Consider the following 228,540-nt stretch of genomic DNA (forward strand, 5'->3'; position numbering starts at 1 on the left):
TCATGGCTCCTCGGATTTATGCCGTATGATAATCCAAGAATGGCTGTGTCCATTGTCTTGGAAGCGGGAAACTCTCAAAATTTAGTTGGCGCTACGTACGCGGCCAGAGAGTTGATTTTATGGCTTGTGGAAAACAGGCCTGAATATTTGCGCTGATTATGTTATGCTTTTGGGGTTGACTTTCTTTTTAAAAAAGACTATACTTCTTTGATTGTTTAAGTCGCGATATAAAAATTTATTAAAATGAATAATTTTCAAGACGCTGAATATTTGAGTCAGGAAGGTTTTGACCGCCTGAAAGCCGAATTAAAGAGCCTGAAGAATGAAAAAAGAAAGGAAATAGCGAGCCGTCTGGAATATGCCAAGGGACTCGGCGATCTTTCCGAGAACTCCGAATACCACGAGGCCAAGGAGGCCCAGCTGGAAAATGAAGGCCGGATTGTTGAGTTGGAAGATGTGCTGGCGCGTTCGGTGATTATGTCTAAAGCCCCCGCCAAAAATAACGTGGCCATAGGGTCAACCGTGGTTGTGGCTCGCGCCGGTTCTTCCGATTCTTTTACCTATATTCTTGTGGGGTCTGAAGAATCCAATCCCATTAAATCAAAAATATCTTACGGATCCCCTCTGGGGCGGGCTCTTTTGGGGCGTAAAAAAGGCGAGGAAGTTAAAGTTGTTGCTCCCAGGGGAGAGATAAAATATAAAATTCTTGATATAATGTAAAGATGAGTCTTGATGAAATCAGGTCGGATAGACTGAATAAACTAGCAAAAATTAAAGCCGCCGGAATTGAGCCATATCCCGTCATAAGCTCGGGATTATTTGATTTAAGCAAGGTAAGGTCAGAATTTAACTCGCTCAAAAAGAAAAAATCGCTGATTTTAAGCGGAAGAATTGTAGCTATGCGCGTCCACGGCGGGTCTATTTTTTGCGACATCTTTGACGGCCGCGATAAGTTTCAGGTTTATCTGAAAGAGGACGATTTGGGTCGTAACTTCTCGCTTTTTTCGGAATTGGCCGACTCAGGAGATTTTTTTGAGTTCAAAGGCAGGCTTTTTTTAACCAAGAAAAAAGAAAAAACCCTTTTGGTTTCCGGCTGGCGGATTTTAGCCAAAAGTTTAAGGCCGCTTCCCGAAAAATGGCATGGCCTGCAAGATGTTGAAGAAAGATACCGCCGGCGCTATCTGGATTTATTGTCAAATCCGGAAGTGCGCGAGCGTTTTGACAAGCGCACAAAGATTGTTACGGAAATCAGAAAATTTCTGGACAAGTTGGGGTTTCAGGAAGTTGAAACGCCGCTTTTGCACGCGCTTGCCGGAGGGGCCGCGGCCAAGCCCTTTAAAACCCACCATAACGCGCTGGACTACGAATTTTATCTGCGCATAGCTCCGGAACTTTATTTAAAAAGGCTGCTTATCGGCGGAATGGAAAAGCTTTATGAAATCGGGCGAAATTTCAGGAACGAAGGCGTTGACGTTTCTCATAATCCGGAATTCACGATGCTTGAACTTTACGAATCGTTTTCAGACGCGGAAAATCATCGGGATTTTGTTGAGAAACTTTTAAAACATTTGGTTAAAACCATAAATAAGTCCTTGATTGTCAAGTATCAGGGGAGTGAAATGAATTTCGGAAAAAAATTTGTCTCCATCACTTTTGAAGACGCTTTGAGCCGGTTTGCCCTGGTAAATAATTATAAAAAAATATCGGAAGAAGAATTAAAACTTAAAGCCAAACAGTTCGGCATAGAGCTGGAGCACGGAGATTTTAAGGCAAAAATTGCCGATAAAATTTTTAAAAAGATTTGCCGTCCTAAAATAATACAGCCGACTTTTGTTTTGTATTATCCTTTGGAAATTTTGCCTTTGGCTAAAGAATCAGGCGAGTATCCGGGGATGGCAGATATGTATCAGTTAGTCATAGGCGGTTTGGAATTAGTTAAGGGTTTTTCGGAATTGAACAATCCTTCCGAACAGCGCCTGCGTTTTGAAGCGCAGGAAGAAATGCGTAAAGCAGGCGACCAGGAAGCAAGCCGAATGGACGAAGAATATCTTGAAGCAATGGAATACGGCATGCCTCCGGCGGCAGGTTTGGGCATGGGCATTGACCGTTTAGTTATGTTTTTGACTAATACCGCCAATATCCGCGAAGTCATCCTTTTTCCCACACTGCGTCCGGAATAAGTAAAATATTTAGGAAATTAAAATTAAAGACGGGCTCCGACGATATTTGTCGGAGCCCGTTCGGGTCTCTCGGTTCTCTCCTCTGTTATTTTGTTTATCTCAGAAGATGTAGTCCGCCTCCAGCGGGTAGTCCTCCTGGGTGTTCTTGAGTCTCGCTGTGGGCGGGGCGAGCGTCGGAAACCGAGGGTGTCCGAGACCGAGGGTCGGAACAATTTTGCCTCGGATAGTTATCCACAATAGAGGATTTGATTGTTTTTTAGAGTAAAGTGGTATAAAATTATATATAAGTGGTGAATTGTGGATAAATCTGTGGATAGTGTGGATAAATACCGATATTGCCTACGAACGGAGTGAGTAGACGCAATATCGAGCGTTTATCCACCCTCACACCCAAAAATCACGTATTATGTTCAATTTTTATGAATCATATTCAAGGAGAGAATTAAAAGCGACGCCCCCCAAGTTGTTTTTGGGTGTGAGGGTGCGCAATTTTACAACCAAAATTTCTTCGCCTAACGGCTCGAAATTTTGGGAAAAATTGGCATGTTAATAGGCGAATTTCAGCACATATTGGACTCCAAAAAACGGGTGGCATTACCTGCCAAATTAAGGCGTGAACTTGGTAAAAACGCCGTAATTACGCGCGGATTGGATAAATGCCTTTTTGTTTATCCTCTTAAAGAATGGGAAAAAGTCGCCGAAAAACTTTCAAATCTTCCGGTGGGGCAAGCCGCCAACAGAAGTTTCGTGCGTTTGTTTTTGGCCGGAGCGGCTTATGTTGAAACAGACCAACTCGGGCGCGTTTTGGTTCCGGACTATTTGAAAGAATACGCCGGCCTTTCGGAAAGAGTGGTAATAGCCGGCGTTTACAAGCGTTTGGAAATTTGGGACGCGACCAGATGGGATAGTTATAAGCGGGAAATAGAAAAGCAGGCGGATGTTTTGGCGGAAAAACTCGGCGAGATCGGGGCCTACTAGGGTATGGTCCACATTCCTGTTCTTTTAAACGAAGCCATAAAATTTTTACAGCCGGAAAAAGGAGGGGCTTTTATTGACGCGACAGCCGACGGCGGAGGTCACACGAAAGAAATTTTAAAAAGAATGGCCCCAAATGCCATTCTGGTAGCCGTAGACAGAGACGCGAAAGCCATAAAAAATTTGCAAGAAAAATTCGCGCTCAAACGCCGTCTCAAAACGGTTGCCGGAAATTTCAGAAATCTGAAAAAACTCGTCTCAAAATTTTCCAAGTCCTATGACGGCATACTTTTTGACCTGGGGATGAGTTCAAACCAGCTGGAAGCGTCGGGCAGGGGATTTTCATTTCAAAAAGACGAACCGCTTATTATGACCTTTGAATCAAGCCCTGAACCCGGCCAATTGACGGCGGCCGAGATTATAAATACTTGGCCCGAAGAGAAGCTGGCTGAAATTTTTTGGAAATACGGCCAAGAACGCGATTCAAGGCGAATAGCCCGAATGATTGTTCAGGAAAGGAAGCGCTCAAGAATTTTAAGCTCCGCCCAATTGGCCGGACTGATAGGCGATTTTCGGAAAGCCAAATACTCCGGGATAAATCCCGCCACCAAAGTTTTTCAGGCCTTGAGAATCGCGGTTAACGACGAATTGCCGGCCCTTGAAGAAGGTTTGTCCGAGGCCTGGGATCTTTTGATTGAGGGCGGACGGATCGCGGTCATATCTTTCCATTCTTTGGAAGACAGGATAGTGAAAAATTTTTTCAGAAACAAAAAAAATGAAGGCGTTGCCGAAATTTTAACCAAAAAACCTCTGCGCCCGGCGATTGAAGAAATAAAGCAAAACCCGCGTTCGCGTTCAGCTAAATTGCGCTCGGCTACTAAATTAAAAAATGAGTAATTTTAAAAAAACAATTTTATATCCGTCATATTCAAGAACCGATGCCTTAAACTTCAGGGTCTTTTGGATTTCGGCCTTCTTTCTGGCGGCGTTTCTGCTGGTTTATATTTATTCCGTTTATCTGACAATTGATTTATCATACGGAATAGAAAAAGAACTGCGGCTAATTAAAAGCGAAAGTATTGCTTATCAGCAAATTGAGGAACAGTATATCAATAAACTGGAAAGTCTTCAGGACGCGGGCCGCCAGACGCTTGGTTTGGCAGCGCCTAAGAAGCAATCTTTTGTAGAACGTTACAGCGCCGTGGCTCGGGCCGGATTATAAATTAAATTTCTAACGGGATGAAATCGCAACTTGACGGCAGGATGCTTGCTGTTACATGTATCTTGAGCGTTTTCGGCTTGATTATCGTCAGCCGATTATTTTTTCTGCAGGTCGTATCTCGCTCGTACTACCAAACTTTGGCCGAACGTCAGCATATATCTTCTAAGGACGCGAGCGTCCGGCGGGGCAATATTTACTTTCGTGAAAAAGACGGGGGCCTTTTTTCCGTAGCCACCGTCAAAAGCGGATATTTGGTTTACGTTGACCCCAGAAAAATAAAAGATGCGGAACTCGTTTATGAAGCCTTGTTAAAATTTTTCCCGGAAATAGATCGGGAGGATTTTTTGAACCGCGCCTCTAAAAAAAATGACCCCTTTGAAATCGTAGCCAGGCGCGCGTCTTCCGAATTAGCTCAAAGCGTTTTAGAACTGGAACTTGCGGGCGTTGGCGTTTCGCCGGAGGAATGGCGGTTTTATCCGGCCAAGGAACTGGCTTCGTCAGTTGTCGGATTCGCGGGATATAAAGACGACGAAATTGTCGGCCGGTACGGCATTGAGTATTCTCAGGAAGATTTGCTGAAGGGCAGCGAAAATTATTTGCAGGGGCGCCGGACCCTTGCCGGAACTTTTCTTGATTGGGGGAAAAAAATTTTTCCGGGAGTAAAATCTTCGGGTAGCGTGGTTTTGACCATAGAACCGCAGGCGCAGTTTTTTTTGGAAAAGGTTTTGGACGACGCGTATAAGAAATGGAAAGTCCAGCGCGCGGGCGCGATTGTGATGGATCCGGCAACCGGCCGCATTTTGGCCATGGCCGTTCGCCCGGCGTTTGACCCGAACCATTACGGTGAAGTTGAGTCTCTCGGCGTTTTCATTAATCCGATAACCGAACATATTTATGAGCTGGGCTCGGTTTTTAAACCCCTAACCATGGCCGCGGGTATTGATTTGGGAAAAATTTCTTCAAAGACTACTTATTTTGACCAAGGTTTTCTGGTTATTGACGGTAAGCGCATAGAAAATTATGACGGCAAAGGACGCGGAACAGCTGATATGCAGCGGGTGTTGAGTGAATCTTTGAATACGGGCGCGGTTTTCGTTATGCGTCAAATCGGGTCCGCGGCTTTGAAAGATTATTTCGGCCGCTTCGGCTTTGGGGGAAAAACCGGCATTGAACTTCCGGGCGAAGTTTCGGGAAGTTTGGCCAATTTTGAATCGGGCCGGGAAATAGAATCGGCGACGGCCGCTTTCGGGCAGGGAATCGCGGTTACGCCCATTGAATTTTTAAGAGCTATAAGTGTTCTGGCCAACGGGGGCAAGCTGGTCAGGCCTTTTATTGTTGACAGCATTTTATTTGACGGCGCCCCTGATGAAAAAACAGAACCTCAAATTATAGATGGCATTATCAAGCCCGAAACTGCCGAAGAAATAACCAGAATGCTGGTCAAAGTGGTGGATGAAGCTTTGGTCGGCGGCGTTTTAAAAAACGCGCATTATTCCATTGCGGCCAAAACCGGAACGGCTCAGATGCCCAATGAGTCCGGCAGAGGATATTCCAACGATTATCTTCATGCTTTTTTCGGATACGGTCCGGCTTACAGCGCTCGTTTTGCCATAGTTATGTTTTTGGTCCGGCCTCAAGGGGCGCGCTACGCCTCCGAAACTTTGTCAGTGCCTTTTATTGAAACAATGAAATTTTTGCTAAACTATTATAATGTTCCTCCGGACAGATAAAATACCAAACACTAAATATTAAAGTTAAATTAGATGAAACCATTTTTTAAATATATTATTATCGGTATTTTGGGACTGGAAGCACGGCTGATTATTAAAAAATATAAGCCCGAAATTATCGCTATTACCGGCAGTGTCGGCAAAACCTCGGCTAAGGAGGCGATATACGCTGTTTTATCCCAAAAATTTTCCGTAAGAAAAAGCGAGAAGAGCTACAATAGCGAGTTAGGCGTGCCTCTGACTTTGATAGGCGAATTAAACCCCTGGTACTCCGCGTCCGGCTGGATGAAAGTCATTTTTAAAGGACTGGGGCTGATTTTTAAGAACGACCGTCTTTATCCGAAAAAAATAATAATTGAATTTGGCGCTGATAGGCCGGGTGATATCGCAAATCTGGCCGGTTTTTTAAAACCATCAATCGGAGTGGTTACGGCCATAGGCGAAATTCCGGTGCATGTTGAATTTTTTTCGGGGCCCGAAGAATTGGCTAAAGAAAAGGCAAAATTAATTGAGGGGCTTATGAGTTCCGGATGGGCGGTTTTAAACGGCGATGATTATGTTGTTTTGGATATGGCTTCAAAAACCCGCGCGAATATTTTAACTTACGGTTTGGGCGCGGATTTAAAATTAAGGGCTTCGGAATACGTTTTGATGTATCGCGACGGCCTTAATATTCCCGAAGGTATTACCTTCAAGATGGATTATGAAGGGTCAAGCGTGCCGGTCAGAATCTTTAACACTTTTGGAAAACACAATGTTTATAGCGCTCTTGGCGGCGCGGCTTGCGGAATTATAAACGGAATGAATTTGGTGGAAATTGCCGAAGCGCTGGGCAAATATCAAAGTCCGCCGGGACGCCTTAAACTTATTGAGGGCGAAAAGGGGACTTGGATTTTGGATGACACTTATAACGCCGCCCCCCAAGCTATGCACGCGGCCATAGACACCTTGCGGGATTTGCCCGCTAAAAGAAAAATAGCCGTCATTGGTGATATGCTGGAAATAGGAAAATTTACGATTCAATCGCATCAAAAAGTTGGGGACCAGCTTAAAGGTGTTGCTGATTTCCTCATTACAGTCGGGCCTCGGGCTAAATTTATAGCTCGGGAACTTTTAGACCACGGATTTGGCGAGAAAAATGTGATAAGCGTTTCCGATTCGTACGAAGCCGGCAAAGAATTGGAGAGTATCATTGAACCCGAAGACCTTATTTTGGTTAAAGGTTCTCAAGCTATGAGGATGGAGCGGGTGGTTGAAGAAATTATGGCTCATCCCGAAAAGAAATCCGAGCTGCTTGTCAGACAAGAGCCGGAGTGGTTAAATAAAACTTGAAAGTTTAAAGGTTTAAAAGTTTCAGGGTTAAAAAGCCCCTATCGTCTAGTGGCCTAGGACGTCAGGTTCTCATCCTGGAAACCGGGGTTCGATTCCCCGTGGGGGCGCGAGTAAGACGAAAAAGTATTATAACTCCATCAGAGCCAGAACTCCCTGGTCAAGGATGTATATTTTATTATTCAAAACGGTGAATTGCGGATTTTTGCCTTTGTAAATCGGCTGGATGTTGCGTGAGCCGCGGCCGTCAATTTCAGAGGCAAAAATTCCGTTCGCAAACGCGATTACAGCCAGGTCGCTTCTTTTTGGGAAAAAAGACGCTCCGCGGATCTGCGATTTCGTTTCAAAGACCAATTCGTCGGAAGAAGACAAAAAGTAAGGCAGGGGAGTTGCGAGCCAGTTAACCCAGACATTTTTATTGTCGTAGCGCATTTCCGCTTTTTGGCGGTAATCCAAAGCAGAGGCAGAATCCGGCTCTGCCAGCGCATCGTCTAATTTAGCGGATATTTTTTTGGCAGAGACCGATCTTTTTGAAAAATCAAAAGTCAAAGAAAGCGTTTTATTGTCAAAAAAAACTTCAGCCGAACCTTTTTTCCAGGAAACAATTTTTAAGGGACTTTCGCTTGTAAGCAATTTTTTGGAAACCGAAGTAGCCGGGCTTAAGAATTCATTTTCGGCCGGCAAATAAAAAGTCAGAGTATAAGCGTCGCCCTTTTTTTCTTCCAATAAAAGCAAAGAATTATCGTTTGACGCCAAGAGCGATTCAAAGGGGCCGTTTAAGAGCATTTTGCCGTTTATATTTTGAGGAAGCATAAACGCCTTGGCTTCGGCTACCGCGCTTTCGGTCACAATAAGTTTTTTGGTCCACGGCCAGAATCCGTCTTTTGAAACCGCGACCGAATAAGTCCCCGGAGTCAGGTCTTGTATAAAAACCCCGCTTTGAAGAAAATTGGTGTTCTTAACAAATTTTCCGTTTAAATATACTTCGGCTCCGGCTTCTGGCACGGCGATAAAAAGTCCGCCGATTCTTTTTATTGTAAGGTCGGAAGTAAGCCGCCAGCCGGTGGTATAAAAAACTATGGGCGGAGCGATGATTAAAAAAACCAGCGTTGAAAGCCAGAATAATTTTCTGCGATTTTTAAGAGTCATAATGTTATTGTATTATCGTAGTTATGGCGCATAAAAGCAAGCTGATTATGGGAGTGGATGAAGCGGGACGCGGGCCGCTGGCCGGACCCGTGACGCTCGCGGCAATACTCTGTTCCCGTAAATCCGCGGCGATTTTTAAGGGAATTAAAGATTCTAAACACTTAAGCCCGAAAGCTCGAGAAAAATGGCTGAAAAAAATTAAAAATCATCCAGGAATTTTTTATGCCGCGACTTCGGTCGGTCCGTCAATCATAGACCGTTTTGGCATATCAAAAGCGATTAGAATCGCAATCGCGCGGCTTTTGCGAAAATCGTTTGGCGGCGCGGCCGTAAAGAATGGGAGGTTTGGGGAGCAAACCCAGATTCTTCTTGACGGCAGTTTGAAGGCGCCCGCGATTTACACTCAAAAGACAATCATCAAAGGTGATGAGAAAATTCCGGTAATAGCCGCGGCCTCCGTGGTTGCTAAAGTTTCCAGAGACCGCAAAATGGTTCGTCTTGCCGGTTTATTCCCTCAATACGCTTTTGATATCCATAAAGGCTACGGCACGCGCCTGCATTATAAAATGCTTAAAAAACACGGCCCTTGTGAAATTCACAGAATTTCGTTTTTAAGCAATTTTTTATAAAAGTGTCCTGACTACGTATCATTTGACAAAAAAGTCATATCTGTTATACTCCGAATGGAATGGAGTTTTGGTTTGTCCGGAGCAAAGGCTTCGGGCGTTTGATAAAGTGAAATAACGAAGGAGGATGGAAATGTCCTACGTCGCCTTAGCAGCTTTGTTTGCTGTTCTTAGCGTCATTTTTTATCTATTACCCGTATTTTCTAAAGACTCTTCATCGCGTCTTATTTCATTTTTTGTCGGTACAATATTTTTCGCGATGGCTTTAGCCGTTGCTCGTTTCATTGGTTTTGGCCATATAGGCGACATTCATTTACTTTATCAAGATGCCATATATAAAGTTGTGGGCACAGCGACAGACATTACTGATTCGATGAAAGTCATTTTTGTGCGCGACCGAAAAGATCCCTCAAAACTTCTTGTTATACGCAGTGAAAAAAGTTTTCCAATCGGAGCTTTTGTGGAAGTTGTCGGGGTTCCCGGCTGTAAAAGCCAGAATAAGGGAGTGCTCTGCAAAGAACTTCGGCAGGCATTTCCGGCTCCTGCCGCAAAAAAGGAATAGAAATTTGTTTAAGGGCGCGATCTGAATATCGCGCCCTGATTCTTTTGACAGCGTTTTATCAATTATATATAATAAACTCAATGGTTGTCAGAATGCGTCATACAAAGGGCCATACGGGCCGCAGGCGTTCGCATCACGCCCTGTCCGCTAGCGCGACTGTTTTATGCCCGAAATGCGGAGAATTAAAACTGCCGCAGAGGGTTTGTTCGAATTGCGGAACCTATAAAGGCCGCGAGGTTATTGATGTTTTAAAAAAATTAAGCAAAAAAGAAAAGAAAAGGAAAGAAAAAGAGCTCGCGAAACAAGAAACCGAGCGAGCCGAGTCCAAGACGCTTGACGCAGCCGAGTTATCGCGGAAATAAAATAACGAATTAGCAGTTGATAATCGCAAATTGAAAATTTTTTAAATGGCCAATCGTCACCTTTCCCGCAGCATAGTTTTGCAGACCCTCTTTGAATGGGATTTTAACGGTTTTGTTTCAAAGAGCGCGGATGCCGGGCTTGAGCGCAATTTAAGCGAATTCGCTCCCGGACTTGAAGACGGCGGTTTTTCCAAAAAATTGATTAAGGGCATTGTTAAAAAGCGAAAGGAGCTGGATAAAATCATTGAAAAAGCGGCGCCCGAATGGCCTTTGGCGCAAATCGCGATGATTGATCGCAATGTTCTGCGCATCGGACTTTACGAGCTTATTTTCGGCGACCGAAAAGAGGTGCCTCCGAAAGTTGCCATCAACGAAGCGATAGAACTGGCCAAGACTTTCGGCGGCGATTCATCCGGCAGGTTCGTCAACGGGGTTCTGGGCACGGTTTACCGCGAAATGGGCGAGCCGGGCAAAGACGACGACAGTCAAAAAAAGAAAAAAATAGCCGACCCGTCAAAACTTCCCCGAGAAGAATTGGGCGGGGGTGTTGTGTATCGGCGCGAAAATGGAAAATTAAGTTTCGCTTTGGTGCATGATGTTTTCGGATACTGGACGCTTTCCAAGGGACATCTTGAGGAGGATGAGGATGCCCGTCAAGGAACTAGCCGCGAACTTGCCGAAGAGCTGGGACTTAAAAATCTGGAACTGCTTGAAGAAATAGGAGTTAATGAATACATCGCTTCAGACCCCAAAAAAGGTCCGGTCAGGCGGCGCGTATCCTATTTTTTAGTTGAAGCAAAAGATAAAGATTTGCGGCTTGGGCCATCTGGCGGATTGGATGACGCCCGATGGTTCAGCATTGAAGAAATGGAAGATTTAAAAATATATGACGATATCCGTCCGCTTATTCAAAAAGCGCTTTTGAAATTAAAATGAGAGAATTTTCAAACTTTGAGCAGGAAATAGGCTATTCTTTTCAAAGTAAGGATTTGCTTACCGAAGCTTTTACCCACCGTTCTTATTTGAATGAGAATCCGTCCTGGCCTGGCGCCCATAACGAGCGTCTGGAATTTTTAGGAGACGCTGTTTTGGAATTGATAATCACCGAATATCTTTTTTACCGATTTCCCGAAAAGCCGGAAGGCGAATTAACCAGTCTTCGGGCGGCTCTTGTTAATGCCGGCATGCTTTCAAGCGTCGCTTCGGACATGGAAATGAATAATTTTTTGCTTTTGTCGCGCGGAGAAGCCAAGGATGTCGGGCGGGCCAGAGGTTATATTTTGGCTAACGCGGTGGAGGCGTTGATAGGCGCTTTGTATCTTGACGGCGGGCAGAGCGCCGCCAAAAATTTTATTGATAAATATATCGCGGTTAAAACCGATCTGGTTTTGGAAAAGCATTTATACCGCGACGCCAAAAGTCTTTTTCAGGAGAAAGCGCAGGATATTATCGGTATTACTCCCAATTATAAAGTTCTTGAAGAATGGGGGCCTGACCACGATAAACATTTTGTTATAGGGGTCTTTATCGGAGATGAACTTGCGGCTTCAGGCGAAGGTCCCTCAAAGCAAACTGCCGAACAGAATGCCGCCGAGGATGCGCTGAAAGTTAAGGGCTGGCAGTGAGCTCTATGGCTTTTCGGCTCAAAAAACTGGAGCTTTCCGGGTTTAAGTCTTTTGCCAAGGCGACTCATTTTGATTTTCCCCAGCCGATAACGGCGATTGTGGGTCCTAATGGCGCCGGCAAATCTAATGTTGTGGAATCTATTCGCTGGGTTTTGGGCGAGCAGTCGCTGAAAAGCTTAAGAGGCAAAAAAGGCGAAGACCTTATTTTCAGCGGGTCGCAATCTGCGCCCCGGCTTTCAAAAGCGTCAGTCGCTCTTTATTTTGATAATTCTCTGCACCAGTTTCCGATTGAGTTTGATGAGGTGGTGATCGGCCGAAGAGTGTATCGCGACGGCCAAAGCGAGTATCTTCTGAACGGTTCTGAAGTGCGGCTTAAGGATATTATTGAGCTTTTGGGCAGTGTCGGGTTGGGAGTTTCACAGCATCATATAATCGGCCAGGGCGAAGCCGACCGGATTCTTTACGCGTCATCCAAAGAAAAGCAGTCGGCGTTTGAAGACGCGCTCGGCCTCAAGGTATACCAGTTTAAAAGGATAGAAGCGGAAAGAAAATTATCCAAAACCGAAGAAAATATGCGGCAAGCTCAGGCTCTGCAAAAAGAGATTAAACCGCATCTGAAACATCTTGAGCGCTTGGTTGAAAGATATAAACAGGCGGAAGACATCAAAGCCGGCCTTGAGAAAGTGTTAAAAGAATATCTGGCCCGGCTGAAAGCAACGCTTGAGAGCGCTAAGTCAGGCCTGTCTTCAAAAAAAGAAAAGCCGGTTTCCGAACTTCGCGTCGCTGAAAAAAAGATAGAAGAACTCAAAAATAAACTAGCCGGCCTTGAAAAATTTGAAGAAGAGCCGAAAGGATTGAAGGAATTTGACGCTGAATTGAGCCGAATCCGCGAAAGCAAGGCTAAAATTGAACGCGATTTGGGGCGTCTCGAAGGAATGATTGAGGTTTCTTCTTCCGAATCGTCAATAGAAGGTGAAAAGATTCCCAGGGAAGACGTGGAGGACTTACTTACGAGCCTTGACGATTCATTGTCTTCGGCCATGGATACTGACGTAATTGAAGAAATATACGCCATAATTCAGGAAGTTATTTCAAAAATAACCTCTTTTTTGGGCGGTTTTGTTTCGGGCACAGAAGCCAAGTCCGGACACGAAAATTTGTTTAAGAAGAAAAAAGAGATTGAAGCGGTTCTTTTACGCTTGTCGGATGAAGAAAAGGCGGCGATCAAAAAACGGGACGCGCTGAACTCGGTTTTTTATGAATATAATCGTGATCGTCGGATGGCTGAAAAAGATATTTTTGTCCTTGAATCAGAAACGAACAATCTGCGAAACGCTCTTGGCGTTTTAGATTTGGAACAGGAAAAAATAAAGATGAAAGAAGAGGAGTTTATCCGCGAACTGGAAGAAGCCAGGAGATTTTTCGGCGAAAGCAAAATAGAATTGGCTGATGCCGAAATTTTTAATGAAAATGAGCGCGAAAAAATGAGGAAAGAACTCGACCGGATTAAATTCCGTCTGGAAGAGGCCGGAGGCGTGGACCAGGCTATAATCGGCGAATACGAAGAAATAAAAGGGCGCGACGAATTTTTTGCCAAAGAGCTGGAAGATTTGGGCAAGGCGGCCAAGAGTTTGCGCCAAATTTCAAGGGAACTGGGCGATAAAATAGAGCACGATTTCAATCAGGGGATAGAAAAAATAAATAAAGAATTCCAGAATTTTTTTGAAACGATGTTCGGCGGAGGAAAAGCCAGGTTGGTTGTCATTCATCCGGAAAAAAGAACTAAGAAAGAAGGAGAAGAAGATTTAATTAATACGGAAGAAGAAGGTTTGCCTGCCGAGGCTTTGATAAAAGAAGGCGGGGTTGAAATTGATGTCAGTTTGCCGAGGAAAAAAGTGAAAGGATTGGATATGCTTTCGGGAGGTGAACGAGCTTTGACTTCCATAGCACTTTTGTTCGCGATGTCAAAGGTGAATCCGCCGCCGTTCTTGGTTTTAGACGAAACCGACGCCGCTCTGGACGAATCCAATTCCAGAAGATATAGCGCGATGCTCAAAAATCTTTCCGCGACCACTCAAGTTATCACCATCACTCATAACCGCGAAACAATGCGTCAGGCCGGCGTTCTTTACGGAGTCACCATTGGTTCTGACGGCGTTTCGCGCATTTTGTCTCTTCGTCTCTCCGAAGCTGAAGAAATAGCGAAGTAGACCATTTTTTGATATAGTATTTTTAGGAGTTCTTCTGAAAAAAGGGAGGGGACATGGTCTACAGCGATAAAGTCGTTGATCATTTCAATAACCCCCGCAATATCGGAAGTTTGGATAAGAATGATCCAAAAGTCGGAACGGGGATTGCCGGAGCGCCCGAGTGCGGAGACGTGATGAAATTGCAGATTAAAGTGGTCCGTGAACATTTATGTCAGGATTGCCAGAATTCTTGGCTGGCCGAATCGCAAGAGGCGACCTGTCCGCGCTGTAACGGCAATAAAATCAATATTCGGGATGTCATAGTTGACGCCAAGTTTAAGACCTTCGGCTGCGGCAGCGCCATTGCCAGCTCCAGTTTAGCCACCGAGTGGTTAAAAGGAAAAACTCCCGATGAAGCTCTGGAAATCAAAAATACTCAAATAGTCAATGAACTGAGTTTGCCGCCGGTAAAAATCCACTGCTCGGTTCTGGCCGAAGACGCCATTCGAGCTGCAGTTAAAGATTTCAAAAAGAAACAGAGTGAATAAACCGTTTTCAACGGCCGTTAAAATACGGCCGTTTGACTTTTGCGGTTTTATTTTATAAACTCTTTTTATGTTGGTAATACGATTACAGCGCGTAGGACGCAAAAACGACCCTCATTTCAGGGTCGTAATTATGGATAAAAGGAGCGCGGCTAAGGCCGGCAAAGCCATTGAATTTTTGGGTTCGTACGATTCTCGCCAGAAAGCAATAAATCTCAAAGAAGACCGGATTAAATACTGGCTTTCGGTGGGCGCTAAACCATCTGATACGGTTCATAATCTTTTGATTTCCAAAAATATCATTCAGGGCGTAAAAATAGACGTTTCGGCCAAATCCAAAAAGATTGAAGCTCCGGCCGAAGTTGCGGCGGAAAAAACGGAAGAAAAAGTTGAAGAAAAATCCGAATAACATTTGTAGCGATCTTTCTAACGGGGTAAAATTAACTGATGATGTCTGATATCGTGATTTTTATAGTCGTGCTTGCTGTTTTGGTTTTGGCGCACGAATTCGGGCATTTTATTGCCGCAAGAAGAAAAGGAGTAAGGGTGGAAGAATTCGGTTTCGGTTTTCCGCCGCGGCTTTTCGGTTTTCAAAAAGGCGAAACTTTTTACTCTTTTAATCTTTTGCCGTTGGGGGGCTTTGTTAAGATTTCAGGCGAGAACGACGTTGACTCTTCCGACCCGCGAAATTTTGCTTCTCACGGCGTCAGAACACGCGCTTCCATACTTTCGGCCGGAGTTTTTTTCAATATTATTTTGGCTTTCATTATTTTTTCTTCGGCAGTATCAATCGGGATGCCGGTTGACGCCGGGGATCCGCTCTGGAGCGGGAGAGTTCGCGATAAAGCCGTAACCGTAGTTGAAATTTTGCCGGAATCGGCCGCCGAGACCGCGGGATTAATTATCGGCGATAAAATTCTGTCGCTTGAAGCCGATGCGGCGCGGGTCGTAACGACCGGCGTTTCGGATGTTCATGAATTCACTGTAAATCACGCGGGCCGGCCGATAAAGATTGAAATAGATAGAAACGGCCAAAAAAATATTTTATCCGCGGTTTTAAGTGAAAATAAAATCGCTCCTTTGGGCGTTGCCACGGCCGAGATAGGAAAAATAGATGTTCCTTGGTATAAAATTCCATGGGTCGGTCTGGAGCTCACTTTTTTGACGGCGTGGCGGACGCTTGGAGGGTTTTTTCACATATTTCAGATGCTTTTTTCCGGTCAATCCGTAGCCGGTTTTATCAGCGGTCCTGTCGGAATTTTTTCCATTGTTTCGGGCAGTATTGATATGGGACTTGCGGTCATAATGTCTTTGGTCGCGGTTCTTTCCATAAATCTGGCGATTATAAACCTCATACCCATTCCGGGGCTTGACGGCGGACACCTGCTTTTTTTGGCTGTTGAAGCCGCGCGAGGCAGGCCGGTGGGCCGGAAAATAAGCGGCTTGGCGCATGCCGCCGGTTTTGCTATCTTGATAATGCTGATGCTCGTTGTTACTTATTTGGATATTAAACTTAGATTATAAAAACAAGGATGAAACAAAGTCAATTTTTTGTCAGAACTTTAAAGGAAAAGCCGAAAGACGCCGAAAGCGCGGGGAATGCTTTTTTGCTTAGGGGCGGATTTATAGACAAAAATTCTTCCGGGGTTTATACTTTTTTGCCCATGGGACTGCGCGTTCTTGAAAAAATCAACAAAGTTATACGCGAAGAAATGAATGCCCTCGGCGCTTCCGAACTTTTGATGCCGGCACTCATTGCCGAAAAATACTGGAAATCCACCCGGCGCTGGGATGCCGAAGTGCTTTATAAAGTTAAGGATTCGTCTGGGCAGGATTACGGCCTTGCTTTTACCCACGAAGAAGTTTTAACTCCGCTTCTTAAAAAATTCATATCCAGCTATAGAGACCTGCCGCTGGCGCTTTATCAGATTCAGACAAAGTTTAGAGATGAGCCAAGGGCCAGAGCCGGACTTATCAGGACCAAAGAGTTTGTGATGAAAGATCTTTATAGTTTTCATTCCGATGAAAAAGATTTAGAGTCTTATTATTGGCGCGCGGCCGGCGCTTACAAGAAAATATTCAAGCGTTTAGGTCTTGAAGCTAAAATTGTTGAGGCTTCGGGTGGCGGATTCACCAAAGAATATACTCACGAATTTCAGGTTCTGACACCGGCCGGTGAAGACGAAATTTTTTACTGCCTCGATTGTGATTTCGCGCAGAATAAAGAAATCACTAAGATCAAAGAAGGAGATAAATGTCCGAACTGCGGCAAAGACAGAATTAAAAAAGAAAACGGTATTGAGGCGGGAAACATTTTCAGACTGGGCACCCGTTTTTCCGAAGCGGCCGACCTTTCATATAAAGACAAAAGCGGCAACAAAAAATTCGTGGTTATGGGTTCTTACGGCATCGGGCCTTCAAGGATAATGGGGGCGCTTGCTGAAATAAACCGCGATGAAAAAGGTCTGATTTGGACTTCGGAGACAAGTCCGTTTAAGGCTCATTTACTTGAGTTTGAAGGCGGAGAAAAACAAGCTGCCGGCGTTTATAAAGCATTGAGCGATGCCGGAGCGGAAACGCTGTATGATGATCGTAATGGAGCTACTGCCGGCGAAAAATTAGCCGATGCCGACTTGCTGGGAATTACCTGGCGGGTTATCGCGAGCGCGCGAACACGCGCTCAAAATAAAATTGAGCTTAAAATGAGAGGTGAAAATCAAAGCCGGCAGGTCACCTTAAAACAGCTTTTAAATTATGTTAAATAAATTTTTCAGTTTTTTTTCAAAAGACGTGGGGATTGACCTTGGGACGGCCAATGTTTTGGTTTACGCGGAGGGCCGGGGCGTTGTCATAAACGAGCCGTCGGTAATCGCTTTGAATCAAAAAACCGGACAAGTGGTGGCCATAGGCGCTGAAGCCAGGCGGATGGTCGGCCGGACGCCGAGCCATGTTTCAATAGTGCGTCCGCTGGTTGAAGGCGTCATATCTGATTTTGAGGTCACCCAGGAAATGCTTTCTTATTTTATTAAAAAAGTTCATCAGCCCAAGTCTTCTTTTTTGGCGCGGCCGCGCGTGGTTATTGGCGTGCCTTCCGGTATAACCGAGGTTGAACGCAGAGCCGTGAGGGATGCGGCGCGCAATTCAGGAGCCCGCGAAGTTTATTTGGTTGAGGAACCGATGGCCGCGGCCATAGGAATACGTTTGCCGGTGCAAGAGCCCGTGGGGAATATGATAATAGACATAGGCGGAGGCACTACCGATATAGCCGTGGTGTCTTTGGGCGGACTGGTTTCGTCAATGAATTTGCGGGTAGCCGGAGATAAATTGAATAAAGATATAATCAATTACGCCCGAGATGAATTTAAGCTCTTTTTGGGCGAAAGAACTGCTGAGGATTTGAAAATCGCCGTCGGCACGGCTTTGAAACCGGAATCGCCCATGGAAAGCGCGGTTCGCGGCCGCGATCTGGTTTCGGGTCTTCCGCGCGAAGTTATCATGACCGATTCCGATGTTCGGGAAGCTATTGCCAAATCGGTGAGGTCCATAGTTGAAAGCGTTAAAGAAGTGATAGAAGCCACGCCTCCTGAATTGGTATCGGACATAATGCATCGCGGAATAATTATGGTTGGCGGCGGAGCCCATTTGAAAGGGCTGGATAAATTAATTGAAAATGAAACCAAGATTCCGACCAAAATCGCCGAAGACCCGATGACCGCGGTTGTGCGCGGCTGCGGCATAATCCTTGAGGGGCTGGATGATTTTCGCGGCGTGCTTTTGGAAAAAGAAGAAGACGTTTCTCCTCAATGAATCCCGTTAAAAAGAAATTAGTTTTATACGCTTCCATTTGCGGAGCCGTACTCCTTTTATTTTTTTTCGGAAAATTCATTGAGCCGGGCGCGGCCTCGTTTCTTTTTAAAAAAATAGAATCTATAAAAGCGCTCGGTTCTGCGCCGATAAGTTATTACAATTTTTGGGGACTATTCAAATATAAAAGCGAGATTTTGCGCCAAAATCAGGAATTAGCCGAACGTCTAACGGCTCTGGAATCCAGAGAAATGGTTTTGAAATTCTCGGGCCTGTTCGAAAATTCCGCGGATTTTATGGAAGCTACGGTAATTTTACGGCCGCCGGCGATTGAATATGGCCAATTGATAGTTTCCAAAGGCTTATCTGACGGGGTTACGGAAGGTAAAATCGTTTTACTCGGGGACAGCGTTATTGTCGGCGCGGTGGGGGAGGTATTCAGCGGTTCAAGCCGTGTAATTTCATACTCCGATTACGGCAGAGAACAAAACGTATTTTTGGAACAAGCCGGAATTTCGGCATCAGCCGTCGGACAAGGCAATAATGAACTTGAAATTACTTTGCCCAGAGATTTTCCGGTGTATGCGGGCGACAGAGCTTTTTCTTTAACCGACCCGCCGTATCTGGTGGGGCTGGTTGAGCGCGTGGAATCTTCGGCCAGCTCTCCGGTAAAGACTCTTAAAATAAAACAGCCCTTTAACATCCACAATATTTACTCGGTGCGTATTCTGAAATGATCAGGATACTTACGGGCATTTTTTTATTCGCGTCAATTTTTTTTGCCCCCTGGGCTTTTGTTTTTGCCGGAGTGATTTTGGCCGCGGCAATATTTTCTTGGTATTTTGAAGCTTTTATAATCGGAATTGTTATGGCGCTGACAGCAGATATGGCTTTGTGGAAAATATTTCTTATTTTCGGCTTAGTCATATTAGCGCAGGAAAAAATTAAATTATCAATGAATTTCGGCCGTTTTTCGCTGGCCGTATTCTGGCTCTGGCTTGTCGGAATCGCTGTTTTTAGCGCGACATTCCTCGTTTTTATTTAATTAAGCGCGTATAATTATTTTAAGGTTTTAATCTATGCCTATTTATTCGGTGATCATCAGAAATGCTTCTGTTTTTGACGGCGCGGGTTCCGCGCCTATAAAAACTGATATCGCGATAGATGGCGATAAAATAAATTTTATCGGGGATTTAAGCCGTGAGTCCGCCCGCGAAGAAATTGACGCCTCCAATCTTTATGCCGCCCCGGGTTTTATAGATATTACCGGCCATTCCGATACCCACTGGACATTATTTGACGAACCCTCGCAGGAAAGTTTGGTCAAGCAGGGCGTCAGTACTATTTTAGGCGGAAGCTGCGGCTCTTCTTTGGCACCCATAGTTAACGCGGAAGATATAGAAAATCTGCAAAAGCGATCCGATGCCTCCACGATAAACATAAATTGGCAGACCGTTCAGGAATTTTTGGACGAGCTTAAAAATCACAAACTTGCGCTTAATTTCGGGACGCTTGTCGGCCACGGCACTTTGAGGCGCGCTTCGGGTATGGACGTGTCGCGGGAAGCAAGTCCGAACGAACTTGAAAAAATGGCCTATTTGTTAAGCAGAGCTCTGCGGGAAGGAGCTTTAGGGATTTCAACCAGTTTGGGCCGCAGTTACGCTCTGGCCGCCGATGACAATGAAGTGGAAAGTCTTTTATTTTTGATAAAAAAAGCGGGGAAGCTGGCAACGCACCATCTTGAAGATGAGGGAGGCGGCATTGTGGCGGCGGTTTCAAGAATTGTTTCTTTGAGCCGCGCTTCCGGCGCAAGGAGCCACATTTCTCACTTTAAGGTTTTAGGCAAGAAATCCTGGCCGCAGCAAAAAAAAGCTTTAGAAATAATTGAGCGCGCGATAACCGGAGGAATGGAGATTACCGCGGATTTTTTTCCTTACACCGCGACCGGCTCCGATCTTTATCTTCTTTTACCGGAGTGGGCCATAATCGGGAAGCAAAATGAAATACTTGGTCGTTTGTCCGATGCCGATATCAGAGAAAAAATTATAAACGCTTTAAAGCTCATGACTCTTCACTACGATAAAATAATCGCGGCTTCAACTTTAAAAGACACTAATGTTGTCGGAAAAAGCCTGGAAGCCGCGGCTAAGGATGCCGGTTTAAGTCCGGAAGAAATGATTATTAATCTGCTTATAGCCAATAATCTGCAGGTCAGTATTTTTAACGAAGTCATTTCGGAGGAAAATATGCTTGAACTGGCTTCCAAGGACTATACGGCTATATCTTCCGACGGTTTTGGTCTTGGGGCGGGCCTCAAATCCCCGCAAAACAACCTTTCGCATCCAAGGTCGTTCGGCGCCTTCCCGCGGGCTTTGAGATGGCTTGTGAAGGAAAAGGGGGTTTTGAGCTGGGAAGAGGCCATACGAAAGATGACCAGCTTGCCCGCGAAAATTTTGGGTATTGAAAAAAGAGGGCAGATTAAAGAGGACTTTTTCGCGGACATAGTACTTTTTGACCCCGAGACGATCACGGATGAAGCCGACTACAAAAATCCACATCGTTTTTCGAGGGGAGTGGAGCATCTTTTCATCAACGGACAGGCCGTTTTATCCGGCGGAGAATTAACGGGAGAAAGACCGGGAAGAGTGATTATGAAATAAAGAAACCTTAAATCGGACAGGCATCTGTCCGATTTAATAAAATCCCTTAACCCCCTTACTCCCATTTTCTCCCCTTAATCCCTTTTATCCCCTTACCCCCATTTTACTTCCCATTTTCCCCCTTTAGTCCCCCTCACCCCTTTTACCGCAGTTGTTAGAACAACCCGCTCAAAACAACATTCTAACATTCTCAAGAATGTTGGAATGTTGTAGGGCGGGGTTTTAGGTTGAAATCAGGCCAAAAATGCGGGAAAGTAAGGGGAAGATGAGTAAGTCATTCACGATTTATCCAAGGGGGACATCCGGCCTCCCAGAAACCAAAATACCGCTTTCGGGCGGTATTTTGGTTTATAATCCCAAATCAGCAATATTTAATAAGCATATTTGACTTGCACCATATTGATGCATTATGATTATAGCATGTCATTAGAAGAAATATCGGGATACAAGGCAATAAAGCGTCTCGCCGTGGAGCGACCAGATTGGCTTCCCATCGTTCGGGAGTGTCTCGCTTTTACGAAAGAATATAAAGCCGATTTTGCAGGAGCTTGGATATACCAGCGCTTGCAAGAAAAAGGTGGGCCAAGATTTTCAAATCTCCGCCTACTCGTTAGTTTCGGTATCTTGAAAAAAGAGGGCACTTCCCGCGCCGGCCGCCGCGCCTATTATTCGTTTGTTGATCCAGTGGGCGTTGAAGAAGCATTAAAAGAACTTTCTCAAGAAATATGAAAACCATTTTTGGGATTATTTTTTTAATAACGATTGGGATGACTGGTTGGTGGTTTGGTTTTTTTGATTTTGTGCCCAAAATCGGCACCCCCTTTGGCGACTTTGTCAAAAATAAAAGCGGAGAACAAAGTGCCGTGGTAATAATCCCCACAGATCCAATTGATATAGCAGATATCATTGAGAGGATAGAAAACGGCAAGACGGATGAAGAAGTACAAGATTTGTTGGATATTTATAAAGACACTTTGGTAATGGGGGATGGCAAATATTCAAATAAATGGAGGTCTAATGAGAACGAGGGCCCCAAAATTGGGATAAAAGTTAACGGTAGAACAGTAAAATGTAATTTTAATCCAGATTGGCAAAAAAGAATTGAGCTGTCGCAATTGGGCGATACTATAAATTTTTTGGGAACATTCCGTTTTATTGAATCTTGGGGGCGATACTATGTAGAAGATTGTTCCTTAACCAAATAAATATTTTCATGGAACTATCAGACAACGAAAAAAGAGATATCGTGAAATATTTGGAAGCGGGAAAACCGCTTCCGGAAAAGTATCGTTTTTTGCTTTTTGATGATGATAGAGAAGTTGAGTTACTTTGGAATGGTAAGACAAATGAGGTAACGAATGTTGTCTTACCTTTTCAAGTTATTGAGCAAATAGACGAGCCGAGGAGCGACGCAAAATTTGGCAATCAAAATTCTCTTTTTGACACCTCGGGACGACAAATAACCGGATGGACGAATAAATTGATTTGGGGAGACAATAAATTGATTCTCTCATCTCTTAAAAATGGACCGCTTCGCAAAGAAATAGAAGCGCAGGGCGGTTTGAAATTGATTTATATTGACCCGCCGTTTGATGTTGGGGCGGACTTTTCTATGGATATAAAAATTGGTGATGGTGAGGATGAAGAAAGTTTTACAAAAAAACCGTCAGTGATAGAAGAAATTGCCTATCGCGACACTTGGGGCAAAGGTGCGGATAGTTTTATTGCGATGATTTATGAGCGATTGAAACTCATGCACGATTTGCTTGCCGCAGACGGAAGTATTTATGTGCATTGTGACTGGAGAGTGAATAGCTATATGAGGTTAGTTTTAGATGAGATTTTTGGTAAGGATAACTTTAGAAATGAAATTGTTTGGAAAAGAACATACTCAACAAAAGCACAGAGTGTTGGTTATGGTAAAACGCATGAGCTTATTTTGTTTTACGCAAAAAGTGAGACTACTAAATTAAAGCAACTTTACCAAAAACCAGCTGATGATTATGTAGATAAATATTTTAATAAAACAGATGAGAATGGCAAAAAGTACCAATCTTTGAGTTTGACTCAGCAAGGACAGGGTCCCGCTAGATTTTTTGGGGACAGACTAATTGAACCACCCAATGGGATGCATTGGATTTGGGGGCAAGACCGAATAACAAAAGCTTTTCAGGAAGGTAGAATAGTTTTTACAAAAAACAATTTTCCGAGACTTAAGAAATATCTTGAAGAATGGAATGAACAAGGTCGTCCGGTTGATGGACTTTGGGTTGATGATGAAGTTGGACCATTAAACTCCTGGCACGGGGAATCGCTGGATTACCCTACACAAAAACCGGAGTCAATGCTTGGGCGTATAATTCAATCCTCTTCAAATGAAGGCGATCTTGTTGCTGATTTCTTCTGCGGTTCGGGGACAACGCTTGCGGTTGCTGAAAAACTCGGCAGAAAATGGATTGGCTCTGACTTGGGGAAATTTGGCATACATACATCACGAAAGAGAATGATTGGCGTACAGCGAGAATTGAAAAAGGAAAGCAAAAATTTCAGGGCTTTTGAAATCTTAAATGTTGGTAGATACGAAAGAGAAAATTTCCTCGCGACAAATAACGACTTGCGAGCGGAAGAGAAATCAAAACAAGCCGATAGAAAAGAAAAAGAATTTGTAAAACTCATTCTCTCTGCGTACAAAGCGGAGCCGGTGGAATCTTTTGTAAATGTTATCGGCAAGAAAAGAGATCGACTTGTGGCGGTGGGACCCATCGATACTCCGGTTTCCTCAAAACTGGTGCAGGACATTGTAAACGAGTGTATAGAAAAAGGAATAACTAAAATTGATGTGCTTGGTTTCGATTATGAAATGGGGCTTGATTTTTCCCAGTATAAAGATCAGGGCATTGATATTGCTTTCAGAATAATTCCGAGAGAAGTTTTTGACAGAAAAGCGGTAGAAAAGGGTCAAGTGAAGTTTTATGATGTGGCGTTTATTGAAGCGAAGCCGATTATCAAAGGGAGGGGAAGCGAAAAAGAAATTTCTATCGAACTTACCGACTTTTCCGTTTTCTACAATCAAGATGATTCCGGTGAAATAGCCGAGGCGCTTCGGCCCGGTGGTTCTAAGGTTGTAGTGGAAGATGGACAAGTGGTGAAAATCACTAAAGACAAGAAAACTGAAGAAATTTCAAAAGAAGTTTTGACTAAAAAATGGAGCGACTGGATTGATTATTGGGCGGTGGATTTTGATTTTGCAAGCAGAAAAGAAATCATCAAAATAATTGAGGATGGTGAAGAAAAAGAAGTTTGGACTGGCGACTATATTTTCGACAACGAATGGCAGAGTTTCCGCACGAAAAAGAACAGAAATCTTGACCTCGTCACTCCTCCCAAGGTGGCTACAAAAGGCAAGCATAAAATAGCCGTAAAGGTCGTGGATATTTTCGGAAATGACACGACAAAGGTAATAGAAGTAAATATATGAAGTTTATAAAAAAAATAGAGATTCATTCTTTTAGGTCATGTGAAAATATGCACATTGAAAATTGTGAAAATTTTAATGTTTTTTTGGGTCTCAACAATTCTGGCAAATCAAATATTCTACGTGCTTTAAATTTATTTTTTAACGGAGAAATTGAGCCGGGTTTCAAATTTCTTTTGGAAAGAGATGGTAATTTCCCTCCCAAGAAACGTAAAAAGAAAGAAGTTGAAATTAGTATTACTTTTGATACAAGAGAATTAAAAAAATTACCCCAGTTTAAAAAGGCTGTTGGAAACATTGTTGATGATTATGTAATTACAAAAGTATGGGGTTACCAAGGTTTTTCTGAGGGCCTAATTGTTGCTAAAGGAAAAGACCAGCTTGATAAGGCCCAAAACCTTCTAAAATTTATAAGATTTCGATATTTAGTTGCTCATCGAGACCCTGCAAAAATCATTATAGAATCAGAAAAGCGTATACGAAAGGAACTACTTAGAAGGTTTAATTCACGTATTAAAAAGTCGCAAATTTCTGGAGGACAAAATTCCATTACCGAGGTTTTAAAAATTCTCGAAGATGCTTCAAAGTCATTAATTGACCCAATCGCACTACCCGTTAAAAGCTTATCACCGGAAGTTAAAGACCTTATCCTTTTAACACCTAAAACATTTCAAGATCTAGTTATTTCCTTGGGATACGCCGTTCAATTAAAAAATGAAAAAATGATTTCCGAAGAATTACAGGGGTCAGGCTTCCAAAGCCATTTAATGTTTAGAGTTTTGTACTTTGCGGATACGGCGTATAGTTTAGATTTTGGTTGGAAAGGTATAACAATTTGGGCTATCGAAGAACCGGAATCTTTTCTCCATAAAAATTTAGAGATAGAATTAGGGAAATTTTTTAATGAAATTTCTGAAAAATTTCGTATACAAATTTTTTGCACGACACATAGTGATGTTTTCCCTCAATATGCAAAAATGTCTTATTTAGCAAAATTTGATGATCTAAAATACTCTCAACTACAATACGATGTATCAAAAAAAATTATTCATGAGTCCTCAAAATTGGGTATTTCTTCGTTTGTTCATACACTACATTTTCAACAGGGAGTGCCACTTGTTTTAGTAGAGGGTAAAACTGACAAGAAAGTTGTGAATAAAACCTTAGAACTTTTAGGTGATGCTGAATTTTTCAGTATTTTTGATAATTTTGATTTGAATCTAGACTCTGGTGGTGTTTCTCAATTATTAAAATATTTACAAAACAACAAGTTAGTTATTGATAGTAGACAAAAACCCTTTTATATTATTTTAGATTGGAATGAAGAGAATAAAACAGTTAATCAATTTAAAAAGATTAGTAAAAATATTTTTCCATATAAGTTTGACGAGTCAAAATGTAATCCAAATCTTGACAATAGTTTTAGTGGTATAGAAAGATATTTAACAACAGACTTTATTAAGAATCCTGCAACAGAAAAGACATTTTCGTATCAAACTGATTCTGTAAATTCTTCTATTTTGTCAATGAAAAAGAGAGTATTGGACGATAATAAAGTTTTTTTAGCTGATTATTTTGTGAAAAATGCTAGTAAATTGGATTTAAAATTTTTAGAACCAGAAATTAAGAAAGCTTTACACTTAAGTTAAAAAGTTTATGGCACTACATAAAGACTTTCCAAAAAACCCATACGCGATACTTGACCCGAATATTCGGTGGTTTCCTGCTGACGAAGATTTGCGGGAAAAAGGAGCTATTCAAAAACTTTTACCTCCTCTTGTCGCGGGTTTGCGGGAAAAAGTAAAAGAATGGCGAGATAAAAATTACGAGGGGGCAAGTAATACTTCTAAATCACTTTTGAACTGGTGGTTCAAGGAGGAACATATTTTATATGACCAACACGGAGTATCTTCTCATTTCAAATACTATTTCGCGCAAAGAGAAGCGCTGGAAACAGTCGTATGGCTTTATGAGGTGGCGAAAGTAAAAGATAAATACGACCTCATTCGTTACAACTCTACCGGCGTATTAAGTCCGCAAATGTTTACTGAAGAGTGGCTTCGCTTTGTGATAAAAATGGCGACTGGTGCGGGTAAGACCAAAGTAATGAGTCTAGTTGTCGCATGGGCGTATTTTCATAAAAAGTATGAGGAAGGTTCAAATTTGGCAAAGAACTTTCTTTTAATAACGCCGAATGTCATTGTTTTTGAAAGAATAAAGAATGATTTTGAAGGATTGAAGATATTTTTTAGCGATCCTGTTTTGCCGGATAACGGCTATCACGGACAAAACTGGCAGGATGATTTTCAGATGACTCTGCATTTACAGGATGATTTGCGCAATGTTTCTGACACTGGAAATATATTTTTGACTAACATCCACAGAGTTTTTGAGGGTGATGTGCGCGAAGCGAGTGCAGAAGATGAGGACACTTCTCGATACTTCTTAGGCGATAAACCAGTCACAAAAACAAGCGACTCTACTGTGGATTTGGGGATGATAGTAAGAGATATCGACGAGCTTATTGTAATCAATGATGAAGCTCACCATTTGCACGATGATAAATCAGCTTGGGTTAAATCAATTACCGACATAGACAATCGGCTTAAACAGAAAGGCGCGGGGCTATCTTTACAGCTTGACTTTACGGCTACACCAAAAAAGAACGATGGCTCCATTTTTGTGCAAACAATTTCCGACTATCCGCTTGTTGAGGCAATTCACCAAAGAGTTGTTAAAAATCCGGTTGTGCCGGACGCGGCAAGCCGAGGAAAACTGAAAGAAAATCAAAACACACTATTTAGCGAGAGATACCGAGATTATATAAATCTTGGTATTGAAGAATGGAAAAAAACATACGAAGTATTAAAACCGATGGGTAAAAAATCCATTCTTTTTATTATGACAGACGATACAAGGAATTGTGATGAGGTGGCGGAGTATATTGAAACAAGTTTTAAAGAGTTGAAAGGGGCAGTTTTGACTATACACACAAACAAGAGCGGAGAAATTTCTGAAAGTGTGTCCGGTAAAAGTAAAGAGGAATTGGATGTGCTTCGCAAACAAGCGAATGAAATTGATAGTTGGGAAAGCCCGTTCAAAGTAATTATTTCCGTAATGATGTTGAAAGAGGGTTGGGATGTAAAAAATGTAACGACAATCGTCGGGCTACGACCTTTCGCAGCCGATTCAAAAATTCTGCCCGAACAAACTCTCGGACGAGGACTCCGTAGGATGTTTTTTGGCAGAGATGATGTTGAGGAATATGTGAGTGTTGTCGGAACTCCCGCTTTTATGGACTTTGTTGAATCAATCAAGGGCGAGGGCGTTATTCTTGAAAAGAAAGCGATGGGAACGGGAGCCAAGCCGATAGCTCCGATGGTTATTGAGGTTGATAAGGATAATCCGAAAAAGGACATTGAGAAGCTTGATATTGAGATTCCGGTGATGTCCCCTAGAATTCAGAGGGAGTATAAAAACCTAGCCGAGCTGGATGTTTCCAAATTTGGGAATAAAAAGGTCAAAGTAAAAACATTCTCCGAAGAAGAAAAACGAGAAATCGTGTTTAAGGATGTTGTTGATGAAAAAATCCATCACACAACGATACTTTCTGGCGACATTGAACCTGATTATCAAAGCGTTATCGGATTTTTTGCGCAGGCAATAATGCGAGAACTACGGCTTTTTGGTTGCTACGATATTTTATTCGGCAAGGTAAGAGAGTTTGTGCAAAATAATATGTTTGACAGTCCCGTGAATTTATCAGACCTCAATACTCTGCGAAATTTATCCGAGGTGGAGTATATACGGCTTATAAAAGATTCTTTCAAGAAAGCCATTAACGATCTTACAGTCGAAGACAAAGGAGACACAGAGATAAAGAACTACATCAAAATTAGCGAAGCACGTCCTTTTGTCGTTAATGATAAATCGTATTTAATACCCAAAAAGTCTGTTTTCAATAAGATTGTTGGCGATAGCGATTTTGAGCTAGTATTTTCTGATTTTCTCGAAAATTGTGATGATGCGATTTCTTTCGCAAAGAATTTTCAAAATAAAGAAGCGAGCGCGCTTAGAATTGAGTATAAAAATTCGGAAGGATTTATTGCTACCTACTACCCCGATTTCTTTGTTAAGAAAGATGAAAAAACGGTTTATATTATTGAAACGAAAGGACGAGAAGAAGATGACGACAAGCTAAAATTTGAAAGACTGCAAAAGTGGTGTGAGGATGTAAATGATCGACAAAATCGGGTCGTCTATAAAGCACTTTATATCAAACAAGAAGAATGGAAAAAAGATAAATTCAAGAATTTTGATGAGGTTGTTAGGGTGTTTGATTTAAAATAATTTATGGAACCCTGGCCAACAAAAAATTAAAAAAATAAATTTATGCCAAAACAAAAGGAGATGTTGAATTTATTCAAGAAAATCAAGGCGGAATTTTTGGGGAAGAAAATCCTTTTGGTCGGCCTTGGATTGCAGGGCGGGGGAGAGGGTGTTGCGAAATTTCTTTTGAAAGCCGGATCTAAACTCACCATCACGGATTTACGTCCGAAAAAGGATTTCACCCGATTTTTAAAAAAGTTTGCCAAAAAAAGGGTAAAATTTATCTTCGGGCGTCATCGTTTTTCGGATTTTAAAGCATCCGATATCATCATTAAAAATCCCGCCGTCTCCGAGGCCTCGCCTTTCATAAAATACGCCAGAAAAATCGGCAAGCCCGTTTTGACCGAAACCCAAATTTTTTTTGACCTCGTCCCCAGAGAAAAAATAATCGGCGTCACCGGCACCAAAGGCAAGACCACGACGGCCATGCTTCTGACACACCTGCTTAAAAGCCGTTTTAAAGTTGAACTGGTGGGAAATATTCCGGGGCGCTCGGCGCTTGAATCGCTTGCAGGTCTAAAAAAATTTCCCGACTTTTTTGTCTACGAACTTTCGAGTTTCAATCTGGAGGGGCTTCGCGTAAGCCCCAAATACGCGATTATCATCAACATTTTTCCCGACCATCTGAATCGTTATAAAAGTTTTAATGAATACAAAAAAGTTAAAAGCAACATTTTTAAATATCAAAAAAGGGGAGATTTTTTATGGTTTGAAAGAAAAAACAGCTTTTCTTCGGACATCGCCGGGAAAGTCGCCCTGTCTTTCGGGATAAGCGATAGAGAGGTAAAAAAACGCCTGAAATCCTTTAAGCCGGCCGAGGGACGCCTGGAGAATCTAGGAAAAATAAAAGGAGCGCTCCTGATAAACGATACCACCTCCACTAACCCCGGCGCTACTCTTTTTGGCATAGCTCAAATTCAGAAACGCCTTAAGATTAAATCCCGGCGCGTTATTTTGATTGCCGGAGGAGAAAATAAAAAACTCAAATACGGCGAATTTTCAAAAAAAATCAAAGGGTTGAAGAAAGTTATTTTGATCCCTGGTTCCGCTTCAGACCTTATAAAAGGCAAGAATATCTTGCGTGTTAAAACTCTTAAAGATGCGGTTAAAAAAGCGTTTGAAATCGCCAAGAAAGGAGATTCAATACTTTTTTCTCCCGCCTCCGCAAGTTTTAACGCTTTTAAAAATGAGTTTGAGCGCGGACGAGCTTTCAAAAAAATCGTAAAATCCCTATAATAAATTCAAATGCCGAGAAAGCGGGATTCAATTCTTTTTGGTATAATTTTGGCTTTTGTCGCGGTTGGCGCGCTTGCTTTAATGTCGGCCTCGCTCGGGCTTTTTGAGGAAAGCTTATCTCCGTTCAAACTCATTTTACGTCAGCTCGTCTTGGGCCTCGGGCTGGGTTTTTTATTTTTTTATTTGGCCGATAAGGTTCACTACCGTTTTTGGCATAAAACCGCTTTTTGGATTTTTCTGGCCAGTTTAGCTCTGACTATTTTGGTGTTTGTGCCCGGCATAGGTTTTGAAAGCGGGGGAGCCAAGCGCTGGATAAGCTTCGGGCCTTTATTTATGCAGCCGTCAGAATTTTTAAAAATCGGCTTCGTAATATATCTGGCCGCCTGGCTTTCATCTCGCGGGCGAGAAGTCGGCTCAATGCAATTCGGAGCGGTTCCGATATTCGGAATGATACTCGCGATGTCCGCGATTTTTTTTAAACAGCCGGACTTGGGGACTCTGGGAGTGATTATCATCTCAAGTTTGCTTTTATTTTTTACCGCCGGCGGAAAATTAAAGCATCTTGGTCTGATGGGCGTTGTTATAATGGTTTTGCTGGCCGGGGCGTTTTATTTCAGGCCGTATTCTCTGGAGAGAATACAGGTATTTTTAAACAGTGATTACGACCCGCAGGGCGCGGGTTACCAGGTGCGTCAGGCCTCCATCGCTTTTGGTTCCGGAGGAATTTTCGGCAAAGGTTTCGGCCAGGGACTGCAAAAATATAATTATCTTCCGGAGCCGACGGCGGATGCGATATTCGCGGTAATCGGAGAAGAATTCGGATTCGTCGGCGCCTCTTTTTTGGTGCTGCTTTTTATATTTTTTCTGTGGCGTTCAACCATTATTTTAAGGAGAACTCCTGATATTTTCGCTAGACTCCTTGGCTCCGGAATTGTTATACTGATAGTTGTTCAGGCTTTTATAAATATGTCGGCTCTTACCGGTTTATTGCCGTTGACCGGCCTGACCCTTCCTTTTATGAGCCAGGGCGGATCGTCTTTGATCGCGCTGCTTGCGGCCGTCGGCGTTTTATCCAACATTTCAAAATATCGATAATATGAGAATTCTTTTGACCGGAGGGGGAACCGGAGGCCACTTTTTTCCGATAGTGGCCGTAATCCGCGCGCTTAAAAAAATGGCCGAATCCGAAAAATTTGTTGAAATGGAGCTAGTGTATCTTTCGGATAGTCCCTACGACCTCGGCATTTTAAAAGAAGAGGGAGTGGAATTCATATCTGTTCCGGCTGGAAAAATCCGCCGTTACTTTTCCTTGTTTAATTTCACCGATTTATTTAAAACCGCCTGGGGCATAATCCGCGCGATAATATACGTTTTTGGCAAGATGCCTGACGTTATTTTTGCTAAGGGAGGGTATGCCAGTTTTCCGGCCCTGATTGCGGCGAGGCTTTTTAAAATTCCGGTAATAATCCATGAATCGGATTCGGCGCCGGGCCGGGTTAACCGCTGGGCCGGATCTTTTGCCAAACGCATCGCTATTTCGTTTCCGGAAAGCGCAAAATATTTTCCTTCCTCCAAAACGGCTTTAATCGGAAATCCGGTTCGGGAACGGATTTTGGGCGGGAACATTGAAGAGGCCCGGTCTATTTTTGGCTATGAAGATGTTCCGACCGTGCTGGTTCTTGGCGGTTCGCAGGGTTCTGCTAAATTAAACGATATTTTAATAGATATACTTCCCGAAATTTTAAAAGAAGCAAAAATTATCCATCAATGCGGTAAGAATAATTTTGACGATGTTTCCAAGAGGATCTCGGTGGTTTTGGGGCAGAATCAATTTAAAAACAGGTATAAACTTTTTGCCTTTTTAGATGAAAATATTTTGCGAAGCGCCGTTTTAGTGTCAAATTTAATTGTTTCGCGGGCGGGCGCCGGAGCGATATATGAGATAGCCGCGTGGGGTAAGCCGTCTTTATTGATACCTCTTCATAATTCAGCCCAAGACCATCAGCGTCAAAATGCTTACGCTTACGCCCGAGCCGGCGGCGCTGCTCTGGTGGTTGAAGAAGAAAATCTGGCTCCGAATCTTCTTTTGGCTGAAATACGAAAATTATTAAGCGATAAGCCGCGGCTCGAAAGAATGGCCCGGGCGGCTTCCAATTTCGCCAAAATTGACGCCGCCGAAATCCTGGCGCGCCAGATTATATTATTGGCTTTGGAACATGTAAGATAAATTAACCTAATTTCTAATTAACCTAATTCACCTAAAATATTCAATTTCATGATTCGCACTCGCATAGCGCCTTCTCCAACCGGAACTTTGCATTTGGGCACAGCTAGATCCGCTCTTTTTAATTTTATTTTCGCGCGTCAGCGCCGCGGGAAGTTTATTTTAAGAATAGAGGACACTGATTTGGAACGATCCGATCCGGTTTTTGAAAAAGACATACAGGAAGGATTAAAGTGGCTCGGACTAAATTGGGACGAGTTTTATCGCCAGTCTGACCGATTAGACCTGTACGAAAATTATTTGAAAAAACTTTTGGAGCGCGGTTTGATTTTTTGGTGTCCTCATTCCGAAGAGGAATTGGCCGCTGAACGTCAAGAACAGGCGTTAAGAAAAGAAGTATTGCGCCACTTTTGTCCATATCGTGACGGTTCGGCCGACAGCCGGGGCGGTAAAAGCATTTTAAGGTTTAAAAATGATGTTAAGGAAACAATAGTTTTTAATGATTTAATCCGCGGGAAAATAAGTTTTGACGGCCAAATCCTGGGGGATTTTTCAGTGGCTAAAAATATGCGCAACCCTCTGTATAATTTCGCGGTGGTGGTGGATGATTATGAAATGGCGATATCGCATGTCATACGAGGAGAAGACCATATTTCAAACACGCCCAGGCAGATTATTTTGCAGGACGCCCTGGATTTTAAACGTCCCGAATACGCTCATCTGCCTTTAATTTTGGGCCAAGACCGTTCAAAACTTTCCAAGCGCCATGGCGCTACGTCCGTACTGGAGTATAAAAAATCAGGATATCTGGCCGAGGCAATGATAAATTTTATGATTCTCTTGGGTTGGCATCCCGCATCTTTGTCTGCGGCAAAGGCGCGGGACAAGTCTCTGGAAAAAGAAAAGGAAGTTTTTACAACGGATGAAATTATTGAACAATTTTCATTGCAGCGCGTTCAAAAGGGCGGAGCCGTTTTTGATATTGATAAGCTTAATTGGCTGAACCATTTGTACATAAAAAAAATGGAAATAAAAGACCTGGCTGAAATACTGAAACATTTTGCCGGAGAACTTGGCCAAAAAATTGAAGCTGATTTTGAAAAATGGTTAAAAATAACTTCTTTGATGCGGGATCGCCTGACCGTTTTAAACGAGGTAGGGGAGTCGGCCGAATATTTTTACAATGAACCGTATTATCCGAGAGAACTTCTTTTTTGGAAAGAAAATCAGCCCGCCGAAAATATTTTGCGACATTTAAAACATATCTACAAAACACTGTTAGATATCAAAAAATGGCAAAAAGAAAATCTTGAAAATAAACTTATGCCCTATGCCGATGAAGCCGGCCGGGGAGAAGTTTTATGGCCCTTGAGGGCGGCTCTTTCCGGAAAACGCGCGTCAGCCGGTCCGTTTGAGATTGCTGAAATTTTAGGCAAAAACGAATCGCTCAGGCGCGTTGAAAAAGCAATTAAAATTATTGAGCAAATATGAATTTACGGCTCGTTTTTTTAATTCCGCTGGTTTTGGGGCCATTTATTGTTTTCGGGGCTGATCTTGACGAGTTGCGTTTCCAGATTTCCGAGAAAAATAAGCAGATAGCGGAGCTTGAAAAGGAAATTTCCGAATTTCAGCAGGAAATAGAAAAAACTTCCGAGGAAGCCGATTCGCTTAAAAATCAGATTAACGCTTTCACTGCCACGATTTCCAAATTATCCAGGGAGATAAGCGTGGCCCAGAGAAAAATTGAGACGGCCGAACTTAGTCTGGAAGAACTTGGAATTCAGATTGCCGGCAAAGCTTCTTCCATAGATCAATTTAAAGATTCGCTCGCCGAAATTATCAGAAATATGGACGAATTGGAGTCCCAAAGTTTAGTGGAAATAATGCTGGCCCACGCTTCGCTGTCTAATTTTTTCAGCGACGTGGATTATATTGAAAATCTTAGCTCTGAAATGGAAATTCGCCTGGCCGAGTTGAAATCGGCTAAATCTGAGCTTGAATCCGAGAAGAACAAAAAAGAAGAATTGCGCGCCCAGTTGCGGGACTTGCAATCCGAATTTAACGCGCGTAAGTCTATTGAAGAAAACGCGCGCCGTCAAAAAAACGACTTGCTAAAAATTACTCAAAATAAAGAAGCGGAATATCAGGAACTTTTGAAAGATCGCGAAGCTCAAAGAGAAGCCGTGCTGAATGAGATACAGGAAATAGAAGACGAGTTGAGGAAGCTTATTGATCCGGAATCGCTTCCGGAGGCGCGCGAAGGTGTTCTTGCCTGGCCGATTAAAGGAGCCGTGCTTACTCAAAGCTACGGAGTTACTCCTTATTCAGAGATACTATATAACGGCAAACCGCATAATGGCATAGATATTCGGGCGCAGATTGGGACTCCGGTTTACGCGGCCGAAGACGGAATAGTTATGAAAATAGGCGATACGGATGCTTTCCCCCGCTGTCTTTCATACGGGAAATGGGTTCTCATTAAACATCCGAATAATCTGGCAACCTTGTACGCGCATCTTTCTTTGATAAAGGTCAATAATAATGACATAATTAAAAGGGGAGAGCTTATGGGCTATTCCGGGGACACGGGATACGCGACAGGACCACACCTTCATTTTACGGTGTACGATGCCAATACGGTCGAATTCAGGCCTTCCAGCTTGCCTAAAAGCACCTGTAAGCTCCTGCCTTTTGGCGGCTATTTAAACCCCATGGCTTATTTATAATTTTTATATAATGCCCGATAAAAAAAATAAAAAACAGGGTTTTATACAGTTGTTGGTCATTTTGGCGCTGGTAGTCATAATTTTAAGTTTGCTCGGGGTATCGCTGTCCGCACTTTTTCAGAACAAGGTTTTAAGAGAAAATTTCTCGTTTATCGGAAATATTTTTGACGCGATTTGGAATAGCTGGCTTGGACGCATAGTTAATGTCGTTTGGAATTTTGCCTATAATTTTTTCACGGATTTTATCTGGGGCGCTTTTATTGACGCGATGAACGCCATTAAGGCCGGCAAAAACCCTATTTAAGTATAAATAGGTCGGAAAAGGTATCTTGGGCGACCTACTCTATATTGTCCCCCGTCAATTAGAGCTAACCAAATAAAATTATTCTAATTTCTAATTGCTCTAATTATTCTAATCAATTAGAATAATTAGAAATTATGAGAATCTCATATTCGGCCATAGACACATATAAAACCTGCCCGCTTAAATATAAGTATTCCGAGATTGATAAGATTAAAGCTCCAAAATCTCGCGAGGCTGTTTTTGGAACGGCCCTGCATTCAGCGCTTCGGTTTATGTTTTTGCGCGATCCTCTGTACCCCGCTCTTGACGAAGTGATTAATTTTTATCGCGAAGAGTGGGCTAGAGTCCGCGAGAGAGTCAGCTGGCCGGACGCGGGGAGCGAAAAAATTTTAAACGAACACGGAATAAAAATTCTTGAAAAATTTTATAAGAAAAACCTGCCGTGGAATTTTAACGTTCTGGATCTGGAGTCAAGGTTTGAACTGCCGATAAAAGACGAATCAACCGGCGAAACGCACACGCTTTCAGGGATTATTGACCGCATAGATAAGCCGGACGACGAAACTTACGAAATAGTGGATTACAAAACAGGCAAACGGCTCCCCTCTCAGGAAACTCTTGACCGCAATCTTCAACTCTCCATTTATCATCTGGGACTTTTAAATCGCTGGCCGCATATTTCAGGCAAAAAAATCCGTTTAACTCTCAATTATCTTCCGCACGGCGAAAATATAAGTACTGAAAGATCTTTGGATGACCTGGAAAAAACTAAAAACAGCGTTCTTGAAACTATACGAGAAATTGAAAAACGTAAAAATAAAAATAATGATTTTGAGCCTTCCCCGTCCCCTCTTTGCGATTGGTGCGGATATAAGCCGATATGTCCTGTCTGGAGACATTTATACGAGAAAGATAAATCCTCTGCTCCGGACGAAGAAAAGATAAAAGAGATAATCGCGGAATATTTTAAGCTGAAAGACGAATCAAAAGATACTTCAAGCCGCGTCAAGGAATTGCAGGCGGAGCTGGCCGATTATATGCGCCAAAAAAATGTTTTGCGTCTTTTTGGCGAAGAGGGCTTTGTGTCAAAAACCATTAAAACAGTTAAAAAATATGATTTAGTAAAAGCTGAGGCTATTTTGCGCCCGATCGGAAAATGGCAGAATGTTCTTAAAGCCGATGAAAAAAAACTTGAAGAGCTTTTATCTTCCCTGCCTTTGGATACGGTCGGGAAGATAAACGAGGCCGCGACCATAAAAACATCTGAATTTTTGACGGCAACCAGGAAAAAGATTCCAAACCCACTTTTCCCCGTTTAATCCACCATTTTACGTTTTTTTAACCTCTCGGCAGTTTGACCTTCTGCCATTTATTTTGCTAAAATTTACCCATAATGCCGGATATAGCCCGTATTCCTCCCCAAAATCTTGAAGCCGAGATGTCTGCGCTTGGCGCTTTGATGCTTGACGCTAATGCCGCGTTTAAAGTTATTGATTATCTGCGCCCCAAAGATTTTTATCGTCCGAATAATAAAACGATATACGAAACAATTCTCGAACTTATTGAGAAAAGAGAACCCGTTGATATGGTTTCGATCGCAAACCGCCTTCAGGAAAAAAACAATCTGGAAGCCGTCGGCGGGAAAGCCTATTTGACCGATCTTGTTAATTCAATTCCCACGGCCGCCAACATAGGCCATTACGCGGAAATCGTCCACAAAAAAGGCGTGATGCGTGAATTGTTGGAGGCTTCCCAGCATATAAACGATCTGGGATATAAAGAGGAAGAAAGCGTTGATTATCTGCTTGACGAAGCCGAGCGCAAAATTTTCTCCATTTCTCAAGCTTCTTTAAAACAGCGGTTCGTTTCTGTGGGGTCGGCTTTGGGTGAGGCTTGGGAGAGAATAGACCGCCTGCATAAAAATAAAGGAGAATTGCGCGGAGTGCCCACCGGTTTTGCCGATCTGGATAATATTCTTTCCGGGTTCCAGTCTTCTGATCTCATAGTTCTTGCCTCCAGGCCCTCGCTTGGAAAAACTTCTTTGGCTTTGGATATTGCCCGAAACGCCGCGACAAAGCATAATGTTCCGGTAGGCATTTTTTCGCTTGAAATGTCGGCACAGGATTTGATTGACCGTTTTATCGTTGCCGATGCCGATATTGATTTATGGAAATTAAGAACCGGCCGGCTTTCCGAGGAAAGCGATGATTTCGCTAAAATCGGTTCGGCTCTTGAAAGGCTTTCCAAGGCCCCTATTTTTATTGATGACGAGGCCTCAAACAATATTTTACAAATGCGGGCCATGGCCAGGCGTCTGCAGGCCGACAAAGGTCTCGGTTTAATAGTGGTTGATTACCTCCAGCTGATGCAGCCGAGAGTCCAAAGCGATAATATGGTTCAGCAGATAACCGAAATATCCCGTTCGCTTAAAGCTTTAGCCAAAGAATTGAACGTTCCGGTTTTGGCCTTGTCCCAGCTTTCACGGGCCGTCGAACAGCGTCACCCGCCAGTCCCCCGTCTTTCGGATTTACGCGATTCGGGGAGTATAGAACAAGATGCGGACGTTGTTATGTTTATTTATCGCGAGGATAAATATAAGCAATCAAGCGAACGGCAAAATCAGGCCGATATTTTGATTCAAAAACATAGAAACGGTCCTTTGGGCCAAGTAACCCTTTATTTCAATCAGCATAAAACCAGTTTTTCAAGTTTTGCCAAGGGAGGGGGATATTAAAATTATGAGACCCCAAGTTGTTGAGAAATTAACCAGAATTTTTTCCATGATGCCCGGTATAGGTCTTAGGCAGGCGTCTCGTTTTGCCTACTGGCTTGTGGATGCCGATAAATCCCTTGTAGAAGGCCTAAAATTGGCCCTAGACGAGCTGAAAAGCGTTAAAAGGTGCGATACCTGCTTTAGGGCCTATTCAGGGCAAAATTCCTGTTCCATATGCTTGGATGGCTTAAGGGACGATTCTAAGGTCGCGGTGGTTGAAAAAGACACGGATTTGGAGGCGATGGAAAAATCAGGGATTTATGACGGCCGTTACCATGTTTTGGGCGGGCTTTTATCAGTGCTTGACGCTCAAAGCCGAGATCGGCTGCGTCTGAAAGAGATTTTCAGCCGTATAAAGAAAGACGGTAGTATTCGGGAGGTTATTCTTGCTTTAAGCGTTACGCCCGAGGGCGAATTCAGTTCGCGTTACATTGAAAAAATTTTAGAGCCGCTGGCATCTTCCGGGCGCGAAATAAAAATAACGCGGCTCGGCCGCGGGCTTTCGTCCGGCGCCGAACTCGAATATTTAAATAAAGAAACGCTTAAAAACGCCTTAGAAAACAGGAAATGATTTGTAAAATGTTTTGTCCCGGAAACGAAGGTCAATGTAATCCACGTTGCCGAATTTTTCTTTCGGAATATTATTTATGAATATGGCCAGATTTTCGCTTGCGCGGTCAAAATCCGTTTCAGCGTCGACTATAATTTTAAGCCCGTTTTCAGAATAAAGCCAAAATTCCGGCCCGGTCTTAATTTCAATATTTTTTATTGAAAATCCGCGGTCTTCTTCCAGGCGTCGGACGAAAGCATTCAAATTTATAAAAATCTGCTCGTCCATTATTCTTGAACCTAATTCAAGAGCGATTTGGCGCTCATCTTTTATTTTTAACAGCAATTCTCCCAAAAAAAGAGGCGCCTCCTGGAAAATAATTCCTCCGCTGTCTATGTAAAAACATTTTTGACCGCACCAGACCGCCCAATTATCCCTCTCCCCTATTTGTATTTCCACGGATCTCTGCCAGATTTTTCTGGATATTTCAATTTGATTTATGGCCGAGAATTGTTTTTTCAAATCCTCGGCGAGATTTTCAGCGCTGAAAAAAATAATGTTTTCTTTGGGCCACAAAGACAGAAACCCCCTGTTTAAAATTTGATTGACGTAATTTCTGACATCCTCAGCCGAAATTCGTTCGTTGCCGCGAACCTCTATTTTTGTTATACGCAATATTTTGTTTTCGGCGTAAACGAAAATGACCAAAACCGTAATGAGCGCCGCGAGAGTAAATGCAAAACGCCTTAAAAAAAGCAGGCGTTTATGCCGCTTGAATTTGTGCGCTATTTCGTTAGGCATGGATATAAATTTATTCTTTGGGGTTTATTGAATCAAAACCGGTATATTTTTGTAAAACTTTCGGCACTGCCACCGATCCGTCTCGGCGCTGATTATTTTCTAAAATAGAAATCAAAATTCTGGGGGTTGCGATGGCGGTGTTGTTGAGCGAATAGCAAAATTTTGTCTGATTGTTTCCTATTTTATAGCGTATGCCAAGCCGGCGCGTTTGAAAATCATGATAATAGGAAGATGAATGCGATTCGCGATAACGCCGTTCCGAAGGAATCCAGACCTCGATATCGTAAGTTTTGACATGCGCTCTGCCTATATCGCCTCCGCTAAGAGTAATAACTCGGTAAGGCAGATTTAGAGACTGGACCATTTCTTCCGCGTTTAAAGTCAATTCTTCGTGGAGTTTCACTGAATCCTGGTGGTCGGCGGCGCTCAAGATAAGCTGTTCTATTTTATAAAATTCGTGCAGCCGATATACGCCTTTTACGTCTTTGCCGTAAGAGCCGGCCTCTCTCCTGAAACACGGCGAAAAAGCAACATATTTTTTCGGTAATTCTTCTTCAGACAGGATTTCGTCTGAATGCATGCCCATCATCGGAATTTCGGCGGTGGCCGAGAGATAAAGTTCGTCCTGCGTTTTATAAACATCTTCCCTAGATTGCGGAAAATGCCCCGACCCGTAAAAATTTTCTTCTTTTATCAGCGTTGGCGCGAGAATCGGCGTATATCCTTTGTTTCTGATTTTATCCAATACAAAAAGCCAAATGGCCTGGGACAGCAAAACCGCTTCATTTTTTAGAAAATAACCTCTGAATCCGGAAACTTTGGTGCCTCTTTCAAGGTCAACCAAATCAAGCTTTTCCATAAGGACGAGGTGGTTAAGGGGCTCAAAATCAAAGACTGGAATGTTTCCCCATTTTCGTTCTTCTCTGGCGTCCCTTTCATCAACGCCTTCGGGGACGGAGGGGTCGGGGATATTCGGGACGTCATACATCAGGCGGCGCCATTCTGAATCCAATTTTTTGAATTCATATTCTTTTTTAGAAAGTAAGTCCTTGAATTCCCGCAGATTTTTGATTGCCGATTCTTTTTCGCCCTCATCTTCTATGGTTGCTATGTGGTCGGAGGCTTTGTTTTGTTTGGCCCTAAGCTCCTCTGTTTCGGCCATTACCTTCCGTCTTTCCTCGTCTAAGGTCAGGAATCCGTCAATATCAAATTCAAGACGCTTTTTTCGCGCGGCCTGTTTTATTAAATCCGGGTTTTCGCGGATAAACTTGATGTCTAACATTTATTTAAATTATACCAATTTTTTTAACGCAATTTCCATAGCCGCTTTGCGGGGGCTGATTTTTCTTCTTATGGACGTTTTTAAGACCAAATCCACTCCGCCACCTACTTTTTCTTTGACCAATTTAAACATTTTTTCAGCATTGTATCCTTTATATTCGGAATATGAGGATATGACCCCGCCGGCATTGGCAATGATATCGGGCACGATTAGAACTCCCCTTCTCCAAAGTTCTTCCTCAATGTTTTCGCGCATGGGAATATTCGCGCCCTCAACTATTATTTTGGCTTTTATTGATTTTTTATTTGTGTCGTTGATAACATCCGTAACCGACGCCGGAATTAAAATATCAATTTTTAAAGCGAAAAAACTTTTGCGTGAAATCGGACGGCCCTTTTCGCATTCTTCAAGCGATTTTCCGCAGAACTTCACTTTTTTAATGTCATTTTCATTGAGTCCCCTATCGTTATATATCGCGCCGTGCCTGTCGGCTACCGCAATTATGCGGGCTCCCATAGCGCGTAAATGTTTGAAAGCGAAACTGCCTACGTTTCCGAACCCGTCAATCGCGACCGAAGCGTCTTTTATATTCAGGCCTCTTATTTTTGCGGCAATCCGCGCGGCTTCAGCCACTCCAAATCCCGTGCTGCCCAATTCATGCGGAAGTCCGCCGAGCTCGGCCGGCTTCCCGGTAGCCGATTTTTTGTCGCGCGCGGCTTCAACGAACCAGCGCATTTCCCTTTCGCCTGTATTTATGTCCGGCCCCGCGATATATTTTGAAATTAAAAATGGTTTAATCGCCCGAGCGAAGTTTTGAACAAATTTCTTTTTTAACGCTTTTTGCCCTTTTTTGGACAAAGTCCGACTTTGTCCACTTTGTCCGGATGGAGGCCAAACGATGCCGGCTTTGGCTCCCCCAAACGGCAAACCGGCCAATGCGTTTTTAAAAGTCATGGCGCGCGCGAGCCGAAAGACCTCTTCTTCCGAAACATCCGGCGTCATTCTTACGCCTCCCTTCCCCGGTCCGAGTTTCGTATTATCTATAACCAAAAATGCCCGCATATTTATTTTCGGGTCATAAATTTTAACTACATATTCCGGACCGATATTATCTTTCTCTGTTTTCATTTGAAATAATAAGTTTTTTAAATTCTTCGACATTTTTTATTGCTTCAAACATGGCCATAAGCGTTTTGACTGTTATATTTTATGCCCGCCGAATACGGCGCGGAGCGTTGAAAGAATTTTTCCGGTAAATGACGGGCTCTTTTTTGAGCGTACACGGAAAAGATAAGACCTCTTGATAATTGGCGCGGGAACGCCGAGTTCTTTGGCGGTTTTTACCGTCCATTCTCCTTCTCCTGTTTGAGCCACCACGCCAGACGCTTTTTTTAAGTCCTCTCCATACTTTTTGAATCCTTCCTCCAGCCACCCCGTAAGCCGCGAGGTAATAATGCTGTTTTGGTTGTACACACTCGCGACATCTTTAAGATGAAACTCAAACGGCGCCTTTTTTAATACTGAAAATCCTTCGGCCAGCGCCTGCATCATTCCGTACTCAATGCCGTTATGAATCATTTTTGTAAAATGCCCGGCCCCAATTTTTCCCATATATCCGGAGGTCGTATCCGACATGGCGTCAAAAATCGGTTTGATTTTTTCATATATTTTTTTATTTCCTCCCGCCATAATAGCAAATTTCCCAAGCTGAATGGAAGTCGGCCCGCCCGATACGCCAACATCAAGAAAATGAATTCCTTTTGCTCCCAATTTTATTCCTCGGCGAACAGAGTCCTTATAGAAAGAGTTTCCTCCGTCAATTATTATATCCCCTTTCTTGAGTATCCGCGCGAGGCCTTCTTTTCCGAAAATGATTTCGTCTACGGGCTTTCCCGCGGGCCTGCCCGCCGTAGCTTTACTTTGCCCGTCCGAAGTCTTTGACGAAGGCGGGGCGGAGGCGGGAACCATAAGCCATATAACGCGCGGAGTGGAAAGTTTCTTAACAAATTCCGGAATAGAATACGCGCCGATAATTCCATTTTTTTCAAGTTTTTTCGTAGTATCGGGAAAGTGGTCCATGCCGACAACGCGCCATCCTTTGGCTGAAAGTCGTATCGCGAGATTAGCGCCCATTTTCCCCAAACCGATAATACCGATCTCGCTCATGCGCGTTTCCGCGTTTTTATCCCTGACGCTCTGCGTATTTTGCAAGATTGCCGGCCGAGGAGTGGTCCCGGGCTTATATTTTGCGAGCGAAACGGTATTTTTATCCCACGCGCTTTCGATCGGATCGATAAATTTCCATAGCGCCGCCACCTCCCCGGGCGCTATAAAAAATGCCCGATTGCCTTCCATGGCTGCGTTGAAAATTTTTGCGTATTCTTCCACATATTGCGCCTTTTCTTTTTTTTCGTACAAAAAGAAAGAGAAGGCGCGCCTTTCAAGGGTTTGTTCAAAACCGGGTTTTTTCATCCAAAAGTAAATAATTATTTCATCATTTGGTTCAAGCCGAAAAACTATTTTATTTGGCTCGTGCGGTCCGACCTCGCAAAGATGACAAATAGCCGGATGTTTTAGCGTGAGCACTATTTCTTTACGCGCCTCGGCCATCCGTTTCCCCGCTTCCATGAATATCGGGATTCCTTTCCATCGAGGATAGCGGAGCTCGGTTTTGAGCGCAAAATATGTATCGGTGTTTGAGGCGGGACGAACTCCTTTAATATTCTCATAACCCCGATATTGCGCGCGATAGGTATTGTTTCGGACTGTTTCGGTTGTCCAGGGTGCTAAAGTTTCTAAAATTTTTGCGCGGTTTTGCCGGATAGAGTCCGCCTCTTTATTTTTAGGATATTCCATGGCAAGTACCGCAAGCATGATTAAAAGATGATTTTGTCCGACATCGCGCAGCGCCCCGACAGCGTCGTAAAAACTCCCGCGCTCTTCCACGCCGATTGATTCATAAAGGCGAATATCAATTCGCTCAATCATCGTATTATCCCACGCATTTTCAAAAAGGTTATTGGAAAATCTGAAATTTTCTATTCCCTGCAATATTTCTTTAAAAAGATAGTGGTCAATTCTGTAAATCTGTTCCTCTTTGAAATATGAGGAAAGAAGCGACTGGAGCTTCCTCGCGCTTTCGGAGTCCTTTCCAAAAGGTTTTTCAATAAGCAGGCGGCTCCAGCCAAGATTTCCTCCGCAAGGAAGGTTTAATTTTACTGAGGCGAGATTCTTAAAAATTATCTCGTAAGATGACGGAGGAACGGCAAGATAAAATAATTTATTGGCGCAAACACCCCAAGACGATTCGGCGCCCGCTATTTTTTCAAAAAGAATCCGAAAGGATTTTTTGTCCTCAAAAGTTCCGGCATGATATGAAAATGTTTCAAAGAAACGCGAAAAATCTCTCTCTTTTATTGCCGCCCCTCCGCGCTTTATAAGGGTTTTACGGATAAATTTTTTAAATTCTTCGCGGGAAAGATTTCTTCGCGAAAATCCCATCACGGAAAAGCGGTCCGGAAAACGGCCTTGTCGGAAAAGGTGCCATAAAGAGGGAATAATTTTTTTAGCCGCAAGATCGCCGGTCGCGCCGAATATGGTTAATATGGTCGGCGAATTTTTAATTATCACGGTTTATATATTCTCCTAGAGATAATCCAATAAACGGTCATAATCTATAAATTGAAAAATCTTATAACCGTAAGAAATAAGAAGGCCGATATTGCCAGAAACCAAAAGTATGCCGAGGAAAATAAGAAAGATGCCGCCGATTACGGAAACGATATTAAGATATTTAGATATATTTTGGACATAACGGGAGGCCGATCCAATGCCTGCGGCAATAAGTAAAAATGGTATCGCGAGTCCCGCCGAGAAAATAGTAAGCAATAATCCGCCCTGGAGCGCGCTGGTTGAGGTTGAGGCCAATAAGAGCACCGAGCCTAAGATCGGGCCAACGCACGGCGTCCACCCAAACGCAAAAGCGCTGCCTAAAATGAACGAGTTGGACGCGCGCCCTCGTTTCAGCAAAGCGGGAGTCTTAATTTGAAATTCGCGCTGTAAAAAAGGCAATTTCAAAATATTGAGCATAAACAGTCCGAAGATGATAACGAAAATTCCGCCGATTCTTCCAAGCCATAATCTATAAGGAGCAAGAAACCTGGCGCCGACAAAACCGATGAGCGTTCCCATAACGATAAAAACCGCGCTAAACCCAAGCATAAAGAAAAAGCCGTTGAGAAAAATTTTCCATCGGGCCTGCTTGGCTTTAGCCGGGTCCTTGAGGTCTTCTAAAGAGGAGCCGCTGATGAAACCCAAATATCCCGGCACCAAAGGAAGGGTGCATGGGGCAAGAAATGTAAGAATGCCGGCAATAAAAGCCGGAACTATTAACGCGGCAATTGAAAGCTCAAGCACGATGGTTTTTATAAAATTTTATAAGCGCTTTACGTTGAACGGGCTCTAAGTGAATCGAGGGTCTTTGTTTTTTAATAAATTTTTCTGCATTCGCCGGAGACATCCCGCGTGTTTTTATAAGATATGCCGCCATCATAGTGGGCGCTCTGCCGTGGCCGTTTTTGCAGTGCAGATATATCTTTTGCTTCATAGCGACCAAATTTTTAAGGGTCAAGACGCCGAATTCCAGTTGTTCCTGTTTGGGAGCGGTGTGGTTTTTGACGGGAATCCACGCGTAAAAATAAGCCCCGAAAGGAGAATCAATCTTCTCTTCCTCAAGAGAAACATCGGCCATTATGCCCTTTTTCTTAAGTTCCCCGTTAAAATGCGTCTGACAGCACAAATTCGTGCCGATATAAATTCCGTCGGTGATATAGTTATATTCAAATTTAGGAGCTCCGTGTTTTTCTTTAGACATATTTTTTACACATCTCCCGCTTTTTTATTTGTTAATCAGTTCTTCTATTTTACTTTTAATCTCATCCAATTTCATCGGTCCTCTCTTGTGAATAACTATGTTTTTTTCAGGGTCAACAAATATTGTTTCCGGCATTGAAAATCCGCCGATTGATTTATAAAAAGAATCAGATGGGTCGAGCAAGAAAACCAGCTGGTTGGTGGTTCCTTGCCGGTCGGTATATCCCTTTGCGACACCCAATGATTCGGCGCGGTCAATAGCGATAATCACGACTTTATCGCCAAACTCCTTTTGTGCTCTTGCGAAATCAGGAAGCTCTTCGCGGCAAAACGGACACCATGCCGCCCATGAGTTTATAACCAAAGGTTTGCCCGAAAAATCCGTGAGTCGAACGGTATTCCCGCCGTAATCCTGTAAAGCAAAATCGGGGGCTTTTTCGGATTGAGCCGTTTGAGCCGTTTGTTTTGATTCTTCGGGGGCGTTTTTCGCGCGAATTACAAGCCATCCGACGCCCCCCAGAATCAAAAGCCCTATGATTATTGCGAATAATTTATTCATTTTTATTATCGCGGCTATTTGCAACCGCAGTCGCAATGGCCGCCTTCGTGGTGTTCGTGGCCGCAATGCTCGCATTTCTTATGCTCCACTGGATGATTGTGTTCTTTATGCTCATCACAAGGGCACTCGCAAGCCATGCATTTTTCGTGTTTTTCGTCGTGTGTATCTTCGTGCATATTATTTTTTTTAATTAATTAATGATTTGTTTCGGGCAGCCCGACCTTATTTTGTGCCTGCCCATTCCTTTAATTCTTCATAGGGGGCCTCTCCGCAGATAAAGGCGTCAGAGTCGGTATTAATGAAAAACGGAACGCCGCCGCACCGGCCCTTATCATATTCTTTCATCTTTTTTGCGTTTTCTTCGTTATGCCAAACTTCATATTTTTCAACTTTCAAACCGGCTTCTTTTTCCAGCCGCTCCACCAACGGCATCATCTTAATGCAGTGCGGACACTCTTTTCCGTAAAAATCTATAAGCATAATTGATTTTTTATTTTAATAATTCTGTATCAGGGTGAGCGGCAACCCACGAAAACCAAAATGAGCCAAATGGGTTGATGCGCAGAAGCGTGCCATCAGTTTTTTTCTCGAAAATCCGCACGGCGTCAATTTCTTTTTCGTACTTCGCAATAATCGTTTTTCCCTCAAAGCTATCTTCAATTTCACCGACTTTTTTCACCGCCTCCGGCCAATATGCCTTAGCTTTTCCATTTATTACGATGCCGAGAACAAAGTCCTTATCGCTTAAGCGGTCATCTTTTTTACCAACTGGGAAATAAGTTCCCGGGGTGGTGTAGTAATCGCCGTACGGGTCCTGCCCGTAAAACCGCGTTGTTCCCGTATCTCGCGAGAGCACTTCTCCTGTCGGGTGGAGCTTCCGCCATTCGCCGAATCGAATCTGGTCTGACTGCAAAACGGCGAGATGCGTTCCGGTTTTTTCTCCGACAATCGCTTCGCCCAAAATCTGCGACCACAATGAATCGGTTTTTCGGTCATACATTACCAAGTTTGAATTCCATAATTTACCCGAAGTGCCGAATTCCACTCGTTCTCCCTCCACAACGGGGTCAAAAACTATTCCGGACAAGCATAGCGGGCAATAGGTTACAAGAACCCGTTTCCCATTTATGGTGTCATTTACAATCTCGTGCCAGACCAAAATTTGAAACGGATAAAAACGGCTGACATTGCCCATTTCAAGCGCAAGGCCTGGTTCGGCGTCCGATAACTGCTTCGATGCCTCACCAACCGAAATAAATTTGGGATTATCAATGGAAGGAATCCCGTCTTTTGGCGGACCTCCGCCGAGGATAGAGTCCAGAGGAACGCTATGTTTTACGCCGTCAGTAACCATAATTTCTTTTTCTACTTCACTGCCGTTGTTTTGAATCATAATTATTTCTTTTTTAACCTCTCCACCTTGAGGCAAATTAAAGTCGTTTTTAAATATAACACGGGACAGAACAAGCGCGGCTACAACCGCAACCCCAACCACTATTATAATTGTAATTACCTTTAAATTCATCTTTTTATTCAATAAGCGAGGCAACGTCTGATTCCCGAATGTCTCCGGGGATGGTGCGGACCAGATTACCGTTTATGTCTATCAAGAAATGCGTGTTGGTGTACTGAATGCCGAAAACATTTGAGGCCCGGCTGAAAGGGTCAAGCGCTATCGGAAAATTTATTCCGCGAGATTCTATAAAATCCGCGACGGTTGACTCATTTTCGTGCAGATTAACTCCTATCACTTCCACTTTGTCTTTATATTTTTCATAAAAACGATTTAGATTCGGCATGTCTCTTCGGCAATTCGGGCACCACGAAGCCCAAAAATCAACCACCACCGGCTTCTTGCCCCTAAACTCCGATAGCGTTATGGTTCCTCCGCCCAGCTTTTGCAGCTTAAAATCCGGCGCGGAGCTTTCTTGCAAAGCTGTTCCGGACGCCCCCGAATGCACCGAGGCGCTTTGTGAGGCGGTATTGCCGCCATATGACCTCCCAAACGCTATCAGGCCGATTGCGGCAATAATCGCGCCTATAATTAATATTTTGTTTCTCATTTAGATTTAATAATTTTATTTAATAATTTGCATCAGCTGTTTGACCATGGAATTATCCTTTTTTAATTTATAACAAACCATTTGTCCCATTCTTGTTTTTTCGACCAGTTCAAGCATTTCCAGAACTCTCAACTGCTGGGATGCCGCGGATACCGTAATATCAAAAATGTTCGCCACATCGGTTACGCAAATATCGTGGTTCTCCGAAAGCAATTTGAAAATCCGAAATCTGCCAGGATCTCCCAGCGCGCCAAGAATGAGGGGCATCCGGTCCATATCGCTTGACAATTCTTTTTTTATCCTGTTTACCTGTTCTTTTGTAAGCATGTTAATTAAGTAATTGCATAATTACTTAATCCTACTCCCAAGAAACTTTTGTGTCAACCCTGCCTGCCGGCAGACAGGTGTGGATAAGCCCCGCCACTTAAAAAGAGCGCCCGAAAGGAGCGCTCTATAAATTTAAGAACCCGCGGCTTGCTTCATAACTTCGGCCACTTGTTCCTTGGTGATATTTTTTGCTTCCAAAACTTTTTGATTCACGAGCCAGAAGGCCTCTATTGCCTGATTCAAGACCATCGGTTTGCCGTCAAGCGTGGAAAACCCGGCCAATTTTGCCTCGCGAATGGTTGCGGTATCTTGATTGCGCAGCATTACATCCGAAATAATTGTTTCTCTATGCATACTCTCCATAATTTGTTTTGCTTCTTTGAGATTATCGGCAATATGTTCGGGAGTTGCCGGCAACTCAATCGTTCCAAGAGCCGAATATTGGTCAAGGGGTGATGTAGGATCATCGATTACGGAAATGACGAGGTCCGCATCGCGCACTTCATCCTGAATTAGTTCTCGTCCTCCAAACCGCGCGATATTTTTGCGGAAGTAAGTATTGACGCGCTCAGCTAAGTCCTCCGCTTTAGCCGCGGTTCTATTCAAAATCATAAGGTTGGCCCCTTCTTTAGCAAGAGCAAATGAGATTGCATTGGCAGTACCGCCGCCTCCTAAAATCACAACCTTTTTACCGCCTATTTGTTCTCCTCGCTCGCCTAATTTTTCTTTCACGCTTTGCGCATAACCAAGACCGTCTGTATTATAGCCCCTCAATATTCCGTTTTCTTCTTTAACCACAACATTTATGGCTTGCATCTCGCGCGCCAAAGGATCGACTTCGTCAATAATTTTCCACGCGCGATCCTTAAATCCCACTCCCACGTCGCCACCAAGATACTTTCGGTCTTTTTTGAAAGAATTGAATATTACTTCAGAATTTTCCGGATCGCCGGCTAAACGAATGTTTCTGGTGTCAAAGCCGAAATGTTCATAGACGGCATTCCAAAGAAATGGCGTTCTTGCCTGGTAATCTTTATTGGCAATGCCAAGCGCAAATTCCGGAAAATCAAGCATTTTGGGATTTTCTTTTGCATTTTCCCCGATTTTTACAATGCCCGATTCAATTAAAGTGTGCACTTGTTCCATATGTTGTTTTTCCTCCGGGTGTTCCATAGAAAATTTTATCATAGATACTCAAAATAAATAAGGCTTACCACATCATCGTCTTGAAATGGTTTTTGATAGATCCATTCCAGTTGTTTTTTGGCGCTATTTTTGTCTTGACAATCCGGCAGACAGAATTGCAAATCGCGCGTTGTCAATTTTTCTATCTTTTTAACAATAATCTTTTGAATTCTGACTTTTTGCTGAAAGTCATCAAATATCGGCTGAATTCCCTTGTCTTCTTGTCCGGGCCGAATGATAATTCGCACTGTCGCTATCTCGCCTTCTTGCGCGCCTTTGGGTTCCGGATAAATCCTAGTCCCCGGGCGCAGCGCCACTCGAAGCGTCCTATTTTTAATGCGCTCTTTATATTGAGCGCGAAACCATAATTCATAAGGTTTTTTTCTTGCTCCCCTCATTTATAAAATAATATCACCATTTGAACATACATACAAATAGTGATATTTTAAAACGCGAAAATCAATCCCATGCCTCTTTTTTAATCAGTTTAACGCCGGCCCCGCTCAACGCTTCTTGTGTGTCGTTCAGCATGGCTTTAAGTCCGCAGACATAAGCCGTGTATTGCTGAATACCGCCAACGATATCGGGAAAGTCGTTGCGAACTATAATGTCGTCTTTGTCGCGAATCACAAATCTGCCCCGGCCCCAATTCCAATCATCGTTTGCGTATCTGGTTAGCGTCGGATAATATTTTATGTTGGGTAATCTTTTGGTAATATCCAACAATTCTTCGTGAAAGATAAGATGTTCTGTAGACCGGAAACTTCCCAACAGCCAAACATCGGCATCCAAATTTTTGTCTTTGATGTATCTTACCATCCCGATAAACGGCGCGATACCGGTTCCTCCGCCTATAAACAAGAGTTTGCCTCCATCAATTTCCGCATCGTATAAAGTTATTTTTCCGTGCCTTACCCAATCTTTACTCGAGATCTCTATTAAATCCCTGCCGGAATCAATCTGCTGCAATAGTTTGGAAACATGCGGTTCACGATCTTTCTCCACAATGGTTATTTCATAGAACGGCTGGGTGGGAGAGCTTGATAGAGAATAAGCGCGTATTTCCGTTTTATCGGACAAACTTTTAACCGTGCTGTCGGACTCTTCTTGAGATGCCGGCACGCGTATGTAAAGAAAGTCGCCCGGCCGATAGTCGGCTAACGCCTCGTTCTCCGGAACAAAACGAACGGCGCGCAGTTTCGGATTAAATTCAATTACTTCGGTGATTGTTGCCGGTACGACCTTAAGACCCATGCTCGCCCCCCTTTTTGAAATGTCAAAAAACCACTTGAATACCTATTCAAATGATAATCCGAAAGCGAGAATTTGTCAAGCGTCTTAAAAATTTTAAATTTATTTTGAAGCTCGCTCTCCAAGCGTGCCTCCGGGATGAAATTTGGCAAAATGTTCCTGCTTAAATCCTTTCATCTCCTGAAGTGCGCTTGATATCGCGTCCCCCAAGGCCGACTCAACTAGCGAGCTCGTGGTCGGAGCCAGATTAAAAGTGGTGCAGATTTTGCAGGCCTCTTCCCTGACATGGGTTAAAAGAATTATGTCCGCGAACTTCCCAAGCGCTGATTTTTCACCTGAGGTGATTGCTATAATCTTATTGCCGAATTTTTTTACAATATTCGCAAAATTAATAACCTCCGGCGTCCCGCCGCTATTAGAAATAATTATAATGACATCATCTTTCCCGAGCATGCCGAAATCGCCGTGGAGCGCCTCCACCGGATGGACGAAAAGACTGAAAGTGCCGGTGCTGGAAAGAGTGGCCGCGATTTTTCGCGCCACAATTCCGGATTTGCCTATGCCGGCAAGGACTATCTTTCCCTTCGCGCGATATAACAGCTCAACCGCTTTTACAAAAGACGAACCGAGTTTTTTCCCAACAACTTGAATCGCGCCCGACTCGTTCTTGAGGACTTCTTTCCCGATTTGTAAGACATTGATTTTGGGCTTTAATTTTACAATTTTAGTCGGCATATTATTTTTTTATCAAACCAGTCCCTTATTTTGCTTTAATTTATAAGTTGATATCAATATGAGAAACGCACCGATTGCGGCTAACATAAAAGTCAGCGCAAACGGCCAATACATTAAACTTATCAGAACAAGATAAAGAGCGTAAGAAACATGGTCAATCGGCCGACGAGGAAAAATAATTTTTTTCTCAATAATCATTCTTTTCATAAGCATTACTGCGCCCCAGATTACACCCGGCAAATACAGTAAAGCAAAAATAATATATTCCGATTTTAAAAACATCACGAAATAAACTCCGATAAAAAACGCGAGGTCGGCCACGGTATCCAACATTTTTCCCTTAACGCTTTCTACGCGCCAATGCCGAGCCAAATATCCGTCTAAACGGTCGCCGACTGCCTGAAATATAATAAAACCCAGAAACAAACCGCTTGCTCCTATCCAAAAATAGGCCGCGGCCGGTACGGCCAATATCAACCTCGCTAAACTAATGGTGTTGGGAATATATTTTTTAACTTTGTTCACCGGATGTAATACAAAATCTTTAACAATTTTTTAACAAACGGCGTAAGACGGCCGGCCATATGTTCACTGGCGGCTTTTCGATTGATTCGAGAAGCGACAGGATAGGGATATATTTTATCAAACAGGGCGTTAATTTTCAGTCCGGCGCTGTTGGCCAAGATTAATTCCTGGACCATTTCTCCGGCATTTTTAGCTGCCATAGTGCCGCCGAGAATTTTTTTGTCAGAAGATAAAAACAGCTTAAGCATTCCGTCCGTGGACTCGTCCACAATCGCGCGGTCGTCGTTTTTAAAAGATTTTCTTATCGTAGAATACTTTATCCGTTTTTTGTCTAAATCTTTCTCGCTTAGCCCGAATGTTGCTATCTCCGGGTCGGTATAAGTAACCCAGGACATTTTGTCGGTTTCCAATCTTTTCTTAAATGGCGAGAAAAAGTTCTTTAAAACAAGTTTTGCGTGCAATTCCGCCGCGTGGGTAAATTGGTGTTGTCCGGCAACATCGCCCACCAAGTAAATATTTTTATTTGTGGTTTTAAGATAAGAATCAACTTTTATTTTTCCGTTATCCATTTCAACGCCGGCTTTTTCAAGATTCAGCCCCTCTGTATTTAAAGATCTGCCCATAGCGACAAGCAGAGCGTCAAATTCCAAACTGATTTCTTTGCCGGTTCCGTCTTTAATAACAATTTTATTCCTATCCACAATCTTTTCCGGCCGGCTGTTCATATAAAACCTCATACCGTCCTCAGAGAGCTGTTTAAAAATAAAATCGGAAACTTCAGGATCTTCTTTATTTAAAATTGAATCGCCCCGAACCACGACCGAAACGTCTGAACCAAGATATTTAAAGGCCTGGCCGAGTTCCATTCCAATAGGACCGCTGCCAATAACCACCATTTTTTTAGGAAAGAAATTAATGTCAAAGATTGTTTCATTGGTAAATATGTTTGACGCGTCTTTGACCCCGGGAATATCCAGCTGTTTTGGGCGCGATCCGGTGGCTATTATAATTTTTCTGGCCTCATATTCTTCTCCGCCAAGAACAACGGCATTAGAAGAAATAAATTTAGCCAAACCCAACTTAACGGTAATCCCTTTTTTACTAAGGGCTCGAAAATTTTCATCTTCTCTGATAATGCCCTGCTTTTCTTTTATGTACGCCGTGACCTTGCCGATATCAACTGCGCCGTTTGTTTTAAGCCCGAATCTCTCAACACCCTTTCCGTTTTTTATAATTCTTGCAACATGAATAAGCGCTTTTGACGGGACACAACCAAAATTCAAGCAATCGCCGCCGATGTTTCTGTCGCTTTTATCAATTAGAAGCGTCTTGAAACCGGCTTTATTCATAAATGAAGCAACATTAAGACCGCCTGAACCAGCGCCAATAACAATAATATCAAAGGTTTTGTTTATAAATTCCCGCACGGGCAAATTTTATTTTACTCCCAACAAAACATCAACTTTTTCTTTGTCAAACCCGACAATTATTTTACCGTCTATTTCCACCGTTGGCGTGGAGAGAAGCCCGCCGTTTTTGGCAATCATTTCTTCTCTTGCTTTCGCGTCTTCGCCCACATCCTTATTTTCATACCCAAATCCTTTTTCCTGAAGATACGCCTTCAGCATTTTGCAGGAAGGACAGGTGGAAGTTGAGTAAATAGTTATTTTGTGTTCCATAAAATTATATTGATAAGTTTTTAATTTCTAATTGTCGTTAGTTATTTCAGCTCTTCCGGCATTTAGCTCATAGTCGCCTCTGTGCCGCCCCTGGTACCCACTCTGGCAAAATGCTTCTCCTGAAAAGCTAAGAGTTCGTCCTTGTGGTTTTTTATCAGCATGGCGTAATTCATTAAATTTCTGGCCGTAACGGCAATCATGGCTTTGGTGGCTTTGTTTTGACGGCGTTTATCCGCGTCTCCATTCATCCCGCCGCCGACTTCGCCCACCCAATACACCGCGGCTTCGGGCGGTATTACAAATCCAAGCCACTGCAAAAAATTAGACAGATTACCGACGATATGTTGCACACCATCCTCATGTCCCGTTATGACGATACCGGCCACTTTATGGTAGAGGTCTGATTTGTTGGTCATAACATACGACTCGTCAAAATGAGTCATTCGTTCTATAACGCGCTGAATCAAACTGGATTGCCCGCCCCACCAAATGGGCGTGGCAAAAATCACGATGTCCGCTTCGCGGATCGCATTAGCCAGACGGGGCCAATCGTCGCCGTCGGACATTTTTTCTAACAAGCCGACGGGTAAATTCAGATTGGCAAGACGGATTTTCTCTGTGGATATGTCATATTCGTTAAAATGCCTGAACAGGTCGTCAATCAGTTCGTCGGTATTGGAGGGTTCGTCGCCGGTTTTCAGCGTTCCCAAAAGCGCTAACGCCTTTATATTAAATTTTTTCATCTAGATTAATTTTTTAACCTCTTCTTCTAATTGGCCTTCGACTCCAGGACCAAGAATATTAAAAACAATGTCGCCGTTTTTATCAATTAAGTAATACGCCGGCCAATTTTCCACTTTGTACGCTTTCCAATTTTGCCTTGCGTTATCGGTAAGCACCGGAAAATCCACTTTCAAAACTTTCATTTGTTTCTTGAGGGCTTCGATGTCCCGCTCAAAAGTTGTTTCCGGAGAATGAACACCAAGCACTATCAACCCCCTGTCTTTGTATTTCTTTTCAATCTCCATAATGCCAGGCAAATCCTGCTGGCACCAAGAGCACATAAAAGTCCAGAATTTAATTAAAACCACTTTGCCTTTCAGGTCGGCGAGTTTAAGCGGCTCTGAATTGAGCCATTTTTCGCCATCGGTTATAAATTCCGGCGCCCTCATATATTTATTCCGTACAGCAGGAAAGTTTGTTGACATCCTTTCGGAATGACTGCGCGACCCATTTGATTGATTCGGCCATAGTGGGAAAGATAAATGTATTTTCAATTATATCATCTAATTTCATACGATGCTTGATAATGAAACTGGCAACGGAAATGATTTCATCGGCTCTGGCGCCCGCCATATGGATACCGACGACTTCCTCGGTTTTTGAATCAATTACCATTTTAATTAAGCCGTCCGCCGCTTCTAGAATATGCGCCTTTGGCACAAGTTCCAAACTCAAGGTGCGGCAGCTGCATACTAGCCCCGTTTGCTTGACGATTTGAGCGTCAGTCAGGCCGACGCTCGCCAGCGGCGGGTCGGTGAAGATGGCGTGGGGTGCCGCCCGGAAATCAACTTTGATGCCCTTATTTTCCAAAAGATTAGACGCGGCAACAAAACCCTCTCTGCCCGCGACGGTTTCCAGTTTAAGATTAACCTCTTCGCCCGACTGATCCACCACATCGCCGGCGGCAAATATGTGAGGTAGGTCTGTTTGTAGAAATTCATTGGTTGCGACTCCGCCTCTTTCGCCGACACGAACACCGATATGCTCAAGATTTAATGATTGGGTATTGGCTCTTACTCCTGATGCAACCAGTATTTTTTCTGCCTCAATAATAATTTCTTTCTTGCCCGCCGTAGCTTTACTGCGTCCTTCCGTAGCCTTTGGCGAAGGAGGAGCGGAGGCGGGGTCGCCAACCTCGACAGTTGCTTTAATAAGATTGCCGTTATGCTCAACACCCTTGGTTTTAGCGGAAGTATAAATGGTTGTGCCCTCTTTTTCTAGTTTCTTTTTCAGAAAATCTGAAAGCTCCGGCTCTTCGCGGTCGGCTATTTTGTCCGCATACTGCAAAACCGTAACCTTCGTTCCGAAACGATTGTAAATTTGGGAAAATTCAAGACCCAACGGCCCCCCGCCCAAAATAATCATTGATTTCGGCAACTCCTTCAAACTCAAGGCCTCGATATTGGTGAGATACGCGACTTTATCCAGCCCATCAATCGGAGGAATAAAAGTGGAAGAACCGGTTGAAATCAAAAATTTTTCTCCCGTAATTTTCTCCCCGCCCGCCGTAGCTTTAGCGGAGGCGGGGCCATTTATTTCAACCGTGTGCTCGTCAATAAATTTCGCGTCTCCTTCTTTAAGAGTTACATAAACCAGAAATTTAAGAGTTCCGGCATACGCCTTTCCCTGAAGTTTGCGGATTAGCGCGTCTTTGGATTCAACGACTTTTTTAAAATCCAAATCCGGCACACTGCCGGCTACGCCGTCATACTTGCTGTAACGCGCGTTCCAATAGGATTCGGCCACAGTAAGCAATCTTTTTGACGGCATACATCCGACATTAATGCAGGTTCCGCCCAAAGGAACTTTTCCGCCCGATATCATTAAAGTTTTAATCTTCAAAGAATCCGCCTTGATGGCAGCCGCGAAACCCGCGGCTCCGCCCCCGATGATGATAAACTGATAGTCGTAATTTTTCATACTTTTAATCGCCCCTTAAGAATTTGCACCAAGGGAGTTTTCCTTAATTTATAATACACATTGCGGAAATCTCGACGGCGCTCCACAATGTCCGCTTTTTGTAATTTTTTAAGGGTGTGTGAGACGGCAGAAATGGAAATGCCGACCACCTCGGCAATGTCTCCGACGGACAGTTCCTTGTGCCGGCACAAAAGATAACAAATTTTCAGACGCGTCGGGTCGCCGACCATATTAAATTCCCGCGCGCAGGCAATAATGGCGTTTTTATCGTTAAGTTCCTTTTTGAGATTATTTTTATTCCTACTTGAGCTCACGTTCAAATGATAACAAAATAAATATAAAAGTACAACAAGCATCAAAACTTAGACCCCAATACAAAAGCCGGGCAAGCTCGGCTTTTTATAAAAATATTCTTAACCTATAGGTCTAATTTTGGTGGTATTTGCTTGGTAAATTTTTCCGTCCCCACAGCATTGTCTCGGCCATCCAGATAAGTTCTTCCAAAAATTCATCAGCGCGTTGATTATACGCGTCGTCTTTCAATTTACCGTCGCTATCAAAAGTATTTTGAACTTGCGGAAAATTCAGATTGGAGAAAGTGACCGCCAGCCCCAGTTCTCTTACCACCGGAACAAGCGACTCAACGGCCCTGGTTCCTCCCCAGGGACCCGCTGAAACACCCACAAGTCCGACTGCCTTATGCACATATTCCCGAAGCACGACATCCAAGAGCGATTTAAGCGTCCCGGGATAAGCGTGATTATATTCCGGAACAACAACAACAAGCCCGTCGGCCTTTATTATCGCGTCGCGATATTCGGAGAATTTTCCCTTATCTTTAAGTGCTTGTCCGTAATCATTTGTCGGAAAGTTAAAGTCGCGGACATCAAAAAGTTTTGTCTCAATCTTTTCATGCCCGTTCATCCTGTCATATAAAAACTTGGCGACATTTTCGCTTTGCCTGCCTTCCCGGTTTGTTCCAAGAATTACCGGTATAAATAATTTTTCCGTCATATATTTGAGTTTTATTATTTATTAAATTATTTAATTCCCAAAAGGCCGGAGAGCCGTTCTTTGTCAAAGCCGACCGTGAGTTCGCCGTCGATATCCGTCACAGGCACGCCCATTTGTCCCGACTTTTTAATCATTTCCTCGCGCGCCGCGGCGTCCGAAGCAACGTCTTTTTCGGAATATTCAATATTATTTTCCTTGAAGAACGCCTTAGTCATCTTGCAGTAGACGCACGAAGGGGTGGTATAAATTGTTACATTTTTCATAATTTTTATTTATTTTTTTAATTTAACTTATAATTTTTAGAATCGATTTTACGACTGAATCGTTTCTTTTGACTTTATAGCATATTTTTTGGCCCATTCTTTCCCTTTTAACGAGCCCCGCCATTTCCAGAATCCTGAATTGCTGGGAGACCGCTGGAACCGATATTTTAAGGGCGGAGGCGATTTCCGAAACGCAAAAATCCTTCTTTTTGGCAATCAGCTCAAGTATGCGAAACCTGCTCGGATCGCCCAATACATTGAAAATAAGCCGGGTTTTTTCTTTTTTTGCCTTATATTTAGCCATAGAATATTAAACATTTAAGCAACTACTTAAAGTATACTCCGAGATAAAAGCGGTGTCAACCCCGTTTTAGAAAGACCTGTGTATAACTTCCCCTCTTTTATCTCTGCCCCGTCCTATATCCCGCCGCTTGCTCCCGGTATTTTCTCCGGGCCTCTGTTGCTGTAGCGTTTAATAAAATCTTCAATGCGTTGGACGGGCAGAATGTTATTTTCGATATTAAAAGTATCCAATCGGCCCCAGGCGGCAAGAGCTATGTCGGCATCGTTAGTTTCCCGCGGTTCTATGATGACTTTAGCGGCTCCGAACTCCTTTAATTGGTTTTTTATTTCGTCCGTAACGCGCGGATGGTAGGCAATCCAAACATCGCCATGCTCAAGATTATGGATAATATGCTGATCGGCTATTGATTCGGCGCGAAATCCGGAGCGCGCGGTTTGTCCGTAGTGAGGCCCCGATGTGGGCGGATTTGAAGTATATTCCGGAAGCGGGCCGCCTACGGCTATGTGGCTTATATTTTCCATAATAGGAATTTGTCGGCTAAAATCCTCGCCTTCGGGAGTGGCATTTTGTACCAAAAGATATAAACCGAAACTTATGGCGGCAATAACAGCAATGATTATAATGTAAAATTTTAATTTGCGCATAAATTATATCGCATTTATTTAACAATAGTTTTTCGACTTAATTATATTTTATTGGTTTTTTGAATATTCCGCAAGAAGTTTTGAGCTTGAGCGTATTTTTCCGCTTCGGCCGACGTTAAAAACCATTTTCACTCCAAGCTTTTTGCATATTTTAGCTTCGGGTATTGACGCTTCGTTTTTTCGGTCTCCGCCATTGGCAAATATATCCGGCTTGAATTTTTCTATCGCCTCCCCCACATCATTTCTGTCGCTTTGAAGCACATAAACATCATCAACATATCTTATGCTTTTTATCAGTTCGGCCCGGTCGTTTTGATTCATAAAAAATTTTCCTTTTTTGCGGACAAGCCAGTCATCGCAGTTTAAAACCACAAGAAGTTTTCCGCCAAGTTCTTTGGCTTCTTTGAACATCTCAAGATGGCCAACATGTATTGGGTCAAATCCGCCGGAAACCATGACCACGCGCCCTTCTCGCATATATAAATCGTAATTAATCTCCTTTTTTCCGTCAAACTTGTTTTTTGGACCGTGGGAGAATCGAACTCCCGTCTCCCGGATGCAAACCGGGTGCATTGCCACTGTGCTAACGGCCCCCTTTCACAGTTTAAAATTTATAATATAATAAAAACGGTGTTTTCTCAAGCCCTTTAATCTATTTCAGCCAATGGAGGCGGCCGATGACGGACAAAAATCCGCCGCCCCTCCGGCGGCGTATATTCTTATATCCGGGTAAAAATTCCAGAAAGGTCTGTTTCTTTACTCTTACGGCGCTTTGGGTTTTCTTTTTTTGGATGTGGGGGCCTCTGGGGCCGTTTAATCTCGGGGCGGCGGATAATGTTCTTTTTTCATCCAAGTGGTGGTTTGACACATTGGGACACGCTATTGCCGGAATTATGCTCATTTTTTCCTTCCTGTATATTTACCGAACTCCCCAGCGCGTTCTTGAACTTGAACGGGATGAACAAAAACATGAAATTCTGATACTCTCCGCCAAAATCACGGTTTTCGCGATAGCCGTATTATGGGAAGTTTTTGAGATGGCTGTTGACTGGTATATAAATGACTATACCTTTGCCGAGTTCAAGCACAATATGCAAAAAGGGGGCGCGGACACCACCCTTGATATTGTCGCGACAGGATTTTGCGGCTGGCTGACGGCCGGGTGCTACGGGCTATATAAAAAAAGATTCAGGATCAGGCATCTGAATGAACATTTTGAAATAGACAAAAAAATAGAATTAATTCAGGCCTTAACCGGCGAAGTTTTGGATGATTTACGGGTCTTACGCAAAGAAGACCGCAAAGAACGAATGGTAAAATTAAAAAGGAATGCGAGAAAACTAATGAAATTTTTTAAAAAGAAAAGCCGCTCAATGGGCCGCCCCTAAAGGACGGCTTTTTTCATGGCAAGTTCCAATAAATGGTCAATCAGTTGATGAAATTCAAGACCGGCGGCTTCCAGCGCTTTCGGGCAAAGACATTCGCCGGCAAGTCCGGGAAGCGTGTTTAATTCCAAAAAATATATCTTGTTTCCGGAAACTATGAAGTCCGAGCGCGAATAATGCCGGCAGCCGAGGGCATTATGCGCGATAACGGCAAGAGTTTTTAATTTGCGCGCTGTTTCATCATTAAACCTTCCTGGGCATATTTCCTGCGTAGAGCCGTCATATTTACATTCATAGTCAAAAAATTCTTTTCCTGTCGGTGGAATAATTTCCACAATCGGAAAAGCGTAGTGAGGTTGCTGCCGAAAATTATCTACAACCGCGCAAGTTGCCTCGCGTCCCTTGATGAAAGGTTCAACCAGTGCCGTTTTATCGCGTCTAAGCGCGTCAGAGATGCCGGTAATCAGGTCATAGACGGTGCGGCATACGCTTACGCCTATTGACGACCCACAGCCTGCTGGTTTTACAATTAGCGGTAGGCCGAATTGGCGGATAGCTTCTGCGGATTTGCTTTTTATGTCATCTGAAGTTTTTACCGCGATATAAGGCATAACGGGCATAGCGGAAAGCCGGAGCACTTCTCTTGCAAGGTGTTTCTGCATGGCAAGGGATGAGGCCAGCGAGTCCGAGCCGGTGTAAGGAACGTTGTGCGCTTCAAAGATTTTCTGCGCGGTTCCGTCTTCGCCGTATTCGCCGTGCAGAGCGTTAAATATAACATCAATGGATTTAAAAATTTTATGCGGCTCGCCTTGTTTTCCGTATAAATGCCAGACGCCGGTTTTATCAATGAAAATATCAACTGGTTCGTACTTGTCCTGAGCTTGCTTGCCGTGAGCTTGTCGAATCAGTCGAAGGGTTTTAAGCACAGTCTCCCCTGTTTTCAGGGAAACCTCGTATTCCGATGAAGGCCCTCCGCGCAAAACTCCGACTTTGATTTTAGCCATTAACTTTATTATACTGTAATAAGATTGAAGGCAAAATAGGAGACGCCGATGCTCACAAGGCTTGATTTTTATGGTGGGCTTGAACAGCTCCGCGGTTTTAACAGTTTTCCGGCGCCGCATTTTTTTACAACATTGCAAGCCGGCAATATGTCTTCGGAATGGGGAGACGAGGAAGAGGTTTATGACAATTTTAAAAATTTTCTTCGTCAGGTGATGCCCCGTAGACCTAAGCCGGTTTTAATGCTCCCCGAGCATTCGCATAAAATTACTATTTTATCACCTCATCAGTCTTCCGCTTGGAATATCAAATGCGACGGCTTACTCACAGCGTCTCCACATATCGCGCTGGTGATGAAACCGGCGGATTGTCTTCCGGTCTTGATGACAACAGCCGACCGAAAATTTGTCGGTTTGATTCATGCCGGCTGGCGCGGGACAAATGAAGAAATTGCCAGCAAAGCCGTAGAATTAGCCGTTAGCGCTTACAAAGTTAAACCCGAAGAAATTTTTATCGGAATCGGACCCGGGATTCATGAGTGTTGTTATGATGATGAAGAATTGGCTCGTAAACTTTTATCGGATGAACGTTGGCGGCCGTTTATCAGCGGGGGTCCGCTCGGAGCGCGCATTGATTTGCTTGATTTTAACGTAAGACAGCTTTTGGGCGCCGGAGTTAAGCGTGAACATATAAAAGTCGCCGAAAATTGTACCTGCCATTCGCGGGAAAAAAATGAATATTTGTTTTTTTCTCATCACCGCGTGAAAAGGCAAAGCGAAGAAAAAGCGCGTTTGGAAAAAGAGGGTCGGTTTGAAGAAGCTGAAAAAATCATTCCGGAACCCGAAGGTCGACATGCCGCAGTCGTTTCAATGATTTAAGGATTTAGATTTAAGAGCATAATCTAATATCAGCGGTCGCTTGTATTAGATTATCATAAAAAATCCCGACGCGTTGTCGGGACTTTACTTTTTAGCCGCGATTTTGTCTTTGATGGCATTGAACACCGCCTCAATTGTTTTATCAAACATTTGGGGCTTTGAAAGTTCAGTTGAGTCAATCAAGATAACCGGTTTTCCGGCGCCTTTCATTTCCTCATAACTTTGGCTGAAAATTTCAACTAGTTCACCCGTGGTTTTTAAATCAGTATAGCTCCCCTCTTTTGATTCAATGATTGTCGGCGCGTCAAGTTTCGCCCGCCTCTTTGCTTCTTCTGGCGAGCAGATTACATACAGGCATAGATCAATAAAGTCAAGTATTAGCGTATTGGTGAAGAATTTTTGAAATTCAGCCATTTCTTTTTTGCTTAGGTTGCCCCTGCGTTGCCAGAAAATCATCCATCCATGAGCGTCATAAAGCGCGCGGTCAAGCAAAACGACATCGTGGTCCCGGCCGGTTGCCGCGCTTGAAACATTAATAAGCCCATAAGCGCCGGTAGTCAGGTTATAAAGCGGCGTTTTTCGCGATAAAGCCCTGAAAACCTCGGCGCCTTCTTGAGGTCTATACACTTTGAAGGCGCTATGTCTGAAAATGGAATCCACGCCGTTAATCAGCGTAGTTTTGCCCGAGTTAGGCGAACCTGTAAGCTCTATAATGAGCGGTCTTGGGATTTCCTCGCGCAAGTTTCTTTTCAGAAATTCGCGCATTTCCTGTAAAAGTTTTTCAAATTCTTTAGTTTGATTGGCCACTTCAAACTCCTTGTAAAAAAATTTTTATCTGACTAAAATGCTAACATGTTAAAAATGACCAAAATAGGTCTTGATTTAGATGGCGTCATAATTGATCATACGTCAAGCCGGATTAAAAAGGCCCGCGAGCTTGGCTATGACGTCAAGCCTCGCGAAACTTCGACGCATATCATAAAAAAACTTTTATCGCCGGAACATTATAAAGAACTTCAGATGTACGTTTATGGTCCGGCTTCACTTTTGGCGCCCACAATGGAGAGGGCGGCTGAACAGATTAAAAAGCTTGCGTCTAAAAACGAACTTTTCATAATTTCCCGCCGCAATATTTATGATGAAGGGGATAAGTTAGGCTTAAAATGGCTTGAATCTAACGGTTTATTTGATTTTATACCAAAAGATAAAATTATTTTCGTGCCTCACGACGAAAAGGGGGCAAAAAATGTTGCTGCCAAAAAACTGGGTATTGAAATTTATCTAGACGACCAATTAAAAATTCTTGAAGAAATTCCGGATGTCAAAACCCGCGTTCTTTTTGACCAGCACAATATCTCTTCTCCTCCGCCTCCCTACGCCAAAGTGGTAAACTGGCTGGAGTTTGCCGATTTTGTATCCAAATTCTCCTAAAAAACTAAACACCGAGTGTCTAGTAAAAATTGATAAAAAATAAAACCCCGCTTTATAAAATACTCTTATCCTTGACGTCAACCCCATAAGCAAAGCAGAATTTAACTAAAGAACCTTGTTTTATGGGGGCTTCGAAATGCTGCGAATAGCTATTTTGGGAGCGACCGGCGTCGGTAAGGACACCCTTTGCCGTCTGCTTGCCAACGATCTGGCGCGATATTCTCTCGCTCGGAAAAAGCTGGTTAAAATCCGAGAAATTCAGGAGTACTCGGTTTTGTGGACGGATAAAACCGGCGGAACAAAAGAATTTTTTGAACAATTTTGGATTTATCAGATGCAAAGGGAATGGGACCATGATTTTGACTCGCGCTCAAACGATGACTTTTGCGCGGTTATTTTACGAGCACCCGCTCCACTGGCATACTTTTTTGCTCTCGCTTTCGCCGATATTAAAGACGAAAAGCATCGCGAGGCCCTTGCCGACCTCTACAAAGAGGCGTTGGGCGAACTTTTGAAATACGATCTGATATTTTTCCTTCCCATTGAATTTAATGTGCCAGAGGGAGACCGTTTGCGTAAAAAAGATTTCCGTTTTAATGTTAACGCGTCAATCAGGTCATTTCTTCCCCTGCATAAAATACCTTTTATTGAAATACGCGGCACGGAAACTGAAAGAGCCAAAAAAGTTGCAAGAGCAGTTAAAGATATGTTTAAAGCCAAAGTCGCCCAAGAGACGCAAAAATCTTAAAAGTCCCGCTGTTGTCGGGACTTTTGTTTTGAGTGAAAAAATGTATAATAAATAATTAAGGGCGTATAGCTCAGTGGGTCAAAAGCGTTTAAATAGCTTTTGACGGGCGATTACAATAATTTAAATATAAATTTAGGTCGCCCAGGGAGAGCGCAGTCCTGACCCCAGTACCAAAAAATTTGCGGCTATAGCTCAGTTGGTTAGAGCGCGTCACTGATAATGACGAGGTCCTTGGTTCGAGTCCAAGTAGCCGCACTAAATGTAGAGCAAATTTTTGGTACGGGGCAAGTAATGACGAGGCCGGAGGTTCGATCCCTCCCATGCCCACCAGAATAGAACTCAAAGGGTTTTGAGAGACCGAATTGTGGGCGGCGCAAAGCGCCGCCCACCAAATGGCTCTCAAAAAGCCGTTGAGTTTTATCATGGTGTATTTATACGACCAAGCTCGAACCTATTTTAGCAGAAATTTCTGACACTGACGAACGCCCCGCCGCCCGCCTCCGCTAACGCTCCGGCGGCAACCTCGCAGAAAAATATCCTCCGCAATTCTTTTTTTGCGCGCGCCCGATTTTTTCCTAAACAAGGAAGAGGATATTTTCTGCTCGGTTCCGCCCTCCAAGTATTTGGGCGGAGCGGCGGGGCTTCCATTCGCTTGGACGGCGCGGAATTCCCCCCTTGAACCCCCCTTCCGCCGCGCCCGAGCCGAAGCGAAGCCCCGTCGCCTGCTCTTTTAAGAGCAGAAGCCAGCAAAAAAGTTTTCTTCACCTTTTAGAAGAAAAAATTTATGGCGCGCGAAAATCAAAAATTGAGAAGAAAACTTTTTTGCTGGCTGGCGAGCGTCAGCGAGCGGCGGCGGGGCGAAGCGTCAGGCGTTCCGTTCAAAATAGGTTCGGATTATTTTCAGAGTACTCCACAAGACTCCAAAATTATCGACTTTACATTTAGAACTTTGCCGACTAGACTGGTTAATAGTTCTGAATATAGGGTCGTGGAGGGTTATTATGCCTAAAGCCGATGTGGTTCTTGAAATCGATTTTGACGTTAACAGTCCGGAAAAAAGTGTAATAAGAACTAACGCCAAAAAAGAAAAACTTGGAGAGACACTTGAAGCGTGGCTGTCTTGCCAGTTTGGACTGGGTGAAGATGAGAGCGAGTTAGACAAAAAGGATATATATAAAATAAAAATCCAATTGGATTTAAGCGACGACTCTTTCTATACCAACAGCGATACGGGGAATAAGGGACTTACTTGCGGAATTATTATATGCGTACTCGATAACTTGAGCCGGATTGAAGTTGTTGATCTTTCATAAATCTGAAAGATAAAAAGTTAAGGCCGACGCATGTCGGTCTTTTTCTTTTAAATTTGTTGTCCTATGATATTTATGGGTGTTCTTACGGGAGGTCGGCCATGGATTTACAAAAAATTATATTGACTCGATTGGATGAATATTTATTCGTGAATTTGGCAAATCCTCCGGTAAACGCGTTAAGTCGCGAGGTAATTGAAGAACTTCACGCAATGCTTGATTACGCTCAGAAAGAAGATTCAATACGGCAAATATTCATTGGCCACGGCGGAAAATTTTTCAGCGCCGGAGCCGACCTTGAGGAGTTACGCGAAGTGATTATGTCTGCGGATTGTTATATTAAAGCGGGAATGTTTTCCCGCCGCGGACAGATGCTTACTATGCGTATTGCCCGTTTTCCCAAAAAAATTATCGCGACCGTTAATGGGTATTGTCTTGGAGGAGGGCTTGAACTTGCGCTGGCATGCCATGAACAAATTTTTTTAAGTCAAGCTAAAATTGGCTTGCCCGAAGCAACTCTTGGAATTATCCCCGGCTGGGGCGGTACGGCGTTAGCGCCCTTGAGGATTAAAGGCGCGCATAAATCGTTTCTTTCACGCGCTCAGATCGCGGCTCCCAGCGCGCTTTCTGACGGCGATATAAAAACAGAAACAAAAACTCCATCGCCTCTCGCGTTGAAATGGACAGAACTTCTGATGACATTTGCCGCGCGTAGACATAAAGCGCTTGAATGCGACCTTGAATATCATTTCGCGATGGAAGCCGCGATATTCGCTTTTCTTTGCTCGGAAAGCGACGCGCGCGAAGGCCTAAGCGCGTTTTTTGAAAAAAGAAAGACTAATTTCAGCGCGGCTTCTCCGTCAACCGCGTTTGACCATATGGTCAAAATTTTTCGATAGTCTTGTGGATTGGATATGACAGAAAAAAGAAACGCGCCTAAGGCGCGTTTTTGAACTCTCTCCAGCGATCTGCCGTAAGTTCGTATCGTACAAAATCCAACCATTGGCCCTTCCAAAAATACTCGTTTTTAAGAACGCCTACTTCACAATAGCCGAATTTTTCCGTGACATGGCGCATTCTTGCGTTATCAACACGGAAGTTCATATAAACCTTGTTCAATTTCAGATATTCAAAAACCCACTTATGCAGAATTTCCAACATTTCCTGAGCGTATCCTTTTCCGGTAAAATCTTTGTTTATAATCATAATTCCCACACGGGCATTTCTGTTTATATCATCAATATCATGAATTCCAACCGTCCCGATTAAAACGTCTTTTTCGAGCGTTTCAGCGACAAACACGAATTCTCGATACGGTCTTTTTGTCACGGCTTCTATCCACGCAGCTTCCCGCTCCAATGACGGCGCGCCGTCGGAAAAGAATACTAAATTGGATGCTATTCCAGGATTGTCCCCGAGAAGGGTTATAATAGGTAAAGCGTCTTTTATTTGAATCTGTCTTAACCTGATTCTTTTACCAGGAAGAAATTTGGCCATGTCGTTTTCTCTCCCGTGAATTTTACAAAACCATTATTTATATAGCATATCTATATTTAGACGTCAAATTCAAAAATCCCCCGCCAACTGCGGGGGATTTTTGATTAAGAAAATTTTCCTACTTGGCACGCCGAAGCGAATTTTAATTCGCGAAGGCAGGCCTAACTCATATGTTTTGAGACGAGTTTGGTCATCTCAAACATGTTGACTTCTCCTTTGCCGTCAAATAGCGGCCGGAGTTTGTCGTCGGCTTTGATGTTTCTTTTATTCTGGGGATTTTGCAGGTCGTGCTTTTTTATGTACTCCCAGATTTTCTTAACGACCTCTCCTCTTGACATTGGGCCTTTACCGACAACGGCCTCGAGTTCCGAGGAAAGATTTAACGGCTTTAGTAAAGCCGGATTTGCTTTTCTTACCATAGACTTTTGGATTAGATTAGTTATTAACATAATTCGACGCACTTACATTATAGCATATTGAGCTTTATTTTGTCCCGTTCCCTTGTCCGCCATAGCTTTAGCGACGGCGGAGCCCCGATTTAAGGCTCTATGGGCGATACCTTATCCGCCAATGAGGCGGAAACGACCTTGCTAACAGCTAAAAGCTATAAGCTAAAAGCTGTGTTAGCTAAGTAAATAATCCACGACCAGCTTCCGCTAGCCGTGCCTTGTTACGACTTAGTCCCTGTCACCGAGCTCACCTTAGCCGAGCACCACTTTTACAACTATTGTTCTTACAAAAGAACGAGTTATGCAGTGCTACTTGGCGCTTATATTACAAGCGCTTTTCGCAAAAGTGGTGCTCGGTTTCGGGTGTTCCCGGCTTCCTTGACTTGACGGGCGGTATTATGGTCTAATATCTTTTCAAATATTTAGCCATGCACCACTGGGCAAGCAGTTTTCCTGCACCCTAGCGGTTTTCGTAGGTTCGGGCTTTTTTGCCTCGAGCCCTGATTTCTTCGCGTATTTTGATAATTTTCTTAAATCCTTTGTCCGTTAAATGCTCTTTCTGTTTTACTTTCAAAACAATTGTTTTGAATCTTTTGTAGACCTCCGCCTTTTTTGCCTGTAAAGGACATTTATCAAGAAACGGAAAAAGAAATTCTGTTAAATCCTTGTTGTTTGTAATTTTATATTTTACATGCGGATACCATCCATACCTTTCGTATGAAAGATCATAAATTCGTCCGCACCCAATTGTGATTAAGATTCGTTCCAATATTTCTCTGTCATCGGCCCGAACTTCTATTTCAAACTCCGGCCTTATTTCAAGGCCGCGTTTAAGAGTTTTGTGTCTGCCAATGCTTACTGAAAACGATCCCTCACCGTCAATAAAACCCGCAACATAGTTAGGATCAAGTTTTTTCCTACGAATTCGTTCCTTCCCAAACGGCGCTTTTAATAAGCAGTTTTTGTGGTCGTCATTTTCAGACGACTTTCGTTTGGTACTACGAACTTTGCTGACTTCTTGCGTTGTTTTTGGACGATTGCTCGTTTTCATACCTCGAGGTTATTATACCACGAGGACAACGCAAGATCTCCCACGGTAACCCATATATCTGTGTGTATCTATCTCGATGCCACTACACGCGTTATGCATTTTTTGCGGCGGGATTCTTCCTGTACTCGAGGAATCTCCCGCATAACGCGCCACAAACTGGCATTCAAGCTAAATACTGCTAATTTCACCCTTCGCCACGGCTCCTCGCGGAGACGGGCTGTGATTTTGCTTCGTTTCTACCGCAAAGAAACGGCTGGACTTCCGAGCGCATAAAACGTTATGTGCTTCGGTCACCAGCTAGATACACGGATCGCATGGCGACCCGAGTACAAGACTCGAGAACGTATTCACCGCGGCGTTCTGATCCGCGATTACTAGCGATTCCGGCTTCACGAGGTCAGGTTGCAGACCTCGATCCGAATTGGGGCCGGCTTTGATGGGATTAGCTCCGCCTTACGGCTTGGCGACCCTTTGAACCGGCCATTGTAGCACGTGTGTAGCCCAGGGCATCAGAGGGCCATGCTGACTTGGCGTCATCCCCACCTTCCTCCCCGCCCTCTAAGCTCTACTTTAAATCCTCTTTACAAACTTATTGTGTTGAAGATTTACAACGACCGACGCGGTCATTGTTAAAGCATAGAGGGCGGGGCAGTTTCGCCTGACATATATAACAGGCAATGGGGGTTGCGCTCGTTACCCCACTGAAGGGAACAACTCAAGCCACGAGCTGACGACAGCCATGCAGCGCCTGTCCAGCCGTCCTTGTGAGAAAACCTGCCTTTCGGCAAATTGTCGTCTGGATTTCAAGCCCTGGTGAGGTTCTTCGCTTACCATCGAATTAAACCACATGCTCCACCGCTTGTGCGAGTCCCCGTCTATTCCTTTGAGTTTTAGCCTTGCGGCCGTACTCCCCAGGCGGGAGGCTTAACGCGTTAGCTTCGACACTCAAAGGGTCGATACTTCGAATATCTAGCCTCCATCGTTTAGGGCGCGGAGTACAAGGGTATCTACATCATTGTTACTTAAACCGAACTTATTAATCATCGGTTAAGGAGCGAACATTTCTGCCGCTCTCTCCGTGTTACCACGAAGATCGGACTATATCATCCCGCCAACATCTATAAAGTTGTGGCGGGCTCGGCGTATAGTCTCTACGGGGTTACTGGAAACTTATACTTGTATTTAGGCAATATATATTTTTTAACTGCAAACCACAATTTTTTAATTATCGTATATTTGCCATAAACACACGTATAAGTTTCCAGAACTTCCCTCGGTATTTTCCGTTTTTTAAAAACGGATTTCTACCGATATAGCCGAGTTTGCATTCCATTGTCGCCAATGGAAGGGACTAGCAGCCAACTTTAATTATATCAATAAAGTTGGATACCCATGCCAATCCTTTTCCATACCCGCGCTTTCGTGTTTCAGAGTCAGGAACGCGCCAGTAGACTGCCTTCGCCTTTGGTGTTCCCCTGGATATCAATGGATTTCACTCCTACACCCAGAGTTCCGTCTACCTCTCGCGTCCTCCGAGTTCAATGGTATCCCCTGCATTTTCGCCGTTGGGCGGCGATATTTAACAAAAGACTCATTAAACCTCCTACACACCCTTTACGCCCAGTAAATCCGGATAACGCTTGGGCTCCTCGTATTACCGCGGCTGCTGGCACGAGGTTAGCAAGCCCTTATTCATGGGATACTGTCACTTGCGTTCATCTCCCATAAAAGCAGTTTACGTCCCGAAGGATTTCTTCCTGCACGCGGCGTCGCTCGATCAGGCTTTCGCCCATTGTCGAATATTCTCGACTGCTGCCACCCGTAGGTGTATGGCCCGTGTCGCAGTGCCATTGGTGGGGGGCGAGCTCTCACTCCCCCTAGCCGTCATAGCCTTGGTAGGCTTTTACCCTGCCAACAAGCTGATAGCCCGCAGACCTTTCCCAGAGCGTCTTACGACTTTACCCTCACGGGAACTATCGGGAATTAGCCCCGCTTTCGCGGGGTTATGCCCGTCTCTGGGGTAAGTATCTACGTATTACTACCCCGTCTGCCACTCGCCAACGCTTCGCGTTGGAAGCACGAAATCCTAAATCCGAAATACGAAACAAACTCAAAATTACAATACTCAAATTCCAAATGTTTTTAGTTTAGAATTTCGAGTTTGGATATTGTTTCGGATTTCGATATTCGAATTTCGAATTTCCAGTGCGAAGCACTGGCTCGTACGACTTGCATGCCTTATCCACGCCGCCAGCGTTCATCCTGAGCCAGGATCAAACTCTCTAATGAAACCCAAAATTTTCATCGTTTCGCATTTTGCGAAACTCGAAAATTTTGGGTAATTTTTGAACGGGACAAAATAAAACTCACATGTTTTCCATACGAAATAAAAAACTTTAGTTTTTATAAATTTCGTATGGGATGCGTATAATGTGTATTAAATTTTCAAGGTTCTTGGGGGTTTCTATGAAAAGAAACCCGCGGCTGCCTTCTTTTTCCAAAGACAGCCGCGGACTTCTTTTTAACTTTTCAATTTATTTCGTTTATCTACTTACGGGCCACATATTTCAATCTATTAACTAATAGTAATTTTCTATTAAGTCGATAATGATTCCATTATATCCATCCTTTAAACGCTGTCAAGTCCTCTATTCACAGGGTTGTTTGGGACTTTAAACACTATAAATTTGTATCCCAAAAAGTTCCAAATTAGACTGGCTCCAACGCCCGCGGCGGCCCCGACATTAGCCCATAGAGTTGGCGTCAGTCCCAATTGCGCGGGAATAAAATTTACCACCAAAGAAGCAATGCCAACATTTACGATAATACCAATAACGCTGACCAAAAGAAACTGGGCGTATTCTTTTCCGGCGGCCCTTTCTCCGCCTTCGGCAAAGAAAACCCAAAAGCGGTTCCAGACATAGCTATTTATATTGGCAACGATAAAACTCACGGTTTTAAAGAGCGAGAAATAAAGGCCGGACGGGATGCCCGTTATAAAAATTAAAAAGTTCAAAACGCCGAAATCAATGGCGGTATTTAGAAATCCGACTTCCGCAAATTTCGTCAACTGCCAAAGCCATAAAAAACGCCGTCTTAAAAAATGAACCAGCCATACTCCTAAAACAAAAATAGCCGGCCAAATAACAATGAATAAAAATTCCCCGTAGGGAATTTTTATTCCCAGATTGCGTACGGTGGGAATAAGAAGTGCTCCCGTAATCAATCCTGCGATAATCGCGAAAAAATAATCTTTTTTCATTTTAAAATTGAGGATAGCGTTTTTTAATTTCGGCTTCAATTTCGGCAATGGGACGGCCGTATTTATTGGCGGATAATTTTTTGAGTAATACAGCGCTTGTTTCATTGCCCGTCTCCCTGGGCATAATTTTTATGTTAAAGGGTTTAATGGTCTGTCCGCGCACCAAAAGTTTGAGATAGCAGTTGAAGTTTTCAATGTTCATTAAATCTCTGGCTCCAAAAACCGGTTCAAATTGCTTCTCCATAAATTCCGCGTCATCCGCTCCGATTCTGAAAGAAGCGATTGAGCCGACGTTCCCGAAAACGGAAAGCCGTATGGGCTCGGTCAGCTGTCCTATAAATTGGTGCGCCATCGTGAGGTCTAGGCGGTATTTTCTGGCTTCTGAAAGAATGGTGGCTATTGAAGGGGTTGTCACGTTTTGAAACTCGTCAAGATAGAGATAAAAATCCCGTCTTTTCTCCTCCGGTATATTAACGCGGGAAAAGGCAGCCATCATAATTTTTCCGACTATTATCAATCCCAATAGCGACGAATTTGTCTCTCCTATTCTTCCTTTTGATAAATTAACGATTAAAATTTTTCCGCTGTCCATAATTTCTCGGAATTTCAGCGACGACTTTTCCTGCAAAAGAACGGGCCTCATAAATTCATTGCTTAAAAAGGCGTCAAACTTGGAGGTGATATAAGGCGTCATATTTGCAAGCGCCGCTTCTCCTCCGGCTTTTTCGGCTACATCGCGCCAGAAAGCGTTGATCACCGGATTTCTGGAACGGGAGAGTTTTAATCTGCGAAATTCCGGATCGGACATAACCCGTTCTATTTCAAAAAGCGTATTGCCGGAAGGCGGGTCTTCCATTACTAAGAGCGTTGAATTTCTAAAATAAGTTTCAAACATCGGGCCCAGCGCCTCCGGAACGTCCGCGTAAAGTTTGCGGAATATCTCCAAAAGCTCGTTGACTATGAAAGTTTTTTGTTCGGGATAGGCCGGGTCATATTCCAAAAAATTAAGGCCCATAGGTCTGGATGTGTTTGCGGGGTCAAAATATACGACATCTCCTAAGCGATTTTCCGGAATATAACCAAGCGCTGTTTCGGCCATATCGCCATGCGGGTCAATAACGCATAAGCCCTCTCCGGATTCAATATCTTGTTTTATCATATTTTGCAGGAAAGTCGTTTTGCCGGTGCCGGTCTGTCCTATTATATATAGGTGTCTGCGCCTGTCGTCTTTAGACAGTCTGATTGGCGCGCTTTCGCCTCGGTAAATATTTTCTCCCAAAAGAATTCCTTCCGTAGGCAGTCCGGGCGGCGCGGGCGCGTCTTTAGCTTTGAGAAATTTCAGTTTCGGAGCAGTCGTAATAACGGACGGAAAATGATATACGCTTGTCAGTTCTCGGCTGTTTAGCGCCATAGTTTTCGCCGCGTCCGGCGTCCTAAAAGAGAAACGATATATAAAATTATTTAAATCCCTTGGTTTAATTTTTTTGAAAACAAAACTGTTTCCCCTTGTCTCGGCAAATTGAATAAAGGCGCTGGCCAATTCCTGAAGAATTCTTTCGGCTTCCTCCGGTTCTGAAGCCGAAGTTACAAGGCGTATGTTGACGCTAAATACCGGGAAAGCGGCTTTTTCTTCAAGAAGTTTGGCGGTTTCTTCGTCAACTACGGCCGGGCCGTCTTTTTTGGGCCCTTCTCCCCTGCCCGTTAATAAAAATTTGATGGTCTCTTTCGTTTTGTTTAATCCTTCGCCGGTTTGGATTTTTTTACCTTCGCGAACGGACTTAATGGCGCCCTTCAGCTTTTTGATAAAATTTTTGGGTCCGCGGCTGACTATTATTTGAAGCGCGGCTCCCTCGCCTTCTTTTTTAAGTTTGGCAAAAGCGTTGGCAATAACTTCAAGAGGGTCGGCGTCAAGCCGCTGATAGGTTCGTATGGATAAAAGCGGAGAAACGGCTAAAGAAAAATAACCTCCGGCGCTCGCGCCCTCGGCATTAAAAATATTATAATCCTCTTTTTTTTCCTCAATTTTGGCGTAGGGGTATAAACCCTGCAGATGTTTTTCAAAAAGCCGCGCCTTTTTCCTTGGAACCGCCGCATAAAAAACGGCTTCTTCTCCGGCTGAAGGCAGGGCCAGCTCCAGAGCAAAACCGGAACGGCCGAACCATCGGTCTTCAAAAATAGCGGCCAGTCCCGCGTAAAATTGCTCCATAGTTGAAATCAGGTCCTTGAAAGAAAGATTTTCTTTTGGGGGTTGGCCGCCAAAAGGCAGAGTCACTTCATAGAGAGCGAATTCAAGAGAAGATAAAATCTCGCGCCGCTTTTTAATCCTTCTTATAAAAAAAAATAAAGCGCCGCCCAGGATTAAAAACAAAGCCGCGCCGATATATATAAAGAAAAGCTGTTGGAAAGTGAGAAGAATCATTTTTTTCTTGCGGCGAGTTCAAGCGCCAGCCGGTCGTGAAAATCATCCAGAAGATGCGGATTTTTCAGATGTCTGGCCACTTCAACCGCGTAAATTATTCCGTTTTTTTGGGCAATATTTAAAAGTTCGCCGATTTGTTTGGCGTGCGGTTCGTTTTGAAGAATTTGAGCCGCTTTTTTGGTTTCATCGCTTGAGGCGTCTGCGGAAGTGGTCGGAGTTTGAGCGGTGTATTCTTTAATCACTTCTTTGGCCGTTTCTTCTTCTTTAAACTCCGTGCCGGATTCGGTCAGTTCTTTTTTCTTTTCGGCCAGTGCCCCTTCTAATTTTCTTATTTCTTCTTGAATTATATTCGGAGATTCTATTTCAGTCATTGATTTTATAATATTCCATATTGCCAATTATAACAAAATAACAAGATTTGGGATATGATATAAATATGCACAATTCCAGGAAAGCCGTTTTTATAGCCGTGGTTATTTTTTTAATCGCCGTTTTTTTCAGATTTTGGATGTTGGGAAGTTCTCCCCCGGGGCTTTATCCGGACGAAGCAATGAACGGCAATAATGCTTTGTACGCCGGGAAAATCGGCAACTTCTCGGCTTTTTATTCTGAAAATAATGGCCGTGAGGGGCTTTTTATGAATATAATTGCGGCTTCTCTTTGGTTTTTCGGCAATGAACCCTGGGCAATTCGGCTGGTTTCGGCGATTTTCGGGGCGCTGACGGTTTTGGGTGTTTTTTATCTGGGACGCGAACTTTTCCGCTCCGTTTCTTACGGTAAAAAATTAGTCGGAATTTCGGCGGGCGAAATAATAGCTCTTTCGGCGTCCTTTTTTATGGCCGTAAGCTTTTGGCACATTAATTTTTCACGCATCGGCTTTCGGGCGATAATGGCGCCGTTCTTTTTGGTCTGGGGACTATATTTTTTGTGGCTTGTTTTTAGAGATAACCTTTCGGAAAAAAACAAATACCTGACGGTGCTGGCCGGCGGATTTATTTTTGGGCTCGGCGCCAATTCTTACATTGCTTATCGCGTCGCTCCCCTTCTTCTTATAGCGCCGTTTTTAAAAATGGCGAAACTGCGTTTTGGTTATAAAAAAATCGCCGTGTTTTTGGCCGCGGCTCTAATCGCTTTTTTGCCGCTGGGTCTGTATTATTTGCAAAATCCGGGTGATTTTTTGGGCAGAACAAGCCAGATTTCAATTTTTTCAGAAATTTCTCCGGTCAAATCTTTAGCGCTGAATTCATTGAAAACTTTAGGCGCCCTGTGGTTTTCGGGCGACCAAAATCCCCGCCATAATTTGCCGGAAGCCGCGCTTCTTTGGTGGCCGGTCGGAATATTATTCGCCGTCGGACTTATTTTCAGTATCGGAAAATATCGCAGAGAATATTCGGCAGGGTTTTTTTGGCTTTGGATAGCGGTTTCCTTGGCGCCGGCGGCTTTTTCTTCGGAGGGCGTTCCGCACGCTTTACGTTCAATTATGATGCTGCCGGCGATAATGTATTTTGCCGCTATTGGTTTTTGGGAAATTTTGTCCCGGATTGCCGGCTGGCTCGATTCGCGTCTTGAATATTTTCCGAAACTTATATTTTTAATCGCGGCCTTTTTTGCCTCTAACATTATCATAACTTACTCCGATTATTTTACGCGCTGGACGAACTTACGAGAAACCTATTTCGCCTTTAACGCCAATTATGTTGAAATCGGCCGATGGCTCAACCGTCAGCCCGAGGACATAAAAAAATATGTGGTGGTTAACGCCGCGGGCGTTCCGGTCTCCGCGCCCGACGATTACGGCTCAAAATCTGTCCCAATGCCGTCCCAAACCGTTATGTTTTTAACCGATACCTGGCCTCAAAGCGAAAGAACGAAAAAGAACTTTTATTATATTTCGCCCCAGGATTTAGATTTGATTGATTGCAAGGTTCGCTGTCTGATAATCCCTCTTGAAAACGACCCGAAGTTAAATTCCAGGATAAGATTGATCGCGGACGCACCAAGATTAAGCGTGCGGCCCGGCTTCATTTTGTTTTACAAAGGGATGGATATAAAATAAAGAAAATAAGATGACTAATCGCCGCGTTTCAAATATTATCGCTTTTCTGATGCTCGTGGTTATGTTCGTTTTGATGTTTTTTTCTTCTCTGAATGATTCTGCGGTTATGGACGAGCTGGCCCATATTCCGGCGGGCTATTCTTATCTTACTCAAAAAGATTACCGGCTTAATCCGGAACATCCGCCCTTGATAAAAGATTTGGCCGCCTTTCCGCTGTTATTTTTGAATCTTAATTTTCCAACCGATGTCCGGGCTTGGACCGAAGACATAAACGGCCAATGGGATATGGGGCGCATTTTTCTTTACGAATCGGGAAATAATCCGGACCGGATTCTTTTTTGGTCAAGACTGCCGATGATGCTTTTGGCGCTGCTCTTTGGCTGGCTGATTTTCAGCTGGTCGCGGCGCATTTATGGTGATAAAGTCGGACTGCTTACTCTTCTTTTTTTCAGCTTTTCGCCGACATTCATAGCTCATTCCAGATACGTGACCACCGACCTGGCCGCGTCTTTCGGTTTTTTTATAGCCATAGTTTCTTTCGTGCGTTATCTTGAATTGCCGGACATAAAGCGCTTAATTATTGTCGGCGCATCCTTGGGAATAGCGCTTCTTTTAAAGTTTTCTCTGGTTATTTTAATTCCCCTATTCGTTATTATAGGTGTGCTGTGGGTTTTTCTTTCCAGGCTTGATATTTTGCGTTTCGCCGAAAACAATTACAAGCGCCTGAAACTTCTTTTGGCCGGATGGCTCGGCTTATTTTTAAGGCTCGCCGTTATTTTTGCCATCGCGGGTTTGATAATCATTTTAGTTTATCAATTCCATGTTTGGAATTATCCGCAAGAGCGCCAGATCAATGATTCGGCTTTCATTTTAAGTTCCTTCGGCTTCAGGTCTGCGGTTGATCTGACTTTGTTCATGGCGGAAAAACCGATTTTAAAGGCTCTGGCTGAATATTTCCTGGGGCTTTTGATGGTTATTCAGCGCGCGGCTGGCGGAAACACCACTTATTTTTTGGGAGAGGTCGCGTCAAGCGGCTGGTGGTATTATTTCCCGATCGCCTACATATTGAAGGAACCGCTGGCGTTTTTGTTTCTTGCGGCCATTTCTGTTTTTGTTGCCATAAAATCACTTCGCCAAAGTTGTGAGAAATCGTTTGGTATCGCTCTTGAGTGGATGCGCGATAATTTTTTTCTGACAGCAAGCTTTATATTCATTGCCGTTTATTGGCTGCAATCAATGCAAAGCACCTTAAATATAGGCGTGCGCCATGTTTTGCCGACGTTCCCGTTTATTTATCTTCTGGTGTCCCGCGAATTAATGCGCTGGACCAGGTCCTATTCTTTTAATGAACCGAGGAGTTTCGGCGAATGGATTTTTTCCGTTTATGAACGCTATGTGAAATCACTGCCGCGGTATTTTTTGATAAGCTTTCTTTTATTTTGGATGATTTTAAGCGCGTTTAACTCTTTCCCGAATTATCTTTCTTACTATAACGGACTGGCTGGCGGAACAAAGCAGGGCTATAAGTACATAACGGATTCAAATTATGATTGGGGACAGGATTTAAAGCGCCTGGGCGATTTCATAGAAAAAAATAAAATAGAAAAAATAGCCGTGGATTATTTCGGCGGAGGGTCTCTTGAATACTCTCTCAAAGAAAAATTCGTGCCTTGGCAATCGGCTCTGGGAAAACCGAATATTAAAACCGGAGACCCCGAATGGTTTGCCGTATCAGCCACGATTCGACAGGGCGCCTTCGGTCAGCCGGTCAAAGGTTTTGTAAAAAAACCGGAAGATTCTTATGTCTGGCTTCAGGGCGTTGAACCGGTGGCCCGCGCGGGACAATCTATTTTTATCTATAAATTTTAGCCCCCGAAAGACGGTTTTTTACTTGCCAAAATTTATATCCTTAATTAAGAGTTCGCTGAAATGCTGGCGGTGGCCTCTTTTGGTGCGCGCCCGGGTTTTTGATTTGTAACGAAAAACTATCACCTTTTTGGCTCTTTTTACGCCCAAAAACTCGGCTTTGACTTCGGCTCCCGCCACCTTAGGACGGCCCACTTCTATTTTTGAACCGTCGCCGTATAAGAGCACATCGCCAAATTTAATTTCGTTCCCTTTTTCGGGGGCCTCAATTTTTTCCGTTTTTATTTTTTTGCCCGGCTCCACAAAATATTGTTTTCCGGCGATTCTGACTATCGCGAATTTCATATTATAAAATTTTATTCCTCGGCGTCCGGTTTGTCAATGGCTATGGGTTCAAAATCCGAGGACTCCCCGGTTATTTTCAAAAGGTCCTTATCAATTTTTTTGAATTCCGCCGACGATTTATCGTACATATTAACCGCCGTCAAAAGATGGCCGCCGAGTTTTTGGTGAAAGGTTTGATAGCTTATCAGATGCTTGGTGAGATTTCTGACCCTTTCGCCGATCATTTTCGCGGCTTCCTCGATTTTTAAAGCCCTTAATCCCTGAAGCACTGTTTGAAGGTAAGCGAGAAAGGTAGTGGGAGAGACGATTATCACTTTTTTCTGTCCGGCGGCGTATTCCACGAGATTCACGGTGTTCGCTTTTATAGAGCCGACTTTATTTATTAAAAGATCGTAGTAGACGGCTTCAGACGGTATGAACATAAAAGCGAATTCCAGCGTGCCTTCTTCCGGACGGATATATTTTGAGGTTTCCTCCACTCTTATTTTAAGGTCGTTGTAAAAAGAATTTTCATAGCGCTGTCTTTCATCCGCGGTGGAGGCCTCCAGAATGCGATTATAGTTTTCTAAACTGAATTTGGAATCAATCGGTATCAAGCCCTGTTTGGTCTTGATTATGGCATCCACCCTGCTTCCGTCCCGAAATTCGTATTGCAATTCAAAAGTGCCCGGAGGCATGACATTTTTCAAAACGGTCTCAAGATAGTATTCTCCCAGAACTCCGCGCTGTTTGGGGTTTTTCAGAATATCCTGCAAGTTTCTCAGTTGATCGGTAACGCTCATCACTTGTTTTTGCCCCTCGCTCACCTTGGTCAGTTCTTTGGTTATGTCCTGAATGAGTTTCGCGCTTTGATTTAATTGATCTCGCATGGCTTTGGTTGAATCGCCCATCTCGCCTCTTAACGCTCGCGTAAGTTCGTTTATCTGATTTTGCAATACCAAAACCGCGCCGTCGTTCTTGCCCGCGCGCTTAAAAATAAAAACCGCAATCGCTCCGAGCACTGCCCCCGCAAGAATCGCGATAACGCCAATTAAGACCGTCTGGCTCATTTGATTTATTTTAAACCGTTTTTAAACCAAAATTCCAGAAATATGAATATCGCGTATACCGCTATCAAAAATACGCCTTCGCGCCCGGAAATAAAAGTTCGGCTGTAGACGAAAATATTGAAAAGCAAAAAGGCGACAATAAAGGCGCTGGCCACGAAAAAGAACTGGCTAAGCCCGCTTATGGTTATCGGGCGTATTACGCTCACCACGCCTATGATGAAAGCCGAATTAAAAGCTATTGACCCCAGCGAATTGCCGACGGCCATTGAACCGTGTTTGGCGAGCGCGGCGCGTATGCCGAAAGCCATTTCCGGAAGAGTGGTGCCTAGAGCTACGAATACGGCTCCGAATGAAAAAATCGTAAAAGTTGCCATCGCGGCTATTTTGGTCCCCGTCCAGACTAAAGCGGCCGAACTTGCGAGGAGTACCGTAACAGCGGCAAAGAAAATTATAATATCGCGCGCGGTTCCGGTAACCGCGGCAATTCCTTTAGGCCGGTGATTGACTGTTTTGGTAAAATATTCTTTTTCGCCCAGGACATGCCAGATATATATGAAAAAAGAGATGAGCAATATCGCGCCGTCGGCCCTTGAAATTACGCCGTCCGCGCCAAGCAATAGAGGAAATAGCGAGATGATAAAAATAAGCCAGAAGTTGACCCGCGAAATCTTGCTTTCAAGTTCCACCCCCTTATGTATCAGAGACGCTATGCCTATTACCAAGGTTATATTCAAAAGGTTTGCTCCGAAAATGTTTCCGAGCGACAAACTCGGCGCGTTGCTGACCGCCGAACTTATTCCGACGAAAAGCTCGGATATGGAAGTGGCAAAACTCATCAAAATGAACGCGACCATATACTCCGAAAAACGCAGAAGTCTGGCAATGCCGGTCAGAGATTTAACCAAGGCCGAACTTGACTTTACCAAAAACAGAAATGATGCGAGGAATATGATTATCAGCCAGATTGGGTTCATAATTCCATATTATATTTATGACGGCGGCGAATAAAGAGGTATTTGGCCGTTTCTATGAGAGTCAGGTTGAAAAGACCGATTAAAACAAGCACCCCCAGGTCAAAAGGCGTTAATTTCACAACCTGAAGCAGACCGGCAATCGGTCCGAAATATAAAGCCCCGACAAGCAAAATAAGACTTATGGCGAAAGCAAAAAGCAAATAAGGATTGCTGAAAATATTTATATGCCAGAGGGATTTGCGCAGGCTTTTAAAAGAAAAAGCGAAAAAAAGAGCGTCAAGCGAAATGCCGACAAACATAATGGTTCTCAATTCTTCCAAAGGCAGTCCGTAATTATAAAGGAGTAAAAATAAAATTAAGAGAAATAAAGAAGTGATAATTCCGACCCCCAGTATTATATAAAGCATTTCTTTGTTTAAAATTCGGCGGGAGGAATTCGTCCGCGGATTTCTTTTTAAAACGTCGTTTTCTTTGGGTTCAAACGCGAAGGCAAAATTCATAAAGCCCTCTTGCACTATATTGGCCCAGAGAATTTGCGCGGGCAGTATCGGTAGAGGCAGACCGAAAACCAAAGCTCCGGAAATAAGAACTATCTCGCTGAAATTTGCGGCCAATAAATACGTGATTATCTTGCGCAAATTATCCAGAATTACCCTCCCCTCTTCTATCGCGTGGAAAATAAGACCAAAGTTGTCGTCAGTCAAAACTATTCCCGAGGATTCTTTGGCTACATCCGTTCCCGACCCCAGCGCTATGCCTATATCGGCTCTATGCAGCGCCGGAGCGTCGTTTACGCCGTCGCCGGTCATAGCCACCACTTCGTCAAGCGACTGCCACGCGCCGACAATCGCTGATTTTTGATGCGGAAGAACACGGGCAAAAATAGCGACATCCGGCACGATTTCTCTAAGTTCTTTTTCAGACATATTTTCTATTTGTCTGCCTTCAACAATTTTTACTTTGGACCAATCGTCAACCAGCCCGGCCGATTCAGCTATGGATTTCGCGGTGGAAGCATGATCTCCGGTCAGCAAAACTATTTTTATACCGGCCTCTTTCGCGCCTTTTATGGTTTTTTGGACATCCGGCCTTAAGGGGTCGCTGAAACTGATGAGTCCGAGAAACACTGTTTTTTCAAACATATGGTCTTTTTGCCTCGCGATTTCCGACCAGTGATCCCGACGATAAGCTGCCGCCAGCACTCTTTCTCCTCGCCCCGCGGATTCAAGATATATGGATGTTAATTTTTCTTTAAGTTCTTTGGTAAACGGTCCGGGCGCGCCGCCGGTAAATATTTCCGCGGACATTTCTATCAGTGTTTCCGGCGCGCCGGCGATATAAATTGCGGTTTCGTTTCCTGATTTATGCAAGGAGGCGCTGTATTTTCTTTCGGCTTCAAACGGAATAAAATCAATCCTCGGCTCGCTTTCCAAAAGTTCGCCCGGGTTTAATCCCGCCTGTATTCCGGCCTCAAGCAATGCTTTGTCTGTTGATCTCCCCTGAACGCGCCACTGATTTCGCGGGTCATCGGGATTTTCAATGAACGCCGCCGAAGCCATTATTGCTCCCTTCAGCGTTTCAAAAACGCCCCCGGAAAGATCCATATCAGTCTTGGTCGCTATTTTATCGCAAGTAGCTATTTCCACCGCCTCCATTTTCGCCTGGGTCAGAGTTCCGGTTTTATCGGTCAAAATAATACTTGTCGAACCAAGAGTTTCGGCGGCGGCAAGTTTTCGCGTAAGTCCTCCTCTACGCATAATTCTGTACATTCCCACGGCAAGCACCACGGTTACCGCGACCGGCAGTCCCTCGGGAATAATTGAAACCGCGACGGCCACGGATATAAAAAACATTTCTCCGAAATTATGCCCGCGAATAATTCCCAAAATAAAAATGGCTAAAATAACGAGGGCCGCAAACGCGCCTATCAACATTGCTATTTTTTTAATGCCTTTTTGAAAGGGCGTGGGCGATTCTTTAACCTCTTTTACCAATTTCGCTATTTTCCCGAGTTCTGTTTTTTCGCCTGTTGAAACTATGACTGCCTTGCCCCAGCCTTCGCTGACCGAAGTTCCCATCCAAATCATTGAGTTTCTTTCGGTCAAAACGGTTTTTTCATCCACGCCCTCCGGATTTTTGGCAACTGCCGCCCATTCTCCCGTCAGAATTGCCTCATTGGCTTCCAGGGCTTTTGATTCAATAATTCTTGAATCTGCCGGAATGCGGTCGCCGGATTGGACCAGTATGATATCCCCAGGCACGAGCATTGCGGTATCAATTTTTTGTTTGCGTCCGCTTCTGATAACCGTAGCGCTGGTTTTCGTCGCCAGTCTTAACTGGTCAAAAGCCAGCGAGGCGCGCCCTTCCTGAATGGCGCCGACAACGGTATTAATGGCAACCGCGATAAAAATAACGGCGGCATCGGCCTTGTTTTCAAGTAATAACGAAATAAAACCCGCGATAATAAGTATAAAAACCAGCGGGCTTTTAATTTGAGCCGATATTATTTTATAGAGTCGGAATGACGGGCGTTTTTCAAAATCATTGGGGCCGAATTTTTCAAGACGCGCCTTTGCTTCGGCCGTCTGTAAACCGTGTTCTGTGTCGGTTTCCAAAGCCGCCGCGGTTTCTTTTGGGCTGATCGCATGCCAAATTTTTTCCTGCATTGTCTTATTTTAACAATTTTAACTCAATTCGATAATCGCATTTAATCAGTTTCTTATTTTCCCAGCCAGTTTCCGGGCAAATTGCCAAAGGTCTCCCGCGCCCATGGTTATTATCAGCCGTTTGCCTTTGCCGCCGGCAAGCGTTTTTTCAGATGGCAGGCCTTTAAAGCAATTTTTATTATTTTTTTTAACGGCCCCGTAGAGCATTTCATCCATACCCTCTCCCCCTTCTATGTTTTCTCTTGCCGAAGAATAAGTGGGAACTAGAAATATCTCGTCGGCGTCCTTAAAAGCGGCGGCGAATTCGGAGAGAAGAGCTTTGGTGCGGCTGAAAGTGTGCGGCTGAAAAATAGCCGTAATTTTATGGCGCGGCCAGCGCGCTCTCACTGCTTTTAATGTCGCTGAGATCTCGGCCGGATGATGGGCGTAGTCATCCATTATCACCATATTGCCGCTTTGAGCGTAAATTTCCATTCGTCGGCGAACTCCCCGAAATTCAAGCAGCCCCTTTTTAATATTTTCATCGCTTATGTTCAATTCTTGAGTCGCCGCCAAAACCAATGTCAGATTTTTTTGGTTATGCTCTCCCAATAGATATTTGGACTTAAACCTTTTAAGAACTTTTTGGTTTAAAGGTTTCAAAATTTCGGCGTTAAAGACTTTTTTTCTTGTCTGCCGGATCAATTTTTTAAAAGCCGCGCGGTATGAAGTTCGGTCCGAAAACGTGTCAGGGTGGTCATAGTCAATATTGGTTATCAAAAGATAGGCTGGTTTAAAGTTCAAAAATTTTTTCTGGTATTCGTCGCCCTCAACAACCATCCATTCGGATTTTCCTATCCGGACGTTTGAATCCCAGGCAATCACTGTTCCTCCCACTATAACCGTGGGATCCATTCCGGCTGCCGCCATAATATGCCCCAAAAGCGCCGTGGTTGTGGTTTTTCCGTGAGACCCCGCGATCATTATGCCGATTTTTTTGTTAAAAATTTCAGACAAGGCCTCGGCGTAACTCATTTCTTTTATGCCGAGCTTTTTAGCTTTTTGTCTTTCCAGGTGATCTTCCGGATACGCGCTTGAATAAATTATCAAATCCGTTTTTGGCGTGATGTTTTTTGCTGAAAAGAGTCGGGGGGCGATTTTTAAACGTTTAAGTACCAGGTCGGTATGAAATTTTTCCTTGACATCCGAGCCGGTGATTATGGCTCCATGACTCAACAAAAGCTCGGCTAAAGCGGTCATGCCGACACCCTTCATCCCCACCATATGTATTTTTTTTTTGTAAAAATCGGTCATAAAAAGGTTATACTTTATTTATGTGGATTTTAGAAGTCACACCCATAAGCCGGTCTTTTTTGAAAGGCGGACCTTTAACCTACTTTAGCATAAAAAAGCCCGAAATCGGGGACGTGGTTGAAATTAATTTGCGCGGCAAAAATATACCGGCTCTGGTTATTTCAGGAGATAAACTTGAATCTAAAAAAGCAGCCGTAAAAAGCGGGCCGTTCGCCCTTAAAAAAATAAACAGGATTATGGTCGATAAAATGGTGAATTGCGATTTTGCTAAAATTCTTAAAGAGCTGTCCGACTATTTTATCGCCCCCAGTTCTTCAATCCTTTGTTTTTTTCTGCCTAAACCGCTTTTGAATAAAAATGTGCTTGATAAATTCGGTAAAAATACCGTGTTTTTGCCGGAAAAACCGTTATCCTCAAATTTCAAAGCATCGATTTATCAAGCCGAAAGAACCGAGAGGATAAAATATTATCGCGGCATAATTCGCGAGAGTTTAAGCCGCGGCTGTTCGGCGGCCATTCTTTTGCCTACGGTGAGCTCAGCCCAAGACGCCTTCGCCGACCTTAAAACAGGCCTTGAGGAACGCTCTTTCATTTTGCATTCTGATATGTCTAGTAAAGAAATCAGCGCCGGCTGGAAAAATATTTCTCAATCTGCCCAACCGATAGTGCTGGTGGGCACTGCCCTGATTCTCCCCGTTTTGCGCCAAGATACCGGAGTGTTGGTGGTGGAAGAGGAATCAAACGAGCATTATTATCATTCTTTGCGCCGGCCGTTTTTTGATCTGCGTAAAGCGGCTGAGCTGATGGCCAAAAAAATGGGGTTGCATCTTGTTTTCGGTGATATCATTTTGCGTCTTGATTCCGGCACGCATAGCCATGAATATCCGGGACGTTTGCTTTCTTCGGCTGAAAGTAAAATAATTGACGTCGGAAAGCCTTCGGCCGAAGGGTTTAAAATTTTCAGTCCGGAAATTACTGATCTTTTATCCCGAGTCATAGCCAAACAGGAATCAGTTATTTTAATCGGCCACAGGCGCGGCTTCAGCCCGACGACTTTGTGCCAGGATTGCGGGCAAACCGTTGTCTGCCCGAATTGTTCAAGTCCTTTAGTTTTGCACGGCCAAGAACAAATAAGAAAACGTTTTTTTTGCCATTATTGTTTAAAGAAAGAGGAAGTGATGGAGCGCTGTCCGAATTGTTCCAGCTGGAAACTGGCAAGTTACGGCGTGGGCGTGGAAAAATTGGGTGAGGAGCTTAAAAGGTTGTATCCTAAAGTCAAACTATTCAGGTTTGACCGGGATGCGGTTAAATCAAGAAAAGAAGCGTTAAGCATAAAACAAGAATTTCTGGACAGCCCGGGAAGCATAATGGTCGCAACCGAAATATTTTTAAATTATTTTCGGAATCCCCTGCCTCATATTATTATTGCGGCAATGGACGGATTATTTTCATTGCCGGATTACCGGATGCATGAGCGAATAATGAGTTTTCTTATTCGTCTGCGCTCGCTCGCGCAAAAAACATTCACTATCCAGACGCGCTTGCCGAATCACCCCGTTTTTAGTTACGTCGTTTCAGGAAACATATTCGGTTTTCAAAACGACGAATTGGAAGAACGCCGCAAACTTCGCTATCCGCCGGCAGTGGATTTGCTCAAAATAACTTATCAAGACCAAAACCGCCAAAAACTTATCGCGAATATTTCGGCCCTGGCAAAAAAAATCAGAACCGGCGAAACAGTAAAAAATCAGAATTTTGAATGTGTTGATTTCCCCGCTTTTGTCATGCGTATCCGAGGGCGTTTTCGCTGGCACATGCTTTTAAAACTTGAAAGGGGCAGCTGGCCCGAAAAGCATCCGAAAATAGCGGAAATCCTTAAAAACCTGCCGCCGTCATGGGCTATTCAGATTGACCCGCCAAGTCTTCTTTAAAGTTTTAACAATTAACCGCCGGTTTGTAGCCAAGGCTTTCGGCTTCCTCGCGCGAAGAAAACCATATTTTATTTTCTTCTTTAATCCTTTTAGCGCCCGCGCAAGACGGCAAATAGTAAGCCAAACCGTTCTTTGACGCCATAAAAACTGCCGCTTCTTGGGCGATATCGGAAATGGCAACCGGCTTGTTGGAAGTCGTCCGCTCCTCAACGGTTATTGATTCTTCTTTTTGCAGGGTATAAGACAGCCTTCCCAGCCCGAAGCCGATTAAAGCAATTAAAAGGAAACTTACGGCCACATTGACTTTTTCTTTATCCTCGGATAACATATTATAATCGTATATTTGATTTAGGATTTAGGGTTTATTTTATTATGGCACATACCAAAGCGCAAGGATCGGCTAAGAATCTAAGAGATTCCAAGCCCAAATATCTGGGAGTGAAGTTAAGCGACGGCGAGTCAGCCTTAAGGGGTAATGTAATTATACGCCAGCGCGGTCTACGATATCTTGCCGGAAAAAATGTCGGCATCGGAAAAGACCACACCCTTTTCGCGTTAGACGACGGCCGAGTTAAATTTGAGAACAAAAGAAAAACCGGCTTCAACGGAAAAATTAAAGTTAAAAAAGTCGTCAGCGTGATTTAACCTCGTTTTCGCGCCGCTTTTATAAATTCGTTGAAAAGAGGGTGGGGTCCGAAAGGCCTTGATTTTAATTCCGGATGAAATTGGACTCCGACAAAAAACGGATGGTCTTTAATTTCTATGATTTCCACCAGATTTCTTTGAGGGTTGACGCCGGCCACGACCAGTCCCAGACTTTCAAGTTTTTCGCGAAAATCATTATTAAATTCATAGCGATGCCGGTGACGCTCCACTATATTTTTTTCTCCGTAAGCCCGCGCGCTTATCGTTTCCGGCCTGATTTCACAGGGATACGCGCCGAGCCGCATGGTTGCCCCGAATTTGGCGTCGTTCAGATTTTTTTCCTGCTCCGCCAAAGTCGAAATAATCGGGCAGGGAGTTTTTGGATCTATCTCGGTAGATGAAGCGTGGCGCAATTTAGCGCGGGATCTCGCGAATTCAATGGTCGCGAGCTGCATTCCGTAGCAAAGTCCGAGAAACGGTATTTTTTTGCGCCGGGCAACGCCTATAGTTTTTATTTTGCCTTCAACTCCGCGGTTACCAAACCCTCCCGGCACGATTAATCCCGACATTTTATCAAGCTCCGATAATTTTTTAGGATTTCGTTCGTATTCTTCGGCATCCAGCCAGTGGATTACGGGTTTTAGATTATTATGCCAGGATGCGTGTTTGATCGCTTCAATTACTGAAATATACGAATCGGTGAGCGTAAATCGTCCGGTTGAAAAATATTTGCCGACAATGCCGATTTTAATTTCTTTTCGGGTTTGTTTTATTTTTCGGCTCAATTTTGACCAATCGGCAAGCAAACGCTTTTTTTTGGGCAGGCCAAATTTAGCAAGAATTCGTTCGCTTAGTTTGCCCTTTTCAAAATTTAAAGGAATTTCGTAAATGCTTTTTACGTCCGGCGCCGAAATGATGTCCTCATCTTTTATATTGCAAAAAGCCGCGATTTTGCGTTTTCTGGGCTGGTCCAAAGGCACAACCGAACGGGCGATTATCATATCGGGTTGTATCCCCGCGGAGTTCAGGGCGCGAACCGCGTGCTGGGTTGGTTTGGTTTTCATCTCGCCTATCATATGCGGCACGGGCAGGTAACTAACGACGATAAAAATAACTTTATCGGGATGGCGAAGGCGCATCATGCGGCTGGCTTCAAAAAATATAAGATTCTGATACTCGCCTATCGTTCCTCCGATTTCCACCATCATAAAGTCGGCTTTGCTTTTTTGGGCCGCCAGTTCAATCCGGCCGATAACTTCTTCGGGAATATGCGGAACGGTTTCAACGCATCGCCCGCCGTAACCCAGGGCCCGCTCGCGGTTGATGACTTCCTGATAAACCTGCCCCGAAGTCATATAATTATGGCGGTACATATTTTCATCAAGAAATCTTTCATAGTTGCCGATGTCCTGGTCGCATTCCAAACCGTCATCGGTTACAAAAACCTCTCCGTGTTCCACCGGATTCATAGTGCCCGCGTCCACGTTAAGATACGGGTCTATTTTTATACAGCTTACGCGATATCCGCAGTTTTTAAGAATCGTCGCGATGGCCGCGGTGGAAACGCCCTTGCCGATTCCCGACATCACGCCTCCGGCAATAAAAATGAATCTGGCCATTTTAATTTTTATCCTCTTTTTTCATTTTTTCTGTTTTATCTTCTTTTGTCTTCACTGCGATTTTAATTTTTCCCGAAATTTCCCCTCTTTTTGCTTCAATTTCATGAATCCCGATTTTTTTAATCGGTTCTTTTATCAATAAATCCTCCTCTTTGATTTTTTCAATTCCCGATTTTTTCAATGAAGCCAAAATTTGTTTCGCGCTCACGGCTCTAAAAAGCCCGCCTTGCTCATTCGCTTTGGCCTCAATGACTATATTTTTATCCTTGAGATTTTTAAGGGCTGTTTCAAAAGCCGAGGCCTCCAAGATATGGGCTGATTCGCGCTGTTTTCTTAACGCTTCGGCTTCCTGCAAAACGTCGGGTGTCAGCAATTTCGCGAGCCCCCGCGCCAGAAGAAAGTTCCGGCCATAACCGTCTTTAACTTCTTTAATGTCGCCTTTTTGTCCCAGTTGCGCCACATCCTGTAATAATAAAACCTTCATAATTTCTAATTATTCTAATTGTTCTAATTATTCTAATCAATACTTTTGGACATTAGTATTTCAATCGCTTTATCCAGCTGCGGGTCAACTGATTCGTTTTCTTCTTTGGCAGGTTCTATCGTGAAATCCGGCTCAAGCCCGTTTTCGGAAATTGAATCCCCTTTTGGCGTAAGCCAGCGGGCAATGGTAACTTTTAAGGACGTTTCAGCCGTTACCGGCACCAATTCCTGCACCGAGCCCTTGCCGAAAGTTTTTGTTCCCACTATTTTAGCTACGCCGTTATCCCGCAAAGCGCCGGCTAAAATTTCAGACGCCGAAGCAGAGCCCCCGTTCACCAAAACCGCTATAGGTTCGCCGTTAAAAATGTTATATCCTCTTGAACGATGTATTTTCTCGCCTTCGCGCCCAAAATTTTCTATGACCACGGTTTTGCCCGCGGGCAAAAACCAGCTGGCAATGTCCACTGACGCTTCAAGATATCCCCCGGGATTATTGCGTAAATCAAGAATAAGTTTTGAACTTCCCGAATCAGCCATTTCGCGAAGAGCTTGGCGAAAAGCCTCGGGAGAACGCTCTGAAAAGCTGTAAAGCCGGATTATGAAAATTCCGTCCGGTCTTTTTTCGGTGTCAATAAGCGGAATTTGGATTGTGTCGCGCCATATTTCAATCTCTTTGGTTGAATCTTCGCCGTTTCTAAGTACGGTTAATTTTATGACAGAACCTTTCGGGCCGCGGATTTTTTGCACCGCTTCGTTTAAAGTCAGTTCGGCTGTTGATTCGTCACCGATTTTAATTATTTTGTCTCCCGATTTTATTCCGGCTTTATACGCCGGAGTGTTTTTCAACGGCGCAATAACGGTTAAAACTCCCTTTCTCATTCCGATTTCCATTCCAACGCCTTCAAAATCTCCGCGGATTTCATCTTCAAAAGATTTATTTTCAACCGGCGGAAAAAATACGGTGTAAGGATCTTCCAAAGACGCGGCTAATCCCTCAATGGAACCCCAGATCATTTTTTGACGGTCAACGCCGTCCGAGGAAACATATTTTTCTTCAATAGTCCGCCACGCTCTCCAGAAAGGAGAAAAATCAATCTCCGGCCCCGGAGCTATTTCGGGATTTTTGCCTAAAACGGCGAGTACCCTCTCAACCTCCGGCCGATTTTCATAGCCGACAAACGCGCCAAAACCAAACGAAGCGGCAACGACGATTAATCCCGCGAAAAACAAAACGATTTTTTTGGATAAAGACAGATTCATGGCGAATAATTTATATTTATCTTATACTACTATTGTCCCCGTATCAACCGCAATTAAACAATGAAACTTTTCAATTTTTTAACCCGCAAAACAGAAATTTTTAAGCCCGCTAAAGGTAAAATCGCGCGTATTTACGCCTGCGGCCCCACTGTCTACAATTTTGCCCACATAGGCAATCTGCGCACTTATATTTTTGAAGATATTATGCGCCGCGCGATGGAGCTGGACGGTTTTAAAGTAAAATTGGCGATGAATATCACGGATGTTGACGATAAAATTATTCGGGAGGCCAACAAAGCCCGAAAAACCATTTTTGAATTTGTTCAACCTTACGAGCGCGCTTTTTTTGAAGATTTAAAACTTTTGAATATTAAACCGGCTGATATTTATCCCAAAGCCACCGGGCACGTCAAAGAAATGACCGGTTTAATAAATAAACTTCTGAAAAGGGGCCTCGCTTACGAATCCGACGGCTCAATTTATTTTGATATTTCAAAATTTAAGAATTACGGCCGCTTAAGCCGTATTAAACCCCTAAACCTTAAAACCTTGAAACAATCGCGTCGCTCAAGAATTGACGCCGATGAGTATTCCAAAGATGAAATTGAAGACTTTGTTTTATGGAAGACAGCCAAAGCGGGCGAACCTTTCTGGCCCGTAAAATTCCGACTCGGAAATTCGCCACCCAAGTTGATAAAAGGAAGACCCGGCTGGCATATTGAGTGTTCCGCGATGAGCGCGAAATATTTAGGTACAACTTTTGACATTCATGCCGGCGCCGTTGACCTTTTGTTTCCGCATCACGAAAACGAAATTGCCCAATCCGAGGGGGCAACCGGAAAACCGTTTGTCAGATTTTTTGTTGAAGGCGAGCATCTTTTGGTTGACGGCGGAAAAATGTCGAAATCTCTTGGAAATATTTATACTCTGCGCGATCTGGAAAAACGCGGCTTTGACCCGCTTGCCTTTCGCTATCTTGTTTTAGCCAGCCATTATCGTTCAAAATTGAATTTTACCTGGAATTCTCTTAAAGCCGCTAAAAATGCGCTTGAAAGAATAAAAAACAAAATTTTGGAAATAGGACAATCTACAAGAATTAAAAACAATTTGAAATTTAGGGACGCGTTCAAAAAACTCATATTAAACGATTTGGATACACCCAAAGCCCTTGCGGTTTTTTGGAAAAATTTTAACGAGTTGTCGCTTGCGGATATTTTGTGGGCCGACCGGATTTTGGGATTAAACCTTGAGGTCTTGAAACCTTTGAACATTCCGGCCGAAGTTAAAAAACTTGCTCAAGATCGTGAAAAAGCGCGTAAAGTAAAAGATTGGAAAAAAGCCGATCAAATCCGCGCCGAAATCCAAAAACTCGGCTGGTCGCTTGACGACACCCCCAAAGGCCCAATAATTAAACCCTTTAACTTTTCAACTTTGTAACCCTGTAACCTTGAAACCTTGTAACCTTTTAACTTTGTAACCTTTAAACCTTGCATTTTTAAGGCCTGCCATGCTAACCTTTTCGTATTATGTCTTCCGTAAAGCGTTTCGAAGACCTCGCCTGCTGGCAGCAAGCGCGGGAGCTCACTAATTTTATTTACAATTTAACTTCTAAACCCGAGTTTAAACGCGACTATGGTTTGTCCAACCAAATCCAGCGCGCGTCGGTTTCGGTAATGTCCAACATTTCGGAGGGTTTTGAGCGCGGAACAACGCCCGACTTCATTCATTTTCTTTATATCGCCAAAGGTTCTGCAGGCGAGGTTCGTAATCAATTATATGTCGCAAAAGACCTCGGCTATATCAGCGAAGAAGCGTTGAATAAAGGCTTAAATATGGCAAAGCGCATAGCCGGAACAATTTTTAACTTTATAGAAAGTTTAAAGGTTTCAAAGTTTAAAGGGCAGAGATTTGCTACAAAAGAAATGATGGAAGCGCAAAAGAAAAAAGAAGAATTTATAAAAGAGATGCGGAAAATCTACCCCGATTTTAAATAATTTTTAACCTCGCAAAGACTTTTAAACCTTGTAACTATGTAACCTTTTAACCTTGTAACTATGTAACCTTTTAACTTTTTAACTTTGTAACCTTTAAACCCTGTAACTTTGTAACCTTGTAACTTTTTAACTTTTAGTTGCTTGGCGTCGTTGAAGCCGTTCCGGTTGTCGTTGTCGCGTTAGGGTCAAGGACATTCACAACCCTCTCGGCTGTCGCGATATTACCGGCGTTATCAACGGCTTTATAAGTTATCGTGTGTGTTCCTGCGACCGAAGTATCAATCGCGAGACCGTCGCCCTGCGAAAGTTCGGGCCCTCCGTCAAGCGAAGCGGTGTAGCCCAAGTTTGAATCAACATTATCCGTAATGGTTACGCCAAGGTCGCCGTAGGTGGAGCCGATTTCAATTTCGGCCGAATTATTGCCGATGACAGTTATCGTTGGGGGCGTCGTATCAGTTGTAACGGTAGTCGTGTCGGTTTCTCCGCCACTTGGCGGAGGGGTCGTCAAGCCCAAACAAACACCCGCAATTGTCTTTGTAATTCCGCTTGCGATTGACAGACAATATGGCTCGCCCGTAACTTCGTCATACAAAGTAATACCCGTTGGTTTATCACTGGAACCAATAGTTAAACTGGAAACAATAACATCTTTGAACTTGGCAAGGCCGTTGGTAATCGTCGCTCCGAGCGAAGCCAGGTAATCCAAAACCGTTTGAATTGACACGCCGCCGGCGAAGGCGGAACTTCCTGCCTCCAAACTCGTCACCCTTGCCGTCAATTCCTCCAAATCAATCTGCATCGCCTGCACTGCCGATAAAATAAAAGTGGAAAGTTTGTAAATGTCCACTCCTCCGCCCGAAGCCGAAAGCACTTCTTGAGGCGATTCCTCGGCAATCAGCCCGATTCGCAAAGGCGCGTCATTGTCTTCAAATTCATATCGGTATTTAGCCACTCTCATTCCTTTTATTGTGTTTAGAATGCCATTTTGTTCCTCCAAACCTACATAATTTATGTCTTTTTTCATTGAACGGGTTGAAATATTCACAAAAGAAGTCGCGGCCACATCCCCTATCACATGAAGCTTGTAGGCCGGAGTTGTGGTGCCGATGCCGACATTGCCGTTATCCAGGACGGCAATAGTGGTACTGCCAAATTGACTATTCAAGTAAAGGGCCTGGTTGACGCTGGTTAAATCGGCCTCGGTAAATCTAAAGCCGTTAGCAAAAATAAGGTCGCCGGTGTAAGAGGTCTTGGCGTGAAGCGTGTCTAAAACATCAAGATTATCTTCAATAGTTGAGGTTCCCGCGCCTCCCACGTACAAAAGCCCGTTAACGGATAAAGTGTTGGCGGGGGTTGTCGTCCCGATGCCGACGTTGCCGCCTTCAAAATCTATATTTCTCACTGTCGCTCCCCCAACCTGCTCTGTTTGAATAGTGAACACATTTGAATTGTTCTGAAAACCGAGCGAGACAAATTCGTCTGCCGTGCTGTCGGTATTGTAGATGCGGAGTTCCTGGGCGGTCGTGCCGCTTCGCTGGGAAAGAAGCCCTGCGGCGTCTCGCGCAAGAAGGATGTCGGGCCCGGAACCGATCGCGCTCGCAAATCTCCAAGGGACTTCAGTGATAAGACCGGACTGGTCAAATTGGAAATACGGGTCGCTGTTTTTTACGACTTGAATGTCTCCATCCACAAATACCAATCCGTTATTGGGAGCGCCAATCTGCGAAATAAGAGGCCTGCTTACATCGCCGGACTGATTGACAAACTGAAGTTGGCCTGTGCTGTTGACTCGCAGTGTGGTGGTGTTCGCCGCAGCAGTAGAAGAAGTCGCTATCGCAAAGATATCCTCCGTTCCGTCGGTGGTACCAGAGAGCGAGAACTTTGCATAGGGGCTTGAGGTGCCTACCCCCACCTGCCCTCCGTTATCAATAATGAAATACGCGGCGTTGGAGGACGAGGCGATTACAAATGAAGGGATTCCCGCGCCGAGGGCATTGGGGTTGAGCGAAAGTAATCCCCAAGGGGTAGTGGAAGCGATACCTAATCTGTTATTCGTATCATCCCAAAAAAGGTTTGAATTGTCTTGCGATAAAAGTCCGCCCGTTCCCGCGAACAAAACAGAGCCGGAAGTCATTGCCGAGAAGACTTGATTTGTGGTTGACGCGGTTCCTGATACCGTTAGGGCGGTTGAAGAGGCGTAAGTCGCGGTCAGTATTGAGCCATTGAAAGTCAGGTCAGAATCATCAGTAAAAAGTCCTGCGGTTGTGATGTAAGGAACACGACCCGAAGTTAAAGAAGATGCCAGTAAATTAGTTGTTGAAGCGGTTCCTGAAATAGTTAACGCGGTTGTGGAAGCATAAGGGATTGTGATTGCCGAAGCCAAAGGCGCGGTCAGAAGCGAAGTGCCATCATAATAAACAGCGTTGCCTGATGTGGTGAAGGAAGAAGCGTTCGTGCCTCCCGAAGCGATGCCGAGAGCGTTGGTTAAAGTAAGTGTTCCAAAATCAATGTTTGTTCCCGAAATTGCTGTGGTGGAGGCGTAAGTCGCTGTTAGTCGCGTTCCGTCAAAAGTAAGCGCGGAGTTATCAATCAGAAGTCCGGCGGTTGAAGCGTATGGAATCCTGCCGGAAATCAAAGACGAGATGACTTGATTAGTTGTTGAAGCGGTTGTCGCTGTTATTGCCGTAGTTGAAGCGTAAGGTAAAGTTGAAGCAAACGCCGTTGAGGTTGCGGTGAAATATGAAGAAACTGTTTGGCCTTCAACCGACAATTTGGCGTAGGGAGAAGTTGTCCCGATTCCTACTTTGCCGCCGGTATCAATAATGAAACTTGTCGCGCTTGAAGAGCCGACTACGAATGATGGAACGCTAGCGCCAAGAGCATCGGGGTTGACGGAGAGAAGTCCCCAGGGGGTTGATGAAGCGATACCGAAATTGCCGGATGATTGTAATCTGAATCTCTCCGTTCCGTTATTTGTTCCGAAAACGGCGCCGGAGGTATAAAGCAAATTGCCGCTGGATGTTTGTATTCGCCATAGATTGGTTGAATCCCCAATCCATAAACGCGCGCTGCTGGTTACGCCATCTCCTCCAATTGCTAAACCGGAATTAGTGCCGTCAGCTTCCTCAAGATGAAGAGTAACGCTGGGCGAAGATGTTGAAATTCCCACTCTGCCGCTATTTTGCTGAATCACAAATTGGTCAGAACCGATATTCAAGCCCGTTGTGCCGAGAGTCGTAGTCGCGTTGGCAGTAATGTCAAAACTTGAAGCCGTGGTTGAAAAAGTCGTTGTCGCTACTCCGCCTATGTATAATGTTTTAAAAATAGACGAAAGAGACGACGAAGCGTTCGGGATTGATAAAGTAGATGCGGATAGCGAACCGGTTATCGTCACATTCGAAGAAAAATTTGCCGAAGTTCCCGAGAAAGATTTTGAGGTGGATATTGTTATGTCATTGGGAATATCATCATCATCAAGAGAAGAAATATTATCGACGGTAACATTGGAAAGCGTAACTCCCGAGAGTCTGTCAATTCTATTTGTAAGAGCGATAGCGGCAAAATTGTCATTGGCTCTTTTAGCGATTAAACTTTTTAACTCTGAAACCTCGGCAAGTATTCTGGCGTTAACTCCTGAAAGCGCCAGATCCAGCTGTTCTTTGGTAAGAGTGCCGCTGGCTGACGCCGTTTGCACCACCGTTCTTTCAACCACTCTTTCTATAATAGCGGGCGCCTTAGATGAACCTACGGACACGGACGGCTCCAAACCCTGCGAGCGCAAAGTTAAAATTTCTTCAGCTTGCTCCGCCTTTAACGCGTTTTTTTCTTCGCCCCCCTTTTCACCCCTTTCTCCCATTACAGTTTCATCCTTTTCCGGCGGCTCCGGCAAACGAGTCAAAACTTCAAAAGTTTTATCATATATACCGACGAGCGTCTCTTTTGTTTTTTCAAGCGCCTTATCAACGCCCCTGCTGGTTAAAGAGCCGGCATATTTGCCGATCTTCAAAGGAATTGATTCAATGCCGTCTATCGCGTAGGAGCCGGCTTTTTTACCCCACTCCAGGGACCGTGATTCCAGAATACTTTGATACATTCCAAACACGGCGTCTTTAGACGCCGCGGACACCTGTCCCAAAAATTGATGAACATCGTTTGAAGCTTTGGCAAAATTGAAATTCGGCAATTTAACCTTCGGAATTTTAAACTCTGAAATTTTAAAGTTTGGGGCCTTGAATTCCGGAACTTCCAATTTTGAAAGAATTTTAGATTTTGAAATATTGAGTTCTGGAACTTTTAATTCTGAAAAAGTCTTAAACTTTGAAACACTAAGTTCTGGAAACTGAAACTTTGAAAAAATCTTAAACTTTGAAACCTTGAAACCTTGAAAATCAAAATCCGAAACCGCGGAAGTCAAATTATTAAATTTGGAGTTTAGAATTCCCAATTTATTTTGAATTTGGCGTTTAAGATTCGGGGCCTCCATGACCGATGCCGTCTTCTCAAAAGAATTATCCAAAACCAGCGCGCCTTGGTCTATAATATGTAAAATATCCTTTTGAATATCAGCGCCTTTGGCTTTTAAACTATTTAAACTCAAAAAAACCAGCTTTTCCGCGTTTGGAACTATATCCGAAACAGCTGATACCATTGCGTTTTTGAATTCATGGTATTTCGCCAAAGCCGCGTCCGGATTTCTCAAAATAAAAAAGCCCGCTAGAATGACCAGTAAAATTAAAGCAGAGGATTTCCACAAAAAAGCGTTTTGAATTATCGGTTTTAAGAAATCCGACAGTTTTTTAAAGGATGAAGTTTTGGAATAATCATCGCCTAAAAGCAGCGTGTCCCAAGGATCACTTTTTTTAGACCATGCCGAAAAAAATTTGTATATTGATTTGGAATTACTTTTTTGAGTATCGCTATCAAGTTTGGGTAATTCCGAAATTCGTTTGATCCCGGTATTTTCCGTAATAAAATTTTGCAAAACGGACTTTTCAATAAACCAAACGCCGTTTATTCTTTCAGCCGACAATTTATTTTCTTTGATTAATTGGCGCAGCCGTTCTTTATGATAGCCGGCAAAAGAGGCCGCGTAAGTCAGCGACAAAAATTCTTTATCGTTTCTCCAAATTTTTGGAATTTGATGCCTGGCCATAAAAGAGTGTTTAATTCAATTTTATTTCTTATTTTGCCAAATAAGAAATAACAAATGTGGATAACTAAAAACATTCAACATTCAATAATCAACATCCGATCAATATCCCGCGTTCAATTATTCAATTAAATGTTTAATCGTTGAATGTTGATTGAATATTGATTGTTGAGTATTGAATATTAAACTAAAAATTCCGCCATCTTGCGGAATCATCAACATTTATAAACTCTGATAAACATTCGCTATTTATTAAGGTTTTGATCTTTCAAAATAATATTTCTATATTCTAAAGCGCTTTTGCGTATTTTCCGCTCCATTGTCTTGTAATTAACTTCCACCAGGCCGAATCTGGGCCAATAACCCTTGTCCCACTCAAAATTATCCAAAAGCGACCAGTAAAAATAGCCCCGAACATCGGCGCCCTCTTTCACTGCTTTGTTTACCCATTTCAGATGTTCTTTTATAAAATCGGCTCTTTTTTTGTCTTTAGCGTCCGCCAACCCGTTTTCAGTAATGAAAATCGGCTTCTCGTATTTCGCCAAATTCTTCAAAACTTTATAAATCCCTTCCGGATATATTTCCCAACCCAAATCACTTACTTCCTTATCTTCATTAAATTGAATCCCCCACTTTGATTTCCAAATGTTAAAACGGATACGCGAATGATAATAATATTGCAGACCTATAAAATCGGCGCTTTCCACAAACCTATCCAAAAAAGGATTGTTTCTCCACCACTTGAGCAATCCCGTCAGTAATAAATTATACGGCCAATAATCATACGACTCAAAATAAACTAAGCTTTCCGTAAAACCCACCTGACAATGTTTATTAATCTTTTTGATAATTTTATATGCGCGTTGGTGCCCTCTAAAAATATTTTTAAGCACACGATATGCCTTAAAAATATTCTTTTCGGCTGGTGGACGCCCGCCAAACAAACGGCCGGTAAGATAACCGTGGCGAGCGAATGTCTCCGGCTCATTTACGGTTGTCCAAAATTTAACATCGCTCTCAAAAGCGCTGACAATTTTTGCGGCATATCTCTCAAAAAATTTTATATTGCCTTTTTTCGTCCAGCCGCCTAGTTTAGAAAACCAGATGGGCAATGTCCAGTGCCAAAGCGTTACAAAGGGCTCAATCCCGCGTGTTTTCAAAGCGTTAATGACCTCGCGGTAATGTTCAATTTCTTTTTCGTTAAATTTCCCTTCCTCCGGTTCAATCCGCGACCACTCTATTGAAAAACGATGGGCGTTGTGGCCGAGCGATTTGGCGATGTCAAAATCCTCTTCATAGCGATTATAATGATCACAGGTCCTGCCCGAAATATAATTTTCGCGCCTCAAGGGGCCGGGATAGTCATTTAATATATAATCGGGATAATTTTTATTTAGCGCCTCTTTGGCAAGACGCGCCGCGTTTTCTTTCTCCCAGTCTGACCAATCGTTAATGTTACCCCCCTCAACCTGATGCGCGGAAGTAGAAGAACCCCAATAAAAATGTTCAGGAAAACCGTTCATAAATTTTTAATTAGAAATTAGGTTAATTTTGATTTTTTCGCCTCCATTCTTGTATCTTTTTATGGTTTCCGGAAAGCAAAACTGCCGGAACTGCATACTTTTTCCCCTTGTATTTCAAAATCTCCGGACGAGTATAGTGGGGATATTCCAGCCCCTTGCCGCCTACCACCTCTTTTTTAACCAAAAGATTAAAATGTGATTCTTCTTTCAATGACTCCCATTTTATCGCGCCGGGCAGAAGGCGCGTTACGGCCGAAACTAAAACCATAGTCGCTACATCGCCGTCGGTCAAAACATACGGCCCTATGGAAATCTCTTCGGCCTTCAAAGCGATTTTTACTCTTTCATCTATGCCTTCGTATCTCGCGCTGATAAAAATTAACTGTTTATAATTTTTTGCCCAATCGCGCGCGATTTTTTGATTGAACTGCCTGCCTTTGGCGGAAAGTAAAACTACTTTTTTAACACCTTTCTTTTTTATATTTCCGTATGCTTTTAAAATCGGCTCCGCCTTCATCACCATTCCCGCGCCTCCGCCATACGGCTTATCGTCTACCGTAAGGTATTTATCTTTCACAAAATTCCGCGGATTGAAAAAGTTAATTTTAATCAAACCGCGCTTTTGCGCGCGTTTTAAAATGGAGGAATTAAAATAGGATTCAAAGGCCTCGGGAAAAATAGTTATAATATTGAAGTTCATGGTTTAAAAGTTAAAACAAAAACCGCACTATCTATGATAGCACGGTTTTTGTCGGACTCGCAGTGATTTAAAGTTTCAAATCGTCTACTTCGCTTGAAACTCTGGGACCGCGGCCTCCTTCCGGTTCCTCAATCTTCAAATTGACGCGGGAACGGTTTTTCAATCCAACCACGCGCAAAAGCGTGCGGATCGCCTTGGCGGTATTGCCTCCGCGGCCGATTATCTTTCCCATATCAGCCGGGTCAAGCTTGAGCGTCAGTAAAACGCCCATTTCATCAACCTTGCGGTCGACTTCAACCGATTTCGGAGTGTCAACAAGGCTTTTGATCACGAACTCCAAAAACTCTTGATCTATGTATTTTTCAGCCATATTGCTGTTTCTGTCGTAAGGATTAATGGTAATCGTATTCAGTAGCCATGCCCCGAATCCAGGGGCTCGACCGTTCAGCCGTAAGGACATTGACCCGCCGGCCTACGCTACCTTTATTGGACCCATTATAGCAAACTGCGCGAATAAGTCAAGTGTAACGATAACAACGAGACAAGACACTTATTCCTGTATTTCGCGCCTTTTGCGTTCAACCATTCCTTCAAATTCAGCGTTAAATTTATCCATCTTTTTCTGAAGCTCGTCTTTGAGACGGAATTTCTCGTCTTCTGAAATTTCGCCAAGGCGTTCTTTTGCCTGAATGTCTTTCCAAACTTCGTCGCGTTCACGCCTCAAAACTATTCTGGATTCCTCCAATTTCTCTCCGGCTAATTTTAAAAGAATCTGCCTGTTTTCGCCCGTTAAAGCGGGCAAAATTACTCTTATGACATCTTTATCCGCTACGGGCTGAAGGCCCGAGTTGGATGAACGTATGGCCTTTTCTATCGGCTCCAATGAATTTTTATCCCAGGGCCGTATTACTAAAGTTCTGGCATCCTGCACGCTGATTGAAGCCAGACCATCCAAACTCATTTTGCTTCCGTAGCAATCAACTGTTATATCCTTAACCAGCGCGGGGCTCGCGCGACCGGTCCGTATAACCCCGAGCTCTCCAGAAAGCCATTCTCCGGTTTTTTTGGCCTCGTTTTCAAATTTTGATAAATCGTACATATTAAAAATTATTAATTTCTAATTAACCTGATTATTCTAATTGTCCTAATAAAATTATTTTAATAAATTAATAAATGAGTTAGATATTCAAGACACATTTTTCGGCCGATATTAAAAACCGCGGAGGATTCTCTGGCTTGACGTATTTTTAAAATGAATTCGTGTCTATTTTCATCCATTGCCCGGCGTTCCAGACCGTCCAAAAAAACGCTGAATTTTTCCGGGTCTTCGGCCATTGTCATTATCATTTTTGAGCGGGAAATATAGTCGGCTTTTACGAATTCTGATATTGTGTCGGACTTTTCGGCGCCTTCATCAAGAGTAATTTCAACCAACCTTGAACGCAAAGTCTGAGGCAGCGTATCTGAATGTTCGGTCAACAATAAAAAATGCCGGCCGGGCAGGGCGTCCTCAATAGTTTTAAGAACGGCCTGGGGAACATAACGGCTTATTTTTGCCGCGTTCAAAATGAAAAACGAGCGTTCGGATTCGCCTACGCTTTGCAAAGATTTTTCTTTAAGCTGTCTGGCTTCTTCAATCCCGATTACGCCGTCAAACAAAAAAACTTCGCCGCGCTTTTTAAGAGAATCCGTCAATTCCGAAACGTTAATTTTCCCGATTAAAAGGTATCCGTTTGCCAAAAGGCCGCGTTTTATGTGATTCTCAAGAACCTTGTGCATTATCCCAGTACGGCTAAATCGAAAGTTTCTTGCTAAATTCGCAAGCCAACATCCGATTCTTTCGCTTAAAATTTAACTCGTAATAATACATAATTATACCACCCAAGAAACTAAATTTAGCATTCGATTTAGCCGTACTGGGTTATCTTTTTCCAAGCAAACTCTTTTTATAAATTCCGAGGTGGTCCAAAGCGATGCCGGTCCCTTTAGCCACGCAGAAAAGCGCGTCTTCGGCGACATAAGCTTTAACGCCCGTGGCCCTATAGACGAGTTCGGTGATATTACGCAAAAGCGATGTTCCGCCGGTCATTATAATCCCCTGGTCTATTATATCCGAGGACAGTTCAGGCGGAGTTTCGTGCAAAACCGATTTTATGGCTTTGGTTATTTCGCGAAGCTCGTTTTCAATGGCCTTAGCCGCTTCATTGGTTGAAATTTCCGTACTTCGCGGAAGACCGGTAAGAAAATCGCGGCCCTTAATCAGATAAGAATCTTCTTCGTCCAGCGTGATGGCCGACCCTATAGCTATTTTTATTTCTTCCGCGGTTCTGTCTCCAATCGCCAAATTAAAAGCCTTTTTCACGTAATCCGCTATGGCTTTGTCTATTTTGTTTCCGGCGACTTTAACAGAAGTTGAAGCAACAATGCCGCCAAGCGATATTACCGCGACATCAGTCGTCCCGCCGCCTATGTCCACTATCATATGCCCTGTCGGCTCCTGTATCGGAATTCCCGCGCCAATCGCGGCAAGAATCGGTTCTTTCATTACATAGGCCTGCTTGGCGCCGGCTTTTAACGCGGCCTCAACCACCGACCTTCTCTCCGCCGAAGTTACGCCGGCAGGCGCCGAAACCAAAACATCCGGTTTAAAAAGATTCCACTGGCCAAGCGACTTACCTATATAGTAACGGAGCATTGCTTCGGTCACGCGATAATCGGCAATAACGCCGTCTTTCATCGGGCGATAAGCCATTATGCTGTCCGGCGTTTTGCCTATCATTTCTCTGGCCTCGTTGCCTACGGCCAATACTTTATTTTCCGGCACCGAAACCGCGACCACGGAAGGTTCGTTGAGCACTATTCCCCTTCCCGGCACGAAAACCAAAGTGTTCGCCGTTCCAAGATCAATGCCTAATTTTTTGATGAATAAAGACATAATTCAATTAATTCGCTTTATATCCGCGCCGATTGAAACCAGTTTTTGCTCTATGGCCTCATAGCCTCTATCGATATTATAAACATTGTGAACTATAGTCTGTCCTTTCGCAATGAGGCCGGCGATAACAAAAGCGAGCCCTGCCCTTAGATCCGGACTTTCCATTTCCCGTCCTGAAAGAGGGGTCGGGCCCAAAATAATGACCCGGTGAGGATCACACAAAGTTATATTGGCGCCCATTCTGACAAGTTCGCTCACATATTCCAGACGGCCGTCAAAAATAGTTTCAAAGACTTGGCTTTTCCCTTCGGCTTGAGTTAAGAGGACGGTAAAAGGCGCTTGCAAATCCGTGGCAAAACCCGGGTACTCGCTTGTTTTGACATCAAGCGCCGATAATTTTTTGGGCCTTGAAACAGAAACCCAGTCGGGACCTCTTTTTATTTTTACGCCTGCCGCCTCAAGATGGGCTATTAAACTCAAAAGATGCAGGGGCTTACAATTTTTAATTTTTAATCCGCCGGCGCGGGAACTCGACAAAAGAGCTCCGAGAATAAGAAAACCCCCGGCCTCAATTCTGTCAGGAATAACTTCAAATGGGTCGCGGGCAATCAATCTCCCCTTTTGCCCAAGCCCTTCTATAATAATGGTATGAGTGCCGGCGCCTTTTATTTTCGCGCCGGAATTATTTAAAAAATCAGCCAGGCTTTCTATTTCCGGCTCCTCGGCGCAATTTCGTAAAATTACTTTGCCGTCCGCCAAAACCGACGCCATCATCAATGTTTCTGTCGCGGTAACGCTCGGCGTGCGATAAGCAAAATCGGCTGATTTAAGTTTTTTGGCTTCAAAAAAATAATGTCCGCCTTCTTCGCGCGTTTTCGCGCCCATCGCTTTCAGGCCTTCCACGAAAAAATTTATCGGCCTCTTGCCTATAACACATCCTCCGGGGTGGGGCATGGAAACCTTGCCGTAACGGGCGAGCATCGGCCCCAAAAGCACCACCGAAGCCCTTAAACTTTTGGTAATATTTTCGTCTAAATCTGTTTTGGCGTTTTCCGGCGCTTCTATAGAAAAAGCTCCTTTGCCGTAATTTGCTACCCTGACTCCGATTGAAGCCAATAATTCTTTCATTCTGAAAATATCCTCAATTTGCGGAACATTTTTAACCCGCACCTGGCCATCAAAAAGAAAAGAGGCGGCAAAAACCTTAAGGGCGCCGTTTTTAACTCCCGAAACCTCAACCTCTCCTTTCAAGGCCTTGCCGCCGTTGATTATAAATTTAGCCACATCCATATTATAAAGCGCGCGCGGCATTTTATCTATACGCTAAAATTGATATTTAACGGCTTAAATATTAGTATTTAATTGGATATCCTGGAGGGCGCCGATCTTGAAAAAAACCGCTATCAGCGTCTTTTTACTGATTTTGTCAACGGCTTTAATTTATTGCGGCGCAGCACAGGCATCTACCAAAAACAACTCCGCGTATAATTTCGGCGTGGTGAAAAAGGGCGCCGTTTACCGTTCGGCCCAACCTTCAAAGATTTTTCTTGAGCGTGTTATTCAGGAAAAGAAAATCAAAACAATCCTTAACCTGCGCGGCCATCGCGGCGAAAACGCATTTGAACGCGAGGTGGCGAAATCCGGCAAAATTTCCTTATTTGAGTTTCGCCTGCGAGTTGAGAATATGGATTTCAATATGGTTGAAAGGGCTTATAAAGTTTTGGCTGACCCCAAAAATCATCCGATTCTGGTTCATTGCCTTGTTGGAGCTGACAGGACGGGTTTACTGGTAGCGCTTTTTCGCATCCGGGAACAAAATTGGCCCCTTGAAAATGCCATGGAAGAAATGCTTTTTTACTGGCACGACCCGAAAATGCTTCCGCGATTTCAGCAATATCTGAAAAAGCAGTATCTCTTGTTAAATCGGCTGAAATATTGAAAATGCCGTGGAAAGCAAAAACTTGACAATTAACATACTTCTATATTATACTTTTAGCCAGTGTTCCGGTAGTATAATTCAACTCAACAAGAACAGGGAGGTAAACCATGAAAAATGTCTTGATTCTCACACTGACTGGCCTTTTTGTGGGCGTTATAGTGGCACTGGGGATATCAAACTTCTCTTTCCTGCCAATGTCGGCGGGGGGCGCAATCGCGGGACTTTCTGCGTTTGCGAGCATGTTCTTAATTCAACCGTTCCTCTATCGATGATAGACGGCGAATACCGTCATCCATCATCAGGCCTCGTGCGACCACTCGCACGAGGCGTTTTTTATTTACCAAATTTTAAGGCATTTTCACCTTTCCATTCTCTTTTTAATGTTTTAAAATTTAAAATAACTCCAAACATAATGTCATTTGTCCACCTTCATACGCATAGCCACTATAGTCTGCTTGACGGTTTGGCTAAAATAGACGATTTGGTCAGAGCCGCCGCGGAATACGGGATGCCCGCTTTGGCCTTAACTGACCACGGCAATCTTTACGGCGCGATTGAGTTTTATCAAAAATCAAAAAACGCGGGAATTAAACCGATAATAGGCGTGGAGGCGTATCTCGCCTCTACCTCCCGCCATTCAAAAAAAGTCGGACTTGATGAAAAACGTTTTCACCTCGTGCTTCTGGCTGAAAATAACGAGGGTTACCAAAATCTTTTAAAATTGGTCACGGCATCGCATCTTGAAGGATTTTACTATAAACCGCGCATAGATAAAGAAATACTGCGCAGATATTCAAAAGGCCTTATCGGCACTTCAAGCTGTATGGGCGGCGAAATACCGCGAGCTTTGATTGCCGGCGACTTTGACCAAGCCAGAAAACTCGCGTTTGAATATCAAGAAATCTTCGGAAAAAACAACTTTTTTATTGAACTTTCGCATCATCCCGGAATACCAAATCATGACCGCGCGCAAAAAGCCCTGAAACAGCTTGCGCGCGACCTTAAAATCCCGACTATTGCCGCGCAGGACATTCATTATGTTTCCAAAGAAGACGCTCAGGCCCAAGATGTGCTGCTAGCAGTTCAAACAAATTCCAGGTTGGACGATGCCGACCGGATGACTATGAAAAACGACGATTTTTCCATGAGGTCCCCGAAAGAAATGACGGATCTTTTTCGGGACGCGCCCGAAGCCATAGCCAATACTTTAGAAATTGCTTCAAGAATAAATATTGAACTGGAGCTCGGAAAAATAAGTTTCCCTCACTATCCTCTTCCGGAAGGACACGGCGCGGATTCTTATCTGGAAAAATTGTGTCTTGACGGACTTAAAAAACGCTACGGCGATGACGTATCCGAAGCCATTAAAAAACGGCTTGATTACGAACTTGCGGTCATCAAAAAAACCGGCTTTGCTTCTTACTTTTTAATAGTGCAGGACATAACCAATTGGTCCAAGAACAAAGGAATAGTAGTCGGTCCGGGCCGGGGCTCCGCGGCAGGGTCGCTCATATCGTATCTGACCAACATAACTAACGTTGACCCCATAAAATACGACTTGCTCTTTGAACGATTTATGAATCCGGACCGCGTAAGCCCGCCGGATATAGACTTGGACTTCGCTGATACCCGCCGCGACGAAGTCTTGGAATATATGACCGAAAAATACGGCTCCGACCATGTGGCGCAGATAATAACATTCGGGACAATGGCCGCTCGGGCAGCCATCCGCGATGCCGGACGCGCTTTAAATCTTTCTTATGCTTTTTGCGATACCCTGGCTAAAATGATTGCTTTCGGCAAAAACCTGACCGAATCTTTGGAAAATAACGCCGAGCTTAAAAATTCATACGAAACCGACCCTGACGCCAAAAGACTCATTGACGCGGCGCGAAAACTGGAAGGCGTGGCGCGACACGCCTCGGTACACGCCTGCGGAACAGTGATAACCAAAGAACCTCTGGTCAACACCGTCCCGCTGCAATACGCCGCGCGCGGGAAAGACACAAACGAAAAAACAATCGTAACCCAGTATGAAATGCACGCGATTGAAGACCTCGGCCTTTTAAAAATGGATATCCTCGGATTAAAAAACCTCAGCATCATTGAAGCCGCGGTCAAATTAATCAAAGAACGGACGGGGAATACCGTTGATTTTGATAAAATGAATCCCGTAGATGCGCGAGTTTTTGAAATGCTGGCTCGCGGCCAGACTTTAGGCGTATTCCAGCTTGAAGGCGGAGGAATGACGCGCTTTTTGACCGACCTCCAGCCCACGGAAATAGAAGATATAATCGCGATGATTTCTCTTTATCGTCCGGGGCCGCTGGATGCCGGAATGATACCCATATACATAAAAAGAAAACACGGCCGGGAGCCGGCAACCTATCTTCATCCAAAGCTTGAACCGATTCTCAAAAAAACGCACGGCATAATGATTTATCAGGAACAGCTTATGCAAGCCGCTCAAGCCGCGTCCGGTTTCACTCTGGCCGAAGCCGATACTCTGCGCAAAGCCGTGGGCAAAAAAATCAAAAAACTTCTTGACGAACAAAAAGAAAAATTCATTTTGGGAGCGGAGAAAACGATAAATAGCCGCGGGATTGGCGAAGAACTTTGGAAAATCATAGAGCCGTTCGCGGGATACGGTTTTAACCGCTCGCACGCGGCAGCCTACGCTTTAGTCGCCTATCAAACCGCGTGGCTTAAATGCCACTACCCGCTTGAATTTATGGCGTCTCTAATGAACGCCGACGAAAAAGATATTGAAAGAATAGCGATTCTGGTTAATGAGGCGAAAAAATCAGGCATATCCGTTTTGCCTCCGGATATAAATCAAAGTGACGAAGGGTTCACCCCCAGGATCGGAGAAAATCCGACAATCCGTTTCGGGTTGCGCACCATTAAAAATGTCGGCTCAAACTCTGTTTCGGCGATTATAGAAGAGAGAAAAACAAACGGCCCGTATTCAAGTTTGGCAGACCTCCTGGAAAGATCGCCGTCCAAAGATTTAAACAAAAAATCCTTGGAGTCGCTGATAAAATCAGGAGCGCTTGACAATATCGGCGAAAGAAACCAGATGCTGGATAATCTGGAAGCGATTCTTTCATATCATCGGGATTCGGCCAAAACCCGGGCGCAAAACCAATCCTCGCTTTTCAGCTTAATGAATGACCGCGCCGTCCTCCCCCAGCTTAAATTGAACGCGGCCCGTCCCGCGACTGACGAAGAAAAACTGCGCTGGGAGCGCGAGCTTCTCGGATTATACATTTCAAGCCACCCTCTTGAAAAAATGAAAGACAAACTCAAAAAAGAAAAAATGCAGATAGAAACCGCCAAGACTCTGGTTGACGGCGCTCCGGCTTCGGTTGGAGCAATGATAGAGAGCATTCAAAAAATTACCACTAAAAAGGGGGAACCGATGGTTTTTCTTAAACTTCTTGATCTTTCCGGAGCAATGGAAGCAATTGTCTTTCCGAGAACTCTTACCGAATACGGCTCGCTTATTATTGAAGAAAAAGGAATAAAAATAAAAGGAAGAATAAGCCATCGAAACGGCCGTACGGCTTTAATTGCCAACGAAATAAGGGTATTATAAAATATATAAATGGCTAAAGACAGAGACAAAAAACCGTCCCAAGACCATAGAGATATAAGCCGAGAATTGGACTTATTTTCTTTTCAGGAGGTGGCGCCCGGGGCGCCTTTCTGGCATCCGAAAGGCATGATAATTTTTAGGGAGCTGGAAAAATATGCGCGAAAAATTAACGACGAGGGAGGCTACAGCGAAACCTCAACGCCGATTTTGGTTAAAAAAGAGGTTTTTGAAAAATCCGGGCATTGGCAATACTTTCGGGAGAATATGTTTTATTTTAAAGACGGGAACGACACGCTGGCGCTTAAACCGATGAATTGCCCCGAATCAACCTATATTTACAGCTCCAAAGTTAGAAGCTGGCGAGATTTACCTTTGCGGCTGGCTGAAATCGGCAGGCTCCATCGCAATGAACGCTCCGGTACCCTGGGAGGAATGTTCAGGGTAAGGCAACTGACAATGGATGACGCCCATATATATTGCCGGAAGGATCAAATTGAAGATGAAGTTTCAAAAACAATAAAAGAAATAAATTCGTTTTATTCACTTTTCGGATTTAAAACCGAGTATTTTCTGGCAACAAGGCCCGAAAAAGCCCTGGGCAAAAAAGAATTATGGGATGAAGCCGAAAAAATTATGGCATCAGCCCTTAAAAAAAATAAAATACCTTTTAAGGAGGCTCCGGGCGAGGGCGCTTTTTACGGGCCTAAAATTGAAGTGCATATCCGTGACTCACAGGGACGCGATTGGCAGTTGGGCACTTCACAACTTGATTTCTTTATGCTTCCTGAAAAATTCGACCTCTACTACATAGGTGAAAACGGAAAAAAAGAAAAACCGGTGGTCATTCATCGCGCTATTTTTGGCTCCTTCGAGCGCTTTATCGGCATACTGCTGGAAGAAAACGGCGGAGCTTTGCCTTTATGGCTGGCGCCGGTTCAGGTCGCGCTTTTGTCCATTAACGACAAAGTTAAAAAATATTGTCTTGAAATTATCCGTAACCTTCACAAAATAAATTTGCGCGTTTTTCTGGATGACCGCAATGAAACTATCGGCAAAAAAATACGCGAAGCCGAATTGCAGAAAATTCCTTATATTTTGGTCATCGGAGAAAAAGAAGAGAAAGACGGAACTGTAAATGTGCGCGAACGCGGAAAAAAAGAGCAGAAATCAATGAAATTAGATGATTTTGCCAAAGAAATCTCAACAGGCGATAAGTAAAAAAATAATAGTCATAGTCGGTCCGACAGCTTCCGGTAAATCCGCGCTGGGAGTGCGTCTTGCCAAAAAAGTGAACGGCGAGATAATTTCGGCTGATTCTCGGCAGATTTATAAAGGCCTTAATCTGGCTTCGGGCAAAATAACCGCGAGTGAAATGGCGGGTGTCCCCCATCATTGCCTTGATTTAGTGTCTCCAAAAACCGTATTCAGCGCCGGAAACTATGCCGAATGCGCAAAAAAAGCCATTGTGGATATTCAAAAACGAGGAAAAATCCCGATAATAGTCGGGGGAACCGGATTTTATATAGATGTGGCTCTTGGTCGGATGAAAACGGCGGGCGTTGCGCCCGATTGGAAACTGCGAAAAAACCTTGAGAAAAAATCGGTTACGGTCCTTTTTAAAATCCTGAAAAAGTTAGACCAAAAAAGAGCCGAAACAATTGAGCCCCAAAACAAACGCCGTTTGATCCGGGCAATTGAGATAGCAAAATCCCCATCTAAAAAAATCGCGAATAAAAAATCGGGAAATGAAATATATCAATATTTTGATGTGTTATGGATAGGAACAAAGATTAAACCGGAGGAATTAAGAAAAAAAATAAATTCCAGATTAAATAAACGGCTTAGAGCCGGAATGGTTCGGGAAATAAAGAAATTGCGCCAGAAAGGAGTAAGCTGGAAACGATTGGACGACTTGGGCCTTGAACCGCGCTGGATTTCAAGATATCTGCGCGGCAAAATTTCAAAAGACGAAATGATTTCAGGACTGCTAATTTCAATCTGGCGTTATTCCCGCCGCCAAATGACCTGGTTTAAGCGCAATAAAAATATCCGATGGATTAAAACACGAAGAGAGGCCGAAAAACTACTTAAGAAGTTTTAAAAGCGTTTCGCGCGCGACTTCGGGGTTGGCGCCGCCCTTAGTTTCTTTCATAACTTGACCCACCAAAAATTGAAGAGCGTTTTCTTTACCCAATTTATAGTCGGCTGCCGCTTGGGGATTGGCCCCAATAATTTTTTCGGCAATTTCTTCAAGCGCGCCTTCGTTTGAAATTTGGTTAAGTCCCCTTTCGCGCGCGATATCAGAAGGATCGCCGCCTTCTTCAACCATAACGCGTAAAATATCTTTGGCTGCCCGCGAGGAAATGAGGTCCTCTAAAATCATTTTTATGAGCTCGGCAAAATTTTCCGGAGAGACCAGAAGGTCGTTCATCGGCAATTCTTTTTCTTTAACCAGTCCTTGCAGATCGGAGATTAAATAATTAAAAGCAAGTTTTAGCGCTTGAGGCTTTTTATCGTGGCTGCTCCACTCTAAAAGCTCAGAAACGGCTTTTTCAAAAAAATCTGCCGTTCCTTTATCAGAGACAATAAGCGCGGAATCTTTGGCCGCAAGCCCGTATTCTTTTTGAAAGCGGGCTCGTTTTTGCCGCGGCAATTCCGGCAATTTCAATTTCAAAGTTTCAGGATTCAATTCATCATCCCCATAGACTTCAATCGGAGGCAAATCGGGTTCTGGAAAATAACGGTAATCATGAGATTCTTCTTTTCGCCTTTGCGAAAATGTTTTTTGTCCGGCATCATCCCAACCTCTGGTTTCATGGACAATTTTCTTGCCGGCTTTCAAAATACCCGCCTGTCTTTCCAGCTCATATTCAATAGCCCTGCGAAGCGCGTTAAAAGAATTTATGTTTTTCAGCTCAACTTTCGTCCCCATATCTAGAGAAGCGTTGGCTTCAAGACGCATCTGGCCTTTTTCCATATCGGCATCCGAAACATTAAGCTCGCGTAAAAGCAAACGAAGTTCTTCGGCAAATTCGCTGGCTTCATCAGCCGATGAAATATCCGGTTCGGTAACCAATTCCATTAAAGGTACTCCGGCGCGGTTAAAATCAACAAATGAGACTTGCTCCGATTTTATGCCGGAGCCGAGACCCTCGTGAATTAAACGTCCGGTATCTTCCTCCAGATGAACCCGCCTGATTCTTATTTTTTTGCCGGAATCCGGCAAAACTAACTCTCCGCCATAAACCAAAGGATGTTTATATTGTGAAATCTGATAGCCCTTGGGCAGGTCGGGATAAAAATAGTTTTTGCGCTCAAATCGCGAATACTCCGCGACTTTTCCGCCCAAAGCTAACCCCGTCAAAATTACTTTTTTAACCGCTTCTTTGTTTATGACAGGCAGAGTGCCCGGATGCCCCATGCAGACGGGGCAAACATTCATATTCGGATGGGTCTCTTGAGAGTCGTTTAAGGACTCGCAGAACATTTTTGTCTCCGTATTCAGCTCGACGTGAATTTCTAACCCGATTGTCGGCTTAAATTGCATATGATGGTATTATAGAGTAAAATTATTAATTATTCTATTGCTATAATTTTATTAGGTTAATTAGAAATTAGAAATTATCAAAATCATGCTTTCGTATACAGATTTATTAAAGGGGGTGTATTTCGTGATGGATGGCGAACCTTACGAGGTGCTTGAATCGCAGTTTTTACGCATGCAGCAAAGAAAACCCGTGGTACAGGCCAAAATAAAAAATCTGGCTACGGGCAAAATAACGCAAAGAAGCTTTCATCAAAACGAATCATTCAAAGAAGCCGAAATAGATCGCGAACCAATGAAGTTCCTGTTTTCACATCGGAATGAATTTACTTTTATTTATCCGAGTGATCCTTCTAAAAGAGTATCGTTAAACTCGGAGCTAGCCGGTGAAATTGCGCGATATCTTAAGCCAAACCTTGAAGTCATTTTCAAAAAATTCGGCGAGACACTGCTCGGCATAGAAATTCCCATAAAAATTGATTATGTCGTTAAATCCGCCCCGCCCGCCGATAAAGGAAACACCGCCCAAGGCGGCTCAAAAGAAATAGAACTTGAAAACGGCCTGCGTATACAAGCGCCTCTTTTCATAAACGAAGGCGATATCGTGCGCGTAAACACTCAAACCGGAGAATATGCGGAACGCGCTGAAAAAACAGGCAAGTAACATGTTTTAGTCCAATCGGGAGTAAATATATTACTTTTAGTTTTTTTGACACCCGGGGCAAATAGTGCTTCCTCGCCCCCCGACTTTAATTTTTTCCGTTCGGCGCCGGCATCTAGGACAAATTTTTTGATCATATATAAGAAACTTATTTTGATAGCCGCCCATCTCGTTATCGGGATGTTTCCAATCCCTCATGCTCGTGCCGCCGGATTTTAAAATCTTATTTATAATTTTTTTTAAATTTCCGAAAAGAACGCGATTCCGACGGCCGTCCAAATCATGTGACTTTGTTTTGGGATGGATTTTTGAAAGCCACAAAGATTCATCGGCAATAATATTGCCGATTCCGGAAAAAATATCCTGCCTCAGCAAAATTGGTTTTATCATTCCTCTTCTTCCTCTTAATTTTTCGTTAAACTCCGTAAAAGCAACCTTCAGAATATCCCGTCCGAGCGCCGCAAAATACTTCTCGCATAAAACTTCTTTTTCAAGGCCGTACCAAATCCGGCCAAATTTTCTTACGTCGCTGAAACGCAATTCTGCTCCTCCGGCAAATCCAACCGCAAAACGGACAGACTTATCTAAACGTTCACCGGCCTTACCGGAGTACAAATTGCCGGTCATTTTCAGATGAAACGCCAGCGCTCTTTTCGGATTGCCGGATAGAGTCATAAAAACGGTCTTCCCTTTTCTGAATATTACCGTAATTTTTTTGCCTAAAATATCTTTTTTCGCTTTACTCAAACTAAACCCGGAAATAAATTGCGCGGGAGAAAAAAGACGAAAACTGATGATTTTTCGGCCCACAAGGCCGCTTTTTTGAAGTTTTGTTGCCGTAATTTCAACTTCAGGAAGCTCAGGCATTCTCGGTAAGATTAAATCAAATAAGAAGACTTATACCTCTTAAGTCTTTGGACCAAGAATTTTCGACCAGCGGTAATCTTAAGCATTTTTAAAAAAAGACCGGCTCACAACGCTCGTATGGGTCATATTGGCAAACATAAACATCAGGGAAACCAAAGCCGCAATCACAAAACTGGATTTTAAAAACAAAACCGGTTCAAAAAAATACGCTCCGACCATTAATATCAGCATATAAGGGATGCGAACAGCATTATACAAAAGTTCTCTGCTCAGAATAAATGACGCGCCGTCAGGAACGCTGCGCGCAATCCTATAATATTGGCTTTCCCAAGCCACACCGAGAGAATTGCCGACGGCATTTCCCAGCGGCTCGCTGATTGAAACCAAAACCGGGCGGAATAAAAAATAACGCGCGGCCCATATCGCCGACAGAAAAACTGAAGACCAAAGAATTATTTTTCTTCTTTTGCCGGCATCGGAAAGAAAACCCATATAAAAAGTGACGAAAACGCCGGCCAAAAGCCCCAAGGATATTATCGCGCCCAAACTCTCAATGCTGCCCAATATTATAAACAGGAAAAGCGGCCACGTTATTCTTCCGATTATGGTTTCCATGGCATATCCCGCGCCCGAGACGGTAAAAGGCATAATCGGCTTGTAAAAAAGATATTTTATTATAGTTTTTCTTGATAAATCCGGCGAGGCTCTATGTGCCGGAAAATAAAAAAGCGGCGTTATCGCAAAAAACAATAAAGCGGCTCCGAAAGCAAAAGTGTATTTAAACCCAATTGAGGCGATAATCAATCCGCCTAAAAAGGGCGCGGCCATATGCGTTAAAGAACTGATGAGATGGCGCGCGCCGATTTCCCTGCCCAAATAATCGCCGTCCGATGCCCCGGTAAAATTAATATGATAACCGGTGTTAAAAAATATGGCGTAAGAAGCATGTAACAAGGGAAGAAAATAAAATAACAAGGGGAGCTCTTTTATAAAATCAAGGCCCAAATAATAAAGCGCGGCGAAAGGAAGGCTCGCGAGCATCAATGTTTTATCGCTTAGCCTGCGAAAAAACGGCAAAACAGCCAGAATAATGGCAACAATGTAGACCGAGTCCAGAAGAATAAATAAAAGGATGCGCCAAATCGGCTCGCCTTCCTTCCACAAAAACACCGGCACGAAAATACCGACAAGACCTATAGCAAAGCTCATCAATGCCAACGCCACATAAAGCGCGTCCATTTCTTTATTCCTAAAAAAAGAAAAATGCTCAAAAAGCGCGGAACTAATTTTCATATTTAACATAAATGTTAGCACTTTTTTGCGAAAGTCTAAACTGGCTGCTGAAATATTGAAAATGCCGCGAAAGTCAAAAACTTGACAAACTATATGCTTCTATGTTATACTTTAGACGGTGTAAATAGTACAACTTAACAGGAGGTGAGCCGTGGGAAAGCTGTCCAGAGAAGAAGCAGTAAAGGAGATCGTTCAGGTGCTTCGGGAGCTCGAGCCGACGACCGACCCCTACGATGTGATCGAGTCGGCGAAGATCTGTTTCGGAATTTCTGACACTCCTCCCGACGGCGGCTTCTAGCAAGCCGCTCCACTCCCCCCAGAGGTCCAACTCATCCGAGTTGGGCCTCATCTTTTTTACATTCCACTCCTACTTCCTGTGACACTTCTTATAATAATTGCCACGCGGATCGCCCAAATATTTGAATCGTGGCATCTTTTTACCATCAACTTCTACTTCCTCCAAAAACATTTTAAGCGGCCGCGCCCATAAGTCGAAATTTCCGTATAATGCTCGATAAATCACTAATTCTTCCAGCGTTTCGCTGTGCCGCGCAGTACCTATAACCTCGTACTCTTTTCCTTTATAGTGCCTATATTTTCCTAACTTAATCATATTATTTCCCGTGACACCTTCGCTTTTTATTACCTAACCCACGCGGATTTATTGTTTAATTTCTTTGAAAATCTCATCTGGCGACTTACCCGTGGCATCTATAATTTCTATACCTAATTCCCTTGCTTTCTGCTCGATTTCTTCGGCGTACTTTAGGGCATTCTCAAGCTGATAATCAGTCCGTCCCATCGGATTTTCTCTTGATTCATGGCGAAGATTCTCTGTAAGTACTTGTCGCTCTACTTTCAGAAAATACACCTTATCGAATAAATCGGTAACATTAAATACATTTCCCGATAATCCGAATAAATATATCTCGTCTTGCTTCCTTAGATAATCTTTCAGAAATTCCTTGTTCCAAAGAAATTCATGATTATTCAGAAATTCCTTATCGGCGTCTTCCGGATATTCAACTTCTTTTCCATCGTTATCGAACCAACTAGATAAATCGAGAACTAAATCAGCATCAATAGCGTTAATCCCGCCCTTTCGTAACTCCGCCGAAATATACGTCTTTCCTGAGCCAGATGGACCAATTATTAGGATTTTCTTTTTCATAAATATGCTCTTACGCTCCGTGACATCTTTTATATCCCAGCACTAGAACCTTACGGTTCAGTGCGGGACTGCGCTCGCGCAAGGTCGCTAATTGTATTCGCTTCGCTTGTTTCTTTCCCCTACAGACCTTTTCCATGGCAATGTTTAAATTTTTTTGGACGGCCGTCGACATTGGTCGCTCCGCACGGGCAGGGGTCGTTGTTTATTTTCTGCGAATTGGGGAGATACCGAGATCCTTGCAGATTTTTTCTGCAAGAAAATCGTTGATGTCGTTGTGGCGCGGAACCGATGAGGTGCGTTGTGATACGGGATTAAGAAAAAGTGAGTGTTTTCTCCCTTCGCGAATCAAAAGACATTTATACTCACGCAAATATTTTAAGAGCGCAAGCCGCTTCATAGAAGCTATGCAGGAACGGCGATGCGTACTGCTTCTCGTTTGCTGTCCAACGCCTTTCCTGACGCAAGCGCGCGATTTACTTCCAAAACCATCTGGAGTGCTTCTTTAAGATTTTCTTTAGCCTCCTTGAGCGACCGTCCTTGAGTATTAATGCCCGGAATTTCTTCAATCCACGCCACCGTCCACTTGCCGCGCTTTTGATATACCGCCGTAAATTCTCGTTTGTTCATAGTTTTAATATAACAAGATCCTTTGTTTTTGCAACCCTACGCTCCATGACACTTCTACACTTTTAATACTGTCACGCAGGAGTTTTCTTTATTTTAAGGCACTTTTCTAACTTGCGAACTGTTGAATTTGCCTAAAAACAGAAAATGTCATGCGGATTACTTCTGATTAATTTCTGCTTCCTCAACGGCTATTAAATGCATTAGACGATTCAAGTAACTTTGTGCTTTCTCTTTTGATTTATCATCCGTAATTTTGCCGATCGCGCTTTGCAGGGCAGTCTCATTAAAACACCTCTTCACTGCATCCTTCTCTATTTTCAGTGCTGGAAAATCTTCGAAGTATTTCAGCTTATCAGCCGTATCGTAAGCGAAGTTATCCGTGCCTTCATCGATAGCAATTCCTAGATTATGCAGATTCTGAATTAAATCATGTTCGTCATAATATTGGCGTTCCCTTGCTTGCTTTTCTAATTCTCGGAGTCGTCTTTCGTCCTCGTCTGACCATTCTGCTTTTACATAAATTTTTTGTAGTTCTGTATAAAGGTCATCCAGCTTAACTTTCTCTCTTACTACCGCATTGGGTTGAGACGAAGATAAATGAATATCCACAATATTTTCTGGAAGCAAGATGTGTAAAATCTTTGTCAGGTAATATCTCGCTTTTACTAACCCCGGTGACTCTGGATGCTTATATGCACCCAAAACCCGCTCAGGATGGTGACGACTTTGATAAACTTTCTTTTCCGCCCCCTCTCCTATAGGTTCATGTGCATCAGAAATTAATTGTTCCCAGTTTTTCTTCATAGATATCCTAATTTTATCATCTCTCATGACCCATGACACTTCTACTGTTTACTGACTAACCCGCAGGAGAATTTTCAATCTATCTTTTATTTTTTCGTGCCAAAATTCGTATTTTTCAAGATCTTCTAACTTCAGCCAGTCATATTCTTGGTGTTCATGACTTAAGATAACATCAGGTGTATTTTCGACTCGACATAAGAAAGTAACAATATATGTTTCGCCGCTATCGCTCATGTCAACATTGAGAATGTCTTTCACCTCAAAATTCTCAATCCCAGTTTCTTCTTTAACTTCTCGTTTTAATCCTTGTAACCATCCTTCATCTTCTAATCTACCTCCTGGCAACATCCATTTACCATCTTTTTGTAAAATCAGAATTTCCCCAGCATCGTTCTGGATAATCGCATTCTGATTTACTTTGAACAATTTATGATTTTCCATGTTCCTCACGCCCCATGACACTTTTTATATTTTTTACCAGATCCACACGGGCAGGGGTCGTTACGGCCCACTTTTCCAAATTGGCCCACGCTTTTAGCGTGGTCGCCAATTTGAGAACCCGCCGTAGCCTTGGCGAAGGCGGGTGCCGCGGCTTTGCCGTGGTCGCCAATTTGTTTGCCCGCTTCATTGTGGACGGTTTCCAAAATCATCTTTTCTTGTTTCGGAGCTTCCTCGCCTATTTTAAGAGCGATATCAGCCACATGATTTTCAATGGCGTCCTCAAGTTCGTGAAAAAGGCGCGCGGCTTCATTTTTATATTCCACCAGCGGATCGCGCTGACCGTAAGCGCGAAGTCCGACTGAAGAACGCATATATTCCATAATTTCCAGATGCTCAATCCAAAAATGATCTATGGTCTGCAGCCATAAAAATTTAAGAGATAAGGCCAGTTTATCTTTATCGGCTTCGCGCGCTTTTTGCGTAAATTTTACTTTTTCGGCTTCATCCAAAAAAAGCTCTTTAGTTCGCGCGAAAATATCTTCCGGTCCGGCAAACAATGATTCGCTTCTTTTGCGATAAATCGCCGCGCGATGCTTATTCATCACATCATCGTATTCCAAAAGATGTTTCCGGGCGTCAAAATTAAAACCCTCCACTTTGGCCTGCGCCGATTCAAGCGACCTAGAGACCAGTTTGTTCTCAATCGCCTCGTCTTCCGGTATGCCGAAGGTCTTCATCATATTTTTAATGCGTTCCGACCCGAATATGCGCAGCAGATTATCGTCAAAAGACACGAAAAACTGGGTTTCTCCCGGATCGCCTTGTCTTCCTGAACGACCTCTTAACTGATTATCAATCCTGCGAGCGTCATGGCGTTCGGTGCCCAAGACGAACAGCCCCCCGACTTCGCGTATTTTAGCCGCTTTCTCCGTATCAGACGGATTGCCGCCCAAAACAATGTCAACGCCGCGACCCGCCATATTGGTGGCGACGGTCACCGCGCCAACTCGTCCGGCTTGAGCGATAATCTCTCCCTCTCGTTCATGATTTTTGGCGTTTAACATCTCGTGATTAATTCCTTCTTTTTTTAAAAGCGCTGAAATGTGTTCATTTTTTTCAATTGAAGCCGTTCCGAGAAGAATCGGCTGCCCACTCTCATGCCGATTTTTTACTTCGCGAATCACCGCCTGCCATTTTCCGGATTCGGTGGCAAAAATTTTATCCGAGAGGTCTTTTCTAATCAACGGTTTATTGGTCGGGATAACCGCGACTTCCAAATTATAGACCTTGCCGAACTCTTCGGCCGAAGTAACCGCGGTTCCGGTCATTCCGGAAAGTTTTTTATAAAGCCGGAAATAATTCTGAAAAGTAATTGAAGCGACTGTCCGCGATTCTTTTTGAATCGGCGCTCTTTCTTTGGCTTCAACGGCCTGATGCAGACCTTCTGACCAACGGCGTCCCGGCATAAGACGCCCCGTAAACTCGTCAACAATTATCACCTCGCCGTTTTTCACCACATAATCCTTATCAAGTTTATAGAGCGCTTTAGCCCGCAGGGCCTGCTCCATATGATGGACATATTTCACTCCTCCTTCGGCATAAATATTTTTTATTCCCAGCGTCTTTTCTACCCGACTTATACCTTCTTCGGTTATGGAGGAAGCGCGCATTTTTTCATCAATCGTATAATCGCGCCCTTCCCGGAGCCCTTCAACGACTTGGGCGAAAAGCCGGTAAAGCTCGCCCGATTCCGAATCGGGCGCCGAAATTATCAAAGGAGTGCGCGATTCGTCAATTAAAATGGAGTCCACTTCGTCAACGATGGCAAAATTATGCCCCCGCTGGCTCATTTGCTCGGGGCTATAGGCCAAATTGTCCCGCAAATAGTCAAATCCGAATTCATTGTTAGTGCCGTAAGTTATGTCGGCTCTATAGGCCTCTTTTCTTGAACACGGCCGCAGATATTCATGAACAACCTTAAACGCTCCAAGAGTATCGCGGGTTTCGTCTTTGGTTATTGTTTCTTGGTTATTGGTTATTTTTGAATTTTGAAAATTCGGGTCATAAATAAAACTTTGTTCGTGGTTGATGCACCCCACGCTCATCCCAAGCAAATGATATATCTGCCCCATCCAAACGGCATCGCGGCGCGCCAGATAATCATTGACTGTAACAATATGCACTCCCTTTCCGGCAAGCGCGTTTAAATAGGCGGGAAGTGTGGCCACAAGGGTTTTGCCTTCTCCTGTTTTCATCTCGGCGATGCGCCCTTGATGCAAAATAATTCCGCCCAAAAGCTGAACGTCAAAATGACGCTGCCCCAAGGTTCGTTTGGCTGATTCGCGAACGAGCGCGAAGGCATCTGCCAAAATCTCTTGAAGAGATTTTGGCAACCCCGAGCCTGTCGAGGGGCGGCTTTTTATGGCGCTTCTTAACTCCTCGGTTTTTGCGCCCAGTTCTTCGTCCGAAAGTTTTTCAAATTCCGGCTCAAGCGAATTTATTTTTGAAATCAATGGCTTTAATTTAGCCAAAAAGCGGGCGTTGGAATCGCCTAATATTTTTGAAAAAAAAGTCATTTATGGGTTTATATAATTTTTCTTTCCTTAAGCGCGGCTCTCAATTCATCTTTAATTCTTTCGGGCAATTCGTAGCGAACGCGGGTTGACGGCTGTTTTATTTTGATAAATCGGCCAAGGTCAATGGGAGTAGCCACGATCACCGCGTCACTTTCCGCTTTATTTAAAGTTTCTTCCAGTTCTTTGATTTGTTTTTCGCCATAGCCAAGCGCGGGCAAAACGCATTCCAGATGAGGATATTTGGCAAACGCTTCGCGTATTCCGCCGAGAGCGTAAGGCCGCGGGTCAACTATCCTTGAGGCCTGATATTTTTTAGCGACAACCATGCCCGCGCCGAATTTCATATCGCCGTGCGTGACCGTAGGCCCGTCTTCAATAACGAGTACCGCTTTGCCTCTGATGATTTCCGGATTGTCCACGGTCACGATTGATTCGCTTTTTATAACGCGCGCGGACGGATTATATTTTTTGGCGTTTTCTTCAATGCGCGCCGTTCCCTCTTCATTTGACGGATCAACTTTGTTAATGAGAATGACATTGGACATGCGGAAATTTATCTCCCCGGGGTAATAGCCGATTTCGTGTCCGGCCCTAAAGGGATCGGCAACAACTACGCTGAAATCCGGCCTAAAAAATGGCGTATCGTTATTTCCGCCGTCCCAGACGATTATATCGGCTTCTTTTTCCGCCGCTTCCAAAACGGCCCCGTAATCAACTCCCGCAAACACCACGCTTCCCCGCGCCAAATGCGGTTCGTATTCTTCCATCTCTTCAATGGTGCAATGATGTTTTTCCAAATCCTTTATTTCGGAAAATCTTTGAACCGCCTGACTCGCAAGGTCGCTATAAGGCATCGGATGCCTGACTACGGCTACTTTTTTGCCGGCTTCGCGAAGAATTTCCACGATTCTTCTCGTGGTCTGGCTTTTGCCGCATCCGGTGCGAACCGCGGTTACCGCGACTACGGGTTTTCGGCTTTCAAGCATGGTTTGCGCGGCTCCAAGCATGGAGAAAGTAGCTCCTGATGATAAAACTCGCGAGGCAAGACGCATCACATATGTATAAGAAAGGTCGCTGTAAGACAAAACGCATTCGTCAATATCTTTTTCCTTGATTATATTTTCAAGATTATTTTCATCTTCAATAGGAATACCGCTCGGATACAATTTCCCGGATAAGCTCGCCGGATATTTTCTTCCGGCAATTCCAGGTATTTGCGAGGCCGTGAAAGCGACGACTTCAAAAGACCCGTTATTTTTATAAACGGTGTTAAAATTATGAAAATCTCGTCCGGCGGCTCCTAAGATTAAAATTCGCCTTTTTTTCATGTCAAATTTAATTTTAAACTATTTTTAGGGGGAATTCAACGACAAAGAAAAAAGCCGACCCCTGAGATCGGCTTTCTAATCAGGAAAAATTCTAACCCTTCTCCTGAAACTTTCGGTTTTAACTTCTTTCGGCTGAAAAATCTTTTTAAGGTATTCAATTGCTTTCTTGTTTATGGCTTTTTCACCGCAGGTAAAAATATCAACCGCGACAAATTTAAATTCGGGCCAGGTGTGAATCGCGATGTGTGATTCCGCCAAAACCACGACAATAGTGATCGCGGCTCGTGAAAATGTATGGGAAATTGATTGTCTACCGTTTTCACGAAAACCCGGACCAATTCCGCTGTGAAAGGCGGCTGCGTTCTTTACTGTTGCCCCGGCTGCTTTTGCGGCAGCAACGGCATGCTTTCTGTAAGTTCCGGCTGTTTTAAATATTCTGCGACAACCAGAAAACTCCGCTAATGTCTCTTTACCAACATGAAGCACCTCTTCCTCGCTCATGACACGCCTCCTTCGGTAAAAATTCCGCAAAAAGTGCAACTGACAAAACTATAGGACAATACTGCGATAAATCAAGGTGTGGAAAACTTAAATCAGCCATTTTTGCGCTCGGAACAAAATTCGCCCAGAACATGGAGCTTTTTTCTCGCGGAATTGCGAACGGATCCTCTTTCTAAAAATACGCTGAAAGCAACTCTCGCTCCAAAAAATTCGCGGGCAAAATCAACAGCGACCTGCGGGTCAAAATCTTTACAGGTAAACAAATCAAGATACAGCGTGCCGTCCCAATAATTGCTTACATGCCCCACTATGCTGGACGTTTCTATCAGCTGCACAAAAGACGGACCGGATGTTTTGGATTTTGCGTGGCCGAAATTGTAATACTGAAAACCGCCGAAACGCTTCATGTTTATTTTTTCACAAAGACGCTCCACAAACTCTTTGCATCTTTCTTCGGCATCAGTAATATCCAAATCGCATCCTTCAATTTCCATGATGAGTTCACAACCATAAACCGTCTCAAGGCGCTTTTTTATGTAAGGAGGAAGCAGAAAGGCCGCTTGATGGATTTCAGGACTGTAATAGATTGTGTCCAGATTTCTCGCTTCAAAGCGCGATTTAATTTCTGAAAAATCCAAGTTTTGGGCCAAAGCTCCGGACTTAACCGCGATTACGAACCCGAAAAGTCCGCCCCAGTAAATTGGGATAGAAGAAATATAAAGCGACGCCTCGCCGAAAATGCTTTGGATGCACCGGAAATTTGACGGCGCTTCATCCGGCTGGAACTGCAGAGATCCGACTTGGCGCGCCACGATTCCGCCCGGCTTCAAGATACGATAAACATTTCTGATAAATCTGGCGTTAAAAAGGGGTGTGGACGGTCCTCCGGGATCGGTAGAGTCAATCAAAACAAAATCGTAATGGTTATTGGGAACATTTTTCACAAATTCGGCGCCGTCTTCGGAATGAACATGCAACCTAGAATCTTTTTCCGCGCCTCCGGTGAATTCGGACATATGCTCAAGCGTAAGTTCTCCGACACGCCTATCAATATCAACCAAATCAAGATGTTCTACTGAAAGATGTTTAAAAACTTCACGGGCGATTTCGTAGTCCCCTCCGCCTATAATCAAACCTCTTTGCGGATTCGGATGCGATATCAAAGGAACGTGAGCCAGCATTTCGCCATATGGAGCGCTAAACTCCAGCACGGACGATGTCTGGACAATGCCATCAAGAACGAGAATTTTTCCGAGACGCGCTGTGTCAAAAATCTGAAGATGCTGGAAAGGACTTTCTTCCTCCGTTAAAACTTTATTCACCTTAACCGCGTATTCGGCATTTCCGTGCAAATTTTCAATGAACCAAAGTTCGTCCCGTTTTTTTCCGTAGTTGATTAGGGGCATTTTTCTCCTCCTTACAAAAATGAAACAACCGCTTAAAAGTATAGCATGAAATGACAGCGACGCAAGAGGATTTACCCCTGAACGCGGGTTCTTTCCTTATATTTCTTTATTTCGCTTAAAATTTCGCTTTTAACTTCGTCAACGGCGGCGCGCAAACTCTCGGCTAAACTCTCGGCTCTTATCATGCTTTTTATGCCGGGTAAATCCAATTGCGCCTCACATCGCCATATTTTTCCTTTACTATGATGTTTGGTGGTGCGCCCCAGTTCAATATCAAAAAACAAGTCGGCTTTTTTATCAATCCCGGATATTAATTTTTCAATCGGCATAACCAGTTTTTTTTCCGCCAATATTTCAATTGACGACGTCAAATCAATATTTTTGGTTTTTAAATTCACGCGCATAATAATATTTTATTAAGAAAACGCCCCGATGTCCATCGGAGCGTTTTCTTCGGCCGCTAACGGCGGCGTTTCTTGGCTTTTTTGGCCTTTTTTCCTTTCTTGGCCGCCTTTCTTTTCTTTTTCTTAGCCATTTTTTTATTAAATTATTCGAAGCAACAAACATCGACCGCGTTATGTTCATTGTTTTCTAACAACTGCAGAGCGTAAAAAATTATAAAATTTTTTACATCTACTTGTGCAAAGTGCTTCTGATTTAATTATCGCAACTTAAAAAATGATTTACAATAAAAAATTTACGAAACTGTGGATAACTTTTTATTTTTTTATTTTTTCAATCCCCCTCTTCGCGTAAGATTCCATTTTTTTAATTTTTTCTTTCAAATTGTTAAGAATGTGTTCGTCATCTACGGGAGTCGGAGTTCGCCGCGCCACATCAAGTGCCTCGATATCTTCCATAATAAGACCGAATATTTTTGTTATCTCGGATTGCATAAAAACAACGCGTAAAGCCAACTTATTTTCCCTTTTTTTATAAAACCACGTACCCCCTCCGAACCCAACAATTAATACTAAAAGCAGCAATAAAGCTGTTCCTCCTTTGCCAAGCGATATGAAGCCGATTGAAATAATCGGTTTGCTTCTTACTTTAATTTCATCAGACGCAACCTCAAGACTCAAAGCGCCGCGATCGTCACGGCTTTGAGCAATTGCAACATAATCTCCGTTTTTTGGCGGAGCATCAAAAGTGCCTTCCCACCTCCCTCTTTCGTCACTACGAACTACTTTTTGCGCGGTAATTTCATATTTATCATTTCGCAACAAACGCCTCACGCTCAAAAGCACATCTAAATTAGCCGGAGCAGTGCCGTTAATTGCCAGCGGAATTTCGTCATCGGAAAAAACTTCCGAGGTTATAAAAGCAATGACCGGAGAATCAATGGGCAGAATTTCAAGCGTCAAACCGTTTTCAACTCCGTTTCCGGCCGCATCCACGGCCCTAATTACAACTTGTCTTTTGCCCGGCGCCTGCAGAGGTAACTTGAAAACTCCGTTAAATCCATCCGCGGGGATTCTTATCAGGTCTCCAACGCCTATGCGGATTTGATATTCGGCAATTCCAGAAAGAGCGTCCGTTGTTTGAAAATTTAAAGTCGGCGATGGATTATCCGTAAACAAACCCTCTAAAGAAACCGCCTCAAAACCCGCCGGCGGACGGGTATCTACCGCCAGACGATAATGGGAAACAGGTCCCCAGCCGATGTTATTGCGAAAACGAATATGAAAATAACTCACGCCGTCGCTCAGCGATTCAAATGTTTTTTCTTCAAACAAGCCCTCCGATACCGCCGTAGGCGCATAGTTGGGCTGGGTATTTAAGGCGGTACTCACGCCGGAAACATCCGGCGGCAAATCCCAGCGCGCCGTAAAAATATCCGAAATGTTATACCAGCGAGAAAGGTCGGGGTAAAGCGGAACAGATATTTCCGGTTTTGCCGGCAATCCGGCGGCAGCAGCTGGAGTCCTCGTAATTTGCCGCGGCTCTGGGACTGCTGGCCGGCTTATTTCCGGCAAAACGCTTATTAAAGCGCCACTGATTTTTGACAAAATATTCGTACCGCTGCCATCGGACGCGGTTATGGCGGCTTCAGGCAAAAGAAGCTCGGCCTGTCCGCTTCCGCGGGTTTTAAAAACAATTTTTAAAATTTGAATTGAACTTCCGGAAACTCCGTATGGCGTTCCGCCAATAAATGAAACAATGCCCTCGTTATTTGAAAAATTGGGCTCTTCAAGCCAAAAACTGAAAGCCGATCCGTCTTTTTTTAGAGAAACTACTTCTAATGTTTCTTTTGGGAAACGGATAACGGCTTGACCGGCGTTAAATCCGGCGCCCTCGCTATCTATTTTTATATCCATGATTATTTCATCCCCAACTCCCGCGTCTAAATTTGAAGGCGATGCAAAAATGGTCGCGGCCTCCGCCAAGCCGGCGAAAGAAAAAACCAATAATAACCCAAGTAACATTAAAATATGTTTATGTTTCATTTTCTTTTTATGCTACGAATAAAAATACTAAAATCCGATACGTCAATTTTACCATCATTATTAAAATCAATTTTCCCCCTAGCTTCTTCTTTCTTTTTAGAACCCCAGAGCGCGAGAAAAATACTCCAATCCCTTATATCAACAACGTTATCACTGCTTAAATCGGCGCTAACCTGCTGGAGACGGGAAACTGTAAAAGAATTAAGCGGGGAAAGATCGCTTTCTTGTTTGGTCGCCGGATTAACCTGTTTCGCGTAAATGCCGTGAGTGCCGAATTCCAATTCCCCCGTGGGGATTATAATTTTATACGAGCCATCGTCTCCCGCGTCAGCTTCAATTTTTACCTTGCCGTCAACTTCAGCGCGGACTTTGTGGCCCGGTGAAGCATAGCCCAGAATCACTAAGGATTCGCCGCGCGTGACGGCCGATTTTGCGAAACCCAAAGTCGGGGGCACAAATATTTCTTTTTTAGTTAAACTATTTGAAATCGTGTCTATATTAAAAAATTTGGTCTGGGTTTTCCGGCCTTCGCTATCTTTAATAACCAGGCCAAAACCATGCTGTCCCTGGAGCACTCCGACAAATTCTATATTAAAAACTCCGTCTTCAGTTAAAACCTTGCCTTGGCTTAAAACTTTTTCGTATCTAGTGTCTTTGTCTACGATAAAGGTGCTTCCTCCAGGGAACGCCTGCCCCGAAAAACGGATTCTTGTGGGGGGAATGGAGAATTTTGGCGTTGGCGGAAAAAATATTCCGGGACAATTTTGATAAGTATCCAAAGGCGAACCGGCATCGGTTATTCTAAAAATATAAACATCCTCAAAAACGAAACCCTCTTTGTCTTCCAAAACCCATTCGTATTCTGTTTTTTCGTTTTTAAGCATTGATCTCGAAGGTGCGGGATTGACAGAACTCAGTATAAGTCCCGACACAAAACCTGCCCCTGAAGTAATTTGCTGAGTTGTCACAGATGAATCGGTGAAATAAGGGGAGGAGCTTAAAACGAATTTGCCGCTTGATCCCGAAATCCTTTGCCATCCGCCTGAACTTGAACAACTTTCATTTTCAGATACTTTTTTAAATTCTAATTGTGGAGAAATTGTCCCGGCCGCGTTCTTAACACGAATACCAAACCTCAATCTGAACTTACTTGGATATTCCAAATGGCTTCTAGGGTTTTGTTGGGAATTTTGAAGCGTGTTTTCAACGTCCCACCCGGTTGCGCTAGTCTCTGAACCGTCGTCGTCGCGGAACCAAAAATCGCTCTGGACAAAAGAAGCGTTTTCGGCAGGGCCAAAAACTATTTGCCGCGTAGAACTCACGTCTAACCCAGTCCCTTCTGTATCGGAGAGAGACAAATTTACGGTTTCCGCGACAGAATCATTTATCGAAATAATTCCAACTCCGTTCACAATATCAATCAGCCCTCCGCCTGTGGCCGAACCGTTCGCAACCAATGTCACATCGTTTTGATAAACCGCATAAACTTGGTTGTTACTCTTTTGAGCTTGAACTGTGACCAAAACTGGAATTCCTACAGTGCTATTATCCGGATTCAAAATCACAAATTTAACCGCGCCAGTCGGCTGAGCCGCCTTCGCTAAAATAAAAGGTAAAATCAGCAAGCCCGCGATTAAAAATTTTTTAATTTTAAGCATGCGATTACTGCGCCGAAGAAGAACGTTGACCGCCAAGGTATGCCTTGACCATATCTATGACTTCCTCAATAGGATGCTGGGATTTGACGAAATAATTTTCGGCTCCGAGCGAAAGAGCTTTTTTAATATCGGCGTCTCCCCCCAGATTTGAAAGCACGATTACCGGAATCGTTTTTAGCGCGGGATCTTTTTTAATCTCCTCAAGTACTGAAAATCCGTCGCGTTTCGGCAAAAGCAAATCTAACAAGACAATGTCCGGGCGATTCGTTCTTATTCGTTCAATCGCGCTGTCGCCGTCCATAGCGACATCCGCGCTGAAATTTTCAGTTTCAAGGTTATCCTTAAGAACTCGGACCAAAAACTCTTCATCTTCAACAATCAAAACTTTGTTCATAATTATTTTTTAAATTATTAATTTCCCAATTTAGGAAGGCGTAAATAAAAAGTCGACCCTTTTCCTTTTTCGGATTTGAAATATATCGACCCTCCTATTTTTTCGGCAGAAATTTTGGCAATATAAAGGCCGAGCCCGGTGCCGTCCGGCTTCATCACTTTGGCGTTTGAGGCGCGATAAAATCTTTCAAAAATCCTGCCTTCTTCGTTTTTAGGAATACCTATTCCGCTGTCCGTTACCGAAAAAATAATCGCGTCCGGCCCATCTTTTATATCCAAAACCGCTTTTTTCCCGGCATCTGAATAATTAATCGCGTTTGAAATAAAACATTCAAGTACGGTGCTTAAAAAATCACGTGATGTTTTTATTTTTAAGCCATAAACGGAAGAGGTGTGTTTAAATTCAACCCCCTTGCTTTTTGCCGCGGGTTCAAATGAATCAGATAATTCTTTTAATAATGAATCAACATCAATTATTTCCTTTTTGATATTCTTCATGCCCTCAAGACCCAAAACATTAAGCATGTCGTAAACCAATACGATCATTTTTTCGTTTGCGCGATAAATCTCGTCAATGTACTCCTTTTGTTTCGGATTCAATTCCCCCAAAACCCCTTTTTGCAGGGTCTCTATAAGCCACTTGATTCCGGAAAGCGGAGTTCTTAATTGGTGCGACGCCAGCGTAATAAAATCCGTTCTGGTTTTTTCCAATTCTTTTTCTTTGGTGATATTTCTTTCAATGCCCACAAAAAAGATTACATTGCCTCTATCGTCCAAAACCGGAGCAATCGTGACCTCGGCAAAATAATTTTCTCCGCTTTTTCTTTGATTTTTAAGTTCGCCTTTAAATACTTTTTTATCGTATTTTATGGTTTTCCACATCTTTTCATAAAACTCCTGCGGCATTTTTTTGCCCCATAAAGACGGGCGGGCGCCAATCATTTCTTCCAGGGAATATCCGGTTGTCTTTTCCGCTGCCTTATTGGCGTACATAATAACGCCGTCACTATCGGTAATGATGATATGGTCAGACGCGTTTTCAACAGCCAATTTGTATTTTTCCATTTCGCGCATCGGTTCTTGCGCCGTTTTTCTGAATAAAAATATGAGCGTAAGCCAATAAATAAAAATTGCTAAAAAAATAAACAATCCAACAAAAAAACGAGCACGCGCCATTAACGCGTTGATTTCGTCCAAATTAAAATAGGTCTCAATTACGCCCGCTGGCGTCCGGCTTTCCATAAAAAATACCGGCACATAAATTTCCATCAGTTGGGAATAAGACCGCTCGGATTTATTTTCCGATTTAATTGGCTCCTGAATTTCACTGACCGTCTCTCCCAAAATCGCCTTATTAAATTCTTCGTTATCCGTAAATTTCTGCCCGACAATAGTCGCGTCATCTGAAAAAATAATCCTCGCGCCCCTGTCCCAAACCTTAATTCTGATTATGTTGGGTGCCTGAATATCTTGGAAAAAAAACCAAAACTTTTGTCTGACCAGTGGGGGGTCTTCTATTAAAAAGTCGTCCTCCGTTAACTCCTTGCTGGCGTGAACCCGGATCAACTGCGCGACGTAAGAACTACTTATTTCAAGCAAGTAATTTTTTAAAATGTAACTTACGCCGAAATTCAGAGCCAAAACAAGAAAAAACAGGAAAATAAACGTAAACAAAGAAAACCTGTTCGCAAGACGTCTTTTTTTAAACATATGTTTAATCGCTGTTTTTGTGGGCTTCTATCGTAACGCCCCTTTGCGGATCAATCCTTACGGCCACCAATTTTAAGCAGTGCGGACACTTCATAATAAACGAAATTCCCGCTCGGCCATTGTTTTTATTCTTAAAATCTTTAAAAACGATCCCTCTGCAATAAGGGCAGTGACCCAAGTTTTCCCCATCTTTGCTGACAAATTTGGTCATTAAAAGTAAAAAAACCCACGCAATTCAAAATATGAATTTTGTAGGCCGTAGAGCTACAAAGAATTAACTTTAATTTATATAGTTTTAAACACTTTTATTATACAATAAAATTGACTTTCCCATAACCCCCCCCCCCCTCAACTTTGAGCTGTGGATAAGTAGAACACTTTTGAAACCCGACTTCGCCAACTTTTACAGCAACTGAATTTCCGTTTCCAGAAAAACGCCGTAATGATTTTGGACTTTCTCTTTGGCTATGGTTATTAAAGTAAGCACATCTTCGGCGGTTGCGCCGCCGGTATTTATAAAATAATTCGCGTGTCTTCCGGAAATTTTTGCGCCGCCAATTTGCATACCTTTAAGGCCGAGTTGGTCAATCAGAAATGCCGCCGGAATATTTGGCTTGTCTGAAAACTGTCTTAGTTCCGAAAATCTCATACACAAGTCTGACTTGTGTATGTCTCTGCGCGACCACTCAACATTTTTAAAAATGCATCCGGCGCATTTCTGGCCAATGTCTTGAGACAATGCGCGTTTTTTCGCGTATTCGGCAATGATGCTCTGGGACTTTTTGGAATCACCCGCCCGCAATTTCAAAGTTGTCGAAAGAATAATTAAATCGGGATTATGTTTGAAAATTGAATCACGATAGCCAAACCCGCAACTTGAAACATGAAACTTGAAACATTTATTTTGATTGCTATCAAAAATATCCACTGATTCAACTACATCGCGCATCTCGAAGCCGAAACATCCGGCATTGCCCCTGACCGAACCCCCTATTGTTCCCGGAATTCCAATCGCCCATTCAAAACCCGAGAGCCCCGCCTTGACCGATTCGGCCACAACCCGCGCCATCTGCGCCCCCGCCTCCGCATAAAGCTTCGGCGCGGCAAGGCCCGCCTCCGCATAAAGCTTCGTTTGTGGACTTCCGAAGTCCATACTTATGCTGTTGGCGCGGTTTTTTATGACAAGACCATCAAATCCTTTATCTGAAACCAAAACATTTGACCCCGCGCCCAAAATAAACAAAGGTTTCGCCTTTGCGCGCGCCCACAAAACCGCCTCGGCCAGTTCTTCGGCTGAAGCGATTTCGCAAAAGTATCGAGCGGGTCCCCCGATTCCAAAAACCGTGTGTTTTGCTAATTCAACATTTTCGCGTATATCAAGCATTATTTACCGTTTTTTAGCCGCTTGATCCATTTTATTTATTCCATAACCACAACCGCGCCTGTCATTGAAGGATTCAGATGATTGTGATATTTCCAAGCTCCAACATGGTCAAAACGAAATTCGTATTTTTCTCCATTGGCTAGGCGCCGGCAAACGTCAAAAGCGCTGCCCAAACATCCGCCTTTTTGAGGATAGACGGCGTGCGTCGGATGAACGGCTGACGCCGGCCAAGCGTCTAATCCGCTTTCATTTACCCAAACAACGCTTCCGCCTTTTTTAATCTTTACTTCCAACGGCTCAAAACCATTTCCGGTTATTTTTACAACTACCGAAGCCGGACTTTCAGCAACCGGTTTAGAAGCGGTTTCCGATTTTTTGTCGGCTCTCAACTCCGGTTTTTTTACCGACTCGTTAGAACGCTTGACCACTTCTTCTAAAGATTTTTTTGCGGAGTTTGAATTGCGTAAAGAACTGTTTGCTTGTCCCAGCGCTTCTCCGAAATTCTTGGCATCAAACGCTTCCCGAGATTTCTTTAAGTGGTCTTCGGCGTTAGCTAAAAGTTCTTTAACATTTTGAGGTATTGCTTTTCCGTCGTTTTCATAGCGCGCAATTTTATCTTTAAGCTCGATTATTGATTTTTCGGCCTCAACTATCGCGCGTTTGGCTTTTTCGGCGACATCAAATCTGTCGCGCTCAATATCGCGTAAAAGTTCATCCCCCTCCCCGTTTTTTAATTCGTGGCGAGCCCTAAGTTTGATAATGGTTGAAGCGGCGTCTTTCACGCCCTCTTTAAGCTCTTTTCTGACTTCTTTCAATTCATCCCGCGATTCAACATTAACCAAGCGGTCTTCCAGGATTTTTAGTTTCGTTTCAAAACGCTCTTTCAATTCCGGCGGAATTTCTCCGGATTTTTCGGCAATTTCTTCCAAATGCTCTGATCGACGCTCAAGCTGCTTTTTGAGACGCTCAATATTATTTTCTAAAAGCTCCTTGGCCTTTTCCTGCTTTATTAAATTCTTCTCAACTTGGCGCTTCAAGACCTCTTCGGACTTATCAAGCCCTTTTCTTGAACTTTCAAGAGCACGATTCAAGGCCTCGCGCGCATGCTCCGGCGCTTTATCCAAAACGCCCTCAAGCACTGACTGCTGTTTTAAAGAAAGGTCATTAAATTTCGCGATTAAAGAATCCAAATTGCGGCCTTCTGTATCCAAACGTTCCAAATCGCCTTCGGCGGCTTCAGCCCTCACTCTGGCAAAGCCCTCCGCGCGCTCAACAACCGCGCTTTCGGCTCCCGACTCAACAACCGCCTTCAATTCCGCAAGGCGCTTTTCGGCAATTTCAACCTTCACTTCCGCTTTCCTGACGGCATTAAAAGTTAAAAGGTTTAGGCGCGTCCAATCGCCGAATCGTTCAAAAATGTGGAGTGGACTGGCGGGCGTAAGGCCGGCGTCGGGCAGAACTTCGTCTGTTTCTTGCGCAAAAACAGTCGTTGAGAAGGTTAAGACAAAACTTATAATCAAGACCTGTAAAATTATTTTCTTTGCCATTCTTTTTAAATAATTATTTTATAATTTATGAGGCCGGTACTTTAGAGGCCGGATAGGGGTTTACTCCACACTATGTCTTTATGTGAGTGCCGGCCTATCCGGCCACCAAAATACCGACTGTTCATAGTATAAAAAATACCCCGTAAAACACAACCCCGCACCAAACGGTGCGGAGTTATGCAGACATAGCATGTACTTCCGCCAAAGGCGGAAAACACTCACGCTATAAGTATAGCAAATCGCGCTCTAAAATGCAAGGACGTTACGGCCGGCTGTGGAAAACCTCAAAAAGCCTTAAATTTTATTATTAAGACCGGATTTCAAAAGATCAATACCTTCTTTAAAAGAAACTTCGGGCCGCCAGCCGAGAAGCTCGTAAGCGAGCGAAATGTCGGCAAGAGTCTGGCGCACCTCGCCGCGTCTGGGTGGAGCCATAACGCATTTGCCGGATTTCAATAATTCTTCGTTATCCGTATTTTCATTCCGGCCCAAAACCAAACTTGCAACCCCCCAAATGGAATGATTTTCGCCCGAGCCGATATTTATTATCTCGCCTCCGCCCGCTTTTGAGGATTCCGCCGCCAGTAAATTCGCTTTAACCACATCGCCAACCCAAGTGAAATCGCGCCTTTGATCACCGTCAGGCACAATAGTTAAGGGCTCGCCTCTTTGCGCCTGGTCTAAGAATATGCCTATGACCGTAGCGTACGGGCCGTCGGCAGTCGTTGTCTGACGAGGGCCGTAAACATTAAAATAGCGCAGACAAACGGTCTCAGGCCCTCCGGTGGCCTTGCCCATATCACGCATCAGCATCTCGCCCATTCTTTTGGTTGAACCGTATGGATGAAGCGACTGCGAAGTTATTTTCATTCCCTCATATAGCGCCGGCGCGTCTTGATCGCCATAAGCCGAGGAAGAGGCGGAATATACGACACGGCGCGTCTTATATTTTTTTGCGAATCTCAAAATGTTTCTTGTGCCGATTGCGTTCACCTGAAAATATCTGTCCGGATTTTCAAATGACGGCTGAATACGAGCAAGCGCGGCGCAGTGAAAAATAATTTCGGGCCTTATTTCTTGAAAAACTTTTTCCAGTTTTTCGGCATCAAAAATATCAATTTCAAAATTCGGCGCCTTAGGATTGGCGTTCTCTTTTTTTCCGGAAGACAAATCATCAACCAAAAAAACCTCATCTTTACGCGCGACGCAAGCATCAACGATATGCGAACCTATAAAACCCATGCCCCCCGTGACCAAAATTTTAGCCATATTTTATTTTCTTATATTTTTTTATAAGTTTCAAAAGCTCCCGATCATGCCGGCTGACATTATCCACGTTCAAACCCTGCGAAGCAAGAACGGCGTTATTATATTCGCGCATAGCCTCAAACAGTTTTAATCCTTTCATAAAAAGCGCCCTGCTTTTATTTTTGGGGGCCGACCTTGCGATTTCACGGCCCAAAACTATAAGAGCTTCGGTGTCTTTCGGAAAACAATAGCCGCCATACCCCCGATAATCTCCGTATGCGACGTTAAGCCATGAATCCCCGATTCTCGGGTCATTGGCCAATATGTGCCGAATATTTTCATAATTTATTTTGGCTCTAACTCCGTTTTTCCGCATAAACTCCTCAAGAGTTTGCGCAAAATCGTAAATCAAATTAGCAAAGGTAACTTTGAGCGCGCCGAAAGAGTTTGCGGCGTATTTGCCAAGCTCTGCTTCGGTCGGATTGATATCAGCCCACTTAACGGCGCGCTTATGACGAGGGGCGGTAAAAGGGGCTTCCGGCAAAAGATGCAAAATTGAAGAAGCCGCTGTTTTTGCTTTGGCGGTAGGCGCCACAATCTGGCGATCAGGATGAATCATATTTTCCCAAGAGCGGGCTTCAGTTAAAAACTCCGGACTGAAAGCCAAAGCGCAATTATATTTTTTAGCCAGACGCTCGGTGGTTCCGGGTATAACCGTGGATTTGATAACCATGACCTTTGCGGACGGCGCGTATTTTTTTACGGCCGACTCAACAATATTCGTATCGCAAGAACCATCTCTCTTCTGCGGAGTAGGTACGCAGATAAAAATAATTTCCGCTTCGTTTAAATCGTCAAAACATTTTTTGCCCGCGTCGGGGTCGTAACAAAAAAGATTTTTTCCGCGTTTAAATCCCTTTTCCTCAAAATACCTTTTAACGGCTCCGCCGACCATTCCCGCGCCGGCTATTCCGATTTTTGGATAACTGGACATAATAAAAGAATTATAAAATAAATCGGGATAAAATCCAAATTAATCCGGACTGGAAAATAACCATAAATGTGGTATGATTATATTCAAATGAATATCTACAGATTAAAATCATTCGTCCTGATAATAGGAGACTTGGCTGTTTTTTATATGAGCTTGGCCTTAACGATTGCCCTGCGCTACGGATCGGGCGGATTGGAAAAATGGTGGCTTACGCACCTTGCGCCCTTTTCGGCCTTATTCGTTTTATGGATAGTTATATTCGTAATAGCCGGACTCTATGACCCGCTGTCATTTTCAGCCAGCCGTTTTGTGCGCGAACGCGTAATTCGGACGATGCTTTTTGCGGGAGCCGTCAGTATAGCCATTTTTTATATTTACCCCCAGCCGACCATAACCCCAAAAACAAACCTGGCAATGGATCTGGTTTTATCGGCTATTTTTCTTATAATCTGGCGTGGATTTTACGGAAAAATATTGGCAAGATCAGACAAAACAAAAGTAATTTTCTTCGGCTGGTCTAACGAAACGGAGGAAATAATAAACCTTCTCTATGGCAATCCGCAATTAGGATACGAACCGATTGCGGTAATTATGCCGAGCGAATCGGAAAAACCAAAGACCATATTGCCCACATTCGTTTTTAACCAAAACCTGACAAAATTAATTTACGAAAAACGAGCGAGATTAATAGTTGCTTCCCTTGATATACATAATAATTACGACTTCATAAAAATGATTTACGAAGTCCTGCCTCTGGGAGTGGCTTATCTTAATTTTCCGCAATTTTACGAACGTATAACCGGCAAAATTCCTGTTTCAATGATTTCTGAAATGTGGTTCTTGGAAAATATGACCGAAAATGAAAAAAGAGTTTTTGAAATCTTAAAAAGGACTTTTGATGTCTTTGCCGGAGTTATGCTGGGCATTATCGCCTTGTTGATTCTGCCCTTCGCGGCAACAGCCATAAAACTGGGCGATCCCGGGCCTGTTTTTTTCCGTCAAAAAAGAGTGGGCAGGAACGGCAAAATTTTTGAATTGATTAAATTCCGTTCAAAGATACATGATGAGGCCTGGAAAAATTCCGGATGGCATAAAGAAGAAGACAAAAAAAGAACTACGCTCATTGGGAAAATAATAAGAAAAAGCTACATAGATGAACTGCCTCAGGCGCTGAATATAATAAAAGGCGAAATGTCTTTGATAGGACCTCGTCCGGAAAGACCCGAATTCGTTGAAAATTTAAAAATTCAGATCCCCCATTATATGATGCGTCTTCTGGTCCGGCCCGGCATTTCCGGATGGGCGCAAATTAAAATGAAATACGACGCTTCGGCCGCCGACGCCCTGGAAAAATTGCAGTATGATCTGTATTACATAAAAAATCGCTCATTCGGCCTGGATGTGTCAATCGCCTTAAAAACTTTATTTGCCATGATTTCACGCTCCGGAAAATGAATATACTTCAACTTGGCAATAATATTTTGCGCGGAACTTCGGAAAAAATTCCCGAAAATGAAATTGTCTCCGCCCAAACGCGGGAACTGATAAAAAAAATGTCCGAAGCGCTTCACAAAGAACCTCAAGGAATAGGATTGGCCGCGGTTCAAATCGGCGTCCCTAAATCAGTTTTTATAGTTTCAGAATATGTTTTCAACCCTTCGTCATACGCCGGCAAAGAAAGCGAAGAAGAAATAAAAAAGAGAAAAGAAACGGAAAAATACGCCGTATTCATAAATCCGCGGATAATTAAACTGTCAAAAAAGAAAGCTCTGCTTTCAGAAGGATGCCTTTCAGTTGCGGGCAAATTCGGGAGAGTTAAACGCTCAATCAACGTGACCGTTGAGGCTTATGATGAAAACGGACGCATGTTTAAACGCGGCGCCGGAGGGCTTTTAGCCCAGGTCTTGCAGCATGAATATGACCATTTAAACGGAATTTTGTTTGTGGATAAAGTTGAAAAAATAGATAAATAAATGGATTTTATTTTCTTCGGAACATCCGAATTCGCTATCCCAATTTTAGACGCCCTTAAAAATAAAGGGCGGCTTCCGAAATTGGTTGTTGCTACTCCCGACAGGCCGGCTGGCCGGGAACTTAAATTAAAATCCTCGCCGGTTAAAATGTGGGCGGAAAAAAATGGCATTCCGGTCATACAGCCGGAAAATCTCAAAAACCCCGATACTCTCCAAAAACTAACCGACACTAAGTGCCGGTTAGTTTTGGTGGCGGCTTACGGCAAAATCATACCGAAAGAAGTTTTAGATCTTCCCGAAAAAGGCTCGCTCAATGTGCACCCCTCGCTTCTTCCGCGCTACAGGGGAGCCGATCCGATACGATCGGCAATTCTTGCCGGAGACAAAAAAACCGGCGTAACCGTAATGCTGATGGATGAAAAAATGGACCACGGGCCAATTCTTACGCAGAAAGAATTGGAACACCTAATATTCAATGCCCAATATTCAATACTAAAATCCGAACTGGCGGAATTAGGAGGAAAACTTCTGGCTGAAACGCTTCCCAAATGGCTTGCGGGAGAAATTAAACCAAAAGAACAAGACCATTCAAAAGCGACTTACACCAAAAAAATTACAAAAGAAGACGGACACATAAACTGGTCTGAATCGGCAGAAATTATTGAACGAAAAATAAGGGCATTAAATCCTTGGCCCGGAACTTATTCGTTCTGGAACGACAAAAGAATTAAAATTTTGGAAGCCGAAACGCCAAAAATGTCGTGCCTGGGAGGTTCTATAAAATATGGAGAGGTTTTCAAAAAAGACAGCGGTGTCGCCGTTACTTGCAAGAACGGGGCAATTTTAGTTAAAAAACTTCAGCTTGAGGGCAAAAAATCTCAAGACGCCAAAAATTTTCTCAACGGCCATCCGGATATAATTGGCGCGATTTTAAATTGATTAAAATCCGAAGAGTTGAAGGAAAGGAGCAACAACCGCGCCTAAAATACTCGTATTAATTTTGGAGGTCGGCTCGCTTGGAGGAGGTTGCTGAAATTGTTGCTGAAGCTGCTGCTCCTGCTGTTGAAATTGTTGTTGATATTGCTGTTGATACTGTTGTTCAAACTGCTGCTGATATTGCTGTTGAGATTGCTGTTCGAATTGCTGCTGATATTGCTGTTGGTATTGCTGTTCGAATTGCTGCTGAAATTGCTCGCCAGACCCTTCCGGCGCTACGAATCCTTCAGGCGGCATCATTCCTTCAGGCGGCTTAAAGCCTTCTGGCGGCATCATCCCTTCAGGCGGCTTAAAGCCTTCTGGCGGCTGACCTCCTTCAAATCCTGGCGGAGGTCCTCCCTCAAATCCTTCTGGCGGCTGAAAACCTTCAGGGAACCCGCCATTAGGGCCGGGTCCTTCCGGTTTTGGCATAAATTGTTCAAAACACTGCCTTATATTATCTCCCGCGCTTTCACTCGGGGAAACTGCGCCGGAGCGAATGCCCTCAACATCAATAACTCCTTCCAGGCAGGATTTTACTTCCGGCGGAGCGGAATCAACCATTTCCAATATCTGCCGTTTTCCTTCCTCCATCCTCTGTAAATCCTCTTCTGAAATAAGCCCGTGCTCTTTGGCAAAACTAAAACATGTTTCTTGATTCGCGGGATTCTGGCAAAACCCTTCGCATTCTTCGCGGCCCCTGCAATTTCCCGGCCCCTTTCCGCCAGTTTTACGCGCCATTTCAACTTCTTCGGGCGCGATAAATCCCGCGGCTTCGGCAAAATCCAGACATTCATTAAAATGACTTTCTTCCGAACAATAAACGTCGCATTCTTCCTTTCCGCCGCATGCCGGCGGTTTTATGCCTTTTTTAATGGCGGCCAGCATTTTTTTGGCGTCTTCCAGTTCTCCGGGAGGAATCAAGCCGGCTTTTTCGGCAAAATTAAGGCAGGATTCCATATTTCCCGGCTGAGAACAATACGCATCGCAAGATTTTTTTCCCCGGCAGGGCGGGGGCTTTGCTCCGGCTTTAACCGCGGCCAAAACCTTCTTCGCGTCCTCCAATTCATCAGGCGGAATGAAACCGGCGGTTTCTCCGAAAATAATACATTCCTCCATATGGTCGGAACTTTCACAATAAGAATCGCACTCGTCTTTATTCTTGCATCCGCCGGGCAGCGTGAGGCCGGACGCCAGAGCTTTTTGGACTTTTCTGGCTTCTTCCAGTTCATCCGGAGGCATAAGTCCGGTTTTCTCGGCAAACGCCAGACACTCGTCAATACGGCTTACATCATTGCAATACGATTCGCAGGAATCAGCGGACGTGCATCCGCCGGGACCCTTGGCTCCGGCGGCGCTGAACTTTTTGGCTTTATCGGCTTCATCTTTAGAAATCAAATTATGCTTCTCGGCAAACGTAACACAAGCGTTTATATTTGCCGGATCATCGCAATAAGAGCGGCATTCGGTTTCATCTTTGCATCCATTTAATTCCGCGACCGGATAAACTATTTCTGTTTTTACTGTCTCGGCGCTTTTAGTCGGGGTCTCAACGCTGCTTGGAACGGTTTTTGGGGAAACTGGGGCTGGAGTCGGAGCTGGAGGCGGCGGAGCGGCATTAGTAATTCTTCCGCGACTTATGCCGTCAGAGGGCGGCAGAAGTTCAAGTTGAGTAATATCGCCTTTGCAGTCGGTAATTTCGGCAAAGAGCGCCGGCGTAAAATCATCGGGGTCGGCAAAAGAAACGTTATTATTCTCAAAAGTTTTGGGACAGCCGGCAAGTCCCGCGGAGTAAGGAAGTTTATTCGGAGCCTTTAAAGAAAAATCCTTGATGCCATCCGAATCTCTTATGGTTAAAATAAAAAGACCGACCGACGGATCTTTTTTAAGAACGACCGAAGCGTTGGGCGCGGCTTGCGCTATATAATATAAGGATACGGAAAGAAAAATGACTGACCCCAAAAAGAACCATAATTTTTTATTTAAAATTGTGTTTGATGGCATAAAATTTTATTTTTTATTCAAAAGGGTTTTTATAAATATCTTTAAAGGGATTCGCTTTGTCCACCGGATTAATCACAGGCACGTCCTTCAAAACATTGGTTTCGGTGTTTATGGACGGCAGTGTGCCGGAAACGGCAGGCGTGCTGGCTTTCGCGGGACCGAGAATTTTTTCCTTTGTTTTTTGCTTCCAGTAAATAAGTCCGGCAATCGCTACTACGATAACAATAACGAGAACTGTAATATAAAGTTGCTTGGGGGTTTTTTCCATAATTTAAGTATAGCACTTCACCCGCCTTTTTTTTATTTCAATCAGCCGGCTGTGTATAACTAAAACCCCCCGCGGCTGCGGGGGGTTTTAGTTTTTTATCTGCGGAAATCTCGTCTCGGGTGGCTTTTGCGGTAACAATCCAGGCAAAATACCGGCCGGCCCTCTTTGGGCTCAAACGGCAGCTTGGTTATTTCGGCTCCGCAATCAGAACATTTCCAGTTCCCCTCAATCATGGGCGGACGGCCGGATTGGTCGCCGTTAGAAAAACCTCCGTTGCCCCGATTTCCATTATAATTGAAATCTTGCACTTAACTTTTTTCTGGTTTACTAAATTATACGTCTCGACTAGTTCGTATATGAATAAGAGTTTACTCTCCGCGGAAACGCGTGTCAAATGAGTTCGTTACTTTACATCCAAAAGCTCTATTTCAAAAATAAGAGTTGAATTCGGAGGAATTTTTCCGCCCGCGGCTCCGGTAACACCGTATCCGAGTGAGGGCGGAATAATCAATTTTCTTTTGCCCCCAATTTTCATTCCCAAAAGTCCCTGTTCCCAGCCCTTAATCACCTGCCCAGCGCCAAGAGTAAAAGAAAAGGGAGTTTTGCGGTCGTAAGAGCTGTCAAATTTATTTCCATTTTCAAGAGTTCCGATGTAGTGCACGCTCAAAGTTTTTCCGTTTTTGGCTTCAGCGCCTTCGCCCGCTTTTATATCTTCAATTTTAAGCTCCCGCTTGGCTATGGCCGGTTCACCGCTAATAATTAAATTCAATTCGTCAAAGGATGCGGCAAAATTATTTACCAGAGACGCGAATTCTGTTCCAGCGACGGCTAATTTCGCGTTGATCGAAACAAAAGAGGGTTGTTCTGCCTCTTGGCCCGCGGCAAGCGCGTCATAATAACTTTTAGCCGTATTCAGTAACTCACGCTCAAGCGCGGCCATTTCTTTAAAACCGAGGATCAAACGGCCCAAGATATCGGCTACTTTTTCCGCCGTATCTCCGGCTTCTTTAGTTCTGACTCTGCTAGCGACAGTTTTAAATTCCTCAGTTTTCAGTTTTAATAGCTCATTTTTCTGCTCAAGCTCATCCACAATTTTTAAAGATCCGGCAACTACTTCCGAGGAACCTTTAAAATCGCGGGCATTTTCTTTATCAATAAGTCCGTTAAAACTTTGAGCAAGCCGAACCTGAAGAATATCAACCATATCAAAAACCAAATCGCCCGCTTCCCGCGATTTTTCCGGAATCTCGGACAATCCCCTGCTGTTTGAAAGATAGTAATGCGAATAATAATAAATACCGGCGAAAAGTAATATCAAGGCCGCGGCTCCCGCAAAAACTTTTAACCGATTAGCCGTTTTCATATACAAAGATGATACCATAATTTTAATTTTTAAAAAGGCCGGCAAATTTGATATAAATAAGATATGAAAATATGGCTGTGGACAATAATTCTTATCGTGATTGCGGCATTTTTTTATATGTACGGTTTGGCCCGTCTGCCATTGGAGGAAGCGGATGAAGCGACTTACGCCATAGTAGTTCGCGAAATGATTCAGAGCGGGAATTTTCTTACGATGACTTATGACGGAGCCGTGTGGACCGAAAAACCGCCGCTGCTTTTCTGGCTTATGGCCGGAAGCGCGAACCTTTTCGGCCTTAACGAATTTGCTCTTCGTTGGCCGATAGCTTTCTTCGGAATTTTAGCCGTATTTTTTACGGCAGGAATTCTTAAAACGGCGACGGGAAAAAATGAAATCGCGTTTATCGGAGCAATAACAATGATTTTATTTCCCCTTTTTCTGGCTGCCGCGCGAAATATCCGAATGGATGTTCCGGTCGTAGCTATGATGCTGGGCGCGGTGTGGTGCGTTTTTAAAAGCGCTGAAAATAAACCCTACGCCGCGGGAGTGGGCATTTTAACGGCCATAGGATTTTTATTAAAAAGCGTCGTGGCGCTCTTGGCTTTGCCGATTATATTTATTTACGGCCTTATTTACCGAGATTGGCAATGGATGAAAAATAAATACTTTTGGCTCGGCTGGGGCGCGGGCGCAATCATTGCTCTTCCTTGGCATATTTATGAAACCGTTCTTTTGGGCGGACGCTTTATTGCCGATTACCTCGGATTGCATGTTATTGAAAGGTTTAGCGACAATATTATTCAAAGCGGCATTACCGCGCCGTACATAGCAAAAGTTTTTTGGATAGCGGGACAGCCATGGAGCAGTGTTTTGATTTTAGCCCTTCTGATATTCGGCGCGACTTTTTTCGGCAAACAGAAAGAATCTTCCAAACAAATACGGCGGCTGGCTCTTTTCTCTTTTACTTCTTCGGTTTTCCTGATAGCTATTTTTATGGCGTCTCGGACAAAACTTATTACTTATTTTATTCCCGCCTATCCCTTTTTAGTTTTATTCCTGGCCTCCGTATATTGGTGGTTTTTGGAAATTTCGCAAAAAAAGTATGTATTATTTTTACGGGGCACGTTCATTTTTCTTGCCATAATTGCCTTCGGCTTAAGTTTTAGAGAAGCATTTTTGGAAAGCAAACTCTATGTCTCACGGCAAGTTTCAGACGCTAAACCGGTCGGCGTTTATCTGGCAGATGCGCCCGAGAATATTCCGGTTTTTAGTTATGAATACGCGTATGACAAAACCGTCAGATTTTATTCCGGCAAAGATATTATCAGAATAAAAGAGGACAACGGACAAACACTTGAGACGCCGTTTTATTTAATTATCCCGACGGCTTTGCTGCGAGAAAACGAATGGTTAAACCGATTCCCAAAACTTCACAGCGGAAAATATTTAACTCTGGTCCTCGTTCAGTCGTAACTTTTGTTATTTTAGACGAAAATCAGAAATTATCTAAAAACTTGACATAAAATATAAAAAATGATATCATCTTCAACGGATACAAAAAGGTTCCGAAACTGCTCATAAAGAAGTAAACAATAGGGAGGAGTAAAGCCGTGGACGAACTTGAATTTATAGATGTGCGCGAGTTGCGGATATGCGTAAATACGGTACTCAACACGTTTTATACACATAGTCTCCTGCTTCACGCCGCCAAACATCAGCCGACAACCCGAATGGAAAAAGCGGTTGAATATTATACTGCCGACCTTGACAACTTTTTTAACCAAACAATAAAGGAACACGCGCAAGTAATTTTGTCTTACCTTCTTACAATTTGCGGCGGCGAAATGAGGCATCTGCCCAAGTACAACCAAAAAAGTTTACTTAAAAAACTTGCCAATAAGGTCGGAATTTGCGTCTCTCCCGAACAAATCGTCATAAAACGCCTTAGAGATAAAATTGAATTTGGCGGCAATAGAGATGAGTGTTATACGTCTATAATCCGATACCTGCAATGCTCCGCGAAAGCCGATGTGCAGGAATTTGCGCGGTTGCTTGTGGTGGGATTCAACGAAGTGAAGTGGGTAAAGGAAAGTATGGGCGGAAAACGGTGGGGACAAATCGCGGAAATCGCGCACAAATACTATTCTGGGCAAATTGAAACCGTTCAATTCCTGGATACAGTTTTTACCCTGCGGCATAACGCCGGAAGACTATTTGATAAAATGATGGCTTTCGCAAGATGGACGGGCGAGGACGCCATTAGCGAACAACTCAAGGCGCAGGCCGAAGCAAAAAACATCACGGAACTAGTCGCGAGACTTTCTGTCATTCATGACGGCTTTGAACCCGGATGTGTAACGCTTCTAGAGAGGGGCAAAACATTTGGCTGGTGGAAAGATGACCTGGCGAGTCTCTGTCAGCCGAAGCCAGCCATACAAAAAGGCGGCAAAAATGATTAACAACAAGAAACCGCGCTGTTTCCACCCCGGCCGAACAGTGGCCGTTGGGCCATATTCCGTTATTGCCGGAGCAAGGTATGACATGGCCGGCACTGATCTTAGCGACGTAGACATTCTGGTTTCTTTGACCGAAACTGTGCCGGCACGTCTTTGGCGGATGGGATATAAAAATCCTATTGTCTGGTCGTTCCCTATCAAAGATTATTACGGACCGGATGGGCCTTGGCTCGCGCTTTTAGAAAAAATTACCGATGAACTTAAAATCGGGAAAAAAATATTTATCTTTTGCGACGGCGGTCATGGCAGAACCGGATTACTGCTTGCTTCACTTATCGCAAAAGTTGAGAGCCCGGATGACCCGATAGCCGTTACGCGCTCAAGATATTGCGTAAAGGCGGTTGAAACAATACAGCAGGCAAAAACAATTTTTGGTTTGCTTGGGGTGGAAGTCCCTAAGGCATATCAGAAAACTCTTATGGACGCCAATAAAATATACGAAATCCTGCTTAGAAAATTCATCAAAAAAAATTGATGTGAGCTCCACGCCTTTTTGGGTGGAGCTTTTTAATTTATCAAATCGCTAAAAAATCAAAGAATCGTTTTGGCAAAATCCCAAAATTCGGGATGGTTTTGCTTGGTTTTAAGCCACCACCACCATTTCGCAGCTCGCTCACCTCAAGGGATTCGCTCGTGCTCTCCAGAAACCTCTCGGTTTCTGGCGCCCCGCCCTTTTGGCATACCAAAAGGGCGGGGCTGTTTTCCTACACGGGGAAAACTACAGTTTTCCCCGACCCCCTTTCGTAATGGTGGTTCTGGCTTTAAATATTATTTCGCGATAAAAGTTTCTCAGCATATTCCCAAAACTCCGGCGTATTGTGTTTAATTTTAAGCCAAAACCACCATTCCGCGCCCCATAAATAATATTCGTCAAAACCGCTGGCCTTGGCGTAATCAATCGTGTTTTTAAAAAAATCCAAATCAAAATATTTCAATTGCTCGTCAAGCGCTGTTTCGTAAAGTTGTTCGGGAAGCCACGGCTCGGCCGCAAGCTCTGAGACAATAAATTTTTTCTCATGCTCTCCGGTAAGCCGTCTTATTATTTTTTCTTTAAGTCCGAAAAACTCCGGCGGCAGATGATATTCAATAAAGCCGAGCGTATCATTATAAATCCTGCGATACATTGTCGTTCCGAAAATATCTCCGCGTTTAACCGCCCCAAACCACAATCCCAATTCGCCGCTATCCGTAATTAAGACCGGGTGATTGGAATCCAGGGATTTGACCAGCGTTATTTCTTCATCCAGAAATTCTTTATCCAGCGGCGGACATTCGCCGAATTTTAAAAACGGCTCGTTTTCTACCTGCCAATATAAAAGCGCCGGATGATTTTTATAGCGATTTACGACGGCTTCGATATATTTAAGCAAGCTTTGAGCTTTTAGCTTTGAGCTTTTAGCTCGAGCCCATTCGGGCTCATGACATTCGGGCCAGCGCGGCAGTTTCCGGCCAACAGCCAAAATAACCCGCGCGCCGGAGAACGCGGCTTCATCCATTTGATAATCCAAATTTTGAAAATCAAACTTGTCTTCCTCCCGTTCAATCATGTCCCAATAAGCGATGAGACGGATGCGCTTCGGCTTTAATTCTTTTATAATCGCGTCATAATTTTCGCGCCAATAAGCCCCCTCACCTACTTTGCCATCTTTTGAATTTGCGCTTTGCGCCACGGCAAAGTAGGTGTGGGGGTCAGACCCGAGCTTTTCGGAAAATTTTTGCGAGAATGTAACGCCCCAGACAACTTCCCTTTGCGGGTCGGGCGCCCATCCGGCGCTCGCCCATGCGTCTGACTTGTAATATTCGCCGACGGCAAGCCACAAAATGCCCAGGGTTATTACGACAAGAGCCGCTATTTTTCCGACAAGCGCCCACCCTCTAAAACGCTCGCGCAAAATCAGCCATCCGCCGAGAAAAATAAAAACATATTTAAGATTGTAAGTTGAATCCACAAGCGGCGGAAGTCCAAGCAAAAGGGCATAGTATATCAAAACGGAGCCGCCTCCGGCATAGCTCCGATTCAGAAAATATGCCCACTTGCTTTTGAATTCGTCTTTACCTTTGGGTCTTAAGATTTTCCCGCGCAGCGCCGGAAGTAAAAGAAAGGCAAGAACCGTAAAAAGTCCCGCAAGTTTAATCCAGATGAAACCCGTAGCAAAATTGGTCATTTCAAACACGCTTTTGGTAAGCGTGTTTGAAAGTCCGAAAGAAAAAGCGGAGGCAAGCGCGAAAAGGCCGATTTTTAGGCGAAAAGGCGCGGATTCAACAAAAAATAAAATAAGTCCGCCGAAAATTAAAATAGAAAATCCGACAAACTGATGACTGCTTAATTCAATTCCTAAAATGAGCGAGCTGAAAATGTAAGTGAAAACCGGTGAAATCGCGCCTATTAAAATTACGGAGTTTGACGCTTCACCGTAAAAAAGAGCGTAAAAATAAAAAAGCATTGCCAAAATGAAAAAGATGCCGGCCAAAAAAGCAAGGCCGGCCTCAGACAAATTCAAAATTCTAAAACCAAACGGCAAAAAAACCAGTGAAAAAACTCCCAAAATCCCAAGCCAAAAAGTATAGCCGATGGGATTCGGATATGATTTTTTCAAAAGCAGTTTGTCTATTACGGCCGATGACCCGTTCACAAACTGTGCTGCAATAGCAACCAAAAGCCACATGGATTGATTATATCCCAAACACGCCTTATTTTAAGCCTCATTACCAATGCCTTGACATTGACTCTAAAATTACTATAATAGAGCATAGAAAACCGAATTTAATAAGGAGAGAAGAAGTGGATGAAGTGTTTCGTTCAAGATTTTCTGTTTTGGATATTAACATTGAGAGCATGAGCCAGGAACTAAAAGATGAGGGCTTCGTTAGCAACATATTAGAACACGCTAGAGGGGTCTATCTTGGGTTTTTGGGGAGCACAGACAGATTTGAAGAAGAACACGACGTCGGACTTTTAAGAATCTCAAATGGATATACTATGTGTTTTGGCAATGACGAAGCGGATTTGTGGCTGTGGATAATTTTCTATGAACACCACAACGACCCGCTCATAGAGCTCGCCGCGAGAGCACACGAAGAAACTCATGCATTGCATGGAATGGGTAAAATAAGTTTATTACAAGAAAAACTCGCCGACACAGGAGTAAATATCAGCTTTGACGAGTTAAAAGACTTTTGGGGCTGTACTCCGCCACAAAGAGAGCTCATTGCAATTATCGGTTCGTTGTTTGTCTTACAGGAAAATGGATATGATGTGGACGAAGCAATTCGCAGACTAAAATCTACTAATCCGTTTTATCCCTTTGAACAGGCCCTGCTTCTTTACAAGGCCGGGACTAAAAACCACATTGCTCTAGTCACAATACAGTGAGTATTTCCGGCAAGCGCCTTAACAATTTCTTCTCCCGAAATTATAGGCAGACGCGCCATGAACTAAAGGGTGATTGTGTGCAAGCTTAGTTCTTTGGGACGATAGGACTCAAGAACTTCCCTGCTTTTTCTTTCTTCAAGTATTAAAGCAATAACCTTGCGTATATTTTTCAGGGCTTCGTCTAAATTTTTGCCCTGAGTGTAACACCCCTCAAAAATAGGACATTCAACGACATAAAATCCATCTTCGTCTTTTTCAACTGCTATAATAGAGAAAAGGTACGAAGAAGAATAGAAAGATCGCGAGGCGCGAGCACACCAAGTGTGCCGCGCCTCTTTTTTATTTATTTTTATTTTCTTCACGCAAAGGCGTCGCCTTTGCAAGTACTATTGACAAATGGCATAATCTTGTGCTATAATGGAGGATGTAAAATAGCGCTCTTTAAGAATATAAAAATTGAGTTCGGCGCGGGGTTTTGGGCGTACTTTTTGCGCCTAAAATCCTGCGAAACCGAATTCAAACCCAGCAGGCATAAGGAGAAGCCGGATGCCGAATTGTTTAGAGGTGGTATATGAAGAAGGCGGCAACCAAGCAGTCCCGTCGTATTCCAGAAAAAGTCCGCGATTTAGAGAACGCCTGGAAAACGAGGTTGGAAGAATATACGACCCCGGAAACGGGTGGGTATATTACTATCAGCTCGCAAAACTCCTGCTCGTTCTAGGCGACAGCAGGGAAACAGAAATTGATGTTGCGCCGTTCTTTCGTGAAAATTGGGGCAAAATAACAAAAAATAGGGTTGCGGCAATAGAAGAATCCATGCCCAAAAAAGTAACCCTTGACAAAAACCGTCGGCTCAAAGATGAAACTCTGAACGAGTGGCTTTTGCGGGCAAAGAAGTTCGACTCTCCTGCCGCGAGAAAGGAAAGGAAAAGAAAACAGAAGGAAGAAGACGAAAAAAAAGAAAAACGCATACGAGAACGAGAAGCTTCCGATCTCGGGCTTCCGAAAACCGCGAGCTGGGAGGAAATCCACCAGGCCGAAGAAGTGAAATACCAAGAAGAACTGCGGAAAAAACAAAATGAGCTTGAGGAGCGCCGTAAAAACGCTCTGAAGCTCTCGTTCCAGCTAGGCCAAAACCCGAAAGACGGCCTTGACGAGTGGAAAACTCGTCACCGAGGCGCCTTATACGTGCTTCGGCGAGAAGACGACTACAGTCCCACCGAGGGCGAGGTACCGGTTGAGAAAATCCGCGACCTCGTGTCAGATCGAATACTGCTCGTGAAACGAATCTAACCCGCGAGCAAGCAACGCCGAGGGGCGCGAGCACACCAAGTGTGCCGCGCCTCTTTTTTATTTATTTTTATTTTCTTCACGCAAAGGCGTCGCCTTTGCAAGTGCTATCCTCCCTAAATCCCACGATCGTTGAAATCAGAGAGGATGAAAAACTTTGCTAAATTACAAAATAGTTTTTATCCTGAAATTCTGAAAAAATCACCCATAATCTAATACAAGCGACCGCTTGTATTAGATTATTACTTAAAAAGCAGGGCGGCGCCTAGAGAGGCGGCGTGGTTGCCGAGGCGGGATTTTAATATTTTGGCTTTAATGCCGTTTTTTGTGAGTTCCTTTTTTAATTTTGAGATGAAATTTTTCCTTTTCATTATCACTCCCCCGCCTATAATTATTGCCCGCGGTTTATATGGCTTGATGAGTTTTGCCAAATTCTTGCCTAAAAATTCGGCTAGTTTCATATCGTCTTTTCTATCTCTAATTTTTTGATACTCACCCTCCCAACGCTCCGGATATTCAAATTTTTTGATTTTTAAAATTTTTCCGTTTCTGCCGGAGGCCCGGCCGATTCCCGTGCCAATGGTCAGAAAAAAAAGGTTTTTAAATCCGCGCCCGAAACCTAACAAATATTCCCCTCTGGCAAAACAGCGCGCGTCGTTATCAAGTTTTAATTGAATTCCCGTCGGGATTATTTTTTGAAAATTAAAATTTTTAACCGCGGGGATATTGGGGCTAAAACGTAAAACCGCGCCGTTAACCACTCCGGCTGTCCCGATGCCGATGCCCGATATTTTTTCGGCGCGCGCCAGAAACTTTACCGTTATACGCAGGACTTTTCCAAAATCCACCAGATTTTGCGGTGTTTTTACCTCGCGCTTTCTGATTATTTTTCCATCCCTATACAAAATCCCGCGAATATTCGTCCCGCCGATATCCAGACCGATTATTCGCGGCGGTTTGCGCGTTGAATTGCTTTTTTTTACTATTTCAATCAAAAAATAATAATGCTAACCACCGTAAAATAAACAAGCAGACTTATTAAATCCTGAATGATGGTTGCCACGGGCCCCGAGCCCAAAGCCGGATCAGAATGTCTTTTGTATAAAACGCTTGGAATAATCACGGCCAAAATCGGAGCCAGCGAAAGATTGATCAAAAAGGTCAGTCCTATGACAAATCCAATCGCGGAAGATTTAAGCCAATACGCGGCAAAAACCGCTAAAATCAAGCCGAAAATAATGCCGAGGCCGACGCCGACTACGCTTTCTTTAAAAATGTAAGTCCAGAAACGGGTTTTTTTGAACGTAAGCGCCCGCACATAAATAGTTTCGGTCTGCGTGCCCACGGCATCGCTTAGATACACGATAACCGGAATGAAAAAAGCGAGCCTTACATCGGCCGAAAGAATGGCTTCGTATTTAGAAATAATCAGCGTGGCAAGAATTCCGCCCAAAAGCCCGACAAAAAGCCATGGAACACGGCGTTCAATCAAATGCTCTACGGATTCTTTGGTGTCGTCTTCGGCCACATACTCTTTTTTTGGCTGTATCTCCATACGTTAAATATACCATATTCAATGCCGGATAATTATTATCTGGCGCAAAACCATGTCTTCAGGTTTGGTTATGGAGACGCCAGGAAAATCAAACCAGACGCGAAGGAAATCATCGCGCGAAACCGCGCGCGGGCCGCCGATCTCAGGGTCCTGCAGATAAATTTTATCGGCATCTAATCCCACAACCACGGAGTAATGCCCGTCAGGCATCTCGGAATCCGGATAATCCCTGCGGCCGGGCGTGAACCAATCCACGATAACCGGAACTTTTTTTTCCAACCATGATTTAATTTCAAAAAAATCAGATTCATTTTTTACCTCGGCATCAAAACCGTATTTACGCGCAACCTCAGCCATAGTTTCGGAGGAAACCCCTAATTTCGAATCACGACCACAAGCTTCAGCAAGCTCAATCTCACTTTTTTCAAGGCCGTAATAATTAAAAACCATCTTCAAACTGGCCGGACCGCAATACCCGCCGCCGAGAGTTTCTTGAAACGGCTTTACCGGAAGAAGTTCCATATTTTATCCATTCTAATATCTTGCCCGCCTTCCGGCAAGCAAAATCACAAAATAGATGATTGATAAAAAATCTTCACCAATTTCGGTAAATCGCCTTTTGTTTTTTCGCCGTTAGAAATGCGTTCAAAAAGCGCCTTCGGCGTCAGCCAAAAATATTCCGTAAAATCATTTTTGTTGTAGTTCGGCGTTTCGTCCATTTTAATTTCATATACTTTCATATATGCCGAAACTCCGTCTTTTCGCGGAGTTAAATGTCCCAGTAAATGGATAACGGCCTTATCAACGTCAATATTCAGTTCCTCCCGCAATTCGCGTTTAAACGCGTCCTCGTAGCTCTCCCCGCTTTCAACATGTCCGCCCATGCTCATATCCAAACACAAAGGATAGATTCTTTTATCGGCGGCGCGCCGAGGTATCCATATTTCCCCTTTTGAATTTACAATAAAAACATTCACCACTCGGAAATTTGAAAGACCATCGGCGTAGACTTCCGAACGTTTCTTTTTGCCGACAACATTATCGTTTTCGTCAACAAGGTCCAAATATTCGTCTAAAGTGTGTTCAAGGGTCATAAAAGTATTCCGCGCCTTCAAATCATCTTCTTTTTGGTTTCCAGTCGGCGATTATTATCTTTTTGCCTTGGCGGGTGATAACGAGTTTTTGTTTTTCGCGAATTTTCAATTCATCGGCAATTTCCGCAGGAATCACGACCGACAAACTCCGCTTCCCGACCCTCGTCACCTTTCTGACATATTTTTTCATATCCTTATTATGCTACGCAGCATATTACGCAGCAAGGTTTATGCGACATACTAGCAAAAATTTTTTCTAGTTCCCGCAAATAGTAATTTTCATATTTTTATTTTAATACTTTGATGCCCCTCGGGCTGCAAATTTATATTTCTATAATACATACTCCCAGCCTGGTTTCCAGGATTTTGTTTTTCGCCAATCTTCGGCGAACGCCTCATCCCATGTTTTATTTTTAAGCAAAACTTCAAGGGCAAGCTGCGGGGCTTTATGCGAAACTAAGGCGACGCTTTTGCCGTCGTAATTTTGTTTTAAAAATTCAAGAAAATCGGCAACGCGCGTTTTTACATCCTCGTAGCTTTCGCCATCGGGAAATTTTTCGATTATCATTTTTTCTTGCATCGGCTCGACAATTTCAGACGAGTGGCCGTTAAACTTGCCGTAATTGCACTCGCGCAATCTTTGGTCGGGGATAATTGGCGCCACTCCTTCAAAAACTAGTTTTGCGGAGTCAACTGCTCGTCTCAGGTCGGAGCAAAAGACAACATCAAATTTTTTGTCTTTGATTTGGTTTTTTAATTCAATGGATTGTTTTACACCAAGCTCCGAAAGTCCGACGTCAGACCACCCGGACGAGATTCCTTTCTCGTTATCCGTAGTCGTTCCGTGTACGAAATAAGTTATTTTGATTGGCATTATTTATTAAACTCAATATATTCTTTAACCCCCCTCAGCCAGCCTCCTTTGAAAAATTCTTCGGGTTTAAAATTGTTTGGGTCAACCCAAAGCAATTCCGAGTGTCTTTCCGAAGTTTTGACTTCGCCACTTTTCAATTCACTCTCATAACCGATGGCAAATATTCTAACGGTGGGATTGCCCGGCGCATGTTCGACTCTTTCATGCCTCATAAAAATGATCGGCTCGCCGATAGTGTATTTGATGTCTTTACCCAGCTCCTCCGTCATTTTGCGTTCGATAATTTCATCCAAAGGTGTTTCGAACTCGTCTTTTTTGATTCGTCCTCCGGGCAAATCCCAGTCGCCAAAGCTATCTTTAAGTATTAAAAGTTTGCCGTCTTTTTTCAAAAAAACTTTTACCGCCACAAAATATTTTTCTTTTTCTTCTGTATCCATGTTCCGAAAAATTACTTTGATAAATCCTCAATGGTTTGGATCACCTCGGGAAGTTCTAGACAGGGTTTTTCGCCTTCAATCGCGCCGGAAAAATGGCCCATTTTGTGTTTGATTATGATTTTCGCGCCGAGTTTTTCTTTGAGAATGTCTGCGTATTTCAAATCAACATGCGGATCGTTGTCGGAATGAATCACCACAAAGCCGTTTTTAGAGTTTGATTTTACTTTTTCAAAATCAATCGGCGTCTCAAAAAAGTTTTTGATTTCGTCGTAACCCAAATCCTCGGTAAATCCGGCGACAAAGACCACGCCGCCCACTCTTTGGTTTTCGCGCAAAGTTTCCAAATAGCGCATTATTGTAACACATCCGACGCTGTGGCCTATGAGAAATAGGTTTTCGTCAGGTTGCCCTATTTCTTCAGAAAGGAACGGGACCCACGCGTTTTGCTTTGGGTGTTCGGTGTCGGGGAACGCCGGAATTTTCACTTCAAATCCTTTGGATTCAAGTTCTTTTTTTACTGACGGATACCAGCAATAGTCTGGTGTCCCCTCCCAACAATGGACTATAATTACTCTTTTCATATCCTTATTATGTTACGCAGCACATTACGCAGCAGGGTTTTGCTTTATTAATCAGCCTCGTCAACAGCCTTAATCCATTCTAGTATTTTGCAAAATTACAAAATTATTTTATTTTAGCGCTTTGATCCGAAAAAACTACATAAGCAAGAGCTGTTTTACGACTTCATTTATTAAATCCAGAAACCGCGGAAACTATATCAGACGGCTCTTTTACATGGATTTTATGCGGCCGTTCTCTATGGTAACCCCAGCCGTATTCAACTAAAATGACATTTTTAATTCCTGCCTCATCTGCTATATCAGCATCTATGTCTCTGTCTCCAATATAAATAACCCCCTCCTTGCCCAGCCCAAGATCTAATAATACGTTAATTATAGCTTCGCTTTTCTGGAAAGGTATTCCCACATTTTTTCCTATAATTTTTTTAAAATAATGGGTTAACTTATATTTATCAAATTTCTGTTTAACTTCCTCTATTAAATTATTCGTGGCTAAAATCAAAATGTATTTGGAGCTAAGTTTTTCTAAAACTTCCGGTACTCCTTCATATAATTTTGGCTCTTTTTTCAAAATCAATTCAGCAAACATTATTCTCGCTCTTTCTATATCTTTTTCAGAAAACCCCAAATTTTTATAAGTCTCTTTTGCGCTATAACCATATATTTTTTTGAAATCTTCTAAAGAATCGGGGCAAACTGCCCCAACTTCTCTACAAATCTCCTGGTATATTTCATGTACCGTTCCGAACGAATCCACTATCACGCCGTCATAGTCAAAAATTATAGCTTTTATCATTTATTAAAAACTTTTATATTTATCCGTATTTAATAGTCGTTTGATTTCTTTACTGATTTCTGAAATATCGTCTTCGTTCAAAGGCGGCAGGGCGGGCTGTACCAAAAATTCTTCTTTAGTTGCCGGAAAATTTAACGGAGCGCCGTATTTTTGTATCGGAGCATTTTTTGCTCTTCCATAGAGATGTATGTGCAACAGGTGAGTCCAGTTTCCATTGTCTTGATAGTTAATTCTCCCTATTTCAATACCTCTGGAGGAAAGCGCGGTTTTCATTGCTTCTCCTGCAACCATAGTCAATTTCATTAATTCCACAGCATGTTCGGGGGAAAGCTTGGTTCTATCCTCAACTTCTGTCTTGGGAATGATAATTATATGTCCGCCGTCAGCGCGGGAAATATGCGGACGCTCCGGAACAATTATATTAAAGCTTTTAGACTCAAAAACTAACGGCATAACAAAAATCCTAGCACAAAATCACGCTTTTTGCGAGCGCGGATTTTTGTCTTTATCCCTTGAGGATTATTTTTTCTGTTCTTTCAGCTCAATTTCTTCTTTCGTGAAATCAAACTTTACACCGAAAATATCAAAAAATCCCTTTTGCCCAAGAATACCAAAGCCGTGTTGTGCGATGTCGTAGGAAAATCCAACTGTCGTTTTATAGCCCCAACCGCCAACATTAATAACAATATTGTGCAGAAACGCCTCAGATCCTCCCTTATCTTGGATGCCGCCAAAGACCTCCTTGATGCCAGAACGCACATTTATCCCTAAGTACTCTCCAACCTCTCCGTCAAATATACAAAAGTCGGCCCCAGAATCTATAAGGGCTGCATACTTTAATTCCTTATTCTGAAAAGAAATTTTAATAGGAATTATTGGTTTTAACAAAGAGTGGCCGAAAAAGTCAGATTTTTTCGTAAGAGGAAATTTATGATATCTAAACTTCATAAATCCGAACTGCCGACATAAGGAACGATCTTTGTCGGCATACGCATCATAATCGGTTTTTCGTGCCCATTTTCTTGGGCTTTTTCAAGGGCCTCTTTAAGAGTTTTTCCACTGCCAACAACCGTTTTTTCATCGTCTAACAAGGCCACCCACAGGCCCTTGTATTTTTCATATATTTTAGTCCAATCAATAGTCATATATTTGAATATTATCAAGATCCAACCATAAAAACAAGACAGTCTATTTATTAAAAATCCTAGCACAAAATTACGCTTTTTGCGAGCGGGAATTTGGGTAGTAATTTTTTAGTCATCCGAGCCGATATCCGATAAGTTGACCATGTACGTTTTTATGAACTTCTCAATTGCGCTGACGGCCTCGGCTTTATATTTCGGACCGCTTTCGGCCACCCATTTCGCGAAATTATAAAACTCAACGTCGTCAACTTTAATCCATTTGTTATTTTTATAAAGAAAAGTCATTAATGCAGTCATGGCTATTCTTTTGTTGCCGTTCTTAAACGGATGATTTTTAATCATTAAGTAAAAAAGAATTGAAGCCTTACCAATCAGGCCTTTGTAAGCGCTTTTTCCGCCGAACGAATGGAATGGCATAGCCAAGCAGCTTTCAAGAACATTCGGGAAGCGGGTGCCAAAATCGGGAATCGGCTCGTTCCATTTCATCCATTCGCGGGCAAGTTTATGCGCCACGTATTCAACTTCTTGCGCAGTTAGCCCTCTCATTCTTTTCCAAGCAAACGCAAAGTCTCACCGTATTCTTTGACGGTCTTTCTGATGGCTTTATCAATAAGCTCTTTTTTTGAGGCAGTAAGCTCTCCACCGGCCTCAACCGGCAAATCTTTTCGGCCCACGACGTAATTTTTGCCTATTTTTTTGGCTTTTATCTCGCCGGACATGATTTTCTTCAGTACGGCTTGACGGCTTACACCCAAGGTTTTAGCCACCTCGACGGTGGAAAAGGTCTTTTTGCCCATATAAATCAATGATATTTTATGACAACCAAAAAGTCAACGGTTGTCATAATACAAAAATTTTAACCAAGATGAACATGGTCGTTCCAAATCTATATAGTTTCCAATTCATAAACTATCTCCTCGGCTTAAAATTGCGGGATGAGCCGCGGCGATTGAAACGCGGAGGGAATTTTTTTTGAGGCGGTCTGTTCCCTCCAAATTGAGGCTGTCCTCCTGATGGCAAAGTTATTTGTTGGCGGCGTTCTGGAGGCGTCCCGGGCAATTTTGAAATCGGCAGATTCTTTTTTATCAAAAATTCTATGGCGCCAACCTCTTTTCTCTGGTCAGGCATGGCAAAAGATATAGCGTGTCCTTCGCGGCCCGCGCGGGCGGTGCGCCCGATTCTATGCACGTAATCTTCGGCTTGCTCGGGCAGATCGAAATTAAGCACAAGCTCAATACCCTGCACGTCAATGCCGCGAGAGGCAATATCGGTTGCGACCAACACCCGATATTTGCCGGATTTAAACCCTTCAAGCGCGTCTCTGCGTTGGCCGAGCGAACGGTTGCCATGAATTTCAGCAACCCGATGCCCCATAATTTTCACGCGATAAGCCACTTTTTTCGCGCCGTATTTCGTACGGGTAAAAACCAGAGCCGAACCCTTGTATTCATTAAGAATTTTTTCAAGAAGCCAGAGCTTATCTTCTTTTTTAACTACAAAAATTTCTTGAGCAACACTTTGAACCGTTGTCCCCGGAGGCGCGACTTCAATCCGAATCGGAAGGCGCATATAGCTGGATGCTATTTTCATAATTTCTTGCGGAAGCGTGGCTGAAAAAAGCATGGTCTGGCGGTTTTTAGGAAGCGAATGCAAAATACGCCTTATCTGCGGCTCAAATCCCATATCAAGCATGCGGTCCGCTTCATCAAGAACAAGAATATTTATTTTATCCAGCTTCGCGGTTCTGTGCTCAAGGTGGTCAAGCAGACGGCCCGGCGTCGCGATAATAATATGAGGATTGCGAGCCAGCATCGCTATCTGCGGTTTTAAAGAAAGTCCGCCTATGAGCACCGCTGTTTTCAATCCGAACGAGCGCCCGATTTTATTCAGCTCCACGTCCACCTGCAAAGCAAGTTCGCGCGTAGGCAAAAGCACTAGGCCTTGGCCTTTGGAGCGCGCCAGAATCTGAATCATCGGAATGCCGAAAGCAAGGGTTTTACCCGTGCCGGTCTGGGCTATACCGACTACATCTTTACCCTCAATCGCAATAGGAATAGCTTGGCGCTGAATGGGCGTCGGCTCCTGAAATTTGTAGCGCGCGATAATATCCAAAAGCGCGGGCGCTATACCCAAGCCGCCGAATGTTTCAAAAACGGATTTAGGATTCATTTATATGCGCCGGCAGCCAGTCCATCAGCTTTTTTCTATGTTTTTCAATTGACCACTCTTCTTTATTTTTTCCTCCGGAGGCGGACCCGCCTTTAACGGAAAAGAGCGCAGGATAAATCTCCTGAAATTTTTTGAGCATTGATACAGATACAACCGGAAACCCCTGGGGCAAAGTTTGATTGTAGGCTTTCATAAAAACTTCAATAGTCGTATGCGCCTGATTCAGTTCCAATTGAACATCTCTTCGTTTCATTACAAATTAATGATAGCACGGGTTAATAAAAAAGGCAAACGAGGAATAAAATTATTTTGATTTTTTCCGATTAGCCAGTATACTTTTATCTAGATTCACTTTAAAAATCGGGGAGCTAAGCGGCATGCGTAGGGCAATGATATTAAATTACGTGCGGCGGCTTTAATGGATAAATACGCTAAACTATAAGCCGCCCCGCAAGAGCGGTTTTTTTATTTACTGTTTCTGAAGCTTTAATTAAATATAACTACCTTTTAGACCATTTGTGCTTGGATTTTCTTACGACGAAACGCGGATCGCCAAACTGCGCCAAAATTATATTCGGCAGAGCTTTCGCGCCTATGGAACGGTTTAGTTTTCTATATTCCATATTCTTGCTGGTAAGCCCCTCAAAAACGCTTTGACGAATCTTGGCCAAAAGTTTCGGAGCCGGCTTTACGCCGCGCGCAAGCTCAACTTCTATGAAGAGTTTCTGGTCGCGCCCATTTCTAAAGAGGCGGGTATAGGCTATAAATTTCCCGGTAACAAATTTATAAACATTTTTGCGTTCAAGGCCGACTTTTATGTTTTCGGGATAAATGTTTAAAGCGTAAAACGTGGTGGCGACATCCGAACGCGCGCCAAGAAAGATGAAGGGCGACTTCCATTTTTCAAATCCCAAAGCCCTTGCCCTATCCAGAATATTGGCCTTTTTCAAAATAACGCGCATATCTTCATGGCCGATTATTCGTCCGGTGTCATGGATGTTATAACGCATAAGCGGAATGCCTGCGCGCGCGGTAAATAAAAGCTCGCCTTCGGCCATCTCAAAAAATACATGCCTGGGGTCATACTGCACTATGGTCGGAATAAAAGAATCCAGACCAAGAGTTTTTGCAAACGATTTATTTTCAAACGCCGTCCTTCTTATCAAAATAGTTGCCGGAGTTTCGTGTCCAATTGCTCCGGCGTCCGCCGTGCCGTAAATGCTCACCGAACCGCTAAAACCGTTAAAACCGTTTTTAATTCCCGAAATTTGATGAATTATGGCGCGGTATTTTTCGGAAAAATTTTCTCCGGCAAAAAGCAGATTTAATCTCAAATTTTTTATGTTTACTTTTTGGGCCCTTGCTTCTTCAATAACATCTCTTAAAAAGGGCGGGTATCCGGCAAGAATAATCCGGTCAAAAATCGGCGCGAGATCGCGCAAAATGTTAACCGCGTCTTCTTTTTCAATTGAAGGGGTGATTACGGAGATATTATACCCTTGTTTTTCCAGCCACCGAACTGATGTCATGGTAAAGGAGCCGGCAATCCAAGTGCCCATGGAAAAACAAACAACAACCAAAGTCCGGTCTTCTTTTTTGACGCCGAAAATATCCCTAAAAATCCTTTCATGCTGACGACCGCCAACTTTTTCCTGCTCCTCGCCTCTGGGCCAGTAAAACGGTTTGCCCGAAGAGCCGGAACTTGCTGAAATCATCGGCGGAACTTTACTTTTGGGGAACAAATCAAAAAAATCAAAGGCTCTCAAATAATGAGGTTTGTCAGTCGCGGGCACTTTAACAAAATCAGCGTATGAATTGACTTTTACCGGATTTACGCCGTGTTTTCGCAAAAACGACCCATAAGCCGGCACTATTCGCGCCGACTCTTTAAAAAGTTTTAGAGCTTCTTTAAACCCTTCAGGATTCTTTTTGGCCATTAATTTATTCTATAGCGGAAACACAAAAATCTTGACGACCCAGTGTTTATATTAGATTATACTACGGCAACAATATTTTGTCAATAGCGTCAAAACCGCATTTTATGCCTTGTAAAACCGCTATAAAATGTTAAAATAAATAATTCCGCCCATAGCTCAATTGGTAGAGCAGCTCCCTTTTAAGGAGAAGGTTCCAGGTTCGATTCCTGGTGGGCGGACTTAAATAAAAACAAACCCAAAACTTGGGTTTGTTTTTATTTATCTGTTTTTCACTGGAATCGAACCCGGGAAGGGGGTCGGGGAAACGGGAGTTTCCCCGTAGTGGAAATATTAAAACCGCAAGGTTTTAAGGAGCGCGAAGCGCGACAGGTTCTAGTCCGCCAGCTGGCGGACGGATTCCTGGTGGGCGGACACTTTATAACCCCTCTTTTTTCAATTCCTCAATAATTTCTCTGGCTTTTTTGGATAATTTTTTGGGATTTTTGACTTTAACTCTGAAAAGCAAATCCCCTCTTCCTCCTCTTTGTTTAGGCACGCCGCGGCCGCGGACTCTTAAAATATTTTCAGAATCAACACCGGCAGGAATTTCTATTTTTATTTTTCCATCCAAGGCCTCTATCTCTTTTTTTGAACCAAGCAAAGCGTCGGTCAAAGAAACATCAACATCCGCCAGCAAATTATCACCTTCGCGCCTGAATCTTTTGTGCGGTTCAACCTGAACTTTTACGTAAAGATCGCCCGACAAACCGTTTTGTTTAGCCTCGCCCGCGCCGGTTATTCTTATCATTTCACCGTTATTTATGCCGGCCGGGACCGCGATTTCTATCTCGTCTTGCCTGCGGACTATACCCGCGCCTCCGCAGGTCTTGCACGGATTTTTAAACACCTCGCCGCGGCCGCGGCATTTCGGACATTCGGAAAGACTGGTAAAAGTTCCGAAGATAGACCTTTTTGTTTCGCGCACGGTTCCTGAACCGGAACAAGTAATACAGCTTGACGCCTCATCGTCTTTTCCTCCGGTTCCGCGGCAAACCTGGCAAGAACTTTTTTTGGTCAAAAGAATTTTTCGCGTCGTCCCAAAAATGGCGTCATGAAAAGGCAAAATAATATCAATTGAAATATCCCTCCCTCTTGACTGTCTCTGACGTCCCGAAAAATCGAAACCAAAAAAATTTTCAAAAATGTCGGCGAAGTCTCCTCCGACAGCGCCATTAAAACCGCCTCCGAAGTTTTTCCAGATTTCTTCAAAACCAAAATCACCCCTGCCTTGAAATCCTCCGGCTCCTCCCCCGGGAAAAGAGCCGAATTGGTCATATTCTTCTCTGCGCCGGTCGTCGCCCAGAACATAATAAGCTTCGTTTATATGCTTGAATTCGGCATCACTCCCGCCGTTTTTATCCGGATGGTACTTATGAGCGAGGCGCCTATAGGCCTTTTTAATCTCTTCTTTTTCGGCGCCTTTTTCAACGCCAAGAACCTTATAATAATCTTTCATCTTAATTTAAAATTTAGGGTTTAGAATTTTTGTCATCCACATTCTCGTGTTTAACGTCTTTCGTTTCGCCGTTATCGCCGTCTTTCTTGGAGTCCTCTTTTGGTTGGGCTTTATAAATGGCCTCTCCTATTTTTGAAAGCGAGCGCGATAATTCTTCGCCGGCTTTTTTGATTTCCGAGGCGTCCAAGCCGGAATCTTTTATTTTCTTGAGATTTTCAACGGCGTCTTCAACGGCTTTCTTTTCCGTTTCGCCAATTTTGTCTCCGGCGTCCCGCACGGCCTTTTCGGCCGTGTAAATAAGAGCGTCGGCCGCGTTTCTGGAATCAATCAATTCCCTTTTTTTGCGGTCCTCGGCGGCATGGAGTTCGGCGTCTTTTTTCATCCGTTCAATGTCGTCTTTGGCCAGGCCCGAAGAGGCCTCAATGCGGATGGATTGCTCTTTGCCCGTGGCTTTATCTTTGGCTTTAACGTTCAAAATGCCGTTGGCGTCAATGTCAAAAGACACTTCAACTTGTGGCAAACCCCTGGGCGCGGGCGCAATGCCATCAAGAATGAACTTGCCAAGAGTCTTATTATCTTGAGCCATTTCGCGCTCCCCCTGCAAAACATGAATTTCTACTTGCGTCTGGTTGTCGGCGGCGGTTGAAAAAACCTGTGAGCGCGAAACCGGAATCGTGGTATTTTTTTCTATTATTTTGGTTGAAACTCCGCCCAAAGTTTCTATTCCCAAAGAAAGCGGAGTTACGTCCAAAAGCAAAACGTCCTTGACATCACCCTGCAATATCCCTCCTTGCGCCGCAGCTCCTGCCGCTACGACTTCATCAGGATTTATAGTCTTATTGGCCTCTTTCCCGAAAAGATTTTTTACGGCTTCCTGCATCGCGGGCATCCGCGTCTGTCCTCCCACCAAAACAATCTCGTTGATATCCGAAAGTTTAAGGCCGGCGGCTTCAATGGCCCTTCGCGTAATTTCAATGGATTTGTTTATGTATTCTACGACTAGTGATTCAAGCTTTGCCCTGCTGAATTTCAAAAGAAGATGTTTGGGGCCAGCTGAGTCCGAAGTGATAAAAGGAATATTAATTTCGGTTTCGGCTGTACTTGAAAGTTCGTGTTTTGCTTTTTCGGCTGCCTCCCTAAGCCGCTGCAAAGCCAGAGTGTCTTTGGCAATATCTATCCCCGAATCTTTCTTAAACTCGCTGATAATCCAGGAAATTATTTTTTGGTCAAAATCGTCCCCTCCCAAATGGGTATCGCCGTCCGTGGCTCGAACTTCAATGGTATTATCCCCTATTTCAAGAACCGAGACGTCAAAAGTTCCGCCGCCAAAATCATAGACAACGATTTTTTCGTCCTTTTTCCGATTGAGGCCGTAGGCCAGCGCGGCGGCCGTCGGCTCATTCAAAATCCGGCGGACCTTGAATCCGGCTATTTCACCGGCGTCTTTAGTGGCTTTGCGCTGCGAATCGTCAAAATACGCCGGAACCGTGATTATGGCTTCATCTATTTTTTCTCCGAGTTTGGCTTCGGCATCCGACTTAAGTTTAGCCAAAACCATTGCCGAAATTTCCTCGGGCCTGAACCATTTTTCTTCTCCGGAAGATGCGGACATTTTAACCTCAACTCCGCCGTTGGCTGATTCGCGTAATTCGTAGGGTAGGAGAGCTTTATCATGCCGAACCTCTTCATCCTTGAATTTCCTCCCTATCAGGCGCTTTACCGAAAAAATTGTATTTTTAGGGTTGGTTACGGACTGCCGTTTGGCCAAAAGACCCGCCAAACGATCACCGGTTTTGGAAATCGCGACAATTGACGGCGTGGTCCTGTTGCCCTCCGAGTTTTCTATGATTCTGGGTTCTCCGGCTTCAACAAAAGCCATAGCCGAATTAGTAGTGCCCAAATCTATGCCTAAAATTTTTGCCATAATAATTTTTATTTTTAAATTTTATTTTTTAACTTGAAACTTTCCTATTTTAACTTTAGCCGGCCTTAAAATCTTATCATGAATTTTATATCCCTTTTGAACAACCCGCAAAACAATTTGGTCCTTATCTTTGTCCAAAACTTCTTCTTCGGCAACGCTTTCGTGCTCGGCCGGATTGAAAATTTCGTCTTCAACTTCCAGCTCTCTGACGCCGCAGCCGCGCATTATCTGCAAAAGCTGATTACGGATATGGCGCAAACCATCTTTCCACCCGTCTTCCGGACCAGGTTCGGCCAAAGCTTTTTCAAAACTGTCCAAAACGTTAAGCATTTCGTATAAAAGCATGCTGTTGGCGTATTTTACGATATCCTCTCCGGCTTTTTCCTCATCCTTGCGGCTGTTTATCAAGTCGGCCTTGGCTCTTTGCCATCCGGCAAGGAATTCGGCGGAATTTTTACGGCATTCTTTCAGTTCATCTTTTAATTTCTTAACTTTGTTTTCGGCTTCGGGCCCAAATTCTTCTTCAATGATTTCCGGATCAATATTTTCTTCGTTTTTTTTCATTTATTTAAAATTCATCCAAAAAATAATTTATGTAATTGGAAACTCTTTCATAATTCATTCTTTTGGGGCCTATCAGCAAAATTGTCTGCCGCCGGCCGCCCCTTCGCGAATCCAGATAACAGACGCCGAATTCCTGGCTATGACTTATCGGATTCTCGCGGCCGATAAAAACTTCACGATTATTTCCGGCCCGCGCGCGATAAAGACTCATTATATCTTCAACGTTATCAATAAGATAACCGGCATCACGCACCGATTCGTTATTTTGAAACTCAGGCTCTTTAAGTAAATTTGAAAATCCGCATCCCTCAAAATGTTTATCATCGTCGGAAAGTAAACTCAAAAGGCGGAGTGATTCGGAAAAAACGCGCCCGATATTTTCATTTTCGCGCAATGCCGCCTGCCGTATTCTTGAAGCAACATTGATATTAAGATCGTGCTCGGACATTAAATTATCCACGAAGTAACGATAAGCTTTATCGGTCGGGATGCGTCCGGATGAAATGTGGGGCTGTTCAAAAAAACCGTCTTCGTCCAAATCAGCCACGATATTGCGTATGGTGGCCGGACTTTCTTTAAGATTCATTCCTTCGCGTATGCGCAAAGACGAAACAGGCTCGGCCGTCTTTATGAAATCGCGAACAAGAAAATCCAGAATTCTGCTTTCTCGTTCATTAAGCAATATATCCGGCATATAATCTCCATTATACAAATTAGCACTCTTATGTCAAGAGTGCTAACCGGAGTTAATCTCCTTCTTCAGACAACTGCGTTAACAAAAGCCGAATTGCAATGAGTCTCGCCCCGTTAGATAAGAAGTTATCTAATGGGGTCAAGAGTGCTAAAATCTTTACTTTTATCGCATTTCTTGATATAATCTTCCCAGATTGATTTTCATTCAGAAGGAGGGCATTCCCCTTGAATAAGTACTGGACGAAAAGGGATGTATCGAAAGCAAAATCAGCCGAAACATTTGAGAAGCTCGCCGAAGTTGCTTTAAGAATAATTGACCGAATGCCCCAACCGGCTGAAATGGTCTGCGGCCCCCTGACCTCGGGCGGACTCGGGTCTTTAACAAAAAATACAAAAGCGCTCCGAAAATACATAAAAAAACTGGCCTCGGAAGGAAGAATCGTGTTCGATCAATTGCCTTTTGAGCCGCACCTGCATCGTATTGCCAAATCAGCGCGCCGCGAAGATGAAAACCGTCTGCTTGAAAAATTTTACGGCTCTATTTTCAAATCCGGAAAAGTAAAAAAACTTGATTTCATTCCGGGCTGGCAAAGTTCGGCTGGCGCGACATGGGAAAGAAAAATGGCCAAAAAGCTAAAAATAAAAACAGAGGACATAAAACCTTAAACCCTCCGCCATGCGGAGGGTTTTGCGTTTTATCGGCCGCGAATTATCGTTTGCTCCACTGCGGCGCTTTACGGGCTTTCTTCAGTCCGAATTTACGGCGTTCTTTCATCCGGGGGTCGCGCTTCAAAAAACCAACCCTCTTAAGCTTCTTCTTTAACTCGGCGTCTTGCAGAACCAGAGCCCGCGCGAGAGCGTGCCTTACGGCTTCGGCTTGCGAATGCGAACCGCCTCCGAACACTTTTACCGAAGCGGAAAGAGAGCCGTCAAGTTTGGTTTTCTTAAAAGGATCTTCAACTATCCGCCGTGTCTCTTCCGTGGGAAAATAGCTCTGCAAATCTCGGTCGTTTATTTTTATCTCGCCTCTGCCCGAAAAAACGCGGGCTCTTGCCGTTGAAGTTTTCCTGCGGCCCACGGCTTCGGTGTATCGCCCGGCTTTAATAACCGGAGCTGTTTCGGCCGTCTTTTTTATGGCGGTCTTTTTTCCAATTTTTGCGATTTTTGCTTTTTTTACCGGCATTATGAAAAAATAATATTTTTTATAAAATCTCTGCGTAATTTGTTATTCGGCAACATGCCCTTAACCGCTTTGATAAAAACTTCTTTGGGATTTTTTTTATAAAGTTCGCCGAGCGTAATTTTCTTAAGGCCCGACGGATAACCGCTGTAGCGTTTATACGATTTTTGGCCCGCTTTCTTATCGCTTATCCTTAGTTGATCCAGATTTTTTATTTCAATCTTAATTTTTGCTTTCTTATTGGGTGCAAAGTCCGCGCTGTTTTTCCCTCTCAAGGCCGCGGCAACGGCTGAAGACGCGCGTCCCAAGGACGCACCTTTTAAATCTATAACAACTACTTTTTGGCTGTTTTTTGTCTCGGGCATATTTATTTATTTTACAAATTCCAAAATCGCCATCTCGGCTTTATCATGTTCCCTGCGTCTGGTACGCGTAATTCTGGTATATCCGCCGCGGCGATTTTTAAATGCCTGCGAGATTTCCAAAATTTTAGAGGTCTGGGACGGCGTAAGCCAAAACATTATTTCGCGCCGCTTGGACAGTCCCCCTTTTTTCGCTTTGGTCACCAGTTTTTCGGCCAATGACCCCACCGTTTTCGCTCTGGCTAAAGTGGTTTCTATTTTGCCGCGTTCAACGAAAGAACGCAACACCGACTTTAAAAAAGCCTTGCGCGTTTTTCTCACTCGTCCGAATTTCCTGCCTTTTTTACGATGACGCATGCAAATTTTTTTAAATTCCTTAACTTAATCCTTAAGAGTTAGTCCCAACTTGCCAACCGCCCTTTTTATCTCGGTCAAAGCCTTTTCGCCTATGCCTTCTAAACTCATCAGGTCGCGGGATGTTCTGCGCACCAAACCGCCAACGGTTCTTATGCTGGCTTCCGTTAGCGCCTTGGTTATGCGCTCGGACAAATCCAAATCTTCAATCCGGACTTTATTTCTGTCTTCCCCTGCAACTTCGCTTTCCGAAAGCTCCGCCTCTTTTTTCGGCTGTTCATCCGCCACTTTTTCAATTTCTTCTTCCGGCTCTTTAAAACCAACAATGGCTTTCAGCTGGTTAATCATAATTTTAATAGCTTCCTCCAGAGCCAGGCGAGGAACAATGGTGCCATCCGTCTGAATGGAAAGACGCAGACGATTAAAATCGGTGCGATCTCCCACGCGCATATTTTCCACCTCGTAATTTACCCGGCGAATTGGAGTAAAAACGGCATCCAGCACAACTTCGCCGACTTCGGCCTTTTCTTTCTGCAAAACATCTCTGGGCACATAGCCCAAGCCCCTTTCAACGATTAATTCCATTTCAAGCGCGGCGCTTTTGTCAGTAAGAGTAGCTATAATCTGGTCGGGGTTCGCAATTTCAATTTGCCCGGGCAAATCCAAGTCCTCGGCCTTAATAATTTTGGCCCCCTTGGTTTTTAATTTAACGGTTTGAGTTTCATCGGTAGCCATTCTGAAACGAAGCTTCTTAAGATTGAGCAAAATGGCGATAACATCTTCTTTTACGCCGGGAATGGTTGAAAATTCATGCGCCACACCCTCAATTTTTACTTTGGTAACCGCGGCTCCGGGCAGAGAAGACAAAAGAATGCGCCGCAAACTATTGCCTAAAGTATGGCCGTACCCGGGGTAAAGGCCGTCAATTTCATAAACGCCCTTGTCGGACGATTCCTCCGAAACTATTCTGGGCTTTGATGGCAAAACGATTGAAACTTCCATAAAATTATTTTATTTTATAATTTTTATTAACGCGAATAAAATTCAATAACCGAGTTGAGGTTTGCGCCGGTATCAACCTCAGCGCTTGACGGCAGGGCGACTATTCGGCCTTCACGTTTGCCCTGATCCAAAGAAAGCCATGACGGAATCTGAGATTTTTTCAAACGCAAATCCAAATCGCGGAAAATGCCCCGGTCCAGACTTTGAGGCCTCAAGGACACGATTTTCCCGACCTTGAGCTGGCGAGAAGGAATTGTTGTCCTTTTGCCGTCAACTAAAATATGGCCGTGCCCGACCATCTGGCGTGCGGCGTTTCTTGATGTCGCAAAGCCGAGGCGATAAACCACATTATCCAGCCTTGTTTCCAAAAGTTCAATGATGCGCCTTGAAGTTTCGGCGCTTTTGGCGGCAATAGCTTTTGAAACCAGATTTCCGAACTGCTTTTCCCTCAAACCGTACAGAAATTTAACCTTCTGCTTTTCTTTAAGCTGACTGCCGTATTCCGAAGACGCCGAACGCCTGCGCGAGCCGGCCTTTGAACGTCCATGCACTCCCGGCGGATAAGGTTTTCGCTTTAAAGCGCAATTTTGGCGGCCGCAAACTGAAAATCCAAGCCTACGGCATATTTTACAAGTAATTCTAGAAGTCATACTCGCCTTGGTTTAGGGGGTCTGGGACCGTTATGAGGAATCGGCGTCACATCTCTAATGACGTCTAAGTTTATATTTTGGCCCAAAAAAGAGCGAACCGCGGATTCTCTGCCGGCACCAACTCCTTTAACATTTATATTTACGCTTTTTAAACCTATCATCTTTGCCTTTTCAGCTACAAGCTCGGCGACTTTGGAAGCCGCATAAGGAGTGCCCTTTCTGGCGCCCTTAAAACCTAAAGACCCGCTTGATGCCCATATAATCGCGTTTCCTTTTTCATCAGTAAGCGTCAGCATGGTGTTATTATAGGTCGCCTGGATATTTAAAACTCCCTTTTCCAGCTTTTTTTTGGGCAAACGCCCCACGGCGCGAGCCCTTAACTCGTGGTCCACTCCTCCGGTTGTCTTTTTTATAACTCGTTTTTTTCCCATGTTCTCTTATTTCTTCTCAACCTTGCGTTTTCCGCTAATGGCCGTGCGACGGACATTGCCCCTTCTGGTTCGCGAATTAGTGCGCGTCCTTTGACCGCGAACCGGCAAATTTTTGGAATGGCGCATCCCGCGATAACTTTTAATGTCTTTGAGACGTTTTATGTCCGATGATATTTTACGGCGCAAATCCCCCTCAACCCGATGGGATTTTTCTAGAATAGAGCGGATGCGGTTCAGCTCGTCGGCCGTAAGGGCGCCGGCTTGTTTAGCGGGGTCAATCTTGGCCTCATTTAATATCTTTACGGCCAGAGTTTTACCGACGCCGTAAATATACGGAAGAGAGAACTCCGCGCGCTTTTTATCTGGTATATTGACCCCAGCTATTCTAACCATAAAAAAATCAACCCTGTTTCTGCTTATGCTTGGGATTTGAACAAATTATGCGCACCCGACCCTTGCGCCTTACAACTTTGCACTTCATACATATTGGTTTAACCGATGCCCTGACTTTCATAATCTTTGTATTATTCGGCCCCTGGTCTGATCATAAGGGCTTAATTCAAGCTTTACTTTATCGCCAATCAGAACTTTTATTCTGAAATGGCGCATCTTGCCGGCAAGATATGCCAGCAATACCGGACCGTCATCAAGCTGTACACGGAACATAGTGTCCGGCAAAGCTTCAATAACAGTTCCAAGCTTAATTTCCTTATTTTCTTTATCTGCGGCCATTAAAATATACAGATTCTATCCTAAATCAAAAGAATAATTAAGTCAAGCCTTTAATAGGAACCGGATATAAGCACCTTATCGGCTGTATCCGGAAAAATTCTCCACCAAGACGGCTTATAAAATATTTCCGCCCTTCTTATTTGCGGATAACGCTCAAAAATTTTCAGTCTTTCGGCAGCCCCGGCGGCCAAAGCCAGCTCTTCGGCCAAACGCGGCGATTCAATATTCCAGACGGCTTTTGCCGAACCGGCCACCGTTAATTTCAACGCCGATGAATTAAAATCCACGTTTGCCGCCAAAACTTTCAAGTCTCCAAAATTAGGTATATCAATGCTGTTAAAATCCGGATCGCTTTTATAGCCGTCCAAAATTTTATTTTTAATGTCGCCTCTGCGGATGAAAATGGCTTTTAAATTGCCTTCAAGCGTCAGTTTAAATTCGTCGGCTTTGGATTTTATCGCCGGTTCAACCGAAACAACTTTTATTTCATACTGGTAAGCCCCTTCCGGCACTAAAAATTCACCCGGAATTTCGGATTGCATTTTGGAATAAAGATCGCTTCTTAATTTTTCTTCCATTGTCTTCTTCAGCGCTTCAACGTCATTTTCAGAAACGACATTGGCTCTTCCCGTAAAACCTCCGGACATGGGCGTTTTGGAACGAGCGTAAAATTTGCCGTATTTAAGACTGCCGCTAAACCCCGGAACACTGAAATCATTAAGCCCTATATTATATTCTTCGCCAGCCTTATCGGCAAAAACCCGAACTTCCAAAGAACTCGGCTCTATCTTGCCGTCAATAATTTTCGCGCCCGGAACGACGATTTCTTTCGCTATCCTGTAAATTTTTCCGTCTGTGGATTCAAAACGGGTTTGGGCGACTAAAATCTGCGGCTCGGAACTGTAGGCATTATAAATGATAACTAATCCGGAGGCTTTTTCGCTAAAATCTTTGGATTCGGAGGTCAAAGCATTTGACTCGGCATGATTTTGAAAAACAACCTTCTCGGCCGGCATTTCTGATCCGGCGCTCCCAGCGGATAAAACGCGATTGACGTCAAAATCTTCGTTTTTCAAAACCACATTGACTTCGGCTCTGGAAAAAAAGTTAAGCGTCGCCAGAATTGCGGCGTACAAAATAACGAAAGAAACAATAAACTTGAAACGACTGGGCCTTATTTTTATTGCCTTTCTTTTTACTTCCTCCTTTCTTTTTTCCGGTTTTTCCGGAGGCCTCGCGGAAGTAGCGGCCGGAATAATATCCCGAATAAAATTATTATTTTGCGGCATAATTTGCGGCATAAATCAAATAAAATCCAATTAAATCCAAATAGGGTTTATCTAAAATTTGGTCATAATTTTTAAAAAACCCCTTCATCTTATCAGATGTTTGTTCAATGATTGAAAATGAACGGCCGTGCGCGGTGTAACGCTTGAAAGACGGGTCACTCAAAGCTTCGTGGAATGCGGATATTTTTCCATGGCCGGTCAACATAATTTTTTCGGGCGCCAAGTCCGGCAGTACGCGCTTTTCCAGCGCCTCTTTAAATAAATTCTGCCATTCTTTGACCGCTTCTTTCAATACCACCTCAAGAGATCTTTTAAATTTATCATCAAGTTTATTTTCCATATAATTTGAAATCAGCTCCGAAACTTCGTTTAAATCCAGGCGCAGCGCCGAACCGACACGGCGCGCCACGTAATTAATACCTCGGCCGAAAGAAGCCATTTTTAACATCTGGCCGCCTTTAATTAAAATTAAATCGGTTATCTCTCCTCCGATATCCACAACGAATAAATCTTTATAGCCCTCTCGCAGAAAGATATCGAAAAGAACCCGCGGCGAGCTTCTGAACTCCGTGGATTTAACGCCGTGATTTTCAAGAAGTTTTTTTATGCCGGCGGCCGCTTCGCTAAAAATGGCTGAGATATAAATTGAGACGAAAAATTCCACAGCCCGTTTGCCTAAAATATTTTGACGCGGCTCCCGGACCGGATAACCGTTTAATTTAGCGCTCATTATGAGTGAACGCGTCAAAGCCAAATCTTCCTGCAAGAAGCCGAAATAAGAAGATGTGTCTTTTTTAAAACTATTTTCTTGCGCAAGCATAATTTCGGCGATAAATTTTTTATCTATAACAATTGGCGGGTCAAATTTTTTAGACACTAAACGTGAATCGGAAAAATACCACGGCGAAGAAAAAACGACCATCGCTTCATCGGCTTTCCGGCCGCTTTTCTCATATTCCCACATCACATTCTCAATCAACGCGTATATTTTTCGCCAGAGACCGCGTAAATTCACTTCCGGCATAATCACATTTTCGGACCGAAACAACCTTTTAACATCTATCTTTTCTCCGGAGCCGAAAGACGCCAGGACGCAATTTACCCTGGAACTTCCTATGTCAAAAATCAGCTTTTGCTTTACCGATTTTCCCGCGCCGAATAAAAACATTTAGGTTATTTTATAACGGCTCTAACACGGCGCACCCCCGAAGCCACCGCCTCCTCTTTGATAATTGAAAATTTGCCTATCTCGCCGGTTTTAGCCACATGCGGTCCGCCGCATAACTCGCGGGAAATCAAATTATCACCAACGCCGATGCTGTAAACCTTAACTTTTTTAGGGTATTTATGCTTGAAAAATGATAATGCTCCAGACTTAACCGCTTCTTCATAATCCATCTCTTTCATTTTAACATTTAAATTTTTTTCTATCATCTTATTTACAAGCGATTCAATTTTTTTCAATTCTTCGGAAGTCAGTTTGCGCCCGAATGAAAAATCAAACCTCGCGCGTTCTGGCGTGATGTCCGAGCCCATTTGTTTAACATCCTTGCCCAAAACCTCGCGAAGCGCGGCTTGCAAAAGATGGGTCGCCGTATGCAATCTTGTAACTTTTTGCAATTCTTCCTCACTCCCCGCTTTCAGCTCGCCCGTATCCAGAATAAGCCCGTGCCCGCCGAATTTTTTTTCTTGCCCCGCTTTTGAAATTTCCTGATGACGCGCAAATTCCTTGTCAAAATCCTCTCTTTTGAGCTTCGCCGCTTTTTCTCCCCCGACCTCTTTAATGATCTCGTAAGGCAGGCCGTATGTCTGGTATAAATCAAAGGCAATTTTGGCGTTAATGGCGTTCTGCTTTTCCAGTTCCTTAAGCCCGTGTTCAAGCGTTTTGGAAAATTTTTCTTTTTCTTCGCTCAAGACGGCAATTATCGCATCCGCGTCAAGTTTATAATGCGCATAGTTTTCGTTTTCAACGATAATTTTTATAACTTCCCCGATATTCGCGCCGTAAAATATTATCCTGCGCATAAGTCGGCGTAAAACATAACCCTGTTCCTTGTTTGAAGGCAAAACTCCATCCGAAATCAAAAAGGCGGCCGCTCGGATATGGTCGGCTATTATTCTTTTCACACGAATGTTATCGTACTTTTCCGAGATTTTAATCGCATTTATGGTCGGCTCAAATAAATCCGTCTCAAAAATATTTTTCTTTTTTTGAACCAGCATCACCAAACGTTCAAATCCCCACCCGACATCAACGCCCTTTTGCGGCAGTAAAGTTAAACTCTGGTCTTTGGCGCAAAAATATTCCATAAAAACAAGGGTCGCTACTTCCAAATCGTCAACATACACCTCGTTTGCCGCTCCGCACGGTCCCTCGGCCCCGGCCGGTCCCCAAATGTTATCCTTACGCGGACCTTTGCGGATATGGTCCGAAGGTAAAAATTTGGACCAGGCCTCGTATGACTCCGAGTCAAATGGAATTTTTTCATCACCTGCAAAAACTGTGGCTGAAATCCTCCCGGACTCAATATTAAAAACTTCGGTCAATAATTCGTAAGTCCACTTTATAGTTTCTTTTTTAAAATAATCCCCGAAAGAAAAATGTCCCAGCATTTCAAAAAAGGTAAGATGCGATTCATCGCCCACTTCATCAATATCCGAGGTGCGCATTGATTTTTGAATTGAAACAGTATTGAGCGAGCCGAAATCGCGCATCGGATCGGCTTCGCCCGTAAAATACGGCTTAAATTGCTGCATTCCGGCTGTGGTAAAAAGCACCGAGGGGTCGTCGGGTATAAGCGAAGAAGACGGTCTAACCGTATGTCCTCTTTTTTTGAAAAAATCCAAAAATTTTTCTCTTATTTCTTGGGAAGTCATTTATATATTTATAATAGCAAAAAACAACCCGCGTTGAAACGGGCAAGAAACATACAGAATATCCAACAGAATATCCAAAGTAACATCTTTTGATACAATTGTCAGAAATATGTTACCATATGATTTATATGAAAAAATTGCCTATTACTGATAAGTTTTTGTGGAAATTATACGATCTGATAGAAAAGGCGGATGATGTGGTTGACTTTATCGGGCCGGGAACGATGTCCGAAACTGTTTACCCCGACACCAGACGTTTGCGGCACGAGTACAAGAAGGAAAACGCCAGACGAAAATTCAGCCAGTTTATGATGTACTTACAAAATCGGGGTTATATAAAAACCAAAGCTCTGGAAGGAACAACGGGAGTGCTTTTAACGCCCAAAGGCAAGAAAAAGGTTTTACTGACAAAAAGAAAGTTTGGCGAGAAGAAAAAACGCAAAGACGGATCTTGGATTATGGTTATATTTGACATACCTGCAAAATTAGGGACGATAAGACACGTTTTGCGAGATCGTTTAAGGTGGCTTGGATATCAACAACTTCAAAAGAGTGTTTGGGTGTGCCCCTATGACACGCACAGAGAAACCGAGGAAATTATAAGAGAACTTCGCTTGACCTCTTATGTCAAAATATTTTTTATAAAAGAGATAATTTAAAACATGTACAAAAAGAATTTGACGTCAATCGGCATTAAGTTAAACCCAGTAACATATTTCTGACAATTGTTAGAAATATGTTACTAGTATTTGGAATGGATTATTTTATTATTCCGCCGCCGAGCATTTCTCCACATTTATAAAAAACAGCCGATTGGCCAGGGGTTGCGGCTTTTTGTGGCTCATTAAAAACAACCCTTACCTTCCCCCCGTCCGTGGACTTCCGAAGTCCACATTTTTGAAGGGGCTGGCGGTAACGGATGCGCGATTCGCAATTTAACGGAAGCTCTGGTTTAATTCCTCCAATCCAATTTATATCAGTGATTTCAATTTCTTTTTCGTAAAGCGCGGGGTCTAAATCTCCTTCAGCGACAATGAGGGTGTTAGTTGCGGCTTCTTTCGCGGCAACATAAAGCGGCTCGGAGGTGCCGCCGATTTTAATTCCGTGCCTTTGCCCCAAAGTGTAAAAATTAAGGCCGTCGTGCTCGCCTATTATTTTTCCGGAGGTAGTCGCAATCGGCCCCGGATTTTTTGGTAAAATTTCGCGTAAAAAATCGCTAAAATCAACCTTCCCCACAAAACAAAGACCTTGGGAATCCTTTTTATCGGCTGTCGGCAGTCCGAATTTCCTCGCCATTTCTCTGATTTCGCTTTTTAGATAATCCCCTATCGGAAATAAGGCGTGTTTGAACTGATTTTGCGTAAGACGCCACAAGAAATAACTTTGGTCTTTCGCGCTATCGCGCGCAGCGTGCAAAGAAAAATTCGAAGCACTAATATCGAAACTCGAAACAAATTCCAAATTCGAATTTTCCAAATTCAAAACATTTCTTTTATTTAGGATTTGGGGGTTAGATATTATTTCGGATTTCTGATTTCTGATTTCTGATTTTCGGACGTAGTGCCCCGTCGCCACAAAGTCCGCGCCAAGCGCCAGAGCTTTTTCCAAAAAAATACCGAATTTTATTTCCGAGTTGCAAAATACATCCGGGTTTGGCGTTCTGCCAACAGCATACTCACGCACCATGTAATTAAAGACGCGCTCGCGATATTCTTTCTCAAAATCAAAAATATAAAATGGTATTTCCAGTTTTTCGGCAACCGCCCTCGCATCTTCAGCGTCTTTCTCAACACTGCACTGGTCCCACGCCGACCAGCACTTCATATGGCATCCAACCACTTCAAACTTTCCGCTTTTTTTAAGCAAAGCGGCTGCGACCGAAGAATCAACTCCTCCCGACATCGCTACGAATACTTTTGGCCTTTTCATAACTTTTTATTATGAAGTAAAAATGGCCTTATCGCAAGTATGCGCGCTTATTCGACACGTGCTCTTCAAATGTTATTGCGTATCTGGGCTCGCTGTCTTTGCCGTGCAAATAATACCAATATAAAGTTTTTTCGGGATAAATCGCGGCGCGAATCGCGTCCAGTCCAGGGTTGCCTATGGGAGTTGGCGGAAGACCGCGATATTTATAAGTATTGTAGGGCGAATCCATTGCCAAATCTTTTTCAGTAAGTTCCGCTGAAGATTTTCCGGTTATATAAGTAAGAGCCGCATCCACTTGCAAACCCATTCCGGCCTCAAGCCGTTTCCACAAAATGCCGGAAATTATTTTTTCGTCTTCAAAATCACTTGCCTCTTTTTCTATAATTGAAGCCATAACTACGACATCTTCAAAATCCCGCCTGCTTTTTTCAATTTCAGGCAGCAAAGGCGACGCCTTTGCGTTAAAATTATCTCGCATAATCCCTATTATCTTTTCGGGCGAAGTGTTCGGCAGGAAAAAATAAGTGTCCGGAAAAAGATAACCTTCTTCTTTTTCGGCAAAACGCATCCAGTCCTTACGGCTGAAAAATCCGAGTTTTTCAAAAAGTCCGCCCATCTGCCAGACGGTCCAACCCTCCAGAATCGTCACGCGAGTCGGCGAGAGCCCGTAAATACCGCCGGTTATTCGGCGCGCGATTCCGAAAGCCGAAAGCGGCTCGTCAAAAAAATAATCTCCGGCCTTGATATTTTTCTGGCCGGAAAAAATAAAAACCAAAAATTTGAAAACAAAAGGGGACTTTATAATATTTTCTTCGTTGAAATTGGCGGCTATCTTACTCAAACCCTCGCCTTGTTTTATGGTTATTAAACGATTTTTGCCGAAGCCGGATGAAACAGAAAAAACAGAATAGGCCGCGAAAGAAATAACAAATAAAACCGCGCCGGTGAGCATTGCCAACTTTTTTATTTTTAAATCAATTTCATTCATTTCGAATTTATTCCTTGCCTTTTATAAACGGCACGAAAGCAAAACCGGGAAATTCACGCTTGCGCAATGTTCCGTCGGCTTGTTTGATAAAAAGCCAAATAGAATTACCTATGGGCACGACCATTTTCCCGCCGATTTTTAATTGTTCCTCCCACATTTTCGGCACTTTGTAATCCACTATGCTTGCGGCGACAATAATACCGTCAAAAGGAGCTCTGTCGGGAAGCCCGACCGAAGCGTCTTGACACATCCACTCCACAACGCCCTTCTCCAAAAAATTATATTTCGCGATATTTGTTCTGCCAAATTCGCAAAGTTCCGGCACACGCTCAACGGCGAAAACCTTGCCGCTTTCCCCCACGACATAAGCCAAAAGCGCGGTCTGCCAGCCGGAACCGGCGCCAACATCCATAATTTTGTCTCCCGCCTGCGGATCAAGAAGATTAAGCATAAACGCGACGGTATATGGCTGGGAAATAGTCTGTCCTTCTCCAATGGGCAAGGCCTCGTCGGCGTAGGCGGACGATTTTAATTCCTCGGGCACGAAATCAGCGCGGTCAATCGCGCCGAAGGCCTCCAAAATTTTCCCGGCGCCCAAAACTCCGGTTCGCAAAAGATAATCCGGTAACGGATTGGACATTTTTACATCATAACAAAAAACAGGGCTCTTTACGAGTCCTGTTTATGACTCTTTTTCTTTTTTTTCTCGCTCTTTTCTTTTTTTTACAATTTCCTGATAGTATTCCTCAAACCTTTTATACATATGTTCCTTTTGAATTCTTGGCTGGTCTTCAAGATATCTTAGGCCCTCTCTAGCCATTTGTTTTTCTCGCTCCGTAGAAACCGGTTCTTTAATATCGATTTTCTTTTCTGGCGAACTGAGATCTTTCGCGCCTTGTTTTTCCGGCTCCTCTTGCGTGTCTTCTAAATATTCAATCGGCTCTTCCGTCTCTTTGTTATAAATAGACAACAGATCATTCAACAGAAGGACCATCCGTTTAAGACGAAAAAAAACGCGCTCTTCTTGCAGTATCACGGACGACGGAAATGTCAAAGGTACGGGCTCACCGCTAGCAGTTGTTATCTTCATCTGATTGAAAAGATTCATCACGGAATCCACCGCAAGGGCAACCGTATCCGGAGTAAGGTTTTCCATATATGAGTGGGCATTTTGATAAAACGCCGTCTCGCCTAAAAATGAATCAAGGTCGTAGGTCTGGCGAAATTCCTCAAAATTTTTCTGAAACATATCGAGCGCGGCATGAAATTCATCTTGGCTCGCTTCGTATTTGGATATCGGAAACTCCGCCTTTTTTTCCCATTTATAAAACGGAGCGCCGGCATATTTATCGTTCGCTCCATACACGGCAAAGCTTACTCGGAACACCCCCTTCACCTGAAATGACATATTGCCGTCTTTTTGCATTCGTATGCTGCGTAAACGCGCCAATGTGCCGACGCCAAGATGTTGCATACTATGCTCGTCTCGTAAAATGGGTACGACAATAGCCCATCTTGTATCAACAAGCGCCTGTCTGTACTCTTTATACGCTTCGGCGCGCACATTCATGCCGACGGAAAATATCTCCGGAATGTATACATCGCCCGGAAAAAGAGCACACTCGCCCATATAGCCGAGAGTCAGCAAGGGTACAATGGAGGGAGGAGGGTTTTCTCTGCCGCCGCCCCGCCGACGTTTATTAGGCATTGGCCGCCTCCTTTCATATCTTGCTTCTGTCAAGATTCTTAATCTCCTTTCAGTATATCTTAAAAAAACAATTAATAAAATTTGCGATCGGAAAATATTTATTGACAAATAAAAACGCTTAGCACAAACTTAAATGAGAAAACAAATGCGGAGGGGAAAAAGAAAATGTCCGGAACTAAAACATCCGAGCCAAAGCGCCTTGAAATCTATTTTGCGCACACCCTGAACACCTATGACACGCCTCTGGAAGAGGCGCTTCGTCAATTGATTGCCCATACTTTTCGCGGCATCCGTGAAATAAAAATTGAGGACCCGAACCAGCCGCATCATCAGGAGGGATATGAAAGATTCAAACGCGAACAACCGGCGGACAAGGACGGCAAGCACGGAGGAATGAATTATTTTTATGAAATTGTCCTAAAACCGATGCTGACAGCAGACGCGCAAAGCGCGTGCGTATGCCAAACATTTCTTGACGGAAAATGGGGGTCCGGTGTGGCGGGCGAGGCAAGAAAATTCATTCTTGCCGGAAAACCCATCTGGGAAATAAAAAGCTGTAAGGCACAGCGGACAAAAATCGCTGTTGAGACAAACAGAAAACTAATAGAATCGTTTGCGCAAGATCCATTAGACGACTTGTTTTTCCTGCGAAGAATAAACCCGTGGGAAGAAAAAAGGATTTTAGAAAATGATCCTTGGCTTGTGGTCCAGCACATAGAAACCCGTCTTCGCACATGGAAAATCTACAACCGAGAAAAAAGGCCGTTTCAAGAAGCGCATCTTGCGCCAACAGAAGTATATCCCGGATTCTATACCGAAGATAACTAATATGGAAAAAGCCCATTCGCATTACGCGATGGGCTCTTTTATTTTATGCCGGATTCGGCAAATATGCCTTCCAGTCAAACGATCTTGGATTATCCTCCACAAAATCCTTAATCACATCGTAAGGCAAAATCCTCAAAAGAATCGGCCCGCTATCCGGACCGTCTGCCGGCAAACCAACAAACGAAACGCCTGTGCTATTCGGCGGAAATCCATGCTCGCCATAGTTGTCGGTGTGGACGCCTGCCGGACACATATGATAGATGCAATAAGATGTAATCACCAAACCGACAAAGTGCTTATCGCCGCAGTCGTTTTGGACTACTCTCCCGTTAAAAATTCGCGAGTAGTTTCCGCGAAGCGGGTCGTTGCGAACAGCGCCAAGCAAAGTGTCGCCCCACCCAGCCATTCTTGTCGGGGTCGAACGCATCACAGAACCGTATTCATACCCGTGCTTTACACGAATGGTTCCCCAACCGATGGATTGACCGCCGTAAAGCGGAGCAACCACGGCTTTTTCAAGAAATTGCTGGCGCTTTTTGAAATCAGAAATTTGTCCCAGGAAAGCGCGAAGATATTTAGCATAAAAAGGACCTTCAATAATTTCACCATTAACGGTGTGCGCGAGATGGTTGCCGGAGCCGAAATTAATAATACCAATATTTCTGGTATCAAAGCCGCCGAACTTTTCATTCACAAACTCGCCCACTCCGCGGACAATCAAGCCGGCCTTCTCAGCCCGACGCAGAATAGCCGCGAACACATCAACATACGATTCAACGTGTCTTTCTATCATCTGAAACATCTGGTCAAGAGGAAAATCCGAACCACGCTTCTCAATTTGGTATTTATAAAAATCGTCAATCGAATTAAGAATTCTTCGCACTTCTCCCGCGTCAGAGGCCCGTTCTGCCTGAAGACGCATATTGTGCACATACTGCTCTATTTTGTGAGGCGGAAGCTGGTGCGGGTGCGGTTCCACCCTCGCGTTGAAATTCTGCCCTTGAACCGGGTCATCGGGAACAGAGAAGGTATGAACCGGCATGGAAAGATTTTTGGTCAAACCGGCTTTTCTCATCATCTGAAATACGGCCTCAACCATTCCAAGACGCTCGCCCGTGTCTTTGCAACTTACCATCTCTTTGGAGCGCCCGCCCCAGTGCGGGTCAGAGCCATACATTCTCCAAATGTATTTGGGGCCAACCGAATAAAATTCTTTTTCTTTCTTTCGTCCGGCTCTTACTTTCTTGTACTTATCTTCCTCAAACGACTCTAGCGCTTCCAAAGGAATAATATCGCCCTCAACCAAGCCGTTTACGCAATTGAGGCGCAAAACACCGGTTCGGGCTTGTTCGCTGTGCGCCATCTTGGCTACATTGTGTACCTTGCGGACCGTATGCTCCATTGAACGGCGGATGCAAGCGTCATCAACACAGATAGGCGCTACAAAGACCTTGCTTGAGCCGCGCTTGCCGTCTTTGTCAACTTGCCGCTCGGTCATACGCGGATTTAGCGAATACGGATGGCAGATTACCACGGTTTTTGCCATATCTTCGCGCAAAACCTTGGGGCCGTATTGTTTGCAGTAATTGGCAAGTAAAGTGTCGGTAACTCTGTCGTGCTCTGGTATGTTGATTTCAATTGTCCCTGAATTTCCAATGCTTATGTAAGTCGTCCCCATTCCAATGACTTTGGAATTTGGAATCGCGCGCTCAATTTTGTTAACCACAAGCGACTTGGCATAATCAACAAATCTATGCCCCTCTTGGGTCGCGACTTGAGTGACTGTCGTTAACGCGAGTTCTTTTTGGGTAATCAGAAGTTCTGTTTCCAGTTTGTTGGCATGTTTAAAATTTCTTGCTTTGTCCGCCTTTTTTATTCCGCTTTTTATAGTTGAGATCTCACTCCTCAGCTCGTCCTGCCTTTGCTTAGTCTGAAAGTTAATTTCCCAATATGCTATCGTCTTAATCAGATCTTCCTCGTTTATTCCCAAAACAACATGTATCGGTCTGTCATACTCCAGTCTTTTGTCCGGCTTTGTAAAAATTTTTTTCCAGCCGGCGAGCAGGTCATCAAGAAGATCTTCGGCTGTGCGATAAATTATTTTATCCATGGGGCTGTTTGCGAGAATTTCTTTTACCCGCTCTCTGTACGAGGGGGACGCGAAAACATCCGGATTTATGTTGTCGCCCAAGGCAAGCATCCGGCCAAGCTTTTGCGGTCCGCCCGCTTTTTTCAGATCCATCACCAAAATATTTGTAAGTATGATTGTGTCATCACCCCTGAAGTCCGCGTCCGAAAGAGCTCTGCGCACGGGGTTGCCAACAATATCCGACTCCGGATAAAGCACGCCGATGTTTGACCCGTTAAGACACATTATATGCCAGTTGGTGCGGTTATTTTCAGAGGGGATGTTCACGGGTTTTTTGCATGAAGAGCGGGGTATTTTTATTTTTTTCAGCTCAGTCAAACTTACATCGGCTCTAATCCTGAAAATACCGGTTTGATTTTGGCGAGCCTCGCGATAGGCACTGCTTATTCCCTTGTGCCACCTCTCGCGCGCTTTCACCATCTCCATCGGAATATTGGGAAACGAAGAATAAAAGGTCTCAAGACCAATCCTCTCGCGCACAACTCTGCGCAGGGCTTTGTCTACATCGCTTGTCCAGATAAATTTGTCTAACTTGCACGCAAACTTCTTTTTGGAAAAATCATAACCCAGAGCGCCAAAGGATTCGGCAAACTCTTTTTGAATCAGTTCACAAAGTTCATCCGCGCCTATTTTTTTGAGAGTTCCGTCTTTGATCAGTTCGGACATTCTTTTTCCAATTTTATCCCACAAATCTTTTACAGGATTTTTCGTGCTTTTTTGGTCGGACACCTCATTTCTCCTTTTTTGTTTGTCAACGAACAAATCAAATCTGGCTTAATTATAAAACTCCCCGGCAAAAAAATAAAATAAAATAAAACCAGCCACGCCGAAAGCGCGGCTGTCAAGACCCGATTTTAATTCCTTGCTTGGCCTTCCTTGAAAGAGGCCTGGGTTATTTTTATGAATTCGGCGTTCCTGCGAAATTCTTTAAGATTTTTGGCGCCCAAATAACTCATTGACGAACGAAGCCCGCCGATTAAGTCGCCGACAACATTTTTGGCAGAGCCGCTGTAAGCCACGCGGCCGGCCTTGCCTTCGGGCAAGCGCGAAAAACCGCCTGCCTCAAGCGCGGTCAAGGGGTCAATTCCGTCTAATTTATTTTTGTCCTCCGCCGCATCGCGCGAGGCCATTCCGCGAAAAAGCTTAAACGACTGCCCGTCTTCCATAATATATTCTCCGGGCGCTTCGTCGGTGCCGGCAAAAAGCGAACCGGCCATCACGGTATCCGCGCCGGCGGCCAAGGCCTTGGAAAAGTCCCCTGAATTTTTTACTCCGCCATCGGCAATGACAGGAATGCCGAATTTTGAAGCGGACCCAACGCAATTTAGCACGGCCGTTAGCTGCGGAACGCCCACTCCCGTAACCACCCTTGTGGTGCAAGCCGCTCCCGGTCCAATGCCTACTTTGACCGCGTCGGCTCCGGCTTTAATCAAATCAAGGACGCCTTCCGGAGTGGCCACATTTCCGGCGACAACTTCAATACCTGCGAATTTTTTCTTTAAAATTTTCACCATTTCAAGGGCTCTTATGTTATGGCCGTGAGCAATGTCAACGACTATGGCGTCCGCTCCGGCTTCTAAGAGAGCTTTGGCGCGCTCTAGCGCGTCATCTTTAACGCCGATTGCGGCCGCCACCAAAAGCCGGCCCTTTTTGTCTTTTGACGCAAACGGATTCCGACTCTTTTTTAAAATATCTTTCAGAGTAATAAGTCCCTTAACAACGCCGCTTTTTGAAACAATCGGCAGTTTCTCAATTCTATATTTATGCAAAATTTCTTTCGCTTTTGCCGGCGAAACCCCGACAGGAGCCGAAACAACTTTTTTGGTCATAATTTCGCTTACTTTTTTGCCGTTTTCCCCCTCAAATAAAAGATCGCGCGAAGTTAAAATGCCGACTAATTTTTTCTTGTCATCCGCCACTAAAAGGCCCGAAACGCCGGCCTTAGCCATTAGATCCCGGGCCTCGGCAATAGATTGATGCGGAAAAATCGTATAGGGGTCGTCTATGACGACATTTTCCGCTCTTTTAACTTTTTTAACTTCCTCAACTTCTCTTTCAACCGTCAAAAAGCGGTGAATTATTCCGATGCCTCCGACCTCGGCGAGAAACCTGGCCATCCTGGATTCGGTCACGGTATCCATATTCGCCGAAACCAAGGGCAGAGAAAGTTCTATGTTTTTTGAAAAATTAGCTTTTAAAGAAACATCGCGACGCGAAAAGACCCGAGATTTCTTCGGGACCAATAAAACATCGTCAAAAGTTAGGCCCTCTGCCAAATTTTTATGAGTGCTCATGAAATAAAAATTTATTAAAATTTGAAAACCCCGCCGGGCGGGGTTTTTCATATCCTCTTATGATTATACTCTTAAAGAACAACGGCGCAAACTCACTTGTGCATATCTTCTATTAATTTAATCGTCGGAGAATCGTCCCACAGAAGCATGCTTTCTTTTACCGGCAATTCCAGAATTTCTATATTCATATCCTTGGCTCCCTCAATTGCCAGCCGAATTCTTAACCCTGTCTGATTATGCAAAAACCTGTGCCAGAACTTTTTGGGAATAAACTCCGGTATTAACACCATGACCGAATCGTCCCGCCACAGGTCTTCAATGCTTTTAAGAAAACCAAGCACGGGCGAAATCAAGTCCCGATATTCAGAGATAAAAACGGTAAGCTTTATGTCCGGAAAACTCTTCTCCCATTCTTGTCTTATTTTTTCAGCGCCTTCATTATCAATTGCTACATGAAACGCCATAAGACTGACCGGCCGTAATGATTTTGCGTGTTGTATGGCGTATGAAGAAATGCCAACATTGGAAACCAGAACTACTATGGTTTTTTTAGACGCGATCCTCGGTATGGCGGTATTATCCAAAGAAAAAATAGCTTCAACTCTCGCGTAATGGCGCTTCACCTTCGTCATAAAAAAGATGATTGAGGCGATAGCGGGAATGAGAAACCAGGCGCCGTGTATAAACTTGGTGGAAAGCACAATCAGAAAAACAATCGTGGTCGCAAAACAACCTAAAGCGTTGATGGCTATATTTCTTTTGTGCCCGCCGATTCTCTTCCAGTGCCTAATCATGCCGAACTGCGACAGCGAAAAACCGAGAAAAACGCCCACGGCGTAAAGCGGTATAAGCGCGTGGACCCTGCCGCCGAAAACGAACAAAAGAAATGCCGACATAACAGCTAAAACTATGATGCCGTTGGCAAAAACCAGACGGGAGCCGAGGTTCAAAAACTGCTGGGGAAAATATCCGTCTCGCGCCAACTGCGAAGCCACTCTCGGAAAATCGGCAAACGGCGTATTGGCCGCCAAAAACAAAATTGAAAGAGTAGATGCCTGAATTATAAAGTAAGGAGCTGTCTTGCCGAAAAGCGCCCGCGCTATCTGGGATACAACCGTTTCCCCTTCCATTGGCTGAACATGCGCCCAGGATGCGAGAAAAGTAATCCCAAGAAATATACTTCCAAGAATCAAACCCATTCGCAGCATTGTTTTTTGCGCGTTTTCTCCTTCCGGCGGCTTAAACGCCTGCACGCCGTTGGAAGTCGCCTCAATTCCGGTAAGAGCCGTGCAACCCGAAGCAAAAGCGCGAAGTATAAGAAATATGCCGATAGCGTTGATCATCTGGGGCTGGACCGATTCGCCGTATGAAATAACCGGAAATGTTCCCGCCGCATAGCGCCAAAAGCCATAGCCAATCATTCCCAAAAAAACAACAATAAAAGCATAGGTTGGCAAAGAAAACATTCTGCCCGATTCTCTGGTGCCTCGTAAATTACCCCAAGCCAGAAAAATGATTATTGCTATACCGATAACTACGCGATACGGCAAAAATTCCTCAAACGCGGAAGTCAATGCCGCGACTGCCGCGGTAACAGAAACCGCGACAGTTAAAATGTAGTCCACCATAAGTGATGCGGCTCCCAGCAGCGCCGGAAATTCTCCCAAATTTTTTTTGGCAACATTATAAACGCCCCCTCCTTGAGGGTAGGCCTTGATAACCTGCCTATAGGATATAACGACGATCAAAATCAGGCATACAATCGCGAGAGCCATTGGTATTGAAATGTAAGACGCGGCGGTACCCACGGCCGCTAAAACCAGCAGAATTTCTTCAGTCGCGTACGTGGTTGAAGAAATCGGGTCTGCGCTGAATATGGCCAGTCCCTGCGGATTGGTCAATCGTTCATGCGATATCGCTTTAGTGGACAGGGGGTCTTTAAGAATCGCCCGTTTTATCTTTGACCACATTTGAGTCCCCTTTTTATCTTCATCAAGGATCAAAACTTCTTGATGGAGTATAGCAAATTTATGCCAAAAGAAAAGACGGAGAACATTCTCCGTCTTTATCAAAATTGAAGCCGCAACTAAAACCGGGGGGATCTAAAATTTTCCAGAACATCCCACGCTTCAAGCATAATCAAAAGTTCTTTAAAATCGCGCGCGTTATAATCTGGCATTTCTGCTAAAACCAAATCTTCGGGAATATTTCCGTTGAGAAACGCGACCGCGCGCACGCCGGCTCTCTTGGCATGCATCATATCCGAAGGAGAATCGCCGACATAAAAACAATTCCCGGCCTCAGCTCTTTCGCGAAGCATTAGACGCTTAATGGCCGCGAACTTATCGCCCGCTCCGAATTCCAGATGGTCAAAAGCGTTTTGGATTTCAAATTTCTCAAGCAAATTCATCGCGGTCTCGCGGCCACAGGCCGTAACCAAAACAATAATAAATCCCTTCCTGGGCAGAGTGAAAAGAAGGTCGTAGGCGCCGGGAGCTAAACTGAAATCATTTCTATGCGCTTCATAAACGCTGTCAAAAATTTTATGAATTTCTTCAGAAGTAATTTTAATCCCGAAAGCGCGATAAGTATCTACCACGGGGCCTCTATATTTTTTAAAGAATTCTTCCGTTGTCGGCGGCTCTTTGCCGAATATCCTAAACAACACATCCGTAGCCAAACGCCATATTTTAAAATCGTTAAGCAGAGTGTTATTCAAATCCAACATTAAGATTTTTTTGTCCCGACCTTGCTCTTCAAAAATTCTTCGCCTCATTCCGACCTCCCGGAGAAACGCTCAATTCCACGGATGCTGAAAATCTCCTGCAAAATATATTTTCTGCAAAAAAGCCGGATTATTTCTTTCCTTAACTCATCGTAGGCCTCCGGATATTTTCTTTCGTCTCCCTTATAAGCCAAACCGGGAGATAAAAGTTTTGCTATTTCATCAGTATAGTCAAGTGTTTCGGCCGCAAGCGCTTTTTCAATACATTCGCTACCCGAAACACCCAATTCCTTGCTAAGTTCAAACAGGGCTTTCAACTTATCCCACAATACATCAAGAGCGCCTTCAATAGCAGATTCAACATGGGACTCCGGCTCATCCCGAAACGATTCAAAAACACTTAAATTCTCCCGCGCAAGCTCAAACATCTCAATTGCCTCTAGCCGGCACCCTTTAGGATCTCCCCGCGTAACCTCTTGTGTCAAAATACACTCTTCAAGCAAAAACCATTCAAGATTTTTTAATTCTTGATCGGCAGACACCGGCATGGAGCGTCTCCCTAATGTCTTTGCAATATTCCAATTCTGACCTTAACATAAATAATCGCTCCGTAAAAGCGGGCGTTTTTGGGCGAAAAATTTTGGCGGGATATATTTGAAAATGATTAGAAAATTTACTGGTTTAGCGGCAAATTTTCTTTCTGGAAATAAAAGGAGGGGCGCAGCTAAGTGCTGCACCCCTCGTGGACCGCTAGACGCGGCGCTTATTGAGGATTCTGCGGATTTTTTCCCTCGCCGTCGCCTTGGCACAGAACGGCCAGCCGTTCTTGAGCTCAAGGCAGAGCTCATCCAGATCAACCTTCAGGCCCTCGAGATTTCTGGTGCCTGACTGCATCCGCCCGAGTTCCGCCTCGAGCTCGGCGCGGGACATACCGCCTTGCTGTCCTTCGTAGCTCTGTTCGGGACGGATGGAGCCGACCCTGATCTTGCGGTAAAGCTCGAGCAAATCCTCCATCCTCTTCGCTCTGATGCGGATCATCCTGCCGCCACCGCTCTTGTCAACCTCCGCTTCTGCCGACTTGTGACGGTAGATGCCAATTTCTCGTTGGGTATCCGCGTATTCGTGAAGCGAGACCTCATCAACGATGTCCGTTACTGCCTCAGGAATCGGGTCGGTCAGTTTGCCGAGGGAGATATACCAACGCCCCTTGTCACGTAAGAGCTTGACGCCGGAAATCTCGTGCTCGTCCCACTCCTGAGGCGGTTTCCCACCCCACCTCTTCCTGGTTGTGAAGCCCTCGAGCTCCTGAACTTTGTTGCCCTTCAAGTACACGTTGACCGACATGATGCTTCTCCTCTCTTTGTGTCGCCAGGATTTCGTCAGGCTTTCTGGGCCTATCCGTTCCGTGGTCGACTGGTTGGAATACAGTCCCACTGGACTATCCAATGAAACTATCAAAAGTATAGCATAGTGCAACTATTCTGTCAAGTTCGTTGGCAATAAGAAACACCTTTGTTGCAAGCTATTTTTGACCCTAACTCTTATGAAAAAAATTCTTTTGCCCTTATTGATAAATCCTTTTTGGCAGGGATGCAAGGAATCGCCCCGCAGCTGCGGGGTTGGAGATCTTTGCGGGAGCTGAGGGAATCGGACCCCCGACCGCGGTTTTGGAGACCGCCGTTATACCACTTAACTAAGCTCCCTTAAAATTTTTAATCAACTTTATGGAATCGCCTCGCAGCTGCGGGGTTGGAGACCGACGTTCTGCCATTGAACCACACCCCCCCTTGCGAAAAAATAAGATTAAGCCGTTATTTTGGCTTCTTTGTGCAAAGTATGCTTTTTGCACCATTTGCGTCGCGGCTCGCTCACCTCAAGGGATTCGCTCGCGCTCCCCAGACACCTCTCGGTTTCTGGCGCTCGCTCCGCTCGCTGTTTTCCTACACGGGGAAAACTACAGTTTTCCCCGACCCCCTTTCGGGCAAATGGCACAAGGAAACTCCTCATATAATAAATATATCAAAAATCAAGCAGTGATTTTAGATTCCTTATGAAGCGTATGTTTCTTGCACCATTTGCAATACTTTTTGAGCTCAATTTTTCGCTCAACTTTTTTCTTGTTTTTGGTGCTGTAATAGTTCCCCCGTTTGCAAACGGAGCATTTTAGTTTGAATAAGTTCGGTTGCGGCATAATGTCTTATTTTAACAAAAAATAATAAAAAATCAACTTGAGCCGGAGGGGAGAATCGAACTCCCGACCTCATTCTTACCAAGAATGCGTTCTGCCACTGAACTACTCCGGCCTTTTCCCACTTTACAATAAAAAACGGGCGAATCAAAGATTCGCCCTATCAGCCGCACTCATTCGGAGCATTTTGGAATTTATAGGATTTAAGCGACATCGGAATAATTTCACTGCTTTTGAAATCGGGCGCGACATCAATAATATTCCCCGCGCACCGAGCGTACCAATAAAATATTGTGCCGCGCCAAGAGTGTTTGAGGCCGAGAAAGTACGCGTCTATTACCGCGCGGATTTTCAGCGCCTTAAAAACACCGGCGGGGACACGATGCGTTTCTTCCGCCAAAACTTCAAAATCTGCTTTCACAAGCGCCGCCCGGCTCCATTTTCGCCAAGACCATTTCTTACCCGGATAAAGCGGGAAATCCAGTTTTTTATCTCCCCCGATCCGATTCAATTGACTGTCGTAATTAATTTGTCCGCTTCCGATTTTAGTCGTCTCTTCAAAAACATAAATATCGCCTTGCTCCTTAATCATCTTCAAAGATATTTCGCTGGTGTTTCTCCGGTCAATAAAAATCCATTCATCTCCGACCTCAAAACGAGGGGGTTCGGTTGAGCCGATTTTAATGCCGGCTTCCAAATAATTAAAAATGAAAACCGATAAAAATACCGCCGCCATCCAAAGAAAGACGAGGCGCATCGCCATTCTCCTTCCTCAACGCAAAATATAAAGTGCTTTCAAAATGTATTTTATGAAAAATTTAAGAGAAAATCAAAAAGAAGAAACCCACCAGATTGCGACCTGGTGGGTTCTGACCGAGCGCGAAGCTCGGCCGGTTAGGATTGGTCAGAACGCTCATCTCGTGGCTGGTTATGTGCAGAGCCATTTATTCATGTAATAAAAAGCGCTTCCAAAGAGTATATAGGTCAGCTTGTGGGTGAACTGGGCCCACGCACCGACATCGGTGAACTTGACGCCGATGAAATAATCGATCACCGTGACGAACGCCGAAGCGATAAGCAGGAAAACGAGATAGCCGAGGAGCTTCTTGGCCTTCATTATTTTGTCTCCTTAAGGTGCTGGATTACCACGATTCCCTCGTGGCAGGGTTACCGGATTTACAGGGTTTTCACCATGATTCCGATATCATTAATAACAGTGTATTACATAATGAAAGTCAAGACAAACAAAAAAGGGTCTAAAATGCTGTTTGGATCGTATATTTTCCAACTTTTGTGGGCCAAGTTTTATTGGCAAGTCCCGGACTTCTTTTGCCGACCAAGTCATTTCTATAAGGTTCATTTTGGATGAAACCCATGGCAATGGTTGCGTTACATTCGGTTTCTTTGTGCAAAGAGCGGATATATTGTTCGGCTTCTTTAAGAATTGCTTCTGTGGGCCCTTCTCGAAAATCTATTTCTTCAAGATGATCAAAATCGCAGCAAGCGCACTTGCCGATAACAAATAGGCCCGTACCGACGCCTCCGGCCACGGCATATTCCTCCATCAAACTTTAAAGAATTCCAACGCTATTATAATATTTTTTGGGAAGCTGTCAACAAAAAATCAAAAAGAAGAAACCCACCAGATTGCGACCTGATGGGTTCTGACCGAGCGCGAAGCTCGGCGGTTGGGGTTGGTTGGCCTAGCGAGGACCGACGCGCCATCCGATCATGTTGGTGACTCGAATGGGCTCGACCAGTGCATCGGTGGTGAACTCGAGTCCACCTTTCGGATGGCGGTACGAGCTGATCCGTATCGTCGCGCCGGATAGGATGTCCACCACGAAGAGTTCGCCCGCCGGGTTCGTGAAAACCCGCAGGTTGCCACCCTCGTAGTGGATCGGGAACTGGTCGCCCCCGAACCTGTCCTCCTTCGGCTTTTCCGTCGCGGTCTCTGGCATTGCGGCATCTCCTTTCATGGTTGGGGTTGAGTTCCTACGACACAGCAACCAAGAAAATAAAATTTCTAAGCTATTGTGTCGTAGGAAAATAGGCCAAAATTCACAAGGTGCTATTTTAACTTACTGCTAGAAGTATAGCATATCTGTCTTATCATGTCAAGCTATTGCCACTCACTTTGTTCGTGTGCATGGGGAGGGATTCGAACCCCCGAAGCCCATAGGGCGCTTGGTTTACAGCCAAGTGCGATTGACCACTCCGCCACCCATGCGATTAAAATACCAAAACCACTATACAACGCTTTTAACTCTTTTTGAAGCCCTTTTTACTGATTCGGTTTTTGTTTTTAGTTCAATTTCTCCGCCTTTTTCATCAATAACTAATCTATCTCCGGCTCTGGCGGAACCGGCGATCATGCGCTCGGCAATGGCGTTTAAAATTTTGGACTGAATCAAACGCTTCAGCGGCCGCGCGCCGAAATTCGGCTCATAACCCTCGCGAGCCAAATAATCTTTGGCTTTGCCGGTCAATTCAAAACCAATGCCTTTTTCAGCCAACCGTCCTCTAACCTCATTAAGCTGAATATCCACTATTTTTGCTATTTCTTCGCGTCCCAAAGGATTGAAAATAATTATATCATCAAGCCGGTTTAAAAATTCCGGACGGAATCTCTGCTCAAGCGATTGCACAATTTTTTCTCTCAAATCTTTTCCGCGATTGCCGTCAATTTCTTTTTCTTCAGCGGTCTCAAAGCCCAGGCGGCCGAGTTCTTTGGCAAATTCCGAACCGACATTGGAAGTCATTATGACAACGGTGTTTTTGAAATTCACCATCCGGCCCTTGGCGTCGGTCAGACGGCCGTTATCCAGAATCTGAAGCATAATATGGAAAACTTCGGGATGGGCTTTTTCAATTTCATCAAAAAGCACCACGGCATAGGGCCTATGCCTGATAAGTTCCGATAATTGCCCGCCTTCTTCATAGCCGACATATCCCGGCGGAGAGCCGATAATTTTGGAGACCGCGTGCTTTTCCATATATTCAGACATATCAACGCGGATAAGCGCTTTTTCATCGTTAAACATAAACTCGGCCAGACGCCTGGCCAATTCCGTTTTACCCACTCCGGTAGGGCCCAAAAACATAAAAGAGCCGATGGGCCTTAGGGGGTCGCCGATTCCCGCGCGAGAACGCCTTACGGCGTTGGCTATTTTGGAGATGGCTTCGCTCTGGCCAACCACCTTTTTTTCCAATTCAATTTCCGTGCGAAGCAATTTTTTGACTTCCGCCTCCAAAAGATTGGTTACGGGAATTCCGGTCCAGCGCGCGACAACTTGCGCGATGTCTTCCGGCTCCACCTTTTGTTTTAAAATGCTCCGCGATGATTGAAGCTTACGCAAGCGCTGTTCTTCCGCCTTTAATTGCTTCTCGGTTTCCGGCACGCGGCCGTAGCGAATTTCGGCGACTTTGGATAAATCGGCCGAGCGTTCGGCGGCTTCCGCTTCCTGGCGCAACACGTCTAAATCCTTTTTAAGGCGGCGGATATTGGCTATCGTCTCTTTTTCATTTTTCCATTTTAATTCCACTCCGGATGTCTTTTCGCGAAAACCCTCTATTTCTTTTTGCAGTTTTTTTATTTTTGACTTGCCGGCGGGCGTTTCCTCTTTTTTCAGGGCCTCTTTTTCAATTTCCAATTTCATAATGTCGTTTCTGGTTTTTTCCAATTCTCCGGGCATGCTGTCTAATTCCAGGCGCAGGGCGGACGCGGCTTCGTCCATCAGGTCAACGGCTTTATCGGGCAGAAATCTGTCGGTTATGTAACGCGAGGCAAGTTGCACCGCCGATTGCAGGGCGGCATCGGTTATCTGCACCCCGTGATGAATTTCGTAACGCTCTTTTATGCCGCGTAAAATCGCGACCGCGTCCTCCTGCGTCGGCTCTTCAATATAGACCGGCTGAAACCTTCGGGTTAAGGCCGGGTCGCGCTCAATGTATTTTTGATATTCCTTTATCGTGGTGGCGCCTATGGCATGCAATTCTCCGCGAGCCAGCGCCGGCTTTAGCATATTTGAAGCGTCAATCGCTCCTTCGGCGGCTCCGGCGCCGACAATGGTGTGCAATTCATCAATGAAAAGAATAACTTTGCCTTCGGCTTTTTCAATTTCGCGCATAACCGCTTTCAAACGCTCTTCAAACTCTCCGCGGTATTTCGTGCCGGCAACCAATGACGCCAAATCCAGCGCGACCAATTCTTTATCTTTCAGGGCGTCGGGAACATCGTTTGCGGAAATTTTGCGCGCCAACCCCTCCACGACCGCGGTTTTGCCCACTCCGGCTTCACCGATTAAAACCGGATTATTTTTTGTCCGGCGGCTCAATATTTGCATAATGCGCTTGATTTCTTGGTCTCTGCCGATAACCGGATCCAATTTATCCTCGCGGGCAAGATGAGTCAGATTGCGGCCGTAACGCTCAAGCACCTTTAGTTTTGTTTCCGGCTCAAGGTCGGTCACTCTGCCCGACCCTCTCAATTCTTCAAGCATCCTTTTGACTTCTTCGCGCTGGAGATGATTGGCCGAAAGAATATTCTGCGCTTTTGAAGGCACGTCAAAAATAGCCAAAAACAGATGTTCGGTTGAAATAAATTCGTCTTTCATTGATTGCGTTATGCGATAGGCGACATCAAGTATGCGACCGAACTCCTGGCTTAAAAACATCTGGCTTGACGGCATTAAGACATTTGATCTTATTTTAGAATCCAAAGCCGACATCGCCGAATCGATCAAATCGTTTAAATCAACATCCATTTTTTCCAAAATGGAATTGACTATGCCCTCTTCCTGCAAAATCAGGGCGGCTAAAAGATGCAGGGCATCCACTTGATTTTGGCCGCGCTCAATAGCCAGTTCGTGCGCTCGACGAACGGCTTCCTGGGCTTTTATGGTGAATTGACCGAATGGAGGCATATTTCAAAAAATTTCTAATTACTAATATCTAATTTTTAAAGATTTTGCGGGCGTTCAACAAGTTCCGCTTCCACTTTTAATTCTTCGGCGTTGCGCAATACTTTCAATTCCACTTTTTCACCCACTCTCCTTTGGCTTATCAATTTGGCTAAAGTGTTATCTTTATTCACTCTCACGCCGCCGAACTCTAATATTATATCACCTTCTTTCAGGCCTGCGGCCTGCGCCGGAGAATTGTTTATAATCGCGGTCCGGCCTTCGCCCGCAATCAAGAGCGCGCCGTAATCAACCGACAATTTCTTTTCTTCTTTAATTTGCGGCGTAACTGAAAGATAATGAACGCCCAGATAGGCATAGCTTATCTTTCCGAAATCGCGTACGTCCGAGACGGCTTTTTTCACGGAATTTATCGGCAAAGCGAATCCGATGCTCTGGGCTTCGGAGGCGACAGCAGTATTAATGCCGATGGCCCGTCCGGCCGAATCCAGCAGCGGACCGCCGGAATTTCCAGGGTTGATCGCGGCATCGGTTTGGATTACTTCCTGCAAAACTTCAGGGCCGGAAGCGGATCCGGAAGCGACGATCGTCCGGCTAAGTCCGGCGATGACTCCGACTGAAACCGTATTTTGAAATTCACCAAGAGCGTTGCCGATGGCCACGACTGTCTGACCGACTTTAAGATTGTCTGAATTTCCAAGCGAAATAAAAGCAAACCCGCCGCCGTCCACTTTCAAAATCGCGACGTCCTGAACCGAATCTCGCGCCAAAACTTCAGCCTTCATTTTCCGGCCGTCGTTCATTAAAACCGTGTATTCAACGGTTTTATCTTCAACCACGTGGCGATTGGTGACCAGATATCCATCCTCAGTTACAAAAAATCCGGAGCCGGCTGAAATCTGCCTTTTTTCAGTTCCTTTTTGGCGGTATTGCGGAACTAAAATCTGCGGCATCTCTCCTGAAAAAAACCGCCGGAAGAAATCATCGTTTTCAAAGGGATTGATGAAATATTGTTCTATGACCGGAACGTCTTTGGAAGCGGTAATGCTGACCACCGCCGGCAAAGTGTCGGCAACAAGCTTGATAATTAAACCTTCCGAAGTAATAATAAAATCCGAATTTTGCTTTTGGTTATCCGACTTATTGTCTATCACTTTCTCAATCACCCGATTGATGGTTTGGGTTATTGGAGCCGGCGCCTGATTAACCAAAGTCACGCTGACAATGCCGGTAACAAGCGAAGTTATAAAACTCACCAAAAGAACCAGCAAAACTAATTGTGTTTTTGTCAGATTTTCCATTTACCCAATTTACTTGACTTTTTATCCGCTTATATATATAATTGTAAGCGGAAGTGGTTATTTTGTCAACAATTCAGCTCACAAAAGCATGGGGAGAAAAAAATGAACATTATTGAAATTCCCGATGGCGCGGAAATACATGTTGCAGGAGCTATATTTGAGCCAAAATTTTCACAGGTTTTACTTGTTAACAACAATGCCTATAAAGGAAAACCGTTGGGTGTTGGTATTCCTGGCGGCAGAACATCAACTTCTGCTCTACTTGAACGTTTACAATTTATATTGGGTAAAAAACAAGGGAATTGGTTAGAAACACAGCAAAAAACAGAGGAACCGGAAGATTGGACTACAATGTTAAATCGCCTTTTCAAATATAGCGACTTTATAAACGTATTAGACCAAATTTTTGAAGAGTTACAACGGTTGCAGCAAAAAAAATGTATATTATGGAGTGATCTTAGCCGCGGGGCAAGAGACATGCTTCTTCGCGAAAAACTTTGCGTGGAAGTAAAAAGCGAAACGGGCGTTGAAAAAGAGGAACTGGAAATTCTTAACCTGCTTTCTTACGATATTGTGACTTATCCGGACAAAATCATACATAGAGTCATATATTTCTGCTCAACGGAAGCGGTCGGCATACCCAGAAAACATTATAAAGAAGAAGTGGACGAATCGCGCTGGTTTGATGCTAGCTTCTTGCCGGAAACCATGTATCGCAATCACCGAAAAATCTTCGAAAATCCGGCAATTGGCCATCTTTCCGACCATTGGAGAAAAATAAAACGTCGGGAAAAAAGATATGAACGATTAGCAAAGCCCGAAGAACCGGACGAAGAAACTCTTAGAGCCCTTTTTGAATGGGCAAAACCATAATAATTTTCAAACGCGAATTTCAAGTCCCGCCGCTCTGATAGAGTGGCGGGTTTTTTTACCCCCACACCAATTGAGCAATAGCGCCTCTGGCGCAAAATAAAAAATTGCTCAATTGGTGTGGAGGTTTATGCTTCTTCAACGCTTTGGATTTGCGGAATTTTTGATTTTAATATTTTCTCAATACCAGCTTTAAGCGTAACGATGCTCAAGGGGCACCCTTGGCAATTGCCTTTGAGCCGTAATTTTACAACTCCGTTTTCAAAACCGGCAAATTCCAAATCGCCCAAATGCATAGCGAGCATCGGTCTTACTTCCTTGTCCAAAATTTCTTTTATGCGTGATTCCATTTTGAATAACAACGCAAAATTAACTTTCGTTGGCTTGCGGAAAAACTTTGAAAATTAAAGAGTTTTGAAACGAAAAATAGCGAGTAGGAAATTCCTGAGCGCAGCGAGGGAGGAACGATGGAGCGTTATTTTTCGTGAACAAAACGACTATAATTTTCAAGTTTTGGAGCACTGTCATAAGAAAGTTAATTTTGCGTTGTTAAATTGAAAATCGTCTTTCAACCTCCTGCCAATTTACAACATTCCACCAAGCATCAACATATTCCGCTCTGCGATTTTGATATTTCAGATAATACGCGTGCTCCCAAACATCAATTCCTAAAAGCGGAATAAGGCCCTGTGAAATCGGACTGTCTTGATTCGGCGTTGTCATAATGGACAAGCTCTTCGACTCGCCTTGCTCGCTCAGAGCAAGCCACGCCCAACCGCTGCCAAAAACTCCTATGGAGGCCGCGGCGAATTTCTCTTTGAAATCCGAAAATCTGCCGAATTCTTTATCAATTCCGTCAGCCAGCGCGCCCGACGGTTCCATAAGACCGCCCTTCGATGCTCTCAGGGCCGGCGGACTCATCGTTCGCCAGAAGATAGAGTGGTTAAAATGTCCTCCGCCGTGATTGCGAACGGCCGTTCTGATATCTTCCGGAATTGAATTTAAATCCTTTAGCAACTCTTCAACTGATTTTTCCTGCAGGGCGGGATACTTTTCCAAAGCTGCGTTTAATTTATCAACATAGGCCTGATGATGTTTGGAATAATGAATTTCCATCGTACGCGCGTCAATATACGGCTCAAGCGCGGAATAATCGTATGGTAATTTTGGAAGTTCGTGTTTCATATAAAATCGATGCTAATATGCGAATTTATGCTAATAATACTAATAATTTATTTGTATAATTCGTATGCATTTGTATATTGGTATCGCATTATTCCGGAAATATCTGCTTGCCTTCTTCGTCGTATAAAATAATCGCTTTTGTGGGGCAGGATTTCGCGGCGTTCAGTATGGTTTCAAAGTCCGCCGCGTTTTTATCCACGATATAGGCCTTATTTTCCTGGTCAAGCGCGAATACGCCCGGTGCTATCGCCACACAGCTAGCAGCACCTATACAAAGCTCCCGGTCAATTTCTATTTTAGAGATTTCTTTGCCCTCGGCCATTCTTCAATTTTATATCCCACCCCTTTCAAGAGCAAGTTTTACGGCCTCAAGTCCAAACAAAACGCAATTTTGGCGAGATGGCGAGGGGGTCCCGCCGACCATTTTAAAAATATCTTCGTTTTTGATTTTTTTGATAAGAGAAATGGGCCTGCCTTTGATGTGTTCCGAAAAAATTGACAGAGCCGCCCGCGATAAAATACACCCCTGAATCTGATATTTAATGTCGGCGATTTTGCCGTTTTTAATTTTTAAAAAAATCTCCGCCTCATCCCCGCAAAAAGGATTTTTAGCCGAAATCTTTTTTGTGCCGTAAATCACCCCGACATTCCGCGGATTCCTCGCATGCTCCATTATCAACTCCTGATAAATCCCATTAGAAAACCCTTTATCGGGAGTCATCAGAAAATTTTTGTTTGAGTTATTCATATTGTCTGTCTTTATAAATATCCGCCGTGAAATCATAAAATCATGAAATTATAAAATCATAAAATCTATTAAAAGACCCTCAACCCATTCAACTATTCGAGCGAATGTGAAATATATTTGGCTATGTGGTGGCATTCCGAAGAAAGACGATACCACATCTCCGAACTCCTCTGTTCTTTCTCCGTAATGTCGGCGGCGGCCAGCACTCCCAGATGTTTTGAGGTGGCCGTAAAAGATATTTTGATTTCTTCGGCAATATCGCCGACAGTCGCTTCTTTTTCTTTTTTTAGATATTTAACAATGGCCAACCTGCGCCTGTTGGCTAGGGCTTTCAAAATTCTTTCCGTTGCTTTTATATTATCTTTCATATCTCACCGTCCTGTTGATTCTATCACGATATCCATACTCATTCAACCATTCGAGCGAATGAGAAAGAGGAAGGAAAAATTTAGGGAGAATTTGGGGAGAATTTAGGGAGAACTTGGAGGAGAATTTTTTGACAATAAATATTTACTACATTAGCATACTTTCAGCATCCAAAGGAGGCCAAAGTCTTGAAAAAAGAAATATACATATCAGTAGATATCGAAACTGACGGTCCAATCCCGGGTGATTATTCAATGATGTCGTTTGGCGCATGTGTTGTCGGTTCTCCCGAAATTAGTTTTTACCGGGAACTCAAGCCTATTTCGGATAAATTCATACCTGAAACCGTCGCGGTACCCGGGTTAAACAGAGATCAGCTAATTGAAACTGGCGTAGATCCCGCAATTGCCATGCAAGAATTTGTTCTGTGGCTTAGTGATACTTGCGGACAAACTGCATGTCCTATTTTTATAGCATTCAACGCAACTTTTGATTGGATGTTCATAAACTGGTATTTAATTCACTTTGTCGGCAATAATCCGTTCGGAATCTCCGGTTGGGATATCAAAGCGTACTATGCCGGCATCACACGGAGCAATTCCTGGTCTGACACTTCAAAGAAAAAAATGAATAAGAGATTTCTTTCTCCCAGACCACACACCCATAACGCTCTTGATGATGCTCGTGAACAAGCAGAAATTTTTATGCGCCTCCGCGAAGAAGCCAAATCATGTTAACTCCTCACCTCAAGACCCCGAAATAGGGGGTCTTTTCTATAAGAATTTCATTTCAATCCGGATTGCTTTCTTCGTTCTTCAATAATCCGCTCTTGCTCTAACCTTCTTCTTTCCACATCCTTATCAATTTCTTCCAGTGCTTTTATCGCTCCTTCTTTATGCTCCGGGCAGTAAAATTCTCCTTCGATAAACCATCCATCTTCGTAAAATGCGAAATTATTATTTTCGCCCATACACTTATCACATTGCCTGGTTTCATCTTCTTGCAACCGCGCTCTTTCAATATAAAAGCCCTTTCCACGAAGTTCTTCTTCCAAACTTTTATCAATTTTTGGTTCCCCTTCCATATTTTTCATTATAGCTTACTCCGACACCCCACGACACTCTTGTTATTTATTGACCAGATCGCACGAATTGTTATACTAAATTCAGTAATTGATACATCAAAACTTCGAACAGGGAGGCAGAAAATGACGCTACACCTTATCAACAACGGATGGATTCAACAATTTCTGATTTCACAGCCAGAAAGTGGTATGGGTTTTCAACAGATAGAACTTCATTTGAAGGACGGGAGAATAATCCCGCAGCTTACAGCTGCTAACGCCGAATTCATTGAAATTCCGAGTCACTGTGGAAATATCACCGAGGACGACATTTTAAGAATCGCGATGCTTCATGGAGGGGTTGGACAAAAACCAACACCTTAAATGTTTTTCAATATGGCCTGCCTTTGGCAGGTCTTTTTTATCCTCACGCGCCGTGACATCTCTTGATGTGTGATACGGATGGAAACATACAATAATCTCAATTTAGTTCAAAAAGTTTTGGTAAGCAAACTGGTATAAAAAGACGGGTTAGCAGGTTTCCCCACTAACCCGTCTGTGTTGTTTGCCGCATTGCACGGCCCTACTTCTGGCTGGCGAGCTAGGCCAGAAGCTTCTGGAGTGCCGACACCTCTGGTGTCACGATGTTGATGGGCTTGCAGAGGAACGCAATCAGCTCCTCGAGCGGGTGCCGGGGACCGGGCAGCAGGGCGCTGAAAACGTTCTCCTTGACAAGGAGCGCGCCGTCCGCGTCCATGATGCGGACCTCGCAGTAACTGCCCTCCTCCCAGTGCTTGGCCTCCACCCGCACGGAAACGACGCAGGCACCGTTGGCGCCGAAGAGGCGGTAGAGATTGGGATCGCTCTCGTCTTTCTCCGGGCGCAGGGCGCAGAACTTCTCGGCCACCTTCTCCCACAACCGCATCACCATGGTTCGGTTCTGTTGATCGTAATATCTCATGAAATCACCTCCTCCCTTTTTTGTCTCGGTCATTTATGTGCTACTCCTTTATATATGCTACACCCTTATTGTTATTTTGTCAAGCCCACAACGTTTATATTTATTTACCACACCGTGCGAACAAACTTTTTGTGAATTTCTTTAAGCGCGCGGATAAAATAATCTATTTCTTCTTTGGTATTGTAAATATAAAAACTTGCTCGTAATGTCGCGAGAACGCCCAAATGCTTCATCAAGGGTTGGGCGCAATGGTGGCCGGCGCGAACCGCTATGCCATATCGGTCAAGCATGGTTGCCGCATCATGCGGATGAATCCCGTCCCGGTAACATATTTTCGACAATTGTTGAAAATATGTTACTCCGCAAATATTAAACGAAATAATTCCGGTGCGGTCCTTTGTTTTTTCAAATCCGAGCAAGTCCACAAACGGCAGTTTTTTCATTTTTTCCAGCGCGTATTTTAAAAGTTCGCGCTCGTGATGCTCAATATTTTTCATTCCGATTTTTTTCAAATAATCAATTGCTTCGCCGAACAAAATCGCGCCTTCTATATTCGGTGTGCCCGCTTCAAACTTCCACGGCAAATCATTCCAAGTTACGCTTTTAGCCGTAACCTCGCGTATCATCTCGCCTCCTGACATAAACGGCTCCATACTTTCCAAAATTTCAGATCTCCCCCAAAGCGCGCCGATGCCTGACGGCGCTAGCATTTTATGACCCGAGAAAGCGAAAAAATCGCAGCCGATTTTACGAACGTTCACCGGAATGTGTCCGGCAGATTGAGCGCCGTCAATCAAAATCAAAGCCCCGACTTTATGCGCCTCTTTACATATTTTTTCAACCGGATAAATATAGCCGGAGACGTTTGAAATGTGGGCTACGGCGACTAATTTTGTTTTTTTAGTCAATTTTTTTCTGAAATCCGTGAAATCAAAATCGCGCGTTGATGTTAATTTGACGATATCCAGTTTTAATCCGCGCTCGCGAGCCAGACGCAGCCACGGCACAAAATTGGAATGATGCTCCGAAATCGTCGTCAGTATTCTATCGCCTCTTTTAAATTTTCGCCCCAAAGAGTAAGCGACTAAATTGACGGCTTCGGTGGCGTTACGGGTGAAAATTATTTCTTTAGAACTTTGCGCGCCGATAAAATCGGCGGCTTTTTGTCGGGAGAGCTCAAATTCTTTCGTGATTTCTTCGGCCATCTGATAGGCCCCGCGATGCACATTGGCGTAAGAATGCGCGTATAGTTTTTTCAGCCGCTCCGTAATAATTTTCGGCTTCTGGGTAGTGGCGGCGTTGTCAAAATAAACAATAGCGCGTCCGTTTATTTTTCGCGTAAGTACCGGAAAGTCCTTTTTTATTTTTTTGAAATTAAAAATCATTTAAACTAAAAGTGTTTTTATAATTTTCTCCGTTTCCGCCAAACCCAAACCGGCCCGCGAAAGGGGCGCTGATAAAAATCCCGCGCTTTTCAGCCGCTCCGCCTTAATCCGGTCAACTCCTCTTGTCGCCATATAAAAAATATCTTCGTCGGATATTTTAGATACGGTTGCCGCGTGTCCCGCCCGTTCAACTTCGCTTGTCAGTATTTCCAGACGGGGGTCTACGCGACAGCTTGCCTCATCAAAAATAATCGCCCGTCCGTCAAACCATGCGCTGGAATTCTTCGCGGCGCTACCAACCTTCACGTTCCCGGCAATCTCTCCCGATGAATCGTCTCTGCCGATGCAGCGAACCATAGTGTTTGAAAAAGAATTTTCTCCCAGATGGTTCACGCGTATATTTATGCTTATTTTATCCGTTTTACTCGCCGAAAACAAAAAAATATTGGTCAACTTTGCCCATTCGGCCAGATTGAATTCCAGATTCCCCGCGAAACTTTTTACCCCACCTAAAAGCCAGACAAAGGTTTTTTTTTGGTTGGAGGAGATGCGAAAATTTTTGTCTATTTTTTTACTTTTAATAAATTCTATTTTCAAAATTTTTAGAAATTAGAAATTAGTAATTAGAAATTGCATCATCCCACGCTTCCTTCCATTTCCAATCTTAATAAATGATTGAGCTCGGCAGCGTATTCCATCGGCAGTTCCCGCGTAAGATCGCTTAAAAATCCGGAAACCAAAAGGCCGAGCGCGTCCGATTCCTTTATTCCGCGCGAGCCAAGATAAAAAATTTTATCCTGTCCGACCTTTGAAACCGAGGCCTCATGCTCAATACTTGAAGTCGGTTCTTTAATATCCATTGTCGGGTAGGTATCGGAGCGCGAAAGTTCATCAAGCAATAAAGCGTCGCATACCACTTTACTTTTGGAATTTTTAGCGCCCTTAATTATTTTAACCATGCCCCGATAACTTGTCCTTCCGCCGCCGGAAGCCACGGATTTTGAAATAATCCGGCTTGATGTCTCCGGCGCCAGATGCACGGCCTTACCTCCGGCGTCCTGATGCTGGCCGGCGCCCGCGTAAGCCAAAGACAATACCGAACCGCGCGCCTTTGGACCGCGCAAAAAAATACTCGGATATTTCATGGTTGCGCCCGAGCCGATATTTCCGTCAATCCATTCAACATTAGCTTCTTCTTCCGCGAAAGCGCGTTTGGTCACAAGATTATAGACATTTTTAGACCAATTTTGAACGGTGGTGTAGCGCACATTCGCTCCTTTTTTTGCGATGATTTCAACTACGGCCGCGTGCAAAGACGCGGTTGAATAATTAGGCGCGGTGCATCCTTCAATATAGTGCACGCTTGAGCCCTCTTCGGCAATAATCAAAGTCCGCTCAAATTGGCCCATATTTTTGGCGTTAATCCTGAAATAGGCCTGCAGGGGAATTTCAACTTTTACTCCGGCCGGAACATAAACGAAACTTCCGCCCGACCAGACGGCGGAATTAAGAGCCGATAGCTTGTTATCCGCGGGAGGAATAACCGTGCCAAAATATTTTTTGAAAATTTCAGGATATTTTTTATAGCCGGTGTCGGTGTCGCAAAAAATAACCCCCCTGCTTTCCCAATCGCCTTTTATATTGTGATACACGACTTCCGAATCGTATTGCGCCGAGACCCCCGCCAAATATTTTCGTTCGGCTTCAGGTATCCCCAATCGCTCAAAAGTATTTTTTATGTAAGGCGGCACTTCGTCCCAACTTACGCTTTGGCGCTCGGCTGGACGGACAAAATAAATAACATCGTTAAAATCAATACCCGATAAATCCGCGCCCCACTCGGGCATTTTTTTGTCATTAAAAATTTGAAGCGAGCGCGAACGAAAATCGCGCATCCACTTATCTTCGCCTTTTATTGCCGAGAGTTCCCTCACGACATTTTCAGAAAGTCCCGCCCGAAAAGCGCTCACCGGCTTTTCCTTATCAAAAAATCCGTATTTGTATTTGAATGTTTTTATATTGGGCATTTTAAGTATGAATAGCCCGACTCGCCTATACGCTCGGCCAAATCCGCACTACCGCTTTTAACGATTTCGCCATCAATCATAATATGGACTTTATCCGGCTTGATATATCGCAAAATTCTTTGGTAGTGCGTAATTAAAATCACCGCCATGCCTTTGTCTTTAAAAACCGATATTTCCTCGCCGATTTTTTTTAAGGCGTCAACGTCAAGACCCGTGTCAATTTCGTCAAAAACGGCAAGGCGCGGCCCGAGCATCTGCATTTGCGCGAGTTCCAGTTTTTTTCTCTCGCCGCCTGACGCCCCGTCGTTAACGGCGCGCATTATGAAATCGTCCGCAAGCCCTATTTTTGAAAACCTTTTTCCGATTTCGTCTCTTAATCCGAAAATGTCGGTATTATTTTTCGTTTTTCGTTTTATGCTTCGCGCTTCGCCCGCCGCCTGCATTAAAGAAAAAAAACTCACTCCTTCAAGGGCGGGGGGCGTTTGAAATCCTAGAAAAATTCCGAGGCAAGCGCGCTTTTCGGGCTTTAAACCGTTTATTTTTTTCCCGTTGAAATTTATCTCCCCTTTTTTAATTTTATAATCGGGGTGTCCGGCAATGCTCATAGCCAAAGTGCTTTTGCCCGAACCGTTAGGGCCCATTATCACATGGGTTTCGCCGGAATTCAGCGTGAAATTTATGTTTTTTAAAATCGGCTTACTTTCAATGCCGACACGCAAATTTTTTATTTCCAAAAGCCGGGGCATTATCAGCCAAAACTACCACTTAAAACCCATGAAATCAAAGGCCCCTAAAACCTCGCGCCGTAAAGCCATATTTTTAACGCTTTCTTAAAAGGCAAAATGCTCAAAAAATAGCCCAAAGCGATGAAGCGTTTTAAAAACCAGCCAAAAAGTCCGCTTAATTTTAACCAACCCAAATCAATTACGGCGTATTTTCCTCCGAGGGGCATGACAAAACGCGACTGGCGCGGATGGTATTTAAAAACCTTCCGGCCGCAAAGTTTTCTTTTTACGGAATAAGCGGCGTAAATTCCATGCGAAATCGCCGTTTGAGCCGTCATGGGAAGCGGCTTTTTGTCAAAACCCTCGCAATAAGCGATATCTCCCAAGACAAAAATATCCTCGCGCTTGTCCGGATGCAGATATTTATCAACGACGATGCAAGAACCTTTACTTTTTTCAATATCGGTTATTTTTTCCGCAAGATCATTGGCTTTGACTCCGGCAGTCCATATCAAAACATCGTAAGCGACGGGCCGTCCGCTTTTTAAAGAAATAATTCCGTCTTGAACGTCCACCACCGGATCGCTGACAATGATTTTCACTCCCAAATTTTTCAGGCGCTCCTCGGCTTTTTTTCTGGCCCACTCGCCCAAGGCCCCTAGAATCATAGCCGAACCCTCAATGATTGAAACGCGGACGCTGTCTTTCGGATGGCCATGCAAATACGAAAGCTGGTCCGTGAAATTAATAATTTCCGAAGCAACCTCGCAGCCGGTAAAGCCGCCTCCACCAACCACGATGTTAATCGCCTCCTGCTTGGCCTTACGCGAAAAAACTTCGTCAATGGCGTTTCTGACATTTAAAGAATCGGCCGTGGTTTTAAATTCCAAGGCGCGCGATTTCAGACCCGGAATGCCGTAAAAATTGCTGACTGACCCGGCCGCGATAATCAGCCAATCGTATTTTATTTCTTCTCCCGAAGCCAGTTTGACGGATTTATTTTTAAAATTGAATCCGTCCGCTTCGGCAATCATAATTTCAACATTTTCGCTGCCCTCAAAAATTTCAGCAAGCGGTATAGTTACGCTTGAAAACATCAGACGGAATTTAGCCCGACTAAAATGCTCTTTGTGGTCGGGTGACGGAGAAAGAAGTTTGTAATAATCCGGCGTATAAGAGTGATATCCGTTTTTATCAATAAGAATTATTTTAAGGTCGCGTTTATGCCGCGCCAAGTCCAGCGCGGCTCTGACGCCCGCGAATCCTCCGCCGATAATCGCCACTATTTTTTCTCGCATAAAATCATTTTAACGCATTTATCAATATAAGCATATCGCGTATTTCTACCTTTGACTTTTGAATTCGGGGAGGTACGATTGAAATAGATAAAATAGATAATTTGAAAAGGAGTAGACAATGCTAGCGCTGAAAATGTTGGGTGCCAGAATGGCCGGCGTAATTTATGTCTGGGCTCTCTTTTACTGTTTCTTGACGGTGATGCAAAAAAATCTTGAAACAATGAAATTTTTTGCCGGCGCAAAAGATATTCAAACATTCATCATTATTTCAAGCCTTATATACACGGGAATCGCGCTCATCATAACGGACTGGGCGGTTAGTTGGATTTTTTACAAAGTCAAAAGCGGATTCGTATATATGGCTGCCGTGTCTTTAATCTATAGCGCGCTTATACTGATACCGAGCATCAAACTGCCGTCTCAAACAATGGTGCCTCTTATACTGCTTGCCGTAGTCGGAATGATAATCTGCATAATCAGAATCAATAACTATATGGAAAAATTGAAATTCGGACTCAAAGCAAAACTCTTTATCGGTGTGTATGTCATCATAGAATTAATAATTATGACAGCCGGCATCGTCATGATATCCATAGCCCTGCGTCCGCCCGCCTAAATTGCAAACGGCTAAACCCTCTCTGGTTTAGCCGTTTTAATATTGTGGAGCCGCCCCCGAGATTCGAACTCGGAACCTACGGTTTACAAAACCGTTGCTCTGCCATTGAGCTAGGGCGGCAATTTATTTTATTTTTGAGAATCATCTTTTTCGCGCCCATCGCCGCCGTTTTTCAAGCCGTTTTTGGCCTCGCGCATTTCATTCCAAAATTCCGCGTTCTTACTATTACCGTTACCATTGCCATTACCGTTACTCTCGTTCACGGACAAATTATTGCCGTTTACTTCGCCGTTGCTCTGCTGCGCGTGCGGGCCATTGCCATTTTTAATGGCAACTCTGCGCCCGTGAAAATAATCCGAGAGACGATGCAAAAGAGTTTCGGTTTTCAAAGTTATGAGCCGAGAACGCCTTAATATTTTCTCCCCAACCTTAAACAAGGCCGGCCTGACTACGCTCGCGATAAATCCTTCAAACGGCTGAACCACGTCCTTACGGACAAAGTCAAAAAAGGGAGGCTGGTTTTTTATTATGGCCTCGCGTTCTTCTGCCGCCAGAAAACGCAAAGACATAATCCTGCGCCCCGCCAAAAAAACAATTCCGATGAAGCTTAAAAAACCCAAAGACGCGAAAAATATCGTGGCGAACATAATGTTTATAAAGTTATTCTATAAAACTTAGCGATTTCTACGTTCTCGCCGAATTTGGAAATAATTTCTTTGAGATAATCCCCGACCGTTTTTGATTGGTCTTTTATAAACGGCTGGCCCATCAGATCTTCAATTTTTTCGGCTTCCATGGCTGCCGCCTGCATAGCTAAATCGTGGACAAAAGTTCTGAACTCCGGGTTTCTGGACACAAAATCGGTCTCGGTCCTGACCTCAATCAAAACTCCGAGCTTCCGGTCACTATGGATATAAGCGTCAACCACTCCGGCACGCGTTTCCCGCTGCGATTTTTTAGCAGCGAATTCAACTCCTTTCCGCTTCAAAATTTCAAGAGCTTTATTGAAATCGCCGCCGGATTCATCCAGAGCCTTTTTACATCCGGTTATGGACGCGCCGCATAGCAGACGCAATTTTCGCACCGTATCCAAATCAGACATCTTTTTTTGACCCTTCTTCGGTTTTAACCCGGATTAATTCCGCGCCGGATTTAAAAGCCGCAACCAATCGATCCAAAATATATTTTATACTTGAATGAGCCGAGTCATTGGCCGGAATGATATAAACCACCGAATCAGGATTGCAATCCGTATTCACGATACCCACTGTTTTCAGACCGATCTTTTTGGTTTCGCGGGTGGCTGTTTTTTCCTCACACGGGTCAATAATCAAAACGGCATCAGGTATTTTTTTTAACGAAACCAGACCCGCGAATTTACGCTCAAGATTGGCGATTTCGTCGTTTAAAACCAGCTGTTCTTTTTTAGTGTATTTGGCCAATTCTCCCGAAGATCTTTTAATCTTCAAATCCTCAAGGTAATCAAGACGTTTGCGCATAACGCTGAAATTAGTCAAAAGCCCGCCGGGCCAGCGCCTGGCAGAATAAGGCATTCCCAATTCCTCGCCGGCTTTTTCCACCAAAAGCGCGGCCGACGGCTTGGAGCCAACCAAAAGCAATACCCCTCCTTCGGAAGCAATTTTTTTTAAAATCTCCTCGGCTTCGCGCAGTTTCCCCCTGACTTTCTCCAGATCAAAAACCTCAACATTATTGCGTAAACCGAATATATAAGCCTTCATTTTGGGATGACGCCGCGTTCGGGAATAACCTAAATATAAACCGGCCCGAAACATTTCTTCTATTTCGGGATCAACGACCGCGGCTGTTTGAGCCTCTTTTACATCTACTTCAGGCATAGGAGCTATTTTAAGATATATTGATAGATTGCGCAAGATCGGTTTTTATGCTAGGGTATAAGTTATGAAAAAAGATATCCATCCGGCTTATTTCCCCAGTGCCGCAATAAAATGCGCCTGCGGCAAGACATATAAAGTCGGTTCAACCAAAGAAAAGATAGAGATTGAAATATGCGCTAATTGTCATCCGTTTTTTACCGGAAAGGAAAAACTCATTGATACCGCGGGCCGCGTAGAAAGATTCAAGGCTAAAAGAGAAAGGGCGGCTAAAATCGCGCCGAAAAAGAAAGGTAAAAAGTAATGGCGGAACTAACACCTCAATCAATAATTCTTGAAATAAGAGCCGGCGCCGGCGGACAAGAGGCGTCGCTTTTTGCCGCAGAACTCGCGAATATGTATACCAAATACGCCCAGAAGCAAAACTGGAAAATAACGCTGATTAATTCTTCGCCAAGCGAGTTAGGCGGATATAAAGAAGCCATTATTGAAATATCAAATCCCGAGGCTTACGCCAAACTCAAGCAGGAGGCCGGAGTGCATCGGGTTCAACGGATTCCAGCCACGGAAAAATCCGGACGCATCCACACTTCAACCGCGTCAGTCGCTATTCTGCCTATTTATCCGGCACAGTCTTTTGAAATAAAACCGCAGGATATTGAAGTGGAATTCACCCGTTCCGGAGGTCCCGGCGGACAAAATGTAAATAAAGTTGAAACAGCCGTAAGAATAACCCACAAGCCGTCGGGTATCGCGGTGCTTTCGCAGGATCAGCGCTCGCAGCAGTCCAACCGCGAAAAAGCAATGAACATTTTGCGGGCAAAATTGATTGAAATGGAGACGGAGAAAAAATCCGGTTTAATTACCGAACAAAGGCGGGAACAAATCGGCACTCAAGACCGCTCGGAAAAAATACGCACTTATAATTTTCCGCAAGACCGCATCACCGACCACCGCATCGGCAAGAAATGGCACAATATTGAACGCATTTTGGCCGGCGATCTGGACCCGGTTGTTAAAGCTTTTCAACGGCAGGAAAAATAAAAATGGGGAAAATAAGAAAAATAAAAACTTGGACACGCCGTGTCCAAGTTTGCCTCTAACTCGCGAGATATCCGCCGTCAACCGGAAGAATCATTCCATTTATGAACTGGGAGGAGGTAATTAAAAACCGCACGGCTTCGGCCACTTCTTCCGGCGCGCCTTTTCTATGAAACGGCACGCGCTTTTTGTATTCTGCCCAAGCCGCTTCCGGAAGGCCGGCGGTCATAGAAGTATCAATAATACCCGGAGCAACCGCGTTGACAGTGATGTCAAAGGGATGTCCGTTTTTATTAAACGGCGCCTCTAGAGCAAGGGTCTTAGTTAAACTCTCAAGCGCCGCTTTTGATGCCGCGTAAATCGCGTTGCCGGCATCGCCTCGGGAGCCCATGACTGATGAAAAATTAACTATTCTGCCGTAACCGCGCTCGCGCATAATCGGTAAAACCGCCTTAATCCATTCAAAAGTCGTCAAAAAATTGACGCTAAAAACCCTTATTACTTCTTCCGAGTCGGTCTTAATCAGCGGGGCCGGTTTTTGCAAAACTCCGGCGGCATTAATTAAAACATCAATTTTCCCGGTGCTCTCAAGAATCAGCGAAACATTTTGCTCAACCGAGGCCTCGGCTCCCATCAATCTTAAAAACGCTTTTCTCTCCGCTTCTTTTAAAAATGCCTGAAATCCGCCGTCCTGAAATTTTTCCGAGCAATCGCAAAGAAAAAACATGGATTCGCGCGTCCAAGCGTCATCAATCAAAGCCAAATTCCTCGTAATCGCTCTTCCAATGCCTCCGGCCGCGCCCGTAATCACTATCGTCTTGCCCACGCGCATCCTCCTCAATCAAAGTTCAAAGACCCATCAAACCTTATCGCAAAACCTATCTTTGCGCAAGAATTATATTCATCTGTTCTTGATATTTTGAGGCCAAAGACATCACATCATCTCCGTAAAAAGCGTAAGCCGGCTTAGACCAATTTCCGCCAGCCAAGTATCTCAAGGCCGCGCGGCGTTCGGCCTGATATGTCCCTTCGGCCGCGCCGTTGTCTTTCAAAAGAAGAGCTGAAGCCATAAAAGCGTCCTCGGCGTCCCAGGGATTTGGCGGATTGTGGCCGGTATGACGCGCGACTAAATTTTTATACAAAAGCCAGGTTGTGGGTATGAATTGCGCGGGGCCCATGGCGCCTCCGCAATATCCATACCAGGCCTTTTTTGAAACGGGCATTAAATCCGGGTTTAATCCCAATTCGGATGTAATTTCCTGAAAAGCCGTACGCTGTTTGGCGCATCTGGAATGGCTCAAATCTTCACGCCAGTTTCCGGTCCCGACATTGGCGCCAAGATTTGATTCTTCGGCAATTACGCCAAGCAAAAAAGCCGGCCTGACGCCTGTTTTTTGGAAGGCCTTATTGGCAAGTTCCACTGCGCGCTCAAAAGGAATATCGGGAGAACCGGTTAAAAGAAAAAGCTGGCTGCGAATGGTGGCGGCGTCTTTTTGTTTGGCCGAGAGAACTTTCTGATATTCGGCTTCTTTGCCCTTGGTAATTTTCAGCAGATTTTTCTTTTCGGTCTCCCGTTCCTCAATCCTGTTTTTTTCCAAAACCTGCAGGGATTTTAACTGATTTTCTTCGGCCTTGCGGGCCTCCAAATCGTCTATTTCGTTCTCGGTAATCAACTTTGTCTCTCTGATTAAAGCTATGGATTCGTGAATTGACTGCTGTACGGCTTCCATATTATCAAGTTCGGCGAAAAATTCCGAAAGATCATCTCCTCCGATAAGCGTTTCAATCAAAGAAGTATGGTCCAGCTCGTCAAGACGGCGCAAAAGTTCAGACAAAGAATTTTTCTCGCGCCCGACTTTAGATAAGAGTTCGTCTATCTTGACCGACTTCGCGCCGATGCTGTTTATAATATTTTTAATGGCAATATCCCGCGCCTTAATTTCAAGCTGGGCTTTTTTTATTTGGGCATCAAGTATGGAGATATCGCGCTCAAAACTTGCCGATTCCTGCTGTTTTCCTAAAATCAGCGAGCGAAAACCGTCTATCTGCCCTTCTAAATCAGAAAGCTCCTTTTCAAGTTCCGCCCGCCTGTTACCCACATCTTCCGGACTTACGGTTTGGGCCAAAGCCGTAATCAAGAAAATTCCAACGCTAACTGCCGCGGACACTACGGCGAGTAATGTTCTTTTACGCATTAAATATATTATATCAGAAATTATTTAGCTTCCTTAGCTCTTTTCTCTTCTTTCGCTTTCACGGGCGGCCCTGCTTTCGTTCCTGATTTTTCTTCAACCGCCGCTTCTTCAGCTATTTCTTCTTTTTTACCCTTCTTATCTACTACTTCTATTCCCTCAAGAGTCGGGGCTTCGGACGGAGCCTCTTCTTCGGCTTTAGGTTCTTCCACCAGCGCCATCACGTCTTCGGAACCGGCCAAAACTTTAACGCCCGCGGGCAATTTCAAATCTTTAATTAAAAATCTGTCGTTAAAAGCGACTAGTCCTGAAATATCCACTTCAAGCTCGTGAGGCAAATCTTTAGGCAGGGCCTCAATTTCAATTTCGTGCATTACTTTGACAAGCGAACCGCCTAAGTTTTTGACTGCCGGAGATTCACCTATAAATGTAATAGATACCATGGCTTGAATCGGCTTATCCATTCGCACGGCGTAAAAATCAACATGTATAGGTAAACCGTTTATAGAGTCGCGCTGAATGTCTTTTATCAAAACATTTTTTTTCTGCCCGTCAAAATCCAGTTCAATCAAGCTTGATTCTCCGGCTTCTTCCCAAGTTTTTTGGAAATCTTTTAAATCAATTTCCAGCGGCTGCGGCTTTTCCGTTCCGCCATAAACTACGGCGGGTATCAGGCCGCTCTTTTGAAGGGTCTTGGATTTTTTGCCAAAAACTATTCTGGTTTTTGCTTTAATGACCAGCATAACAAACTGAGTATATCTTTTTTACTTATTTTTTACAATATCCGGCGGCTCGCGGCCTTCAAGGGCGGCAATGATATTTTCGGCGGCAAGTTCGGACATGGCCGAGCGGGTCTCCTCGGTGGCTGACGCGATATGAGGAGTTAAAATCACATTTTCGAGTTCAGTTAGCCCCGGCGCAAGTTTTGGTTCCCGTTCAAAAACATCAATGGCCGCGCCGCGTATGGTTTTATTTTTAAGCGCTTCCGCCAAAGCGGTTTCGTCTACGATCGGCCCGCGGGAAGTGTTTATCAAATACGCAGTCGGCTTCATCTGGCTCAATCTTTCAGTGTTAATCAGATGTTGAGTGGATTCCAAAAGAGGCACATGAATAGAAACATAATCGGCTTCTCGCAATAAATCCTCCAATTTTTCTTTGTAAATCGCGCCGAACTCGCGCTCAAAATCCCCGTTTCGTTTTATATCGTTATAAATGATTTTAGCGTCAAATCCTTTTACGGCGTGATGCGCGACGCGAGAGCCAATTCTGCCAAGGCCGACAATACCGATTGTTTTGCCCGATAAATCGTTTCCCAAAAGCATCATCGGCGCCCAGCCGTCGTATTTTCCCGCTCTTGTGAATTTATCCGCTTCAACTACGCGGTGAGAAATCGCAAGCATAAGCGCGAAGGTGTGTTCGGCTACGGTGTTTGTCAAAACACCGGGGGTATTTGAAATCATAATCCCCCGTTCCTCCGCCGCTTTCAAATCAATATTATCAAAACCGACGGCGTAATTCGCGAAAATTTTTGCGCTTTTGCCCGCCGCGTCTAGTACTTCGCCGTCAATTTTATCCGTCAGCAAACATAAAACCGCGTCGTATTTGTCGGCTTTGAGGGCTGTTATCAGCTCTGATTTATCCAAAACTCTGTCTTCTGGATTCACCACCACTTCATGCCCCGCCTCTTTTAATTTACTGATTCCGGCCTCAGGAATCATTCTGGTAACAAAAACTTTTGCCATATATTGATTTTACATTAAATACGTAATAAATCAAAAATGCCCCGCGAGCAATGCCCGCGGGGCGAAATTTATTCCGGATATCACAAAGATTTTTCAAAAAATCTTAATAGGTTTTTGCCAAGAACTCCGACTATCCTTTTCCAGAGAGACGCGCTTAAACTAATTTCGTCTTCAATTTTTTCCATCATATCCGGCCCGGTCAAATCTTCAACATATTCTGGGAAACGAACCCGCATTTTTCCATCGGGGTCCAGCTTTGATTTCTTCATATTAAAGTTTTTCCTGGCTTCTTCCGAACCGACATTTACGTGCGGAGCATCACTGCCAATGCAGACGCTGTCAGCCGGCAGTTCTCGAATGGCGTACCGAAAATGCTTAATAAAGGCCTCGGGACTGTTGTCCTTCTCGTCAAGCAAAAAGGTCTGAATAAGTAAACCGACTACGCCCCCCATATCCGCGATTTGTTGAAGCAGACTTATGGAGAGATTACGCGGATGTTTATAAACCTGAAAAACGCCCGTGTGTGACGCAAACACCGGCAAACCAGCGAAATTTTTTATGACGAATACAATGGCATCTTGCGCCGTCTGATGGCTGGCATGAGAAAGATCAAGAATCATTCCGTTTTCCGCCAAGGCCTTAAGAAATTTTTCGCCTTCCTTTGTTAGTCCCATGTCAGGATTTTTCCATCCGCTGCCAAAAGAATTCTTTTCATCATAAGCAATTCCCATTACGCGAATTCCTGCCTGATAAAGTTTACCGATATCGTCGGGCTCGGCATCTTCGGGCACGTGCTGCATACCAAGAACAACGGCTGTTCTGTTATTATAAGTGTCAACTGTATTAAACTCGTCTAACTCTTCTTTCGACCGTACAACCCTCAATCTCGGCTGATTTTCAATCTGTTTCAAAAAATCATTATGCGCCTTAAGCGCCTCGTCCATCGTCTTTGCCCACGGCGGCACGGAAGTTAAATGCACCAAATCAAGCCGTAATTCAGGGTCAACTTGAATTTTTCCGCCGGGCAGGCCCAAAAACCCAAGAGAATCGGCGTAATACATCTCTTTACCTCCTTTCTTTTTTCTAGGCATTTTTCAAATCCGGCATAAAGTTAGCACATTACTTAACTATTGTCAAATCTTTTTATTACTTTTGGATTTTGGCCAAATCCGGATCATCAAAAATTTCAGTAGTTTTCCATCGATCTTCCCGCTCATTAAAATCAAGCCGCGCGATTTTGGCAATCTTTTTTCTGGCCTCTTCAAGACCGGGCTGCTGAAGTATTTTTTCAATTATCCTCATTAGTTCTTTGTCCTCTTTTTGCAAGGCCCGCTCAATACCATGATGAGCGGCGCCAAAAATGGCGGCCAGTTCCGGCTTTTCTGATACTTCTCCGGATTCGGCTCTTAAATGTCCGGCTATGGCGCGCATTTTTTTAGCAGCAAGATGATTGCGCAAAGTTAAAATTATTTTCTCGGTTTCCGGATGAATCCTTTCGTTTAAATCCATTAAAAATCTGCTAACGGCGCGGGTGGCGCTTTGTTCATCTACTCTTTTCCTCTCTAAAATTGCTGATATGGACATCGATGTGTGACTAAAAAAATAAAGCCCGGCGGCTGCCTTTGCTGACTTTTTTAAAAACTCGCGCCGACTTATCTTTTTCTCCGAAGTAAAATCTTTGGACAAAGATGCCAATAAGAAAATTCCCAATGTAGGTTCAACAATCTGTAATATCGTCTCTATATTCATACGCATTTCTGCTTCAGAAATATCAGCCAAAAAGACAGGTCTTTTTTCTTTTTCAATGCGCTCTATAACAGGACGATACTGGACAAAATGCCTCGCCCAAGAGTTCATTGTATTTTCAGCTCGGACGGGTGTTGAATAATCTCCTATCGTTTCCAAAAAAACCGCGTCTGCTTTACCGATATCCTCCGGCTTTTGAGGAACAGTGTGCACGCCGTAAACAATACGAAATTTTGCTTCTGGCGATTCAATCAAAACCGCGTTTTCAGTTAATCCCTCTTTGATATCCGGCCCTTTTTTAATTTCCAAACCCTCAAAACCTTTCATATCAGACCCTGTTTTTACTCCCGAAAAGTTCCAGCTTTTCCGAAACTTTAGCGGAAACCGCCTCAACCACCGGTTTATAAATTTTATAAGGCGTTGTCTCTTCGGGCGCGGCTTGAAGCATTTTGCGAAGAGCGTCAACATATGCCGCGCGGATTTCGGTTGAAATATGGATATTATTGAATCCCGACTTCACGGCCTCCCGCATTTGCTCATCGGAAACGCCTGAGCCGCCGTGTAAAACCATGGCCGTATCAGAAGGCAAAACCGCGCGCAGTTTTTTAATAAGTTCAAAATCAAGTTTCGGTTCGTTGGCCGCAATACCATGAAGATTTCCTACGGCCGGCGCGAAACGGTCAACGCCGGTTTCCTGCACGAATTTCAGCGCCTCTTCCGGTTTGGTCAAACTTTCCTGCGGAATTTCAAATGACTCTTTATAAATTTTTGACGATTCGGTGACCAGATAGCCGAGCTCGCCCTCAACGCTTATCTCCGGATTAACGGATTTGGCGTATTCAACAACTCTTTTTGTTTCTTCCAGATTTTTTCTGTAATTTTCGCGCGACAAGTCAATCAAAACCGAATCGTATCCGGAGTCAATCGCCTCACGCGCTTTTTCAAAACCGTGAAAATGGTCGGCGTTTAAAAAAATGGGCAGGCCCGCTTCTTCTTCAGCCGCGTCAATCATGACCCTAGCCATTTTAAAGCGGATGAAATCGGCCTCTCCTTCGGATGTGCCTATCATTACAGGCGAACGCGCGCTTAAACAAGCCGAAACGACCCCTTTTAACTGGACGAGATTAGAAATATTAAAATGCGGCATTGCCCACCCCTCATCCAAAGCTTTAGCCAACCATTCCTTTAAACCCATTATTTTTTAAAATTGATAATTGATAATTTACAACGTTACATATCCCTTTGAAAAATTCTTTATGACCATCCTGCGCGTTTCTTCTTTGCCGACATAAGAAGCGAAGATTTTATTCCAAAGCGCTTCCTGATGATGGTAAAGATATTTTATCATCTCCTTTTCTTTGACCAAAGCCATTACCGTATCAATCAGATTGAAACTGACCAGGATGTTGGCGCCGGATTCAGTCGGAAAATGGTTCCCCACCCAACCCAAATCGTGCCAAAAACTCAAATCAAGCCCCGGAAATTTTTCATTGATGTGCGCGATATTCTCTTCGGCCTTGGACCAATGGATGGCCTCCGGGTTAATATGCGGCTCAAAAAGCCGCCAGTCATTCTCGTCGTCTTTAGCCAAATATCTTTGTACTATCATCCAATTCAGCTTACGGCTGTCAGGAAGGCGTTTATCCAAAACATCACCCCTAAGGGAAGCCGTCAAAAAATTGGAAAATGTTTCGGAAAACCACAGCGGGTCTTGAGGGTGTTCGGCGTGTTCATAAAACATATCGGAATAAAAAGTTATTTCGTGCAAATAATGCAAAATAAGGGTAAAGAGCCGCAGGGATTCGCCGGGCGTTTTAATGTCTTGGGGCAAAACGAAAATCAGCCCCAACTCTTTTAAGTGGCTGACATTGTGATATTTCTTTTCCATAAATTTTTCAGCCAATCGTATCCAATTGTTGCCCAAAACCAAAAGGTCTATTTTTCTTCTTTCAAAATCATCCGGCGTCAATTCGGAATATGGAGCGAAAAAAACATTGTTCAGCCAATCTCGGTCTTCGGCAAAACGAAGGGCCGAAAAAACCTTTCTTATATCTTCTTTGGCCAAAAGGTCTTTGATGTCGCCTGCGCCGAAAAAAGACATAATATTTTTCGGCGGATTCATCCGAAGCAGCTCTTCGGCCTTTGACCATTTAAGAAAAAATCCTTCACCGACCATGGACAACTCATCCGCTTTTTCGGTTAAAATGCGATAACTTTCGGGGTCGGTTCCGGCGCGTATTCCAAAAGCGCGCGCAAGAGATTCATCGTCTTCCTGAACTTTTTTAATCAGCGCGCGGTATATCGTGACCGCATGTACATCGCTGATTTTTAACTCCTTTAAAACGGACTCTATGCGCCTGTGATTTTCTAGGCATACGCTCGCGACAACCCCGGATTTACCGAAACGCTTAGCCATCATTTCATCCATATGCGCGAGAGTATCCTGGTCAACGCGCAAAATCCCGGCAAGGCATTTTAACGGGTCTTCATTCATATTTTTTCAGACGAAATCTTTAATTTAGACCAGCGCGCTTTTAAGAATTCTTTTTTGGTAATAAGTCCGGCTTTGGCCCCCACGCGCTCAACTTTGGAAGTGGCATTGGCATTAGCCAGACGAAGAGCAAAAATAATATTTTTGGGCTTTCGCATAAGGCCGGCCGTAAACCCCGAACCAAAGGCATCGCCAGCTCCGGTGCGGTCAACGATGGCTTTTTCTTTGAATGTGCCGCTTCGCCAAATAGTTTTGCCGTCGGAAACGAACGACCCTTCGGGCCCCCTGGTCATCACGGCAATGCCGTCAATAATCTCGTCAAATTTTTTAAAAATCTTTTTTGTGTTTTGATACGGAATTTTCAAAAGGTCCGCGGCTTCTTCCTGATTGATTATAAAAATGTCAATGTGGCGTAAATACGGCTTCAGTTTGGCCAAACCTAGTTTCAAATCATTGCCTCCGGGATTCCAGGCGATACGCGCGCCGTATTTTTTCTTAAGGTCCATCGCGCTTTTCACGATGTCCAAATCCCCCGATAATGAACTTAAATAAATCCAGCGGGCTTTAATTTTAGCCCACGGAATTTCACTGGCGTTCAGGCGCCAATTGGCGCCTCGATGAGTTAAAATTGTCCGCTCTCCCGATGGATGTTCCAAAATAACCGAGTAAGCCGTGGACAATTTTGAATCGCGCTGGATAAAACCGGTGTCCACTTTTTCTTTTTTCATCTCGCGCAAAACCGCTTCTCCCGAAACATCATTGCCGATTCTGAAAATTGCCGATGTTTTAAAACCTTGTCGGGCAAAGGTAGCGGCGGTGTTTGTGCCGGCGCCACCCGTTGAAAAATGAACTTCGTCAATGGCGATTTTTGTGCCCAAATCAAAACCTAAACCCCTGCCCGTAAAAAATTTCGGGCTTTTTAGAATTTTGAAACTCTTTGACCTAAAAAGCGCGTCACGGGTAGCCGAGCCAATGGTAATAACATCAAACATAAATACATTATACATTCTGTTTTCTTTAAAGTATAATAACTATGGATATTCTCGTATAGTAAGAGGGGCGCAGGCAATGGTCGGACCTGGCGGATGTCATGTTGATGTGGAAGAATGTCATTGTTCTTGCCATGAACCCGGCTCTTCCAAAGTTCATATGAAAAAGAAATTCAATAAGGTTAAATAAGGACTAAATGTCACCGTCTATAAAAACTATGCCGCGAATTTCGCGGCACTTTTATTTTTTTAATCCAAGAGCCCTTAGTTTAAGGCATTTTTTATTCTATTGACAAAATAATGACTTTGATATATAATTAAGTAGGAAAATCTGGTTGCTGTACACCAACCATAGGGAGAAAAACAAATGGAAGAAGATAGGTGGTTTCTTGTTTCGCTGTTTGGAACGTTGCTACTGATGTTACTCCCGCTCATCGTCCAGATCATCGCCCCACAGCTCCATCAAGACCCTTCCCCGGCCCACATCTACCCCGCTGACCGCGTCTTGGAACAACTGTCGTTTCGGTGATCGCCTCGCGGTCAATAGAACAGGAACAAGCGGGTTCGGCAGAAAACTTCTGAACCCGCTCCCACCAAAGTTTTTAAGAAGTGGTCCAGGTCCGACTTGGACCAAATATCTCGAAAATTTTGGTGGGAAGTTCTTTTACAACTTCAACATAATCCACGACAGCAGATGGGAAATAACAAATTATTCTTTTAACTATTTTGTTTCTCGTCTGCTGTCGTGAGGACAGCAAGCTAAAACTCAAGCTAGAAGCGTGAGGCTTCTAAAGGAGGTTGCGATGTCCGCAAAACATGTAGTAGTCGCAAAAACCTGGGTCGTGATTGATGTCATTAACCAATTTCTCCACGCCTTTTGGCTAAACAGGGTGATAGATGGAGACATTATCTATGAATATACCTCCCCTGATGAAAACGAAGTAATTGCCCGTGTGGAGGCATACAATGCATCAGAGGGATGGGAGATGTGTATTTCAATTCTGCTTTCCCAAATACCCGGTGGGTGGGAGCCAAAAGAGATAGAAATTTTGGGAGTCGGAATCGCATACGACGATCCGCTGGCTTCTCTTCGGTTTCGCAAGTTTACAGTACAAAGACGGTGGCAAACACAGGAATTCATAAGGCACGGCATAACTGGCAATAAAAAGAGATCCGAATTTACTTTCTTGCCGGTGATTCAATAGAGATACCAGCAAAACCGCCCGCCGCGGGTCAGCAAGACCGCGGCATTTTTTTACCCCCACACCAATCTGGCAATGACGCTTTTAAGCGCGTGAGAAAAATTGCCCGATTGGTGTGGGGGTTTATTTTCTCAAAACATTCCAACATTCTGCAGAATGTTGGAATGTTTTATTTCCTTTTTATTACTCTGCGAGCCGCCTCAATTATGTGTTTGGGGCCCATTCCAAAATATTCTATAAGTTCATTTGGCTCGCCGGATTCGCCGAAACGATTGCGAACTCCCACAAATTCAATGGGAACAGGATAATTACGGGCGACTATTTCGGCTACGGCCGAGCCCATTCCCCCATTTATTTGATGCTCCTCAACAGTTACTAAACATCCGGCGTCTTTAGCCGCTTTCAAAATAGTACTCTCATCCATTGGTTTTATCGTGTGATTATTTATTACGCGGACTTTAATCCCTTTCTTTTCCAATTCTGCCGCGGCCAAAAGCGCGTTATGCGTAAGCGGCCCGCAAGCAATAATCGCCACTTGCAAAGGCATCGCCTTTGCATCCCAGAGAATTTCGGCGCGGCCTACTTTAAACGGAGTTTTATCGGTCGTAAAAACAGGCGTTTTTTCTCTAGCAAAACGCAAATAAACCGGCCCTTCCAAGCCAGCGGCCTCTATAGTCGCCTTTTTTGCCTCCACTGCGTCACAGGGCACAATAACGGTCATATTGGGAATTACGCGGGTTATGGCAATATCTTCAATCGCCTGATGAGTCGCGCCGTCAGGACCCACCGAGACCCCGGCATGCGCTCCGGCAATAATGATATGACGTTCATTATAAGCAACGGTCGTCCGTATCTGCTCCCAATTCCTGCCGGGACTGAACATAGCGTAGGAAGAAATGTAAGGAATTTTTCCGGCGGCAGCCATACCCGAAGCGACTGAAGCCATATTTTGCTCGGCCACGCCCATTTCAACAAACCTTTCGGGAAATTCTTTGGCAAACGCCTCCGAGCGCGTGGATTCGGTTAAATCCGCGCAAAGCACCACAACATTTTTATTTTTCTTGCCCGCTTCCACCAAACCCTCGCCATATCCGTTTCTCGTCGGCGCCTGCGCGACTTTTTTTAAATCCAAAACCTCTTTTACTAATTTTGATTTAATATTTATCATTGGTGCTCACTCTTTATCCTGCCCCATAATGTTCTTAATTCTTTAAGCGCTTCAATGCCCTGTTTGTCTTTTGGAAATCTGTCCTCGGGACCTTTACCGGGTGGGTTGCCGTGCCAGCGAAAATCGCGCTCCATATATTCCACGCCCTTTCCGGGAATGGTGTGCGCGATAATCATTGTCGGCTTTTCATAAACCGCTTTGGCTTCGTCAATCGCCGAGTTCAATTCCTGAAAATCGTGCCCGCCAACTTCAATGACATGCCATCCGAACGCTTCATATTTGGCGCGTAGCGGCTCAAGCGGCATTATATCTTCGGTATTGCCGTCTATCTGGATATTATTTCTATCCATAATCGCGACCAGATTCCATAATTTTTCACGGCCCGCGAGCATAGCCGCTTCCCAAGTTTGGCCCGCGTCATGTTCGCCGTCAGACATCAGGCAGTACACAATATTTTTCTTACCATCCATTCTTAACGCAATCGCCATGCCGACTGCCTGCGAAAGTCCGGAACCCAAAGGACCGGAAGTTGTCTCAAGCCCCGGAAGCGAAGTGCGGTGAGGATGCCCCTGCAAACGCGTACCCAATTTGCGAAGCGTTTTTGTTTCTTTAACCGGAAAATATCCGGCATGAGCCATTGCGGCGTACTGCACCGGACAAATGTGGCCGTTGGAAAGCACCAGCCGGTCGCGCTCGAACCAATCCGGCTTTTTTGGATTATGACGCAAAACATGAAAATACATCAGCGCAAAAATATCGGCCATGCCCAAAGGGCCGGCCGAATGGCCCGACCCCGCTTCAATAAGCGATTCAATCAAAGTTTGGCGAATTTCATTCGCTTTTTTTTCTAAAAATTTTACTTTATCCTCGTGAAGATGCATAAAATAGCTGTTAGCTTGCAGCTGTTAGCTTTTAGTTATCGCTGACTGTAAATTTTTTATTGCTTCTTTTGGGTCCGTAGATCCGAATATCGAGGAAGCCGCCACTATTATATTTGCCCCGGCCTCAACAAGTTCTCCGGCATTATCAACGCCGACCCCGCCGTCAACTTCTATTATACACTCGAGACAAGCCTGCCGTAAGGCGCGAATTTTATCCGTAATCTCCGGCTGCATTTTTTGTCCGGCAAGACCGGGATTAACTCCTAAAATCTGAATTAAATTAACCATGTCCCAATGTGGTTTGGTTTTAAGCCAGGAGGTTTCGGGCTTAATCGCGATGCCCGCCTCAATGCCCGCTCCGATGCATTTTTGGATAATAAGTTTGGGGTCATGTCCGGCCTCAAGATGAAAAACAATTCTACTCACGGGCTCAAAGAGCCAATCGTCAATTCGGCGGTCAATGTCGGAGATCATTAAATGAAGTTCAAGATCAAAAATCGTCTTGAAACCGACTAAGTCCTTCGGGTCGTGCCAAATTGAGTTTTTGGTAAAAGTGCCGTCAGCTACGTCAATATGGACATATTTTATGCCGAATTTTCGCGTAAGGGGCTCAATCAAGCGAACGCGCCTTTCTATTTCCTCAAAATTATCGGCATTAATAGCCGGAATGAATTCGGGCATAAACTTATTTTACTAAAATTTGCCGAAAAAATAAAAAGCCGGCGATCTTGCTGATCGCCGACACAAACAAACGCGCTATCTTTTCGGGACAGGAAATTTTCCTAAAATCTCTCTATCCGCGCCGTTCTTTTCAGAAACAAAGAGGCGGGCGTCAACGGCAAACGGCAGAGGGGAAAGCTCCGGATAATCCTTGCCCTCGGAGGGAGAAATCTCGGGATAATCTATTTCAACGTATATTTCGCCGTCGGCAAAAGCCGCGTAGGCGCATTCTGTTCCGTCTTCAAGCTTCAGCGCCCAGCGATATAAAAACACCTCGCCCTCTTCACCCCCAATATAAAATGTGTAGAGGAATGTCGAATCAACTACCCCAGGAACCATTAAACCGCCCTTATCAACCCAGGGCGGAGGCGCCTCTCCCGGATAACGCCATCCTTTTACCGCAATAAACCTGCCTGAGTCCTTAAAAATTTCCGTTTCGTCAGACATGGCCAAAACGAGCTTGCTTGTGTCGGGCCTGGAAGCCGGCTTTAATTTTTCACAAACGAGGGCGACTGATTTCTCATGCGAGGCAGCAACACCGCTCGTAAAAAGCATAGCCACAAAAAAAACAACAAACGCTCCGGCAAGACCTCTGAAAGATTTCATTGCTTTCTTCCTCCTTAATTGCGGAACTCTTTCGTCAGGATATTAAAACGAATCTATTTTGTCAATACGTCTTTTGTGCCTCTCTTCGCCGGAAAAAGGCGTCTCAAGCCAAATTTTGACTATGCGTTTTGCCGTCTCCTCATCAATAAATCTTGCTCCTAAAGATAAAATGTTAGAGCCGTTATGTTCGCGCGACAGCTTCAAAATTTCTTCAGGCCCTCCGTAATATACCGCCGCTCTTACGCCTTTTACGCGATTGGCAACCATCGCTTCACCCTGTCCGGAACCGCCAAGAACAATCCCTTGACTGCGCTCGGGGTCGGCGGCCACGGCCTCAGCGGCCTTGCGAACGAAATCCGGATAATCATCTTGTTCATCATATTCAAAAGCGCCGTGATCTATAACTTCGTGCTCCAACTTTTCCAAAAACGGCTTAAGTTTTTCTTTAAGCTCAAATCCGGCATGATCCGTTGCCAGATGAATTATCATAGGTAATCCTCCAGCGCCTCCACATGCTTCAAAAGCATGCTGCCGTATCCCCATTCATTGTCATACCACGAAAGAACCTTGACAAGATCGCCGTCAACGACGCGGGTAAAATCCAAATCCACGATTGAGCCGTAGGGCTCGCCTAAAATATCTGCGGAAACCAGCGGTTCTTCGCAAACGCGCATTATGCCTTTCCATTCCGGAGACGCGGCGGCTTTTCTGAAAATATCATTTATTTCTTCAGCCGAAGTTTCGCGGCCGGCAACAAAAGTAAAATCAATAAGCGAACCCGACAGCACCGGCACGCGCATGGCAATTCCGTCAAACTTGCCTTTCATAAAAGGCGCGGCTTTAATCACGGCTTCAGCCGCCCCCGTGCTTGAGGGCACGATATTGACTGCCGCGGCTCTTCCGCGCCTGAAATCTTTTTTAGCCGGACCGTCAACCAAATTTTGGGACGCCGTATAGCCGTGGACGGTATTCAAAAGAGCTTTTTTTATGCCCGGATTTTGCATCATTATGGCCGTAACCGGAGTCGCGGCATTAGTGGTGCAGGACGCGTTGGAAGTAATGCGGGACTTTTTAATCAGCTCCGTTCCGACATTGGGAGTAAAAGTTACCGAAGCGTTATCGTCTTTGGCGGGCGCCGTAATGACCACTCGTTTTGCGCCAGCATCCAAGTGAGGACTCGCCTTTTCAAAAGAATCAAAAACGCCCGTGGATTCAACAACCACATCAATATCCAATTTTTTCCACGGGAGATTGGCCGGATCTTTTTCCTGAAAAAACCTTATCTCTTTGCCGTCAACCACAATATGATGCTCATCGTCAATTTTATGGCCGACTTCTTTGTCGTATTTGCCGTAAACAGAATCATATTTTAATAAATACGCCAAATTTTCAACGCTGCCCAAATCATTTATGGCAACGACTTCAACATTTTTATGGCCGAACGCTTGGCGGAAAAATACGCGCCCAATCCTTCCGAAACCGTTTATTGCTATACGCATAATTCCATTATATCAAATGTCTAAAGGTTTAAAAGTTTAAGGGTTTAAAAGTTTAAGGGTTTAAAAGTTAAAGGGTTTAAAAGTTTAAGGGTTTAAAAGTTTAAAGGTTTTATTATAAAAAGTTTCATTTTCCTTTTTTCAATAAATAGTTATAAGCCGCGAGCGCGGCCTTGACCGCATCACCCGCCGAAATGTTGTTTTGCTTGTAAGGGTCGTCAGTAATGTCTCCGGCGGCATATATCCCGGGAACGCTAGTTGAGCCGTGTTTGGAATCAATGACAATCTGCCCGAATTTATCCAATTCAGCCAGGTCTTTAACCATTTCCGAATTTGGAATTGAACCTATTTCCACAAACACGCCGTCTAAAGCCAATTCTTTTTCTTGGCCCGATTTGCGGTTTTTGTATTTAAGACCCGTTACCATTTTATCTCCCGAAATTTCAACGGCCTCGGCGTTTAAAATTATTTCTTTGAGTTTAGGATTTTTCTTAATTTCTTCGGCCGTTACGGGGTCGCCCTTAAGCGCGTCTCCGTATTCCAAAAGATAAATTTCCGAAGCGTAAGGAAAAAGGTCCTGTACCGCTTCCAGCCCCGCGTTTCCTCCGCCTACTACGGCTACTTTTTTATCGGAAAATAACGGGGCATCACACGTTGAACAATAGACCACTCCCCTGCCCTCAAATTCTTTTTCTCCCGGAACGCCGAGTTTCCTGCGTCTTGCGCCCGCAACGACAATAATCGTTTTGGCGTTATAGATATTATTCTTATCGGTTTCAATATTAAAATCGTCTCCGGCCTTTTTAATCTTAATTGCCTTTTCCGGCATTTTTATTTCAACCGTGTCCGAATAGGCCCTGACATGCTCTTCAAACTTTTTAGCAAGGTCAAAGCCCGAGATATGCGGTTCGCCTATCCAATTTTGAATATCGTCTGAAACAATTGATTGCCCGCCGAACGACTCGGTAATTAAAAGCGTCTTTAATTTTTTGCGCGCCGAATACACCGCCGCCGCCGTCCCAGCCGGCCCTCCGCCAATAATGACAACATCGTAAAGCATAAATTTTAAAAAAAATTAATTGCCGGCCAATTCTTCCTGAATCACGGCTTCAAACGAAGAAAGCGGCAAGGCTCCGGTAATATGGCGACCGTTAATGAAAGACGACGGCGTGCCCGAAACGCCTAATTGTCTGCCAAGAGCCGATTCATCCTGAACCGCAGAAAGATACTTTTCCGAATCCAAGCACTCATTGAATTTTTGGGACTCAAGGCCAAGATTTGCGGCGAAACTTTTAAGGTTGGCGTCTGAAAACGCGCCCCGATTCTCACCCTGCTGATTTCCAAAAAGAGCATCGTGGTATTCCCAGAATTTGCCCTGCTCGCCCGCACACCTTGCTGCAACTGCGGCATCATATGATTCCTGGCCCAAAAACGCGAAGTCGCGCCAGACGAAAACAACCTGCCCTGCTTTTACATATTTTTCTTTAATCTGCGGAAGGGTTTGACTCCAAAATCGGCCGCAAAACGGACACTGAAAATCGCCGAACTCCACAAAGACAACAGGGGCCGAAGGATTTCCCAAAACAAAATCGTCTTCCTGAATTTTAAGAAGGGTCTGGGCATCATCGGACAGGCCCGCAACCGCGGCTTGCTCTTTTTTTGATTCAAAACCCGCCTGTTCCTTCTTCGGTCCTCCGACGTACACGACGGCTAAAGCAATAATGGCACCGGCAATAATTACCGATACCGGAATTAAATATTTAGACTTAACTTCTAAATTCATAATATTTATATCTCTTTAAAACCCGGCGTTAATTCCTCGACATTCATCTTAACATCGATGAACCTGTCTTTGCCATCCCCCTCACCTTTAAGCCTGATGGTGTATTCCTGCAAAGCGCTTTCTCTGGGGACTTCAATCCAAAAATCCGCTCCGTCCGAAAATTGCCCCGAAGTCAAAGTTATCATCGGCGGGGAAGAAAGCGGTCCCGAAGATTCCTGGCCGTTAGTGTTATTGCGCAAGTGATACACGGCGCCCGAGAGCGCGGGCGTAATACTATCCACCGAAAGGGCCACTTGTGAATTGAAGCCGAAAAGAGAAACTACGGTTATTATAGTTTCAGTGGAAACGGCGAAAGGAGCGGCGGTAATGCTGACTTCGATATTATTTGAAGAAGAAAGAGAAAAATCTTCCGGCAGCTCCTGGACATTGATTGAAATTCTATTTTCACCAGCATTTGCTCCACGCTCAATTATAACTTTAGCTGTATAACTCCCGACAGAAGAATAAGTATGAACAACTTCTTTTGATGTTTCTGTTACGCCGTCAAACTTAGCGCCTATTGCGGGATTTGTCGGATCGCCGCAAGCGCCGGTCGCCGACGAAACATTCGCGCTTCCGTTATTGCAATTCCACCAAAAAGTATAATTTATCGAACCTGCTCCGCCGGCAACGCTTGCGGTCAGATTTGTTGAAAGAGGAACAAAACCGGAAGACGGCAGCGCTGAAAGAGAAACGGAAAAATCGGCGCAGGCGTCGCCCGAACCGGTAATGCCGTAATTTGAGCCGGAAAAATTAATCCAGCCGATCACATCCGAACCCCACGCCCAGCCTTGCCAGACGCACTGGCTTGCGCTTACGCCGTAATTAGAGCCGGAAAGAGAAATCCAGCCGTCCCAGCCGCCACCGTTAGCCAAAGCCCTTGCCCAGCCGGTTACAGCGCCGTTATTTTTGTTAAAATTTGCCTGACACGGCGAATTAGGACATCCGCCCAAATCGCCCTGATTAAAGGTTATCCAACCGACATTGTCCGACCAGGCATAACCGGAAAGGCGGCCGTTTGAAGCAACCGTAACGCCGTAATTTACTCCCCCGCCTTGATTGGTTGAGTTAAAACTAATCCAGCCGGTATTTCCGGACCACGCCCAACCGGATAAATTATGCTCAGAGCCTGCAAAAACAACGAGAGCGTAAAGGGAAAAACTCAAAGCGAAAAACAAAAGCGCAAGACATAAGATATTTTTAGTTTTACGCTGTTGTTTTACATTTTGCATTTTACACTTTTATTTTAACACATATCTATTCTTTCATATAAGCGTCTCTTGTATATTTATTGCCGGCGTCCCAAACCATCCAGCCAGTTAATCCGGCGTCATAAACGGCCTGCATTTGCGCTCTGACCATTCCCGCGTCGTAAGTCGCGCCCAAATCAAAATCCTGCAGCCACGGCCGAAGTTTTGAAGGACTGGAACTCGCGGCCGTCAGACGTCCCGAGGCCACGGTCATCGCCTGATGCACGATTTCGTAAGGATGCAGAGCCGGATTTTTAAAATTATTAAAGCCGGGCGGATAGTGGGACGGGTAAACCATGGGAGCTATGTAGTCAAAATACAAAGCGGCGTTTTCCAAAACCTGACCTATGTTAAGGTCGTCGTAATTAACCGTAACCATTCCGAATAAATCCACGGACAACGGTAATCCGACTCCGTCCAATTCCCTCCTTAGATAGGCGAAAAAATCGCCGATGACTTCCGCCGGAGGCGTTACTTCATCCCAATAATCATATTTAATATCTTTCATATTTCCGTCTGAAGGAAAACGCACATAGTCAAAATTCAGTTCGTCAAAACCCGCTTTTTCCGACGCTTTAGCCACTAAAACGGTATAAGCCCAAAATTCTTTGGCCGCGGGATCAATCCAAGTTAAACCTTTACGGTCTTTCCAAACACTGCCGTCTTTTTTCTTGACCGCGAGATCCGGACGCTTGGAAACAAAATACGGGTCCTGAAAAACGCTAATGCGGCCGATTACATATATATTTTTCTGGTGGAGATATTCAATAAATTCTTTAATATCGATTATCCTTTTTTCGGACGAGCCCAAATCTTTAATGTGGGCGTCATCCGTTTCAAACGATACCCGCCCGCTGTAATCCTTAATATCAATCACCACGGCGTTAAGTTCGGTTTCCTCCACAAATTTCACCAGGTTTTCGCGCCAATCGGCAGTGCCCGCCACCCAGCTGGTCATATAAATAGCGCGAGTCGGCTCCGGCGTCCGAAGATGCTGAATTTTTTCTTGAGAAGGCGCGGCTATTTCATTTCCCGGAGCGATATAAGAAATGCGGTTGTTGCCGCCAAAAACCAAAAAAAGAGACGCGACTCCGATAAAAGCGGCCGCCCCTAATCCAAAGTAATTTTTGAATCTGCCCATCCATTCATTATAGCTTGATTAATCTTTCCCAAAAACCTCTGGCCGTTCATGAGAACCGCGCCTATGACGCGATTATCTTTCATAAAAATTTTTATATGCTCTTTTTTTTCTTTATCAAAGCGGATTTCTTCGGTTTTTACGCCGAACTTTTCGTCAAAGGGGCCGACATCGCCGACAAAAGAGATATTTACGCCCAAATGGCTGATGGCGTAAACCGGAATATTTTTAAACGATTCTTTGCCGCCCGCCATATTAAGTCCCGCCGTCCTGCCCTGCATAAAAGCGCCCGACCAGTTTCCGCCAGAACGTCTTCTCCCGGAAAAACGGTCTTTATACGAGGCGACATCTCCGGCCGCCCACACATTTGGAGTCCCGGTTTCCAAATGCTCATTTACTTCCAGGCCCCCGCTTGGCGGTTTAATCGCCGCATGGGGCAGAAAGTCCAAATTTCTATCAAGACCTATACCAACGCCAACGAAGTCGGCATCTAGTTCCGCGCTGTTTTTTATCTCACGGCCAAAAATGGTCTCAATCCCGTTTTTTTGCCACAAATCCTTTAAAATTCCGAAACCCGTTTCATCCAAAAAATCCGGCCAAAAATACTTTTCGGCGCACAATAATTTTATTTTCCATCCGTATTTTGCCAAAATCGCGATAAACTCCAAAGCCATAAAACCTCCGCCGACGACCAGCGCCGTACCCGACGGACGCGAAGACAAAAACTCCTTAATCTTCAAAGCGTCGTCCAGCGTTTGAAGGCGAAAAATATTGCCGGGTAACAAGGTTTCAAAGTTCCATAATTTTGGCCGGCCTCCGGAGGCAATAAGAATTTTTTTAGCGCGAAATTCTTTGCCGGAAATAGTTTTAAGCGTCATAGTCTGCGAATTAAAATCGCAAACTGACTCATTCAAAAAAATATCAATGCCGTTTTTTTTATAATCGCCGGCTGTTCTCAACATCACTTTATCCAGCTCAATCTCTTTGCGGATAAATTCCGGCAAAAGAACTCTTGAATACAAAAAATGCGGCTCGCCGCAGATTAATGCGACAGAACCATTTTGGTCTTTTTGGCGTATGGTTTCTGCGGCAGTCGTTCCGGCAATTCCGCCGCCTATAATCAG

The 228,540-nt window shown here is 44.1% G+C and carries 238 protein-coding genes, 8 tRNA genes and 1 rRNA gene (2 of these 247 running past the window's edge); 76 read left to right on the forward strand and 171 right to left on the reverse strand.

What is annotated here, in order from left to right; genetic code table 11:
• From HYY55_00265 to HYY55_00305, 9 genes are all read left to right on the forward strand, one after another.
• On the forward strand, positions 1-156 hold the final stretch of the coding sequence (locus HYY55_00265; protein ID QQG46269.1) for a hypothetical protein. It extends 1,530 nt beyond the left edge of the window; the window shows 156 of its 1,686 coding nt (coding positions 1,531-1,686); its start codon lies off the left edge, out of view; its stop codon occupies positions 154-156.
• Between the two features lie 87 nt (positions 157-243).
• The gene (gene greA, locus HYY55_00270) at positions 244-720 is read left to right on the forward strand and encodes a transcription elongation factor GreA (protein QQG46270.1); all 477 of its coding nucleotides are present in this window, start codon (positions 244-246) and stop codon (positions 718-720) included.
• A 2-nt stretch (positions 721-722) separates the two neighbouring features.
• Positions 723-2,180 (forward strand): lysine--tRNA ligase, encoded by a 1,458-nt coding sequence (gene lysS, locus HYY55_00275; protein ID QQG46271.1) that lies wholly within the window; start codon positions 723-725, stop codon positions 2,178-2,180.
• Positions 2,181-2,723: 543 nt separating this feature from the next.
• Positions 2,724-3,158 (forward strand): division/cell wall cluster transcriptional repressor MraZ, encoded by a 435-nt coding sequence (mraZ, locus tag HYY55_00280; protein QQG46272.1) that lies wholly within the window; start codon positions 2,724-2,726, stop codon positions 3,156-3,158.
• 3 nt (positions 3,159-3,161) lie between these two features.
• Positions 3,162-4,052, forward strand: coding sequence for a 16S rRNA (cytosine(1402)-N(4))-methyltransferase RsmH (gene rsmH / locus HYY55_00285; protein ID QQG46273.1), 891 nt, complete (start codon positions 3,162-3,164; stop codon positions 4,050-4,052).
• Positions 4,045-4,377 (forward strand): hypothetical protein, encoded by a 333-nt coding sequence (locus HYY55_00290; GenBank protein ID QQG46274.1) that lies wholly within the window; start codon positions 4,045-4,047, stop codon positions 4,375-4,377. Before rsmH ends, HYY55_00290 begins: the two co-directional genes overlap by 8 nt.
• A gap of 17 nt (positions 4,378-4,394) precedes the next feature.
• A complete protein-coding gene (locus HYY55_00295; protein ID QQG46275.1) occupies positions 4,395-6,107 on the forward strand; it encodes a penicillin-binding protein 2 in 1,713 nt (570 codons plus the stop codon).
• 33 nt (positions 6,108-6,140) lie between these two features.
• On the forward strand, positions 6,141-7,439 hold the full coding sequence (locus HYY55_00300) for a UDP-N-acetylmuramoyl-tripeptide--D-alanyl-D-alanine ligase (GenBank protein ID QQG46276.1): 1,299 nt from the start codon (positions 6,141-6,143) through the stop codon (positions 7,437-7,439).
• Positions 7,440-7,473: 34 nt separating this feature from the next.
• Positions 7,474-7,546: transfer RNA gene (locus HYY55_00305), tRNA-Glu, on the forward strand.
• A 19-nt stretch (positions 7,547-7,565) separates the two neighbouring features.
• Here HYY55_00305 and HYY55_00310 read toward each other — a convergent pair.
• Positions 7,566-8,585, reverse strand: a complete 1,020-nt coding sequence (locus HYY55_00310; protein QQG46277.1) for a PEGA domain-containing protein — start codon at positions 8,583-8,585, stop codon at positions 7,566-7,568.
• 23 nt (positions 8,586-8,608) lie between these two features.
• On the opposite strand from HYY55_00310, the gene HYY55_00315 reads away from it, so the two are divergent.
• From HYY55_00315 to recR, 28 genes are all read left to right on the forward strand, one after another.
• Positions 8,609-9,214, forward strand: coding sequence for a ribonuclease HII (locus HYY55_00315; protein QQG46278.1), 606 nt, complete (start codon positions 8,609-8,611; stop codon positions 9,212-9,214).
• Between the two features lie 124 nt (positions 9,215-9,338).
• Positions 9,339-9,773 carry a hypothetical protein gene (locus HYY55_00320; protein QQG46279.1) on the forward strand — a complete coding sequence of 145 codons (435 nt, stop codon included), beginning with the start codon at positions 9,339-9,341 and terminating at the stop codon, positions 9,771-9,773.
• 80 nt (positions 9,774-9,853) lie between these two features.
• Positions 9,854-10,135 carry a 50S ribosomal protein L32 gene (rpmF, locus tag HYY55_00325; GenBank protein ID QQG46280.1) on the forward strand — a complete coding sequence of 94 codons (282 nt, stop codon included), beginning with the start codon at positions 9,854-9,856 and terminating at the stop codon, positions 10,133-10,135.
• Between the two features lie 45 nt (positions 10,136-10,180).
• Positions 10,181-11,071, forward strand: a complete 891-nt coding sequence (nusB, locus tag HYY55_00330) for a transcription antitermination factor NusB (protein ID QQG46281.1) — start codon at positions 10,181-10,183, stop codon at positions 11,069-11,071.
• Positions 11,068-11,760, forward strand: a complete 693-nt coding sequence (gene rnc, locus HYY55_00335) for a ribonuclease III (protein ID QQG46282.1) — start codon at positions 11,068-11,070, stop codon at positions 11,758-11,760. Before nusB ends, rnc begins: the two co-directional genes overlap by 4 nt.
• A gap of 5 nt (positions 11,761-11,765) precedes the next feature.
• Entirely contained in the window at positions 11,766-13,970 is a 2,205-nt protein-coding gene (locus HYY55_00340; GenBank protein ID QQG46283.1) for an AAA family ATPase, read from the forward strand.
• A 53-nt stretch (positions 13,971-14,023) separates the two neighbouring features.
• Positions 14,024-14,497, forward strand: a complete 474-nt coding sequence (locus HYY55_00345) for an iron-sulfur cluster assembly scaffold protein (protein QQG46284.1) — start codon at positions 14,024-14,026, stop codon at positions 14,495-14,497.
• Between the two features lie 67 nt (positions 14,498-14,564).
• Positions 14,565-14,903, forward strand: a complete 339-nt coding sequence (gene rpsP / locus HYY55_00350; protein ID QQG46285.1) for a 30S ribosomal protein S16 — start codon at positions 14,565-14,567, stop codon at positions 14,901-14,903.
• A gap of 38 nt (positions 14,904-14,941) precedes the next feature.
• Positions 14,942-16,018, forward strand: a complete 1,077-nt coding sequence (locus HYY55_00355) for a site-2 protease family protein (protein ID QQG46286.1) — start codon at positions 14,942-14,944, stop codon at positions 16,016-16,018.
• 8 nt (positions 16,019-16,026) lie between these two features.
• The gene (locus HYY55_00360; protein ID QQG46287.1) at positions 16,027-17,259 is read left to right on the forward strand and encodes a hypothetical protein; all 1,233 of its coding nucleotides are present in this window, start codon (positions 16,027-16,029) and stop codon (positions 17,257-17,259) included.
• A complete protein-coding gene (locus HYY55_00365) occupies positions 17,249-18,301 on the forward strand; it encodes a rod shape-determining protein (GenBank protein QQG46288.1) in 1,053 nt (350 codons plus the stop codon). The genes HYY55_00360 and HYY55_00365 overlap by 11 nt, the downstream gene beginning before the upstream one ends.
• A complete protein-coding gene (locus tag HYY55_00370; protein QQG46289.1) occupies positions 18,298-19,035 on the forward strand; it encodes a hypothetical protein in 738 nt (245 codons plus the stop codon). Before HYY55_00365 ends, HYY55_00370 begins: the two co-directional genes overlap by 4 nt.
• Positions 19,032-19,343 (forward strand): hypothetical protein, encoded by a 312-nt coding sequence (locus HYY55_00375; protein QQG46290.1) that lies wholly within the window; start codon positions 19,032-19,034, stop codon positions 19,341-19,343. The genes HYY55_00370 and HYY55_00375 overlap by 4 nt, the downstream gene beginning before the upstream one ends.
• A 34-nt stretch (positions 19,344-19,377) precedes the next feature.
• Entirely contained in the window at positions 19,378-20,958 is a 1,581-nt protein-coding gene (locus HYY55_00380; GenBank protein QQG46291.1) for an amidohydrolase family protein, read from the forward strand.
• Between the two features lie 420 nt (positions 20,959-21,378).
• Positions 21,379-21,687, forward strand: a complete 309-nt coding sequence (locus HYY55_00385; protein QQG46292.1) for a hypothetical protein — start codon at positions 21,379-21,381, stop codon at positions 21,685-21,687.
• The gene (locus tag HYY55_00390) at positions 21,684-22,163 is read left to right on the forward strand and encodes a hypothetical protein (GenBank protein ID QQG46293.1); all 480 of its coding nucleotides are present in this window, start codon (positions 21,684-21,686) and stop codon (positions 22,161-22,163) included. Before HYY55_00385 ends, HYY55_00390 begins: the two co-directional genes overlap by 4 nt.
• Before the next feature lie 8 nt (positions 22,164-22,171).
• Positions 22,172-24,436, forward strand: coding sequence for a site-specific DNA-methyltransferase (locus HYY55_00395; protein QQG46294.1), 2,265 nt, complete (start codon positions 22,172-22,174; stop codon positions 24,434-24,436).
• Entirely contained in the window at positions 24,433-26,082 is a 1,650-nt protein-coding gene (locus HYY55_00400) for an AAA family ATPase (GenBank protein ID QQG46295.1), read from the forward strand. The genes HYY55_00395 and HYY55_00400 overlap by 4 nt, the downstream gene beginning before the upstream one ends.
• 7 nt (positions 26,083-26,089) lie before the next feature.
• Positions 26,090-28,783 carry a DEAD/DEAH box helicase family protein gene (locus tag HYY55_00405; protein ID QQG46296.1) on the forward strand — a complete coding sequence of 898 codons (2,694 nt, stop codon included), beginning with the start codon at positions 26,090-26,092 and terminating at the stop codon, positions 28,781-28,783.
• A gap of 42 nt (positions 28,784-28,825) precedes the next feature.
• Complete coding sequence (locus tag HYY55_00410; protein QQG46297.1) at positions 28,826-30,058, forward strand: hypothetical protein; 1,233 nt, start codon at positions 28,826-28,828, stop codon at positions 30,056-30,058.
• A gap of 9 nt (positions 30,059-30,067) precedes the next feature.
• Positions 30,068-31,153 carry a putative lipid II flippase FtsW gene (ftsW, locus tag HYY55_00415; GenBank protein QQG46298.1) on the forward strand — a complete coding sequence of 362 codons (1,086 nt, stop codon included), beginning with the start codon at positions 30,068-30,070 and terminating at the stop codon, positions 31,151-31,153.
• Between the two features lies 1 nt (position 31,154).
• Entirely contained in the window at positions 31,155-32,285 is a 1,131-nt protein-coding gene (gene murG, locus HYY55_00420) for an undecaprenyldiphospho-muramoylpentapeptide beta-N-acetylglucosaminyltransferase (protein ID QQG46299.1), read from the forward strand.
• Positions 32,286-32,333: 48 nt separating this feature from the next.
• On the forward strand, positions 32,334-33,773 hold the full coding sequence (locus tag HYY55_00425) for a glutamate--tRNA ligase (GenBank protein ID QQG46300.1): 1,440 nt from the start codon (positions 32,334-32,336) through the stop codon (positions 33,771-33,773).
• Positions 33,770-35,008 carry a peptidoglycan DD-metalloendopeptidase family protein gene (locus HYY55_00430; GenBank protein QQG46301.1) on the forward strand — a complete coding sequence of 413 codons (1,239 nt, stop codon included), beginning with the start codon at positions 33,770-33,772 and terminating at the stop codon, positions 35,006-35,008. Before HYY55_00425 ends, HYY55_00430 begins: the two co-directional genes overlap by 4 nt.
• Positions 35,009-35,018: 10 nt before the next feature.
• Positions 35,019-35,312 (forward strand): hypothetical protein, encoded by a 294-nt coding sequence (locus HYY55_00435; protein ID QQG46302.1) that lies wholly within the window; start codon positions 35,019-35,021, stop codon positions 35,310-35,312.
• Positions 35,313-35,446: 134 nt separating this feature from the next.
• Positions 35,447-36,631 (forward strand): PD-(D/E)XK nuclease family protein, encoded by a 1,185-nt coding sequence (locus HYY55_00440; GenBank protein ID QQG46303.1) that lies wholly within the window; start codon positions 35,447-35,449, stop codon positions 36,629-36,631.
• A 74-nt stretch (positions 36,632-36,705) separates the two neighbouring features.
• Complete coding sequence (dnaB, locus tag HYY55_00445; protein ID QQG46304.1) at positions 36,706-38,046, forward strand: replicative DNA helicase; 1,341 nt, start codon at positions 36,706-36,708, stop codon at positions 38,044-38,046.
• 4 nt (positions 38,047-38,050) lie between these two features.
• Positions 38,051-38,656 carry a recombination protein RecR gene (gene recR / locus HYY55_00450; protein QQG46305.1) on the forward strand — a complete coding sequence of 202 codons (606 nt, stop codon included), beginning with the start codon at positions 38,051-38,053 and terminating at the stop codon, positions 38,654-38,656.
• Here the strand turns inward: recR and HYY55_00455 are convergent.
• The 28 genes from HYY55_00455 to HYY55_00590 all read right to left on the reverse strand — a co-directional run bounded on the left by HYY55_00455 (position 38,639) and on the right by HYY55_00590 (position 59,435).
• On the reverse strand, positions 38,639-39,436 hold the full coding sequence (locus HYY55_00455; GenBank protein QQG46306.1) for an FtsQ-type POTRA domain-containing protein: 798 nt from the start codon (positions 39,434-39,436) through the stop codon (positions 38,639-38,641). The two genes, recR and HYY55_00455, sit on opposite strands and share 18 nt — an antisense overlap.
• Before the next feature lie 10 nt (positions 39,437-39,446).
• Positions 39,447-40,718, reverse strand: coding sequence for a serine--tRNA ligase (gene serS / locus HYY55_00460; GenBank protein QQG46307.1), 1,272 nt, complete (start codon positions 40,716-40,718; stop codon positions 39,447-39,449).
• Positions 40,719-40,727: 9 nt separating this feature from the next.
• The gene (locus HYY55_00465; protein ID QQG46308.1) at positions 40,728-41,846 is read right to left on the reverse strand and encodes a Glu/Leu/Phe/Val dehydrogenase; all 1,119 of its coding nucleotides are present in this window, start codon (positions 41,844-41,846) and stop codon (positions 40,728-40,730) included.
• A 72-nt stretch (positions 41,847-41,918) separates the two neighbouring features.
• Complete coding sequence (gene zwf, locus HYY55_00470) at positions 41,919-44,348, reverse strand: glucose-6-phosphate dehydrogenase (protein QQG46309.1); 2,430 nt, start codon at positions 44,346-44,348, stop codon at positions 41,919-41,921.
• A gap of 15 nt (positions 44,349-44,363) precedes the next feature.
• Entirely contained in the window at positions 44,364-45,134 is a 771-nt protein-coding gene (locus tag HYY55_00475) for a sulfite exporter TauE/SafE family protein (protein ID QQG46310.1), read from the reverse strand.
• The gene (locus HYY55_00480) at positions 45,127-45,591 is read right to left on the reverse strand and encodes a dual specificity protein phosphatase family protein (protein QQG46311.1); all 465 of its coding nucleotides are present in this window, start codon (positions 45,589-45,591) and stop codon (positions 45,127-45,129) included. Before HYY55_00480 ends, HYY55_00475 begins: the two co-directional genes overlap by 8 nt.
• A 24-nt stretch (positions 45,592-45,615) precedes the next feature.
• Complete coding sequence (locus HYY55_00485) at positions 45,616-46,149, reverse strand: TlpA family protein disulfide reductase (GenBank protein QQG46312.1); 534 nt, start codon at positions 46,147-46,149, stop codon at positions 45,616-45,618.
• A gap of 222 nt (positions 46,150-46,371) precedes the next feature.
• Positions 46,372-46,629 carry a hypothetical protein gene (locus HYY55_00490; GenBank protein ID QQG46313.1) on the reverse strand — a complete coding sequence of 86 codons (258 nt, stop codon included), beginning with the start codon at positions 46,627-46,629 and terminating at the stop codon, positions 46,372-46,374.
• Between the two features lie 10 nt (positions 46,630-46,639).
• Positions 46,640-47,674: a DUF3179 domain-containing protein gene (locus HYY55_00495; GenBank protein QQG46314.1), complete on the reverse strand. Its 1,035-nt coding sequence runs from the start codon at positions 47,672-47,674 to the stop codon at positions 46,640-46,642.
• 4 nt (positions 47,675-47,678) lie between these two features.
• Positions 47,679-48,212 (reverse strand): TlpA family protein disulfide reductase, encoded by a 534-nt coding sequence (locus HYY55_00500; protein ID QQG46315.1) that lies wholly within the window; start codon positions 48,210-48,212, stop codon positions 47,679-47,681.
• Positions 48,213-48,227: 15 nt separating this feature from the next.
• Positions 48,228-48,539 carry a winged helix-turn-helix transcriptional regulator gene (locus HYY55_00505; GenBank protein QQG46316.1) on the reverse strand — a complete coding sequence of 104 codons (312 nt, stop codon included), beginning with the start codon at positions 48,537-48,539 and terminating at the stop codon, positions 48,228-48,230.
• Positions 48,540-48,671: 132 nt separating this feature from the next.
• Positions 48,672-49,727 (reverse strand): hypothetical protein, encoded by a 1,056-nt coding sequence (locus HYY55_00510; GenBank protein ID QQG46317.1) that lies wholly within the window; start codon positions 49,725-49,727, stop codon positions 48,672-48,674.
• Positions 49,724-50,122 carry a hypothetical protein gene (locus HYY55_00515; protein ID QQG46318.1) on the reverse strand — a complete coding sequence of 133 codons (399 nt, stop codon included), beginning with the start codon at positions 50,120-50,122 and terminating at the stop codon, positions 49,724-49,726. The genes HYY55_00510 and HYY55_00515 overlap by 4 nt, the downstream gene beginning before the upstream one ends.
• A gap of 61 nt (positions 50,123-50,183) precedes the next feature.
• Positions 50,184-50,978 (reverse strand): hypothetical protein, encoded by a 795-nt coding sequence (locus tag HYY55_00520; protein QQG46319.1) that lies wholly within the window; start codon positions 50,976-50,978, stop codon positions 50,184-50,186.
• Positions 50,979-51,077: 99 nt separating this feature from the next.
• Entirely contained in the window at positions 51,078-51,710 is a 633-nt protein-coding gene (locus HYY55_00525; GenBank protein ID QQG46320.1) for an SIS domain-containing protein, read from the reverse strand.
• A 12-nt stretch (positions 51,711-51,722) separates the two neighbouring features.
• On the reverse strand, positions 51,723-52,235 hold the full coding sequence (locus HYY55_00530) for a CDP-alcohol phosphatidyltransferase family protein (protein ID QQG46321.1): 513 nt from the start codon (positions 52,233-52,235) through the stop codon (positions 51,723-51,725).
• The gene (locus tag HYY55_00535; GenBank protein ID QQG46322.1) at positions 52,232-53,662 is read right to left on the reverse strand and encodes an FAD-dependent oxidoreductase; all 1,431 of its coding nucleotides are present in this window, start codon (positions 53,660-53,662) and stop codon (positions 52,232-52,234) included. The genes HYY55_00530 and HYY55_00535 overlap by 4 nt, the downstream gene beginning before the upstream one ends.
• Before the next feature lie 9 nt (positions 53,663-53,671).
• A complete protein-coding gene (locus tag HYY55_00540) occupies positions 53,672-53,914 on the reverse strand; it encodes a hypothetical protein (protein QQG46323.1) in 243 nt (80 codons plus the stop codon).
• Positions 53,915-53,976: 62 nt separating this feature from the next.
• Positions 53,977-54,657, reverse strand: a complete 681-nt coding sequence (locus HYY55_00545; GenBank protein ID QQG46324.1) for an NAD(P)H-dependent oxidoreductase — start codon at positions 54,655-54,657, stop codon at positions 53,977-53,979.
• Positions 54,658-55,086, reverse strand: coding sequence for a redoxin domain-containing protein (locus HYY55_00550; protein QQG46325.1), 429 nt, complete (start codon positions 55,084-55,086; stop codon positions 54,658-54,660).
• A gap of 4 nt (positions 55,087-55,090) precedes the next feature.
• A complete protein-coding gene (locus HYY55_00555) occupies positions 55,091-56,617 on the reverse strand; it encodes an FAD-dependent oxidoreductase (protein ID QQG46326.1) in 1,527 nt (508 codons plus the stop codon).
• The gene (locus HYY55_00560) at positions 56,614-56,931 is read right to left on the reverse strand and encodes a winged helix-turn-helix transcriptional regulator (GenBank protein QQG46327.1); all 318 of its coding nucleotides are present in this window, start codon (positions 56,929-56,931) and stop codon (positions 56,614-56,616) included. The genes HYY55_00555 and HYY55_00560 overlap by 4 nt, the downstream gene beginning before the upstream one ends.
• A 112-nt stretch (positions 56,932-57,043) precedes the next feature.
• Complete coding sequence (locus tag HYY55_00565; protein QQG46328.1) at positions 57,044-57,631, reverse strand: NAD(P)H-dependent oxidoreductase; 588 nt, start codon at positions 57,629-57,631, stop codon at positions 57,044-57,046.
• Between the two features lie 26 nt (positions 57,632-57,657).
• Complete coding sequence (locus tag HYY55_00570; protein ID QQG46329.1) at positions 57,658-57,894, reverse strand: NrdH-redoxin; 237 nt, start codon at positions 57,892-57,894, stop codon at positions 57,658-57,660.
• A 22-nt stretch (positions 57,895-57,916) separates the two neighbouring features.
• A complete protein-coding gene (locus HYY55_00575; GenBank protein QQG46330.1) occupies positions 57,917-58,198 on the reverse strand; it encodes a winged helix-turn-helix transcriptional regulator in 282 nt (93 codons plus the stop codon).
• Between the two features lie 113 nt (positions 58,199-58,311).
• Positions 58,312-58,842, reverse strand: a complete 531-nt coding sequence (locus HYY55_00580; GenBank protein QQG46331.1) for a DUF3105 domain-containing protein — start codon at positions 58,840-58,842, stop codon at positions 58,312-58,314.
• Between the two features lie 48 nt (positions 58,843-58,890).
• Positions 58,891-59,319, reverse strand: coding sequence for an adenylyltransferase/cytidyltransferase family protein (locus HYY55_00585; GenBank protein QQG46332.1), 429 nt, complete (start codon positions 59,317-59,319; stop codon positions 58,891-58,893).
• Positions 59,320-59,364: 45 nt separating this feature from the next.
• Positions 59,365-59,435, reverse strand: a tRNA-Ala gene (locus HYY55_00590).
• An 84-nt stretch (positions 59,436-59,519) separates the two neighbouring features.
• Here HYY55_00590 and HYY55_00595 point away from each other — a divergent pair.
• Positions 59,520-60,230: a hypothetical protein gene (locus HYY55_00595; GenBank protein ID QQG46333.1), complete on the forward strand. Its 711-nt coding sequence runs from the start codon at positions 59,520-59,522 to the stop codon at positions 60,228-60,230.
• Here HYY55_00595 and HYY55_00600 read toward each other — a convergent pair.
• Positions 60,227-61,231 (reverse strand): D-alanine--D-alanine ligase, encoded by a 1,005-nt coding sequence (locus tag HYY55_00600; protein ID QQG46334.1) that lies wholly within the window; start codon positions 61,229-61,231, stop codon positions 60,227-60,229. The two genes, HYY55_00595 and HYY55_00600, sit on opposite strands and share 4 nt — an antisense overlap.
• A gap of 48 nt (positions 61,232-61,279) precedes the next feature.
• On the opposite strand from HYY55_00600, the gene HYY55_00605 reads away from it, so the two are divergent.
• The gene (locus tag HYY55_00605; protein ID QQG46335.1) at positions 61,280-62,107 is read left to right on the forward strand and encodes a polyphenol oxidase family protein; all 828 of its coding nucleotides are present in this window, start codon (positions 61,280-61,282) and stop codon (positions 62,105-62,107) included.
• Positions 62,108-62,191: 84 nt separating this feature from the next.
• Here HYY55_00605 and HYY55_00610 read toward each other — a convergent pair whose 3' ends face one another.
• Positions 62,192-62,914, reverse strand: coding sequence for a hypothetical protein (locus HYY55_00610; protein ID QQG46336.1), 723 nt, complete (start codon positions 62,912-62,914; stop codon positions 62,192-62,194).
• A gap of 45 nt (positions 62,915-62,959) precedes the next feature.
• Between HYY55_00610 and HYY55_00615 the strand changes: the two genes are divergently transcribed.
• The 6 genes from HYY55_00615 to HYY55_00640 all read left to right on the forward strand — a co-directional run bounded on the left by HYY55_00615 (position 62,960) and on the right by HYY55_00640 (position 66,495).
• Entirely contained in the window at positions 62,960-63,538 is a 579-nt protein-coding gene (locus HYY55_00615; protein QQG46337.1) for a hypothetical protein, read from the forward strand.
• A 136-nt stretch (positions 63,539-63,674) separates the two neighbouring features.
• The gene (locus tag HYY55_00620; protein ID QQG46338.1) at positions 63,675-64,286 is read left to right on the forward strand and encodes an AAA family ATPase; all 612 of its coding nucleotides are present in this window, start codon (positions 63,675-63,677) and stop codon (positions 64,284-64,286) included.
• Positions 64,287-64,467: 181 nt separating this feature from the next.
• A tRNA-Ile gene (locus tag HYY55_00625) sits at positions 64,468-64,541 on the forward strand.
• A 529-nt stretch (positions 64,542-65,070) separates the two neighbouring features.
• Complete coding sequence (locus HYY55_00630; GenBank protein QQG46339.1) at positions 65,071-65,295, forward strand: hypothetical protein; 225 nt, start codon at positions 65,071-65,073, stop codon at positions 65,293-65,295.
• Positions 65,288-65,599, forward strand: coding sequence for a hypothetical protein (locus HYY55_00635; GenBank protein ID QQG46340.1), 312 nt, complete (start codon positions 65,288-65,290; stop codon positions 65,597-65,599). Before HYY55_00630 ends, HYY55_00635 begins: the two co-directional genes overlap by 8 nt.
• Positions 65,600-65,697: 98 nt before the next feature.
• A complete protein-coding gene (locus tag HYY55_00640) occupies positions 65,698-66,495 on the forward strand; it encodes an enoyl-CoA hydratase/isomerase family protein (protein ID QQG46341.1) in 798 nt (265 codons plus the stop codon).
• A 37-nt stretch (positions 66,496-66,532) separates the two neighbouring features.
• Here the strand turns inward: HYY55_00640 and HYY55_00645 are convergent, their stop codons facing one another.
• The 7 genes from HYY55_00645 to HYY55_00675 all read right to left on the reverse strand — a co-directional run bounded on the left by HYY55_00645 (position 66,533) and on the right by HYY55_00675 (position 74,645).
• Complete coding sequence (locus HYY55_00645) at positions 66,533-67,093, reverse strand: GNAT family N-acetyltransferase (GenBank protein ID QQG46342.1); 561 nt, start codon at positions 67,091-67,093, stop codon at positions 66,533-66,535.
• 161 nt (positions 67,094-67,254) lie between these two features.
• Positions 67,255-67,512 (reverse strand): SWIB/MDM2 domain-containing protein, encoded by a 258-nt coding sequence (locus tag HYY55_00650; GenBank protein QQG46343.1) that lies wholly within the window; start codon positions 67,510-67,512, stop codon positions 67,255-67,257.
• 490 nt (positions 67,513-68,002) lie between these two features.
• Positions 68,003-68,593, reverse strand: a complete 591-nt coding sequence (locus HYY55_00655; protein QQG46344.1) for an LAGLIDADG family homing endonuclease — start codon at positions 68,591-68,593, stop codon at positions 68,003-68,005.
• 212 nt (positions 68,594-68,805) lie between these two features.
• A 16S ribosomal RNA gene (locus tag HYY55_00660) occupies positions 68,806-70,882 on the reverse strand.
• Between the two features lie 340 nt (positions 70,883-71,222).
• Positions 71,223-71,855, reverse strand: coding sequence for a GtrA family protein (locus HYY55_00665; GenBank protein QQG46345.1), 633 nt, complete (start codon positions 71,853-71,855; stop codon positions 71,223-71,225).
• Between the two features lies 1 nt (position 71,856).
• Positions 71,857-74,274 carry a type IV secretion system DNA-binding domain-containing protein gene (locus HYY55_00670; protein ID QQG46346.1) on the reverse strand — a complete coding sequence of 806 codons (2,418 nt, stop codon included), beginning with the start codon at positions 74,272-74,274 and terminating at the stop codon, positions 71,857-71,859.
• Complete coding sequence (locus HYY55_00675) at positions 74,271-74,645, reverse strand: hypothetical protein (protein ID QQG46347.1); 375 nt, start codon at positions 74,643-74,645, stop codon at positions 74,271-74,273. The genes HYY55_00670 and HYY55_00675 overlap by 4 nt, the downstream gene beginning before the upstream one ends.
• Before the next feature lie 65 nt (positions 74,646-74,710).
• Between HYY55_00675 and HYY55_00680 the strand changes: the two genes are divergently transcribed.
• Positions 74,711-76,330, forward strand: coding sequence for a hypothetical protein (locus tag HYY55_00680; protein ID QQG46348.1), 1,620 nt, complete (start codon positions 74,711-74,713; stop codon positions 76,328-76,330).
• A 10-nt stretch (positions 76,331-76,340) separates the two neighbouring features.
• Positions 76,341-78,200 carry a glycosyltransferase family 39 protein gene (locus HYY55_00685; GenBank protein QQG46349.1) on the forward strand — a complete coding sequence of 620 codons (1,860 nt, stop codon included), beginning with the start codon at positions 76,341-76,343 and terminating at the stop codon, positions 78,198-78,200.
• 18 nt (positions 78,201-78,218) lie between these two features.
• On the opposite strand, the gene rplU is transcribed toward HYY55_00685, so the two are convergent.
• Genes rplU through HYY55_00710 form a run of 5 tightly spaced genes read right to left on the reverse strand, consistent with a single transcriptional unit; the run spans position 78,219 to position 84,524 of the window.
• Positions 78,219-78,542, reverse strand: a complete 324-nt coding sequence (gene rplU, locus HYY55_00690) for a 50S ribosomal protein L21 (GenBank protein ID QQG46350.1) — start codon at positions 78,540-78,542, stop codon at positions 78,219-78,221.
• An 11-nt stretch (positions 78,543-78,553) separates the two neighbouring features.
• Entirely contained in the window at positions 78,554-79,591 is a 1,038-nt protein-coding gene (locus HYY55_00695; GenBank protein ID QQG46351.1) for a DNA recombination protein RmuC, read from the reverse strand.
• A gap of 5 nt (positions 79,592-79,596) precedes the next feature.
• Positions 79,597-80,565, reverse strand: a complete 969-nt coding sequence (locus HYY55_00700) for a sodium:calcium antiporter (GenBank protein QQG46352.1) — start codon at positions 80,563-80,565, stop codon at positions 79,597-79,599.
• Positions 80,562-83,231, reverse strand: a complete 2,670-nt coding sequence (locus HYY55_00705; GenBank protein ID QQG46353.1) for an HAD-IC family P-type ATPase — start codon at positions 83,229-83,231, stop codon at positions 80,562-80,564. Before HYY55_00705 ends, HYY55_00700 begins: the two co-directional genes overlap by 4 nt.
• A gap of 45 nt (positions 83,232-83,276) precedes the next feature.
• Positions 83,277-84,524: a UDP-N-acetylmuramate--L-alanine ligase gene (locus tag HYY55_00710; GenBank protein ID QQG46354.1), complete on the reverse strand. Its 1,248-nt coding sequence runs from the start codon at positions 84,522-84,524 to the stop codon at positions 83,277-83,279.
• Positions 84,525-84,544: 20 nt separating this feature from the next.
• Here HYY55_00710 and priA point away from each other — a divergent pair, with 20 nt between their 5' ends.
• A complete protein-coding gene (gene priA / locus HYY55_00715) occupies positions 84,545-86,455 on the forward strand; it encodes a primosomal protein N' (GenBank protein QQG46355.1) in 1,911 nt (636 codons plus the stop codon).
• 4 nt (positions 86,456-86,459) lie between these two features.
• On the opposite strand, the gene HYY55_00720 is transcribed toward priA, so the two are convergent.
• Complete coding sequence (locus tag HYY55_00720; protein ID QQG46356.1) at positions 86,460-86,783, reverse strand: hypothetical protein; 324 nt, start codon at positions 86,781-86,783, stop codon at positions 86,460-86,462.
• Between the two features lie 44 nt (positions 86,784-86,827).
• Here HYY55_00720 and rpmA point away from each other — a divergent pair, with 44 nt between their 5' ends.
• Positions 86,828-87,100 carry a 50S ribosomal protein L27 gene (gene rpmA / locus HYY55_00725; GenBank protein ID QQG46357.1) on the forward strand — a complete coding sequence of 91 codons (273 nt, stop codon included), beginning with the start codon at positions 86,828-86,830 and terminating at the stop codon, positions 87,098-87,100.
• Here rpmA and HYY55_00730 read toward each other — a convergent pair.
• From HYY55_00730 to HYY55_00740, 3 genes are read right to left on the reverse strand one after another with little or no spacing between them, the layout of a single operon-like run.
• Positions 87,097-88,719 carry a CTP synthase gene (locus HYY55_00730; GenBank protein QQG46358.1) on the reverse strand — a complete coding sequence of 541 codons (1,623 nt, stop codon included), beginning with the start codon at positions 88,717-88,719 and terminating at the stop codon, positions 87,097-87,099. The two genes, rpmA and HYY55_00730, sit on opposite strands and share 4 nt — an antisense overlap.
• A 1-nt stretch (position 88,720) precedes the next feature.
• Entirely contained in the window at positions 88,721-89,203 is a 483-nt protein-coding gene (gene rplI / locus HYY55_00735; protein ID QQG46359.1) for a 50S ribosomal protein L9, read from the reverse strand.
• 32 nt (positions 89,204-89,235) lie between these two features.
• Positions 89,236-90,462 carry a S41 family peptidase gene (locus HYY55_00740; GenBank protein QQG46360.1) on the reverse strand — a complete coding sequence of 409 codons (1,227 nt, stop codon included), beginning with the start codon at positions 90,460-90,462 and terminating at the stop codon, positions 89,236-89,238.
• Between the two features lie 60 nt (positions 90,463-90,522).
• Between HYY55_00740 and HYY55_00745 the strand changes: the two genes are divergently transcribed.
• Both HYY55_00745 and HYY55_00750 read left to right on the forward strand, forming a co-directional pair.
• Positions 90,523-91,899 carry a cysteine--tRNA ligase gene (locus HYY55_00745; protein ID QQG46361.1) on the forward strand — a complete coding sequence of 459 codons (1,377 nt, stop codon included), beginning with the start codon at positions 90,523-90,525 and terminating at the stop codon, positions 91,897-91,899.
• An 89-nt stretch (positions 91,900-91,988) separates the two neighbouring features.
• Complete coding sequence (locus tag HYY55_00750) at positions 91,989-92,456, forward strand: four helix bundle protein (GenBank protein ID QQG46362.1); 468 nt, start codon at positions 91,989-91,991, stop codon at positions 92,454-92,456.
• A 133-nt stretch (positions 92,457-92,589) separates the two neighbouring features.
• Here HYY55_00750 and HYY55_00755 read toward each other — a convergent pair whose 3' ends face one another.
• The 8 genes from HYY55_00755 to murA all read right to left on the reverse strand — a co-directional run bounded on the left by HYY55_00755 (position 92,590) and on the right by murA (position 104,074).
• Positions 92,590-97,608 (reverse strand): DUF5011 domain-containing protein, encoded by a 5,019-nt coding sequence (locus HYY55_00755; GenBank protein QQG46363.1) that lies wholly within the window; start codon positions 97,606-97,608, stop codon positions 92,590-92,592.
• 242 nt (positions 97,609-97,850) lie between these two features.
• Positions 97,851-99,128, reverse strand: coding sequence for a glycoside hydrolase family 1 protein (locus tag HYY55_00760; GenBank protein ID QQG46364.1), 1,278 nt, complete (start codon positions 99,126-99,128; stop codon positions 97,851-97,853).
• 22 nt (positions 99,129-99,150) lie between these two features.
• Complete coding sequence (trmD, locus tag HYY55_00765) at positions 99,151-99,828, reverse strand: tRNA (guanosine(37)-N1)-methyltransferase TrmD (protein QQG46365.1); 678 nt, start codon at positions 99,826-99,828, stop codon at positions 99,151-99,153.
• 67 nt (positions 99,829-99,895) lie between these two features.
• Positions 99,896-100,198, reverse strand: coding sequence for a KH domain-containing protein (locus tag HYY55_00770; protein ID QQG46636.1), 303 nt, complete (start codon positions 100,196-100,198; stop codon positions 99,896-99,898).
• A gap of 180 nt (positions 100,199-100,378) precedes the next feature.
• Positions 100,379-100,927 carry a ribosome recycling factor gene (gene frr, locus HYY55_00775; GenBank protein QQG46366.1) on the reverse strand — a complete coding sequence of 183 codons (549 nt, stop codon included), beginning with the start codon at positions 100,925-100,927 and terminating at the stop codon, positions 100,379-100,381.
• A 59-nt stretch (positions 100,928-100,986) separates the two neighbouring features.
• Positions 100,987-101,607 (reverse strand): hypothetical protein, encoded by a 621-nt coding sequence (locus HYY55_00780; protein QQG46367.1) that lies wholly within the window; start codon positions 101,605-101,607, stop codon positions 100,987-100,989.
• Positions 101,608-101,749: 142 nt separating this feature from the next.
• A complete protein-coding gene (locus tag HYY55_00785; protein QQG46368.1) occupies positions 101,750-102,763 on the reverse strand; it encodes a rod shape-determining protein in 1,014 nt (337 codons plus the stop codon).
• Positions 102,764-102,766: 3 nt separating this feature from the next.
• Positions 102,767-104,074, reverse strand: coding sequence for a UDP-N-acetylglucosamine 1-carboxyvinyltransferase (gene murA, locus HYY55_00790; protein QQG46369.1), 1,308 nt, complete (start codon positions 104,072-104,074; stop codon positions 102,767-102,769).
• A gap of 76 nt (positions 104,075-104,150) precedes the next feature.
• On the opposite strand from murA, the gene HYY55_00795 reads away from it, so the two are divergent.
• From HYY55_00795 to miaA, 4 genes are all read left to right on the forward strand, one after another.
• Positions 104,151-104,702: a tyrosine-protein phosphatase gene (locus tag HYY55_00795; GenBank protein QQG46370.1), complete on the forward strand. Its 552-nt coding sequence runs from the start codon at positions 104,151-104,153 to the stop codon at positions 104,700-104,702.
• A 412-nt stretch (positions 104,703-105,114) separates the two neighbouring features.
• The gene (locus HYY55_00800) at positions 105,115-108,300 is read left to right on the forward strand and encodes a DNA polymerase III subunit alpha (protein QQG46637.1); all 3,186 of its coding nucleotides are present in this window, start codon (positions 105,115-105,117) and stop codon (positions 108,298-108,300) included.
• 9 nt (positions 108,301-108,309) lie between these two features.
• The gene (gene thrS / locus HYY55_00805) at positions 108,310-109,518 is read left to right on the forward strand and encodes a threonine--tRNA ligase (protein QQG46371.1); all 1,209 of its coding nucleotides are present in this window, start codon (positions 108,310-108,312) and stop codon (positions 109,516-109,518) included.
• Complete coding sequence (gene miaA, locus HYY55_00810) at positions 109,481-110,401, forward strand: tRNA (adenosine(37)-N6)-dimethylallyltransferase MiaA (protein ID QQG46372.1); 921 nt, start codon at positions 109,481-109,483, stop codon at positions 110,399-110,401. Before thrS ends, miaA begins: the two co-directional genes overlap by 38 nt.
• Here the strand turns inward: miaA and gatB are convergent.
• Positions 110,384-111,847, reverse strand: coding sequence for an Asp-tRNA(Asn)/Glu-tRNA(Gln) amidotransferase subunit GatB (gene gatB, locus HYY55_00815; GenBank protein ID QQG46373.1), 1,464 nt, complete (start codon positions 111,845-111,847; stop codon positions 110,384-110,386). The two genes, miaA and gatB, sit on opposite strands and share 18 nt — an antisense overlap.
• A gap of 127 nt (positions 111,848-111,974) precedes the next feature.
• Here gatB and HYY55_00820 point away from each other — a divergent pair, with 127 nt between their 5' ends.
• Positions 111,975-112,508 carry an elongation factor P gene (locus tag HYY55_00820; protein QQG46374.1) on the forward strand — a complete coding sequence of 178 codons (534 nt, stop codon included), beginning with the start codon at positions 111,975-111,977 and terminating at the stop codon, positions 112,506-112,508.
• 36 nt (positions 112,509-112,544) lie between these two features.
• On the opposite strand, the gene HYY55_00825 is transcribed toward HYY55_00820, so the two are convergent.
• Both HYY55_00825 and HYY55_00830 read right to left on the reverse strand, forming a co-directional pair.
• Complete coding sequence (locus tag HYY55_00825) at positions 112,545-113,372, reverse strand: hypothetical protein (GenBank protein ID QQG46375.1); 828 nt, start codon at positions 113,370-113,372, stop codon at positions 112,545-112,547.
• 78 nt (positions 113,373-113,450) lie between these two features.
• Positions 113,451-114,674 carry a hypothetical protein gene (locus HYY55_00830; protein QQG46376.1) on the reverse strand — a complete coding sequence of 408 codons (1,224 nt, stop codon included), beginning with the start codon at positions 114,672-114,674 and terminating at the stop codon, positions 113,451-113,453.
• 142 nt (positions 114,675-114,816) lie between these two features.
• Here HYY55_00830 and HYY55_00835 point away from each other — a divergent pair, with 142 nt between their 5' ends.
• Positions 114,817-114,963, forward strand: a complete 147-nt coding sequence (locus tag HYY55_00835) for a hypothetical protein (protein ID QQG46377.1) — start codon at positions 114,817-114,819, stop codon at positions 114,961-114,963.
• Positions 114,964-115,032: 69 nt separating this feature from the next.
• On the opposite strand, the gene HYY55_00840 is transcribed toward HYY55_00835, so the two are convergent.
• The 18 genes from HYY55_00840 to HYY55_00925 all read right to left on the reverse strand — a co-directional run bounded on the left by HYY55_00840 (position 115,033) and on the right by HYY55_00925 (position 134,900).
• Entirely contained in the window at positions 115,033-115,278 is a 246-nt protein-coding gene (locus HYY55_00840) for a DUF1653 domain-containing protein (GenBank protein ID QQG46378.1), read from the reverse strand.
• A 48-nt stretch (positions 115,279-115,326) separates the two neighbouring features.
• Positions 115,327-115,836, reverse strand: coding sequence for an AAA family ATPase (locus HYY55_00845; GenBank protein QQG46379.1), 510 nt, complete (start codon positions 115,834-115,836; stop codon positions 115,327-115,329).
• A 402-nt stretch (positions 115,837-116,238) separates the two neighbouring features.
• Positions 116,239-116,463, reverse strand: coding sequence for a type II toxin-antitoxin system HicB family antitoxin (locus HYY55_00850; protein ID QQG46380.1), 225 nt, complete (start codon positions 116,461-116,463; stop codon positions 116,239-116,241).
• A 156-nt stretch (positions 116,464-116,619) separates the two neighbouring features.
• A complete protein-coding gene (locus HYY55_00855) occupies positions 116,620-117,294 on the reverse strand; it encodes a hypothetical protein (GenBank protein ID QQG46381.1) in 675 nt (224 codons plus the stop codon).
• Positions 117,295-117,315: 21 nt separating this feature from the next.
• Positions 117,316-117,708 (reverse strand): NUDIX domain-containing protein, encoded by a 393-nt coding sequence (locus tag HYY55_00860; protein ID QQG46382.1) that lies wholly within the window; start codon positions 117,706-117,708, stop codon positions 117,316-117,318.
• 5 nt (positions 117,709-117,713) lie between these two features.
• Complete coding sequence (gene secA / locus HYY55_00865) at positions 117,714-120,284, reverse strand: preprotein translocase subunit SecA (protein ID QQG46383.1); 2,571 nt, start codon at positions 120,282-120,284, stop codon at positions 117,714-117,716.
• An 8-nt stretch (positions 120,285-120,292) separates the two neighbouring features.
• Complete coding sequence (locus HYY55_00870) at positions 120,293-121,612, reverse strand: GTPase (GenBank protein QQG46384.1); 1,320 nt, start codon at positions 121,610-121,612, stop codon at positions 120,293-120,295.
• 75 nt (positions 121,613-121,687) lie between these two features.
• Positions 121,688-122,113, reverse strand: a complete 426-nt coding sequence (speD, locus tag HYY55_00875; GenBank protein ID QQG46385.1) for an adenosylmethionine decarboxylase — start codon at positions 122,111-122,113, stop codon at positions 121,688-121,690.
• A gap of 92 nt (positions 122,114-122,205) precedes the next feature.
• Positions 122,206-123,519, reverse strand: coding sequence for a polyamine aminopropyltransferase (speE, locus tag HYY55_00880; GenBank protein ID QQG46386.1), 1,314 nt, complete (start codon positions 123,517-123,519; stop codon positions 122,206-122,208).
• Positions 123,520-123,590: 71 nt separating this feature from the next.
• Positions 123,591-123,923, reverse strand: a complete 333-nt coding sequence (locus HYY55_00885) for an HPF/RaiA family ribosome-associated protein (protein ID QQG46387.1) — start codon at positions 123,921-123,923, stop codon at positions 123,591-123,593.
• Positions 123,924-124,238: 315 nt separating this feature from the next.
• Entirely contained in the window at positions 124,239-125,966 is a 1,728-nt protein-coding gene (locus tag HYY55_00890) for a hypothetical protein (GenBank protein QQG46388.1), read from the reverse strand.
• Positions 125,963-127,624 carry a hypothetical protein gene (locus tag HYY55_00895; GenBank protein ID QQG46389.1) on the reverse strand — a complete coding sequence of 554 codons (1,662 nt, stop codon included), beginning with the start codon at positions 127,622-127,624 and terminating at the stop codon, positions 125,963-125,965. The genes HYY55_00890 and HYY55_00895 overlap by 4 nt, the downstream gene beginning before the upstream one ends.
• A 4-nt stretch (positions 127,625-127,628) precedes the next feature.
• Positions 127,629-128,018 carry a response regulator gene (locus HYY55_00900; protein ID QQG46390.1) on the reverse strand — a complete coding sequence of 130 codons (390 nt, stop codon included), beginning with the start codon at positions 128,016-128,018 and terminating at the stop codon, positions 127,629-127,631.
• A gap of 17 nt (positions 128,019-128,035) precedes the next feature.
• Positions 128,036-129,727, reverse strand: a complete 1,692-nt coding sequence (locus HYY55_00905; GenBank protein QQG46391.1) for a PAS domain S-box protein — start codon at positions 129,725-129,727, stop codon at positions 128,036-128,038.
• A 403-nt stretch (positions 129,728-130,130) separates the two neighbouring features.
• Positions 130,131-131,111 carry a UDP-N-acetylmuramate dehydrogenase gene (gene murB / locus HYY55_00910; GenBank protein QQG46392.1) on the reverse strand — a complete coding sequence of 327 codons (981 nt, stop codon included), beginning with the start codon at positions 131,109-131,111 and terminating at the stop codon, positions 130,131-130,133.
• 35 nt (positions 131,112-131,146) lie between these two features.
• Positions 131,147-132,658 carry a hypothetical protein gene (locus HYY55_00915; protein ID QQG46393.1) on the reverse strand — a complete coding sequence of 504 codons (1,512 nt, stop codon included), beginning with the start codon at positions 132,656-132,658 and terminating at the stop codon, positions 131,147-131,149.
• Positions 132,659-132,952: 294 nt separating this feature from the next.
• A complete protein-coding gene (locus HYY55_00920) occupies positions 132,953-133,927 on the reverse strand; it encodes an NAD-dependent epimerase/dehydratase family protein (GenBank protein ID QQG46394.1) in 975 nt (324 codons plus the stop codon).
• Positions 133,920-134,900 carry a hypothetical protein gene (locus HYY55_00925; GenBank protein ID QQG46395.1) on the reverse strand — a complete coding sequence of 327 codons (981 nt, stop codon included), beginning with the start codon at positions 134,898-134,900 and terminating at the stop codon, positions 133,920-133,922. The genes HYY55_00920 and HYY55_00925 overlap by 8 nt, the downstream gene beginning before the upstream one ends.
• A gap of 87 nt (positions 134,901-134,987) precedes the next feature.
• Between HYY55_00925 and HYY55_00930 the strand changes: the two genes are divergently transcribed.
• Genes HYY55_00930 through HYY55_00940 form a run of 3 tightly spaced genes read left to right on the forward strand, consistent with a single transcriptional unit; the run spans position 134,988 to position 137,812 of the window.
• Entirely contained in the window at positions 134,988-136,355 is a 1,368-nt protein-coding gene (locus HYY55_00930; GenBank protein ID QQG46396.1) for a sugar transferase, read from the forward strand.
• Positions 136,352-136,873, forward strand: coding sequence for a peptide deformylase (locus tag HYY55_00935; protein ID QQG46397.1), 522 nt, complete (start codon positions 136,352-136,354; stop codon positions 136,871-136,873). Before HYY55_00930 ends, HYY55_00935 begins: the two co-directional genes overlap by 4 nt.
• Entirely contained in the window at positions 136,874-137,812 is a 939-nt protein-coding gene (locus HYY55_00940) for a methionyl-tRNA formyltransferase (protein ID QQG46398.1), read from the forward strand. It begins immediately after the preceding gene.
• Here the strand turns inward: HYY55_00940 and HYY55_00945 are convergent, their stop codons facing one another.
• From HYY55_00945 to HYY55_00960, 4 genes are all read right to left on the reverse strand, one after another.
• Positions 137,813-139,852, reverse strand: a complete 2,040-nt coding sequence (locus HYY55_00945; protein QQG46399.1) for a hypothetical protein — start codon at positions 139,850-139,852, stop codon at positions 137,813-137,815.
• Between the two features lie 13 nt (positions 139,853-139,865).
• Positions 139,866-140,120, reverse strand: coding sequence for a hypothetical protein (locus tag HYY55_00950; GenBank protein ID QQG46400.1), 255 nt, complete (start codon positions 140,118-140,120; stop codon positions 139,866-139,868).
• A gap of 95 nt (positions 140,121-140,215) precedes the next feature.
• Positions 140,216-140,353, reverse strand: a complete 138-nt coding sequence (locus HYY55_00955) for a hypothetical protein (GenBank protein ID QQG46638.1) — start codon at positions 140,351-140,353, stop codon at positions 140,216-140,218.
• 170 nt (positions 140,354-140,523) lie between these two features.
• Positions 140,524-141,060, reverse strand: coding sequence for an FKBP-type peptidyl-prolyl cis-trans isomerase (locus tag HYY55_00960; GenBank protein QQG46639.1), 537 nt, complete (start codon positions 141,058-141,060; stop codon positions 140,524-140,526).
• Between the two features lie 486 nt (positions 141,061-141,546).
• Here HYY55_00960 and HYY55_00965 point away from each other — a divergent pair, with 486 nt between their 5' ends.
• From HYY55_00965 to HYY55_00975, 3 genes are all read left to right on the forward strand, one after another.
• Positions 141,547-142,956: a glycosyltransferase family 39 protein gene (locus tag HYY55_00965; protein QQG46401.1), complete on the forward strand. Its 1,410-nt coding sequence runs from the start codon at positions 141,547-141,549 to the stop codon at positions 142,954-142,956.
• Positions 142,957-143,093: 137 nt separating this feature from the next.
• Positions 143,094-143,942, forward strand: coding sequence for a hypothetical protein (locus HYY55_00970; protein QQG46402.1), 849 nt, complete (start codon positions 143,094-143,096; stop codon positions 143,940-143,942).
• The gene (locus tag HYY55_00975) at positions 143,935-144,474 is read left to right on the forward strand and encodes a hypothetical protein (GenBank protein QQG46403.1); all 540 of its coding nucleotides are present in this window, start codon (positions 143,935-143,937) and stop codon (positions 144,472-144,474) included. The genes HYY55_00970 and HYY55_00975 overlap by 8 nt, the downstream gene beginning before the upstream one ends.
• A 286-nt stretch (positions 144,475-144,760) precedes the next feature.
• On the opposite strand, the gene HYY55_00980 is transcribed toward HYY55_00975, so the two are convergent.
• Positions 144,761-146,665, reverse strand: coding sequence for an EamA family transporter (locus HYY55_00980; protein ID QQG46404.1), 1,905 nt, complete (start codon positions 146,663-146,665; stop codon positions 144,761-144,763).
• 116 nt (positions 146,666-146,781) lie between these two features.
• Between HYY55_00980 and HYY55_00985 the strand changes: the two genes are divergently transcribed.
• Positions 146,782-147,372, forward strand: coding sequence for a hypothetical protein (locus tag HYY55_00985; protein QQG46405.1), 591 nt, complete (start codon positions 146,782-146,784; stop codon positions 147,370-147,372).
• Between the two features lie 62 nt (positions 147,373-147,434).
• Here the strand turns inward: HYY55_00985 and HYY55_00990 are convergent, their stop codons facing one another.
• The gene (locus HYY55_00990; protein QQG46640.1) at positions 147,435-147,641 is read right to left on the reverse strand and encodes a type II toxin-antitoxin system HicB family antitoxin; all 207 of its coding nucleotides are present in this window, start codon (positions 147,639-147,641) and stop codon (positions 147,435-147,437) included.
• Between the two features lie 277 nt (positions 147,642-147,918).
• Here HYY55_00990 and HYY55_00995 point away from each other — a divergent pair, with 277 nt between their 5' ends.
• Positions 147,919-148,665, forward strand: coding sequence for a hypothetical protein (locus HYY55_00995; protein ID QQG46406.1), 747 nt, complete (start codon positions 147,919-147,921; stop codon positions 148,663-148,665).
• A gap of 239 nt (positions 148,666-148,904) precedes the next feature.
• On the opposite strand, the gene HYY55_01000 is transcribed toward HYY55_00995, so the two are convergent.
• The 17 genes from HYY55_01000 to HYY55_01080 all read right to left on the reverse strand — a co-directional run bounded on the left by HYY55_01000 (position 148,905) and on the right by HYY55_01080 (position 159,250).
• Complete coding sequence (locus HYY55_01000) at positions 148,905-149,657, reverse strand: ROK family protein (GenBank protein QQG46407.1); 753 nt, start codon at positions 149,655-149,657, stop codon at positions 148,905-148,907.
• Positions 149,654-150,217 (reverse strand): magnesium transporter, encoded by a 564-nt coding sequence (locus HYY55_01005; GenBank protein QQG46408.1) that lies wholly within the window; start codon positions 150,215-150,217, stop codon positions 149,654-149,656. Before HYY55_01005 ends, HYY55_01000 begins: the two co-directional genes overlap by 4 nt.
• 18 nt (positions 150,218-150,235) lie before the next feature.
• On the reverse strand, positions 150,236-150,739 hold the full coding sequence (locus HYY55_01010) for a C39 family peptidase (protein QQG46409.1): 504 nt from the start codon (positions 150,737-150,739) through the stop codon (positions 150,236-150,238).
• 44 nt (positions 150,740-150,783) lie between these two features.
• Positions 150,784-151,311: an NUDIX hydrolase gene (locus tag HYY55_01015; GenBank protein ID QQG46410.1), complete on the reverse strand. Its 528-nt coding sequence runs from the start codon at positions 151,309-151,311 to the stop codon at positions 150,784-150,786.
• A gap of 22 nt (positions 151,312-151,333) precedes the next feature.
• Entirely contained in the window at positions 151,334-151,501 is a 168-nt protein-coding gene (locus HYY55_01020; protein ID QQG46411.1) for an AbrB/MazE/SpoVT family DNA-binding domain-containing protein, read from the reverse strand.
• 141 nt (positions 151,502-151,642) lie between these two features.
• A complete protein-coding gene (locus HYY55_01025) occupies positions 151,643-152,185 on the reverse strand; it encodes a histidine phosphatase family protein (protein QQG46412.1) in 543 nt (180 codons plus the stop codon).
• Positions 152,185-152,622 (reverse strand): NUDIX domain-containing protein, encoded by a 438-nt coding sequence (locus HYY55_01030; protein QQG46413.1) that lies wholly within the window; start codon positions 152,620-152,622, stop codon positions 152,185-152,187. The genes HYY55_01025 and HYY55_01030 overlap by 1 nt, the downstream gene beginning before the upstream one ends.
• An 11-nt stretch (positions 152,623-152,633) precedes the next feature.
• The gene (locus tag HYY55_01035; GenBank protein ID QQG46414.1) at positions 152,634-153,203 is read right to left on the reverse strand and encodes an alpha/beta hydrolase; all 570 of its coding nucleotides are present in this window, start codon (positions 153,201-153,203) and stop codon (positions 152,634-152,636) included.
• A gap of 163 nt (positions 153,204-153,366) precedes the next feature.
• Positions 153,367-153,999 carry an HAD hydrolase-like protein gene (locus HYY55_01040; protein QQG46415.1) on the reverse strand — a complete coding sequence of 211 codons (633 nt, stop codon included), beginning with the start codon at positions 153,997-153,999 and terminating at the stop codon, positions 153,367-153,369.
• A 3-nt stretch (positions 154,000-154,002) separates the two neighbouring features.
• Positions 154,003-154,452 (reverse strand): HIT domain-containing protein, encoded by a 450-nt coding sequence (locus HYY55_01045; GenBank protein QQG46416.1) that lies wholly within the window; start codon positions 154,450-154,452, stop codon positions 154,003-154,005.
• A 66-nt stretch (positions 154,453-154,518) separates the two neighbouring features.
• Positions 154,519-154,947 carry a hypothetical protein gene (locus tag HYY55_01050; protein QQG46417.1) on the reverse strand — a complete coding sequence of 143 codons (429 nt, stop codon included), beginning with the start codon at positions 154,945-154,947 and terminating at the stop codon, positions 154,519-154,521.
• Positions 154,944-155,144, reverse strand: coding sequence for a hypothetical protein (locus HYY55_01055; protein QQG46418.1), 201 nt, complete (start codon positions 155,142-155,144; stop codon positions 154,944-154,946). Before HYY55_01055 ends, HYY55_01050 begins: the two co-directional genes overlap by 4 nt.
• Before the next feature lie 108 nt (positions 155,145-155,252).
• Entirely contained in the window at positions 155,253-155,690 is a 438-nt protein-coding gene (locus HYY55_01060; protein ID QQG46419.1) for a type II toxin-antitoxin system death-on-curing family toxin, read from the reverse strand.
• Positions 155,687-155,941, reverse strand: a complete 255-nt coding sequence (locus HYY55_01065) for a helix-turn-helix domain-containing protein (protein ID QQG46420.1) — start codon at positions 155,939-155,941, stop codon at positions 155,687-155,689. The genes HYY55_01060 and HYY55_01065 overlap by 4 nt, the downstream gene beginning before the upstream one ends.
• Positions 155,942-156,053: 112 nt before the next feature.
• Positions 156,054-157,313, reverse strand: coding sequence for a DEAD/DEAH box helicase (locus HYY55_01070; GenBank protein QQG46421.1), 1,260 nt, complete (start codon positions 157,311-157,313; stop codon positions 156,054-156,056).
• Positions 157,303-157,566, reverse strand: coding sequence for a hypothetical protein (locus tag HYY55_01075; GenBank protein QQG46422.1), 264 nt, complete (start codon positions 157,564-157,566; stop codon positions 157,303-157,305). The genes HYY55_01070 and HYY55_01075 overlap by 11 nt, the downstream gene beginning before the upstream one ends.
• Before the next feature lie 247 nt (positions 157,567-157,813).
• The gene (locus HYY55_01080; GenBank protein ID QQG46423.1) at positions 157,814-159,250 is read right to left on the reverse strand and encodes a phenylacetate--CoA ligase family protein; all 1,437 of its coding nucleotides are present in this window, start codon (positions 159,248-159,250) and stop codon (positions 157,814-157,816) included.
• A gap of 145 nt (positions 159,251-159,395) precedes the next feature.
• Here HYY55_01080 and HYY55_01085 point away from each other — a divergent pair.
• A tRNA-Lys gene (locus HYY55_01085) sits at positions 159,396-159,468 on the forward strand.
• A 197-nt stretch (positions 159,469-159,665) separates the two neighbouring features.
• On the opposite strand, the gene dnaJ is transcribed toward HYY55_01085, so the two are convergent.
• From dnaJ to HYY55_01105, 4 genes are read right to left on the reverse strand one after another with little or no spacing between them, the layout of a single operon-like run.
• Positions 159,666-160,745 (reverse strand): molecular chaperone DnaJ, encoded by a 1,080-nt coding sequence (gene dnaJ, locus HYY55_01090; protein QQG46424.1) that lies wholly within the window; start codon positions 160,743-160,745, stop codon positions 159,666-159,668.
• 13 nt (positions 160,746-160,758) lie between these two features.
• Complete coding sequence (gene dnaK / locus HYY55_01095) at positions 160,759-162,669, reverse strand: molecular chaperone DnaK (protein QQG46425.1); 1,911 nt, start codon at positions 162,667-162,669, stop codon at positions 160,759-160,761.
• 21 nt (positions 162,670-162,690) lie between these two features.
• The gene (locus HYY55_01100; protein QQG46426.1) at positions 162,691-163,233 is read right to left on the reverse strand and encodes a nucleotide exchange factor GrpE; all 543 of its coding nucleotides are present in this window, start codon (positions 163,231-163,233) and stop codon (positions 162,691-162,693) included.
• A gap of 4 nt (positions 163,234-163,237) precedes the next feature.
• Complete coding sequence (locus tag HYY55_01105; protein ID QQG46427.1) at positions 163,238-163,927, reverse strand: hypothetical protein; 690 nt, start codon at positions 163,925-163,927, stop codon at positions 163,238-163,240.
• Positions 163,928-164,151: 224 nt separating this feature from the next.
• Between HYY55_01105 and HYY55_01110 the strand changes: the two genes are divergently transcribed.
• Positions 164,152-164,592 carry a DUF4406 domain-containing protein gene (locus HYY55_01110; GenBank protein ID QQG46428.1) on the forward strand — a complete coding sequence of 147 codons (441 nt, stop codon included), beginning with the start codon at positions 164,152-164,154 and terminating at the stop codon, positions 164,590-164,592.
• Between the two features lie 43 nt (positions 164,593-164,635).
• Here HYY55_01110 and rpsI read toward each other — a convergent pair whose 3' ends face one another.
• The 12 genes from rpsI to HYY55_01170 are packed head-to-tail and all read right to left on the reverse strand — an operon-like array spanning position 164,636 to position 172,803.
• Entirely contained in the window at positions 164,636-165,109 is a 474-nt protein-coding gene (rpsI, locus tag HYY55_01115; GenBank protein ID QQG46429.1) for a 30S ribosomal protein S9, read from the reverse strand.
• A complete protein-coding gene (gene rplM, locus HYY55_01120) occupies positions 165,109-165,471 on the reverse strand; it encodes a 50S ribosomal protein L13 (protein ID QQG46430.1) in 363 nt (120 codons plus the stop codon). The genes rpsI and rplM overlap by 1 nt, the downstream gene beginning before the upstream one ends.
• Positions 165,472-165,477: 6 nt before the next feature.
• Positions 165,478-165,825 carry a 50S ribosomal protein L17 gene (gene rplQ, locus HYY55_01125; GenBank protein ID QQG46431.1) on the reverse strand — a complete coding sequence of 116 codons (348 nt, stop codon included), beginning with the start codon at positions 165,823-165,825 and terminating at the stop codon, positions 165,478-165,480.
• Positions 165,826-165,849: 24 nt separating this feature from the next.
• Entirely contained in the window at positions 165,850-166,824 is a 975-nt protein-coding gene (locus HYY55_01130; protein QQG46432.1) for a DNA-directed RNA polymerase subunit alpha, read from the reverse strand.
• Positions 166,825-166,850: 26 nt separating this feature from the next.
• A complete protein-coding gene (rpsD, locus tag HYY55_01135) occupies positions 166,851-167,474 on the reverse strand; it encodes a 30S ribosomal protein S4 (protein ID QQG46433.1) in 624 nt (207 codons plus the stop codon).
• Positions 167,471-167,905, reverse strand: coding sequence for a 30S ribosomal protein S11 (gene rpsK / locus HYY55_01140; protein QQG46434.1), 435 nt, complete (start codon positions 167,903-167,905; stop codon positions 167,471-167,473). The genes rpsD and rpsK overlap by 4 nt, the downstream gene beginning before the upstream one ends.
• A gap of 6 nt (positions 167,906-167,911) precedes the next feature.
• Positions 167,912-168,298 carry a 30S ribosomal protein S13 gene (gene rpsM, locus HYY55_01145; protein QQG46435.1) on the reverse strand — a complete coding sequence of 129 codons (387 nt, stop codon included), beginning with the start codon at positions 168,296-168,298 and terminating at the stop codon, positions 167,912-167,914.
• 7 nt (positions 168,299-168,305) lie between these two features.
• A complete protein-coding gene (gene rpmJ, locus HYY55_01150) occupies positions 168,306-168,419 on the reverse strand; it encodes a 50S ribosomal protein L36 (protein ID QQG46436.1) in 114 nt (37 codons plus the stop codon).
• A complete protein-coding gene (infA, locus tag HYY55_01155) occupies positions 168,416-168,637 on the reverse strand; it encodes a translation initiation factor IF-1 (protein QQG46437.1) in 222 nt (73 codons plus the stop codon). Before infA ends, rpmJ begins: the two co-directional genes overlap by 4 nt.
• A gap of 50 nt (positions 168,638-168,687) precedes the next feature.
• Entirely contained in the window at positions 168,688-169,926 is a 1,239-nt protein-coding gene (locus HYY55_01160) for a hypothetical protein (GenBank protein QQG46438.1), read from the reverse strand.
• Positions 169,913-171,094, reverse strand: coding sequence for a hypothetical protein (locus HYY55_01165; GenBank protein ID QQG46439.1), 1,182 nt, complete (start codon positions 171,092-171,094; stop codon positions 169,913-169,915). The genes HYY55_01160 and HYY55_01165 overlap by 14 nt, the downstream gene beginning before the upstream one ends.
• Positions 171,095-171,099: 5 nt before the next feature.
• Positions 171,100-172,803 carry an alanine--tRNA ligase gene (locus tag HYY55_01170; GenBank protein ID QQG46440.1) on the reverse strand — a complete coding sequence of 568 codons (1,704 nt, stop codon included), beginning with the start codon at positions 172,801-172,803 and terminating at the stop codon, positions 171,100-171,102.
• A gap of 128 nt (positions 172,804-172,931) precedes the next feature.
• Here HYY55_01170 and HYY55_01175 point away from each other — a divergent pair, with 128 nt between their 5' ends.
• The gene (locus HYY55_01175; protein ID QQG46441.1) at positions 172,932-173,462 is read left to right on the forward strand and encodes a hypothetical protein; all 531 of its coding nucleotides are present in this window, start codon (positions 172,932-172,934) and stop codon (positions 173,460-173,462) included.
• 100 nt (positions 173,463-173,562) lie between these two features.
• On the opposite strand, the gene HYY55_01180 is transcribed toward HYY55_01175, so the two are convergent.
• The 4 genes from HYY55_01180 to HYY55_01195 are packed head-to-tail and all read right to left on the reverse strand — an operon-like array spanning position 173,563 to position 177,428.
• On the reverse strand, positions 173,563-174,732 hold the full coding sequence (locus HYY55_01180) for a tRNA-specific 2-thiouridylase (GenBank protein ID QQG46442.1): 1,170 nt from the start codon (positions 174,730-174,732) through the stop codon (positions 173,563-173,565).
• A 28-nt stretch (positions 174,733-174,760) separates the two neighbouring features.
• On the reverse strand, positions 174,761-175,720 hold the full coding sequence (gene mltG, locus HYY55_01185; GenBank protein ID QQG46443.1) for an endolytic transglycosylase MltG: 960 nt from the start codon (positions 175,718-175,720) through the stop codon (positions 174,761-174,763).
• Positions 175,721-175,727: 7 nt separating this feature from the next.
• Positions 175,728-176,360: a protein-L-isoaspartate O-methyltransferase gene (locus HYY55_01190; GenBank protein QQG46444.1), complete on the reverse strand. Its 633-nt coding sequence runs from the start codon at positions 176,358-176,360 to the stop codon at positions 175,728-175,730.
• 42 nt (positions 176,361-176,402) lie between these two features.
• Positions 176,403-177,428, reverse strand: a complete 1,026-nt coding sequence (locus HYY55_01195; GenBank protein ID QQG46445.1) for a hypothetical protein — start codon at positions 177,426-177,428, stop codon at positions 176,403-176,405.
• A 165-nt stretch (positions 177,429-177,593) separates the two neighbouring features.
• Between HYY55_01195 and HYY55_01200 the strand changes: the two genes are divergently transcribed.
• The gene (locus tag HYY55_01200; protein ID QQG46446.1) at positions 177,594-178,256 is read left to right on the forward strand and encodes a hypothetical protein; all 663 of its coding nucleotides are present in this window, start codon (positions 177,594-177,596) and stop codon (positions 178,254-178,256) included.
• A gap of 43 nt (positions 178,257-178,299) precedes the next feature.
• On the opposite strand, the gene HYY55_01205 is transcribed toward HYY55_01200, so the two are convergent.
• From HYY55_01205 to HYY55_01280, 16 genes are all read right to left on the reverse strand, one after another.
• Positions 178,300-181,134, reverse strand: coding sequence for a hypothetical protein (locus HYY55_01205; protein QQG46447.1), 2,835 nt, complete (start codon positions 181,132-181,134; stop codon positions 178,300-178,302).
• 125 nt (positions 181,135-181,259) lie between these two features.
• Positions 181,260-182,699, reverse strand: coding sequence for an IMP dehydrogenase (gene guaB, locus HYY55_01210; GenBank protein ID QQG46448.1), 1,440 nt, complete (start codon positions 182,697-182,699; stop codon positions 181,260-181,262).
• A 92-nt stretch (positions 182,700-182,791) separates the two neighbouring features.
• Entirely contained in the window at positions 182,792-184,771 is a 1,980-nt protein-coding gene (locus tag HYY55_01215; protein ID QQG46449.1) for an APC family permease, read from the reverse strand.
• A 14-nt stretch (positions 184,772-184,785) separates the two neighbouring features.
• Positions 184,786-185,475 carry an HAD family hydrolase gene (locus tag HYY55_01220; protein ID QQG46450.1) on the reverse strand — a complete coding sequence of 230 codons (690 nt, stop codon included), beginning with the start codon at positions 185,473-185,475 and terminating at the stop codon, positions 184,786-184,788.
• On the reverse strand, positions 185,472-185,972 hold the full coding sequence (locus HYY55_01225; protein QQG46451.1) for a hypothetical protein: 501 nt from the start codon (positions 185,970-185,972) through the stop codon (positions 185,472-185,474). The genes HYY55_01220 and HYY55_01225 overlap by 4 nt, the downstream gene beginning before the upstream one ends.
• Before the next feature lie 202 nt (positions 185,973-186,174).
• Positions 186,175-186,768 (reverse strand): hypothetical protein, encoded by a 594-nt coding sequence (locus HYY55_01230; protein QQG46452.1) that lies wholly within the window; start codon positions 186,766-186,768, stop codon positions 186,175-186,177.
• Between the two features lie 288 nt (positions 186,769-187,056).
• Positions 187,057-187,127, reverse strand: a tRNA-Trp gene (locus tag HYY55_01235).
• Positions 187,128-187,450: 323 nt separating this feature from the next.
• The gene (gene rpmG / locus HYY55_01240) at positions 187,451-187,615 is read right to left on the reverse strand and encodes a 50S ribosomal protein L33 (GenBank protein ID QQG46453.1); all 165 of its coding nucleotides are present in this window, start codon (positions 187,613-187,615) and stop codon (positions 187,451-187,453) included.
• Positions 187,616-187,655: 40 nt separating this feature from the next.
• Positions 187,656-187,727, reverse strand: a tRNA-Thr gene (locus HYY55_01245).
• 48 nt (positions 187,728-187,775) lie between these two features.
• Positions 187,776-188,375 carry a hypothetical protein gene (locus HYY55_01250; GenBank protein ID QQG46454.1) on the reverse strand — a complete coding sequence of 200 codons (600 nt, stop codon included), beginning with the start codon at positions 188,373-188,375 and terminating at the stop codon, positions 187,776-187,778.
• A 165-nt stretch (positions 188,376-188,540) separates the two neighbouring features.
• Complete coding sequence (locus HYY55_01255; GenBank protein QQG46455.1) at positions 188,541-188,729, reverse strand: hypothetical protein; 189 nt, start codon at positions 188,727-188,729, stop codon at positions 188,541-188,543.
• Between the two features lie 139 nt (positions 188,730-188,868).
• Positions 188,869-189,177: a hypothetical protein gene (locus HYY55_01260; GenBank protein ID QQG46456.1), complete on the reverse strand. Its 309-nt coding sequence runs from the start codon at positions 189,175-189,177 to the stop codon at positions 188,869-188,871.
• A 138-nt stretch (positions 189,178-189,315) separates the two neighbouring features.
• A complete protein-coding gene (locus tag HYY55_01265; GenBank protein QQG46457.1) occupies positions 189,316-189,573 on the reverse strand; it encodes a hypothetical protein in 258 nt (85 codons plus the stop codon).
• A 185-nt stretch (positions 189,574-189,758) separates the two neighbouring features.
• Positions 189,759-189,842 (reverse strand) — tRNA-Tyr (locus tag HYY55_01270).
• A gap of 19 nt (positions 189,843-189,861) precedes the next feature.
• Positions 189,862-192,537 carry an AAA family ATPase gene (locus tag HYY55_01275; protein ID QQG46458.1) on the reverse strand — a complete coding sequence of 892 codons (2,676 nt, stop codon included), beginning with the start codon at positions 192,535-192,537 and terminating at the stop codon, positions 189,862-189,864.
• Between the two features lie 35 nt (positions 192,538-192,572).
• The gene (locus HYY55_01280) at positions 192,573-193,835 is read right to left on the reverse strand and encodes a trypsin-like peptidase domain-containing protein (GenBank protein QQG46459.1); all 1,263 of its coding nucleotides are present in this window, start codon (positions 193,833-193,835) and stop codon (positions 192,573-192,575) included.
• Positions 193,836-193,937: 102 nt separating this feature from the next.
• Here HYY55_01280 and HYY55_01285 point away from each other — a divergent pair, with 102 nt between their 5' ends.
• Positions 193,938-194,708, forward strand: a complete 771-nt coding sequence (locus tag HYY55_01285) for an NUDIX domain-containing protein (GenBank protein ID QQG46460.1) — start codon at positions 193,938-193,940, stop codon at positions 194,706-194,708.
• 125 nt (positions 194,709-194,833) lie between these two features.
• Here HYY55_01285 and HYY55_01290 read toward each other — a convergent pair whose 3' ends face one another.
• The 5 genes from HYY55_01290 to HYY55_01310 form a co-directional block, all read right to left on the reverse strand.
• Complete coding sequence (locus HYY55_01290; GenBank protein ID QQG46461.1) at positions 194,834-195,055, reverse strand: NifU family protein; 222 nt, start codon at positions 195,053-195,055, stop codon at positions 194,834-194,836.
• 199 nt (positions 195,056-195,254) lie between these two features.
• Positions 195,255-195,890 (reverse strand): superoxide dismutase, encoded by a 636-nt coding sequence (locus HYY55_01295; protein QQG46462.1) that lies wholly within the window; start codon positions 195,888-195,890, stop codon positions 195,255-195,257.
• Positions 195,891-195,978: 88 nt separating this feature from the next.
• A complete protein-coding gene (locus HYY55_01300; protein ID QQG46463.1) occupies positions 195,979-196,212 on the reverse strand; it encodes a ferredoxin in 234 nt (77 codons plus the stop codon).
• Between the two features lie 9 nt (positions 196,213-196,221).
• Positions 196,222-196,638 carry an iron-sulfur cluster assembly scaffold protein gene (locus HYY55_01305; protein ID QQG46464.1) on the reverse strand — a complete coding sequence of 139 codons (417 nt, stop codon included), beginning with the start codon at positions 196,636-196,638 and terminating at the stop codon, positions 196,222-196,224.
• Between the two features lie 92 nt (positions 196,639-196,730).
• Positions 196,731-197,006: a winged helix-turn-helix transcriptional regulator gene (locus HYY55_01310; protein ID QQG46465.1), complete on the reverse strand. Its 276-nt coding sequence runs from the start codon at positions 197,004-197,006 to the stop codon at positions 196,731-196,733.
• Between the two features lie 252 nt (positions 197,007-197,258).
• Here HYY55_01310 and HYY55_01315 point away from each other — a divergent pair, with 252 nt between their 5' ends.
• The gene (locus HYY55_01315; protein ID QQG46641.1) at positions 197,259-197,741 is read left to right on the forward strand and encodes a 3'-5' exonuclease; all 483 of its coding nucleotides are present in this window, start codon (positions 197,259-197,261) and stop codon (positions 197,739-197,741) included.
• A 47-nt stretch (positions 197,742-197,788) separates the two neighbouring features.
• On the opposite strand, the gene HYY55_01320 is transcribed toward HYY55_01315, so the two are convergent.
• Complete coding sequence (locus tag HYY55_01320) at positions 197,789-198,097, reverse strand: hypothetical protein (GenBank protein ID QQG46466.1); 309 nt, start codon at positions 198,095-198,097, stop codon at positions 197,789-197,791.
• 180 nt (positions 198,098-198,277) lie between these two features.
• On the opposite strand from HYY55_01320, the gene HYY55_01325 reads away from it, so the two are divergent.
• Entirely contained in the window at positions 198,278-198,451 is a 174-nt protein-coding gene (locus HYY55_01325) for a hypothetical protein (GenBank protein ID QQG46467.1), read from the forward strand.
• A gap of 217 nt (positions 198,452-198,668) precedes the next feature.
• On the opposite strand, the gene HYY55_01330 is transcribed toward HYY55_01325, so the two are convergent.
• The 6 genes from HYY55_01330 to HYY55_01355 all read right to left on the reverse strand — a co-directional run bounded on the left by HYY55_01330 (position 198,669) and on the right by HYY55_01355 (position 204,463).
• Entirely contained in the window at positions 198,669-199,061 is a 393-nt protein-coding gene (locus tag HYY55_01330; GenBank protein QQG46468.1) for a hypothetical protein, read from the reverse strand.
• A 71-nt stretch (positions 199,062-199,132) separates the two neighbouring features.
• A complete protein-coding gene (locus HYY55_01335) occupies positions 199,133-200,413 on the reverse strand; it encodes a SufS family cysteine desulfurase (GenBank protein QQG46469.1) in 1,281 nt (426 codons plus the stop codon).
• Complete coding sequence (locus HYY55_01340; GenBank protein QQG46470.1) at positions 200,414-201,010, reverse strand: SufD family Fe-S cluster assembly protein; 597 nt, start codon at positions 201,008-201,010, stop codon at positions 200,414-200,416.
• A gap of 38 nt (positions 201,011-201,048) precedes the next feature.
• A complete protein-coding gene (sufB, locus tag HYY55_01345; protein QQG46471.1) occupies positions 201,049-202,440 on the reverse strand; it encodes a Fe-S cluster assembly protein SufB in 1,392 nt (463 codons plus the stop codon).
• Complete coding sequence (gene sufC, locus HYY55_01350) at positions 202,428-203,186, reverse strand: Fe-S cluster assembly ATPase SufC (protein ID QQG46472.1); 759 nt, start codon at positions 203,184-203,186, stop codon at positions 202,428-202,430. Before sufC ends, sufB begins: the two co-directional genes overlap by 13 nt.
• A 44-nt stretch (positions 203,187-203,230) precedes the next feature.
• The gene (locus tag HYY55_01355) at positions 203,231-204,463 is read right to left on the reverse strand and encodes an NAD(P)/FAD-dependent oxidoreductase (GenBank protein QQG46473.1); all 1,233 of its coding nucleotides are present in this window, start codon (positions 204,461-204,463) and stop codon (positions 203,231-203,233) included.
• A gap of 118 nt (positions 204,464-204,581) precedes the next feature.
• On the opposite strand from HYY55_01355, the gene HYY55_01360 reads away from it, so the two are divergent.
• Positions 204,582-205,079, forward strand: a complete 498-nt coding sequence (locus HYY55_01360; GenBank protein QQG46474.1) for a hypothetical protein — start codon at positions 204,582-204,584, stop codon at positions 205,077-205,079.
• 45 nt (positions 205,080-205,124) lie between these two features.
• Here the strand turns inward: HYY55_01360 and HYY55_01365 are convergent.
• The 4 genes from HYY55_01365 to rpsB form a co-directional block, all read right to left on the reverse strand.
• Positions 205,125-205,199: transfer RNA gene (locus tag HYY55_01365), tRNA-Thr, on the reverse strand.
• Between the two features lie 8 nt (positions 205,200-205,207).
• Entirely contained in the window at positions 205,208-205,726 is a 519-nt protein-coding gene (locus tag HYY55_01370) for a hypothetical protein (GenBank protein ID QQG46475.1), read from the reverse strand.
• A 5-nt stretch (positions 205,727-205,731) separates the two neighbouring features.
• Positions 205,732-206,181, reverse strand: coding sequence for a translation elongation factor Ts (gene tsf / locus HYY55_01375; protein QQG46476.1), 450 nt, complete (start codon positions 206,179-206,181; stop codon positions 205,732-205,734).
• On the reverse strand, positions 206,174-206,935 hold the full coding sequence (gene rpsB, locus HYY55_01380) for a 30S ribosomal protein S2 (GenBank protein QQG46477.1): 762 nt from the start codon (positions 206,933-206,935) through the stop codon (positions 206,174-206,176). Before rpsB ends, tsf begins: the two co-directional genes overlap by 8 nt.
• 64 nt (positions 206,936-206,999) lie before the next feature.
• Between rpsB and rpmE the strand changes: the two genes are divergently transcribed.
• Both rpmE and HYY55_01390 read left to right on the forward strand, forming a co-directional pair.
• Positions 207,000-207,236, forward strand: a complete 237-nt coding sequence (rpmE, locus tag HYY55_01385; GenBank protein ID QQG46478.1) for a 50S ribosomal protein L31 — start codon at positions 207,000-207,002, stop codon at positions 207,234-207,236.
• Positions 207,236-207,976, forward strand: a complete 741-nt coding sequence (locus HYY55_01390; GenBank protein QQG46479.1) for a PCRF domain-containing protein — start codon at positions 207,236-207,238, stop codon at positions 207,974-207,976. Before rpmE ends, HYY55_01390 begins: the two co-directional genes overlap by 1 nt.
• Positions 207,977-208,031: 55 nt before the next feature.
• On the opposite strand, the gene HYY55_01395 is transcribed toward HYY55_01390, so the two are convergent.
• The 9 genes from HYY55_01395 to HYY55_01435 form a co-directional block, all read right to left on the reverse strand.
• Positions 208,032-208,805, reverse strand: a complete 774-nt coding sequence (locus HYY55_01395) for an SDR family oxidoreductase (GenBank protein QQG46480.1) — start codon at positions 208,803-208,805, stop codon at positions 208,032-208,034.
• A 46-nt stretch (positions 208,806-208,851) separates the two neighbouring features.
• Positions 208,852-210,168 (reverse strand): lytic murein transglycosylase, encoded by a 1,317-nt coding sequence (locus HYY55_01400; GenBank protein QQG46481.1) that lies wholly within the window; start codon positions 210,166-210,168, stop codon positions 208,852-208,854.
• Between the two features lie 20 nt (positions 210,169-210,188).
• Entirely contained in the window at positions 210,189-210,908 is a 720-nt protein-coding gene (locus tag HYY55_01405; protein ID QQG46482.1) for a 50S ribosomal protein L25, read from the reverse strand.
• A 21-nt stretch (positions 210,909-210,929) separates the two neighbouring features.
• Positions 210,930-211,907 carry a D-glycerate dehydrogenase gene (locus HYY55_01410; protein QQG46483.1) on the reverse strand — a complete coding sequence of 326 codons (978 nt, stop codon included), beginning with the start codon at positions 211,905-211,907 and terminating at the stop codon, positions 210,930-210,932.
• Between the two features lie 80 nt (positions 211,908-211,987).
• A complete protein-coding gene (locus HYY55_01415; protein ID QQG46484.1) occupies positions 211,988-212,998 on the reverse strand; it encodes a membrane dipeptidase in 1,011 nt (336 codons plus the stop codon).
• 55 nt (positions 212,999-213,053) lie between these two features.
• Complete coding sequence (locus HYY55_01420; GenBank protein QQG46485.1) at positions 213,054-213,980, reverse strand: hypothetical protein; 927 nt, start codon at positions 213,978-213,980, stop codon at positions 213,054-213,056.
• A 1-nt stretch (position 213,981) separates the two neighbouring features.
• Positions 213,982-214,848 carry a class II fructose-bisphosphate aldolase gene (locus HYY55_01425; GenBank protein QQG46486.1) on the reverse strand — a complete coding sequence of 289 codons (867 nt, stop codon included), beginning with the start codon at positions 214,846-214,848 and terminating at the stop codon, positions 213,982-213,984.
• Positions 214,849-214,875: 27 nt separating this feature from the next.
• Positions 214,876-216,147: a hypothetical protein gene (locus HYY55_01430; GenBank protein ID QQG46487.1), complete on the reverse strand. Its 1,272-nt coding sequence runs from the start codon at positions 216,145-216,147 to the stop codon at positions 214,876-214,878.
• Positions 216,144-217,136 carry a carbohydrate kinase family protein gene (locus HYY55_01435; protein QQG46488.1) on the reverse strand — a complete coding sequence of 331 codons (993 nt, stop codon included), beginning with the start codon at positions 217,134-217,136 and terminating at the stop codon, positions 216,144-216,146. Before HYY55_01435 ends, HYY55_01430 begins: the two co-directional genes overlap by 4 nt.
• An 800-nt stretch (positions 217,137-217,936) precedes the next feature.
• On the opposite strand from HYY55_01435, the gene HYY55_01440 reads away from it, so the two are divergent.
• The gene (locus tag HYY55_01440) at positions 217,937-218,338 is read left to right on the forward strand and encodes a hypothetical protein (protein ID QQG46489.1); all 402 of its coding nucleotides are present in this window, start codon (positions 217,937-217,939) and stop codon (positions 218,336-218,338) included.
• 166 nt (positions 218,339-218,504) lie between these two features.
• On the opposite strand, the gene HYY55_01445 is transcribed toward HYY55_01440, so the two are convergent.
• From HYY55_01445 to HYY55_01495, 11 genes are all read right to left on the reverse strand, one after another.
• Positions 218,505-219,503 carry a transketolase family protein gene (locus tag HYY55_01445; GenBank protein QQG46490.1) on the reverse strand — a complete coding sequence of 333 codons (999 nt, stop codon included), beginning with the start codon at positions 219,501-219,503 and terminating at the stop codon, positions 218,505-218,507.
• Positions 219,500-220,384: a transketolase gene (locus HYY55_01450; protein QQG46491.1), complete on the reverse strand. Its 885-nt coding sequence runs from the start codon at positions 220,382-220,384 to the stop codon at positions 219,500-219,502. Before HYY55_01450 ends, HYY55_01445 begins: the two co-directional genes overlap by 4 nt.
• Positions 220,385-220,408: 24 nt before the next feature.
• Positions 220,409-221,065 carry a ribulose-phosphate 3-epimerase gene (locus HYY55_01455; GenBank protein ID QQG46492.1) on the reverse strand — a complete coding sequence of 219 codons (657 nt, stop codon included), beginning with the start codon at positions 221,063-221,065 and terminating at the stop codon, positions 220,409-220,411.
• A 75-nt stretch (positions 221,066-221,140) separates the two neighbouring features.
• Entirely contained in the window at positions 221,141-221,710 is a 570-nt protein-coding gene (locus tag HYY55_01460) for a hypothetical protein (protein QQG46493.1), read from the reverse strand.
• A gap of 42 nt (positions 221,711-221,752) precedes the next feature.
• Positions 221,753-222,199 carry an RpiB/LacA/LacB family sugar-phosphate isomerase gene (locus HYY55_01465; protein QQG46494.1) on the reverse strand — a complete coding sequence of 149 codons (447 nt, stop codon included), beginning with the start codon at positions 222,197-222,199 and terminating at the stop codon, positions 221,753-221,755.
• A complete protein-coding gene (gap, locus tag HYY55_01470; GenBank protein QQG46495.1) occupies positions 222,196-223,209 on the reverse strand; it encodes a type I glyceraldehyde-3-phosphate dehydrogenase in 1,014 nt (337 codons plus the stop codon). The genes HYY55_01465 and gap overlap by 4 nt, the downstream gene beginning before the upstream one ends.
• Positions 223,210-223,333: 124 nt before the next feature.
• Positions 223,334-224,266: an FAD-dependent oxidoreductase gene (locus tag HYY55_01475; protein ID QQG46496.1), complete on the reverse strand. Its 933-nt coding sequence runs from the start codon at positions 224,264-224,266 to the stop codon at positions 223,334-223,336.
• Between the two features lie 15 nt (positions 224,267-224,281).
• Complete coding sequence (locus HYY55_01480; GenBank protein ID QQG46497.1) at positions 224,282-224,989, reverse strand: DsbA family protein; 708 nt, start codon at positions 224,987-224,989, stop codon at positions 224,282-224,284.
• A gap of 5 nt (positions 224,990-224,994) precedes the next feature.
• Complete coding sequence (locus tag HYY55_01485; GenBank protein QQG46498.1) at positions 224,995-226,260, reverse strand: hypothetical protein; 1,266 nt, start codon at positions 226,258-226,260, stop codon at positions 224,995-224,997.
• Between the two features lie 25 nt (positions 226,261-226,285).
• Complete coding sequence (locus tag HYY55_01490) at positions 226,286-227,419, reverse strand: putative glycoside hydrolase (GenBank protein QQG46499.1); 1,134 nt, start codon at positions 227,417-227,419, stop codon at positions 226,286-226,288.
• Positions 227,389-228,540: the 3' portion of an FAD-dependent oxidoreductase gene (locus HYY55_01495; protein QQG46500.1), read on the reverse strand. 24 nt of this gene lie beyond the right edge of the window; only the last 1,152 of its 1,176 coding nucleotides appear in the window; its start codon lies beyond the right edge, outside the window; its stop codon occupies positions 227,389-227,391. Before HYY55_01495 ends, HYY55_01490 begins: the two co-directional genes overlap by 31 nt.

It is taken from the genome of Candidatus Niyogibacteria bacterium (assembly GCA_016432485.1).
Classification (GTDB): domain Bacteria; phylum Patescibacteriota; class Minisyncoccia; order HO2-45-28; family HO2-45-28; genus HO2-45-28.

Excerpts from the sequence above, each read along its gene's own strand:
- frr (QQG46366.1), bottom strand. The coding sequence starts at position 100,927 with ATGTACGATTTATCAAAATTTGAAAACGAGGCCAAAAAAACCGGAGAA.
- HYY55_00855 (QQG46381.1), bottom strand. The coding sequence starts at position 117,294 with ATGAGAGATGATAAAATTAGGATATCTATGAAGAAAAACTGGGAACAA.
- HYY55_01480 (QQG46497.1), bottom strand. The coding sequence starts at position 224,989 with ATGAATTTAGAAGTTAAGTCTAAATATTTAATTCCGGTATCGGTAATT.
- HYY55_00800 (QQG46637.1), top strand. The coding sequence starts at position 105,115 with ATGTCATTTGTCCACCTTCATACGCATAGCCACTATAGTCTGCTTGAC.
- HYY55_01130 (QQG46432.1), bottom strand. The coding sequence starts at position 166,824 with ATGGAAGTTTCAATCGTTTTGCCATCAAAGCCCAGAATAGTTTCGGAG.
- HYY55_00785 (QQG46368.1), bottom strand. The coding sequence starts at position 102,763 with ATGTCTTTATTCATCAAAAAATTAGGCATTGATCTTGGAACGGCGAAC.
- HYY55_00730 (QQG46358.1), bottom strand. The coding sequence starts at position 88,719 with ATGGCCAGATTCATTTTTATTGCCGGAGGCGTGATGTCGGGAATCGGC.
- thrS (QQG46371.1), top strand. The coding sequence starts at position 108,310 with ATGGCTAAAGACAGAGACAAAAAACCGTCCCAAGACCATAGAGATATA.
- HYY55_01435 (QQG46488.1), bottom strand. The coding sequence starts at position 217,136 with ATGTTTGATGTTATTACCATTGGCTCGGCTACCCGTGACGCGCTTTTT.
- HYY55_01040 (QQG46415.1), bottom strand. The coding sequence starts at position 153,999 with ATGATAAAAGCTATAATTTTTGACTATGACGGCGTGATAGTGGATTCG.
- HYY55_00950 (QQG46400.1), bottom strand. The coding sequence starts at position 140,120 with ATGGAAAAAACCCCCAAGCAACTTTATATTACAGTTCTCGTTATTGTT.
- HYY55_01015 (QQG46410.1), bottom strand. The coding sequence starts at position 151,311 with ATGACCCTTGAACACACTTTAGACGAATATTTGGACCTTGTTGACGAA.
- HYY55_01360 (QQG46474.1), top strand. The coding sequence starts at position 204,582 with ATGCTAGCGCTGAAAATGTTGGGTGCCAGAATGGCCGGCGTAATTTAT.
- HYY55_00770 (QQG46636.1), bottom strand. The coding sequence starts at position 100,198 with ATGGCTGAAAAATACATAGATCAAGAGTTTTTGGAGTTCGTGATCAAA.
- dnaK (QQG46425.1), bottom strand. The coding sequence starts at position 162,669 with ATGGCAAAAATTTTAGGCATAGATTTGGGCACTACTAATTCGGCTATG.
- gatB (QQG46373.1), bottom strand. The coding sequence starts at position 111,847 with ATGCAATTTAAGCCGACAATCGGGTTAGAAATTCACGTCGAGCTGAAT.
- HYY55_01425 (QQG46486.1), bottom strand. The coding sequence starts at position 214,848 with ATGGGTTTAAAGGAATGGTTGGCTAAAGCTTTGGATGAGGGGTGGGCA.
- HYY55_01320 (QQG46466.1), bottom strand. The coding sequence starts at position 198,097 with ATGAAAAATATGGAAGGGGAACCAAAAATTGATAAAAGTTTGGAAGAA.
- infA (QQG46437.1), bottom strand. The coding sequence starts at position 168,637 with ATGGCCGCAGATAAAGAAAATAAGGAAATTAAGCTTGGAACTGTTATT.
- rpsK (QQG46434.1), bottom strand. The coding sequence starts at position 167,905 with ATGGGAAAAAAACGAGTTATAAAAAAGACAACCGGAGGAGTGGACCAC.
- HYY55_01490 (QQG46499.1), bottom strand. The coding sequence starts at position 227,419 with ATGGGCAGATTCAAAAATTACTTTGGATTAGGGGCGGCCGCTTTTATC.
- HYY55_00745 (QQG46361.1), top strand. The coding sequence starts at position 90,523 with ATGAAACTTTTCAATTTTTTAACCCGCAAAACAGAAATTTTTAAGCCC.
- speE (QQG46386.1), bottom strand. The coding sequence starts at position 123,519 with ATGCCCCTAATCAACTACGGAAAAAAACGGGACGAACTTTGGTTCATT.
- HYY55_00490 (QQG46313.1), bottom strand. The coding sequence starts at position 46,629 with ATGCTTATAGATTTTTACGGAAAAGAGTGTCCGCACTGCATTAAGATG.
- ftsW (QQG46298.1), top strand. The coding sequence starts at position 30,068 with ATGCCGAGAAAGCGGGATTCAATTCTTTTTGGTATAATTTTGGCTTTT.
- HYY55_00890 (QQG46388.1), bottom strand. The coding sequence starts at position 125,966 with ATGAAACATAAACATATTTTAATGTTACTTGGGTTATTATTGGTTTTT.
- HYY55_01290 (QQG46461.1), bottom strand. The coding sequence starts at position 195,055 with ATGGAATCACGCATAAAAGAAATTTTGGACAAGGAAGTAAGACCGATG.
- HYY55_00455 (QQG46306.1), bottom strand. The coding sequence starts at position 39,436 with ATGCCTAACGAAATAGCGCACAAATTCAAGCGGCATAAACGCCTGCTT.
- rpsB (QQG46477.1), bottom strand. The coding sequence starts at position 206,935 with ATGCCTGAAGTAGATGTAAAAGAGGCTCAAACAGCCGCGGTCGTTGAT.
- HYY55_00945 (QQG46399.1), bottom strand. The coding sequence starts at position 139,852 with ATGCCATCAAACACAATTTTAAATAAAAAATTATGGTTCTTTTTGGGG.
- HYY55_01280 (QQG46459.1), bottom strand. The coding sequence starts at position 193,835 with ATGGAAAATCTGACAAAAACACAATTAGTTTTGCTGGTTCTTTTGGTG.
- HYY55_00605 (QQG46335.1), top strand. The coding sequence starts at position 61,280 with ATGCTCACAAGGCTTGATTTTTATGGTGGGCTTGAACAGCTCCGCGGT.
- HYY55_00585 (QQG46332.1), bottom strand. The coding sequence starts at position 59,319 with ATGCGAGAAGGGCGCGTGGTCATGGTTTCCGGCGGATTTGACCCAATA.
- HYY55_01065 (QQG46420.1), bottom strand. The coding sequence starts at position 155,941 with ATGGGCAAAAAGACCTTTTCCACCGTCGAGGTGGCTAAAACCTTGGGT.
- HYY55_01455 (QQG46492.1), bottom strand. The coding sequence starts at position 221,065 with ATGCCCGAATTCATTCCGGCTATTAATGCCGATAATTTTGAGGAAATA.
- HYY55_00695 (QQG46351.1), bottom strand. The coding sequence starts at position 79,591 with ATGAGCCAGACGGTCTTAATTGGCGTTATCGCGATTCTTGCGGGGGCA.
- HYY55_01175 (QQG46441.1), top strand. The coding sequence starts at position 172,932 with ATGAAAAAATTGCCTATTACTGATAAGTTTTTGTGGAAATTATACGAT.
- HYY55_00980 (QQG46404.1), bottom strand. The coding sequence starts at position 146,665 with ATGTGGCTTTTGGTTGCTATTGCAGCACAGTTTGTGAACGGGTCATCG.
- HYY55_01250 (QQG46454.1), bottom strand. The coding sequence starts at position 188,375 with ATGGCGATGCGCCTCGTCTTTCTTTGGATGGCGGCGGTATTTTTATCG.
- HYY55_00975 (QQG46403.1), top strand. The coding sequence starts at position 143,935 with ATGATTAACAACAAGAAACCGCGCTGTTTCCACCCCGGCCGAACAGTG.
- recR (QQG46305.1), top strand. The coding sequence starts at position 38,051 with ATGAGACCCCAAGTTGTTGAGAAATTAACCAGAATTTTTTCCATGATG.
- HYY55_00380 (QQG46291.1), top strand. The coding sequence starts at position 19,378 with ATGCCTATTTATTCGGTGATCATCAGAAATGCTTCTGTTTTTGACGGC.
- sufB (QQG46471.1), bottom strand. The coding sequence starts at position 202,440 with ATGCCCAATATAAAAACATTCAAATACAAATACGGATTTTTTGATAAG.
- murB (QQG46392.1), bottom strand. The coding sequence starts at position 131,111 with ATGCTTGATATACGCGAAAATGTTGAATTAGCAAAACACACGGTTTTT.
- HYY55_00665 (QQG46345.1), bottom strand. The coding sequence starts at position 71,855 with ATGAAAAAAGATTATTTTTTCGCGATTATCGCAGGATTGATTACGGGA.
- HYY55_01075 (QQG46422.1), bottom strand. The coding sequence starts at position 157,566 with ATGAAACGAAGAGATGTTCAATTGGAACTGAATCAGGCGCATACGACT.
- rpmE (QQG46478.1), top strand. The coding sequence starts at position 207,000 with ATGAAAAAAGATATCCATCCGGCTTATTTCCCCAGTGCCGCAATAAAA.
- HYY55_00575 (QQG46330.1), bottom strand. The coding sequence starts at position 58,198 with ATGGCTAAATATAAGGCAAAAAAAGAAAAAACCCGGCTTATTTTCAAT.
- HYY55_00720 (QQG46356.1), bottom strand. The coding sequence starts at position 86,783 with ATGTTATCCGAGGATAAAGAAAAAGTCAATGTGGCCGTAAGTTTCCTT.
- sufC (QQG46472.1), bottom strand. The coding sequence starts at position 203,186 with ATGCCCCGGCTTTTGGAAATAAAAAATTTGCGTGTCGGCATTGAAAGT.
- tsf (QQG46476.1), bottom strand. The coding sequence starts at position 206,181 with ATGTCTGATTTGGATACGGTGCGAAAATTGCGTCTGCTATGCGGCGCG.
- rplM (QQG46430.1), bottom strand. The coding sequence starts at position 165,471 with ATGCCCGAGACAAAAAACAGCCAAAAAGTAGTTGTTATAGATTTAAAA.
- HYY55_00905 (QQG46391.1), bottom strand. The coding sequence starts at position 129,727 with ATGTTTAAAAAAAGACGTCTTGCGAACAGGTTTTCTTTGTTTACGTTT.
- HYY55_01415 (QQG46484.1), bottom strand. The coding sequence starts at position 212,998 with ATGCCTAGAAAAAAGAAAGGAGGTAAAGAGATGTATTACGCCGATTCT.
- HYY55_00300 (QQG46276.1), top strand. The coding sequence starts at position 6,141 with ATGAAACCATTTTTTAAATATATTATTATCGGTATTTTGGGACTGGAA.
- HYY55_00885 (QQG46387.1), bottom strand. The coding sequence starts at position 123,923 with ATGCGCGTGAATTTAAAAACCAAAAATATTGATTTGACGTCGTCAATT.
- rpsD (QQG46433.1), bottom strand. The coding sequence starts at position 167,474 with ATGACTTCTAGAATTACTTGTAAAATATGCCGTAGGCTTGGATTTTCA.
- HYY55_01465 (QQG46494.1), bottom strand. The coding sequence starts at position 222,199 with ATGATAATTCATCTGGCAACGGATCATGCCGGATTTGAGCTTAAAGAA.
- HYY55_00700 (QQG46352.1), bottom strand. The coding sequence starts at position 80,565 with ATGAACCCAATCTGGCTGATAATCATATTCCTCGCATCATTTCTGTTT.
- HYY55_00465 (QQG46308.1), bottom strand. The coding sequence starts at position 41,846 with ATGAAAACAGAGAAAGATAATATCGGTCCGGAATATGTAGTTAAAATT.
- HYY55_01200 (QQG46446.1), top strand. The coding sequence starts at position 177,594 with ATGTCCGGAACTAAAACATCCGAGCCAAAGCGCCTTGAAATCTATTTT.
- HYY55_01255 (QQG46455.1), bottom strand. The coding sequence starts at position 188,729 with ATGAAGGCCAAGAAGCTCCTCGGCTATCTCGTTTTCCTGCTTATCGCT.
- HYY55_01265 (QQG46457.1), bottom strand. The coding sequence starts at position 189,573 with ATGCCAGAGACCGCGACGGAAAAGCCGAAGGAGGACAGGTTCGGGGGC.
- HYY55_01420 (QQG46485.1), bottom strand. The coding sequence starts at position 213,980 with ATGAAAGGTTTTGAGGGTTTGGAAATTAAAAAAGGGCCGGATATCAAA.
- HYY55_00655 (QQG46344.1), bottom strand. The coding sequence starts at position 68,593 with ATGAAAACGAGCAATCGTCCAAAAACAACGCAAGAAGTCAGCAAAGTT.
- HYY55_00365 (QQG46288.1), top strand. The coding sequence starts at position 17,249 with ATGTTAAATAAATTTTTCAGTTTTTTTTCAAAAGACGTGGGGATTGAC.
- miaA (QQG46372.1), top strand. The coding sequence starts at position 109,481 with ATGATTTTGCCAAAGAAATCTCAACAGGCGATAAGTAAAAAAATAATA.
- HYY55_00680 (QQG46348.1), top strand. The coding sequence starts at position 74,711 with ATGCACAATTCCAGGAAAGCCGTTTTTATAGCCGTGGTTATTTTTTTA.
- HYY55_00960 (QQG46639.1), bottom strand. The coding sequence starts at position 141,060 with ATGGCCGCGCTTGAGCGTGAGTTACTGAATACGGCTAAAAGTTATTAT.
- HYY55_00740 (QQG46360.1), bottom strand. The coding sequence starts at position 90,462 with ATGAATCTGTCTTTATCCAAAAAAATCGTTTTGTTTTTCGCGGGATTA.
- HYY55_01335 (QQG46469.1), bottom strand. The coding sequence starts at position 200,413 with ATGATTTTTAATTTCAAAAAAATAAAAAAGGACTTTCCGGTACTTACG.
- HYY55_01445 (QQG46490.1), bottom strand. The coding sequence starts at position 219,503 with ATGATAAATATTAAATCAAAATTAGTAAAAGAGGTTTTGGATTTAAAA.
- HYY55_00410 (QQG46297.1), top strand. The coding sequence starts at position 28,826 with ATGCCAAAACAAAAGGAGATGTTGAATTTATTCAAGAAAATCAAGGCG.
- HYY55_01300 (QQG46463.1), bottom strand. The coding sequence starts at position 196,212 with ATGGCCGAGGGCAAAGAAATCTCTAAAATAGAAATTGACCGGGAGCTT.
- HYY55_00845 (QQG46379.1), bottom strand. The coding sequence starts at position 115,836 with ATGAAAAAGAAAATCCTAATAATTGGTCCATCTGGCTCAGGAAAGACG.
- HYY55_00500 (QQG46315.1), bottom strand. The coding sequence starts at position 48,212 with ATGAGAAACAAAATATTAATTATAGGCGCGATTATTGCCGCAATCGGC.
- HYY55_01275 (QQG46458.1), bottom strand. The coding sequence starts at position 192,537 with ATGCCTCCATTCGGTCAATTCACCATAAAAGCCCAGGAAGCCGTTCGT.
- HYY55_00830 (QQG46376.1), bottom strand. The coding sequence starts at position 114,674 with ATGTTAAATATGAAAATTAGTTCCGCGCTTTTTGAGCATTTTTCTTTT.
- HYY55_00850 (QQG46380.1), bottom strand. The coding sequence starts at position 116,463 with ATGAACAAACGAGAATTTACGGCGGTATATCAAAAGCGCGGCAAGTGG.
- HYY55_00600 (QQG46334.1), bottom strand. The coding sequence starts at position 61,231 with ATGGCTAAAATCAAAGTCGGAGTTTTGCGCGGAGGGCCTTCATCGGAA.
- rnc (QQG46282.1), top strand. The coding sequence starts at position 11,068 with ATGAGAGAATTTTCAAACTTTGAGCAGGAAATAGGCTATTCTTTTCAA.
- HYY55_00295 (QQG46275.1), top strand. The coding sequence starts at position 4,395 with ATGAAATCGCAACTTGACGGCAGGATGCTTGCTGTTACATGTATCTTG.
- HYY55_00405 (QQG46296.1), top strand. The coding sequence starts at position 26,090 with ATGGCACTACATAAAGACTTTCCAAAAAACCCATACGCGATACTTGAC.
- HYY55_01225 (QQG46451.1), bottom strand. The coding sequence starts at position 185,972 with ATGCCGGTGTCTGCCGATCAAGAATTAAAAAATCTTGAATGGTTTTTG.
- HYY55_00520 (QQG46319.1), bottom strand. The coding sequence starts at position 50,978 with ATGGGTCTTAAGGTCGTACCGGCAACAATCACCGAAGTAATTGAATTT.
- HYY55_00540 (QQG46323.1), bottom strand. The coding sequence starts at position 53,914 with ATGGAACACAAAATAACTATTTACTCAACTTCCACCTGTCCTTCCTGC.
- rpmA (QQG46357.1), top strand. The coding sequence starts at position 86,828 with ATGGCACATACCAAAGCGCAAGGATCGGCTAAGAATCTAAGAGATTCC.
- HYY55_00370 (QQG46289.1), top strand. The coding sequence starts at position 18,298 with ATGAATCCCGTTAAAAAGAAATTAGTTTTATACGCTTCCATTTGCGGA.
- rpmG (QQG46453.1), bottom strand. The coding sequence starts at position 187,615 with ATGCCGCAACCGAACTTATTCAAACTAAAATGCTCCGTTTGCAAACGG.
- HYY55_00360 (QQG46287.1), top strand. The coding sequence starts at position 16,027 with ATGAAACAAAGTCAATTTTTTGTCAGAACTTTAAAGGAAAAGCCGAAA.
- HYY55_01395 (QQG46480.1), bottom strand. The coding sequence starts at position 208,805 with ATGCGCGTGGGCAAGACGATAGTGATTACGGGCGCGGCCGGAGGCATT.
- HYY55_00320 (QQG46279.1), top strand. The coding sequence starts at position 9,339 with ATGGAAATGTCCTACGTCGCCTTAGCAGCTTTGTTTGCTGTTCTTAGC.
- HYY55_00705 (QQG46353.1), bottom strand. The coding sequence starts at position 83,231 with ATGCAGGAAAAAATTTGGCATGCGATCAGCCCAAAAGAAACCGCGGCG.
- rplI (QQG46359.1), bottom strand. The coding sequence starts at position 89,203 with ATGAAGGTTTTATTATTACAGGATGTGGCGCAACTGGGACAAAAAGGC.
- HYY55_00750 (QQG46362.1), top strand. The coding sequence starts at position 91,989 with ATGTCTTCCGTAAAGCGTTTCGAAGACCTCGCCTGCTGGCAGCAAGCG.
- HYY55_01195 (QQG46445.1), bottom strand. The coding sequence starts at position 177,428 with ATGCCTAATAAACGTCGGCGGGGCGGCGGCAGAGAAAACCCTCCTCCC.
- HYY55_00640 (QQG46341.1), top strand. The coding sequence starts at position 65,698 with ATGGATTTACAAAAAATTATATTGACTCGATTGGATGAATATTTATTC.
- HYY55_01165 (QQG46439.1), bottom strand. The coding sequence starts at position 171,094 with ATGTTTTTATTCGGCGCGGGAAAATCGGTAAAGCAAAAGCTGATTTTT.
- HYY55_00340 (QQG46283.1), top strand. The coding sequence starts at position 11,766 with ATGGCTTTTCGGCTCAAAAAACTGGAGCTTTCCGGGTTTAAGTCTTTT.
- HYY55_00355 (QQG46286.1), top strand. The coding sequence starts at position 14,942 with ATGATGTCTGATATCGTGATTTTTATAGTCGTGCTTGCTGTTTTGGTT.
- HYY55_01430 (QQG46487.1), bottom strand. The coding sequence starts at position 216,147 with ATGAATGAAGACCCGTTAAAATGCCTTGCCGGGATTTTGCGCGTTGAC.
- HYY55_00675 (QQG46347.1), bottom strand. The coding sequence starts at position 74,645 with ATGACTGAAATAGAATCTCCGAATATAATTCAAGAAGAAATAAGAAAA.
- HYY55_00870 (QQG46384.1), bottom strand. The coding sequence starts at position 121,612 with ATGAAAAAAAGGCGAATTTTAATCTTAGGAGCCGCCGGACGAGATTTT.
- HYY55_00755 (QQG46363.1), bottom strand. The coding sequence starts at position 97,608 with ATGGCCAGGCATCAAATTCCAAAAATTTGGAGAAACGATAAAGAATTT.
- HYY55_00400 (QQG46295.1), top strand. The coding sequence starts at position 24,433 with ATGAAGTTTATAAAAAAAATAGAGATTCATTCTTTTAGGTCATGTGAA.
- HYY55_01260 (QQG46456.1), bottom strand. The coding sequence starts at position 189,177 with ATGGAGGAATATGCCGTGGCCGGAGGCGTCGGTACGGGCCTATTTGTT.
- HYY55_00375 (QQG46290.1), top strand. The coding sequence starts at position 19,032 with ATGATCAGGATACTTACGGGCATTTTTTTATTCGCGTCAATTTTTTTT.
- rpmJ (QQG46436.1), bottom strand. The coding sequence starts at position 168,419 with ATGAAAGTCAGGGCATCGGTTAAACCAATATGTATGAAGTGCAAAGTT.
- HYY55_00760 (QQG46364.1), bottom strand. The coding sequence starts at position 99,128 with ATGAACGGTTTTCCTGAACATTTTTATTGGGGTTCTTCTACTTCCGCG.
- dnaJ (QQG46424.1), bottom strand. The coding sequence starts at position 160,745 with ATGAAAGATTATTATAAGGTTCTTGGCGTTGAAAAAGGCGCCGAAAAA.
- HYY55_00565 (QQG46328.1), bottom strand. The coding sequence starts at position 57,631 with ATGACGGAAAAATTATTTATACCGGTAATTCTTGGAACAAACCGGGAA.
- HYY55_00435 (QQG46302.1), top strand. The coding sequence starts at position 35,019 with ATGCCCGATAAAAAAAATAAAAAACAGGGTTTTATACAGTTGTTGGTC.
- secA (QQG46383.1), bottom strand. The coding sequence starts at position 120,284 with ATGACTTTTTTTTCAAAAATATTAGGCGATTCCAACGCCCGCTTTTTG.
- guaB (QQG46448.1), bottom strand. The coding sequence starts at position 182,699 with ATGAGCACTCATAAAAATTTGGCAGAGGGCCTAACTTTTGACGATGTT.
- HYY55_00570 (QQG46329.1), bottom strand. The coding sequence starts at position 57,894 with ATGAAAAATGTAACAATTTATACCACCCCTTCGTGCGTCTACTGCAAG.
- HYY55_00965 (QQG46401.1), top strand. The coding sequence starts at position 141,547 with ATGAAAATATGGCTGTGGACAATAATTCTTATCGTGATTGCGGCATTT.
- HYY55_00510 (QQG46317.1), bottom strand. The coding sequence starts at position 49,727 with ATGATAAAATTTTCTATGGAACACCCGGAGGAAAAACAACATATGGAA.
- lysS (QQG46271.1), top strand. The coding sequence starts at position 723 with ATGAGTCTTGATGAAATCAGGTCGGATAGACTGAATAAACTAGCAAAA.
- gap (QQG46495.1), bottom strand. The coding sequence starts at position 223,209 with ATGCGTATAGCAATAAACGGTTTCGGAAGGATTGGGCGCGTATTTTTC.
- HYY55_00345 (QQG46284.1), top strand. The coding sequence starts at position 14,024 with ATGGTCTACAGCGATAAAGTCGTTGATCATTTCAATAACCCCCGCAAT.
- HYY55_01355 (QQG46473.1), bottom strand. The coding sequence starts at position 204,463 with ATGCGAGAAAAAATAGTGGCGATTATCGGCGGAGGATTCGCGGGCGTC.
- HYY55_01020 (QQG46411.1), bottom strand. The coding sequence starts at position 151,501 with ATGAAAAAATATGTCAGAAAGGTGACGAGGGTCGGGAAGCGGAGTTTG.
- HYY55_01080 (QQG46423.1), bottom strand. The coding sequence starts at position 159,250 with ATGGCCAAAAAGAATCCTGAAGGGTTTAAAGAAGCTCTAAAACTTTTT.
- HYY55_00550 (QQG46325.1), bottom strand. The coding sequence starts at position 55,086 with ATGAGGGCGCCGGAATTTATAACCGATGGCGAAAAATGGCTCAATTCA.
- rplU (QQG46350.1), bottom strand. The coding sequence starts at position 78,542 with ATGAAATTCGCGATAGTCAGAATCGCCGGAAAACAATATTTTGTGGAG.
- HYY55_00545 (QQG46324.1), bottom strand. The coding sequence starts at position 54,657 with ATGAAAAAATTTAATATAAAGGCGTTAGCGCTTTTGGGAACGCTGAAA.
- HYY55_00385 (QQG46292.1), top strand. The coding sequence starts at position 21,379 with ATGTCATTAGAAGAAATATCGGGATACAAGGCAATAAAGCGTCTCGCC.
- HYY55_01315 (QQG46641.1), top strand. The coding sequence starts at position 197,259 with ATGATGTCGTTTGGCGCATGTGTTGTCGGTTCTCCCGAAATTAGTTTT.
- mltG (QQG46443.1), bottom strand. The coding sequence starts at position 175,720 with ATGAATGAAATTGATTTAAAAATAAAAAAGTTGGCAATGCTCACCGGC.
- HYY55_01100 (QQG46426.1), bottom strand. The coding sequence starts at position 163,233 with ATGAAAAAAAACGAAGAAAATATTGATCCGGAAATCATTGAAGAAGAA.
- HYY55_00650 (QQG46343.1), bottom strand. The coding sequence starts at position 67,512 with ATGGTAAGAAAAGCAAATCCGGCTTTACTAAAGCCGTTAAATCTTTCC.
- rpmF (QQG46280.1), top strand. The coding sequence starts at position 9,854 with ATGGTTGTCAGAATGCGTCATACAAAGGGCCATACGGGCCGCAGGCGT.
- HYY55_00390 (QQG46293.1), top strand. The coding sequence starts at position 21,684 with ATGAAAACCATTTTTGGGATTATTTTTTTAATAACGATTGGGATGACT.
- HYY55_01005 (QQG46408.1), bottom strand. The coding sequence starts at position 150,217 with ATGGAGATACAGCCAAAAAAAGAGTATGTGGCCGAAGACGACACCAAA.
- HYY55_01055 (QQG46418.1), bottom strand. The coding sequence starts at position 155,144 with ATGACTATTGATTGGACTAAAATATATGAAAAATACAAGGGCCTGTGG.
- HYY55_01310 (QQG46465.1), bottom strand. The coding sequence starts at position 197,006 with ATGAAAGATAATATAAAAGCAACGGAAAGAATTTTGAAAGCCCTAGCC.
- HYY55_00505 (QQG46316.1), bottom strand. The coding sequence starts at position 48,539 with ATGCTTACAAAAGAACAGGTAAACAGGATAAAAAAAGAATTGTCAAGC.
- HYY55_01070 (QQG46421.1), bottom strand. The coding sequence starts at position 157,313 with ATGAATCCTAAATCCGTTTTTGAAACATTCGGCGGCTTGGGTATAGCG.
- HYY55_01180 (QQG46442.1), bottom strand. The coding sequence starts at position 174,732 with ATGAAAAGGCCAAAAGTATTCGTAGCGATGTCGGGAGGAGTTGATTCT.
- HYY55_00515 (QQG46318.1), bottom strand. The coding sequence starts at position 50,122 with ATGAGGGGAGCAAGAAAAAAACCTTATGAATTATGGTTTCGCGCTCAA.
- HYY55_01370 (QQG46475.1), bottom strand. The coding sequence starts at position 205,726 with ATGTTCGCCACGATATTTTTCGCGTCTTTGGGTTTTTTAAGCTTCATC.
- HYY55_01305 (QQG46464.1), bottom strand. The coding sequence starts at position 196,638 with ATGAATAACTCAAACAAAAATTTTCTGATGACTCCCGATAAAGGGTTT.
- HYY55_01220 (QQG46450.1), bottom strand. The coding sequence starts at position 185,475 with ATGAGGCGAAGAATTTTTGAAGAGCAAGGTCGGGACAAAAAAATCTTA.
- HYY55_00925 (QQG46395.1), bottom strand. The coding sequence starts at position 134,900 with ATGTCCAGTTATCCAAAAATCGGAATAGCCGGCGCGGGAATGGTCGGC.
- HYY55_01325 (QQG46467.1), top strand. The coding sequence starts at position 198,278 with ATGGGTTTTCAACAGATAGAACTTCATTTGAAGGACGGGAGAATAATC.
- serS (QQG46307.1), bottom strand. The coding sequence starts at position 40,718 with ATGTTAGACATCAAGTTTATCCGCGAAAACCCGGATTTAATAAAACAG.
- HYY55_00310 (QQG46277.1), bottom strand. The coding sequence starts at position 8,585 with ATGACTCTTAAAAATCGCAGAAAATTATTCTGGCTTTCAACGCTGGTT.
- rplQ (QQG46431.1), bottom strand. The coding sequence starts at position 165,825 with ATGCGTCATCGTAAAAAAGGCAGGAAATTCGGACGAGTGAGAAAAACG.
- HYY55_01285 (QQG46460.1), top strand. The coding sequence starts at position 193,938 with ATGAACATTATTGAAATTCCCGATGGCGCGGAAATACATGTTGCAGGA.
- HYY55_00840 (QQG46378.1), bottom strand. The coding sequence starts at position 115,278 with ATGATTAAGTTAGGAAAATATAGGCACTATAAAGGAAAAGAGTACGAG.
- HYY55_00430 (QQG46301.1), top strand. The coding sequence starts at position 33,770 with ATGAATTTACGGCTCGTTTTTTTAATTCCGCTGGTTTTGGGGCCATTT.
- HYY55_00555 (QQG46326.1), bottom strand. The coding sequence starts at position 56,617 with ATGAAAAATTACGACTATCAGTTTATCATCATCGGGGGCGGAGCCGCG.
- HYY55_00920 (QQG46394.1), bottom strand. The coding sequence starts at position 133,927 with ATGGCTAAAATTTTGGTCACGGGGGGCATGGGTTTTATAGGTTCGCAT.
- HYY55_01160 (QQG46438.1), bottom strand. The coding sequence starts at position 169,926 with ATGCCGCAAAATAATAATTTTATTCGGGATATTATTCCGGCCGCTACT.
- HYY55_00480 (QQG46311.1), bottom strand. The coding sequence starts at position 45,591 with ATGTCTAAAGAAAAACACGGAGCTCCTAAATTTGAATATAACTATATC.
- HYY55_01010 (QQG46409.1), bottom strand. The coding sequence starts at position 150,739 with ATGGAACTTCTTCCGGTAAAGCCGTTTCAAGAAACTCTCGGCGGCGGG.
- HYY55_01035 (QQG46414.1), bottom strand. The coding sequence starts at position 153,203 with ATGAAAAGAGTAATTATAGTCCATTGTTGGGAGGGGACACCAGACTAT.
- HYY55_00995 (QQG46406.1), top strand. The coding sequence starts at position 147,919 with ATGCCGAATTGTTTAGAGGTGGTATATGAAGAAGGCGGCAACCAAGCA.
- HYY55_01050 (QQG46417.1), bottom strand. The coding sequence starts at position 154,947 with ATGAAGTTTAGATATCATAAATTTCCTCTTACGAAAAAATCTGACTTT.
- HYY55_00440 (QQG46303.1), top strand. The coding sequence starts at position 35,447 with ATGAGAATCTCATATTCGGCCATAGACACATATAAAACCTGCCCGCTT.
- priA (QQG46355.1), top strand. The coding sequence starts at position 84,545 with ATGTGGATTTTAGAAGTCACACCCATAAGCCGGTCTTTTTTGAAAGGC.
- HYY55_01230 (QQG46452.1), bottom strand. The coding sequence starts at position 186,768 with ATGTCGGTCAACGTGTACTTGAAGGGCAACAAAGTTCAGGAGCTCGAG.
- HYY55_01460 (QQG46493.1), bottom strand. The coding sequence starts at position 221,710 with ATGAAATCTTTCAGAGGTCTTGCCGGAGCGTTTGTTGTTTTTTTTGTG.
- HYY55_01440 (QQG46489.1), top strand. The coding sequence starts at position 217,937 with ATGTCCGCAAAACATGTAGTAGTCGCAAAAACCTGGGTCGTGATTGAT.
- HYY55_00900 (QQG46390.1), bottom strand. The coding sequence starts at position 128,018 with ATGAACAAAGTTTTGATTGTTGAAGATGAAGAGTTTTTGGTCCGAGTT.
- HYY55_01030 (QQG46413.1), bottom strand. The coding sequence starts at position 152,622 with ATGGATACAGAAGAAAAAGAAAAATATTTTGTGGCGGTAAAAGTTTTT.
- HYY55_00315 (QQG46278.1), top strand. The coding sequence starts at position 8,609 with ATGGCGCATAAAAGCAAGCTGATTATGGGAGTGGATGAAGCGGGACGC.
- HYY55_00820 (QQG46374.1), top strand. The coding sequence starts at position 111,975 with ATGGATGGCGAACCTTACGAGGTGCTTGAATCGCAGTTTTTACGCATG.
- HYY55_01405 (QQG46482.1), bottom strand. The coding sequence starts at position 210,908 with ATGCTGGTCATTAAAGCAAAAACCAGAATAGTTTTTGGCAAAAAATCC.
- HYY55_00935 (QQG46397.1), top strand. The coding sequence starts at position 136,352 with ATGAATATACTTCAACTTGGCAATAATATTTTGCGCGGAACTTCGGAA.
- rpsP (QQG46285.1), top strand. The coding sequence starts at position 14,565 with ATGTTGGTAATACGATTACAGCGCGTAGGACGCAAAAACGACCCTCAT.
- HYY55_00395 (QQG46294.1), top strand. The coding sequence starts at position 22,172 with ATGGAACTATCAGACAACGAAAAAAGAGATATCGTGAAATATTTGGAA.
- HYY55_01190 (QQG46444.1), bottom strand. The coding sequence starts at position 176,360 with ATGTCCAATCCGTTACCGGATTATCTTTTGCGAACCGGAGTTTTGGGC.
- HYY55_00290 (QQG46274.1), top strand. The coding sequence starts at position 4,045 with ATGAGTAATTTTAAAAAAACAATTTTATATCCGTCATATTCAAGAACC.
- HYY55_00580 (QQG46331.1), bottom strand. The coding sequence starts at position 58,842 with ATGCGCAAATTAAAATTTTACATTATAATCATTGCTGTTATTGCCGCC.
- HYY55_00485 (QQG46312.1), bottom strand. The coding sequence starts at position 46,149 with ATGAATAAATTATTCGCAATAATCATAGGGCTTTTGATTCTGGGGGGC.
- HYY55_00860 (QQG46382.1), bottom strand. The coding sequence starts at position 117,708 with ATGGAAAATCATAAATTGTTCAAAGTAAATCAGAATGCGATTATCCAG.
- HYY55_01485 (QQG46498.1), bottom strand. The coding sequence starts at position 226,260 with ATGCAAAATGTAAAACAACAGCGTAAAACTAAAAATATCTTATGTCTT.
- HYY55_01475 (QQG46496.1), bottom strand. The coding sequence starts at position 224,266 with ATGCTTTACGATGTTGTCATTATTGGCGGAGGGCCGGCTGGGACGGCG.
- HYY55_00425 (QQG46300.1), top strand. The coding sequence starts at position 32,334 with ATGATTCGCACTCGCATAGCGCCTTCTCCAACCGGAACTTTGCATTTG.
- HYY55_00670 (QQG46346.1), bottom strand. The coding sequence starts at position 74,274 with ATGATTCTTCTCACTTTCCAACAGCTTTTCTTTATATATATCGGCGCG.
- dnaB (QQG46304.1), top strand. The coding sequence starts at position 36,706 with ATGCCGGATATAGCCCGTATTCCTCCCCAAAATCTTGAAGCCGAGATG.
- HYY55_01390 (QQG46479.1), top strand. The coding sequence starts at position 207,236 with ATGGCGGAACTAACACCTCAATCAATAATTCTTGAAATAAGAGCCGGC.
- HYY55_01060 (QQG46419.1), bottom strand. The coding sequence starts at position 155,690 with ATGAGAGGGCTAACTGCGCAAGAAGTTGAATACGTGGCGCATAAACTT.
- HYY55_01025 (QQG46412.1), bottom strand. The coding sequence starts at position 152,185 with ATGCCAATCAAAATAACTTATTTCGTACACGGAACGACTACGGATAAC.
- speD (QQG46385.1), bottom strand. The coding sequence starts at position 122,113 with ATGAGCGAGGAAGAGGTGCTTCATGTTGGTAAAGAGACATTAGCGGAG.
- HYY55_01105 (QQG46427.1), bottom strand. The coding sequence starts at position 163,927 with ATGCCGGATATATTGCTTAATGAACGAGAAAGCAGAATTCTGGATTTT.
- HYY55_01410 (QQG46483.1), bottom strand. The coding sequence starts at position 211,907 with ATGGCAAAAGTTTTTGTTACCAGAATGATTCCTGAGGCCGGAATCAGT.
- HYY55_00630 (QQG46339.1), top strand. The coding sequence starts at position 65,071 with ATGGCGCGCGAAAATCAAAAATTGAGAAGAAAACTTTTTTGCTGGCTG.
- HYY55_00940 (QQG46398.1), top strand. The coding sequence starts at position 136,874 with ATGGATTTTATTTTCTTCGGAACATCCGAATTCGCTATCCCAATTTTA.
- rpsI (QQG46429.1), bottom strand. The coding sequence starts at position 165,109 with ATGCCGGTAAAAAAAGCAAAAATCGCAAAAATTGGAAAAAAGACCGCC.
- HYY55_00955 (QQG46638.1), bottom strand. The coding sequence starts at position 140,353 with ATGATTGAGGGGAACTGGAAATGTTCTGATTGCGGAGCCGAAATAACC.
- rsmH (QQG46273.1), top strand. The coding sequence starts at position 3,162 with ATGGTCCACATTCCTGTTCTTTTAAACGAAGCCATAAAATTTTTACAG.
- HYY55_00615 (QQG46337.1), top strand. The coding sequence starts at position 62,960 with ATGTTAAAAATGACCAAAATAGGTCTTGATTTAGATGGCGTCATAATT.
- HYY55_01330 (QQG46468.1), bottom strand. The coding sequence starts at position 199,061 with ATGACCGAGACAAAAAAGGGAGGAGGTGATTTCATGAGATATTACGAT.
- HYY55_00780 (QQG46367.1), bottom strand. The coding sequence starts at position 101,607 with ATGCACAAGGTTCTTGAGAATCACATAAAACGCGGCCTTTTGGCAAAC.
- murA (QQG46369.1), bottom strand. The coding sequence starts at position 104,074 with ATGCCGCGCGCGCTTTATAATATGGATGTGGCTAAATTTATAATCAAC.
- HYY55_01295 (QQG46462.1), bottom strand. The coding sequence starts at position 195,890 with ATGAAACACGAACTTCCAAAATTACCATACGATTATTCCGCGCTTGAG.
- greA (QQG46270.1), top strand. The coding sequence starts at position 244 with ATGAATAATTTTCAAGACGCTGAATATTTGAGTCAGGAAGGTTTTGAC.
- HYY55_00710 (QQG46354.1), bottom strand. The coding sequence starts at position 84,524 with ATGACCGATTTTTACAAAAAAAAAATACATATGGTGGGGATGAAGGGT.
- HYY55_00595 (QQG46333.1), top strand. The coding sequence starts at position 59,520 with ATGACGGACAAAAATCCGCCGCCCCTCCGGCGGCGTATATTCTTATAT.
- HYY55_00525 (QQG46320.1), bottom strand. The coding sequence starts at position 51,710 with ATGCCGACTAAAATTGTAAAATTAAAGCCCAAAATCAATGTCTTACAA.
- nusB (QQG46281.1), top strand. The coding sequence starts at position 10,181 with ATGGCCAATCGTCACCTTTCCCGCAGCATAGTTTTGCAGACCCTCTTT.
- HYY55_00895 (QQG46389.1), bottom strand. The coding sequence starts at position 127,624 with ATGCTTAAAATTAAAAAATTTTTAATCGCGGGCTTGCTGATTTTACCT.
- mraZ (QQG46272.1), top strand. The coding sequence starts at position 2,724 with ATGTTAATAGGCGAATTTCAGCACATATTGGACTCCAAAAAACGGGTG.
- HYY55_00495 (QQG46314.1), bottom strand. The coding sequence starts at position 47,674 with ATGAATTTAAAGGTAATTACAATTATAATAGTGGTTGGGGTTGCGGTT.
- HYY55_01170 (QQG46440.1), bottom strand. The coding sequence starts at position 172,803 with ATGACTTCCCAAGAAATAAGAGAAAAATTTTTGGATTTTTTCAAAAAA.
- HYY55_01450 (QQG46491.1), bottom strand. The coding sequence starts at position 220,384 with ATGCATCTTCACGAGGATAAAGTAAAATTTTTAGAAAAAAAAGCGAAT.
- HYY55_01400 (QQG46481.1), bottom strand. The coding sequence starts at position 210,168 with ATGCGTAAAAGAACATTACTCGCCGTAGTGTCCGCGGCAGTTAGCGTT.
- HYY55_00825 (QQG46375.1), bottom strand. The coding sequence starts at position 113,372 with ATGCCTGAGCTTCCTGAAGTTGAAATTACGGCAACAAAACTTCAAAAA.
- HYY55_00620 (QQG46338.1), top strand. The coding sequence starts at position 63,675 with ATGCTGCGAATAGCTATTTTGGGAGCGACCGGCGTCGGTAAGGACACC.
- trmD (QQG46365.1), bottom strand. The coding sequence starts at position 99,828 with ATGAACTTCAATATTATAACTATTTTTCCCGAGGCCTTTGAATCCTAT.
- HYY55_00930 (QQG46396.1), top strand. The coding sequence starts at position 134,988 with ATGAATATCTACAGATTAAAATCATTCGTCCTGATAATAGGAGACTTG.
- HYY55_01045 (QQG46416.1), bottom strand. The coding sequence starts at position 154,452 with ATGCCGTTAGTTTTTGAGTCTAAAAGCTTTAATATAATTGTTCCGGAG.
- HYY55_00635 (QQG46340.1), top strand. The coding sequence starts at position 65,288 with ATGCCTAAAGCCGATGTGGTTCTTGAAATCGATTTTGACGTTAACAGT.
- HYY55_00685 (QQG46349.1), top strand. The coding sequence starts at position 76,341 with ATGACTAATCGCCGCGTTTCAAATATTATCGCTTTTCTGATGCTCGTG.
- rpsM (QQG46435.1), bottom strand. The coding sequence starts at position 168,298 with ATGGTTAGAATAGCTGGGGTCAATATACCAGATAAAAAGCGCGCGGAG.
- murG (QQG46299.1), top strand. The coding sequence starts at position 31,155 with ATGAGAATTCTTTTGACCGGAGGGGGAACCGGAGGCCACTTTTTTCCG.
- HYY55_00645 (QQG46342.1), bottom strand. The coding sequence starts at position 67,093 with ATGGCCAAATTTCTTCCTGGTAAAAGAATCAGGTTAAGACAGATTCAA.
- HYY55_00915 (QQG46393.1), bottom strand. The coding sequence starts at position 132,658 with ATGGCAAAGAAAATAATTTTACAGGTCTTGATTATAAGTTTTGTCTTA.